This window comes from Tardiphaga sp. 619_E2_N8_4 (assembly GCF_051810905.1).
GTDB classification, from domain to species: Bacteria; Pseudomonadota; Alphaproteobacteria; order Rhizobiales; family Xanthobacteraceae; genus Tardiphaga; species Tardiphaga robiniae.
Genome location: NZ_JBPWQJ010000001.1, coordinates 509,015 through 739,700, shown reverse-complemented (window position 1 = coordinate 739,700; position 230,686 = coordinate 509,015). Strand labels below are relative to the sequence as shown.

202 protein-coding genes, 1 tRNA gene, 1 pseudogene and 1 riboswitch (2 of these 205 cut by a window edge) are annotated in these 230,686 nt (G+C 62.2%); of the genes and pseudogenes, 112 read left to right on the top strand and 92 right to left on the bottom strand.

From position 1 onward, the window contains the following. The 3 genes from AB8A23_RS03480 to AB8A23_RS03470 form a co-directional block, all read left to right on the top strand. Positions 1-1,031, top strand: partial view of an MFS transporter gene (locus AB8A23_RS03480; protein WP_439056875.1) — the 3' portion only. It extends 250 nt beyond the left edge of the window; the window shows 1,031 of its 1,281 coding nt (coding positions 251-1,281); its start codon lies off the left edge, out of view; its stop codon occupies positions 1,029-1,031. A 133-nt stretch (positions 1,032-1,164) separates the two neighbouring features. Then, complete coding sequence (locus AB8A23_RS03475) at positions 1,165-1,374, top strand: hypothetical protein (RefSeq protein WP_068737702.1); 210 nt, start codon at positions 1,165-1,167, stop codon at positions 1,372-1,374. 19 nt (positions 1,375-1,393) lie between these two features. Beyond that, positions 1,394-2,341 (top strand): glutathione S-transferase family protein, encoded by a 948-nt coding sequence (locus tag AB8A23_RS03470; RefSeq protein WP_439056876.1) that lies wholly within the window; start codon positions 1,394-1,396, stop codon positions 2,339-2,341. A 25-nt stretch (positions 2,342-2,366) separates the two neighbouring features. On the opposite strand, the gene AB8A23_RS03465 is transcribed toward AB8A23_RS03470, so the two are convergent. Beyond that, positions 2,367-2,552 (bottom strand): hypothetical protein, encoded by a 186-nt coding sequence (locus AB8A23_RS03465; protein WP_309940879.1) that lies wholly within the window; start codon positions 2,550-2,552, stop codon positions 2,367-2,369. Between AB8A23_RS03465 and AB8A23_RS03460 the strand changes: the two genes are divergently transcribed. From AB8A23_RS03460 to AB8A23_RS03435, 6 genes are all read left to right on the top strand, one after another. Beyond that, positions 2,551-3,795 (top strand): ABC transporter substrate-binding protein, encoded by a 1,245-nt coding sequence (locus tag AB8A23_RS03460; protein WP_439056877.1) that lies wholly within the window; start codon positions 2,551-2,553, stop codon positions 3,793-3,795. The genes AB8A23_RS03465 and AB8A23_RS03460 overlap by 2 nt on opposite strands. A 45-nt stretch (positions 3,796-3,840) precedes the next feature. Then, complete coding sequence (locus tag AB8A23_RS03455; protein WP_089266696.1) at positions 3,841-4,560, top strand: ABC transporter ATP-binding protein; 720 nt, start codon at positions 3,841-3,843, stop codon at positions 4,558-4,560. Beyond that, positions 4,553-5,257, top strand: coding sequence for an ABC transporter ATP-binding protein (locus AB8A23_RS03450; protein WP_093758021.1), 705 nt, complete (start codon positions 4,553-4,555; stop codon positions 5,255-5,257). The genes AB8A23_RS03455 and AB8A23_RS03450 overlap by 8 nt, the downstream gene beginning before the upstream one ends. A 12-nt stretch (positions 5,258-5,269) precedes the next feature. Further along, complete coding sequence (locus AB8A23_RS03445; protein ID WP_068737690.1) at positions 5,270-6,136, top strand: branched-chain amino acid ABC transporter permease; 867 nt, start codon at positions 5,270-5,272, stop codon at positions 6,134-6,136. Next, a complete protein-coding gene (locus tag AB8A23_RS03440) occupies positions 6,133-7,128 on the top strand; it encodes a branched-chain amino acid ABC transporter permease (protein ID WP_175369560.1) in 996 nt (331 codons plus the stop codon). The genes AB8A23_RS03445 and AB8A23_RS03440 overlap by 4 nt, the downstream gene beginning before the upstream one ends. A 114-nt stretch (positions 7,129-7,242) precedes the next feature. Then, positions 7,243-8,607: an FAD-containing oxidoreductase gene (locus AB8A23_RS03435; RefSeq protein WP_439056878.1), complete on the top strand. Its 1,365-nt coding sequence runs from the start codon at positions 7,243-7,245 to the stop codon at positions 8,605-8,607. Positions 8,608-8,614: 7 nt separating this feature from the next. Here AB8A23_RS03435 and AB8A23_RS03430 read toward each other — a convergent pair whose 3' ends face one another. From AB8A23_RS03430 to AB8A23_RS03415, 4 genes are all read right to left on the bottom strand, one after another. Then, the gene (locus tag AB8A23_RS03430; RefSeq protein WP_231078433.1) at positions 8,615-8,794 is read right to left on the bottom strand and encodes a hypothetical protein; all 180 of its coding nucleotides are present in this window, start codon (positions 8,792-8,794) and stop codon (positions 8,615-8,617) included. Positions 8,795-8,967: 173 nt separating this feature from the next. Next, a complete protein-coding gene (locus AB8A23_RS03425; RefSeq protein WP_439056879.1) occupies positions 8,968-9,717 on the bottom strand; it encodes a glucose 1-dehydrogenase in 750 nt (249 codons plus the stop codon). Between the two features lie 113 nt (positions 9,718-9,830). After that, complete coding sequence (locus AB8A23_RS03420; protein WP_231078432.1) at positions 9,831-11,414, bottom strand: Na+/H+ antiporter; 1,584 nt, start codon at positions 11,412-11,414, stop codon at positions 9,831-9,833. 188 nt (positions 11,415-11,602) lie between these two features. Next, entirely contained in the window at positions 11,603-12,667 is a 1,065-nt protein-coding gene (locus AB8A23_RS03415) for a glycosyltransferase family 4 protein (RefSeq protein ID WP_089266708.1), read from the bottom strand. Between the two features lie 303 nt (positions 12,668-12,970). Here AB8A23_RS03415 and AB8A23_RS03410 point away from each other — a divergent pair, with 303 nt between their 5' ends. The 4 genes from AB8A23_RS03410 to AB8A23_RS03395 all read left to right on the top strand — a co-directional run bounded on the left by AB8A23_RS03410 (position 12,971) and on the right by AB8A23_RS03395 (position 19,014). After that, positions 12,971-14,737, top strand: coding sequence for an ABC transporter ATP-binding protein (locus tag AB8A23_RS03410; RefSeq protein ID WP_089266712.1), 1,767 nt, complete (start codon positions 12,971-12,973; stop codon positions 14,735-14,737). Positions 14,738-14,812: 75 nt separating this feature from the next. Next, positions 14,813-17,014 (top strand): amylo-alpha-1,6-glucosidase, encoded by a 2,202-nt coding sequence (locus AB8A23_RS03405; protein ID WP_439056880.1) that lies wholly within the window; start codon positions 14,813-14,815, stop codon positions 17,012-17,014. Between the two features lie 59 nt (positions 17,015-17,073). Further along, the gene (locus tag AB8A23_RS03400) at positions 17,074-17,661 is read left to right on the top strand and encodes a PRC-barrel domain-containing protein (RefSeq protein ID WP_439056881.1); all 588 of its coding nucleotides are present in this window, start codon (positions 17,074-17,076) and stop codon (positions 17,659-17,661) included. An 87-nt stretch (positions 17,662-17,748) separates the two neighbouring features. Further along, positions 17,749-19,014, top strand: coding sequence for an MFS transporter (locus AB8A23_RS03395; protein ID WP_439060415.1), 1,266 nt, complete (start codon positions 17,749-17,751; stop codon positions 19,012-19,014). On the opposite strand, the gene AB8A23_RS03390 is transcribed toward AB8A23_RS03395, so the two are convergent. The 4 genes from AB8A23_RS03390 to AB8A23_RS03375 form a co-directional block, all read right to left on the bottom strand. After that, complete coding sequence (locus AB8A23_RS03390; protein ID WP_439056882.1) at positions 19,011-20,189, bottom strand: pyridoxal-phosphate-dependent aminotransferase family protein; 1,179 nt, start codon at positions 20,187-20,189, stop codon at positions 19,011-19,013. The two genes, AB8A23_RS03395 and AB8A23_RS03390, sit on opposite strands and share 4 nt — an antisense overlap. A gap of 86 nt (positions 20,190-20,275) precedes the next feature. Then, the gene (locus AB8A23_RS03385) at positions 20,276-21,127 is read right to left on the bottom strand and encodes an LssY C-terminal domain-containing protein (RefSeq protein ID WP_439056883.1); all 852 of its coding nucleotides are present in this window, start codon (positions 21,125-21,127) and stop codon (positions 20,276-20,278) included. A 53-nt stretch (positions 21,128-21,180) separates the two neighbouring features. Continuing rightward, the gene (locus AB8A23_RS03380; RefSeq protein ID WP_439060416.1) at positions 21,181-21,906 is read right to left on the bottom strand and encodes a thermonuclease family protein; all 726 of its coding nucleotides are present in this window, start codon (positions 21,904-21,906) and stop codon (positions 21,181-21,183) included. A 114-nt stretch (positions 21,907-22,020) separates the two neighbouring features. After that, positions 22,021-23,757, bottom strand: coding sequence for a hypothetical protein (locus AB8A23_RS03375; protein WP_439056884.1), 1,737 nt, complete (start codon positions 23,755-23,757; stop codon positions 22,021-22,023). A 351-nt stretch (positions 23,758-24,108) separates the two neighbouring features. On the opposite strand from AB8A23_RS03375, the gene AB8A23_RS03370 reads away from it, so the two are divergent. Continuing rightward, positions 24,109-24,975, top strand: a complete 867-nt coding sequence (locus AB8A23_RS03370) for a caspase family protein (protein WP_439056885.1) — start codon at positions 24,109-24,111, stop codon at positions 24,973-24,975. 15 nt (positions 24,976-24,990) lie between these two features. Here AB8A23_RS03370 and AB8A23_RS03365 read toward each other — a convergent pair whose 3' ends face one another. The 5 genes from AB8A23_RS03365 to AB8A23_RS03345 all read right to left on the bottom strand — a co-directional run bounded on the left by AB8A23_RS03365 (position 24,991) and on the right by AB8A23_RS03345 (position 32,480). Then, on the bottom strand, positions 24,991-25,896 hold the full coding sequence (locus AB8A23_RS03365) for an efflux RND transporter periplasmic adaptor subunit (RefSeq protein ID WP_439056886.1): 906 nt from the start codon (positions 25,894-25,896) through the stop codon (positions 24,991-24,993). Between the two features lie 9 nt (positions 25,897-25,905). After that, the gene (locus tag AB8A23_RS03360; protein WP_439056887.1) at positions 25,906-29,016 is read right to left on the bottom strand and encodes an efflux RND transporter permease subunit; all 3,111 of its coding nucleotides are present in this window, start codon (positions 29,014-29,016) and stop codon (positions 25,906-25,908) included. Then, positions 29,016-29,879, bottom strand: coding sequence for an efflux RND transporter periplasmic adaptor subunit (locus tag AB8A23_RS03355; RefSeq protein ID WP_120288117.1), 864 nt, complete (start codon positions 29,877-29,879; stop codon positions 29,016-29,018). Before AB8A23_RS03355 ends, AB8A23_RS03360 begins: the two co-directional genes overlap by 1 nt. Positions 29,880-30,109: 230 nt before the next feature. Then, entirely contained in the window at positions 30,110-30,766 is a 657-nt protein-coding gene (locus AB8A23_RS03350) for an OmpA family protein (protein WP_439056888.1), read from the bottom strand. Positions 30,767-30,983: 217 nt separating this feature from the next. After that, entirely contained in the window at positions 30,984-32,480 is a 1,497-nt protein-coding gene (locus AB8A23_RS03345; RefSeq protein ID WP_439056889.1) for a caspase family protein, read from the bottom strand. Positions 32,481-32,747: 267 nt separating this feature from the next. On the opposite strand from AB8A23_RS03345, the gene AB8A23_RS03340 reads away from it, so the two are divergent. Continuing rightward, the gene (locus AB8A23_RS03340; RefSeq protein WP_439056890.1) at positions 32,748-33,560 is read left to right on the top strand and encodes an N-acyl homoserine lactonase family protein; all 813 of its coding nucleotides are present in this window, start codon (positions 32,748-32,750) and stop codon (positions 33,558-33,560) included. 4 nt (positions 33,561-33,564) lie between these two features. Here the strand turns inward: AB8A23_RS03340 and AB8A23_RS03335 are convergent, their stop codons facing one another. Next, positions 33,565-34,038 carry a MarR family winged helix-turn-helix transcriptional regulator gene (locus AB8A23_RS03335; protein WP_089266730.1) on the bottom strand — a complete coding sequence of 158 codons (474 nt, stop codon included), beginning with the start codon at positions 34,036-34,038 and terminating at the stop codon, positions 33,565-33,567. A gap of 144 nt (positions 34,039-34,182) precedes the next feature. Between AB8A23_RS03335 and AB8A23_RS03330 the strand changes: the two genes are divergently transcribed. The 4 genes from AB8A23_RS03330 to hmgA all read left to right on the top strand — a co-directional run bounded on the left by AB8A23_RS03330 (position 34,183) and on the right by hmgA (position 38,444). Next, complete coding sequence (locus AB8A23_RS03330; protein WP_184512908.1) at positions 34,183-35,796, top strand: FAD-dependent oxidoreductase; 1,614 nt, start codon at positions 34,183-34,185, stop codon at positions 35,794-35,796. Continuing rightward, positions 35,793-36,008, top strand: a complete 216-nt coding sequence (locus AB8A23_RS03325) for a DUF2783 domain-containing protein (RefSeq protein ID WP_439056891.1) — start codon at positions 35,793-35,795, stop codon at positions 36,006-36,008. The genes AB8A23_RS03330 and AB8A23_RS03325 overlap by 4 nt, the downstream gene beginning before the upstream one ends. 24 nt (positions 36,009-36,032) lie before the next feature. Continuing rightward, positions 36,033-36,983, top strand: a complete 951-nt coding sequence (locus AB8A23_RS03320; protein WP_184512912.1) for an MBL fold metallo-hydrolase — start codon at positions 36,033-36,035, stop codon at positions 36,981-36,983. Between the two features lie 114 nt (positions 36,984-37,097). Next, entirely contained in the window at positions 37,098-38,444 is a 1,347-nt protein-coding gene (gene hmgA / locus AB8A23_RS03315) for a homogentisate 1,2-dioxygenase (protein WP_184512914.1), read from the top strand. Between the two features lie 10 nt (positions 38,445-38,454). Here the strand turns inward: hmgA and AB8A23_RS03310 are convergent, their stop codons facing one another. Both AB8A23_RS03310 and AB8A23_RS03305 read right to left on the bottom strand, forming a co-directional pair. Further along, positions 38,455-38,766, bottom strand: coding sequence for a DUF1272 domain-containing protein (locus AB8A23_RS03310; protein WP_439056892.1), 312 nt, complete (start codon positions 38,764-38,766; stop codon positions 38,455-38,457). A 155-nt stretch (positions 38,767-38,921) separates the two neighbouring features. After that, a complete protein-coding gene (locus tag AB8A23_RS03305) occupies positions 38,922-39,398 on the bottom strand; it encodes an Lrp/AsnC family transcriptional regulator (protein WP_439056893.1) in 477 nt (158 codons plus the stop codon). 133 nt (positions 39,399-39,531) lie between these two features. On the opposite strand from AB8A23_RS03305, the gene hppD reads away from it, so the two are divergent. After that, positions 39,532-40,656, top strand: a complete 1,125-nt coding sequence (gene hppD / locus AB8A23_RS03300) for a 4-hydroxyphenylpyruvate dioxygenase (RefSeq protein WP_439056894.1) — start codon at positions 39,532-39,534, stop codon at positions 40,654-40,656. A 157-nt stretch (positions 40,657-40,813) separates the two neighbouring features. Here hppD and AB8A23_RS03295 read toward each other — a convergent pair whose 3' ends face one another. Next, entirely contained in the window at positions 40,814-41,920 is a 1,107-nt protein-coding gene (locus AB8A23_RS03295; protein ID WP_439056895.1) for a CaiB/BaiF CoA transferase family protein, read from the bottom strand. Positions 41,921-41,931: 11 nt separating this feature from the next. On the opposite strand from AB8A23_RS03295, the gene AB8A23_RS03290 reads away from it, so the two are divergent. Further along, positions 41,932-42,201, top strand: coding sequence for a hypothetical protein (locus AB8A23_RS03290; protein WP_120287905.1), 270 nt, complete (start codon positions 41,932-41,934; stop codon positions 42,199-42,201). A gap of 12 nt (positions 42,202-42,213) precedes the next feature. Here AB8A23_RS03290 and AB8A23_RS03285 read toward each other — a convergent pair whose 3' ends face one another. From AB8A23_RS03285 to AB8A23_RS03275, 3 genes are all read right to left on the bottom strand, one after another. Further along, entirely contained in the window at positions 42,214-43,014 is an 801-nt protein-coding gene (locus tag AB8A23_RS03285) for an FAD binding domain-containing protein (RefSeq protein ID WP_439056896.1), read from the bottom strand. Positions 43,015-43,088: 74 nt separating this feature from the next. Continuing rightward, on the bottom strand, positions 43,089-45,443 hold the full coding sequence (locus tag AB8A23_RS03280; RefSeq protein WP_439056897.1) for a xanthine dehydrogenase family protein molybdopterin-binding subunit: 2,355 nt from the start codon (positions 45,441-45,443) through the stop codon (positions 43,089-43,091). 88 nt (positions 45,444-45,531) lie between these two features. Then, positions 45,532-46,017 carry a (2Fe-2S)-binding protein gene (locus tag AB8A23_RS03275; protein WP_068737631.1) on the bottom strand — a complete coding sequence of 162 codons (486 nt, stop codon included), beginning with the start codon at positions 46,015-46,017 and terminating at the stop codon, positions 45,532-45,534. 381 nt (positions 46,018-46,398) lie between these two features. Between AB8A23_RS03275 and AB8A23_RS03270 the strand changes: the two genes are divergently transcribed. The 3 genes from AB8A23_RS03270 to AB8A23_RS03260 all read left to right on the top strand — a co-directional run bounded on the left by AB8A23_RS03270 (position 46,399) and on the right by AB8A23_RS03260 (position 50,100). After that, positions 46,399-47,070 carry a 3-oxoacid CoA-transferase subunit A gene (locus AB8A23_RS03270; RefSeq protein ID WP_093758046.1) on the top strand — a complete coding sequence of 224 codons (672 nt, stop codon included), beginning with the start codon at positions 46,399-46,401 and terminating at the stop codon, positions 47,068-47,070. Next, complete coding sequence (locus AB8A23_RS03265; protein WP_439056898.1) at positions 47,067-47,771, top strand: 3-oxoacid CoA-transferase subunit B; 705 nt, start codon at positions 47,067-47,069, stop codon at positions 47,769-47,771. Before AB8A23_RS03270 ends, AB8A23_RS03265 begins: the two co-directional genes overlap by 4 nt. 283 nt (positions 47,772-48,054) lie before the next feature. Continuing rightward, positions 48,055-50,100 carry a methyl-accepting chemotaxis protein gene (locus AB8A23_RS03260; protein ID WP_439056899.1) on the top strand — a complete coding sequence of 682 codons (2,046 nt, stop codon included), beginning with the start codon at positions 48,055-48,057 and terminating at the stop codon, positions 50,098-50,100. Positions 50,101-50,239: 139 nt separating this feature from the next. Here AB8A23_RS03260 and atzF read toward each other — a convergent pair whose 3' ends face one another. From atzF to AB8A23_RS03240, 4 genes are all read right to left on the bottom strand, one after another. Further along, positions 50,240-52,045: an allophanate hydrolase gene (gene atzF, locus AB8A23_RS03255; protein ID WP_439056900.1), complete on the bottom strand. Its 1,806-nt coding sequence runs from the start codon at positions 52,043-52,045 to the stop codon at positions 50,240-50,242. A 54-nt stretch (positions 52,046-52,099) separates the two neighbouring features. Further along, positions 52,100-53,743: a regulator gene (locus tag AB8A23_RS03250; protein ID WP_439056901.1), complete on the bottom strand. Its 1,644-nt coding sequence runs from the start codon at positions 53,741-53,743 to the stop codon at positions 52,100-52,102. Next, a complete protein-coding gene (locus AB8A23_RS03245; RefSeq protein WP_439056902.1) occupies positions 53,740-54,474 on the bottom strand; it encodes a cysteine hydrolase family protein in 735 nt (244 codons plus the stop codon). Before AB8A23_RS03245 ends, AB8A23_RS03250 begins: the two co-directional genes overlap by 4 nt. A gap of 263 nt (positions 54,475-54,737) precedes the next feature. Beyond that, the gene (locus AB8A23_RS03240) at positions 54,738-55,544 is read right to left on the bottom strand and encodes an SDR family oxidoreductase (RefSeq protein ID WP_439056903.1); all 807 of its coding nucleotides are present in this window, start codon (positions 55,542-55,544) and stop codon (positions 54,738-54,740) included. Positions 55,545-55,739: 195 nt separating this feature from the next. On the opposite strand from AB8A23_RS03240, the gene AB8A23_RS03235 reads away from it, so the two are divergent. Next, positions 55,740-56,465: a CBS domain-containing protein gene (locus AB8A23_RS03235; RefSeq protein ID WP_439056904.1), complete on the top strand. Its 726-nt coding sequence runs from the start codon at positions 55,740-55,742 to the stop codon at positions 56,463-56,465. Between the two features lie 56 nt (positions 56,466-56,521). Here the strand turns inward: AB8A23_RS03235 and AB8A23_RS03230 are convergent, their stop codons facing one another. Beyond that, entirely contained in the window at positions 56,522-57,580 is a 1,059-nt protein-coding gene (locus tag AB8A23_RS03230) for a polysaccharide deacetylase family protein (RefSeq protein ID WP_439056905.1), read from the bottom strand. Positions 57,581-57,742: 162 nt separating this feature from the next. Here AB8A23_RS03230 and AB8A23_RS03225 point away from each other — a divergent pair, with 162 nt between their 5' ends. From AB8A23_RS03225 to phoB, 10 genes are all read left to right on the top strand, one after another. Next, positions 57,743-59,146: an OmpA family protein gene (locus AB8A23_RS03225; protein WP_120287912.1), complete on the top strand. Its 1,404-nt coding sequence runs from the start codon at positions 57,743-57,745 to the stop codon at positions 59,144-59,146. Then, entirely contained in the window at positions 59,143-59,442 is a 300-nt protein-coding gene (locus tag AB8A23_RS03220) for a hypothetical protein (RefSeq protein ID WP_175369588.1), read from the top strand. Before AB8A23_RS03225 ends, AB8A23_RS03220 begins: the two co-directional genes overlap by 4 nt. A 329-nt stretch (positions 59,443-59,771) precedes the next feature. Continuing rightward, positions 59,772-60,818 (top strand): lysylphosphatidylglycerol synthase domain-containing protein, encoded by a 1,047-nt coding sequence (locus tag AB8A23_RS03215; protein ID WP_089266758.1) that lies wholly within the window; start codon positions 59,772-59,774, stop codon positions 60,816-60,818. A gap of 39 nt (positions 60,819-60,857) precedes the next feature. Further along, positions 60,858-62,174 (top strand): ATP-binding protein, encoded by a 1,317-nt coding sequence (locus tag AB8A23_RS03210; protein ID WP_439056906.1) that lies wholly within the window; start codon positions 60,858-60,860, stop codon positions 62,172-62,174. A gap of 439 nt (positions 62,175-62,613) precedes the next feature. Beyond that, positions 62,614-63,624 (top strand): phosphate ABC transporter substrate-binding protein PstS, encoded by a 1,011-nt coding sequence (gene pstS / locus AB8A23_RS03205; protein ID WP_120287914.1) that lies wholly within the window; start codon positions 62,614-62,616, stop codon positions 63,622-63,624. A gap of 153 nt (positions 63,625-63,777) precedes the next feature. Next, entirely contained in the window at positions 63,778-64,767 is a 990-nt protein-coding gene (gene pstC, locus AB8A23_RS03200) for a phosphate ABC transporter permease subunit PstC (protein ID WP_309943818.1), read from the top strand. Position 64,768: 1 nt separating this feature from the next. Beyond that, positions 64,769-65,614: a phosphate ABC transporter permease PstA gene (pstA, locus tag AB8A23_RS03195; RefSeq protein ID WP_120287916.1), complete on the top strand. Its 846-nt coding sequence runs from the start codon at positions 64,769-64,771 to the stop codon at positions 65,612-65,614. Further along, positions 65,611-66,438, top strand: a complete 828-nt coding sequence (pstB, locus tag AB8A23_RS03190) for a phosphate ABC transporter ATP-binding protein PstB (RefSeq protein WP_309940773.1) — start codon at positions 65,611-65,613, stop codon at positions 66,436-66,438. The genes pstA and pstB overlap by 4 nt, the downstream gene beginning before the upstream one ends. Positions 66,439-66,466: 28 nt before the next feature. Next, entirely contained in the window at positions 66,467-67,180 is a 714-nt protein-coding gene (gene phoU / locus AB8A23_RS03185; RefSeq protein ID WP_089266763.1) for a phosphate signaling complex protein PhoU, read from the top strand. Positions 67,181-67,271: 91 nt separating this feature from the next. Continuing rightward, positions 67,272-67,976 carry a phosphate regulon transcriptional regulator PhoB gene (gene phoB, locus AB8A23_RS03180; RefSeq protein ID WP_068737970.1) on the top strand — a complete coding sequence of 235 codons (705 nt, stop codon included), beginning with the start codon at positions 67,272-67,274 and terminating at the stop codon, positions 67,974-67,976. Between the two features lie 242 nt (positions 67,977-68,218). On the opposite strand, the gene AB8A23_RS03175 is transcribed toward phoB, so the two are convergent. Further along, positions 68,219-68,728, bottom strand: coding sequence for a GcrA family cell cycle regulator (locus AB8A23_RS03175; protein WP_068737968.1), 510 nt, complete (start codon positions 68,726-68,728; stop codon positions 68,219-68,221). A 446-nt stretch (positions 68,729-69,174) separates the two neighbouring features. Between AB8A23_RS03175 and AB8A23_RS03170 the strand changes: the two genes are divergently transcribed. Together AB8A23_RS03170 and argF are read left to right on the top strand one after the other, a co-directional pair. Then, positions 69,175-70,401, top strand: coding sequence for an aspartate aminotransferase family protein (locus AB8A23_RS03170; protein WP_093758055.1), 1,227 nt, complete (start codon positions 69,175-69,177; stop codon positions 70,399-70,401). After that, positions 70,401-71,339: an ornithine carbamoyltransferase gene (argF, locus tag AB8A23_RS03165; RefSeq protein WP_439056907.1), complete on the top strand. Its 939-nt coding sequence runs from the start codon at positions 70,401-70,403 to the stop codon at positions 71,337-71,339. Before AB8A23_RS03170 ends, argF begins: the two co-directional genes overlap by 1 nt. A 7-nt stretch (positions 71,340-71,346) precedes the next feature. Here argF and AB8A23_RS03160 read toward each other — a convergent pair whose 3' ends face one another. Further along, positions 71,347-72,156: an aminoglycoside phosphotransferase family protein gene (locus AB8A23_RS03160; RefSeq protein ID WP_439056908.1), complete on the bottom strand. Its 810-nt coding sequence runs from the start codon at positions 72,154-72,156 to the stop codon at positions 71,347-71,349. A gap of 129 nt (positions 72,157-72,285) precedes the next feature. On the opposite strand from AB8A23_RS03160, the gene AB8A23_RS03155 reads away from it, so the two are divergent. Beyond that, positions 72,286-73,284, top strand: a complete 999-nt coding sequence (locus AB8A23_RS03155; RefSeq protein ID WP_439056909.1) for an Hsp33 family molecular chaperone — start codon at positions 72,286-72,288, stop codon at positions 73,282-73,284. A 967-nt stretch (positions 73,285-74,251) separates the two neighbouring features. On the opposite strand, the gene apaG is transcribed toward AB8A23_RS03155, so the two are convergent. After that, positions 74,252-74,644, bottom strand: a complete 393-nt coding sequence (gene apaG, locus AB8A23_RS03150; RefSeq protein ID WP_089266768.1) for a Co2+/Mg2+ efflux protein ApaG — start codon at positions 74,642-74,644, stop codon at positions 74,252-74,254. Between the two features lie 242 nt (positions 74,645-74,886). Between apaG and AB8A23_RS03145 the strand changes: the two genes are divergently transcribed. The 3 genes from AB8A23_RS03145 to AB8A23_RS03135 are packed head-to-tail and all read left to right on the top strand — an operon-like array spanning position 74,887 to position 77,869. Next, on the top strand, positions 74,887-76,143 hold the full coding sequence (locus tag AB8A23_RS03145; RefSeq protein WP_439056910.1) for an OpgC domain-containing protein: 1,257 nt from the start codon (positions 74,887-74,889) through the stop codon (positions 76,141-76,143). Beyond that, complete coding sequence (locus AB8A23_RS03140) at positions 76,140-76,898, top strand: SGNH/GDSL hydrolase family protein (RefSeq protein ID WP_439056911.1); 759 nt, start codon at positions 76,140-76,142, stop codon at positions 76,896-76,898. The genes AB8A23_RS03145 and AB8A23_RS03140 overlap by 4 nt, the downstream gene beginning before the upstream one ends. Then, the gene (locus tag AB8A23_RS03135; protein WP_439056912.1) at positions 76,898-77,869 is read left to right on the top strand and encodes an SGNH/GDSL hydrolase family protein; all 972 of its coding nucleotides are present in this window, start codon (positions 76,898-76,900) and stop codon (positions 77,867-77,869) included. The genes AB8A23_RS03140 and AB8A23_RS03135 overlap by 1 nt, the downstream gene beginning before the upstream one ends. 155 nt (positions 77,870-78,024) lie before the next feature. Here AB8A23_RS03135 and AB8A23_RS03130 read toward each other — a convergent pair whose 3' ends face one another. Beyond that, positions 78,025-79,206 (bottom strand): O-succinylhomoserine sulfhydrylase, encoded by a 1,182-nt coding sequence (locus AB8A23_RS03130; protein WP_089266772.1) that lies wholly within the window; start codon positions 79,204-79,206, stop codon positions 78,025-78,027. Positions 79,207-79,289: 83 nt separating this feature from the next. Beyond that, positions 79,290-79,369, bottom strand: a riboswitch (SAM riboswitch). 107 nt (positions 79,370-79,476) lie between these two features. Here AB8A23_RS03130 and AB8A23_RS03125 point away from each other — a divergent pair. Next, positions 79,477-80,583, top strand: coding sequence for a 2'-deoxycytidine 5'-triphosphate deaminase (locus tag AB8A23_RS03125; RefSeq protein WP_068737579.1), 1,107 nt, complete (start codon positions 79,477-79,479; stop codon positions 80,581-80,583). A 93-nt stretch (positions 80,584-80,676) separates the two neighbouring features. Here the strand turns inward: AB8A23_RS03125 and AB8A23_RS03120 are convergent, their stop codons facing one another. Both AB8A23_RS03120 and AB8A23_RS03115 read right to left on the bottom strand, forming a co-directional pair. Beyond that, positions 80,677-81,339 (bottom strand): outer membrane protein, encoded by a 663-nt coding sequence (locus AB8A23_RS03120; protein ID WP_093758063.1) that lies wholly within the window; start codon positions 81,337-81,339, stop codon positions 80,677-80,679. 229 nt (positions 81,340-81,568) lie between these two features. After that, positions 81,569-82,462: a LysR family transcriptional regulator gene (locus AB8A23_RS03115; protein WP_089266774.1), complete on the bottom strand. Its 894-nt coding sequence runs from the start codon at positions 82,460-82,462 to the stop codon at positions 81,569-81,571. A gap of 139 nt (positions 82,463-82,601) precedes the next feature. On the opposite strand from AB8A23_RS03115, the pseudogene AB8A23_RS03110 reads away from it, so the two are divergent. After that, positions 82,602-83,593, top strand: a pseudogene (locus tag AB8A23_RS03110) (aldo/keto reductase). Between the two features lie 19 nt (positions 83,594-83,612). On the opposite strand, the gene AB8A23_RS03105 reads toward AB8A23_RS03110, so the two are convergent. Next, positions 83,613-84,467 carry an SDR family oxidoreductase gene (locus tag AB8A23_RS03105; protein ID WP_439060417.1) on the bottom strand — a complete coding sequence of 285 codons (855 nt, stop codon included), beginning with the start codon at positions 84,465-84,467 and terminating at the stop codon, positions 83,613-83,615. Between the two features lie 162 nt (positions 84,468-84,629). On the opposite strand from AB8A23_RS03105, the gene garD reads away from it, so the two are divergent. Next, positions 84,630-86,174, top strand: a complete 1,545-nt coding sequence (garD, locus tag AB8A23_RS03100) for a galactarate dehydratase (RefSeq protein ID WP_439056913.1) — start codon at positions 84,630-84,632, stop codon at positions 86,172-86,174. A 168-nt stretch (positions 86,175-86,342) separates the two neighbouring features. On the opposite strand, the gene AB8A23_RS03095 is transcribed toward garD, so the two are convergent. Beyond that, positions 86,343-87,683 carry a PQQ-dependent sugar dehydrogenase gene (locus tag AB8A23_RS03095; RefSeq protein ID WP_439056914.1) on the bottom strand — a complete coding sequence of 447 codons (1,341 nt, stop codon included), beginning with the start codon at positions 87,681-87,683 and terminating at the stop codon, positions 86,343-86,345. Between the two features lie 127 nt (positions 87,684-87,810). Here AB8A23_RS03095 and AB8A23_RS03090 point away from each other — a divergent pair, with 127 nt between their 5' ends. Both AB8A23_RS03090 and AB8A23_RS03085 read left to right on the top strand, forming a co-directional pair. Further along, on the top strand, positions 87,811-88,863 hold the full coding sequence (locus AB8A23_RS03090) for a hypothetical protein (RefSeq protein ID WP_439056915.1): 1,053 nt from the start codon (positions 87,811-87,813) through the stop codon (positions 88,861-88,863). A 129-nt stretch (positions 88,864-88,992) separates the two neighbouring features. Continuing rightward, positions 88,993-90,438, top strand: coding sequence for an MATE family efflux transporter (locus AB8A23_RS03085; RefSeq protein WP_439056916.1), 1,446 nt, complete (start codon positions 88,993-88,995; stop codon positions 90,436-90,438). A gap of 7 nt (positions 90,439-90,445) precedes the next feature. On the opposite strand, the gene AB8A23_RS03080 is transcribed toward AB8A23_RS03085, so the two are convergent. The 4 genes from AB8A23_RS03080 to AB8A23_RS03065 are packed head-to-tail and all read right to left on the bottom strand — an operon-like array spanning position 90,446 to position 92,837. Beyond that, positions 90,446-90,973, bottom strand: a complete 528-nt coding sequence (locus AB8A23_RS03080; protein ID WP_439056917.1) for a hypothetical protein — start codon at positions 90,971-90,973, stop codon at positions 90,446-90,448. Continuing rightward, positions 90,970-91,371, bottom strand: a complete 402-nt coding sequence (locus AB8A23_RS03075; protein ID WP_439056918.1) for an SRPBCC family protein — start codon at positions 91,369-91,371, stop codon at positions 90,970-90,972. Before AB8A23_RS03075 ends, AB8A23_RS03080 begins: the two co-directional genes overlap by 4 nt. A gap of 35 nt (positions 91,372-91,406) precedes the next feature. After that, the gene (locus tag AB8A23_RS03070; protein ID WP_439056919.1) at positions 91,407-92,249 is read right to left on the bottom strand and encodes a helix-turn-helix domain-containing protein; all 843 of its coding nucleotides are present in this window, start codon (positions 92,247-92,249) and stop codon (positions 91,407-91,409) included. A gap of 9 nt (positions 92,250-92,258) precedes the next feature. After that, positions 92,259-92,837: a methylated-DNA--[protein]-cysteine S-methyltransferase gene (locus AB8A23_RS03065; RefSeq protein WP_439056920.1), complete on the bottom strand. Its 579-nt coding sequence runs from the start codon at positions 92,835-92,837 to the stop codon at positions 92,259-92,261. 166 nt (positions 92,838-93,003) lie between these two features. On the opposite strand from AB8A23_RS03065, the gene AB8A23_RS03060 reads away from it, so the two are divergent. Both AB8A23_RS03060 and corA read left to right on the top strand, forming a co-directional pair. Further along, a tRNA-Gly gene (locus AB8A23_RS03060) sits at positions 93,004-93,077 on the top strand. Positions 93,078-93,187: 110 nt separating this feature from the next. Then, positions 93,188-94,195, top strand: coding sequence for a magnesium/cobalt transporter CorA (gene corA, locus AB8A23_RS03055; RefSeq protein WP_089266783.1), 1,008 nt, complete (start codon positions 93,188-93,190; stop codon positions 94,193-94,195). 12 nt (positions 94,196-94,207) lie between these two features. On the opposite strand, the gene AB8A23_RS03050 is transcribed toward corA, so the two are convergent. Beyond that, on the bottom strand, positions 94,208-95,866 hold the full coding sequence (locus AB8A23_RS03050; RefSeq protein ID WP_439056921.1) for an FAD-binding dehydrogenase: 1,659 nt from the start codon (positions 95,864-95,866) through the stop codon (positions 94,208-94,210). Positions 95,867-96,122: 256 nt separating this feature from the next. Between AB8A23_RS03050 and AB8A23_RS03045 the strand changes: the two genes are divergently transcribed. The 3 genes from AB8A23_RS03045 (at position 96,123) to AB8A23_RS03035 (ending at position 97,612) form a co-directional block, all read left to right on the top strand. Next, positions 96,123-96,581 (top strand): hypothetical protein, encoded by a 459-nt coding sequence (locus AB8A23_RS03045; RefSeq protein WP_089266785.1) that lies wholly within the window; start codon positions 96,123-96,125, stop codon positions 96,579-96,581. Positions 96,582-96,823: 242 nt separating this feature from the next. Then, complete coding sequence (locus AB8A23_RS03040; RefSeq protein WP_439056922.1) at positions 96,824-96,985, top strand: hypothetical protein; 162 nt, start codon at positions 96,824-96,826, stop codon at positions 96,983-96,985. Between the two features lie 33 nt (positions 96,986-97,018). Next, entirely contained in the window at positions 97,019-97,612 is a 594-nt protein-coding gene (locus AB8A23_RS03035; protein WP_439056923.1) for an SCO family protein, read from the top strand. Here AB8A23_RS03035 and AB8A23_RS03030 read toward each other — a convergent pair. Next, a complete protein-coding gene (locus tag AB8A23_RS03030; protein WP_439056924.1) occupies positions 97,603-99,474 on the bottom strand; it encodes a glycosyltransferase in 1,872 nt (623 codons plus the stop codon). The genes AB8A23_RS03035 and AB8A23_RS03030 overlap by 10 nt on opposite strands. Before the next feature lie 211 nt (positions 99,475-99,685). On the opposite strand from AB8A23_RS03030, the gene AB8A23_RS03025 reads away from it, so the two are divergent. Both AB8A23_RS03025 and AB8A23_RS03020 read left to right on the top strand, forming a co-directional pair. Further along, positions 99,686-100,567, top strand: a complete 882-nt coding sequence (locus tag AB8A23_RS03025; RefSeq protein ID WP_420878639.1) for a transporter substrate-binding domain-containing protein — start codon at positions 99,686-99,688, stop codon at positions 100,565-100,567. A gap of 72 nt (positions 100,568-100,639) precedes the next feature. Beyond that, positions 100,640-102,283, top strand: a complete 1,644-nt coding sequence (locus AB8A23_RS03020) for a lysine--tRNA ligase (protein WP_439056925.1) — start codon at positions 100,640-100,642, stop codon at positions 102,281-102,283. A gap of 63 nt (positions 102,284-102,346) precedes the next feature. On the opposite strand, the gene AB8A23_RS03015 is transcribed toward AB8A23_RS03020, so the two are convergent. Further along, positions 102,347-102,847, bottom strand: a complete 501-nt coding sequence (locus AB8A23_RS03015) for an SgcJ/EcaC family oxidoreductase (protein WP_089266926.1) — start codon at positions 102,845-102,847, stop codon at positions 102,347-102,349. Positions 102,848-102,930: 83 nt separating this feature from the next. Next, complete coding sequence (locus tag AB8A23_RS03010; RefSeq protein ID WP_089266927.1) at positions 102,931-103,560, bottom strand: S24 family peptidase; 630 nt, start codon at positions 103,558-103,560, stop codon at positions 102,931-102,933. A gap of 237 nt (positions 103,561-103,797) precedes the next feature. Between AB8A23_RS03010 and AB8A23_RS03005 the strand changes: the two genes are divergently transcribed. Both AB8A23_RS03005 and AB8A23_RS03000 read left to right on the top strand, forming a co-directional pair. After that, a complete protein-coding gene (locus AB8A23_RS03005) occupies positions 103,798-104,142 on the top strand; it encodes a DUF952 domain-containing protein (RefSeq protein ID WP_439056926.1) in 345 nt (114 codons plus the stop codon). Then, positions 104,139-105,233, top strand: a complete 1,095-nt coding sequence (locus AB8A23_RS03000; protein WP_092140230.1) for a quinone-dependent dihydroorotate dehydrogenase — start codon at positions 104,139-104,141, stop codon at positions 105,231-105,233. The genes AB8A23_RS03005 and AB8A23_RS03000 overlap by 4 nt, the downstream gene beginning before the upstream one ends. Here AB8A23_RS03000 and AB8A23_RS02995 read toward each other — a convergent pair. The 4 genes from AB8A23_RS02995 to AB8A23_RS02980 form a co-directional block, all read right to left on the bottom strand. Then, positions 105,208-106,557 carry an MATE family efflux transporter gene (locus AB8A23_RS02995; RefSeq protein ID WP_439056927.1) on the bottom strand — a complete coding sequence of 450 codons (1,350 nt, stop codon included), beginning with the start codon at positions 106,555-106,557 and terminating at the stop codon, positions 105,208-105,210. The genes AB8A23_RS03000 and AB8A23_RS02995 overlap by 26 nt on opposite strands. 30 nt (positions 106,558-106,587) lie before the next feature. Further along, on the bottom strand, positions 106,588-106,893 hold the full coding sequence (locus AB8A23_RS02990) for a DUF6460 domain-containing protein (protein WP_068737958.1): 306 nt from the start codon (positions 106,891-106,893) through the stop codon (positions 106,588-106,590). An 86-nt stretch (positions 106,894-106,979) separates the two neighbouring features. Next, complete coding sequence (locus AB8A23_RS02985; protein ID WP_439056928.1) at positions 106,980-108,656, bottom strand: ATP-dependent DNA ligase; 1,677 nt, start codon at positions 108,654-108,656, stop codon at positions 106,980-106,982. Continuing rightward, positions 108,653-109,693: a ligase-associated DNA damage response exonuclease gene (locus tag AB8A23_RS02980; protein WP_439056929.1), complete on the bottom strand. Its 1,041-nt coding sequence runs from the start codon at positions 109,691-109,693 to the stop codon at positions 108,653-108,655. Before AB8A23_RS02980 ends, AB8A23_RS02985 begins: the two co-directional genes overlap by 4 nt. A 74-nt stretch (positions 109,694-109,767) precedes the next feature. Between AB8A23_RS02980 and AB8A23_RS02975 the strand changes: the two genes are divergently transcribed. Beyond that, on the top strand, positions 109,768-110,700 hold the full coding sequence (locus AB8A23_RS02975) for a methyltransferase domain-containing protein (protein ID WP_439056930.1): 933 nt from the start codon (positions 109,768-109,770) through the stop codon (positions 110,698-110,700). A gap of 189 nt (positions 110,701-110,889) precedes the next feature. On the opposite strand, the gene AB8A23_RS02970 is transcribed toward AB8A23_RS02975, so the two are convergent. Both AB8A23_RS02970 and AB8A23_RS02965 read right to left on the bottom strand, forming a co-directional pair. Further along, complete coding sequence (locus AB8A23_RS02970) at positions 110,890-112,260, bottom strand: outer membrane protein (protein ID WP_439056931.1); 1,371 nt, start codon at positions 112,258-112,260, stop codon at positions 110,890-110,892. Between the two features lie 197 nt (positions 112,261-112,457). Beyond that, on the bottom strand, positions 112,458-113,807 hold the full coding sequence (locus AB8A23_RS02965; RefSeq protein ID WP_175365907.1) for an outer membrane protein: 1,350 nt from the start codon (positions 113,805-113,807) through the stop codon (positions 112,458-112,460). 346 nt (positions 113,808-114,153) lie between these two features. Between AB8A23_RS02965 and AB8A23_RS02960 the strand changes: the two genes are divergently transcribed. The 4 genes from AB8A23_RS02960 to pdeM all read left to right on the top strand — a co-directional run bounded on the left by AB8A23_RS02960 (position 114,154) and on the right by pdeM (position 120,372). Further along, complete coding sequence (locus tag AB8A23_RS02960; protein WP_439056932.1) at positions 114,154-115,374, top strand: ABC transporter substrate-binding protein; 1,221 nt, start codon at positions 114,154-114,156, stop codon at positions 115,372-115,374. Between the two features lie 106 nt (positions 115,375-115,480). Further along, positions 115,481-116,698, top strand: coding sequence for an ABC transporter substrate-binding protein (locus AB8A23_RS02955; RefSeq protein WP_231078378.1), 1,218 nt, complete (start codon positions 115,481-115,483; stop codon positions 116,696-116,698). A gap of 186 nt (positions 116,699-116,884) precedes the next feature. After that, positions 116,885-119,599, top strand: coding sequence for a ligase-associated DNA damage response DEXH box helicase (locus AB8A23_RS02950; protein WP_439056933.1), 2,715 nt, complete (start codon positions 116,885-116,887; stop codon positions 119,597-119,599). A 77-nt stretch (positions 119,600-119,676) separates the two neighbouring features. Next, the gene (gene pdeM, locus AB8A23_RS02945; protein ID WP_439056934.1) at positions 119,677-120,372 is read left to right on the top strand and encodes a ligase-associated DNA damage response endonuclease PdeM; all 696 of its coding nucleotides are present in this window, start codon (positions 119,677-119,679) and stop codon (positions 120,370-120,372) included. A 24-nt stretch (positions 120,373-120,396) separates the two neighbouring features. Here pdeM and AB8A23_RS02940 read toward each other — a convergent pair whose 3' ends face one another. Together AB8A23_RS02940 and AB8A23_RS02935 are read right to left on the bottom strand one after the other, a co-directional pair. Then, positions 120,397-120,930, bottom strand: a complete 534-nt coding sequence (locus AB8A23_RS02940) for an ureidoglycolate lyase (protein ID WP_439056935.1) — start codon at positions 120,928-120,930, stop codon at positions 120,397-120,399. 78 nt (positions 120,931-121,008) lie between these two features. Then, the gene (locus AB8A23_RS02935) at positions 121,009-121,872 is read right to left on the bottom strand and encodes a LysR substrate-binding domain-containing protein (protein ID WP_439056936.1); all 864 of its coding nucleotides are present in this window, start codon (positions 121,870-121,872) and stop codon (positions 121,009-121,011) included. A 95-nt stretch (positions 121,873-121,967) separates the two neighbouring features. Here AB8A23_RS02935 and AB8A23_RS02930 point away from each other — a divergent pair, with 95 nt between their 5' ends. The 3 genes from AB8A23_RS02930 to AB8A23_RS02920 all read left to right on the top strand — a co-directional run bounded on the left by AB8A23_RS02930 (position 121,968) and on the right by AB8A23_RS02920 (position 125,040). Then, entirely contained in the window at positions 121,968-122,894 is a 927-nt protein-coding gene (locus tag AB8A23_RS02930) for a DMT family transporter (protein WP_439056937.1), read from the top strand. A 3-nt stretch (positions 122,895-122,897) separates the two neighbouring features. After that, the gene (locus AB8A23_RS02925) at positions 122,898-123,662 is read left to right on the top strand and encodes an MBL fold metallo-hydrolase (protein ID WP_439056938.1); all 765 of its coding nucleotides are present in this window, start codon (positions 122,898-122,900) and stop codon (positions 123,660-123,662) included. Between the two features lie 73 nt (positions 123,663-123,735). After that, a complete protein-coding gene (locus AB8A23_RS02920) occupies positions 123,736-125,040 on the top strand; it encodes an NRAMP family divalent metal transporter (protein ID WP_439056939.1) in 1,305 nt (434 codons plus the stop codon). Here the strand turns inward: AB8A23_RS02920 and AB8A23_RS02915 are convergent. The 5 genes from AB8A23_RS02915 to AB8A23_RS02895 all read right to left on the bottom strand — a co-directional run bounded on the left by AB8A23_RS02915 (position 125,037) and on the right by AB8A23_RS02895 (position 132,104). After that, positions 125,037-125,810 (bottom strand): TIGR02186 family protein, encoded by a 774-nt coding sequence (locus AB8A23_RS02915; RefSeq protein WP_068737508.1) that lies wholly within the window; start codon positions 125,808-125,810, stop codon positions 125,037-125,039. The genes AB8A23_RS02920 and AB8A23_RS02915 overlap by 4 nt on opposite strands. After that, positions 125,807-126,736 carry a sulfite exporter TauE/SafE family protein gene (locus AB8A23_RS02910; protein WP_175365915.1) on the bottom strand — a complete coding sequence of 310 codons (930 nt, stop codon included), beginning with the start codon at positions 126,734-126,736 and terminating at the stop codon, positions 125,807-125,809. The genes AB8A23_RS02915 and AB8A23_RS02910 overlap by 4 nt, the downstream gene beginning before the upstream one ends. 215 nt (positions 126,737-126,951) lie before the next feature. Next, positions 126,952-127,596: a hypothetical protein gene (locus tag AB8A23_RS02905; protein WP_439056940.1), complete on the bottom strand. Its 645-nt coding sequence runs from the start codon at positions 127,594-127,596 to the stop codon at positions 126,952-126,954. Positions 127,597-127,884: 288 nt separating this feature from the next. Further along, on the bottom strand, positions 127,885-131,289 hold the full coding sequence (locus AB8A23_RS02900) for a hypothetical protein (protein ID WP_439056941.1): 3,405 nt from the start codon (positions 131,287-131,289) through the stop codon (positions 127,885-127,887). A 227-nt stretch (positions 131,290-131,516) separates the two neighbouring features. Next, a complete protein-coding gene (locus AB8A23_RS02895; RefSeq protein ID WP_439056942.1) occupies positions 131,517-132,104 on the bottom strand; it encodes a TetR/AcrR family transcriptional regulator in 588 nt (195 codons plus the stop codon). Positions 132,105-132,181: 77 nt separating this feature from the next. Here AB8A23_RS02895 and AB8A23_RS02890 point away from each other — a divergent pair, with 77 nt between their 5' ends. The 4 genes from AB8A23_RS02890 to AB8A23_RS02875 all read left to right on the top strand — a co-directional run bounded on the left by AB8A23_RS02890 (position 132,182) and on the right by AB8A23_RS02875 (position 138,052). Beyond that, complete coding sequence (locus AB8A23_RS02890) at positions 132,182-132,568, top strand: nuclear transport factor 2 family protein (RefSeq protein ID WP_175365917.1); 387 nt, start codon at positions 132,182-132,184, stop codon at positions 132,566-132,568. A gap of 98 nt (positions 132,569-132,666) precedes the next feature. Next, a complete protein-coding gene (locus tag AB8A23_RS02885) occupies positions 132,667-134,457 on the top strand; it encodes an acyl-CoA dehydrogenase C-terminal domain-containing protein (RefSeq protein ID WP_231078368.1) in 1,791 nt (596 codons plus the stop codon). 157 nt (positions 134,458-134,614) lie between these two features. After that, the gene (locus tag AB8A23_RS02880) at positions 134,615-135,823 is read left to right on the top strand and encodes an acetyl-CoA C-acetyltransferase (RefSeq protein ID WP_068732581.1); all 1,209 of its coding nucleotides are present in this window, start codon (positions 134,615-134,617) and stop codon (positions 135,821-135,823) included. A 12-nt stretch (positions 135,824-135,835) separates the two neighbouring features. Then, positions 135,836-138,052: a 3-hydroxyacyl-CoA dehydrogenase NAD-binding domain-containing protein gene (locus tag AB8A23_RS02875; protein ID WP_439056943.1), complete on the top strand. Its 2,217-nt coding sequence runs from the start codon at positions 135,836-135,838 to the stop codon at positions 138,050-138,052. A gap of 238 nt (positions 138,053-138,290) precedes the next feature. Here the strand turns inward: AB8A23_RS02875 and gstA are convergent, their stop codons facing one another. Then, the gene (gene gstA / locus AB8A23_RS02870) at positions 138,291-138,905 is read right to left on the bottom strand and encodes a glutathione transferase GstA (protein ID WP_439056944.1); all 615 of its coding nucleotides are present in this window, start codon (positions 138,903-138,905) and stop codon (positions 138,291-138,293) included. 125 nt (positions 138,906-139,030) lie between these two features. Here gstA and AB8A23_RS02865 point away from each other — a divergent pair, with 125 nt between their 5' ends. The 5 genes from AB8A23_RS02865 (at position 139,031) to AB8A23_RS02845 (ending at position 142,551) form a co-directional block, all read left to right on the top strand. Continuing rightward, the gene (locus AB8A23_RS02865; RefSeq protein WP_439056945.1) at positions 139,031-139,531 is read left to right on the top strand and encodes a MarR family winged helix-turn-helix transcriptional regulator; all 501 of its coding nucleotides are present in this window, start codon (positions 139,031-139,033) and stop codon (positions 139,529-139,531) included. Between the two features lie 96 nt (positions 139,532-139,627). After that, entirely contained in the window at positions 139,628-140,998 is a 1,371-nt protein-coding gene (locus AB8A23_RS02860) for a glutamate--cysteine ligase (protein ID WP_439056946.1), read from the top strand. A 149-nt stretch (positions 140,999-141,147) separates the two neighbouring features. Next, positions 141,148-141,663, top strand: a complete 516-nt coding sequence (locus tag AB8A23_RS02855; protein WP_086937046.1) for a PAN domain-containing protein — start codon at positions 141,148-141,150, stop codon at positions 141,661-141,663. A gap of 27 nt (positions 141,664-141,690) precedes the next feature. Continuing rightward, positions 141,691-142,050, top strand: coding sequence for a DUF6152 family protein (locus AB8A23_RS02850; protein ID WP_439056947.1), 360 nt, complete (start codon positions 141,691-141,693; stop codon positions 142,048-142,050). Between the two features lie 9 nt (positions 142,051-142,059). Then, the gene (locus AB8A23_RS02845) at positions 142,060-142,551 is read left to right on the top strand and encodes a DUF6644 family protein (RefSeq protein WP_439056948.1); all 492 of its coding nucleotides are present in this window, start codon (positions 142,060-142,062) and stop codon (positions 142,549-142,551) included. Positions 142,552-142,567: 16 nt separating this feature from the next. On the opposite strand, the gene lepB is transcribed toward AB8A23_RS02845, so the two are convergent. Next, complete coding sequence (gene lepB / locus AB8A23_RS02840; protein ID WP_089266821.1) at positions 142,568-143,344, bottom strand: signal peptidase I; 777 nt, start codon at positions 143,342-143,344, stop codon at positions 142,568-142,570. Continuing rightward, complete coding sequence (gene tldD, locus AB8A23_RS02835; RefSeq protein WP_089266822.1) at positions 143,341-144,768, bottom strand: metalloprotease TldD; 1,428 nt, start codon at positions 144,766-144,768, stop codon at positions 143,341-143,343. Before tldD ends, lepB begins: the two co-directional genes overlap by 4 nt. A gap of 342 nt (positions 144,769-145,110) precedes the next feature. Between tldD and AB8A23_RS02830 the strand changes: the two genes are divergently transcribed. Then, entirely contained in the window at positions 145,111-146,295 is a 1,185-nt protein-coding gene (locus AB8A23_RS02830; RefSeq protein ID WP_439056949.1) for a PepSY-associated TM helix domain-containing protein, read from the top strand. Between the two features lie 17 nt (positions 146,296-146,312). On the opposite strand, the gene AB8A23_RS02825 is transcribed toward AB8A23_RS02830, so the two are convergent. Then, the gene (locus tag AB8A23_RS02825) at positions 146,313-146,738 is read right to left on the bottom strand and encodes a winged helix-turn-helix transcriptional regulator (protein WP_439056950.1); all 426 of its coding nucleotides are present in this window, start codon (positions 146,736-146,738) and stop codon (positions 146,313-146,315) included. Between the two features lie 140 nt (positions 146,739-146,878). Here AB8A23_RS02825 and AB8A23_RS02820 point away from each other — a divergent pair, with 140 nt between their 5' ends. From AB8A23_RS02820 to AB8A23_RS02810, 3 genes are all read left to right on the top strand, one after another. Next, complete coding sequence (locus AB8A23_RS02820) at positions 146,879-147,262, top strand: DoxX family protein (RefSeq protein WP_439056951.1); 384 nt, start codon at positions 146,879-146,881, stop codon at positions 147,260-147,262. A gap of 90 nt (positions 147,263-147,352) precedes the next feature. Then, positions 147,353-147,865 (top strand): DsrE family protein, encoded by a 513-nt coding sequence (locus AB8A23_RS02815; protein ID WP_089266825.1) that lies wholly within the window; start codon positions 147,353-147,355, stop codon positions 147,863-147,865. 46 nt (positions 147,866-147,911) lie between these two features. Next, positions 147,912-148,544, top strand: a complete 633-nt coding sequence (locus AB8A23_RS02810) for a TlpA family protein disulfide reductase (RefSeq protein ID WP_439056952.1) — start codon at positions 147,912-147,914, stop codon at positions 148,542-148,544. Positions 148,545-148,562: 18 nt separating this feature from the next. Here AB8A23_RS02810 and AB8A23_RS02805 read toward each other — a convergent pair whose 3' ends face one another. Further along, complete coding sequence (locus tag AB8A23_RS02805) at positions 148,563-149,123, bottom strand: invasion associated locus B family protein (RefSeq protein ID WP_231078358.1); 561 nt, start codon at positions 149,121-149,123, stop codon at positions 148,563-148,565. A gap of 483 nt (positions 149,124-149,606) precedes the next feature. Here AB8A23_RS02805 and coxB point away from each other — a divergent pair, with 483 nt between their 5' ends. From coxB to AB8A23_RS02745, 12 genes are all read left to right on the top strand, one after another. Next, complete coding sequence (coxB, locus tag AB8A23_RS02800; RefSeq protein WP_089266828.1) at positions 149,607-150,452, top strand: cytochrome c oxidase subunit II; 846 nt, start codon at positions 149,607-149,609, stop codon at positions 150,450-150,452. A gap of 103 nt (positions 150,453-150,555) precedes the next feature. Beyond that, complete coding sequence (gene ctaD, locus AB8A23_RS02795) at positions 150,556-152,181, top strand: cytochrome c oxidase subunit I (RefSeq protein ID WP_068732612.1); 1,626 nt, start codon at positions 150,556-150,558, stop codon at positions 152,179-152,181. A gap of 101 nt (positions 152,182-152,282) precedes the next feature. Beyond that, positions 152,283-153,224, top strand: coding sequence for a heme o synthase (locus AB8A23_RS02790; RefSeq protein ID WP_309943809.1), 942 nt, complete (start codon positions 152,283-152,285; stop codon positions 153,222-153,224). 16 nt (positions 153,225-153,240) lie between these two features. Further along, positions 153,241-153,414 (top strand): CoxF protein, encoded by a 174-nt coding sequence (locus AB8A23_RS02785; RefSeq protein ID WP_120288167.1) that lies wholly within the window; start codon positions 153,241-153,243, stop codon positions 153,412-153,414. 18 nt (positions 153,415-153,432) lie between these two features. Continuing rightward, positions 153,433-154,083 (top strand): cytochrome c oxidase assembly protein, encoded by a 651-nt coding sequence (locus AB8A23_RS02780; protein ID WP_175365930.1) that lies wholly within the window; start codon positions 153,433-153,435, stop codon positions 154,081-154,083. Positions 154,084-154,179: 96 nt separating this feature from the next. Continuing rightward, positions 154,180-155,037, top strand: coding sequence for a cytochrome c oxidase subunit 3 (locus tag AB8A23_RS02775; protein ID WP_089266832.1), 858 nt, complete (start codon positions 154,180-154,182; stop codon positions 155,035-155,037). 80 nt (positions 155,038-155,117) lie between these two features. Then, positions 155,118-155,513: a DUF983 domain-containing protein gene (locus AB8A23_RS02770; protein ID WP_439056953.1), complete on the top strand. Its 396-nt coding sequence runs from the start codon at positions 155,118-155,120 to the stop codon at positions 155,511-155,513. Further along, the gene (locus tag AB8A23_RS02765) at positions 155,510-156,265 is read left to right on the top strand and encodes an SURF1 family protein (protein ID WP_439056954.1); all 756 of its coding nucleotides are present in this window, start codon (positions 155,510-155,512) and stop codon (positions 156,263-156,265) included. Before AB8A23_RS02770 ends, AB8A23_RS02765 begins: the two co-directional genes overlap by 4 nt. 127 nt (positions 156,266-156,392) lie before the next feature. Next, positions 156,393-157,808 (top strand): threonine synthase, encoded by a 1,416-nt coding sequence (gene thrC, locus AB8A23_RS02760; RefSeq protein WP_439056955.1) that lies wholly within the window; start codon positions 156,393-156,395, stop codon positions 157,806-157,808. After that, positions 157,808-159,097, top strand: a complete 1,290-nt coding sequence (locus tag AB8A23_RS02755; RefSeq protein WP_439056956.1) for a M16 family metallopeptidase — start codon at positions 157,808-157,810, stop codon at positions 159,095-159,097. The genes thrC and AB8A23_RS02755 overlap by 1 nt, the downstream gene beginning before the upstream one ends. 34 nt (positions 159,098-159,131) lie before the next feature. Then, on the top strand, positions 159,132-159,719 hold the full coding sequence (locus AB8A23_RS02750; protein ID WP_175365935.1) for a GNAT family N-acetyltransferase: 588 nt from the start codon (positions 159,132-159,134) through the stop codon (positions 159,717-159,719). A 154-nt stretch (positions 159,720-159,873) separates the two neighbouring features. Further along, the gene (locus AB8A23_RS02745; RefSeq protein WP_439056957.1) at positions 159,874-160,560 is read left to right on the top strand and encodes a hypothetical protein; all 687 of its coding nucleotides are present in this window, start codon (positions 159,874-159,876) and stop codon (positions 160,558-160,560) included. Positions 160,561-160,632: 72 nt separating this feature from the next. Here AB8A23_RS02745 and AB8A23_RS02740 read toward each other — a convergent pair whose 3' ends face one another. From AB8A23_RS02740 to AB8A23_RS02720, 5 genes are all read right to left on the bottom strand, one after another. Further along, positions 160,633-161,121: a F0F1 ATP synthase subunit B family protein gene (locus AB8A23_RS02740; protein WP_068732624.1), complete on the bottom strand. Its 489-nt coding sequence runs from the start codon at positions 161,119-161,121 to the stop codon at positions 160,633-160,635. A 4-nt stretch (positions 161,122-161,125) separates the two neighbouring features. Beyond that, positions 161,126-161,695 carry a F0F1 ATP synthase subunit B family protein gene (locus tag AB8A23_RS02735; RefSeq protein ID WP_120289077.1) on the bottom strand — a complete coding sequence of 190 codons (570 nt, stop codon included), beginning with the start codon at positions 161,693-161,695 and terminating at the stop codon, positions 161,126-161,128. 62 nt (positions 161,696-161,757) lie between these two features. Continuing rightward, positions 161,758-161,985 (bottom strand): F0F1 ATP synthase subunit C, encoded by a 228-nt coding sequence (locus AB8A23_RS02730; protein ID WP_068732626.1) that lies wholly within the window; start codon positions 161,983-161,985, stop codon positions 161,758-161,760. A gap of 73 nt (positions 161,986-162,058) precedes the next feature. Then, positions 162,059-162,808 (bottom strand): F0F1 ATP synthase subunit A, encoded by a 750-nt coding sequence (locus AB8A23_RS02725; protein WP_089266839.1) that lies wholly within the window; start codon positions 162,806-162,808, stop codon positions 162,059-162,061. Between the two features lie 104 nt (positions 162,809-162,912). After that, complete coding sequence (locus AB8A23_RS02720) at positions 162,913-163,290, bottom strand: AtpZ/AtpI family protein (protein WP_089266840.1); 378 nt, start codon at positions 163,288-163,290, stop codon at positions 162,913-162,915. A 275-nt stretch (positions 163,291-163,565) separates the two neighbouring features. Here AB8A23_RS02720 and AB8A23_RS02715 point away from each other — a divergent pair, with 275 nt between their 5' ends. The 3 genes from AB8A23_RS02715 (at position 163,566) to AB8A23_RS02705 (ending at position 165,147) form a co-directional block, all read left to right on the top strand. Next, positions 163,566-164,189, top strand: a complete 624-nt coding sequence (locus AB8A23_RS02715; RefSeq protein ID WP_089266841.1) for a 2-hydroxychromene-2-carboxylate isomerase — start codon at positions 163,566-163,568, stop codon at positions 164,187-164,189. 98 nt (positions 164,190-164,287) lie between these two features. After that, positions 164,288-164,782 carry a hypothetical protein gene (locus AB8A23_RS02710; RefSeq protein WP_175365976.1) on the top strand — a complete coding sequence of 165 codons (495 nt, stop codon included), beginning with the start codon at positions 164,288-164,290 and terminating at the stop codon, positions 164,780-164,782. A 143-nt stretch (positions 164,783-164,925) separates the two neighbouring features. Next, the gene (locus AB8A23_RS02705) at positions 164,926-165,147 is read left to right on the top strand and encodes a DUF6894 family protein (protein WP_089266842.1); all 222 of its coding nucleotides are present in this window, start codon (positions 164,926-164,928) and stop codon (positions 165,145-165,147) included. A gap of 15 nt (positions 165,148-165,162) precedes the next feature. On the opposite strand, the gene AB8A23_RS02700 is transcribed toward AB8A23_RS02705, so the two are convergent. Beyond that, complete coding sequence (locus AB8A23_RS02700) at positions 165,163-165,465, bottom strand: hypothetical protein (protein ID WP_439060587.1); 303 nt, start codon at positions 165,463-165,465, stop codon at positions 165,163-165,165. Here AB8A23_RS02700 and AB8A23_RS02695 point away from each other — a divergent pair. Further along, positions 165,416-165,886: a secondary thiamine-phosphate synthase enzyme YjbQ gene (locus tag AB8A23_RS02695; RefSeq protein ID WP_439056958.1), complete on the top strand. Its 471-nt coding sequence runs from the start codon at positions 165,416-165,418 to the stop codon at positions 165,884-165,886. The two genes, AB8A23_RS02700 and AB8A23_RS02695, sit on opposite strands and share 50 nt — an antisense overlap. Before the next feature lie 101 nt (positions 165,887-165,987). Here the strand turns inward: AB8A23_RS02695 and AB8A23_RS02690 are convergent, their stop codons facing one another. Continuing rightward, entirely contained in the window at positions 165,988-167,640 is a 1,653-nt protein-coding gene (locus tag AB8A23_RS02690; RefSeq protein WP_374725619.1) for an MFS transporter, read from the bottom strand. 411 nt (positions 167,641-168,051) lie between these two features. Between AB8A23_RS02690 and AB8A23_RS02685 the strand changes: the two genes are divergently transcribed. Continuing rightward, on the top strand, positions 168,052-168,729 hold the full coding sequence (locus AB8A23_RS02685) for a response regulator (RefSeq protein WP_068732722.1): 678 nt from the start codon (positions 168,052-168,054) through the stop codon (positions 168,727-168,729). 5 nt (positions 168,730-168,734) lie between these two features. Here AB8A23_RS02685 and AB8A23_RS02680 read toward each other — a convergent pair whose 3' ends face one another. The 7 genes from AB8A23_RS02680 to AB8A23_RS02650 form a co-directional block, all read right to left on the bottom strand. Next, positions 168,735-172,253 (bottom strand): NahK/ErcS family hybrid sensor histidine kinase/response regulator, encoded by a 3,519-nt coding sequence (locus AB8A23_RS02680; RefSeq protein ID WP_439056959.1) that lies wholly within the window; start codon positions 172,251-172,253, stop codon positions 168,735-168,737. Between the two features lie 113 nt (positions 172,254-172,366). Continuing rightward, complete coding sequence (locus tag AB8A23_RS02675; protein WP_068732644.1) at positions 172,367-172,696, bottom strand: GlpM family protein; 330 nt, start codon at positions 172,694-172,696, stop codon at positions 172,367-172,369. A 131-nt stretch (positions 172,697-172,827) separates the two neighbouring features. Beyond that, positions 172,828-174,057 (bottom strand): 5-aminolevulinate synthase, encoded by a 1,230-nt coding sequence (gene hemA, locus AB8A23_RS02670; RefSeq protein ID WP_089266846.1) that lies wholly within the window; start codon positions 174,055-174,057, stop codon positions 172,828-172,830. Positions 174,058-174,219: 162 nt separating this feature from the next. Further along, the gene (locus tag AB8A23_RS02665; protein ID WP_439056960.1) at positions 174,220-175,284 is read right to left on the bottom strand and encodes an MBL fold metallo-hydrolase; all 1,065 of its coding nucleotides are present in this window, start codon (positions 175,282-175,284) and stop codon (positions 174,220-174,222) included. An 87-nt stretch (positions 175,285-175,371) separates the two neighbouring features. Beyond that, positions 175,372-176,424: a biotin synthase BioB gene (gene bioB / locus AB8A23_RS02660; RefSeq protein ID WP_439056961.1), complete on the bottom strand. Its 1,053-nt coding sequence runs from the start codon at positions 176,422-176,424 to the stop codon at positions 175,372-175,374. A 119-nt stretch (positions 176,425-176,543) separates the two neighbouring features. Further along, a complete protein-coding gene (locus AB8A23_RS02655) occupies positions 176,544-178,688 on the bottom strand; it encodes a methyl-accepting chemotaxis protein (RefSeq protein WP_439056962.1) in 2,145 nt (714 codons plus the stop codon). Between the two features lie 190 nt (positions 178,689-178,878). Next, the gene (locus AB8A23_RS02650; RefSeq protein WP_120288178.1) at positions 178,879-179,610 is read right to left on the bottom strand and encodes an outer membrane protein; all 732 of its coding nucleotides are present in this window, start codon (positions 179,608-179,610) and stop codon (positions 178,879-178,881) included. Positions 179,611-180,068: 458 nt separating this feature from the next. Here AB8A23_RS02650 and AB8A23_RS02645 point away from each other — a divergent pair, with 458 nt between their 5' ends. Next, complete coding sequence (locus AB8A23_RS02645; RefSeq protein WP_439056963.1) at positions 180,069-180,425, top strand: hypothetical protein; 357 nt, start codon at positions 180,069-180,071, stop codon at positions 180,423-180,425. Between the two features lie 182 nt (positions 180,426-180,607). Here AB8A23_RS02645 and AB8A23_RS02640 read toward each other — a convergent pair whose 3' ends face one another. Next, positions 180,608-182,476 (bottom strand): dihydroxy-acid dehydratase domain-containing protein, encoded by a 1,869-nt coding sequence (locus tag AB8A23_RS02640; protein ID WP_089266852.1) that lies wholly within the window; start codon positions 182,474-182,476, stop codon positions 180,608-180,610. 340 nt (positions 182,477-182,816) lie between these two features. On the opposite strand from AB8A23_RS02640, the gene greA reads away from it, so the two are divergent. Continuing rightward, entirely contained in the window at positions 182,817-183,299 is a 483-nt protein-coding gene (gene greA, locus AB8A23_RS02635; protein WP_309940500.1) for a transcription elongation factor GreA, read from the top strand. 82 nt (positions 183,300-183,381) lie between these two features. Here the strand turns inward: greA and AB8A23_RS02630 are convergent, their stop codons facing one another. Next, the gene (locus tag AB8A23_RS02630; RefSeq protein WP_439056964.1) at positions 183,382-184,440 is read right to left on the bottom strand and encodes a ketopantoate reductase family protein; all 1,059 of its coding nucleotides are present in this window, start codon (positions 184,438-184,440) and stop codon (positions 183,382-183,384) included. 223 nt (positions 184,441-184,663) lie between these two features. Here AB8A23_RS02630 and AB8A23_RS02625 point away from each other — a divergent pair, with 223 nt between their 5' ends. Continuing rightward, on the top strand, positions 184,664-185,653 hold the full coding sequence (locus AB8A23_RS02625; RefSeq protein WP_120288181.1) for a tripartite tricarboxylate transporter substrate binding protein: 990 nt from the start codon (positions 184,664-184,666) through the stop codon (positions 185,651-185,653). Positions 185,654-185,806: 153 nt separating this feature from the next. Here the strand turns inward: AB8A23_RS02625 and AB8A23_RS02620 are convergent, their stop codons facing one another. Together AB8A23_RS02620 and AB8A23_RS02615 are read right to left on the bottom strand one after the other, a co-directional pair. Beyond that, the gene (locus AB8A23_RS02620) at positions 185,807-186,721 is read right to left on the bottom strand and encodes a 3'-5' exonuclease (protein ID WP_439056965.1); all 915 of its coding nucleotides are present in this window, start codon (positions 186,719-186,721) and stop codon (positions 185,807-185,809) included. Positions 186,722-186,849: 128 nt separating this feature from the next. After that, on the bottom strand, positions 186,850-188,412 hold the full coding sequence (locus tag AB8A23_RS02615; protein ID WP_439056966.1) for an adenylate/guanylate cyclase domain-containing protein: 1,563 nt from the start codon (positions 188,410-188,412) through the stop codon (positions 186,850-186,852). Positions 188,413-188,663: 251 nt separating this feature from the next. Between AB8A23_RS02615 and AB8A23_RS02610 the strand changes: the two genes are divergently transcribed. Then, positions 188,664-189,917, top strand: coding sequence for an acetyl-CoA C-acetyltransferase (locus AB8A23_RS02610; protein WP_439056967.1), 1,254 nt, complete (start codon positions 188,664-188,666; stop codon positions 189,915-189,917). A 60-nt stretch (positions 189,918-189,977) separates the two neighbouring features. On the opposite strand, the gene AB8A23_RS02605 is transcribed toward AB8A23_RS02610, so the two are convergent. Next, complete coding sequence (locus tag AB8A23_RS02605; RefSeq protein WP_439056968.1) at positions 189,978-191,426, bottom strand: amidohydrolase family protein; 1,449 nt, start codon at positions 191,424-191,426, stop codon at positions 189,978-189,980. Between the two features lie 176 nt (positions 191,427-191,602). On the opposite strand from AB8A23_RS02605, the gene AB8A23_RS02600 reads away from it, so the two are divergent. Together AB8A23_RS02600 and AB8A23_RS02595 are read left to right on the top strand one after the other, a co-directional pair. Next, positions 191,603-193,195 carry a gamma-glutamyltransferase family protein gene (locus AB8A23_RS02600; RefSeq protein WP_439056969.1) on the top strand — a complete coding sequence of 531 codons (1,593 nt, stop codon included), beginning with the start codon at positions 191,603-191,605 and terminating at the stop codon, positions 193,193-193,195. A gap of 593 nt (positions 193,196-193,788) precedes the next feature. Further along, positions 193,789-195,795 (top strand): TonB-dependent siderophore receptor, encoded by a 2,007-nt coding sequence (locus AB8A23_RS02595; protein WP_439056970.1) that lies wholly within the window; start codon positions 193,789-193,791, stop codon positions 195,793-195,795. A gap of 62 nt (positions 195,796-195,857) precedes the next feature. Here the strand turns inward: AB8A23_RS02595 and feoB are convergent, their stop codons facing one another. The 3 genes from feoB to AB8A23_RS02580 all read right to left on the bottom strand — a co-directional run bounded on the left by feoB (position 195,858) and on the right by AB8A23_RS02580 (position 199,911). Continuing rightward, a complete protein-coding gene (gene feoB, locus AB8A23_RS02590) occupies positions 195,858-197,744 on the bottom strand; it encodes a ferrous iron transporter B (RefSeq protein WP_439056971.1) in 1,887 nt (628 codons plus the stop codon). Next, positions 197,741-198,028: a FeoA family protein gene (locus AB8A23_RS02585; RefSeq protein WP_175365953.1), complete on the bottom strand. Its 288-nt coding sequence runs from the start codon at positions 198,026-198,028 to the stop codon at positions 197,741-197,743. Before AB8A23_RS02585 ends, feoB begins: the two co-directional genes overlap by 4 nt. A gap of 89 nt (positions 198,029-198,117) precedes the next feature. Further along, positions 198,118-199,911: an ABC transporter ATP-binding protein gene (locus AB8A23_RS02580; protein ID WP_439056972.1), complete on the bottom strand. Its 1,794-nt coding sequence runs from the start codon at positions 199,909-199,911 to the stop codon at positions 198,118-198,120. 190 nt (positions 199,912-200,101) lie between these two features. Between AB8A23_RS02580 and AB8A23_RS02575 the strand changes: the two genes are divergently transcribed. Together AB8A23_RS02575 and AB8A23_RS02570 are read left to right on the top strand one after the other, a co-directional pair. Then, positions 200,102-201,445 carry a TAXI family TRAP transporter solute-binding subunit gene (locus AB8A23_RS02575; protein WP_439056973.1) on the top strand — a complete coding sequence of 448 codons (1,344 nt, stop codon included), beginning with the start codon at positions 200,102-200,104 and terminating at the stop codon, positions 201,443-201,445. A 74-nt stretch (positions 201,446-201,519) separates the two neighbouring features. After that, the gene (locus AB8A23_RS02570; RefSeq protein WP_184513083.1) at positions 201,520-202,479 is read left to right on the top strand and encodes a phospholipase D-like domain-containing protein; all 960 of its coding nucleotides are present in this window, start codon (positions 201,520-201,522) and stop codon (positions 202,477-202,479) included. A gap of 186 nt (positions 202,480-202,665) precedes the next feature. Here the strand turns inward: AB8A23_RS02570 and AB8A23_RS02565 are convergent, their stop codons facing one another. From AB8A23_RS02565 to hutI, 4 genes are all read right to left on the bottom strand, one after another. After that, positions 202,666-203,547 (bottom strand): LysR family transcriptional regulator, encoded by an 882-nt coding sequence (locus tag AB8A23_RS02565; RefSeq protein ID WP_120288191.1) that lies wholly within the window; start codon positions 203,545-203,547, stop codon positions 202,666-202,668. A gap of 152 nt (positions 203,548-203,699) precedes the next feature. Beyond that, positions 203,700-204,269, bottom strand: a complete 570-nt coding sequence (locus AB8A23_RS02560) for a HutD/Ves family protein (protein ID WP_439056974.1) — start codon at positions 204,267-204,269, stop codon at positions 203,700-203,702. 9 nt (positions 204,270-204,278) lie between these two features. Then, positions 204,279-205,952, bottom strand: a complete 1,674-nt coding sequence (gene hutU / locus AB8A23_RS02555) for a urocanate hydratase (RefSeq protein ID WP_439056975.1) — start codon at positions 205,950-205,952, stop codon at positions 204,279-204,281. Positions 205,953-205,962: 10 nt separating this feature from the next. Continuing rightward, positions 205,963-207,189 (bottom strand): imidazolonepropionase, encoded by a 1,227-nt coding sequence (gene hutI / locus AB8A23_RS02550; RefSeq protein WP_184513089.1) that lies wholly within the window; start codon positions 207,187-207,189, stop codon positions 205,963-205,965. Between the two features lie 133 nt (positions 207,190-207,322). On the opposite strand from hutI, the gene AB8A23_RS02545 reads away from it, so the two are divergent. From AB8A23_RS02545 to AB8A23_RS02515, 7 genes are all read left to right on the top strand, one after another. Then, complete coding sequence (locus AB8A23_RS02545; protein ID WP_439056976.1) at positions 207,323-208,702, top strand: formimidoylglutamate deiminase; 1,380 nt, start codon at positions 207,323-207,325, stop codon at positions 208,700-208,702. Further along, positions 208,702-209,463: a histidine utilization repressor gene (gene hutC / locus AB8A23_RS02540; RefSeq protein WP_439056977.1), complete on the top strand. Its 762-nt coding sequence runs from the start codon at positions 208,702-208,704 to the stop codon at positions 209,461-209,463. The genes AB8A23_RS02545 and hutC overlap by 1 nt, the downstream gene beginning before the upstream one ends. Before the next feature lie 108 nt (positions 209,464-209,571). Next, positions 209,572-210,516, top strand: a complete 945-nt coding sequence (locus AB8A23_RS02535) for an ABC transporter substrate-binding protein (protein ID WP_439056978.1) — start codon at positions 209,572-209,574, stop codon at positions 210,514-210,516. Between the two features lie 130 nt (positions 210,517-210,646). Further along, positions 210,647-211,420, top strand: a complete 774-nt coding sequence (locus tag AB8A23_RS02530; RefSeq protein WP_120288198.1) for an ABC transporter permease — start codon at positions 210,647-210,649, stop codon at positions 211,418-211,420. Beyond that, positions 211,417-212,202: an ABC transporter ATP-binding protein gene (locus tag AB8A23_RS02525; protein WP_439056979.1), complete on the top strand. Its 786-nt coding sequence runs from the start codon at positions 211,417-211,419 to the stop codon at positions 212,200-212,202. The genes AB8A23_RS02530 and AB8A23_RS02525 overlap by 4 nt, the downstream gene beginning before the upstream one ends. Before the next feature lie 269 nt (positions 212,203-212,471). Next, entirely contained in the window at positions 212,472-215,105 is a 2,634-nt protein-coding gene (locus AB8A23_RS02520) for an EAL domain-containing protein (RefSeq protein ID WP_439056980.1), read from the top strand. Between the two features lie 190 nt (positions 215,106-215,295). Further along, positions 215,296-217,938 (top strand): EAL domain-containing protein, encoded by a 2,643-nt coding sequence (locus AB8A23_RS02515; RefSeq protein ID WP_439056981.1) that lies wholly within the window; start codon positions 215,296-215,298, stop codon positions 217,936-217,938. 3 nt (positions 217,939-217,941) lie between these two features. Here AB8A23_RS02515 and AB8A23_RS02510 read toward each other — a convergent pair whose 3' ends face one another. The 4 genes from AB8A23_RS02510 to AB8A23_RS02495 form a co-directional block, all read right to left on the bottom strand. Then, a complete protein-coding gene (locus AB8A23_RS02510) occupies positions 217,942-219,519 on the bottom strand; it encodes an ATP-binding protein (RefSeq protein WP_439056982.1) in 1,578 nt (525 codons plus the stop codon). 129 nt (positions 219,520-219,648) lie between these two features. Further along, positions 219,649-220,059 carry a response regulator gene (locus AB8A23_RS02505; protein ID WP_439056983.1) on the bottom strand — a complete coding sequence of 137 codons (411 nt, stop codon included), beginning with the start codon at positions 220,057-220,059 and terminating at the stop codon, positions 219,649-219,651. Between the two features lie 221 nt (positions 220,060-220,280). Then, positions 220,281-220,739 carry a PaaI family thioesterase gene (locus AB8A23_RS02500; RefSeq protein ID WP_439056984.1) on the bottom strand — a complete coding sequence of 153 codons (459 nt, stop codon included), beginning with the start codon at positions 220,737-220,739 and terminating at the stop codon, positions 220,281-220,283. 1,159 nt (positions 220,740-221,898) lie between these two features. Next, complete coding sequence (locus AB8A23_RS02495) at positions 221,899-222,900, bottom strand: NADP-dependent oxidoreductase (protein WP_439056985.1); 1,002 nt, start codon at positions 222,898-222,900, stop codon at positions 221,899-221,901. A 234-nt stretch (positions 222,901-223,134) separates the two neighbouring features. Between AB8A23_RS02495 and AB8A23_RS02490 the strand changes: the two genes are divergently transcribed. After that, the gene (locus AB8A23_RS02490; protein ID WP_089266305.1) at positions 223,135-224,430 is read left to right on the top strand and encodes a dicarboxylate/amino acid:cation symporter; all 1,296 of its coding nucleotides are present in this window, start codon (positions 223,135-223,137) and stop codon (positions 224,428-224,430) included. A gap of 8 nt (positions 224,431-224,438) precedes the next feature. Further along, positions 224,439-225,356, top strand: a complete 918-nt coding sequence (locus tag AB8A23_RS02485; RefSeq protein ID WP_439056986.1) for an amino acid ABC transporter substrate-binding protein — start codon at positions 224,439-224,441, stop codon at positions 225,354-225,356. Positions 225,357-225,534: 178 nt separating this feature from the next. Here the strand turns inward: AB8A23_RS02485 and AB8A23_RS02480 are convergent, their stop codons facing one another. Both AB8A23_RS02480 and AB8A23_RS02475 read right to left on the bottom strand, forming a co-directional pair. Beyond that, positions 225,535-226,854, bottom strand: coding sequence for a bifunctional folylpolyglutamate synthase/dihydrofolate synthase (locus AB8A23_RS02480; protein WP_439056987.1), 1,320 nt, complete (start codon positions 226,852-226,854; stop codon positions 225,535-225,537). Then, positions 226,847-227,854: an ATP-grasp domain-containing protein gene (locus AB8A23_RS02475; protein WP_439056988.1), complete on the bottom strand. Its 1,008-nt coding sequence runs from the start codon at positions 227,852-227,854 to the stop codon at positions 226,847-226,849. Before AB8A23_RS02475 ends, AB8A23_RS02480 begins: the two co-directional genes overlap by 8 nt. Before the next feature lie 374 nt (positions 227,855-228,228). Here AB8A23_RS02475 and AB8A23_RS02470 point away from each other — a divergent pair, with 374 nt between their 5' ends. Continuing rightward, a complete protein-coding gene (locus tag AB8A23_RS02470) occupies positions 228,229-229,002 on the top strand; it encodes a ferredoxin--NADP reductase (RefSeq protein WP_093759912.1) in 774 nt (257 codons plus the stop codon). Between the two features lie 212 nt (positions 229,003-229,214). Next, positions 229,215-230,686: the 5' portion of an FMN-binding glutamate synthase family protein gene (locus AB8A23_RS02465; protein ID WP_439056989.1), read on the top strand. It continues 169 nt past the right edge of the window; the window shows 1,472 of its 1,641 coding nt (coding positions 1-1,472); the start codon lies at positions 229,215-229,217; its stop codon lies off the right edge, out of view.

Sequence of the window (230,686 nt, the reverse complement as noted above, 5' to 3'; positions counted from 1 at the left end):
TGGATCGCTACAGCATCCGCACGGTGTCGCTCGTGCTGTTCGCCGGTACGGTCTGCGGCGCGGCGATTGCGGCGCTGTCGACCGGGCCGCTCTCGTTCTTCGTGTCGCAGGCAACGATAGGCATGGCGACGTCGGGCATGCTGATGTGCCCGATGACGCTCGCGGCCAAGCGGCTGACACCAGCGCAGTTCGGTCTGTGGTCCGGCATCATTCTGTCATTCGGCAATGCGGGGCTGCTTTTGTCGGCCAGTCCGCTTGCTTACGTCGTCGAGCACTGGGGATGGCGCGCCGGATTCTGGATTGCCGCCGCAGCGGCGATTGTCGTGGCGATGCTGATCGCGGTCATGGTGCCGGCATCGCGTCCCGAAGGCCAGCCGCGCGCGCTTCTGGGCGAGATGGTTTCGGTTCTGCAACTCGGTGTATCACGTGCTGTGCGCGGTATCGTGATCCTCGCTTTCGTGTCACTTGCGGTTCAGCTTGTGTTGCGTGGGCTTTGGGCCGGCCCTTGGCTGATGAATATCAAGGGACTGTCGCGGATGGAGGCCGGCAATGTGCTGGCGTTGTTTACGGTGGCGCTGGTGATCGGACCGGCGCTGTCGGGCCTGCTCGATCGCAAGCTGGGTCATCGCCGCATGCTGCTGTTTGCGGTCCATTTGTGCGCCGCCGCGCTGCTGCTCGTGATGGCGCTCGGTGCACCGGGCTATCCGTTAGCCACGCTTTTCGGCCTGCCAGTGATGCCCGTGGCAGTCGATACCGGCCTGCTTGTGGTCATCGGCCTTCTCGTGGCGATGCAGCCGCTCGTCTATGCGATGATCCGCCAGGTCGTTGCTGCCGAGAATATTGGCAAAGCGCTCTCTGCGGCAAACCTGTCGTTCTTCCTCGGCACCGCCGTGATGCAATCGGCTACCAGTCCGATTGCCGCCGCCTGGGGATTGCCCGCAGTTTTAATCTCAATGGCGGTATTCCTGACCGTATGCACCCTCGTCTTCTTCGTGTTGACGCGTCCCGCAGCGCAGCGCGGGGCTGCATAACAGGTCCATGACGATTGCGACGGCAAGTTGCTGGAATTGCCGTGAGTCCTGTGGTCTGATGCGCAGAGTGACGCGATCAAGACGTCGCGCGCGGTCTCGCATTGCGGGGCGCCTCACACAGGGAGGACGTGACTTGCCGTTTTTCGTCAGGGGAACCGATACGTCAGGGACTGTTTCACTCCGCCGCGACAACGCGGCCGGAGCTGTCAAGAAGGCCAGGGAGCTGCTCGATGACGGCAGCTGGGATGTTGAAATCACCGGCCCGGATGGACTTCCGCATCCGATTGCCGAATTCGAGGCGATGTATTCCGCCGGTGCGACGACGGCGGTGCATGCGACATAGCTGACAGGCAAGGGATGCAGTGACGGCGACCGATCTTGTTCTGCATCACTATCCGCGTTCGCCGTTTGCCGAGAAAGTGCGCGTCGCCTTCGGATTGAAGGGCCTGCATTGGCAGTCAGTGATCCAGCCGCGGATCGCGCCGAAGCCACAGCTCGTGGCGCTCACCGGAGGCTATCGCCGCGTTCCGGTGCTGCAGATCGGCGCAGACGTCTATTGCGATACGCGCCGCATTCTCGCGGGGCTTGAGCGGCGTTTTCCCGAGACGACGCTTTATCCGACGGGCACGCGCGGTCAGGCCGATATCATCGCGGCCTGGGCCGATCGCGCGCTCTTTGCCAATGCTCTTGGACTGGTCTTCGGCCTGAACGGCGATCGTTTTCCGCCAGAACTGCATGCCGATCGCGCGAGTTTCATGTCAGGCAAGTTCGATGGTTGGGACAGCGTGAAGATGCGTGAGCAGATTCCTGCGCTCCGCAACCGGTTTCGCATTCATCTAGCCTGGCTCAGCGATTGGCTTGCGCGTGGCGACGCGTTCCTGCTTGGCCAGGCGCCGTCACTTGCCGATCACACCGTCTATCACCCGCTCTGGTACGCGCGCGGCAATCTCGGTGAGAGCGAAGGTCTTGCCGAGCATCCGCGCATTCTCGCGTGGATGGACCGGGTTGCCGCGCTGGGGCACGGAACGGTTGAGGAGCTGTCGCCCGAGCAGGCGCTGGACATAGCGCGGCTCTGTCAGCCTATGGCGACATCTGCTTCTACTCATAACGATATTGCTGATGATCAAGGTCTGCCGTTTAAGGAAGGCATAATGGTATCGGTCATGCCGACCGATTGGGGCTTCGATCCCGTCATCGGTGCGTTTGTTTCTGCGGGTCATGACAGCATCGCTTTGCGGCGTGAGGATCCCGATGTCGGCGCGACGGTTGTACATTTCCCGCGTGCAGGCTTTGCGATTGCTCGCCTGTGAAAGCCCCGTCACGGATGCATGGCCCTCATTCGCGATTTCCATGCGCCGCAATTTGACGCAGCTGCGCAAACGCGGCTAAGTCCGAAAAACGCTGCCCGACTGCGATATGCAGACTCCCAATCTGCAACGCGGTGTTCGACACTTCAGCGCACAGCAACAGAACAAGAAAGCGCACCGCTTCAGCGTCGTTGCGCATCGGAGGATATGACATGACCATGACCCGCCGCACATTTGGACTTGGTGCCTCTGCAGTTCTGGCAGGGCCGATCGCCGCGCCGTTCATTCGTAGCGCAGGCGCCGCCGAGCCGGCGATCCGCATCGGCATGGTCAATTCGATGAGCGGCGGTCTTGCGGCTTACGCGCAGGAAGGCCAGCCGGCTTTCGAATACATCATCAAGAAGATCAATGCCGAAGGCGGCATCAAGAGCAAGGGCGGCGCCAGGATCGAGCTGGTGCTGGCGGACGATACCAGCCAGCCGGCGCGGACCGCTGCCGAAGCGCGGCGCCTGATCACCGAGGAAAAGGTGCAGCTTCTGACCGGCACCATTCTCAGCGCACAGATGCTGGCGCTGACACCGGTGGTCGACGAAGCCAAGATTCCGACGCTGTCGGTCTGGGCCGGTGGGTCGCAGTCGAACTATATGTTTACGCTGGGATACCCGTATGATCGCGGTTATGCGCAGACCATGCATGATTTCGTCATCTCATTGCGCGACGATTTCACGTTTCCGATCAAGACTGCCGTCATGGCCTATTCGAATTACGAGGCCGGCCAGCAGTCCAACAAATTCCTGGTCGAGAAGCTGAAGGCCAGCGGCATCCAGATCATCGGCGAAGCCGCGCTCGATATTCGTGCGCAGGACCAGACGGCGGCGATGGTCCGTATTCGCTCGCTCAAGCCGGACGTCGTTGTCGGTCTCGTGACGCCGCGCGACGGCATCCTGCTGCATCAGGCGCGTTACAATCTGAACTATCACGGCAGCATCTTCTGCGGTGGCACCGGCGGCTATTCGGATCTGTCGCTCTGGAAGGATCTCGGACCCGAGATCGGCAAGGCCGTGCTGACGAAGAACCTGTTCGGTATGACCGGCTTTAGCGCCGGCGCCAAGATCGAGTCGATGCAGAAGATCGTCACGGAATTGCGCGATGTCGCCAAGCTCGAAAAAATCGGCCAGGGCGCAGTGCAATATGCGCAGGCGGCACGCGTGCTGCAACAGGTGCTCGAGAACGCCAAGTCGCTGCAGAGCGATGCACTGCTCGAGGCGCTGAAGAACGTCAATATTCCGGCAGGCGATCCGAACCTCTACATTGCCAAGCCGAAGGGCCTGCAATTCGCGGAAGACCGTCTGCTCAAGGATGGCTCTGCGATGTTCATCCAATGGACTCCCGAGCAGGATCAGCAGGTCGTATTTCCGAAGGAATTCGCCCAGGTGCCGCCGCGGCCGAAGTCCTGATCGGCCCCGCACTGAGGCTCGGCGCAACATAAAGAGTGGACGGCTGTGGCATTTCTGGAAGTCTCCAACATCACCAGGCGGTTTGGCGGGCTGGTCGCGCTCAACGCGGTGAGCTTCGATGTCGAGAAGGGCGAAATTCTTGGCATCATTGGCCCGAACGGTGCCGGCAAGACCACTTTGTTCGGTGTGATCTCCGGCTTCATTCCGCCGAGTGCGGGCGACGTCGTTTATGACGGTGAAAGCATTATCGGGGTGTCGCCGGATCGGCTGGTGCGCCGTGGATTGATGCGCTCGTTCCAGATCGTCCAGTCCTTTGCCGACATGACGGCGCTCGACGTCGTCACGACCGCAGCATTGACGCGCCGGCCGATGCGCGAGGCGATCGACTACGCAGCGCAAGCACTGCTGCGCGTCGGCCTTGGCGGCAAGGAGCACAAGACGCCGGCGACGCTGTCGTTGCAGGACAAGAAGCTGTTGGAGCTGGCGAAGTGCATCGCTACCGATCCGCGCTGCATCCTGCTCGACGAGGTGATGGCCGGCCTGACCATGGCCGAGACCGCCGCGCCGATCGCGATCATCGAGGAGCTCAACAAGCAGGGCGTTACCATCGTGATGGTGGAGCATGTGATGCCCGTCATCATGCGGCTCGCGCAGCGTATGGTGGTGATCAATTTCGGCGAGAAGATCGCGCAGGGCACGCCCGACGAGATCCTTCGGGATCAGCGCGTCGTCGATGCCTATTTCGGAGATCATCTCGATGCTTGAGATCGACAACCTGGTCGCAGGCTATGGCGGTGTGCCGGTGCTGCGCGACATCAACGCCAAGATCGCTGCGGGCGAGATCGTCGGCCTGCTCGGCGCCAACAATGCCGGCAAGACCACGCTGATCAATGCGCTGTCCGGCATGGTCAAGCCGCTCTCCGGGCGCATTCTGTTTCTCGGCGAAGACATTAGCAAATTAACGCCGCAGGCGCGTGTCGAGCTCGGCATCGTGCAGGTGCCGGAAGGCCGTCTGGTGTTTCCGGAAATGAGCATCCGCGAAAATCTTCTGCTTGGCGGCATCAATGCGCATGCGCGCAAGCATCGTCCGCAACAGATGGAAAAAGTCATCGGTTTGTTTCCGCGGCTTGGCGAGCGGCTGACCCAGAGTGCCGGTTCACTATCAGGCGGCGAGCAGCAGATGCTGGCCATCGGTCGCGGGCTGATGGCGGAAGCCAAGCTGCTGATGCTCGATGAGCCCTCGCTCGGTCTGTCGCCGCTATTCGTGCAGTATATTTTCGAGATCATCGACAAGTTGCATGCCGACGGGCTGACCATCCTGCTGGTGGAGCAGAATCTGAATTTGACGTTGCGCCACGCCAAGCGCTGCTACGTGCTGGAGCGCGGGCAGGTGGCGGTCGAGGGTGATGCGGAGACCGTGAAGAACGATCCGCGCACGCGCAGCGCCTATCTTGGTCTGTGATCGGAGAGTGATGTGACCGAACTTTATCAAGCTCTCGCCCAAGGCCTTCTGATCGGCGCCACTTATGGCTTGCTGGCGCTGGGCATGGGGCTCGTCTACGGCGTGTCGGGCGTCGTCAATTTCTCGCATGGCGATTTCATCTCGCTCGGCATGTTCATGTGCCTCGCCCTGTATTCCGCATTCGCCATGGACCCTTATGTGTCCATCATCATCACGGTGCCGCTGATGACCGCGATCGGCGCACTGGTCTACATCTTCCTGATACGGCCAATGGTCGGGCATCAGTTCCTGATGGTGGTGCAGCTTACGCTCGGTCTGAGCCTGGTGCTGCAGAACGGCATCCTGATGGTGTTCGGCGGCGAGCCGGCGCGGACGCCCTCCTTCGTCGAATCCAAGCTGATCATTCTCGGTGACGTGGTGCTGCGAGTGCCGCACATCGTCGCCTTCGTCGTTTCCTTTGCGCTCGCCATCGGCCTCTACATCATGCTGCGCTCGACCGACTTCGGCCGCTCGATCCGCGCGGTGCACCAGAATGCGCATGCCGCCGCGCTGATGGGCATCAATGTCGGCCGCGTCCAGGTGCTGACCTTCGCGCTCGGCATCGGTATTCTCGCGCTGGCCGCCGCGCTGCTGCTGCCGGGCACTCCGATCCAGCCGACCCAGGGCCTGCGCTACACCGTGATCACGCTGCTGGTCGTGGTGCTCGGCGGCATGACCAATTTCGTCGGCATCATGCTCGGCGGCCTGATTATCGGCATCGCCGAAGCCTTCGGCACCATCTATCTCGACGGTCCGATCGGCTTGCTGCTGCCTTATATCATCTTCGTGGCAATCATGCTGTTTCTCCCGAAGGGCCTGACCTGGAGCTCGGCACGATGAGAGACGAATTCTACAAGACGCTCGCATCGCCGATCTGGTGGGGCGCGCTGGTCATCGCCGCCATCATGCCCTTCGTGCTGTCGAGCTATTACGTCCACATCCTCACGCTGGCGCTGGTCTATGTGGCACTGGCTTCGTCGTGGAACATCGTCGGCGGCATGGCCGGGCAGATCTCGCTGGCGCACAGCCTGTTCATCGGCATCGGATCGATGTTTTCGGCCGCGTTGTTGCTCAAGCTCGGCATCAATATGTGGCTGGGTCTCGTGATCTCGGCGGTAATCTCCGGAATTCTGGGCGCCGTCATCGCCTGGATCGACTTCCGCTTTCAGCTCGGCCATCTCTCTTTCGTGCTAATCACGCTGGCTTTCGCCGAAATGGGCAGCATCGTTGTCGAGGGCTGGGACTTCCTCGGCGGTGCATCCGGGCTGCTGCTGCCGAAGGACACGGGTAATTTCCTGGCGTTCCAGTTTGGCGGCGGTCACGGTGCGTTCTGGATGATGCTGGCATTGGCGGCGATCTGCGTGCTGGTCAATGTTGCGATCCTCAATTCGCCGCTTGGCTATTATCTGCGCACCATCCGCGACAATGAGAAGGCGGCGCAGGCGATTGGCGTCAACATCCTGCGCTACAAGATCACCGCCATGGTGATCTCGGCGATGCTCGCCTCCGTCGTCGGTACCGCCTATGTGCGCTATCTCACTTTTGCCGATCCCTATCTGCTGATCTCGCCCGTGATCACCATCGAGATCGTGCTGTTCGCAACCGTCGGTGGTTTGGGTCGTGCCTATGGCCCCGCGCTCGGCGCATTGCTGCTGGTGCCACTTGGTGAAATTCTGCGCGGCAAGCTCGGCAGCACGCTGCCTGGCCTGCACTACTTCATCTACGGGATCGTTGTGATCTCCGTCATTCTGGTCACGCCCCGTGGGCTGTTGCCGCTGTTTGAGCGGCTCTGGGCGCGCTGGCGCGGCCCTGCGGTTGCCGGCAAGCCTTAAGCGGTTCGGGAATTGCCGGCGTTGGAACTTCGGTCATCCGTTGGCTGATGCCGATTCCAACGATAGTCTCTCGCCACGGTGGAGCATCGGCTGTGCCGGTTGGGAGCTGAAATCATGCGCTTCGACGCGATCATCATCGGTGCCGGCCAGGCGGGGCCTTCGCTCGCGGGTCGGCTCACGTCTGCCGGCATGTCTGTGGCGATCGTCGAGCGTCATCTGTTTGGCGGCACCTGCGTCAATACCGGCTGCAAGCCGACCAAGACGCTGGTTGCCAGCGCCTATGCCGCGCATCTTGCACGCCGCGGCGCCGACTATGGTGTCATGATCAACGCGCCCGTGCGGATCGATATGGCTCGCGTGAAGGCGCGGGCGGACAAGGTAATCCATGATTCGCGAAACGGCGTCGAAAGCTGGTTGCGCGGTATGGACAAATGCACGGTCATCAATGGGCACGCGCGCTTCGAATCCGCGGATACGATCCGCGTCGGCGACGAGTTGCTGACGGCGCCAACGATCTTCCTGAATGTTGGTGGGCGGGCTGTCGTGCCGGACATGCCGGGGATCAACGATGTCAATTATCTGACCAATACGGGCATCCTGCAGCTGGATCGCGTGCCGAAACATCTGGTGGTGATCGGTGGCAGCTATATAGGCCTCGAATTTGCGCAGATGTATCGCCGCTTCGGCGCCGAAGTGACGGTGGTCGAGAAGGGCGCGCATCTGGTCTCGCGTGAGGATGTGGAGATTTCAGAGGCGATCCGCGATATCCTGCTCGCCGAAGGCATCCATATCCGAACCAATGCCGAATGCATCACCTTCAAGCCGCATCCGGATGGCGTGGCTGTCGGTGTCGACTGCAGCGAAGGCGCGCCGGAGATCATCGGCAGTGATGTTTTGCTCGCGGTGGGACGCCGTCCGAATACCGACGATCTCGGTCTCGACAAGGCTGGCGTCGCTGTGGATGACCGCGGCTACATCAAGGTCGATGACGGTCTCGCCACCGACGTGCCGGGCATTTTTGCCATGGGCGATTGCAACGGACGCGGCGCCTTCACGCATACGGCTTACAACGACTTCGAGATCATTGCCGCGAACCTGCTCGATGGCGCAAGCCGCCGCGTCAGCGATCGGCTTCCCGGCTATGCGCTGTTCATCGACCCGCCGCTTGGCCGCGTCGGCATGACGCTGACTCAGGCAAAGGCCACAGGAAAGAAATTACTGATCGGCAACCGGCCGATGACCCATGTGGGCCGCGCCGTCGAGAAGGGCGAGACCGCGGGCATGATGCAGGTTGTGGTCGATGCTGAAACGAAGAAGATTTTGGGAGCCGCCATCCTCGGTACCGGAGGCGACGAGGCGATCCATGGCATTCTCGACATCATGAATGCCGGCGCCGATTACACCCAGTTGCAATGGGCGGTGCCGATCCATCCGACGGTGTCGGAACTGATCCCGACGCTGCTCAACGAGATGAAGTGATCGCCGCTCAGGCGGTCTGGAATTTGAGTACGGCCATCAGCGTCAGCAAGGTGGTTGCGCAGGATGCGGACACAATCGCCATATTGATAAGGCTGCGGACTGCAACAGCCGCGACTGCAGAAATCGGATGAACAGCGTCCGATGCACTGGCTTTCTTGCGCGGAGCCGGTTTCTTCTTTTGTGCCATGCCGATCCCCAAAGAGAGGGGTCAGACCGTTGACCGGCCTGACCCTGACGCCTTCCCTGCCGAGGTGTGTCCCTCGATCATGACGCGACCATCGCATGAATGGCCGGTGAACTGCTTAACGCGCGTGGTGAATCGAATCTGACCGGATTCGATGGTTTATGAATTTCCTCGTTCTAGATTGTTCGCCCGCCATCGACCGGCAAGATCACGCCGGTGAGGAACTCGGATTCCTCACCCGCCAGATACACGCAGGCATTGGCGATATCCGAGGGGCGCGACATGCGGCCGAGCGGGATCGTCCCGATGAATTTAGCGCGGTTCTCTGGCGTATCCGGCACGCCCATGAAGGATTCCAGTAGCGCGGTTTCGCCGATCACCGGCGCGATGCAATTGACGCGGATGCCATCGGGCGCCAGTTCCACGGCCATCGATTTCGACATCAGGTTCACCGCGCCTTTGGTGGCATTGTACCAGGTCAGGCCCGGGCGCGGCCGGACGCCGGCTGTCGAGCCGATATTGATGATGCGACCGCTCTTCTGCTTCTTCATCACCGGCACACAGGCATTGGTCATCAGGAAGATCGATTTCACATTGATGTCGAACGCCTTGTCGAATTCTTCTTCGGTCACTTCGAGCAAGGGCTTGTTGCGAAAGGTCCAGCCGGCATTGTTGACGACGACGTCGAGCTTGCCGAATTTTTCGACCGCGAGCTTCACCGAGGCATCAACATCGGCCTTGCTGGTGACGCTGCCGCCAAGGGCGATTGCGCCGTCGCCGATCTCGGCCGCAACCTTTTTCGCGCCATCGGCATTCAGATCGAGGATGACGACCTTGGCGCCTTCGCGCGCGTAAGACCGCGCGATCTCGGCACCGAAACCCGATGCGCCGCCGGTGACGATGGTGGATAGGCCTTGAAGTCGCATGTTGTTTTCTCCCGGATTTTGCGCCTTGACTGGCGCTTGACGATCAAGGTTAGAGCCGATGGTGGCGGCTGTGAAGGCGCCACGGCGAATGGCTGCTAAAGGAAGCGTGGCCTTTACAGAAAACGTCTTGCGTTGACTTCTTCGAGATCTAGCCCTTCCTCGATCGCATGCAGCACACTGTCGTGGATTTCGCCCTCACGGTGCATCTTCAGAAGCTCTGCACGGCCGGCTTCGATGGCGGCCAGCACGGTCGTGTAATGGTCGATGCGGTGCGGCGATAGTGCCTCAGCCTCTTCGGCATAGCGCGCCGCGGCGCCCTTGCGATAGGTATATTGCTCGAACAGGCGCGGATGGCGATGTGTGCCGTCATCATTGCGTGACGCCTTCTCGATGGCAGAAAATTGCGCGGCCGCAACGCGCGCGCGCGCCTGCGCTTCGCTGAGTTTGGAATGATGCGGTGCGCGGACATTGTCGGTTTTGATGAGACGGCGCACGATCGGTGCCAGCGTCGAGCCCTGGACAAGGACGGTTACCAGGATGACTGCGAAGGTGATCGCCAGGATGACGTCGCGGCCCGGAAATTCCTCCGGCAATGATAATGCGGCAGCGAGGCTCACCACGCCGCGCAAACCGGCCCAGCTCATGATGAACGGCACCGTCCATGGCGGAGCGGGGTCGCGGGCGCGGAGCTTCGGCATCAGCATACGTGGCAGATAGGTGCCGGGAAACATCCAGGCGAAGCGCGCGAGGATCACTGCCGCGATGACAGCAGCCGTCACCGGCAACAGCGCCACCACCGCGTCATAGCCGCCGAGGCGATACAGCACACCGCGCAGCGACAGCCCGATCAGGATAAACACCAGAGATTCCAGCACGAATACGACGACGCTCCACGCTGCGGTGGCGCGGGTGCGCGTCGCAGCGCCGAAGAACTCGTGCTGCTTCCATCCGAGGATCATGCCGCATGCGACGGTGGACAGCACGCCGGAGACGTGCAGCTTTTCCGCGGCGATATAGGAGATCCAGGCGACCAGGAAGGTCCATGCAATCGCGAGGTCGATTTCCTTGATGCGCTTGATTACCAGGATAGCGGCGAAGGCGAATGCGATGCCAACAAGCAGGCCGCCGATCGCAACCGAGAAGAAACTCACGGTGGCCGCAGTGGCGCTGAACGAGCCGGTCAGCGCTGCCGCGATGGCGAAGCGCAGCAGCACCAGGCCCGATGCGTCGTTGACGAGGCTCTCGCCCTCCAGCAGCACGATAATGCGCGGCGGGAGCGGCACGCTCTGGAGCACGGCCTTTGCCGCCACCGAATCCGGCGGCGAGACAATGGCGCCGAGCGCAAAACAGGCGGCCCAGGGCAGCGACGGCATCACCAGATGCGCGACTACGCCGACCACGAGGGTGGTGAAGAAGACAGCGCCAACGGCGAGCTGCAATATGATGCGAAGATCGGCGCGGAAATCCCGCCAGGAGGTGAACCAGGCGCTCGACATCAGCAGCGGCGGCAGAAACAAGACGAGCACCAGCTCGGGGTCGATCTCGACATCCGGGGTGCCCGGGATCAGTGCGAAGCCGATGCCGCCGAGGATCAGGGCAGCTGCGCGCGGGAGCTGAAAACGCCGCGCGATCATGTCGAGCAAAACGATGACAGCCATCAGCAGCAGGATAATTTCGAAGCGGGAAACGGCGGTCATGAGGGCCTGTCGAGATGCGAGAAAAACGGTCGGACGTCGATTCGGGCCAATGCCGTGATCTGATGTCTGTCATCTATCTTGCAAATGTCGCACGGGCTGTACAGCGGGCCAGTGATTTTGCAGCAGGCCAGCACGAAAAAGGGCGACCCGACGGGCCGCCCTTCGATGCCTTAATTATGCGCTTCAGACTACTCTGCGCTGCTGACCAGTCGCAGCGACACCCTATGCTCCATCATGCTGCGATAGGTGGCCACATAATCGAGAGCCATGCGCCGGGCGGTGAAGCGGGTTTCGAACTGCTTGCGGATCGCTGTACGGTCCATGCCGGCGAGACGACCCACCGCGGCAACTGCACTGGTCTCGTCCTCGACGATGAAGCCGGTAAGGGCCTCGTCGATGATCTCCGGCACCGAGCCGCGGTTATAGGCAATGACCGGCGTGCCGCAGGCCATGGATTCGATCATCACCAGGCCAAACGGCTCGGGCCAGTCGATCGGCAGCAACAGACCATAGGCGCCGCTGAGGAATTCCGGCTTCTCGCGGTCGCTGATCTCGCCGATATATTCGACCAGCGGATGATCCATCAGTGGGCGAACGACCTGCTCGTAATAGTCCTCATCCGCGCGGTCGATCTTGGCCGCGATTTTCAGCGGGATGCCGGCGCGGATGGCGATCTTGATCGCGCGGTCGACGCCCTTCTCGGGCGCAATACGCCCGAGCACGGCGAGGTAGCTCGGCGTGATCGGTTGCGGCGTCAGCAATTTCTCGGGAAGGCCGTGATAGATCGTGCGCACGAAATTCGCCTGCGGTACCGGGCGCCGCTGCGCGTTCGAAATCGAAACAACGGGAATCTTGGAGAAAGTCGTGAAGGTCGGCTGATGTTCCGGCAGATCCAGACGGCCATGCAGCGTCGTGAGAAATGGTGTGGGTTGGCGGGAGAATAGCGAGAACGGATAGTAATCGAGATGGAAATGCAGAACGTCGAATTCGTCGTCGTCACATTTCTGTCTTACACGCTCGAGCATTTCCATATGGAGGGCGTTGGGATCGCGGACAGAGCCATCGAGCCGCAGCGCCTTCGGCCATCCGGCGTCGAGCTTGCCTGACGTTTGAGAGTCGCCGCTGGCGAACAGCGTAACATCATGCCCCTGCGCCACCAGCTCTTCGGTCAACCAGTGGACGACGCGTTCCGTGCCTCCATAGAGCTTCGGCGGAACGGCTTCTGTCAGCGGAGCAACTTGCGCGATGCGCATTTTACATATCTCCCATGTTGGAAGTGATGAACAACTTCAGCGACGACGTGTCGGTACCGGTATGCCTGAAGCTGGAACGTTCTCGCATCTGCGAGGTTCCTATGTGATCTGCGTAGTTCGTCCACACTGTGGTCTTGCTGATGCCATCACGTTCAACCACGGTTTCCGGAGTGTTAATGCTGCCCGAATGTTGCGCCGAGATGGCGAGAGCGTGGGAAATTCGGGATGGCATCATCTCCATCAGCGGGCGGGGACGCTGTCCGTCGAGATTCTTGTTCTTATTCAACGGGTTTTGACAATCACATGGACAGTCTTTCCGGATATGCGTATCGCCCTTTCGCTTTCGTGATGCGCTACATCAGGATGCGTTCTGCATCGCATCTGATCATCCTGATATCCGTGCTTGCAGCCGTCGCCTGTTCGGTGGGCACGCAGTACGGAATTAAATTTTTAGTCGATGGCCTCTCATCGGGACCTTCGGGAGCCGGTAATACCGTCTGGATCGCATTTGGCGTTCTGATCTCGCTGATCACGGCAGACATGTTCCTGTGGCGCGTGGCCAGCTGGACCGCGAGCTACACATTCGTTGGTGTCACCGGCGATCTCAGGCGCGATATCTTTCGCCATCTGACCGGACACGCACCGAGCTACTTCTCGGATCGGCTGCCCGGCATGCTGACCAGCCGTATCACGGCAACGTCCAACGCGGTCTTCACCGTCGAAAACATGTTTGTCTGGAACGTGTTGCCGCCCTGCGTCGCGACATTCGCGGCGATCCTGCTGATTGGAACCGTCAGCCTGCCGATGGCGGCGGGACTGACAGTGGTGGCGGGCGCGGTGGTCGTGATGATGTTCAAGATGGCCGCGGCCGGCAAGAAACTGCATGACGACTTCGCCAGCAAGGCGGCCGCCGTCGATGGCGAAATGGTCGATGTCATCAACAATATGCCGCTGGTCCGCGCATTCTGCGGATTGAGCTTCGAACATGACCGCTTCGATGAAACGGTCGATCGCGAGCTGAATGCCCGTGGTCGCAGCCTGCGCTACCTTGAGCGTCTGCGCTTGACGCATGCGGCCATCACGGTCGCGCTCACGATCGGGCTACTCGCCTGGGCGATCATGCTGTGGCAACGCGGCGGTGCCAGCACCGGCGACGTCGTTCTGATCTGTACGCTCGGTCTCTCGATTCTGCATGCGACGCGAGATCTTGCGGTGGCGCTCGTGGATGTCACGCAACATGTTGCGCGCTTGTCCGAGGCGCTGTCCACATTGCTGGTGCCGCATGAGCTTAGCGATCATCCCGAGGCCGAGCCGCTGGTGAAGTCGGGCGCAGCGATCGCCTTCAACAATATCTCGTTTCGTTATCCCGGCGGTCTGCAGGTGTTCGACAAGTTCACGTTGCGGCTCAATGCCGGGCAGCGGGTCGGGCTCGTCGGCCAATCCGGCGGCGGCAAGTCGAGCCTGTTCGTGCTGTTGCAGCGCTTCTATGACGTCCAGGATGGCAGCATCACCATCGATGGCCAGGATATTTCACGCGTGACCCAGCACAGCCTGCGTCATGCAATCTCCGTGGTACCGCAGGACATCTCATTGTTCCATCGCTCCATCATGGAGAACATCCGGTATGGACGTCCCGAGGCGACGGATGACGAGGTATTGCGTGCAGCCATTTCGGCGCGTTGCGACTTCGTCGAGACGCTGCCGGAAGGCCTTCACACCATGGTCGGGGACCGCGGCGTCAAACTGTCCGGCGGGCAGCGCCAGCGCATCGCCATTGCACGCGCCTTCCTGAAGGACGCGCCCATTCTGCTGCTGGATGAGGCGACGGCTGCCCTCGACAGTGAATCGGAAGAGGCGATTCGTGAGGCGCTGGCGCGTCTGATGCGTGGTCGCACGGTAATCGCGATCGCGCATCGCCTCGCGACGTTGCGGAATTTCGATCGCGTGGTCATGCTGCAGAGCGGCAAGATCATTGAGGACGGCAAACCTGATCATCTGATGCAGGGCGAGGGGCCGTATCGGGAACTCGTCACACAGGAAATGAGCCGTCTCGCGCAGCACGCAGCCTGACGACTCAGTTATCCTCTCCAGGCGCTGTGTTTATCTTCGTGCCTGTCTTCACCTTACAACCGGCCGAGGTCATCCATGCCCATCGAAGCCGCCGCGACCAAGTTGAACGCTATCGCCGATCAAAAGGCGGTCGAGTCGCCGTTCTACATTCCGATGACGGGCCCTGCTTCGCGCCCACGACGCGCGCTCAAGCACGACGATACGTTTGTGGTGCTCGACAGTCATGGTGACATTGGCGCGTCCGCGGGTGGGCCGGATGGACTGTTCAACGCCGACACGCGTTATCTCGCGCGGCTCGAACTGGCGCTGAACGATGTTCAGCCGCTGTTGCTCGGCTCGAATCTGCGCGATGACAACTCGTCGCTGACCGTCGATCTGACCAATCCGGATATCTATCGCAACGGCCGCCTCGTGCTGCAGAAAGATATGCTGCACATCGTGCGCACCTTCTTCCTGTGGCGCGGTGCGGCTTATCAGCGGATCGGCCTGCAGAATCACGGCGAACACCGCGCCAGTTTCGATCTGACGCTCACATTCGACAATGACTTTGCCGATCTGTTCGAAGTGCGCGGCGAAAAACGCAAGCATCGTGGCATCGCCACGAGCCGCCTGGTCGGGCCCAGTGACGTTGCGCTGGAATATACCGGCCTCGACGGCAAGCCGCTCAGCACGATGGTGCATTTCGATCCGCGCCCGACGCGGCTGGCGGCCAATACCGCGACCTACCACTTCGAGCTGAATCCGCAGCAAACGACGTCACTGTTCGTTGCTGTCAGTTGCAATGCCGAGGTCGGCCACAAGCCTGTACCGTTCTTTCGTGGGCTGCTCGCGCACCGCCGCGAGATGCGCAATTTCAGCAAGGGTGCGGCGACGGTCGAGACCTCGAATGATATTTTCAACGAGGTGCTTTGCCAGGCGATGGCCGATCTCAGTATCCTGATGACGAATACGCCGCAGGGGCGATATCCCTATGCCGGTATTCCCTGGTACTCCACGACATTCGGTCGCGATGGCCTGATCACGGCGCTGCAACTGTTGTGGATCGATCCGCGCGTAGCGCGCGGCGTGCTGAAACGGCTTGCGGCATTTCAGGCGAAGTCGGTCGATCCGCTTGCGGATGCCGAGCCCGGCAAGATCCTGCACGAAATGCGCGGCGGCGAGATGGCTGCCCTGCGTGAGGTGCCGTTCGCGCAATATTACGGCAGCGTCGACTCCACGCCGCTCTTTGTGATGCTCGCAGGAATGTATGTCGAGCGCACCGGCGATGATGAAACCCTGCGCGAGCTGTGGCCGGCCGTTGAGGCGGCCCTCGGATGGATCGATGGTCCGGGCGATCCCGACAGGGATGGCTTTGTCGAATATCAGCGCGCGACCGAACAAGGATTGCAGAACCAGGGTTGGAAAGATTCGTATGACGCCATCTTTCATGCCGATGGAAAGCTCGCTGAGGGCAATATCGCACTGGCGGAGGTGCAAGGCTATGTCTTCGCCGCCAAGCATCTGGCGTCGCGTCTCGCATTGCGCATAGGCCTACCCGACAAGGCCCGGCAGCTCGAGGCCGAAGCGGAGCAACTTGCTGCGCGGTTCGAGGAAGCTTTCTGGTGCGAGGAACTCGGCACCTATGCGCTTGCGCTCGACGGCAAGAAGATGCCTTGCGCGGTTCGCGCCTCCAATGCGGGCCAGTTGCTGTTCACAGGCATCGTCCGTGAAGACCGTGCGCGCATGGTCGCCGCCGACCTGATGCGTCCGCATTTTTTCACCGGCTGGGGCATTCGTACCATTGCGCGCGGCGAGGCGCGCTACAATCCCATGTCCTATCATGACGGCTCGATCTGGCCGCACGACAATGCGCTGATCACACTCGGTCTAGCGCGCTATGGCCTGAAGCATTCGGTCGAGGCTGTATTCAAGGGCCTGTTCGACACCGCGGCCTATATGGACTTGCGACGATTGCCGGAATTGTTCTGCGGCTTCCAGCGCGAAAAACGCCGTGGCCCGACCTTGTATCCGGTGGCTTGCGCGCCGCAGGCCTGGGCCAGCGCAACGCCGTATACCCTGCTCGAGGCAGCGCTAGGAATCGAATTCGATGTCGCGCGCGGGGAAATTCGTTTCCGCGATCCGCGGCTGCCCGCTTTCCTGCAATACGTCATTTTGCGCGATCTTCAGCTCGGCGAATCCAGCGTCGATCTCTGCCTGCGCAAACACGAGAACGATGTGTCGCTGGAAGTGTTGCGAACCCGCGGTCAGATCCAGGTATCGATCGTATTGACGCATTGACGCGTCGCCTGGCGCTGGGGTCGTGCCCATCAGCGAAACGCGTGAGTGAGGGAGTTTCCATGCCTGCAATTCGCATCGTTGCCGGATTGGCTGTAGCGTTGGCGTTGAACGCCGTGGCCGTGTGCCAGGCGGCGGATGCGCCTGTGCCTCCGCCCGCGTCGTCAGAGAAATCCACCCCTGAAGCGCAGCCGTCCGTGCCGCCGCCAGCACCGGATGCGGCTGCGGTGCAGCCGGCAGCGCCACCGGTCGTGTCCACGCCTCCTGCGCCTGTCGCCAAGCCGCCATCGGTTACGGTGATCGACGCTTTCGATGCCAAAGGCATTCTCGGCCGCGACGTGCGCAGTCCCGCAAGCGAGAATATGGGACGTATCGCAGACGTGATCGTCGATCGCGCGGGGCAGGTGCGCGGCGCGGTCATCGACTTCGGCGGATTCCTCGGGGTCGGCTCGCGCAAGATCGTGGTCGATTGGGGTGCGCTGCATTTCTGGAACGTGGCCGACAAGACCGCCAGCATCACGCTCGATCTTACACGCGAGCAGGTGCGTGCTGCGCCGGAATACAAGGACGACCAGCCCATCGTCGTGCTCGGCGCGTCCGGCACACTGACGCCGCTGAGGTTTCCGCCTCTCACCATGCAGGAGCGCTAATTGGCGGTTCACGCGACCACACGTGCAGCCGATCTCTCCCGCCGCGACGATGTCGCCGCGGTGCCCGAGGTCGCCTGTGCGCCGGGGATTGCGCCGGAGTCCGAGCTGGGCCCGCAGGAGCCGCAGCGGAGTCCTGAGCCATCGAAGCAGAGCCTGCGCGGGCTCGACTGGTTCATCTTCTTTCTCGCCGATGTGCAAACCGGATTCGGTCCGTTCGTTGCGGTCTATCTCACCACACAGAAATGGACCCAGGTCGAGATCGGCTTCGTGCTGTCGATCGGGGGCATCGTCGCGCTGCTCGGCCAAATTCCGGGTGGCGCGATAATCGATGCGGCGCGCTCGACGCGGCTGGTCGCCGGCGCCGCGGTCGCAACGATCGGCGGCTGTGCGCTAGCCTATGCAGCGCTGCCGGTGTTTCCCGTCATTGTCGCGGCAGCGACGTTGCATGCGATGGCGAGCTGTGTGCTCGGCCCTGCGATCGCCGCTATCAGCCTCGGGCTGGTCGGGCCGCTGCGGATCGGTGAACGGTTGGGGCGCAATGCGCGCTTCGCCTCGCTCGGCAATGGCGTCGCTGCCGCCGTCATGGGCACTTGCGGCTATCTGCTGTCGAGCCGGTCGGTCTTTATCGTCACCTTCCTGCTGGCGCTGCCGGTGCTCTACGCGCTGTCGCGGATTCGGCCTCAGGAGATCAACTCCGCACAGGCGCATGGCGCCAGCACCAAAGAGGCCGAGAGCAATAAGCCGATCCGCTTCCGCGATCTGGTGCGCCAGAAGCCGCTGTTGATTTTCGCCTGCGCTGTGCTGCTGCTGCAGCTCGCCAATGCCGCGATGCTGCCGTTGATGGCGGGCGTCGTCACGACGCGCTCGGCCGACTGGGCACCGGCGCTGATCGCCTTCTGCATCGTGGTACCGCAGGCCATCGTCGCGGCGACCTCGCCGACGGTGGGCCGAAAGGCGCAGCAATGGGGCCGCCGGCCACTGCTGCTGATCGCCTTCGCCGCGCTCGTGATCCGCGGATTGCTGTTCGCCGTAGTCACCGATCCGTTTGCACTGGTCGCCGTGCAGGTCTTCGACGGCGTCACTGCTGCCGTGTTCAGCGTGATGATCCCGCTGATCGTCGCCGACATCGCCTTTGGCAGCGGTCGCTTCAGTCTCGCGCAAGGCATTGTCGGCACAGCCACCGGCATCGGCGCGTCACTCAGCACGGTCACCGCCGGCTTCGTCGCCGACAAGCTCGGCGCGCCGGTTGCCTTTGTCGGCCTGGCCTGCGTGGCCGGGCTTGGTCTGTTGCTGATCTGGCTGGTGATGCCGGAAACCCGCCGCGACCACGGCGAGGTTGAGAGCGGACCTTAGGGCGCGACGCTCTCGCCGAGGAAGTTGACCGCCGCCGTGACACCGCCCTTGCCGTGCGGAATGCCGAGCGCCTGCAGTCCCATCTCGATCACGCCGAGCGTTCCGAGAATCATGGGCGCGTTGACATGGCCCATATGGGCGATGCGGAATGCTTTTCCGTGCAGGTCGCCGATGCCGACACCGAGAATGACGCCGCATTTGTCGCGGCAGTAATCGAGCAGCGGCGTCGGGTCGTCCATCCGCACCGTCGTGACCGTGTTGCCGCGTTCTTTCGGCTCGATGATATTGAAGCTCAGCACGCCGCCATCGGCCCATACGGCAACGGCACGGCGCACGGCTTCCGCCAGCAATCGATGGCGCTGGAACACGTTGACCAGCGTCTCGTCGAACAGCATGTCAATGGCCTGACGCTGCGCGAACATCAGGTGCACCGGCGCGGTGCCCGAATGTTTCCGGTAGTGCTCGTCGCCGTCGCGCTCGGTCCAATCCCAATAGGGTGTGCGCAGATTGGCAGTTTTGTGCACTTCGCGCGCGCGGTCATTGGCGGCGACATAGCCGAGGCCGGGCGGTGTCATCAGGCCTTTCTGCGAGCCGGACATGGCGACATCGATGCCCCATGCATCCATCTCGAACGGCATGCAGCCGAGCGAAGCCACGGTGTCGACCATGAACAATGCGGGATGACCGGCGGCCTTGATCGCCTTGCCGATGGCTTCAATGTCGTTGAACGCGCCTGACGCCGTGTCGATCTGCACTGCAAGCACAGCCTTGATCTCGTGCCTGGCGTCTTGTCGCAACGTTGCTTCAACCTCGGCAGGACGAATGGCGCGATTCCAGTCGCCCTTCAGGCTCTGCACGTCGACGCCCATGGCGCGCGCAGCATGCCCCCAGCCGACCGCGAAACGCCCGCTTTCCAGCACCAGAATCTTGTCGCCGCGCGACAGCACATTGGTGAGCGTCGCTTCCCAGGCACCATGCCCGTTGGCGATGTACATATAGGTATTGCCTTTAGTGGCGAACAACGTGCCGATATCGCGCAGCAGCCCGAATGTGAGCTGCACCATTTCCTTGGAGTAGATATCCAGCGGCGGACGATGCATCGCCCGCAATACTTCGTCTGGCATCGTGGTGGGGCCGGGGATGGCGAGAAATTCACGACCTGCACGAACGACCATTTTCAATCCTTGTTGGTATTTTCGGCCATGGTGCCATGGCGCAGCGCGAAATCAAAGCGCGTGTGAGGTGGTTTGAATTTGACTGCTTAGTGAGTCAGCGCATCACGCCCGATCACATTCGCGATGGCCTGGAAGATCTGGTCCTTGATCTCGGTCGCCGCCGGGCTCGGGATCGTCTCGGGAGGGCCGTCGTGTTTGGCGCAGGCCACCACCAGCCGCAGGATCCAGACTTCGCCATCGGTGTAGTACAGGTCGCCGCCGCCATTGTGGCCGGCGACGGTTGGCCCGATTCCTGTGACCTGATATTTGGCCTCAACCATGCCGGCCTTTTCGATGTCGCCTGCGAGCACCGCGCGCTCCGCGTCGATATCGGCAGCGATATGATGCGTGATCGCGCCGGTGTATTTGCTGATCCCGACGCTGCGATCGAAAGTCGCGTCGCCGAGCCAGACCGGGCGATCTTCCTGTCCCTTGTCGAGGACCTTCCAGAGCCGGATGTGGTGGCGATGATCAGCGCTGTTGCCGACCGGCTTCTCGAAAGCGAGATCCTCGCGGCGGCCGAGATAAACCAGCGGGCTCACCGGTGCTTCGCGATAGGGTCGGTCGAGCAAGACGCTGCCGACAATCTCGAGGGATGAGCGCAAGGTTACGGGATCCGCGGGATACCAGCCGGCAGCATGCATCGCGCACAGCACGTCCTTCTTGTCGCCGATCAGGCCGACATTGATGGGATCGCCCGGGATGCCCTGCGCGGTCATGGTCGTCATCGGCAGGCCGGCGAGGCTCTTCTGGTGCTCGTAATGGGTCCAGAGTTCCGGGAGCAACAGATAGGCGATGCCGCCATAGATGACCAAAGCGAGCAACGTCAGCCGCGCCGCCCGGAATGTCCGGCTGCGGCGTTGTTTTTGCGCAATGACATCCGTCTGCAGGTCAGCCACGGTTCCGCTCGATCGAATCTGAGCGGGGAACCTGCCACGTCAGCGCCACGATGTCATCGTCGGGTCTCGCGGCAGCCGGCGGCTTCGGCCTCTTCTTTAGAGCAAAACCAGCGTGTTCCCTTGCTGATCCGCATGCTGATCTTGGCATACCAGCGGCTTTCGGGCGTGTGGTAGATGCAGACGCCGGCCCGGTTGACGTTGCCCTTGATCCGGCAAGTTGGAGACGGCGCCACGTGGCCGGATGCCGAGGCCAGCAGGATCGGCAAGGCATCCTCCGGAGGCTTGATCGAGCCGAGAATGGTGGTTTTCTTGTTGCGTACGCGCCAGTCCCAGGGCGCAAAGAACGCGCCCGCCCAAAGTCCCGCCTTGGCGTCACGTGCGGCTTTCTCGTCGGCATCATAGGCATGCGAGAAGCGCACATAGGAGAGCGCCCAGCCGCTCTTCACCATCCATTGGCTGATGTCCTCGCCGTCCACCTCGCATTTGGCGACCGAGCGACCGAACCGATCGGTCCGTAGTACGTGGCAGGTCCAGCTCTTGTCGCCGACATGTTCAACAAGCGCTTCATGCGCTGCGACACCGCAGGTCCAGCGCTCGCCGGCGGCATTCAGGCACAACTGATCGAGGCCGGGCGAGTCCATGCCGGCGAGCCGGATGCGGGTCGCGCCAATGGTCATCTGGTCGCCATCACGAATCTTCGGCACCCCGGTCACGTCGGCGGCCTGTGCCAGTGCGGGAATGCAAAGCATCGCGACAAAAAGAGAGAAGGTGCGGAACATGCGCATCGAACCGTTTGATTGCAAAATCATGACGACAATCCGGAGACAGTGCGGGCATTTCGCCGTGCATGCCAGCGCGGTCGCTCCTTCATACCTTCAACTTCGCGCGATGACCTATGCGGCGTGGCCGTTCATCATTCTCCGCCGCGCCAGTGCGAGACCCATCAGCACGAAGGCTGAGGTTACTTCGGGACCGCCGACGAGAATCCGTGTCGGCGTTTTCATCTTGTTCCATTCATAGGCCTTGAACGGACCCTTGCGGCCGCCTTCGCCTGTTGCCGTGATGATGCAGCGCAGCGCGGGTGCGAAATGCGCGAGCTCGCCGCCGAGATGTCCCAGCGCGATCAGCGCGAGTGCCGCATCGAACGCGTTCATTTCCCGCGCAATCAACTCGCCCTGTACATAAGCGAGCACACGCAGGCGGATGAAGTCGAACGTGCCGTCGGTATCGATGGCCTGTTGTGTCTCGGCCGGCAATTCACGGAAAGCCGCATAGCAGCGGCCGAAATAGGCGCTGTAGAGCTCCGGCAGATAGTAGATGTGCGATTTCGGATCGGCGAACGCGCCGGATGCCACAAGGCGGCGCTGGAAGCCGATGATCCGCTGCATCGTTTCCAGACGTGTCGGTGTTTCCATCACCTTCCAGCGGACGAGATTCCGGAACGAGACTTCGAGCACGTCGAGATTGAGTGTCGGATCGAGATCGTTGCCGTAGGGCCGCTCGCCCGCGAGATTGTCGATCCATGTGACGATGGCGCCGTCATAGTCGATATGGTCGTTGAGCGGCACGGTGACCATCGGTTCGTTGCTGCCGTTGCCGACCTGATAGCCGGCATAGAAGTCGAGCAAAGGCTGATCGAGGATCGGGTCGGTCGAACCGGCCTGCGTGGCGGCAGAGAAGGAGCAGGCGGTGGTGTCGCAGTCCGGTACATAGATGCCGAAACCGAGATCCTGCTTGATCTGCGCGAACAGCCGGCTGAAGCGCGGATGCGGCGGCGGCGCCAGCGCGGTGATCACATTCACGCTCGTCCCGTCATGCGAGCGGACTTCCTCGCGGCTGGTGACCAGGCAGAATTCAACCATCGCATCGATGGCGCGGTGCGAGGATGTCGTCTGGTCCGGCGACGGCAGTCCGGTTTCGCCGAAGCTGAGCAGCGCCTCGGTGAAGAACGCGTCGTAATAGGCAGAGCGATGCCGGATCTGCACCGGCTCCCACATGGGTTCGGCAATTCCGGTCCATGGCGGATTGATGAGTTTTGCCGCCGGCGAGCGAGCGATGAAGATGCGCGCGAGGGTGAACAGCAGCGTCGAATTCTTGTAGCCGCGCGAATTCAGGCCCGTCAGGGCCATCAGGAAATCGCGGCCATGCATGTCGGGATCGCCGATCAGGTTGAATGCCGCGTAAGTAGGAATGAAGCCGTTGCGGTCGAACGAGCGCAGCAGATGCGTGCCGCAGGCCTTGATGACATCGTCGATCTCGCCCAGCGACGGTGCCTGCGCTGATGCCGTCACCGGCTTCGGCTCTGGATGGCTCAATGCGACCGTGTCGAGCAGCTCGGCGATGGGCTGGCCGATGGCTTCCCAATCGGGGCTCGCGTCGTCGCGCGCCGCTCTCAGGGCCTGCTGTATGGCTTTGAACCGGGCGGGGTCACGCAACTCGGGCAGGCCGGCGCGACAGAGCAATGGACGGAGCGCAGGATTGCCGAGCGCAGTTTTGTAGAACTTGACGATATGGGCGTCGCCGCCGGTGTGCTTGTGGAATAGGGGGTCGCAGAGGTCGTAAAGCGACGGGCCGACCTTGCTCGCTGTCAGCGCGCGGTATGCGGCGCCGGCAAAATAAGTCACACCCATGAGGTTTCTTTCAGTGCCGCCCCCTGCGCACGCCTCGAAAACCGCCCGCCGCTGCTGCGGCGCAATCGCCTCCCGACACCTGCAAGCCTTTGAAAAATTGCACGAATCGGTCGAGATTACAATTGCGTGAAGCGCAAGCCCGTTCAAGACCTTAGCCTGGTCAGTCAGTAACCCTGTCTTAAATCCCGGCCTTTACCGGTTGCCCGGGTGGGCTCGACGGGTTAACAACCAGTTTGCTGCGATGCCGCAAATTGAGCGCATTTAATACTCATTGGTTTGGCATCCCTTCAAACCTATTTCGACGTTCGCGCGACCCACGGTTGCGCCTGAACGATGAGCAGGAATGACGTTATGAACGTACGGCAGTTTCGCGTATCCCGTCGCTCGATCACTGTGGCCGCAGCACTTGTCGGCCTGGTGTCGCTGGTGCTTGGCGCCAATGCCGCGCTGAACAAGCGCTCGCTGGAAGCTGCACAGGCCGAGACGGTGACCGGGACGATCAATCCCGTGACGAAGGCGTCGCGCATCGCGCTGGTGATCGGTAACGGTCATTACCCCGACGCCGGCGCGCCGCTGAGCCAGCCGATTAATGATGCACGTGCCATGACGAGCGCACTCCGCCGCGACGGTTTCGACGTCGATGTGGTGGAAGACGCGACCCGCGATGACATGACACGCGCTGTCGAGCGCCTGAAGGCCAAGATCAAGCCTGAAACCGTCGTGATGCTGTATTTCGGTGGCTATGGCGTTCAGGTTGGCCGCCAGAGCTACATGATCCCGGTCGATGCTGCGATCTGGAAAGAGCGTGACATCCGTCGCGATGGCATGAGCGTCGAGTCCGTTCTCGATATCATGAAGGAGCAGGGTGCCCAGGCCAAACTGGTCGTGCTGGATGCGTCCCGCCGCAATCCCTATGAGCGTCGCTTCCGCGGTTACTCCCGTGGTCTCGCGCCGATCGATGTTCCTGAGAATGCGCTGATCCTGACCTCGGCGACGCCGGGCAAGGTTGCCGACGATGTGGATGGTCAGAACAGCCTGCTCGCAACCGAATTGCTGAAGAACATGAAGGCCAAGCCGGCGAGTGCCGAGTCCGTCTTCACCAACACCCGCGTTGCGGTTACCCGCGCGACCGCCGGTGAGCAGGTTCCTGCCGTGTCGTCGTCGCTCGTTGAGGACATCCTGCTCGGCGACAGCGCAACGGCCAAAGCCGGCAGCTAAGCTTTCCCGTTACGATTACTTTGCAGCGTCCGCGTTAGCCATCACCGGACGAACCGGATCGCCCTCGCGCAACAAGGCGCCCGCGCGCGCGACAATCACATCGCCATCGCTCAAACCTTCGCGTACCTCCACGCGTCCGCCTGACATCAGCCCGATCTCGACGCGGCGCGTCTCGATGCGCTGCCGCCGGACCACTTGCACGACGGTCCCGCCGGCACTGTAGAGAACGGCGGTCAATGGCACTGCGACGCCGCAGCTTTCGCCTGTTTTGATGATGGCACGCGCGTAGGAATTGCTCATCAGCCGCCGGGCCGAGGTGATCGAGACCACGACCTGGCCGAGCTGGCTGTTGGGCTCCACGGTGGAGGCGACGCGTTTCACTTTACCGTCCAGCTCTCCAGCGCCGATCACCTTGACCTTGACCGGCTGATCGACTTTCAGCTTCGGCAGGTCGCGCGTCGGTACCTGGCCGATGAATTCGAATTCGCTCCGCGCGATGATGCTGAAAAGAGCCTCGCCCTTGGCCGATGCGAGTGATCCGACAACGGCGGAAGAGGCGCTGACCAATCCTGCGACCGTGGCCTGAACTTGAAGCGATCCGCCTTCCGGTGGCGTCAGGCGTGCGAGGATCTGGCCCGCAGTGACGTTCTCGCCGGCATCGACCATGACCTCTGCGACCTTGAGGCCCGGGCGATCCGGACGGATCGAGACTTCCTCGCGCGGGATCAGGATGCCGGAGACTTCGACCGTTGCTGAGAAGCAGGACTTCGCGGCGGTCAGCACGGTCACTGCTGCACCCTTCGGGGCGTCAGCAGGATCGTCGGCGGCCAGAGCCGGCTGCGTGAACACGCATAGCGACAACGCGACCAGCGATCTGGCCCATGTGGTGGTTCGCTTGGAAGAGGCGACGGACAGGGTCATTGCATTTGCCTATTTGTGCGGGACGGCGGGTGGTTGACCGTTTTGCGGGTCTTCCTCGCCGCTCGACACCAGCAGCTTGCGCCCGAAGCGCCATGCCAATTGTCCGACATCGTCCATCATCATGAACATCGCCGGCACGAACAGCAGCGACAGCGCCGTCGAGAAGATCAGCCCGCCAATGATAGCAAGCGCCATCGGCGAGCGGAACTCGCCCCCGGCGCCGAAGGCCAGTGCGGACGGCATCATGCCAGCGACCATGGCAACGGTGGTCATCACGATCGGTCGCGCGCGCTTCATGCCGGCATCGATGATCGCGACCTCTCGCGGCTTGCCTTCGCGAATGGCTTCCACTGCAAATTCCACCAGCATGATGGCGTTCTTGGTCACGATGCCCATCAGCATCAGGATGCCGATCCAGACAGGCGTCGTCAGTTGCTTGCCCGTCAGGAGCAGCGCCAGGATCGCGCCGCCGATCGAGAGCGGCAGCGAGAACAGGATGGTGATCGGCTGCAGGAACGTGCCGAACAGCAGCACCAGCACCGCATAGACCATCATCAGGCCTGCCGAGATCGCGGTGGCGAAACCATCCGCGAGTTCGTTCAGGCTTTCGGCGTCGCCGGACTGCTTGACGCTGACATTCTTCGGCAGGCTCTTCATGACCGGCAGTTCGTAGATCTTCTTCAGGGCATCGCCGAGTGCGGCGGTGCCGACGAGATCTGCGGCCACGGTGGCCTGCCGTTCCCTGTCGTAGCGGTTGATGCTGGTCGGTCCCTGGTCGAGCTTGATGTCGGCAACGACGGAGAGCGGCACACCGCCGCGGCCGCCGCCAAGCGGTACCCGCAATTGTTCGAGGATCTGGAAGTCTGCGCGTGCCGTGTCTTCGAGCTGCACGCGGATCGGCACCAGGCGATCGCCGGCATCGAATTTCGCCAGAGCCGGGCCGACGTCGCCGATGGTGGCGACGCGGATGGTTTCCGACAGGCTCTCGGTGGAGACGCCGAGCCGTGCCGCGAGATCGGCACGCGGCTGCACCCGCAGCTCAGGACGATCCAGCGAGGTTTCCGAGATCACGTTGGAGATCAGCGGAATGCGCTTCATCTGCGTCGCCAGTTCGCTGGCGACATTGGCGACGATGTTGCTGTCGGTGCCGGTCACCACCAGCGAGATGGCGCGTAGTCCGTTTTCGTCGAGGAACCAGTAGCGAATATCCGGAACGCTTTCGAGTTCCTTGCTGATATCGAGTTCGAGCAGGCGCTGTGTACGTGCGCTGTCGCGTTCGCTCTTTGGGGTGTAGTTGATGATCAGAGCTGCGCGCCGCACTTCATAGGTGCCGGGCGGAACGTGACCGCCATCGACGAACACGCTCTTCACCTCAGGTCGCTTGCGGAGCCGCGCGACGATGTCTTCGGTGACCTTTTCGGTGTAAGCGAGCTGCGATCCCGGTGGCAATTCCATCGCCATGAGCGAACGCGCCGTGTCCTGGGCCGGCAGGAAGCCCTGGGGTAGCAGCTGGATGCTCCAGATCGACAGTGCGAAGACGGCGAGACCGAACAGAACCGTCACGTAGTAGCGCTTCACCGATAGGGTCACGAGCTTGTTGTAGGCTTGCAGCAGGCGTCCCGGCGGTGGATCGTCGTGCTTGTGATCCTTGAGGAAGTAGGCTGCCAGCACAGGCGTGACGAAGCGCGCCGCCAGCAGCGAGAAGAACACCTGCACCGAGACGGTGATGCCGAACTGCTTGAAGAATTGTCCGGCGATGCCCGACATGAAGCTCGCCGGCGCAAAGATCGCGATAATGGTCAGGCTGATGGCGATCACAGCGAGGCCGATTTCGTCGGCCGCTTCCAGCGCGGCGCGATAAGGCGATTTGCCCATGCGCATATGCCGCACGATGTTTTCGATCTCGACAATGGCGTCATCGACGAGAATGCCCGTGGATAGCGTGATGGCGAGGAAGCTCACGAGGTTGAGCGAGAAGCCGAGCAGGTCCATCGCCCAGAAGGCCGGGAAGATCGACAGCGGCAGCGAGATCGCGGCGATGACCGTCGCGCGCAGATCGCGCAGGAAGAAAAACACCACGATGACGGCAAGCGCTGCGCCTTCGAACAGCGTCGAGATTGCAGCTTCGTAATTGCCCTTGGTGAAGTCGACCGACGTATCGATCAGTCTCAGATCGACGTCGGGATAGGACGCCTTCAGCGCATCGATACGTTTCTGCACGGCCGCGGCGACAACCACGTCGCTGGCGCCCTTGGATCGCTTGATGCCCAGCGCCACCACGGGCTCGCCGTTAAAGCGCGCAAAGGTGCGGCGGTCGGCGATGGTGTCGGTGACCGTCCCGAGATCTTCGAGCCGCACTTCGCCGCCAGAGGGCAGGCTGATCATGGTGCCGGCGAGTTCATTCAGCGTCTTCGCGCCCGCCAGCGTCCGGATCGCCTGATCGTTCTTGCCGATTTCGGCGCGGCCGCCCGCGAGGTCCACATTGGTGCCGCGTAGGCGCCTGGAGACATCGACAGCGGTAAGGCCTGCGGCCTGCAAGCGATCGGGATCGAGCGAGACCAGAATCTCACGCTCGACGCCGCCAATGCGCTCGACCTGGGCGACGTTGCGCACGCCCTGCAGCGCGCGCTTGACCACGTCGTCGACGAACCACGACAGTTGTTCCGGCGTCTTGCCCGGCGAGATCGCCGCATAGGTGACGATCGGCAGGCCGATGACGTCGACGCGCTGGATCAGTGGTTCATTGACATTCTGAGGGAGGTTGGCGCGCACGCGCGTTACGGCGTCTTTGACGTCGTTCAGCGCGCGGTCGGTGTTGGTTTCCAGCGCGAATTGCACGGTCGTGACCGACAGGCCGTCAGTGATCGACGACGAGATGTGGCGGACGCCTTCGACGCCGGAGACACCGTCTTCGATGGTCTTGGTGACCTGCGCTTCAAGTTCCGCGGGCGCCGCGCCGAATTGCGAGACAGCGACCGAGATCACCGGAATGTCTGCGCTCGGTAGCCGCGTGATCGCCAGCTTGGTGAAGCTGATCCAGCCGAGTACCAGAAGAATGATCGAGAAGACAATGGACGGAAGCGGATGGCGGATCGACCATGCCGAGATATTCATTGCCATTAACGCACCCGCGATCGATCGAGGTCATCGGCGAACATGGTCTGGACCTTGTCGCCGTCATGGAGTGATGTGCCGGCATCGGCGACGACGATGTCGCCCACCTCGACGCCTTCAAGAATTTCCGTCGACGTATCGGACACCAGCCCGACTTTTACCCGTCGGGTCTCGATGGTGTTGCCCTTCACGAGCTGCACCATGAAGTGTTCGATCGCCGAGCGCGGGATCGCGACGCCGCAGCTGCGCTTGGCGTCGATGCTGGCGCGGGCGAAGACACCGACCTTGAGCGACGGATTGCTGGCCAGCGACAGCCGGACATGGCCGAGCTGTGTCACGCGGTCGATCTGTGGCGACACCAGCCGCACCTTGCCGAAAATATCGGGCTGATCGTCTCGGCTGATCCGCGCCGTGACGCCGGGGTTGAGCTTGAGGATATGAATGCTCGGCACTTCCGCATCGAGCTCGAGTTCGTTGTTGATGGCGATCCTGAACATCGGCCCGGCCTGCGGCGAGGCCGGCGCGCCGACGATGGTGTTCACGGAGGTAATCAGACCTGCCGCGGGGGCGCGCAGCGTCACAGGATTCGGGCGTGCATTGCCTGCTGTCGGCGGCGGTATCAGCCGGGCCAGTTCCTGGTTCTCGGTGACGCTGTCGCCTTCGCGGACCAGCACTTCGGAGACCTTTGAACCTTCGGTCTCGACGCCGACAACGGCCTCGCGGCGCGGAACCACGAATCCAGTGACCCGCACGAGATCGGAGAAGCAGGCATTGGTGGCCTTGGCGACGATCACCATGGCGCCATTCGGCGAGGCGGAGCCGGCAGGTGCGGGTTCAGCGGCGAAGCCGATAGAGGTGGTTGCGACCATGGTGGCCGCCAGCGACAGACATGCGAGAGAGGGGGAGAAGCAGGCAAAAGCCTTCATTGCGAGATCGATCCACTTGGTATTACGGAGCACCAGGGGCATTCGATCGGTGCGGCGGCAGGTCGGGGCAATCTATACAGGATATCCGCGATCACCACAGCAAACAGCGTCCCGCGTGGCGCGGAACGCTGTGGTGCGGCAATCCGCAGCAAGCTCAGAGGTACCACCGAGCTCTATTGGGATGCGGTGGTCTTGTTCGCCATATTCACCACCTGAACGCGGCGGTTCGACGGATCGGTCGGCGCAACGCCGGCCTTCGGCTTGCCCTTGCCATAGCCGACGGTGACGAGGTCGGCGCCGGCGATGCCGTATTTGTCCGTCAGATAGCGCTTGATGGCGTCGGCGCGGCGCTCGGACAGGTCCTGGTTATATTCTTCGCCGCCGACCGCGTCGGTATGGCCGGCGACCACGAAGGTCGCGCCCTTGAGGTCTTCGCTGCTCAGCGCCTTGCCGAGGGCCTGCACCGAGGACAGCGACTTCTTGCTGATATTCGCCGAATTGTAGTCGAAGGTAATTTCCAGATCGATGGCCGGCTTGGTCTGGGCGACGGCGGCGATCTGCTCGCGCTCGCCGATCGACAGCGACCGCGTGCTGCGATTGCGAAGGGAATCGACGAACTTGCCTTCGGCGGCATTGACGGCCGGCTCGGCCGGCGGCGTCATCGACAGACCGCGGGTCAGCGGCTTCTTTGGTGCCAGCGCGCGCAGGATCTGGTCGGAGGTCACTTCCTCAGCCGCTGCGGCGATGCCTGCGGTCAGCGACAGGGCGACGCCGATCATGGCGATCGTGCGAAGTGCCTTGAAGCCAGGGCGTGCGGATGTGTTCGACATGGGTGCATCCTTCATTTCGTCGCGCGAAACGCGCTTGAATCAAATCCAGCAAATTCTGGTGCCGGATCGCTTCAGGATGGCTTCCGGCTTGCCATCAATAGTGTCCGCTCGCGCGCCGCAGGTTCAAACCGGGCTTGCGACTTTCCTACGAAATCCTGGTGACCTCTGGGGATCATCGGCTGGCGTGCTATCGCGCGCTGTCCTATCGAACGCCGTTCTATCGAACGCCGTAGCTGGCAAATTCCTTGACGATGTCCGGGTCCATGGCTTTGGCATTGGTGATGTCGAGATCGCCTTCAGCCGTCTGGCCAAGGCGATGTTTGGCCAGACCGCGGCCATAGAGCGATGAGGTCAGCTGCGGATTGATCTTCAGCGCAGCGTCGAAATCCGCAATGGCGTTCTTGCTCTGGCCGTTCTTGAGGTTCACCAGGCCGCGGCTGTCCAGCGCATCGACAAAATTCGGGCGCAGGCGCAAGGCCTCGTTGCAGTCCTTGAGCGCGGCGGCGAGGTCGCCGGTCACGGTGCGCGCCCAGCAACGATTGTTGTAGGCCTCGACATCCTTGGGATTCAGTTTGATCGTGGCGTCGAAATCCTTGATGGCCGCGGAATAGGCGCCTTTGCTGGCATAGACTTGGCCACGGCGATACAGCGCGCCGGCGTCTTCCGGATTGTCGGTCAGCTTGACATTCAGCGATTTGACGGTCGGATCCTCCGCCAGCGCCAGCAGGATCTTGTTTTCGTCACGTGGGGCTTCGGCGGCGACGGCGGGAGCAGGAGTCGGTGCCGCGGCCGGCGCAGGCGCTGCTGCCGGAGCGGTCGGCGTGGGCGTAACAGGTGCTGGTGCTGCAGGTGCCGCGACGACTTCCGGCTTGGCCACAGCAGAGGGGCGCGGTGTCGCAGCCGGCGCTGGATCGGCCGGTTTGGCTTCCGCGACAGCGGCCGAGGCCGGGCGCGTTCCCGCTATGAAAGAGAAATCCTCCGCCAGCGACGAGGAAATCCACGGCACCTGCTCGCTGCGCGACGCGCGGGTGACGTTGACACGGGTTCGGTTCAGCGTCTGCTCGGCGGTGAGATCGGGAACCCGGATTTCCTTGAGTAGCTCACTGACGAACAACCCGTGATCGCCGCCGCCATCGCTGACCACGGAGCTGAGTGCCGCCGAATACATCACCAGCGTGCCGCTCGGTGCGATCACCGGAGCGAGTCCGGCGGAGAAGCTGCGGAACCGGCGTTCGAACGGATTGCGACGAGATGCGTCCAAAAGCGCGATCTTGACGCCGGCGCCGCGGCCGTTGATCTCGCCCAGCACGGTCTCAAGGCTGAAGCCGTCGCGGCGCACGTCGGGCTCGGTCCAGATCTGGGCATCGACCGGGATCATGTAACTCTGCCGCGCGGACTGGATGCCGAAGCCGCTGAAGAACACCAGGGCGACCGAGCCGGGCTTCACCTTGCCGTAGAATTTGTCGAGCGCCCGGCGCATGCCGTCGCCGCCGAGATTTTCCCCGGTATCGACCTCAAATCCGTCACGCTTCAATTCGGCAGCGACGTCGCGGGCGTCGTTGATAGGCTCCTTGAGCGGAGCTTCGGCGTCCGGATATTTCGCATTGCCGATCACCAGTGCGATCCGGTGGGTCCGATCTTCCGCGGCGGAGGTCTGCCAGATGGGCGTGGCGGCAAACGTCAGGAGAGCGATCAGAGCAATGCGCATTTTCATAATGAAACCGGTCCACACTTGAGGGCGCTGTCCAAGCTGCGGCTTGCGCCGCAAGCGACACTAATCCACGCCATTCGCATTATCAAACCGGCGTGATCGCGGCTGTCAACGTGCTGTGTGGGCGCCAGCTATCGCATCAATTCACCACGCGTCTGGCGTTGTCGTACAGTCCTGGTTCCCGGTCATTCCGGTGGCTGGAACGGTTTGACCTTTCCCGGCAGCAATGGCTTGTTGCGCATAACAACGATCGGGAATGGGACGGGACGAATGAGCGTGACTTACGAAATCTATGCGATCCGCTATGCCACGATGACGCCGCGGACGCCGCAGATGAATTATCTCGCACCCGATCCCCATGAGACCGCAGCGGCCGATCTAGATTATTTCGTCTGGCTGATCCGCGGCGGTGGCCGCGACATTCTTGTCGATACCGGCTTCAACGAAGCCGCCTCGAAGGAGCGCAGCCGCAAGCTCACGATCAATCCCATCGACGCGCTGGCCGATTTCGGCGCTCGCGCGGCGGACATCCGCGACGTCATTGTCACGCATCTGCATTACGATCATGCCGGCAATCTCGATCGCCTCCCCAATGCCAGGTTCCATCTGCAGGACCGCGAGATGAGCTACGCGACGGGCCGCTGCATGTGCAACGGGCTGCTGCGGCATCCGTTCTCGGCGGAAGACGTCACGCGGATGGTGCGACACGTGTTCAATGAGCGCGTCACGTTCCACAATGGCGATGGCGAGGTTGCTCCGGGCGTCACGCTGCACCGCGTTGGTGGCCATTCCGATGGTTTGCAGATCGTGCGCGTGCAGACCGCGCGGGGCCCCGTTGTGCTGGCATCGGATGCCTCGCATTATTACGGCAATATGCAGCGCCGCAGCCCGTTTCCGATTGTCTACAATATCGGTGACATGTGCGACGGCTGGACCACCTGCGAGCGCCTTGCCGGCCACCCCGATCGCATCATTCCCGGCCATGATCCGCTGGTGCGCGAGCTCTATCCGCGCGTCGAGGGCAGCAAGGCCGATGCCTATGCGCTGCACGAGATGCCATCGCGCTCCTTTGTGAAAGACTAATCTCTCAATAGGCGCCGGCCTTTTGCCCATGCCGGGTCTGCACGAGGTCGAGGCTACGCTCGATCTTGCCGAGTGCAGCGGCGAAGTCCTTGCGCTCCTGCGCCGTCAGGCATGACAGGATGTCGCGCTCTTTGCTGAGCAGGCGCGGGATCAGTTCTTCATAGAGCGCTGTGCCTTTCGCGGAGAGACGCAGTTCGAAGGCGCGGCGGTCGTCTTCGTTTTCGACCCGTTCGATGAGTTCGCGGTCCAGCAGGGCCGTCACCGCCCGGCTGATGGTGGATTTGTGGGTGCGTGTGCATTGCGAAATGAACTGCGCGCTGCAGGCATCGTCGCGAAAGCCCAGCGTGGCGATGACGCGCCATTCCGGAATATCGAGCCCATAGCGTACCTGATACTCGTCGGACAGTGCGGCGCTGACCTCCGCGGCCAGCCGGTTGAGCCGGAACGGAACGAACTGAAACAGGTCGAATTTCGCCACGGAGCCACCAATTCTGCTGTTGACGCCGCCACGGGTCCGGCGTTTAGATGGTTGCAAATGAGACTATCTTAGAGGGAGTGCGGTCCGTTGGCCAGACCAGCGTTGATCCAAAAATACATCCGGTTGCAGGGCAGGGGTTGAGTCATGGCGCAGCATGTCCGCCAGTTTGCCTATTGTCGCCATGCCGATCAGGCGCGGTCAGCTGCCGCTGCGGCGCATCATCCCGTGGTGATCGTTGGTGCTGGCCCTGTCGGCCTGTCGCTGGCCATCGATCTGGCGCAGCGCGGACAGCGCGTGGTGCTGCTCGACGACGCCGATCGCATCGGCGACGGCTCGCGCGCCATCTGTTTCTCCAAACGCTCGCTCGAATATTGGGATCGCCTGGGCGTCGCCCATCGCATGATCGAGAAGGGCGTGGTGTGGAAGGTCGGCAAGATCTTTCTCGGACCGGACATGCTTTACCAGTTCGATCTGCTGCCCGAGACCGGCCACAAGATGCCGGCCTTCATCAACCTGCAGCAATATTACGCCGAGTCCTTTCTGGTCGATCGCGTGCATCAATTGCCGGAGATCGATCTGCGCTGGCGCAACAAGGTCATCGCGCTGGCGCAGCACAACGATCACGCCGAACTCACCATCGAGACGCCCGATGGGCCATACACGCTGCGCGCCGACTATGTCGTCGCCTGCGATGGTGCGCGCTCCGGGCTGCGCGGCATGGTTGGCGCGGACTTTTCCGGCGAGGTGTTCGAGGATCAGTTCCTGATCGCCGACGTCAAGATGACCGCGGAATTCCCGACCGAGCGCTGGTTCTGGTTCGATCCGCCGTTCCATTCCGGCCAGTCCGCACTGCTGCATCGCCAGCCCGACGATGTCTGGCGTATCGATCTGCAGCTTGGGCCCGATGCCGACCCTGTCGCGGAGCGGCAGCCGGAGAAGGTGCGTCCGCGCATCGCGCGCATGCTCGGTCACGACGATTTCGATTTCGAGTGGATATCGGTCTACAAATTCCAGTGCCGCCGCATGCAGCGCTTCCTGCATGAGCGCGTGATCTTTGCCGGCGACGCCGCGCATCAGGTGTCGCCCTTCGGCGCGCGGGGCGCCAATTCCGGCCTCGAAGATGCCGAGAATATCGCCTGGAAGCTCGCACTCGTGCTGGCCGGGGATGCGCCGGCGTCGCTGCTGGCGAGCTATGACGCCGAGCGTGGTCCAGCCGCGGACGAGAATATCCGCGCCTCGACCCATGCGACGGATTTCATCGCGCCGCATTCGAAGCAGGAGCAGCGCATGCGGCAGGCCGTGCTGTCGCTCGCCCGGGAGGCCGATTTCGCCAAGCGCATGATCAATGGCGGCCGGTTGTCCGTGCCATCGGTCTATCAGACGCCGCTCTCGACGGCCGATAGCGATGACTGGTCGGTCGGTCTTCAGCCGGGCGCACATATGCCGGACGCGCCGCTCACGACTGATGACGGCGCACATGTGTTTCTCTCGGAATGTTTCGCCGGAGCCGGCCGCGGCTTTACCGTGTTGCAGTCGGATGGTCAGGCGATCGAACTGCCCGAGGGCGTGGCGCGTCTGGTCGTCGGCGATGATGCGTCGCTGCGCGACGAGACCGGACTGTTCAAGGCGCGTTACGGTGCCGATCCCGGAAACGCCTATCTGCTGCGCCCCGATGGCTATGTCGCCGCGCGTTTCCGGCATCCGACGCTGCGGGCGATCAAGGCCGCGGTCGCGCGTGCCAGCGGGAGGCCGTCATGACGGCACTGTCGACGGCGTCCAATTTCGCCAGCCCCGACGACGCCTATCGTGCGATTGTCGAGGCGCATCGCGGGTTGTCTGACGATCAAAGCGCGGCGCTCGATACGGCGCTGGTGCTGATCCTCGCCAATCATATCGGCGATGCCGCTGTGCTCGGTGACGCGATAGCGCTGGCGAAGCGGCGGCTGCCTGTCGCCACACGAACTGACTGACGTAAAGATCAAAGGAATAGATAGATGACCAAGGGTTTCGCATCCACGACCGACATGACCGAGAAGAAGGTCACCTTCTCGGAGATCGGCACCGATCTCTATGCCTTCACGGCCGAGGGCGATCCGAACTCGGCAGTCATTGTCGGAGATGATGGATGCATCGTGTTCGACGCGCAGGCGACGCCGGCGATGGCCAACAAGGTCATCGAACGGGTGCGGACGGTCACCGACAAGCCGATCAAATATGTCGTGCTGTCGCATTATCACGCGGTGCGCGTGCTCGGTGCGTCCGCCTACAAGGCGCAGGGCGTGGTCGCGTCGCAGGAAACCTATCGGCTGGTGGAAGAACGCGGCCAGCAGGACTGGGATTCCGAGTTCGGGCGTTTCCCGCGTCTGTTCCAGGATGCCGAGAGCATTCCTGGCCTGACCTGGCCAACGCTCACTTTCGAGGGCGAGATGTCGATCTTCCTCGGCAAGCGCGAGGTGCGGCTGATGCAACTCGGCGCCGGCCATACGTCCGGCGATATTGTCGCCTGGGTGCCGGATGCCGAGGTGATGTTCTCCGGCGATCTCATCGAATATCACTCGGCCTGCTATTGCGGCGATGCGCTGCTGCGCGAATGGCCATCGACGCTGAACGAGATCCGTGCGTTCAACCCGAAAGCGATTGCGCCCGGCCGCGGCGATGCACTGAAGGGGCTGGAAACGACCCGCGAGGCGATCGCGATGACGCGTGACTTCGTGATGTCGCTCTACGGTGCGGCGGAGCTGTCGGTCGCCAAGGGACGCAGCCTGAAGGAGACCATGGCGTCGACCCGCGAGGTCATGGACAAGAAGTTCTCGAGCTTTGCGATCTACGAACACTGCCTGCCGTTCAACGTGTCGCGTGCCTTCGATGAAGCGTCGGGAATCGACGACCCCGTGATCTGGACCGACAAGCGCGACCGCGAAATGTGGGCCGCGCTCCAAGGGTAACGTAGTAGATTCGTCATTGCGAGCGAAGCGAAGCAATCCAGAAGGTCACAAAGGAAGACTGGATTGCTTCGTCGCAAGCGCTCCTCGCAATGACGGTAGGAAAAGGAGGATGAGATGAACATCACCACCAATCCCGATCTGATCAGCCGTGCGACGTCCAATGTCACGCCGGGCTACATGTCCGGTTTTGGCAATTCATTCGAGACCGAAGCGCTGCCGGGCGCGTTGCCCATCGGCCGCAACTCGCCGCAGCGTGCGGCCTATGGGCTCTATGCCGAACAGCTCTCCGGTTCGCCCTTCACCGCGCCACGCGGCACCAATGAGCGGTCCTGGCTCTATCGCATCCGCCCATCGGTGAAACATTCGGGCCGCTTCGAGAAGGCAGATAGCAAGCTGTGGCGCACCGCGCCGTGCCACGAGAACGATCTGCCGATCGCGCAATTGCGCTGGGATCCGGCGCCGATCCCGAAGGAGGATATGACCTTCCTGCAGGGCGTGCAGACCATGACCACGGCCGGCGACGCCGGCACCCAGGCCGGCATGGCAGCGCATGTCTATCTGATCACCAAATCCATGGTAGATCAGCACTTCTACAATGCCGACGGCGAGATGATGTTCGTGCTGCAGCAGGGTAACTTGTTGTTCGTCACCGAATTCGGCCGCATCGATGCCGAGCCAGGCGAGATCGTGGTGATCCCACGCGGCGTCAAGTTTCGCGTCGAACTCACGGGTGGCGCTGCGCGCGGCTATCTCTGCGAGAATTATGGCGGCGCCTTCACGCTGCCGGAGCGCGGGCCCATCGGCGCCAATTGTCTTGCCAATGCGCGCGACTTCCTCACGCCGGTGGCCGCCTATGAGGACAAGGACACGCCGACCGAACTCTATGTGAAATGGGGCGGCACGCTATTCAAGACGGTGCTGCCGCATTCGCCCATCGATGTCGTCGCCTGGCACGGCAACTACGCGCCGTATAAATACGACTTGCGGACTTTCTCGCCGGTGGGCGCCATCGGCTTCGATCATCCGGATCCGTCGATCTTCACGGTGCTGACCTCGCCATCGGAAACCGCAGGCACCGCGAATATCGACTTCGTGATCTTTCCGGAGCGCTGGGCGGTGGCGGAAAACACGTTCCGGCCGCCGTGGTATCACATGAACATCATGTCGGAATTCATGGGCCTCATTTACGGCGTCTATGACGCCAAGCCGCAGGGCTTCACGCCGGGCGGCATCAGCCTGCACAACATGATGCTGCCGCACGGGCCGGACCGCGAGGCTTTTGATCACGCCAGCAATGGCGAGTTGAAGCCCGTGAAGCTCACCGGCACCATGGCCTTCATGTTCGAGACCCGCTACCCGCAGCGCGTTACGGAACACGCGGCCACGACGGCAACGTTGCAGAGCGACTACGCCGATTGCTGGAAGGGCCTGGAGAAGCGCTTCGATCCGAACAAGCGCTAGGTGCGCGAGGTCATCGCTCCCAGGGCGGGACGTCCTTGATGCGCGCCGAGTGCGCCGCGATGTCCTCGCTACTCTTTGATAGATGCACGCGTTTGTCCGATGGCGGGCGCTTGGCGACCGACAGGCCGGGCCGCCATTCGGTGGCGGGGCGGATCGGTCGCGGCGTAAAACCGCCGCCGCAATTCGGGCAGACATTGGAGAGTTTGCTCTCCACGCAGTCCGCGCAGAACGTGCATTCAAAGGTGCAGATCATGGCATCGCGTGCCGCGGGCGGCAGGTCCTTGTCGCAATATTCGCAGTTCGGCCGCAGCGCCAGTGCCATGAACATCTCCTCCCGATCTCGCCATTTTCACGATCTTGGCAGAACCGCGATGGTTCGTGAACTGTCAGGAGGCCTGACGCCGGAAGGCGGGTGCTACGACGCTGCGTCCGTGCGCGGGATGTTGAGCCGCCGCGCCCAGGCGATACACTTTGCGCTCAGGCGAGGGCTGATTTCAGCGGCAGTTTTGATGTTTCCTTCAACCGATCGAGCACGATCAACGAGCGCACATGCGCCACGCTCTGATGCGGCATCAGTACATTGTTGACGAGGTCGGACAGTCCCTTGAGATCGCGCAGCACGGCCTTGAGCACGTAGTCGGCGTCACCGGTCAGCGAGTAGGCCTCCTGCACCTCGTCGACCCGCTGCACCAGCGTGCGGAACTTCTTGGCATTGTCCGGCGAGTGGGTGGCCAGTTGCACCTGGATGAAGGCGATCACGTTGAAGCCGAGCGCGTCCGATGACAGATCGGCGTGATAGCCGGAGATCACTTTCTCCTCTTCGAGCCGCATCCGCCGCCGTGAGCATTGCGAGGCCGATAGGCCGACGGCATCGGCGAGCTGCTGGTTGGTCAGCCGGCCGTCATCCTGCAAGGCAGCCAGCATCTTGAGATCGAAGGCGTCTACCGGGATCATGCGTCAAAAGCCTCTTTCATGCGTGAATCGTGCATGAATGTCGCATATTCCATCCGAATTTGCATGCACCTTGCGTCGCAAACGACCGACACTCCAGGCAAGCGATAATGCAAATCAGCTTCGGGAGATCACCATGGGTCCGTTTCCGCACGACGCGCCGGCCGCCACCATCTCGGCACATAATCCGATGGGCACCGACGGCTTTGAATTCGTCGAATACGCGCATCCGAGGCCTGAAGAACTCCACGCCCTGTTCAGGCTGATGGGCTATGTGCCGGTCGCGAAGCACAAGACCAGGAAGATCACGGTCTATCGTCAGGGCGACATCAACTATCTCGTCAATGAAGAGCCCGGAACTCACGGCTTCAATTTCGTCGCCGCGCACGGCCCGTGCGCGCCGTCGATGGCGTTCCGCGTCGTCGATGCGCAGGCGGCCTATGACCGCGCGATTTTGCTCGGTGCCGAGCCGGCGGATGCGATCGCAGCGCAGAAGACGCTCGACGTGCCCGCTATAAAGGGCATCGGCGGCAGCCTGCTGTATTTCGTCGATCGCTATGGCGCCAAGGGCTCGGCCTATGACCATGAATTCGAATGGCTGGGCGCGAAGAACCCGCGGCCCGAAGGCGCCGGCCTGTTCTATCTCGATCACCTCACTCACAACGTCCATCGCGGCCGCATGGACGTCTGGACCGGCTTCTACGAGAAGCTGTTTAATTTCCGCCAGATCCGTTTCTTCGACATCGAGGGCCGTGCTTCGGGCCTGTTCTCGCGTGCGCTGACCAGTCCGGATGGCAAGATCCGGATTCCGATCAACGAGGATGCCGGCGATGCCGGCCAGATCGAGGAATATCTTAATACGTATCACGGCGAGGGCATCCAGCACATCGCCTGCGGCGTGACGGATATCTACACGACCATCGAGAAGCTGCGCGCCGATGGCCTGCCCTTCATGCCGGCGCCGCCTGTGACCTATTTCGAGAAGATCGATGCGCGGCTGCCCAAGCATGGCGAGGACGTGCCGCGCCTGCAGAAGAACGGCATCCTGATCGACGGTGAGGGTGTGGTCGAAGGCGGCGAGACCAAGGTGCTGCTGCAGATCTTCTCGGCCAATGCGATCGGACCCATTTTCTTCGAATTCATCCAGCGCAAGGGCGATGACGGATTCGGCGAGGGGAATTTCAAGGCGCTGTTCGAGTCGATCGAAGAAGATCAGATCAGGCGCGGTGTGCTGCACGTCGGCGATAAGACGGCGGCGTAGTGTTTTTGTTCCGACAGCCTCTATAGTTGAACGCCACTCCTTAACCGTCGTGCCCGGCCTTGTGCCGGGCATCCACGTCTTGCGGCAATCGTGGATGGCCGGGACAAGCCCGGCCATGACGTGGAGAGGTCAATGCGAAATCAGGTGCATATGGACCTTACTGCGCCCACTCCTTCACCGCATCACCGAGCTCCACTTTCACCGCCGGCCGTGCTGCCGATGGCGTGCGCGAGAACCGCGGTGCGGGTGCCGGCTGTGTCGCGCCCTCGTGCTGGATGAAGACTTCGCGCGCCACCATATGCGGATGCTTGGTGGCTTCCGACATGGTCAGTACCGGCGCGAAACACACATCGGTGCCTTCCATGATTTTTGACCACTCGTCGCGGCTCTTGGTCTTGAACACCGCGGTGAGCTTGTCCTTCACCGCGGCCCAATTCTTCGAGTCCATGTGATTGTCGTAGCAAGCCTCCGAAAGCCCGGCGAGTTCGCGCAGCTCGGCATAGAATTGCGGCTCGATCGAGCCGATCGAGATGAAGTTGCCGCAGCTGCATTCGTAGACGCCGTAGAAATGCGCGCCGCCGTCCAGCATGTTGCTCTCGCGACTTTCCTTCCAGCGACCGGCCGCGGTCATGTCGAAGAACATGGTGATCAAGGATGCCGCGCCGTCGCACATGGCCGCGTCCACCACCTGGCCCTGGCCGGAGCGGCTGGCTTCCAGCATGGCGGCGAGCATGCCCATGACGAGATACATCGAGCCGCCGCCGAAATCGCCCACCAGATTCAATGGTGGCACGGGCTTGTCGGCGCCGCCGATCGCAGCGAGGGCCCCGGTGATGGAGATGTAATTGATGTCATGGCCGGCGGCCTGCGCCAGCGGGCCGTGCTGGCCCCAACCGGTCATGCGGCCATAGACCAGTCTCTTGTTGCGGCCGAGGACCACATCCGGTCCAAGGCCAAGTCGCTCCATCACGCCGGGCCGATAGCCTTCCACCAGCGCATCGGCGCTATCCAGCAGCGACAGCACTTGTGCGATGGCAGCCTTGTCCTTGAGATCGACCTCGATCACCTTGCGGCCGCGTGATGCAGCGCCTTTCGGCATCTGCTTCGGGCGCACCAGCGTGATCACTTCCGCACCCATATCGGCGAGCAGCATGCAGGCGAAGGGGCCGGGGCCGATGCCGGCAAATTCGACGATGCGTGTGCCTTTGAGCGGGCCGGTGGCTTTGGTCTGTGATCGCGACGACGCGATGGTGGTGTCCTGCACTTGCGTTTCCCATGCTTGATATTGGCCGTCGATGGCGACGGGCCGATTTGCCGGAAACTGTCTATGCTGGAGGTGACAAGGGCAAGAAGCTTTTGGCCGCAATCCTGCATGCGGCCATGCTGCGGCACTGCACAAAAATGCTGAAGCCAAAACTCGATGTCGTCCCCGCGAAGGCGGGGACCCATAACCACCGAGTTCGTGTTTTGCAAAGGCCTCTGCCGCCATTCCGCCACGACGGGATGGAGGCTATGGATCCCCGCCTTCGCGGGGATGACAATTGAGAGGTTCGAGTTTTACCCCGCCGCTTCCACCGCGCGCTGTGCCATCACCTTGATGAGATTGGCGCGATATTCCGCCGAGCCGTGGATGTCACCCATCAACCCATCGGCTGAGATCTTCACGCCATCCAGCGCTCCCGCCGACCAGTTGGCTTTCAGTGCAGCCTCGATCGCCGGCATGCGCATAACGCCGCTCTGCGATGCGCCGGTGGCTGCGACACGGACTTCGCCGGACTTTGTCTGGGCGACGAACACCGCGGTGAGTGCGAAACGCGACGCCGGGTGGCGCATCTTGGCGTAGCCGGCCTTGGCCGGAATGGGAAACGACACGGATGTGATGATCTCGTCCTCTTCCAGCGCGGTCGAGAACAGGCCCTGGAAGAAATCGTCGCCTTTGATCTCGCGCTTGTTGGTCTTGATCGTGGCATTCAGCGCCAGCACGGCCGCCGGATAGTCTGCGGCGGGGTCGTTGTTGGCAATGGAGCCGCCGATGGTGCCGCGATAGCGCACGGCGGGATCGCCGAGCACCGACGTCAGATGCACGATGGCGGGAATTGCCTTCTTGGCCGCGGGGCTCTGCGTGATGTCGTAATAGGTCGTCGCCGCCTTGATGATCAGCGCGTCGGATGTTGCCTCGATGCCGATCAAGTCCTTGATCTTCGCGAGGTCGATGACATCCGAGGGTGCCGCAAGACGCTGCTTCATCACGGGGATCAGTGTGTGGCCACCGGCGAGATATTTCGCCTCGGGATGTTTGGCGAACAGCGCTGCTGCTTCGTCGACGCTGGCGGGGCGGTGATAAGTGGTCTCGTACATCGTATTGCTTCCTTATCTTTTGGTCGTGTTTTCTTGACGCGAACCGGCTTCCACTTCGCTTGAAAACACTCCGCTTATTCCGCTGCCTGCTGCAATTGCAGCGCTTCCCAGACACGGCCGGGCGTCGCCGGCATCTCGATCTTGTTGTGGCCGAGCGCGTCCGTAATGGCGTTGATCACCGCGGGTGACGAACCGATCGCGCCGGCCTCGCCGCAGCCTTTCACGCCAAGCGGATTGCCCGGGCACAGTGTCGTGGTGTGTGAGACCCGGAACGACGGCACGTCGTCGGCGCGCGGCATGGCGTAATCCATGAACGACGCCGTCACCGGCTGGCCGTTGTCGTCATAGATAGCGCTTTCGAGCATCGCCTGCCCGATGCCCTGGGCGAGGCCGCCATGGACCTGTCCCTCGACGATCATCGGATTGATCAGCCGGCCGAAGTCATCCACCGCAACGAAGTCGACGATGTCGGTCTTGCCGGTGCCGGGATCGATCTCGACCTCGCAGATATAGGCGCCGGCGGGGAAGGTGAAGTTGGTGGGATCGTAGAACGCGCCTTCCTTCAGTCCGGGCTCCATGCCATCAGGCAGGTTGTGTGCGGTATAGGCCGCGAGCGCGACCATCGGCAGCGCGATCGCCTTGTCGGTGCCGGCCACCTTGAACTCGCCATTCTCGATGACGATGTCGCCTTCAGAGGCTTCGAGCAGATGCGCGGCGATCTTCTTCGCCTTGGCTTCCACCTTCTCCATCGCCTTGAAGATCGCGGACATGCCGACCGCCGCCGAACGCGAGCCATAGGTGCCCATGCCGAACTGCACTTTATCAGTGTCGCCATGCACGATCTGGACCTGATTGACGGAGATGCCGAGCCTGTCAGCGACCAGCTGCGCGAAGGTCGTCTCGTGACCCTGGCCGTGGCTGTGCGATCCCGTCAGCACCTCGATGGTGCCGACCGGATTGACGCGAACTTCCGCGGATTCCCACAGGCCGACGCCGGCGCCGAGCGAGCCGACTGCCTTGGACGGCGCGATACCGCAGGCCTCGATGTAGCAGGAGAAGCCGAGGCCGCGCAGCTTGCCGGCGGCTTTCGCCTTGGCCTTCCGCGCCGGGAAGCCGGCATAGTCGATGGCCTTCAGCGCCGCGTCGAGCGAGGCGCCGAAGTCGCCGATGTCATAGGCCATGATCACCGGCGTCTGATGCGGGAACTGGGTGACGAAGTTGATGCGGCGCAGTTCGGCGGGATCGACCTTCAGCTGCCGCGCCGATGTCTCCATCAGCCGCTCCACCAGATAGCTCGCTTCCGGGCGTCCGGCGCCGCGATAGGCGTCGACCGGCGTGGTGTTGGTATAGACGCCCATCACCTCGGCATAGATGGTCGGGATATTGTACTGGCCCGACAGCAGTGTCGCATAGAGATAGGTCGGCACCGAGGACGAGAACAGCGACATATAGGCGCCGAAATTGGCGTGGGTCTTCACCCGCAGGCCCAGGATCTTGTTGTTGGCATCGAACGCCATCTCGGCATGTGAGATGTGATCGCGGCCATGGGCATCGGTGAGGAAGGCTTCCGTGCGGTCGCCGGTCCATTTCACCGGGCGACGCACTTTCTTGGAGGCCCACAGCGCGACCATTTCCTCGGGATAGATAAAAATCTTCGACCCGAATCCGCCGCCGACATCGGGAGCGATGACGCGCAGCTTGTGTTCCTGCGCAACATTGTAGAACGCCGACAGGACGAGCCGCGCCACATGCGGATTCTGCGATGTCGTATGGAGCGTGAAGTGCTCTTCGGCGTCGTCATATTCCGCGACGGCTGCGCGCGGCTCCATCGCGTTCGGCACCAGACGATTGTTGGTCAGGTCCAGCGAGACGATATTGGCGGCCTTGCTGAAGGCGTCATTGGTCAGCTTCTCGTCGCCGATCGCCCAGTCATAGACCACATTGCCCGGCGCTTCCGGATGCAGTTGCGGTGCGCCTGAGGCGAGCGCTGCGGTCATGCTGCTGACGGCAGGGAGTTCTTCATAAGTCACGACCACGGCCTCGGCCGCATCCTTCGCCTGGTTCTTGGTCTCGGCGATCACCACGGCGACTGCCTGACCGACGAAGCGCGCGGTGTCCGGCGCCATCGCCGGCCATGCGCCCATTTTCATCGGCGTGCCGTCCTTGGAGGACACCGCCCAGCCGCAGATCAGGTTGCCGATCTTGTCGTCCACCAATTGCTGTGCGGTGAGCACGTCCACCACGCCCGGCATATCCTTGGCGGCGGAAGCGTCGATGCCTTTGACCTTGGCATGGGCATGCGGGCTGCGGATGAAATGCGCGTGGGTGAGGCCGACGATCTTGACGTCGTCGACATAGCGGCCGCGGCCGGTGATGAATCGCTTGTCTTCCTTGCGCGCAACGCGTGCGCCGATGCCTTCAACGCCCATCTCATGGGTCTCCCTGCCGGAGTTTTTGATTGTCCGCGCTTTCCATCGAAAGGCGCGGTTGGCTCAGCTCAGATCAATGCGCCGCGGCTCATTCAGCCGCTTGCGCAACCTTCATGCGTCCGGCGGCGTCGAGCACCGATTTGACGATGTTGTGGTAGCCGGTGCAGCGGCAGATATTGCCTTCGAGCTCGTGGCGCACCGTCTCTTCATCGAGATCGCCCGCGTGGCGATTCACGATGTCGATCGCCGACATGATCATGCCAGGCGTGCAGTAGCCGCATTGCAGGCCGTGATTGTCGCGGAACGCCGCCTGCATCGGATGCAGCTGGTCGCCCTTGGCAATGCCTTCAATGGTGGTGACATTGGCGCCGTCGATCTGACCGACAAGCGTGGTGCAGGATTTCACGGCCTTGCCGTCGATATGAACGATGCAGGCGCCGCACTGGCTGGTATCGCAGCCCACATGGGTCCCGGTCAGGTTGAGATTTTCGCGGAGCAGGTGGACGAGAAGCGTTCTGTCTTCGACCGTGGCAGAGACAGATTTGCCATTGACAGTCAGTTTCACTGTGGACACGCAGACCTCCCGGTATTTTTTAATTATTCCAATTAGAAGCGCGGTCCGGAAAGTTTGCAACTGGGAATTTGGTGGGGTGACTTTCTGCCCTCTCCCCCAGCGCGGCGAAGCCGCGCGCCGCGGGAGAGGGTGGATCGACCGCGCAAACGGTCGAGACGGGAGAGGGGGCCACGAGCACTGTGCGTTGCTGTTACCCCTCTCCCACCTTCGCTTCGCTCAGGCACCCTCTCCCGCAAGGGGAGAGGGGAAGTAAGCAACGCGCGTATCCCTCCTGCAAATTTGTGCCTTCATATCCGCAGGCCGCAATGCTCTAGTCGCGGCGCAATAAATGCCGCAAGCGATTGCGGACAATAACAATTCTGCGACGAGGAGTTTTCGGGAGTGATCGACAAGCGCGTAGCCAGCGCGGCCGAGGCCGTGGCTGGGGTGAAGGACGGGGCAGTCGTCCTGGTGGCCGGGTTCGGTACTGTCGGCATTGCCGATGATCTGCTGGAGGCGCTGCACGAGCAGGGTGCGACCAATCTCACCATCGTCCACAACAATGCCGGCAATGGCGACACTGGTTTGGCCCGGCTGATCAATTCCGGTCGCGTAGCCAAGGTGATCTGCTCCTATCCGCGCTCCGGCGACTACAGCGCCTTCCTGAATGCCTATCGTGCCAAGACGCTGGAACTCGAACTCGTCCCGCAGGGCATCATCAGCGAGCGCATGCATGCCCATGCCGCCGGGCTTGGCGGCTTCTTCTCGCCGGTCACGGCGCATACGAAACTTGCCGAGGGCAAAGAGACCCGCGAGATCGACGGCGTGCTGTATGTGTTCGAGAAGCCGCTGAAGGGCGACATTGCACTGCTGCGCGCCAAGAAGGCGGATCGCTGGGGCAACCTCGTCTATGACCAGTCGGCGCGTAACTTCAATCCGATCATGGCCATGGCTGCCGATCTCAGCGTCGTGCAGGTCAATGAAATGGTTGAACTCGGCAGTCTCGATCCGGAAGCGGTGGTGACGCCGAGCATTTTCATCGATCGTGTGGTGGTAGTGGGAGCAAAGGCATGACGTCGTCTGATAAGACCGCAACATACAAGCCGCTCAATCGCGACCAGATGGCCTGGCGCGCCGCGCAGGACCTGCAGGAAGGTGCCTATGTCAATCTCGGCATCGGCATGCCGACGCGGGCGGCGAGCTACGTGCCCGATGGCCGCGAGGTGATCTTCCACAGCGAGAACGGCATTCTCGGCCTCGGGCCGAAGCCGGAGCCCGGCGCGGAAGACGAGAACCTGATCGATGCCGGCAAGAACTACACGACGCTGATCAAGGGCGGGGTGTTCATGCATCACGCCGACGCGTTCCTGATGATCCGCGGCAAGCATCTCGATGTCAGCCTGCTCGGCGCCTTTGAAGTCTCCGAAGCCGGCGATCTCGCCAACTGGACCACGGAAGATCCGTCTTTTCCGCCCGGTGTCGGCGGCGCGATGGATCTGGCGGTCGGCGCCAAGGAAATCCGCGTGATCATGGATCATACGGACAAGGCCGGTAAGCCGCGTATCCTCAAGAAGTGCCGGCTGCCGCTCACGGCACCGGGCTGCGTCAAGCGCATCTACACCAATCTGGCGGTCATTGACGTCACGGAGCAGGGCCTGTTCGTGCGCGAGATGGTCGAGGGCATGACGCTGGAGCAGTTGCAGGCGCTCACCGAGCCCAAGCTGCAGCTCGCCAACAACTGGCAGTCGCTCACCCCGCCCGCAATGGCGGCGTAGTTGGCTCGTCATTCCGGGACAGGACGGACCGCGTAGCGGGGCCGGCATGGGCCCGGAATCTTGAGCTGCTTTGCACAACATGTCGAGATTCCGGGTTCGGTCCCGCCGCCTACGGCGTCGGCCCGCCCCGGAATGACAGTCCTGTTCGCCTGCCGCGCAACCTCCAGAAGTTCCGGTATCCGTTTACTCGTCCTTAGCCAATGTGCCGTAGGTTTGGGCATCGGCTTTGCGCGCGCTTGCGCGCGATGACCGGGATGTTGGGAGTGATGAACGGGGGCCCCACGTGGCAACGACGACGCTTGTCCGGAAGAAGCCGGCTTCTTTTAAGTTTCCTGCCCTCAGGTTCCGCGCCAAGGTGACGCTGGGCTTTGCGGCCGTGCTCGCCATATCCGCGCTCAGCATGGTGCTCGCTTATGTCGGCTTCGAACGCATCTCGGCCGGCGTGGTGTCGTATCGCACCAGCGTTGCGGAGTCCGGCCTGGCCCGCAATATCGACCGCGAACTGACCTCCTATCAGGCGCTGACGCGCTATTACGTCCTCACCAGCAATGAAGCGGATGCCAAGGCAGCGAAGGCTGCGGAAACCAGTCTGAAGGACGCCATCGACCAGTCGATGAAGGTGACCAAGGACTCCGCGCGGCTCGACAAGATCACCAAACTGTCCCGCGAATTCATTACGTTCACCAAGGTGTTCGCCGACATCCTCACCGTCAAGGGACAGAACGACGCCATCGCCTCGACCCAGTTGTCGCGCACCAGCCTGATGCTGCGCAACAAGATCGATGATCTCGGCGACACCGCGACCATGGCCGGCCTTGCCTCCGTGCAGGATCAGGTCAAGGAAATCACCACCCAGTTCATCACCGCGACCTCGCTCGTGAACACCTATATCGGCAAGGCCGAGGACAAGACCTCGAATGCCGCGACGGCCCGCATCAAGTTCCTGCAGAACTCGTTCGCGACGATCTATGCCAATGACGACAAGATCAACAACAAGGTGAAGGAGATCACCGCGGAGACGAAGCTCTACGCCGATGCTTTCGTCAAGTTCGTCGAGAACACCAAGAAGGTCGACGGTCTCGTTCAGGAAATGTCGGAGACGGCGGGAGCGATCACCAAGCTGTCGACGGCGATGAAGGGGGATCTGCTGTCCGATCAGCAGCGTCTTGAAACCGAATCCGACACCACGATCCACGACACCGAGCGCCAGGTGATGGTGCTGGGCGTTGGCGGCTTCATCGTCGGTGCCATCCTTGCGCTGCTGCTGGGCCGTAGCATTGCCGGTCCGATGATTGCGATGTGCGCAGCGATGCGCAAGCTCGCAGCCGGCGACTTCGAAGTGGTGCTGCCGGGTCTTGGCCGCCGCGACGAACTCGGCGACATGGCGTCCGCCGTGGAAGAGTTCAAGGTACAGGCCATCGCAAAGGCCGAGCGGGATGCCGCGACTCAGGAAGAGCAAAGCCGCGAGGCCGGTGCGGCGCGCCGTGCCGAACTCATCCGCTTTGCTGACGATTTCGAGGCCGCCGTGGGCGCGATCGTCTCGAACGTGTCGGCATCGGCCGGGCAGCTGGAAACCGCAGCGGGCACGCTGACGCGCACCGCCGAGACCACCGAGGGATTGTCGAGCCGCGTCGCCGGCGCATCGGATCAGGCCTCCTCGAACATGCAGTCAGTGGCGACCGCGACCGAGGAGCTCTCGCTGTCGGTCAATGAAATCGGCCGCCAGGTGCAGACCTCCAGCAAGATCGCCGACAGTGCGGTCGTGCAAGCGCAGCAGACCGATGCCCGCATCGGCGAGTTGTCGCGCGCAGCGCAGCGCATCGGCGACGTCGTCGATCTCATCACGGCGATTGCCGAACAGACCAACCTTCTGGCGCTCAATGCGACCATCGAGGCTGCGCGTGCCGGAGATGCCGGCCGCGGCTTCGCGGTTGTGGCGTCCGAAGTGAAGTCGCTGGCCAGCCAGACCGCCAAGGCGACCGAGGAAATCTCGACTCAGATCGCGGGTATGCAGAGTGCGACGCAGGAGTCGGTGTCGGCGATCAAGCAGATCGGCAACACCATAGGCGAGATTTCCGGCATTGCCTCGGAGATCGCCAGCGCCGTCGAGCAACAGGGCGCTGCCACGCGCGAAATCGCGCAGAACGTTCAGCGCGTTGCCCACGGCACCCAGCAGGTCGCCGGCGATATCGTCGATGTGAATCGCGGTGCGACCGAAACCGGCGCTGCATCGGCTCAGGTGCTGAATTCGGCACAGACCCTGTCGAGCGAAAGCGCGCGCCTGCGTGCCGAGCTGGACCGGTTCATGGGGAATATCCGCGCGGCGTAAACGCGATGCCCGCACCTATAACTCCGTCATGCCCGGGCTTGTCCCGGGCATCCACGTCTTTGCGGGGCGTGAGAAGACGTGGATGGCCGGGACAAGCCCGGCCATGACAGCGTTTCAATAGTAGCGATGCTGCGTGCGGCTACTTCTTTTCAGCCATATAAGCCCGCCATCCGCCAAACGACGAGATGTCCCGCGCGCCTTCCGTCGCCTTGGCTTCCACGAGGAAGCCCTTGACGCTCGACCCGTCGGACAATGTCAGCGTGCCGATCGACATCGGCTGCGGAAGCGATGCAACGAACTTGCCGAAGGCTTCTGCCGACAACGCCCAGACTTCGACGGCGATTTCCGCGCCCGAGCCGGCGGCGACGCGCAGGAGGCCGGGCTTCGCCGGCGTCGTGCCGTTGAGCGCATAGAATTTGTAGTCCGGCGCCGTCGTCGTGGCTTTCAGCAGGCGACCGTTCAGCGCCATCAATTCGCCGTTCAGCGCCATGCCGGAGAGATGCGCGCCGACCACCGCGATCGCGATTTCGCCTTCGGCCAGCTCAGTGGACAGTGCCGCCAGCGCCGGCTGCGGCAGGGCCCCGGCGCCAACCGGCAATTTGGTGTCGGCGTGAAACACGCGGCCGATGCTCGCCAGCAAGGCGTCGTCGCCGCCCGGCGCCAGTAGCGTGATGCCGAACGGGATGCCGTCGGCACGCATGGCCGCGGGGATGGCGAGGCCACAGAGGTCGAGCAGGTTGACGAAGTTGGTGTAGGTGCCGAGCCGCGAATTGAGCTCGATGGGGTTGGCGAGCACCTGCGCCGTCGTATAGGCGGTCGGTGCCGTCGGCAGCACCAGCGCGTCGATAGCCGTGAAGGCCTGCTCGGCGACCCGCTTCAGCTCCTGCAACTTGTACAAAGCCGCAAACGTATCCGTCGCGCTCTGCCGTGCACCGGCGATGGTGATCTCGCGCGTCACCGGATGAATTGCATCCGGCGCAGACGCCAGCAGGTCGCGGATCACCAGCAGCCGCTCGGCGACCCACGGGCCGTCGTAAAGCAACCGCGCGGTCTCATAGAAAGGCTCGAGGTCGAACTCGACCAGTGTCGCGCCCAATGACGTCCAGCGCTTCAGCGCGTCCGCATAGGCTTTCTCCGAGGCCTTGTCGCCGAAGAAGATCAACTGACCGTTGCGCGGCACACCAAGCTTCAATCCTTTCGGAAAGTCGGTGAGCGAACCCGGCACCCGCTTGCGCGAATAGGGATCATGGGCGTCATAGCCGCCCATCACGTCGAGCGCGGCAGCAGCATCGTCCACCGTGAGCGTGAAGATCGACACGCAATCCAGCGTCCGGCACGCCGGCACCACGCCGGCGGTCGGGATCAGGCCGAGGCTCGGCTTGAGGCCGACGATATTGTTGAGCATGGCGGGCACGCGGCCGGAGCCGGCTGTGTCGGTGCCGAGTGTCAGCGGCACGAGGCCTGCGGATACCGCAACGGCAGAGCCGGAGCTCGATCCGCCCGGCACGAGATCGTCGCGGATCGCATTCTTGGGAATGCCATAGGGCGAGCGCACGCCGACCAGACCTGTCGCGAACTGGTCGAGATTGGTCTTGCCGATGATGATCGCGCCAGCGGCGCGCAGCCGCGCCACGGCGCTGGCGTCACGCGTTGCGTTATAGGCGAAAGCGGGACAGGCGGCGGTGGTCGGCAAACCGGCGACGTCGATATTGTCCTTCACGCCGACCGGCACGCCGTAGAGCGGCAGCGTTGCAGGATCCTTCGCAGCGAGCGCCTCGGCTTCGGCAATCGCTTCGGCCTCAACGCGGAGTGTGATGAAGATGGCCGTGTCACCGCGGTCGCGGATGCGCTGATAGCTGCGGGCGACTGTCTGTGCGGGCGTCACGGTGCCGGCGCGGTGCGCGGCGACGATGGCGGCGATCGTTTCGGGAACGGACTCACTCACGATGCGAACCTGCTGCGGATGGCACGGGTGTGCCACCCGCAGGTTGAGACGATGTTATTCAGCAGGCACGGCAAGTGGCGGCTCCGATTGCGGGACAGAAGACAGGCTGGTTGCGCCGAACTTGTCCGCGGCAAAGAGCCCGGCTGCAACAAGAGCATAAGCGAGAGCGACGCCGGGCGTCACCCCCAATCCGCCGCCGATCCCGATGGCCTCGCCATGCATGAAGCCGAAATAGGTCAGGACGGCGCCGGCCAGAGCGAAGGCCGAAGCGTTGAGGAATTTGCGTTCGATGACGAACACCGCGATGGCGCCGAGCACCAGGCCGACCAGGATCGAGCCACCGCCCATGACTTCGAGGCCGTGGAACAGCACGCCGTTCTGTCCCATCTTGGCGATGAATTCGGGCGAGTGGATCGCCCCGAAATTCATCCCGGCGGCGCCGAGTGCGCCCGACAGCAGCACCGTAGCCCAGGCCGCAAGATGCGGTGTCAACGCAAGCGCGATGGCCGGCGCGTGTTCGCGTGGCGTGGTCTCGAACGCCTGCGCACAGATCAACATGCCGATATAGAGCAGGATCGGTGAGATCGCGACCACAGGGATAACGGCCAGCATCAGTGAGATGACGCCGAACCAGGAAAGTACGATCACCATCAGGCCGGTCGCTGCCGAGTAGCCGATCCGGCCACCCATCGCTTTCCAGCCGGGATGGCCGATATAGACCGCGTTGATGAAGGGGTTGCCCATCAGGCAGCCGATCAGCGAGACGACGCCGTCGGCGGTCAGCACGCGGGTGGTCGGATATTCGTCGCCGGCAGCTTCCGCGCTTTCGACGTTGTCCATCGCTTCGACCAGATCGTAGATGCCGTAGGGAATGGCGGTGACCAGGATGATGCCGAGGAACTGAAATCCCGAGAACACGTGATCGAAGGCTGGCAGCGGCACCGAGAAACCGAAATTGGTGAAGGCCGCCTTGACGCCGGCAACGCTGACGCCGCCGATTCCGACGCCAAACAGATTGGAGCTCCAAGCGATCACCATGCCGACGCCGATCGCGACGAGGCCAGCCGGAATCCCCTTGGGATATTTATAGCCGCCGAACCAGCTCAGCATGATGATGGCAAAACAGGTGAGGCCGATCACCGGCGTCATGAACATTTCCAGCGCCGGACGCATCGCGATGAAAGCAATGGAGACGCCGGCCAGCGTGCCCAAGAGCGCGGCGCGCGGTGTCACCTTGCGGATCCACGGCGCGATGAAGCCGCCGATCATCAGGATGAAGCTCTGGAAGAACACCCAGACGAGGCCGGCTTCCCAGCCCTTGATGGGATCGCCGGTGGTGATCGAGATCGGCAGCATGATCACGAAGGTGACGATGAACATATGCGGCACGCTGATGCCCGAGGGCAGCGCGCAGACATCGCTGCGGCCGGTCTTCTGCGCCAGTTTGTAGGCGAGCCAGGCGTAGTACATCGTCGACAGGCACATCATCAGGCCCATCGCCGGCAGGATGCGTCCGAACACGATGTTGTCAGGCATTTTCAGGACGAAGCGCAGCAAGCCGGTCAGCACCAGCATGTTGACGAGAATATTGGTGCCGAAGCCGAAAAACGCATTCCAGTCGCCCGGTGTCCATAGAGCGGGCTTGAAGTCGGATTTGCCGGCAGAATCTTTAGAAAACGTCCCCGCGGTCGTGCTCATCGTGATGCTCCTGCTGCAAGTTTGTTGGAAGTCTCCGGTGCATGTTCAGAACGTGTGATGGCGTCGAGAATGGCGGCGGAGTCGGCGACCCAGCCGAAGATGCCGCCCTGGGCCTTGATCATCTTCAGGCCCATCTCGTGGAATTCGGGGAAGTAGGATGCGCAGCCATCCGCGATGACGATGCAGCGATAGCCGCGGTCGTTGGCTTCGCGCACGGTGGTGTTGACGCAGACCTCCGTGGTGACACCGCAGACCAGCAGCGTGTCGATGTCGCGCGCCTTGAGATCGGCGCCGAGCGTCGTGGCGTAGAATGCGCCCTTGCCGGGCTTGTCGATGACGATCTCGCCTTCGACGGGATAGAGTGCGGGAATGATGTCGTGACCGGCCTCGCCGCGAATGAGGATGCGTCCCATCGGACCGGGATCGCCGATCCGCAGTGACGGCGCTCCGCGTTCGATCTTGGCGGGCGGTGCGTCGGAGAGGTCAGGCAGGTGCCCCTCACGGGTGTGCGCCACCATCATTCCGGTTTCGCGCGCGGCTTTCAGGACCGCGGCGATCGGGGCGACGGCGCTGGCGAGTTGCGACACGTCGTTGCCGAGCGTCTCGCCGAAGCCGCCGGGCTCCATGAAATCGCGCTGCATGTCGATGATGACGAGCGCCGTCGTGCCCCAGTCAACCGCGATCGGGCCGGGTTCTGCAAGGACCGTCGTTGTATGCAGTGAGTCCGCCATTGCCGTGTACTCCCCGAGGCATGGATGTCTCAGAGGTTAACAAAGCAAGCAGCGTGCCATTGTGTACAACTGCGACGGTGGAATAGTTTAGGAGATTATATTTATATAAATCATATGGTTATTTCAGAATAGCTTTGCGGCCTAAATGTCGCTCGCAAGCCGGACGCTGGTTAATTGCTTAGTTTGTAGCCGGGGCTGATAGATTGGCAGCGACCGCACGTCATCGCAGCCCGGAGGGCTGCAATGACGCGGCGCGCTTGCCCTCAATCCCAGCCGTCGCCCTTGATGCCTGGATTCGCATAAACGATGCCGCCATCCACCGCGATGGTCGCGCCGACCACATAGTCGCCGGCGCGCGAAGCGAGATAGATCGCGGCGCCCGCCATGTCCTCGTCGGTGCCGATCCGGCCGGCGGGCACGCGGGTTGCCACTTCATCGGCATTGTCGCGTGCAGCCTTGTTCATGTCGGACTGGAACGGGCCCGGCGCGATGGCCGTGACGACGACGTGATCCTGGATCAGTTTGACGGCCATCCGCCGCGTCAGGTGGATCAGGCCGGATTTGCTCGCCGCATAGGAATAGGTCTCCATCGGATTGACGAAGATGCCGTCGATGGAGGCGATATTGATGACCTTGGCGGGCTTGTCCGCGCTGGCTGCTGCACGCAGCGGCCCGGCCAGTGCCTTGGTCAGAAAGAACGGCGTCTTGACGTTCAGCGTCATCACCTTGTCCCAGCCGCTCTCCGGAAAATCATCGAAGTCCGCGCCCCAGGCAGCGCCCGCATTGTTGACGAGAATGTCGAGCTTGGGTTCGCGCTTCTTGATTTCGGCAGCCAGCATCTCGATTCCGGCCATGGTGGAGATGTCGATCGGCAGCGCGATGCATTCGCCGGCATATTGCGCGGAGAGTTCTTTCGCGGTGGCTTCGCACGGGCCGGCCTTGCGCGCGGTGATATAGACCTTCGCCGCGCCCTGGCTGAGAAATCCTGCCGCGATCATCTTGCCGATGCCGCGCGAGCCGCCGGTGACGAGTGCAATGCGGCCATCGAGCGAAAACAGATTGGTGAACATGACGCCTCCCGCTTGTTTTGTCGTTGGACCGATTGTGTGCGGCGGCGGGCAAGGGGAGTCAACAAGGGGAGTCAACAAGGCGAGTCAACAAGCGCTGCTGCAGTTGACCCAGATCAAGGCCGGAACCGGCGGCCGGCGTAGGCTTCTCGCGTTGGTTCGTCCAGCAAACGGACCTCAACCCAACGGGAGAGTGTCATGAGAGCCCATCAAATTATGACCCGCAAGCTCGTCACCGTGTCGCCGGACGCGTCGATTAGCGAAGCTGCGCGGCTGATGATCGATTATCACGTCAGCGGATTGCCTGTGGTGGATGCGGCCGGCAAGCTGGTCGGCATTGTGACCGAGCGGGACTTCCTGCGTCGGCACGAGGTCGGCACGCAGCGCAGGCGTCCGCGCTGGCTCGAATTCGTGCGTGGCCCCAGCCTGCAGGCCATCGATTATGTCCGCGAAGCCGGCCGCAAGGTGCACGAGATCATGACCCGCGAGGTCCGGACGGTGACCGAGGAGACCGGTCTGGCCGATATTGTCGACGTGATGGAGAAGTATCACATCAAGCGCGTGCCGGTGGTGCAGGGCGACAAGCTCGTGGGTATCGTCAGCCGGCAGAATTTCGTCGAAGCCATCGCCGATCTCATGCACGATGTCTCCGATGTCGGGTCGAGTGATGCGTTGATCCGCCGCCGCATCGTCGCTGTGCTCAGGCATAACGAATGGACACCATTCGGCCTCGACGTCCGGGTGAAGGATGGCGTCGTGGACATCGACGGCTTCATCACGGACGAGAATGTCCGTCGGGCGATTGTCGTGGCTGCTGAAAATGTGACTGGCGTAACCCGCGTCAACGAGCATCTGTGCTGGGTCGATCCGATGTCGGGCGTGTATTTTCCGCCGGATGCCGATCTGCCGCAAAAGCCGGTTTGATCCGGCGCGGGGCGCAGGACTCCAGCAAGGCGGCAGTTCGCCTGCAGCGGGCCAGACTATCCGACGCCGCCGCGCTGGAAGCCGTTCCACATTGCAGTGGCCGCGCCGGAGGTCAGCACCGGCAGATAGCGGGTGTCCTGATAGTTGCCGTTCAGCGAGACCCGCGGCAGCGCTGTGAGCTGCGAGAAGTTGTCCGAGGCGATCACGCCGGGGCGCGTCGTCACGGCTGTTTCGAAGCCGGCGCTTTTCGCCAGTGCGAATTCCCGTGAGCCCGCGGCGCAGCGGTCGCCATAGGGATAGGCAAGATGCACGGCCGGGCGCTGCAGAACGTTTTCGATATCGGTGCGGCTGGCTGACAGCTCATGCACGACCATCGCTTCGCTCTGTTTGGCGAGATTGCAGTGGCTGACGGTATGCGCGCCGATTGTCACCAGCGGATCGGCGGCGAAAGGCTTGAGTTCGTCCCACGACATGCACAGCTCACGGCTGACCGCGTCTTCGTCGATGCCATGCGCAGCGCAGAGTGCGCTGACCTCGCGGCGGATATCCGCTTCTTCCGGCAATCCGCGCAGCCAGCCATGCAGGCGGTCGAACGCCATGTCCTTGCCGGCGAGAGTCGATGTGTCCAGGCGCACCATCTGTCCGTCGATCGGGGCCTCGATCGCATCGGCCCTGGCAACGACGCGCTCCAGCGCCACCCACCACAGCCTGCCTGTGCCGGAGGCGAAGTCGCTGGTGACATAGACCGTGAAGGGAGCGTCGAAATCCCGCATCGCGGGCAATGCATGGTCGCGGTTGTCGCGATAGCCGTCGTCGCAGGTGAAACAGGCGAAGCGGCGCGAGAAATCCCGCTCCGTCAACCGCCGCTGCACTTCATCGGGCGTCACGATATCGACGTCGGTTGCGCGCAGATAAGCGAGGGTGGCGCGCAGGAAATCCGGCGTGATCTCGAGGTGACGGTTGGGCTGGAACGGACCGGCATGCGCAGGACGCACATGGTGCAGCATGAAAATGGTGCCCACGCCGCCGAAGATCGGTCGCAACACCCGGTGGGCGCCGCTGAAATACAGCGCGTCCAGGCCGGCACGAATAATCGTGTTGCGAATCTGCTTCATCGTATGACCGAGCAATTGATGCTACCCACGGAAATGATCAGAAACGATTGAACAAAGCGTTATTCGAATACCCGCGGCGACGCCAGAGGTTTGCCTTGATTTCAATTTGACAGTCCCGCAAGGGTTTGTTTTCTCTCTGTTTCCAGACCCGCAGGACGTCGAATGCACGGATTTTACAGGTGGAGTGCCAAATGGTGGCCCGGGCTCATCCCGCTTGCCATCCTTTGGGCGGTTGCTGCCTGGGTTAGCACGATTCCACTTGAAACGGATTTAACGGCGCACAGCACTGCGGCGCTGAAAAACACGATCCTCGACAAGAGCCAGATCACGGTTGCCGGCCGTGACGTATCGTTTTCTGCCGAAGCGTTTTCCGAAGATGGTCGCCGCAGTGCGGTCTCGTCGGTCGAGGCCACGCCGGGCGTTCGCCTGGTCAATGACGAAACCCGTCTCGTCGCCGAGGCCAAGCCGTTCGTCTGGGTCGCGGAGCGCGACAATGTCCGCGTCACGCTGTGGGGCACCGCGCCATTGCCAGCCAGCAAGGCGCGCATTGTGGAAGCGGCCCGGGCCGCACTCAGCGGAACCGAGGTCTCCGACCGCATGGGTCTGAAGCGCGGCGCGCCGCCGCGGTTTGATGCCGCAGCTGTGCTGTTGCTCGATCAGGTCGCCAAGCTGAAGGAAGGCAAGGCGGTGATTTCGGATACCAATGTCAGCCTCTCCGGCATGGCGCGTGATCTCGGCGGCCGCGAAGCCATTGCGGCGGCGCTGAAGAATCTGCCGGAAGGTTTCACGGTCGCGGCCAATGACGTCAAGGCGCCGCCCTATGTGTTCCAGGCCAACAAGGACCCGGTGACGAATACGCTGACGCTGAGTGGCTATGTCCCGGACAACACCATTCACGCCGCGCTGGCGTCGGCTGCCGGACGCAAGTTCGGCAATGAGAAGATCGTCGATAACCTGAAGGCCAGCATCGGCGCGCCCGGTGGTTTTGCCGCCGCGGTGACGACGGCGCTGGGTGCGCTGTCGCGGCTGTCGACGGGGACCCTGGTGGTGTCCGATCGCGAGGTGAAGCTGTCAGGTGACGCACTCTACGAAGTCGCCGCCGACCAGATCCGCGCAAGTCTGGCGCGCGAGCTCCCGCAGGGTTGGCAGGCCAAGGCCGAAGTCTCGGTGAAGCCCGCCGCGGCGCCGGTCGATGCCAGCGTGTGCCAGCAGCTCTTTGCGCAGAACCTGACCAAGGGCCGCATCCGGTTCGAGCCCTCCAGCGCCAGCATCAATGTGGATTCCGCGGGCTTGCTCGATCGCCTCGTGGAAATCGCCATGCGCTGTCCCAATGTCCGGGTCGAGATCGCCGGTCACACTGACGGCGATGGCGACGCGGCGTTCAATCAGTCGCTGTCGGAAAAGCGTGCGCTCGCCGTCGAAGAATATCTCGTGAAGGCCGGCCTGCCGGCGGACCGTTTCTCCACCATCGGCTACGGCAGCACCCAACCCATCGCCACCAACGATACCGACGAAGGCAAGCTGCAGAATCGCCGGATCGAATTCGTCGTGAGGCAAGCGCCATGACCTATCTCGCGATGTTTCACTGGGGCTGGCTGCTCGGGGCGTTCCTGATCGGCTTCTGCATGGGCTGGATCGCCGTGGTCTATCGCGGGCGTTCGGTGTCGCGGGTCTGGATCCAGCGCCTGTCGGTGCTCGCCGCGGTCATCGTCGGCATCGCGATTGCCAAGGTCGTGCCCGGCCGCTTCGGCTACTGGCTCGATCTCGGCCTCGCATTGTTCGGCTTCTATCTCGTCGGCTGCGCCATTGGGTCGTGGCTGCGCGACATCGTGGTGGTCAGGCAGCAGGCCCGCGTGACCTGAGGTCTGCGGCGCATGTTGCTGCCGTCTTTTTTATCAACGTCTCGCCGCCAAATCGGCGGCATGAGGTCACGAAAGCCTCATTGTCACGTGAGACGCGTCACGACGTCGGCATTTTGCCGCAGCGAATGCGCCCGAGAGGCTGGTGGTTTGTTAGGACTGACCTAATATACTGATGTGGCTTGTTTTTATTCACAGTCGGCGAATTCCACTTTGCCGCAAAACGCGCTACGACGGTTGTGCCGGAGACAACTGATGTGGCGGTTCCGCCGAGGCTAGTCTGACTTCCTGGTCCAGATCTCTCTGGTCAGGGGATCGCATTCGAGGTTGAGATGCTGGAAGCAATACGCAGGGCGATCTCGTTTCTGCGCGAGAAGCAAATCCTGCACAAGCTCGGTGTCTTGATCAGCGTCGCGGTGATCGGCATCGCCTGCTACATGCTGTATCACAAGCTGCGCAACATCGACGCTGCTGCCGTTTTCCGGGCGATGACCGAGACCGAGCCGCGGCTGATCATGTTGTCGGCGCTGTCGGTCGCCGCCGGCTATTTCACGCTGACATTCTATGACTGGTTCGCCGTGCGCACGATCGGTCGCCGCGACGTGCCGTACCGGATCAACGCGCTGGCGGCCTTCACCAGCTATTCCATCGGCCACAATGTCGGCGCCAGCGTCTTCACCGGCGGCGCGGTGCGCTATCGCATCTATTCGGCCTGGGACCTCAGCGCGGTCGATGTCGCCAAGATCGTCTTTCTCGCCGGCCTGACCTTCTGGCTCGGCAATCTCGCGGTGCTCGGCATGGGCATCGCCTATCACCCGGAGGCGGCCAGCGCGATCAACCAGGTGCCGCCATGGATGAACCGCATCCTGGCCTATATCATCCTCGCCGGCCTCGTCGGCTATGTGGTCTGGGTCTGGATGAAGCCGCGCAGCGTCGGCCGCGGCCCATGGTCGGTGGTACTGCCGGGTGGCCCGCTCACCTTGCTGCAGATTACCATCGGCATCATCGATCTCGGTTTCTGCGCGCTGGCGATGTACATGCTGGTGCCCGCCGAGCCTGACGTCGGTTTCGTCGTGGTGGCGGTGGTGTTCGTCTCGGCCACCTTGTTGGGTTTCGCCAGCCATTCGCCCGGCGGTCTTGGCGTGTTCGACGCCGCCATGCTGGTTGGCCTCGAAATGATGGATCAGGAAAAGCTGCTGGCTGGCATGCTGCTGTTCAGGGTGCTTTATTACCTCGCGCCGTTCTTTATATCAGTCATGTTACTGACGCTTCGCGAGCTTATTATCGGTTCGCGATCGAAAAAGCTGCAGGCGGTCGCGGCGGACGCCAAGCCCGGCGTCGGCCACCCGCTCAAGGAACATGGTCGCTCCGGCGCCTGATATACGTTCGCATTCGCAGCAGGAAGAGATCCGGTTCAGATGGCCATTGAAGCTTCTCCATCGACCATGTTTTCGCCGTGGCCAGATCGGCTGCGGCATTCCGCGATCATCCTGCTGGCCGCCGGCCTGGCCTTGGCCGCATTGGTGTTTTTCGGCGAGCTGTCACCGCTGCGCGCGGGCATCGTGTTCGTCTGCATCGCCGGCGCGGCGCTGGTGCCGTGGCGGCTGCATGACGTGGTGACGGCGCGCGACGAGGCGCTGGCCGCCAATCCTGTCGAGGCGCCCGCGGTGCGCGCCATCATTGCCGGCATTCCCGATCCCGCCGTGCTGCTCGACCGTGCCGGCCGCGTCATCCATCTCAATGCCGCAGCGGCGCAGCTTGCGCCGGCACTCCGCAAGAACGAACTGGCGCAATTCGCGCTGCGTTCGCCGGAAATCATCACCGCCTTGCGCGAGTCCATCGCCACCACCGAGCCGCGCCGCGCGACCTATCTCGATCATGTCCCGGTCGATCGTTGGATGGAACTGATGATCACGCCGGTGCCGGTTCCGACCGCCTTTGGCGGCACCGACACCTGCATGCTGATGACGTTCCACGACCAGACGCCGCTGCGCCGTGTCGAGGAAATGCGTGCCGACTTCGTCGCCAATGCCAGCCACGAGCTGCGCACGCCGCTGGCGGCGCTGTCCGGCTTCATTGACACGTTGCAGGGACCGGCCAAGGACGACGCCAAGGCGCGCGAGCGCTTTCTCGGCATCATGCACGCGCAGGCGACCCGCATGGCACGGCTGATCGATGATCTGCTGTCGCTGTCGCGCGTCGAACTGTCGGCGCATGTGCGGCCAGATACGCTGGTCGATATTCTCCCCATCATCCGCCAAGTCGGCGACGGGCTGGAGCCGCTGGCCAATGAGCGCAACGTCAGGATCGAAATGGCGCTGCCGGAGACGCCGGTGTCCATCGCTGGCGATCGCGAGGAATTGCTTCGGCTGTTCGAGAACCTGATCGAGAACGCGCTGAAATACGGCGCGTCCGGTGGCAAGGTGGACGTATCGTTGACCACGGAGTCGACTTCGGAGGGTGTGCCGGAAATCCGCGTCGCCGTGCGGGACTATGGCCCGGGCATCGCCCCCGAGCATCTGCCGCGCCTGACTGAGCGTTTCTACCGGGTCGATGTCGGCGACAGCCGCGCACAGGGCGGTACGGGCCTCGGCCTCTCGCTGGTGAAGCACATCCTGAACCGGCATCGCGGCCGGCTGCTGATCGAAAGCGTGCCGAAGAATGGCGCGACTTTTACCGCCGCCTTTCCGCAGGTGAAGACGCCGCCAGCGCCTCCCGTCTCCGCGGCGTCCTGACGCCTTAAACTCCCTTCGTTCTCTTGCGCCCGTCAGGGCCGCCCTCGGGCGGTCCCGCATCGCTGCGCTTCGCTCAGACAGTCAAAAAAGCCCTGGCGGATGGTGCGGCATTGCGTCCGATCACCCTCAATACCGTGCCCGCCGCTGTCATACGCGCGCATGCGCGCGAGGCCGGATTCCGCCTGCTGAAACATATTGTTAACCCCTGTGACGGTCGATTTTGACGGCCTGGCATGTCCCGTATGGCAGGGCATTTTCGATGTCATTTGCACGGTAAAATTATCCGCGGAGGCAGAAAAACAAAGCATTTACAGATGCTTGGTGCCGTCATCCAAGTGTCACGGAACTATCATAAAAGCACAATCGACCACCCCTAAACGGGCGGCGTGAGCACAACTGGCGCATCCGGCGCGGTCGCTCACGAGATTGGAGACATCCCATGAAATTCCTCAAAGCGATCGTCGCTGCCGGCCTTGTTGCCGCCTCGACCTCGGCATTTGCCGCCGACATCACGGGTGCCGGCGCAACCTTCCCGTTCCCGGTCTATTCGAAGTGGGCCGACGCCTACAAGAAAGAGACTGGCAATGGTTTGAACTACCAGTCGATTGGTTCGGGCGCCGGCATCAAGCAGATCCAGGCCAAGACCGTGACCTTCGGCGCCACCGACGCGCCGCTCAAGGCTGAGCAGCTCGAGAAGGACGGCCTGGTTCAGTGGCCGATGGTGATGGGCGCGATCGTTCCCGTCGTGAATCTCGAAGGCATTGCCTCGGGCGAGCTGGTTCTCTCCGGCGAAGTGCTCGGCGACATCTATCTCGGCAAGGTCACCAAGTGGGACGACGCTGCCATCGCCAAGCTGAACCCGAAGCTGAAGCTGCCCTCGGCCGCGATCACCGTCGTTCGCCGTTCGGACGGTTCGGGCACCACCTTCAACTTCACCGACTATCTGTCCAAGGCCTCGGCTGACTGGAAGACCAAGGTCGGCACCGGCACGGCTGTCGAGTGGCCGGTTGGCGTCGGCGCCAAGGGCAATGAAGGCGTTGCCGGCAATGTCGGTCAGACCAAGAACGCCATCGGTTACGTTGAATATGCTTACGCCAAGCAGAACAAGCTGACCTATGCCGGTCTGATCAACAAGGCTGGCAAGACCGTGCAGCCGACCATCGCTGCCTTCCAGGCCGCTGCGTCGAATGCCGATTGGGCCAAGGCTCCCGGCTATTACGTGATCCTCACCGACCAGCCGGGCGACGCGTCCTGGCCGATCACTGCCGCGACCTTCATCCTGATGCACAAGACTCCGGTCGATAAGGCTGCATCGGCTGAAGCCGTGAAGTTCTTCAAGTGGTCGTTCGAAAAGGGCGGCAAGATGGCTGAAGAGCTCGACTACATTCCGATGCCGGAACCCGTCGTCAAGCTGATCGAAAAGACCTGGTCGGCTGACATCAAGAGCTGATCGTGTGTGGGAGCGGAGGAGAGGGGCATCTCTCCTCCGCTTCATTCTCTCAAGTCCGATTTGAGCTCTCTAAAGACATCACGCCCTGATCGACCCGCGCGGGGCGCAGCGTTTCAGGTATAGTAACAATCACAGGGGACTGGCGTGGCAGACATGGCCGTACAGAGCTCATCGATGGAAGCAGCCGGGCCTTATGACCGCGCAAAGGCTTTGAGCGCCTTCAAGTTCGGGGATCAGGCGTTCTACTGGATCACGCGCATTTGCGCGATGTCCGTCCTGCTTATCCTCGGTGGCATCATTCTCTCCCTGATTGCCGGCGCCTGGCCGGCGATGAAGGAATTCGGTTTTGCGTTCCTGTGGACGCAGCGCTGGGCGCCATCCGCTGATCCGCCGGTGCTCGGTGCCGTCGGTCCGATCTATGGCACGCTGATCACCTCGGTGATCGCGATGGCTATCGCCATCCCGGTCGGTCTCGGCATCGCGATCTTCCTCACCGAACTGTGCCCGAACTGGCTACGCCGCCCGATCGGCATGGCGGTTGAGCTTCTCGCTGGTATTCCCTCAATCATCTACGGCATGTGGGGCTTCTTCGTGCTCGGCCCGTTCCTGGCCAATCACGTGCAGCCGTTCATGATCAATGCCTTCGAAGGCGTGCCGGTGCTCGGTACCATCTTCGCCGGCCCGCCGTCCTATCTCTCGCTGTTCAACGCGTCGCTGATCCTCGCCATCATGGTGCTGCCCTTCATTACCTCGATCTCGGTCGACGTGTTCAAGACGGTGCCGCCGGTGCTCAAGGAAGCCGCTTACGGCGTCGGTTGCACCACCTGGGAAGTCGTCCGCAACGTCGTCATCCCCTACACCCGCGTCGGTGTGATCGGCGGCGTCATGCTGGCACTTGGCCGAGCGCTCGGTGAAACGATGGCGGTGACCTTCATCATCGGCAACTCGTTCCGCATCACAGGCTCGATCTTTGGCCCGGGCACAACGATCTCGGCGGCGATCGCCAGCGAGTTCGCGGAGAGTGACGGTCTGCATCAATCGGGCCTGATCCTGCTCGGTCTCCTGCTGTTCGTACTGACATTCTTCGTGCTCTCGGCAGCGCGTTTGATGCTGCTGCGTCTGGAAAAGAAGGCGGGCAACTAACATGAACCCGATTTACGCATCCCGCCGTCGCCACGATACGATCATCCGTCTGCTTTGCGTCGGTGCCGCTCTCTTTGGCGTTACCTGGCTCGCGCTGATCCTGTTCACGCTGTTCTACAACGGTCTCGCGGGCATCAGCCTGCAGATATTCACCCAGAACACGCCGCCGCCCGGCTCCATGGAAGGCGGCCTGCTCAATGCCATCGTCGGTTCGGTCATGATGACCGTCATCGGCGTCGGCATCGGCGCGCCGCTCGGCCTGTTTGCCGGCACCTATCTCGCGGAATACGGCAAGCACGACAAACTCACCTCGGTGATCCGCTTCATCAACGACGTGTTGCTGTCGGCCCCGTCCATCATCATCGGCCTGTTCGTTTATGGCGCGGTGGTGATTCCGATGGGCGGCTTCTCGGCTCTCGCCGGCTCGCTCGCGCTCGCCGTGATCGTGATCCCGGTCGTCGTCCGCACCACCGAGGACATGCTCGGCCTGGTGCCCAATCCGTTGCGTGAAGCGGCCTCGGCGCTCGGCCTGCCGCGTTCCTTGGTCATCAAGCGGATCGCCTATCGTGCAGCCCGTTCCGGTCTCATCACCGGCGTGCTGCTGGCGACCGCACGTGTCGCCGGTGAAACGGCGCCGCTGCTGTTCACCGCGCTGAGTAACCAGTTCTTCAGCCTCGATCTCACCAAGACGATGGCCAACCTGCCGGTGACCATCAACAACTTCGTGCAGAGCCCCTACGAGTACTGGAAGCAGCTCGCCTGGAGCGGTGCCCTGATCATCACCTTGACCGTACTTGCCCTTAACATTGGCGCGCGCATTCTCGGCGCCGAGAGGACAGCAAAATGAGTGAGCTTTCTGTGTCGTCTGGCGTTCCTTCCGTTTCGATGCCGCCGCCGTCGGCCCTGCAGGGCGAGAGCCGGCCCAAGGTCACCGTGCGCGATCTCAACTTCTACTATGGCGAACACCACGCTCTGAAGAAGATCAACCTGACGCTGATGGCGAACCGCGTGACTGCGTTCATCGGCCCGTCGGGCTGCGGCAAGTCCACGCTGCTGCGCATCTTCAACCGCATGTATGACCTGTATCCCGGCCAACGTGCCGAAGGTCAGCTCATGCTCGACAACCAGAACATTCTGGATCCGAAGCTGGATCTCAACCTGCTGCGCGCCCGCGTCGGCATGGTGTTCCAGAAGCCGACCCCGTTCCCGATGACGATCTATGAAAACATCGCCTTCGGTATCCGCCTCTATGAAAAGATCTCCAAGTCGGAGATGGACGTGCGCGTCGAGAAGGCGCTGCGCGGCGGTGCGCTGTGGAACGAAGTCAAGGACAAGCTCAACGCATCGGGCCTCAGCCTGTCGGGCGGTCAGCAGCAGCGCCTGTGCATCGCGCGCACCATCGCGGTGCGGCCAGAAGTGATCCTGTTCGACGAGCCGTGCTCGGCGCTGGATCCGATCTCGACCGCGAAAATCGAGGAGCTGATCGACGAGTTGAAGGATCAGTACACGATCGCGATCGTGACCCATAACATGCAGCAGGCTGCCCGCGTCTCCGACAGCACGGCCTTCATGTATCTCGGCGAGTTGATCGAGTTCGATCAGACCAACAAGATCTTCACGTCGCCGACCGATCGCCGCACCCAGGATTACATCACCGGCCGCTTCGGCTGACGCGACATATTCGCGGGAGGAATTTGAGATGGCTTTTGAACACACCACCAAGGCTTTCGACGACGATCTGCAGGAGCTGACCCGTCTCGTTGCCGAGATGGGTGGCCTCGCGGAACGGCAGATCGTCGAATCCGTCGATGCGCTGATCCGCCGGGACGTCGCGCTCGGTGCGCGCGTCGTCGCCACTGACTCCGAGATCGACCAGTTGCAGCGCACGATCGAAGAGCGCGCCGTGCTGACCATCGCCAAGCGCCAGCCGATGGCTGTCGATCTGCGCGAGATCGTCGGCGCGCTGCGCGTCGCCACCGATCTGGAACGCATCGGCGATCTCTCCAAGAATATCGGTAAGCGCGTCAATGCACTCGACAGCGACTTCCATCCGCTGAAGCTGATCCGCGGCCTCGAGCACATGACCGACCTCGTGACCACCCAGGTCAAGGCTGTGCTCGACGCCTATGCCGCACACGATCTGCCCGCCGCGATGACGGTGTGGAAGGGCGACGAGGAAATCGACGCGATCTGCACCTCGCTGTTCCGCGAACTCCTGACCTATATGATGGAAGACCCGCGTAATATTTCGTTCTGTATCCACCTGATGTTCTGCGCCAAGAATATCGAGCGGATCGGTGACCATGCCACCAATATTGCGGAAACCGTGTTCTACATGATCGAGGGCCAGCAGATCCTCGACAAGCGCCCGAAGGGCGACATGACCACATTCGCGAATACGCCGACGGTCTGAAGCATGATCCGGAAAAGTGGAAGCCAGTCTTCCGCAAGGATCATGATCTAAAGGCTTTTCGGACGTCACTGAGGATATTGACCATATGGCTGTGAATGCACGCATTCTGGTGGTGGAGGACGAGGAAGCCCTCACGACGCTTCTTCGCTACAATCTCGACGCCGAAGGCTATGATGTTGAAACCGTCGCTCGCGGCGACGATGCGGACACCCGCTTGAAGGAGCGGGTGCCGGATCTCGTGGTGCTCGACTGGATGCTGCCGGGCCTGTCCGGCATCGAACTGTGCCGCCGCTTGCGCGCACGGCCTGAAACCAAGGCATTGCCGATCATCATGCTGACGGCGCGTGGCGAAGAGAGCGAGCGCGTCCGCGGTCTCGCCACCGGTGCCGACGACTACATCGTCAAGCCGTTCTCCGTGCCGGAGCTCCTGGCCCGCGTGAAGGGCCTGCTCCGTCGTGCAGCTCCCGAGCGTCTCGCCACTGTCCTGGCGTTTGGCGACATCGAACTCGACCGTGACAAGCGCCGCGTCGTGCGCTCAAGCCGTCCGATCGATCTCGGTCCGACCGAATATCGCCTGCTGGAGTTCTTCCTGGAACATCCGGGCCGCGTGTTCAGCCGCGAGCAGTTGCTCGACAGCGTCTGGGGCCGCGACATCTATATCGACGAGCGCACCGTCGACGTGCATATCGGCCGCCTGCGCAAGCTGCTCAATCCCGCCGGTGAGCCCGATCCGATCCGCACCGTGCGCGGCGCCGGCTACGCGCTGGACGACCGGTTCGACAAGGCGGCGGAGTAGGTATCTTCCTTCTCCCCGCCTGCGGGGAGAAGGTGGCCCGGCATTGCGCAGCGACGCCGGGTCGGATGAGGGGGACTCTCCATCGGCTTCGGAGTCTGTGGAGCGGGGCCCTCACCCGACGCCCTCATGCTTCGCATGCGGACGCCGACATCTCCCCGCAAGCGGGGCGAGGTTAGAAGCCCCAAACAAAAAATGCCCGGCTCATCACCGGGCATTTTCATTTGGTTTAGATATCTTCCAGCTCAGCGCGTCGGCTTCGGCACCGCGCGGCGGCGGTCGCTGGCCGGCTGATAGGCGATGCGCGAGTGATGTGCGCAATAGGGGGCGCCGGCCAGGGCCTTGCCGCCGCAGAAATAGAAGTCCGCGCTCGACGGATCGCCGATCGGCCAATGGCAGGTGGCTTCGTTGAGTTCGACCAGCGACAGGCGCTGGCTGATCGGCACAATGTTGTCATAGGCGATCGGGTCGGGCTCGGCCTCGATCTCGTAGTTATGGGCCAATGCTGTGTTGCCGCGCGCCATCGGGCGGGCGACGCGTACCATCTGCTGCGCCGGGCGCGCCTTGCGCTGCCGCGGAGCTGCCGAGGAGGGGCTCTTGGCACGGCCGGACAGGCCGAGACGGTGCACCTTGCCGATTACGGCGTTGCGGGTCACGTTACCGAGTTCCGCAGCGATCTGGCTCGCGGAAAGGCCGCCTTCCCAGAGTTTCTTCAACTGTTCGACGCGATCGTCGGTCCATGTCATTACCGTCATCGCCGTTTTCCCTTCGTGAGCGCCGGCCTGACCGGGCAGCGCTGCGAGTTGAGACTTCAAAAATCCCTGCGGTCAGAATCCTTTAGCGCTCACCGGGCGCGAATTTCGCGTCCGGCTGTTACGCCGCACTGGATGTGTCAAAAGGATCTACCGCCGCACGAGATGTCGTATCCGACGAGGCAAAAGCTACAATATGCCGTGACTCGCGCGCAAGAGTCGGGCATGCCGCGTCCACATGCTTCTGCAAATAAAGCTGCAAAATCGGCTTTTTCTGCGACTCCGTGTGACTCGAAAGCCGCAGTGCGCGGTTGACAGTCTTCACAGCACACATAGAATAATGCCCACGTGCCGCCCGAGAAGGGCGGCACGTTTCGTTTCTAGGGTCCGTTGTTCGATTTCGCACAGTTGTCATCGACGCGGCCGCAGTCTTTTCGATCGGATCGGTTATGACCAGCAACGCAACGTCTTCGCCCCTCTCTCAGGCTCACTTGCTGCCTGTTTTCGCGCGTGCGGATGTCGCTTTCGAGCGCGGTGAAGGCGCGTGGCTGATTGGAACCGATGGCGAGCGTTATCTCGATTTCACCAGCGGCGTTGCCGTGAACGCGCTGGGCCATGCGCACCCACATATGGTCGCCGCATTGCAGGAGCAGGCCACCAAGCTCTGGCACATGTCGAACCTGTTCAAGAGCCCGGACGGCGAGCGCCTCGCCGCGCGGCTGTGCGAACAGAGCTTTGCCGACTTCGTATTCTTCGCCAATTCGGGTGCGGAAGCGATGGAATGCGCGATCAAGGTGACCCGCCACTATCATTTCTCCAAGGGCCACCCCGAGCGCACGCGCATTATCACCTTTGAAGGCGCATTCCATGGCCGCACCCTCGGCACGCTGGCGGCGACCGGCGCTGCCAAATATCTTGAAGGCTATGGCACGCCGCTCGACGGCTTCGATCAGTTGCCGCTCGGCGATATCGAAGCGGTGAAGAAGGCGATCGGTCCGAACACCGCCGGCATTCTCATCGAGCCGCTGCAGGGTGAGGGTGGCGTGCGTGCACCGAGCAACGCGTTCTTCGGCGCGCTACGCGAACTCTGCGACAAGAACGGCATTCTGCTGATCTTCGACGAAGTGCAGACCGGCATGGGCCGCACCGGCGAGTTGTTCGCCTATCAGCGCATTGGTGTGACGCCTGATGTGATGTCGCTCGCCAAGGCGCTCGGTGGCGGCTTCCCGATCGGCGCATGCCTCGTCACGGCGGAAGCGGCCGAAGGCATGGCGCCCGGCTCGCACGGCTCGACCTTCGGTGGCAATCCGCTGGCGGTCGCTGCCGCGAATTCCGTGCTCGATATCATGCTGAAGCCCGGTTTCTTCGACCATGTGAAGAAGATGTCGCTGCTGCTCAAACAGAAACTCGCGGGCGTGGTCGACGGCCACCCTGATGTGCTCAGCGAAGTGCGCGGCGAAGGTCTGCTGATCGGCCTCAAGGCTGTCGTGCCGGCTGGTGATCTCGTGGCCGCATTGCGTGACGCGAAGCTGCTGACCGTCGGCGCCGGCGATAATGTCGTGCGCTTCCTGCCGCCGCTAATCGTCAGCGAGTCCGAGATCGAGCAGGCCGTGCAGCGGCTGGAACAGGCCTGCGTGGCCCTCGGTTCATCTGCCAAGACGCAGGGAGCCGCGTGATGAGCACGTCACTGCGGCACTTTCTTGATCTCACGGCCGTGCCGGCCAGTGAGTTGCGCAATATCATGAACGCGGCTGCCGCCATGAAGGCGAAGCTGAAGGGGCGGGATGGCACGAATGCCGAGCCCGATCGTCCGCTCAAGAACAAGACGCTGGCGATGATCTTCGAGAAGCCCTCGACGCGCACTCGCGTGTCATTCGAGGTCGGCATGCGCCAGCTCGGCGGCGAAGTCGTGATGCTCACCGGCGCCGAAATGCAGCTCGGTCGCGGCGAGACCATTGCCGACACCGCACGCGTACTGTCGCGCTTCGTCGACATCATCATGATCCGCATCCTCAATCATGACTCGCTGATGGAGCTCGCGGAAAATGCGACCGTGCCAGTCATCAATGGCCTGACGCGCTTCTCGCATCCCTGCCAGGTGATGGCGGATGTGATGACCTATGAGGAACATCGCGGCCCGATCAAGGGCCGCACCGTGGCCTGGACCGGCGACGACAACAATGTGCTGATGTCCTGGGCCCATGCGGCCGAGCGCTTCCAGTTCAAACTCAATATCGCGACGCCGCCGCAGCTGTCGCCGAAGAAGCCGTTCAAGGACTGGGTCAAGGCGGCAAACGCGCCGATCACCTTCAGCGACGATCCCGATGCGATGGTGAAGGGCGTCGATTGCGTTGTCACCGACACCTGGGTGTCGATGGGCGACAAGGACGGCGAGACCCGCCACAACCTGCTCAAGCCCTATCAGGTCAATGCGCGCCTGATGTCACTGGCCAAGCCGGACGCACTCTTCATGCATTGCTTGCCGGCGCATCGCGGCGAGGAAGTCACCGACGAGGTCATCGACGGTCCGCAGTCGGTGGTGTTCGACGAGGCCGAAAACCGTCTGCATGCACAGAAGGGCATTCTGGCCTGGTGCCTCAACGCGGTGGCGTGAGGCGCGATCAGCGATCGAGTTCTGTCGCGGCCAGCTCGGCCACCTGAAAGTCGATGCTCGCCGGATCGTCGTCGCCGAGGAACCATGCGGCCGAGAGGCCGGTCCATGCCAGGACCCATTGCAGTAAGCGATAGCGATCGAGTTTGGCCGCGTCGCTGACGACCTCGACACGCCGCTGGAAACGGCCTGGCAAGGTCGAGACCGGGCGCGTGGGGTCCGAGAGATCCGGGTTGGTGAAAATGTTGGCGAAGTCGAAGCCGCGCTCGCCGATGATGTGCTTCGGATCGATGGCAAGCCAACCACGCTCCCCGAAGTCCAGCACATTGTCATGGTGGAGGTCGCCGTGCAGCACGGTCACCTCGCGCGGGTCGTCCAGCAAAGCGTTGGCCGTTTCGGAACAGCGACGTAACAGGCCGCCATGGGTCGCTGCGGCCGGCGCGAGTTCGCGGAACCAATGCCGCAGCGGTACCAGCGGAGGCGGCGATTTTTGCCTGGGCCGGTGCAACCGCGCCGCCACGGCGCACAGGATGCGCGAGGCTTCGTCGTCCTGTCCACCACGCGCCATGTCGGAGAGCGAGGCCGGGCCTTGCGCGCGTTCCATCAGCAATGCGTCGTCATGGCGGGCCAGAACCCGTGCGGCGCCGTCGCCGTCCCACCATTCCAGTACCGCGCTGCCGGCGCGTTCGTCCTCGCCCTTGGCCAGTTTCAGCATCGCCGGCTGGCCCCGATGCAGGACTGGCAGCAAATATCCAGCGTGGGAGGTAATGGGCGTGCCGTCCGGGACGAGGTGCCATCGCCTAAGGTAGGTTTCAAACATCGTTCGCTTATACTTGGTAGATATTTCATCCGAGCGGGGGCAAATCGTCGCCGGATGCCTTGTATTCGTTCGGACATTTGCCCCTTTGCGGGGTTTCGATTTCAGCTCCTCGCCCTTACATAGAGCGCCATGACCCCATCAAATCCAAATCTCCAGCCCGACGCCCCCATCCGCGCGCCGTCTTCCGTTCCGGTCGATGACGCGGTGCTGCCCTTCGAGGTGGCGCCGCTCGACCTGCGCGGGCGGCTGACGCGGCTTGGTCCGGCACTCGATGAACTGCTCGCCAAGCATGATTATCCCGCGCCGGTGGCCAAGCTGCTCGGCGAGGCCATCGTGCTGACCACACTGCTTGGCTCGTCGCTGAAATTCGACGGCCGCTTCATCCTGCAGACCCAGACCGACGGTCCGGTGTCGCTGATGATCGTCGACTTCCGCGCGCCCGATAAAATGCGCGCCTATGCGCGGTTCGATGCCGAGCGCCTTTTGCCCGGTCTTGGCACCGCGGCGCTGCTCGGCAAGGGCCATCTGGCGATGACCGTTGATCAGGGGGCGGATATGAGCCGCTATCAGGGGCTCGTCGCGTTGAATGGCGGCACGCTGGAAGATGCCGCACATGAATACTTCCTGCGCTCCGAACAGATTCCGACCAAGGTGCGCCTCGCCGTCGGCGAAGAATGGCGCAGCGGCGAGGAAGGCGGCCCGACACATCGCTGGCGCGCCGGTGGCATGCTGCTGCAGTTCCTGCCGAAGGCGCCGGAGCGCGTGCAGCGCGACCTCCATGCCGGCGATGCGCCGGAGGGCGCGAAGGTGGATGCTGTGCCGGAAGATGACGCCTGGGTCGAGGGCCAGTCGCTGATTGGCACCGTCGAGGACGTCGAGCTGATCGATCCGGATCTGTCCGGCGAGCGGCTGCTATATCGCCTGTTTCACGAGCGCGGCGTCCGCGTCTTCGCGTCATCGCCGCTGCGCGCGGAGTGTTCCTGTTCGCGCGATGCCGTGTCCGGCATGCTGAAGAGCTTCGAGCCGCAGGACCGCGCCGATATGGTCAAGGACGACAAGGTCGTCGTGACCTGCGAGTTCTGTTCGTCGGTGTACGAGTTCACACCGCAGGAAGCGGGCGTGGAATAGGCATTCGCCCGCGTCACACCCCGCTGTCATTCCCCGGCACACCAATTGGTGCGGCGAGGAAACTCAATCCACACTCGTCATTCCGGGGCGCGGCCGGCACTTGCCGGACGCGAACCCGGAATCCCAGAGTGTTTTACGCTGTCGGAGACTCCCATGCGGGGATTCCGGGTTCACGTGCGCAAAGATGCGCCCGCGCCCCGGAATGACAGTTTGGGGCCGCAAGACAGCGCCTAAACATTTTTTCCTATCCTCTGTTGACAAGATCCCTGCCTTGATTATATTCCCCTTCGTCCGGCCCCGATGAGAGGGGCGATCGCGATCGTCACGTTCGCGGGGCTGGATGCGGTGGACGCCGGAGATGCGGCGTTACGCGGTTCATGGGGAACGTCTGTCTTCGGGCAGGACGGATCTGCGCCAGCACTGCTACTGGCAAGGAGACGGCCGACCTTGGGATGGGAAGAGCCCTGGACAGTGTGACGGACGACCAAATCGAAACGCGTTCGGCCAAGTGCTTTGCGGCTACCCTGTCCCTCCGCCCTGGGACATTAATTTTGGTGATGGGACCGTTCGCCATGGCAGATGTGCAAGCAACCGAAAAAACACCGCAGGCGGAACGTCGGGCAATCGCTCGGCGCCTCCGAAAGTCCTGATGCACTCCAGATTGCGGAAGACCGCATTCGCATCAGGCCCAAGGGTGCAACGGGCACCCGGCGTTCCGCACGCCCTCTCACAAGGGGGCGGGAATGCAAGAGACGACGGCGCCCCCGCGCCGCAAACAATGGGGGCGATGACGCATGTCTGAAAAGCAGTGGCTGTTTGAAAATTGAATCTGCGATGAGGCCGTAGGATGGGTAGAGCGCAGGCGCATCTTGCGCCGGAGCGAAACCCATCACCAACATCAACATACGGTGGTGATGATGGGTTTCGCGAAGACGCTCTACCCATCCTACATTTCTACGGCGGTCGCCTAATTCAGCACGCGCTTGCCGTCCGGTCCGTCCAGCGAAAACAGCGGCACGTCGATCTCGAACGGCTCGCCGGTATCGGTCACCATCTGATAGGTGCCTTCCATGAAGCCGGACGTCGTCGGCAGCGGCACGCGCGATGTGTATTCGAAGCGTTCGCCGGGCCCGAGTACGGGTTGCTCGCCGACGACGCCTTCGCCGCGCACTTCCTGCATGCGGCCGGATGCATCGGTGATGATCCAGTGCCGGGTCTTCAACTGCACGGTCTCTTTGCCGGCATTGGTGATGACGACCGTATAGGACCAGAAGAACTGTCGCTTCTCCTGCGACGAGCTTTCAGGCATGAAATTCGGTTCGACGGTGACTTCGATCTGTCGTGTTATGGCGCGGTACATGGCGGTGTCATCGTTCAAAATGCGTCGCAAGCATAGCGAAAAACACGTTACCGGCCAAATCCAGGGAAAATCGGCGTGGAGTGCTGCGCGGAACGGCGGCAACCCATCGCGGTTTCAACATAGTTACCCCATAATCGATCCCTGATTTGGCTATGACGTGACGGATCGCCCCATGCAGATGGCCTGCGTGGTGTGGGGCGGTCGATTTTCATCATGCGACGATTTCCGTTGAGCGGTGCTGAATGACCTCTGTTGCCGACCCGATTGCCGGCCTGCCCCACGCAGATGCGTCCTCCCACGTGTCCGCGTCGCGCGCCTCGACGCGTGCCGATGCCGTGTCGTTTCCCGTCGCAGGCACCGAACGCGAATTGCGCCTCGATCTGTTTCGCGGGCTGGCGCTGTGGCTGATCTTCATCGATCACCTGCCGCCGAATATCCTGACCTGGCTGACGATCCGTAATTACGGTTTCAGCGACGCCACCGAGATCTTCATCTTCATCTCCGGCTATACCGCCGCTTTCGTCTATGGCCGCGCGATGCAGGAGCAGGGCACGCTGGTGGCCAGCGCGCGCATCTTCAAGCGCGTCTGGCAGATCTATGTCGCCCACGTCTTCCTGTTCACGATCTTCCTCGCGGAAATCTCCTATGTTGCGACGCGGTTCGAGAACCCGCTTTATTCCGAGGAAATGGGGATTCTCGATTTTCTCAAACAGCCCGACGTGACCATCGTTCAGGCGCTGTTACTGAAATTTCGCCCGGTCAACATGGACGTGTTGCCGCTCTATATCGTCCTCATGCTGTTCCTGCCGCCGATCCTCTGGCTGATGCGGCGCCGCGCCGATCTCACGCTGGCGCTGTCGGTCGGTCTTTATGCGCTGACCTGGGAATTCGACCTGCATCTGACGGCCTACCCGAACGGCGTCTGGGCCTTCAATCCGTTCGCCTGGCAATTGCTGTTCGTGTTCGGTGCCTGGTGCGCGCTGGGCGGCGCCGTCAGGATGTCGCGGATACTGTCATCCAACATCACGCTGTGGCTCTGTGTGGCCTATCTGCTGGCGGCGTTCTGGGTGACGCTGACCTGGTACATTCCGCAGATCCACCATCTGCTGCCGAAGGTCATCGAGCAGTGGATGTATCCCATCAACAAGACCGATCTCGATGTGCTGCGCTTCGCCCACTTCCTGGCGCTGGCGGCGCTGACGGTCCGTTTCCTGCCCAAGGACTGGCCGGGGCTGAAATCGGTCTGGCTGCGGCCAATGGTGCTGTGCGGCCAGCACTCCCTCGAAATCTTCTGTATCGGGGTGTTCCTGGCCTTTGCTGGCCATTTCGTGCTGGCTGAGGTCGCCGGCGGGGCTGGCATGCATGCCCTGATCAGCTTCCTCGGCATAGTTGTTATGTCAACCGCCGCCTGGGTGTTTTCGTGGTACAAGGGCGTCACTGTCAAAGGCGGATCCCGCGCCAAACGATCCGACGCGGATCTCGCAGGAGGGGAAGCATGAAGGCCGTTCTGCGGCTCACGATGCTGGCTGGCCTGCTGGTGGCGGCTCCTGTCCGGGCCGAACCGCCCGCGCATACCTGTGAGGTTCCCGCCTACCTCCTGACCTCCGAAAGCACCCTGCCCAAGGTCGAGGCTGCGGCCAAACCGGGCGGAAAGCTCGATATTCTGGTCATTGGCAGCCGATCCTCGGTGATCGGGGTCTCCGACCATTCCGCGGCCTATCCGAACCGCCTGCAGGCCTATCTGAAGGAGAAGCTGCCGGGCGTCGAGGTGAACGTGGCGCTGGAGCTGCAGGTCAAGAAGACCGCCGAGGAAATGGCCCCGACCCTGGAACAGCTGGTGACGGACAAGAAGCCGAACCTGGTGATCTGGCAGACCGGAACCGTGGATGCCATGAAGCAGGCCGACGCCGACGACTTCCGGAACGCCCTGGATGACGGCGTTGCCGCCATGCAAAAGGCCGGAACTGACGTCATTTTAATGAATCTGCAGTACAGTCCGCGCACGGAGACGATGATTTCCGGCTCCGCCTACCTAGATAATATGCGTGTGGTGGCGCAGCAGCACGACGTCCCGCTGTTCGACCGTTTCGCCATCATGCGGCACTGGAATGAGAGCGGTGATTTTGACCTGTTCAGTGCGTCGCCCGGCATGGAGCTGGCGAAGCGGGTGCATGATTGTCTTGGCCGGGCGCTTTCGACCTTCGTCGTCGATGCGGCCAAGATCAAAGCAGCGGATTTGAGGATTCAGCGTTAATGAGTTTCGTCGGCCATTTGTCTCGTCTTGCTGTCGTCGCTGCCTTTGCCGCTTCCACGACCTTCGCGCTCCCGATCTCATCGTCCGTCGCTCACGCGGAAGCGGCGCAGGCCGCCCCGGCTGACAGCAAGGGCGCCGACCAGGGCGTTGCGGCGAATGACCCCGCGGACGCCGCGAAGAGGGGCGTCGCTGCGAAGGCCATCGACAAGGTCAAGGAAGTCGCAAAGACCGCGACCGATATCTTGAGCCGCGTCCCCTGCCGTACACCGAAAGGCGGCATGAAGGCGATGGGCGCGCTGCCGCATGTGGCCAGCAAGCTCGTGGCCGGCAAGCCTGTGGTCATCGTTGCGTTCGGCTCGTCCTCCACCGAAGGCTACGGTTCGACGGCGCCGGAATTCACCTATCCGAACCGCCTTGCAGCGCAGCTGCATCGTGCTTACCCGTCGGCCAACATCACCGTGCTCAACCGCGGCAAGGGCGGCGAAGATGCGCCGGAAATGATGGCGCGGCTGCAGAGCGAAGTGATCAATTCGAAGCCTGACCTCGTGATCTGGCAGGTCGGCACCAATGCGGTGCTGCGCAATCTCGATCCCGGCGAAACCAGCAAGATGGTGGAAGACGGCGTCGCCCGCATTCAGGCGGCGGGTGCCGATCTGGTGCTGGTCGATCCGCAATATTCGCCGCTGGTGAATACGCGGCCAGAGGGCACCAGCAAGATGGTCTCGCTGCTGCATAAGGTGGCCGAACTGCGCAAGGTCGGCATCTTCCCGCGCTTCGAAGTGATGAAGGAATGGCACGAAGGTCAGCAGATGTCGTTCGACAGCTTCGTCATTGCCGACGGCCTACACATGAATGACTGGGGCTATGCCTGCTTCGCGCAGTTGCTTGGCGACAACATCATCAAGTCGGTCGGCCAGGTGAAGCTCGGCATCAACGAGCCGCAGATGCAGCAGGCGCAGAAGCCGCTGTAAGTTCGAAGAGGGGCGAATGCCTCTCAGCCGTCATTGCGAGCCCGCGAAATTCGCCTTCGGCGATTTTCGCTGAGCGAAGCAATCCAGTCTTGCTTGAAAGAAAGTCTGGATTGCTTCGTCGCAAGTGCTCCTCGCAATGACGATGGAGAGATTGGCTACGCCTTCGCCAGTGCCGCCTGAAGATCTTCGATCAGATCGTCACGATGCTCGAGGCCGGCCGAGAAGCGGATGAAGCCCTCTGTGATCCCGAGTTCGAGCCGCGCTTCCAGCGGCAGGCGCTGATGCGTCGTTGTCGCCGGATGCGTGACCAGGCTCTTGGCGTCGCCGAGATTGTTGGAGATGCGGGCCACTTTCAGCTCGTTGAGGACGCGGAACGCCGCTGCCTTGCCGCCCTTTACCTCGAAGCCGATCAGCGTTGAACCCGCACGCATCTGCTTCTTCACCGTTGCTGCCTGCGGATGATCCTCGCGGCCCGGATAGATCAGCCGCGAGATCTTCGGATGCTGCGCCAGCACGTCTGCGATGGCTGCCGCGGTCTGCGTCTGCCGCTCAACGCGGATCGCCAGCGTCTCCAGTCCCTTCACCAGCGTCCACGCATTGAACGGCGAGATCGAGGGGCCGGTCTGGCGCAGATAGTTGTGAATATGCTCGTCGATGAAGTCCTTCGACGACAGGATGATGCCGCCGAGGCAGCGGCCCTGTCCGTCGATATGCTTGGTCGCCGAATACACGACGACATCTGCACCGAGCGCCAGCGGGCTCTGCCAGAGCGGCGTCGCGAACACGTTGTCGACGATCAGCCGCGCACCGCCGGCATGGGCGATGTCAGCGATGGCTGATATGTCGAGCACGTCGAGCGTCGGATTGGTCGGACTTTCCAGGAACAGCGACTTGGTGTTCGGGCGCATCGCCTTCTGCCACTGGTCGAGGTCGAGTCCATCGACAAGCGTGAATTCGATGCCGTAGCGCGGCAGCAGCTCTTCGATGACGTAGCGACAGGAGCCGAACAGCGCCTTGGCGGCGACGACGTGATCGCCCATGCGCAGCGGCGCGAGAATGGCGGTGGTCACGGCGGCCATGCCGGTGGCCGTCGAGCGTGCAGCCTCCGCACCTTCGAGGTCGATCATGCGGCTCTCGAACATCGACGTATTCGGATTCGAAAAGCGCGAATAGATGAAACCGGGATCTTCGCCCTTGAACCGCGCCTCGCAGGCTTCAGCGGTCTCGTAGATGAAGCCCTGCGTCAGGAAGAGGGCTTCGGACGTCTCGTTGAATTGCGAGCGCAGCGCGCCGGAATGAACGAGCCGGGTTTCGGGGCGATAGGACTTCGTAGACATGTGACCTCCAACGTACCCGCGTAACACGGGCACAAAAAAACCGGCCTGGACGGACGTCCTCAGGCCGGGATCGCATGCTGGAAGGACATGTGTCCCCGGCCTGTTTAGCGACTTATTTTACGTGGCTGCAAGCCGGCCGGCTCAAATCACCACGGGATAACGATGTGCATATTCCCGCTTGCCCTTTTCGTCAAGGCGGGGCTGAGATAACCGGTAAAGTCGCTATTTTTCAGTGTATTCTCGCTGAAGGACGACCGAAGGACGAGACCTGTGCCGTTTACGCTTGCCCCCGATGCCGATGGAATTCTGCCCGACCGCATGATTGCGGCGATGGCCGATGCAGGCCTGATCCTGCCGGAATATCCCTTCGTCGAGAGCCAGATTCAGCCCGCCAGCCTCGATCTGCGGCTCGGCTCCATCGCCTATCGTGTGCGCGCCAGCTTCCTGCCGGGGCCGAATTCGACGGTCGCCGAGCGCATCGACGAGCTGAAGCTGCACGAGATCGATCTGTCCGATGGCGCGGTGCTCGAAACCAACTGCGTCTACATCGTGCCGTTGATCGAGAGCCTGGCGCTGCCGCCGAACATCTTCGCGGCTGCCAATCCGAAGAGCTCCACGGGGCGCCTCGACGTGTTCACGCGGGTGATTGCTGATGGCACCAGACGGTTCGATGTGATCGGTGCGGGCTATCACGGGCCGCTTTATGCCGAGATCAGCCCGAAGACATTCCCGGTATTGCTGCGCGAAGGCTCGCGCCTGTCGCAGGTCCGTTTCCGCGTCGGCGATGCGGTGCTCGACACCGAGGCGCTGGAAGAGCTGCATGCGCAGGAGCCGCTGGTCGACAGCGATACGGCCGATCTCAACAATGGCCTCGCGCTGTCCGTCGATCTCTCCGGCGAAAACGCCTCCGGCTTCGTCGGCTACCGTGCCAAGCGTCATACCGGCGTGGTCGATATCGATCGTCGTGGTGGCTACAGCGTCAATGAATTCTGGGAGCCGATCTCGGCGCGCAAGGACGGCACGCTGATCCTCGATCCCGGCGAGTTCTACATTCTCGCCTCCAAAGAGGCGGTGCAGGTTCCGCCGGACTATGCCGCCGAAATGGTGCCGTTCGATCCGCTGGTCGGCGAATTCCGCGTCCACTATGCCGGCTTCTTCGATCCCGGCTTCGGTCATGACGGCGCCGGCGGCAAGGGCTCGCGCGCCGTGCTGGAAGTGCGCTCGCGCGAAGTTCCGTTCATTCTCGAACACGGCCAGATCGTTGGCCGCCTGGTCTATGAGCGCATGCTGGATCGTCCGGATGCCCTCTACGGCCAGCGCATCGGCTCGAATTATCAGGGCCAGAGCCTGAAGCTGTCGAAGCATTTCAAAGTCTGATCGCTCACCGCTCCGAGCAAGCAAGAAAAAAGGCCCGCATTGCTGCGGGCCTAAGTTTTTTCTGGAGACGAAGTAGACGATAGATCGTCAGGCTTACTGAACGAAGCCTGCGCCGAAGTTGCCCAGATTGAAGCGATAGTTCAGGCCGGCCTTGATGGTGTGCTCGTCGTTCTTGAAACCGCCAACGGCGAGGGTCGGCGTGATGAAGTTGACGTTGCCGAAGTCGTAATACTGGTACTCGACCTTGCCCGACCAGTTCTGGGTGAACAGATATTCGAGACCGCCGCCAACCGTGTAGCCATCGCGGCCGCCGTCGCCGGCAAAGCCGTTGGTGAAGCGCGAGTCAGCCCAGGCGTAACCGCCCTTCACGTAAAGCAGTGCTGGACCCCAAGTGTAACCAACACGACCGGTGACCGAGCCGAGGCCGCGATTGTCGAAGTTGCTGCTGGTGGAGAGGAAGCTGTAATTGGCTTCAAGACCGAACACCCAGTTCGGGGCGAACTGGTAGTCGTAACCACCCTGCACACCGCCCATGAACGTGCCGTCATTGCTGCCGCCGAGCAGGTTGTTGTCGTTGCCCGGGAACGCGCCGCCGATGTGACCGCCGATGTAGAAACCGGTCCAGTTGTAGATCGGAGCAGCCGGAGCATAGGCCGGAGCCTTGGTGTAAGGGCGCGCAGCCAGGTCAGCAGCGGACGCCGGAGCGGCCAAAGCGACGAGGGCCAGAGCAGCGGTAGACAGTAGAAGCTTCTTCATCAGGTGTTCCTTCTCAATCCCGACGGGGGATGACGAAAGGCAACCTAGACTATTGCGCAGTGATTGCTGTCACACGCGTGCAACAGCGCCTCAAACGAAAAAGGCAGCTTTGGCGACCACGTCGCGCTTAGGACACAGCATTGCCCAAATTGATTCAGGAACTTTTCACAATGTGCGATTTCGTTTCAATCACGTTCGGATTGAGGCGCTGGAACACGACAACCGTTGATCAGCCACGGTAACGCAACGCTTCAACCAGCGCCGCGAATGCGGATGTCGGTTGTCGGCGGCTCGGATAATAAAGGTGATAACCCGAGAACGGTTGGCACCAATCGTCCAGCACTTGAACAAGCCGGCCTGAGGCAATGTGATCGCGCACGCGATCCTCCGGCAAATAGGCCAGCCCCAGTCCGTTCAGCACCGCCTTGTGGCGCAGCGACATGTTGTTGAACACGATCTGGCCATCGACGCGCACTTTCAAGGCGCGCCCGCGCTTCTCGAACTCCCACGCATAGAGGCCGCCCATGGTCGGCAGGCGGATATTGATGCAGTCATGCGCGGTAAGGTCTTGCGGTCGTTTCGGCAGCGGTCGTTTGGCGAAATAGGACGGTGCACCGACCACGACCATGCGAAAGTCCGGTCCGATGCGGACGGCAATCATGTCTTTCGCGACCTGTTCTCCCAGGCGAACACCCGCGTCGTAGCGTTCCGCGACGATATCGATGAGGCCGTAATCGACGACGAGTTCGGCCTTGATGTCGGGATAGCGCGGCAGCAGCTTCGCAAGCGCAGGCCAGATGATCGTTTCGGCGGAATGCTCACCTGTTGTGATGCGGATGGTGCCGGCAGGCTTCTCTCGCAGCTCCGTGACGGCCGCGAGTTCGGCGTCGATCTCTTCCAGCTTCGGGCCGATCGTCCGGATCAGGCGTTCGCCAGCTTCGGTCGGCGCGACGCTGCGGGTCGTTCGGGTCAGGAGCCGCAGTCCAAGCCGCTCCTCGAGACCGCGAATGGTGTGGCTGAGCGCGGATTGCGAGACGCCGAGCTTAGCGGCTGCACGCGTGAAGCTCGCCTCCTTCGCGACGGCGAAGAAAGCAAGGAGGTCGTCGATTGTCTGGCGGGCCATTCATGAATCCGGCTGATAAGTGCGTGCAGATTATATCATCTAGTCTCATGGGCGCACGATCTCCAGATGTCGCATGTCGGCGGCAACATCCCACCAGTGCGGGAGCCGCTCATTGGCCGGATGGCACAGGAGATTTGACATGAAGACACGCATACTCGGACGCAATGGACTGGAAGTCTCGGCCATCGGGCTCGGCTGTATGGGGATGAGTTTCGGCTACGGGCCTCCGGCCGACACAACAGAAATGACCGCACTGATCCGCGCGGCGGTCGAACGCGGCGTCACGTTCTTCGACACCGCCGAAGTCTATGGTCCGTTCACCAATGAAGAACTCGTCGGCGCGGCGCTCGCGCCGCTCCGCGATCAGGTCGTCATCGCCACCAAATTCGGCTTCAGGCTCGATCCCGCTACCGGTCAGCAGGTCGGTCTCGACAGCCGCCCCGCACATATTCGTGAGGTCGCCGAAGCATCGCTCACGCGCTTGAAGATCGATGCCATCGATCTGTTCTACCAGCATCGCGTCGATCCCGACGTGCCGATCGAGGATGTTGCCGGCGCGGTGAAGGACCTGATCACTGAGGGCAAGGTCAAGCATTTCGGCCTTTCCGAGCCGGGCGTGACGACAATTCGCCGCGCTCATGCCGTGCAGCCGATTACTGCGATCCAGAGCGAGTATTCGTTATGGACGCGCAGCCCCGAAAAGGAAGTGCTGCCGACGCTCGAAGAACTCGGGATTGGCTTTGTCCCTTACAGCCCGCTCGGCAAGGGCTTCCTCACGGTGCCATGAACGAGAGCACGACGCTCGACAGCGGCGATTTCCGCAACATCCTGCCGCGTTTCACCCCCGAAGCGCGCAAGGCCAACCAGGCGCTGGTCGATCTGCTTGGCGAGATCGCGGCACGGAAGCAGGCGACGCCCGCGCAGATCGCGCTGGCATGGCTGCTGGCCAAGAAGCCGTGGATCGTGCCGATCCCGGGCACCACGAAACTGCATCGGCTTGAGGAAAATCTCGGTGCGGCGGCTATAGAGCTGACATCAGACGATCTGCGGGATATCGAGAGCGCTGCTGCAAAAATCACCGTGCAGGGCAACCGATATCCGGACAGGCTGGAGGCGATGACCGGCCGGTAGTCCGCAGGTCACTCGCTGCTTAGATCTCGCGCCGCTGCCACAGCGCCGTGAGGCCTTCGCGATAGGTCGGAAATGCGAGCGTCACGCCGAGCTCGCGTTTCAGCCGCGCATTCGAGATGCGGTTGTTGCTGGCATAGAAGCTGCGCGCCATCGCGCTCATCTCGGCGGTTGCGAAGTCCTGCTCGGGGGGTGGCGCGATTCCCATCAGTGCTGCGGCATAGGTGACGACGTCCTGCGGCGGCGCCGGCTCGTCGTCGCAGAGATTGAAGATGCCGGTCTGCGCGTGATCGAATGCTGCGGCGACAGATGTTGCGATGTCGTCCACATGGATGCGGTTGAACACTTGGCCCGGCTTGACGATGCGATGGGCCTTGCCGGCTTTGAGATTTTCCAGAGCATTGCGGCCGGGGCCGTAGATGCCGGCGATGCGCAGGATCGTCGTGCGATCACCAACCAGAGCGCGCCAGCCGGCTTCCGCATCGATACGTGCCTTACGCCGACCCTCGCCGTGAACCGGGGCAGTTTCGTCGATCCAGGCGCCCTGATGATCGCCGTAAACCCCGACGCTGGAGAGATAAACGATGCGCCGGATGCCGCTGGCGGCAATCTCGGAGCCAAAAGTCTGCAGCACGGGATCGCCATCCGCGCCGGGCGGGATCGAGACGAGCAGTGCATCGGCATTTGCGAGACGATCGGCGATGCGGGGATCGGCGACGTCCGGGTTGAAGACGAGCGTCTCGATATCGCGGGCTGGCGCCAAGGCCGCCGATTTGCCGGCCGTGCGGACGGTGCCGGCAATCCCGGTGAATTGACCGCCATGCCGGGCGATGAACCGGTTTACGCTGTAGCCGAGCCCGAAGACGAAAAGACGCACGTTCATTCCATTTCTGCATGAATTCGGGCGCGCCGGCCCATTTCAAAGTCATCATTCGGGCTGCAGCGCGTGTCGGTCAAGTGCGCGACACCGTCATCTTTTGTGCTACTGCTCTGCTGCGAGACCGGCGCGAATGCCGGCAGATTTGGGAAGGACAAGGCGATGGCCACCACGCTGGCAGCAGATGCATATGCGCCGCGCTACATCAAACTGAATGTGCGCGACAACGTCGCCATCATCGTCAATGATTTTGGCCTGCCCGCGGGCACCCTGATGACCGGCGGCCTGGAGCTGCGTAACTTCGTGCCGCAGGGCCACAAGGTGGCGCTAGAAGATATCGCCAAGGATGCGCCCATCATCCGCTACGGCGAGATCATCGGCTATGCGCTGGATATGATTTCTGCCGGCGAGTGGGTCGAAGAGGCGCGCATCCATATGCCCGATGCGCCGGATCTCGACAGCCTTGAGATCGCCAACGCAGTTCCGGAGCCACAGCCGCCGCTGAACGATTACACATTCGAAGGGTTTCGCAATCGCGACGGCTCCGTCGGCGTGAAGAATATTCTCGCCATCAGCACGTCGGTGCAATGCGTCGCCGGCACGCTGGAATTCGCGCTGAAGCGGATCAAGGCGGAATTGCTGCCGCGCTATCCGAATGTCGATGACGTCGTCGCTGTCACCCACGGCTATGGCTGTGGTGTCGCGATCAATGCGCCGGATGCCTATATCCCGATCCGCACGCTGCAGAACATCGCGCGCAATCCCAATTTTGGCGGCGAGGTGATGGTGGTCGGCCTCGGCTGCGAGAAGCTCGCACCGGAGCGTTTGCTGCCGAAGGAGGATCCCGGCAGCATGATGCGCCTTCAGGATGAGAGCAATCAGAGCTTTGGCGACATGGTGGATACGATCATCACCATGGCTGAAGCGCGCTTGAAAATTCTGAACCAGCGCAAGCGCGAGACCTGTCCGGCTTCCGACCTCGTGATCGGTCTGCAATGCGGCGGCAGTGACGCGTTTTCCGGTGTGACCGCCAATCCGGCGCTCGGCTTCGCGAGCGATCTGCTGGTGCGCGCCGGCGCAACGGTGATGTTCTCCGAAGTCACCGAGGTGCGTGACGCCATCGAATTGTTGACGCGCCGTGCGGTCAACGAGGATGTCGGCCGCGCGCTGATCCGCGAGATGGATTGGTACGACTCCTATCTGGCGCGGGGTGGCGCCGATCGCAGCGCTAATACGACGCCCGGCAACAAGAAGGGCGGCCTCGCCAATATCGTCGAAAAGTCACTGGGCTCCATCGTCAAGTCCGGCTCGAGCGCGATCAGCGGCGTGATTGGCCCCGGCGAACGCGCCACGACGAAGGGACTGCTGTTTGCAGCAACGCCGGCGAGCGATTTCGTCTGCGGCACGCTGCAACTCGCCGCTGGCATGCAGATGCAGATCTTCACCACGGGACGTGGCACGCCCTATGGGCTGGCGCAGGCGCCGGTCATCAAGGTCTCGACGCGGACTGAACTGGCGAAACGCTGGTCGGACCTCATCGATTTCGACGCCGGCCGCATTGCGTCAGGCGAAATGACCATCGAGGAAGCCGGCTGGGAGCTGTTTCAGCTGATCCTCGACGTCGCCAGCGGCCGCAAGCAGGTTTGGGCGGACAAATGGGGGCTGCACAACGATCTGGTACTGTTCAACCCCGCGCCGGTGACGTGAAGAATTTCAAGTGGGATAGGCGAAGTAATAAAACTCGTCATGCCCGGCCTCGTGCCGGGCATCCACGTCTCGGCCATGAACTCAGGAAGACGTGGATGGCCGGGACATCCAGTGAAGCCCTCGCTTCGCGCTGCCCGGCCATGACGGAGCTTCGTCAGGTCTCTGGTATCACTTCAACGCTGCCGCCTTCGCGCCCGATGGCGTCACGCGCCAGATCGTATTGCCGACATCGTCGGCCACCAGCAATGCGCCCTTGCTGTCGATGCGCACGCCCACCGGGCGTCCCTGCGCTTCACCGCTGTCATTGAGGAAGCCGGTGAGCACGTCCTGCGGCTTGCCCGACGGCTTGCCGTCGGTGAAGGGCACGAAGATCACCTTGTAGCCGCTTTGCGGTCGCCTGTTCCAAGACCCGTGCTGGCCGATGAAAGCGCCGTTCTTCATGTTGGCGGGGAAGAGATCGCCGGTGTTGAAGGTCAGCCCGAGTGATGCGGTATGCGCACCGAGCGCGTAATCCGGCGCGATGGCTTTGGCCACCATGTCAGGGCGCGGCGGCTGCACGCGGACATCGACATGCTGGCCGTAATAGCTGTAGGGCCAGCCATAGAAGCCGCCATCCTTCACCGAGGTCATGTAATCTGGCACGAGGTCGCTGCCGATCTCGTCGCGCTCGTTGACGGTGACCCAGAGCGCGCCGCTTTGCGGCTGCCACGACGGGCCGTTGGGGTTGCGCAGGCCGGATGCGAAGACGCGTGAGGCGCCGGTCGCGCGGTCGATCTCGATCACCGCGGCGCGGTCTTTCTCGGCCTCCATGCCGTTCTCACCGACATTGCTGTTGGAGCCGACGGTTGCATAGAGTTTCGTGCCGTCGGGGCTCGCTGTGAGATCCTTGGTCCAGTGGTGATTGATCGGGCCGCCGGGCAGGTCAGCCACCTTCACGGCTGGCGTCGTGATCCTGGTATCATTGGTCCTGTAGGGAAACTTCACCACAGCATCGGCATTGGCGACAAAGAATTCATCGCCCACCAGCACCATGCCGAAGGGGGAGTTGAGCCCTTCGAGAAACGCTGTCCTGGTTTCGGCGACGCCGTCGCCGTCCGCGTCGCGCAGCAGCGAAATGCGATTTGCCGTCGGCGTGCCCGCGCCAGCGTGGCCCATGACCAGTTTCATGACCCAGCCCTTGATGCCCTTGCCGTCTTCCGGCTTCGGCGGCGCATTGCTTTCTGCCACCAGCACGTCGCCGTTGGGCAACACATAGACCGTACGGGGATGATCGAGGCCCCGCGCAAAAGCGTTGACCGTCATGCCGTCCGCAGCCTTCGGCTTGGCACCCTCTGGCCAGCCGACCGCCTTCGAGACATTGACGGTCGGGATCAGCGACTTGTTGGGCTCGACAAGCTTCGGCGACGGTCCGAAATCCTCGCCGGATGCGATGGTGGATTTCTCGTTGCATCCGGCCAGCGGCAGCGTCAGGGCGACGAGACAGGCGGAAAGCAGGAATTTCTGGCGCATGGAATGTCCTTGTGGCTGACGGAATTCAATGCGCGCGATGCAGGAACGTTCGGCCTCCCTGCATGAATTTCATGTGAAGCTAGAGTGATGCACGGCTATGGTCCTCCCAACAAACAGGGAAGAAACGATGACCGGACCGACAAATACGAGCGACGAAGCCACCTGGACGCGCTGGCGTAGCGTCGCCGATCTTTATCACGCCTATTTCACCGGCCTGATTCTGACCACGGTCACGCGCCGCGGCACGGCAGACGCCGCCGAGTTCATGTTTCGGATCTTCCGCCGGCAGCAGCAGGAGCGCTTTCTGCCGGGACTCGTGAAGCTCGGTCTGTCCGGCCTGCCACCCGCGGTCGCGGCGGCCCAGTATCACTATCTCTCGAACTGGATCGGCGGCGTATCGGTCGAGTACATGTATGAGAGCGACCGCAAGGCCTGGATCCGCTATCCGCCGCCGCGCTGGATCTGGCGCGGCACCGCGATCTGCGGCGTGCCCGGCGAAGTGTCCCGCGCGATGCTGCGCGGCTGGCACGCCAATAACGGCGTGTCGCTCGGCAATCCCCGCATGGGCTTCGTCTGCACCAAGCAAAGCGTCGATGGCCAGGATGGTCTCGAAGGCTATTACTGCGAATACGACCATGATTTGGATATCGATCAGCGTCTGGTGTTCGCGCGTCATCTGGAAGCGCCGCTGTTCGATTCCGCCAAGGCGCCGGCGCTGCCCGTCGATAGCTGGCCGAAAGCCCGGTTGGAAAAGGCCTATCGCAACTACGCCATGGAATATGTACGGACCGCAACTCCGGTGGCGGTTCAACTGTTCGGCCCGGTCGATGCGGGCTATCTGCTGCATCTGACCGGCAAGCTGATCGGCATGCAGTATTTCGACGAGGTCTCCGCAGGCTTCGGCTTGCAGCGCGGCGACGCCAGGGCCTTTGCGGAATTCCTCGGCGTTCTGTTCGCAGCGCAGGACGACGTCGTGGAGATCAGCAAGTCTGAGGGCCAGTTCGAGATCCGGCAGCAGAGCTGGAAACTGATGGATGGCGTCGCCGACAACAATGCCGCCTGCGCGAAGGCCTTGCAGGGGTTGGTCGAGGGCCTCGCCGCCGGATGCGGTCGCAATATACCCATCGCGATGACGCCGGCACGAGGTGGTGCGCTGCCGTTCATCTGGTCGATCGGCTAGCGCCTCGACCCCTTGATACTGCAGTGCAAATCGAGCATCCCCCATGCGTGTGTCGCGCATGGCATTGTCCGTGATCGGTGCTAGGAACGGGGTGTCCGGCAGGCAAGACCGGAAGCTCAGGGAGAATGCATGTCCGACGCTGTCGTCGCCGAACCCCGATTGGTCGATGCCGACAAGCACCCGCTTCCGAGCCTGAAGGCGCCGGCCAAAAACGCCCTGCTGGATCATCCCATTCTGCCGACCATCCTGCGGCTGGCCTGGCCCAATGTCGTTGCGCTGACGGCAGGCGCCGTCGTCGTTATTTTCGAGACCACCTATGTCGGCCGGCTCGGCACCGAAGCCTTGGCGGCGATGGCGCTGGTGTTTCCCTTCGTGATGCTGACCATGACCATGTCCGGCGGCGCCATGGGCGGTGGCGTGTCCTCGGCCATCGCGCGCGCGCTCGGCGCCGGCGACCGCGCGCGCGCCGATACGCTGGCGGGCCATGCGCTGCTGATCGCCATCTGCTTCGGCCTCACCTTCACGGTCGGCATGCTGACCTTCGGCTCCATGCTGCTGCAACTGCTTGGTGGCCGCGGCAATGTGCTGAGCCAGGCGCAGGGCTACATCACCGTCTTCTTCGCTGGTGGCGTGATCCCGTGGCTGCTGAATACCTTCGCGGCGATCCTGCGCGGCACCGGCAACATGAAGATGCCCTCCGCCATGCAGATGGCGGGGGCCGCCTTGCAAGTGGTTCTCGGTGGCGTGCTGGGCCTCGGCTTCGGTCCGATCCCGCAATTCGGCATGCCCGGCGTCGCGGCGGGCACGCTGATTGCATTCACGATCGGCACAGGCGTCATGGGCTGGTATGTCTTTTCCGGTCGTGCGCGAGTCCGGCCTCAGATCAAGGGCTTCCGCATTCAGCGCGGAATGTTCTTCGATATTCTGAAAGTGGGTGCCATCGCCTGTTTCAATCCGCTACAGGGCGTTCTGACTCTCCTGATTTTCACCCATATGCTGGCGCAATACGGCACCGCGGTGCTGGCCGGCTACGGCATCGGTGCGCGGCTCGAATTCATGCTGAGCACGCTGGCTTTCGCGGTGGGTATCGCCTCGGTGCCGATCGTCGGCATGGCAATCGGCGCTGGCCGCATCGCGCGTGCGCGCCGCGTGACCTGGACTGGCAGCGTGATCGCCTTCGGCGTCGTCGGCCTGCTCGGCACGCTGATCGCGATCTTCCCCGATGCCTGGGTCAATATGTTCACCAATGATGCCGGTGTGCGCGCGGCAAGCCGGACCTATCTGGCCACCTGTGCGCCATTGTATGCCTTTCTGGGGCTGTCCACGGTGGCCTATTTTGCCTCGCAGGGCGCCGCCAAGGTACTCGGCCCGGTGCTAGCGCAAACCGCGCGGCTGGTCTTCGTCAGCGTTGGAGGCTGGTGGCTGCTGTCGATCGATGCCTCGGCCACAAGCTTTTTCTGGCTCGCGGCGGCGTCCATGGTGCTGCTCGGCGTGCTGTCGGCGCTCAGCGTACTGCTGACGTCGTGGGGACCGAAGGCTGGCCCCGTGCCCGATATCCGGCCGGAACTCGTCTGAGCAGTTTCTAGCCGACGCGCGTCGCAGTAAATTCCACATCGCGCCGCCACGTCGCGCCGTCGTCATGCGAGGTCTCGCCGCGCCATAGAAACGAGCGCGGCGTAATCTGCGAGAAGCTCCAGCGGATCGGGCGTCCGTCATTGTCGCGGCCGAGCTGGACGATGTCGTTGCCCTGTTTGCGGCCGGTCATGGTGAGAAAATTCTGCATCACCGGATCGGTCCACTGGATCTGCCACGCATCGATGCGCGGATCGTAGATCCGCAGCGTGCTTCCATACGAGTAGGCATTCGCTGCGGCGTCGCCATCGCGCAACTGGCCGCGCGGCGGCACGATCCAGACGTCCTGGATGGCGCGGCCTTCCAACACCCAGCCGAAATGCCATTCGCCCTTGCGCCGGCGCTCTCCGCCGTCCGGCATATACCTGACCACATCGAGATCCCAGGCGCCGACCAGCCAGCCATAGAGATCCATCTGGCCGATGCGATCCGGGGCAGGGCCATCGGCTTTGAGCGCATCGAGGAAAGAGGCTGTCATGCCGCCACTTTCCCGAATTGCTTCTGCATCGCTGCGAGGCCCAGATCCATCTGGCTGCTCATATAGGGCGCGATCTCGTTCGGCAGCACGTCGGCGATCCAGACGAACCGGCAGCGCGCATCGCCATCGGCAAACACCTGCGCTGACGCACTGTGCTGGCTGATCCGTTCGCTGACGATGGCATAGACGAGGCGCCGTCGGTTGTGGTCGCAATCGACCAGTATTTCGCGTGCGACGGACCCATTGGCGAACGTCACGATACGCGCGTCGCCGTCCAGCTTTGTGTCGGTGACGAAGCCCGGCACCAGCCTTGTGTGCAGCGCGCCGAAGTCGGCCAGTGCGGACCAGACGTCGCCGGCCGGTGCGCCGAGGAAAATCTCTTTGTGAATCGATGCCATGCTGTGCCTCCCGGTTGATCAGGACGGCAGGCTACTCAGTGCACGGCCAGCCGTTCTTGGAAAATCTTGCGGTCGCCGCGGGAAGCCTGTCGAAATGCGCGGGGCGAGACGCCGGCAGCGCGATGGAAGCTGCGCACGAAATTCGAGAGATCGCCGAAGCCGACATCGAAGGCGATGTCGGTGATGGCGCGGTCTTTCTCGACCAACAGGTTTGCGGCCCGCCGCAGCCGCGCGCGCACCAGATACTGGTGCGGTGTCACGCCGAGCACATTTCTGAACAGACGCAGGAAATGAAACGGACTCAATCCGGCCTGACGAGCGGCCGCATCGAGATCTATCTCCTCGCTGGCATGGGCGTCGATCCACAGCGCGGCCTCGACCGCGCGCCGGCGATCCCGTGCATTGCCGTTCACACGCCGGCGCGGCTCGCCCGACACGACGTCGACAAAACGCGCGGCAAACGCATAACCGATCTCGTCGAGCCCGAGATCGCTGTGCACCCCTGCGCTGGCCTGCGCGAGCTCGCCCAGCACCATCAATTCGGCGCGTGGCGCGATGGCGCCCTGCTGCCAGATGTCCCTGGCGTCGCCGACGGTGTCGATCAGCTCAGGCGCGAAGGAGAATGAAAGGCACTCGTCGCCAGAGCCATGATGCTCGTGATGGCAGGTATATTCGTCGCCGGGGTGCCCGATCAGCAGCGCGCCGGCGATAAGTTCGTGCGATTGCCCGCGGCAGCGACAGCCGAAACTGCCCTTGCGAACATAGGAGAGCGAATGGCCGGCGTGCTGTTCGGAAAACGGCTCGTCGTCCGGACCCGCCGTACAGCGATAGTCCGTGACGGTGATCGCGTTGCTCTGGAACAGTGTTGTTGCCTGCATAGGCTGAATTTAGCCCTGCGGGCGCGGTGGGGCAACCGACAGCAGGGCATCGAACAGGGTGGTCGTCCGGCCCGCCAGCGCGCCCTCGATCGAGAGCAGTCGCGACTTGGTGATGATGCCGCCATTGCCGGCAAAGCCGCTGGTCTGGCCCGCAACGGCCAGTGCACGGTGGCATGGTACGAGGATCGCAAACGGATTGCGCGCGATGGCCTGGCCGACTGAATAGACCGCGCCGCTGGCGCCGAGCTTGGCCGCGATCTCCGCATGGGTGCGGGTCTCGCCGCGCGGGATCATCCGAATGGCCTCATAGACGCGGCAATTGAACAGCGGCAGGCCATGCATGTCGACGGGGATATCGCCGAGGTCGATGGCTTGGCCGCGCAGCAGCGTAACGATGCCCTCGATGGCGTAGTCGACATCGGCCGGCGGCCGGAATTCGCGCGCATCGGGAAATTGCTGCAGCAGGCGGCGCCGGGTCTCGATCTCGCGCGCTTCCGGCAACTGCACGCCAACAATGCCGGCGTCGCCCCATGCGATACCGCATCGGCCCACCGACGTGTCGAAGGTTGTGTATCCGTGCCCAGCCATCCCGAAGGGATGTTAGCAGGCGAATTGAAGCCGTCATCTGGAATCTTTGGAGCGGTGACCTTTCGAAGGGCGCGGCCGGGTGTGCAGCGCGATGAAACTGTAGCCGGCTGCCATCAATCCGCTTGGCGGATCGGCCGGTCTCGGTTAGATCAGATGGCGCGACGATGCGGGCGTAGTTCAATGGTAGAACGGCAGCTTCCCAAGCTGCATACGAGGGTTCGATTCCCTCCGTCCGCTCCAGCCCCCTCATTCATTCCAGATGATCGGTGCCGAATGGCGATTGAACGGTTTGGCATTCCCGCCGTTCTTCAAAGGCGCCCGTTGCTGTTCGCACAACACAAGGTTCTTGCATGACGTTTCCCCTCTCAGCTGCAACCGCCGGCAATGTGCCCGGTGTTGTCGCCTCCAGCGTCTATGCCAATGGCCGCCGTGTTGCGGATATCCCCGTCGAGGAGGCTGGCGTCTGGGCGCAGAAGCCGGGCCATGTCGTCTGGATCGGGCTGTTTGAACCGTCCCTTGAACTGCTCGAGAAACTGCGCGCGCAATTCGATCTGCATCCGCTCGCCATCGAGGACGCGCTGAAGTCGCATCAGCATCCCAAGGTGGAGCAGTATGGCGAGGCGCTCTTCATCGTCGCGCGTACGGCGCAACTGGTCGATCAGACGGTTGCTTTCGGCGAGACGCATATCTTCTTGGGTAAAGGCTATGTCGTGTCCGTGCGCCATGGCGCCTCGACGTCCTATGCGTCTGTCCGCGAGCGGTGCGAGGCTTGCCCGACCAACCTGACGCACGGCGAAGACTACATCCTCTACGCAATTCTCGATTTCATCGTCGACAATTATCGTCCTGTCATCGAATCCATCTTGTCCGAGATCGACGAGCTCGAGGATGGCGTCCTGCACCGCATGCTGACGCGGGCCGAATTCGAGCGGCTCTACAAGCTGCGCCGCGAGCTGTTGCGCCTTCGTCGCGCGGTCGGACCGCTGGTCGATGTCTGTCACCGCCTCGAACATATCGATATTCTGTTCATTGACGATGACATGAAACCTCTGTTTCGCGATGTGCTGGATCACGTCAAACGCGCCGAAGAAGATATCGACTCGCTGCGCGAAGTGCTGGCCTTTGCCTTTGAAGCCAGCTTGATGTCAGGGCAGTCGCAGCAGACCGAGATTACCCGCCGGCTTGCGGCCTGGGCGGCGATCCTGGCGGTGCCGACGGCGATTGCCGGAATCTACGGCATGAATTTCGAACACATGCCGGAGCTGAAATGGGCTTACGGTTATTACGTGGTGCTGGGCGGCATCGCCGCGATCTGCGGTTACCTGTATACCCGCTTCAAGCGCAACGGATGGCTGTGAGCGGGAGACCGATCACCCCACCGCCTTCGCCGCTGCGCGCCCGGCGGTGCGACCCGTGAACAGACAGCCGCCGAGAAACGTGCCTTCCAGCGAGCGATAGCCGTGCATGCCGCCGCCGCCGAAGCCGGCAGCTTCGCCGACCGCGTAGAGCCCTGGCATGATCTGGCCGTTGCTGCCGAATACGCGCGAGTCCAGATCGGTCTCGAAACCGCCTAGCGTCTTGCGCGTCAGGATGTTCAGCCGCACGGCGATCAGCGGGCCCTGCGCGGCATCGAGAATGCGATGCGGCTTCGCAGTCCGGATCAGGCGGTCGCCGATATATTTGCGCGCATTGTGGATGTTCATCACCTGCGCATCCTTGACGTAGGGATTGGCCATGGTGCGGTCACGCGCCTCGATCTGCGTGCGGATCTCGTCGAGCTTCAGCAGATTGTCGCCGGTCAGCGCATTCATGGCGCTGACGAGGTCGTCGAGATTATCGCGCACGACGAAGTCGATGCCGTGATCCTTGAAGGCTTCGACCGGCGCCGGCGCGCCCTTGTTGGTGGCGCGGCGCGCGGTCATCAGCCAGCTCTTGCCGGTGAGATCGGGATTCTGCTCGGAGCCCGAGAGCGCAAACTCTTTCTTGATGATCGCCTGCGTCAGCACGAACCATGAATAATCATAGCCGGTGGACTGGATATATTGCAGTTGGCCGAGCGTATCGGAGCCCGGAAACAGCGGCGCCGGCAGCCGCTTGCCGGTGGCGTCGAACCACATCGACGAGGGGCCCGGCAGAATGCGGATGCCGTGTTTCGGCCAGATCGGATTCCAGTTCTCGATGCCCTCGACATAGTGCCACATGCGGTCGCGATTGATCAGCCGCGCACCGGCGGCTTCCGTGATGCCCATCATGCGACCGTCGACATGGGCGGGCACACCGGAGATCATGCGCGTCGGCGGTTCGCCGAGGCGCTTCGGCCAGTTTTGCCGCACCAGATCATGATTGCCGCCGATGCCGCCGGAGGCGACGATCACGGCTTGCGCACGCAGCGAGAAGTCGCCGATCACATTGCGCGAACTGCTTTCGCCGCGCTCTGTGTTAGACGGTTCGAGGATTGCGCCGCTCACGCCATCGACAGTTCCGTTGGTGACGCTGAGCGCATCGACGCGATGGCGGAACCTGAAGCTCAGCAGGCCCTTCTTCTGTGCCTCGCGCGCTCGCCGCTCGAACGGCTCGACGATGCCGGGGCCAGTGCCCCAGGTGACATGAAAGCGCGGAACCGAATTGCCGTGGCCCATCGCGTCATAGCCGCCGCGCTCGGCCCAGCCGACCACGGGAAACACGCGGTGGCCCATGGCGCGCAGCCAGTCGCGTTTCTCGCCGGCGGCGAAAGCGACATAGGCTTCGGCCCAGCGCCGTGGCCAGAGGTCCTCATCACGATCGAAACCGGCCGTACCCTGCCAGTCCTGCATCGCCAGGTCATAAGAGTCTTTGATGCCAAGGCGCCGCTGTTCCGGAGAGTCGACGAAGAACAAACCGCCGAACGACCAGAACGCCTGGCCGCCGAGATTCTGCTCGCCTTCCTGATCGACCACGACAACGCGCTTGCCGGCATCGGCAATTTCCGTAGCCGCGACAAGGCCCGCGAGTCCGCCGCCGACGACGATGACATCCGCATCAACGGCCATACTGTTTCCCCCATTTTGTTAATGGAGATTGAAGTCGGCGCGGGAACTTTGGTCAACGGAAATTGCGCGCGAAGGGCGGCGCTGTTTCAGATTGATACCGCGACGGAACGAGGTGCATCCCGCGCGCAACACTCGATTTGAATCGCATTGGAAGCGTCATGCTCGTCTGGACAAAGCCACGATCTGGCAACACGCTGATCATGCCCTGCATCATCAGGGCGCTCAGATTCGGGATCGACAGGTTTTGGGGCTGGACATGAAGTTCGTTACGGGTTTGCTGGCGGCGGTCTTGCTGTTCGCGGGCGTCGGGGCAAGTCACGCGGTGGTTCGCATCGCGGATGATCGTGGCGGACGGATCGGAACCTATGTCGACAGATATCAGGGATTGCGCACTTCCGGCGAAACCGTGATCATCGATGGCCTGTGCGCCTCGGCCTGTACGATCGTGCTCGGCGCGGTTCCGCGTGACCGGATCTGCGTCACCTCCAATGCCAATCTCGGCTTTCATGCGGCCTGGGACATGGGCGCCAATGGTCGCGCGGTGACCAACCCGGAAGCCACCCAGATGTTGTATTCGATGTATCCGACGCAGATCCGGCGCTGGATCTCCAAACGCGGCGGACTGAAGACGCAGATGATCTTCCTGCGCGGCCGCCAGCTGATGGGCATGTACAAGCCCTGTTACATGGATGCCCACGCCTCCAGCGCGCGCTAGAGCGTTTTCGAGCGAAGTGGATGCCGGTTCGCGTCAAGAAAACGCGTCAGAACAAAAAGCTAAAGGCCGATCTGGTTTTTATTCCATCAGCATGACGTGATGCCCTGCGGCGCCGGGAACGCTTGCCCGCGCCGTCATCTCAGCCTATCTGGAACCTGGATGGCAGGCTCCTGAATGATCTCGGGCCTTGGCCGTTCTGAGATCGTCTGATGGTGCAGCCTTTATCGACGCCCGAGAGCACGATGTCCGCGTCCGAGCGGCCGTCACGGCTTGCGTCGGTCATTGTTGCATCGGCCGCGGCATTCGTGGCGCTCCTTGTGGTGGGCGCCATCGGGCTGTGGGCACATTACGGTACTGCCGTATTTTTCGAGATGGTCAAGACTGGCATCGCCGCCTGCATGTGATCGGCTGCCAAAGGGCATTTCAGGGGACATTCCATGACTGATCGAACCACCCGGCCGCTGGTCATTATTGCTGCCTTCGCCGGCAGCCTCGCGGCGGGATTGCTGGTCGTGCTGTGGCTGACGGGCGGTTTCCGCAATGTCGCTGCACCTGCCTCGATTGGCGGTTCGTTCCAGCTCACTGATCAGTCCGGCCAGACCGTCACCGAGCAGAGCCTGAAGGGCAAGCCGACGCTGGTCTTCTTCGGCTTCACCCATTGCCCGGACATCTGCCCGACCTCGCTGTTCGAAATGTCGGAAGTGCTGCGCGCGATGGGCAAGGACGCCGATCGTATCAATACCTATTTCGTCTCGGTCGATCCCGAACGCGATACGGCACCGATCATGAAGGAATATCTGTCGAGCTTCGATCCGCATCTGAAGGGTTTGACCGGTACGCCTGATGCGGTGGCGAAGGTGATTTCCGGCTACCGCGTCTATGCCAAGAAGGTGCCGACCAAGGACGGTGACTATACGATGGATCACACCGCGCTGATCTATCTGATGGACCGCGACGGCAATTTCGTCGCGCCGTTCAACCTCAAGCGCAAGCCGGAAGAAGCGGCCACGGATCTCAAGCGCTATCTCTGAGGTCGCCTGCGGTTCGCTGCCATCGTCCCGGTCCGATGCACGAGACCGTGCTCGGTCTTTTCCCAGTGATGGCGCCGGGTCCAGAATTGCCACAGCGCGCGCCAGGTCGCGATCGAGAGACATCCCCAATAAATCGGCGTCAGGGCCAGGATCCAGCCGTCGCGAAGACGGCCGCGGCGCATCAGGCCGGTGAGGCCCAGGATGCAGGTCGCGATGAAGCCGCAGGCGATGGCCAGCGCGTGCAGTGACGACAGCCGGTCGCCAAGCAGCAGGGTGCTATCGGCAAGCAGCAGGCAGGCGATAAGTTTGATGACCAGCACCGTAAAAGCCAGCGACGTCAGGATATTGCCGCCGAAGACGATGTTGAGTGCGAGGAATCCCCGCGCACCGGCTTCGTTCCACAGTTTTCGGGGATCGCGCATATGCACGGCCCAGGTCTGCATCCAGCCCTTCATCCAGCGTGAGCGTTGGCGCAGCCACGCGCCGAACGCGATCGGTGCTTCCTCAAGCGTGACGGATGGAATGGTCACCGAGCGATAGCCCAGCCGCGCCAGGCGGATCCCGAGGTCGGCATCTTCCGTGACGTTATAGGCGTCCCAGCCGCCGATGCGGCGCAAGGTGTCCGTGCGGAAATGATTGGAGGTGCCGCCAAGCGGCAGTGGCATGCCCAATGCGACCAGCCCGGGCAGGAAAACCGCGAACAGCCCGGCATATTCGACTGCCGCCATGCGCGACAGCAGGCTGTGCGTCAGATTGTCGAAATGCAGCCCGGCCTGAACGCAGGCGACGTCGTCGTTGTGCTGGCGAAACATGCCGAGCGCGGCGCGCAATTGGCCGGGGTCGGGATCGTCTTCGGCATCGAACACGGTCAGAAAGCTGCCGCGCACGAAGGGAAGTGCAACATTCAGCGCCTTCGGCTTGGTTTTCGGACCCGTCGCCTGTGCGATCAGGACTTGAACCTGCGGCCCCGGCCGGGCTCTGGCGACCGCCGCGCGGGTCCGCAGATCGTCGGGCTCAAGCACCAGAATGATGTCGAGTTTCTCGGAGGGATAGTCGAGCCTTTGCAGGGATCGCAGAAGACCCGGAACGGATGCTTCCTCGCGATACAGCGCGACGACCACTGAGTAGATTGGTAGTTGGTCGTCGCGCAAAGGCGGAAACTGTTGCTCCGGCTGCGGCGGAACCAGCACGCAAGTCAGCCTGAGAAGCGAAAAGGCGAGAAACCAGATTGCCGCCAGGCCGCCGATCAGATCCATCGTCAGTGTCGGATGCAGAAGCGCGCATACCAGCAGCAGAAGCGCCGGCTGCAATCCTTTGCGCCAACCGATGGCCGACTTGGCCGACATGGCAGGTTGCATCTGCAGCAGGCCTTCGGCGGCGATATCCGAAAGCGCGTCGCCGGTCTGCTCGGTCAGATATTGATGCAGGTGACGCCGCGTGGTCAGCCGAATGCGCGCGATCAGCGATGGATATGTGGTGGAGAAACGCATCAGCCGCCGTGCCGTAAAGGCGCGCGGCGTGACGATCCAGTTGAGTGTGTCATCCTCCTGGAGGGGCAGGATGCCGAACTCTGCGATCCCCGGAAGATCGGCATCCGCCAGGGGGCAGTGAGCGCGCCCGACTGTCGAGAGATCGTCGAAGTCGATGCTGAGGTGGCGGGCCAGATGCGCGACATACTTTTCCTCGCTGATGACGCCCCATTGGATCAGGACCTGATCGGCGCCCAGATTGAGCTCGCGGCTCCGGCGCTCCGCGGCGTGCAGAAGCGGGACCGGGAGTATGCCGCGCAGGCAGTCGAGCTCGCTGGCTGGTTCCGCGCGCCGGTCCGACCCGTCTCGCTCCGGCATGGGGAAGGAGGTCATCCTGCCGATCGGCAGAGGAGGAGAGCGTAGCGCGGCGGCCGGCTGGCGCGAAACGCGCGGCCGATGACCCCGGGAAGATTGCTGCACCCCCATGCAACGCCCTCACACCACAAACGCTACTCGCGTCTCGCGCCGGATGGTCTATAAGACCGCGATCCGGAAGCACCCTATGCAACCACAGATGGTTAATTCCCGCAACCAAATACCGCTGATGAAGTGTCGCGCAACTGCGCTGACCCTTGGCGCTTTGCTGGCCGCATGGATGTCGCTGTTTTCGGCCGCACCGGCTTTGGCGCAGACGTCGGCTCCGGCTGTGAGCCAGCCCGGTCCGCAGGCCGTGCCGGGCTTCTGGGATCCGCGTCGCCGTCCGGACCGGCCGGACCTGTCGCGCATCACCGTGATCCGGTTCCTGACCGAGACCGACTACCCGCCGTTCAATTTCACCGGCCCCGACGGCAATCCGGCGGGCTTCAACGTCGATCTCGCGCGTCTTCTCTGCGAGGAGATCAAGGTCACCTGCACGGTGCAGATGCGCCGCTTCGAGACGTTGCTCGATGCCATTTCCAGCAACCGGGGCGACGCGATCATCGCTTCCATGGCGGTGACGCCGCAGATTCGCGCCCGCGTCGATTTCACCGATCCCTATTACCGTGCGCCGGCGCGCTTCGTGGCCCGCAAGAATGCGGTGATGCCGGAGATCCGCCCGGAATATCTCGAAGGCAAGAAGGTCGGCGTGATCGCGGGCTCGACCCATGAGGCCTATCTGAAGGCGATGTTCACCGATGCGGTGCTGGTGCCTTTTCCAAGCGACGATGCGCTACGCCAGGCGCTGAAACGCAGCGAGGTCGATTTCATCTTCGGCGATGCGATCTCGTTTGCCTTCTGGATCAACGGCAGCGATTCCGCCGATTGTTGCGCCTTCAGCGGCGGGCCCTTCATCGAAAGCCGCTTTTTCGGTGAGGGCATCGGCATCGCCGTCCGCAAAGGCAACGACACGCTGCGACAGGCGCTGAACTGGGCCCTGTTCCGGGTCTGGGAGAAAGGCCGCTACACCGATTTGTGGCTGCGTTATTTCTCGGTCAGCCCTTTCTGAATTTTCTCATCCCGCGGTTTGGCATTTCGGTGCGGAGCCGCTAGGTTCCGCGGCCCGGAGGCCCAAAATACGATGTCCACGCTAGACCCCACCATGAGCCCGAGCGAGTTGCGCGCGCTCGCCGAGACTTCCAACGCCTGGCCGTTTGAGCAGGCGAAGGCGCTGGTGGCACGTCTGAAGAAAACGCCGAAAGATGAAGTGCTGTTCGAGACCGGCTACGGTCCGTCGGGCCTGCCGCATATCGGCACCTTCGGCGAGGTCGCGCGCACGACCATGGTGCGCCATGCCTTCCGCGTACTCACCGAGGACAAGATCAAGACCCGGCTGATCGCCTTCTCGGACGATATGGACGGTCTGCGCAAGGTGCCGGACAATGTGCCGAACAAGGACATGCTGGCCGCGCATCTCGGCAAGCCGCTGACGCGGGTGCCGGATCCGTTCTCGAACGAATATCCGTCCTTCGGTGCGGCCAACAATGCACGGCTGCGCGTCTTCCTGGATCAGTTCGGCTTCGACTACGAATTCGCTTCGTCGACCGACTACTACACATCCGGCCGGTTCGACGCGACGCTGCAGAAGATGCTCGCGGTCTATGACAAGGTCATGGACATCATTCTGCCGACCCTGGGCCCGGATCGCCGCGCGACCTATTCGCCGTTCCTGCCGATCAGCAAGACAACGGGTGTGGTGCTGCAGGTGCCGATGATCCGGCGCGACGTGGCTGCCGGCACCGTCACCTATGTCGATCCTGACACTAACGAAGAAGTCACGACGCCGGTCACCGGCGGCAATGTGAAGTGCCAGTGGAAGGCCGACTGGGCGATGCGCTGGGCGGCGCTCGGCATCGACTATGAAATGGCCGGCAAGGATCTCATCGATTCCGTAAAGCTGTCGGGGAAGATCTGCGCTGCGCTTGGCGGCACGCCGCCGGAAGGCTTCAACTATGAGCTCTTCCTCGACGACAAGGGCGGCAAGATCTCGAAGTCGAAGGGCAACGGCCTGACCATCGACGAGTGGCTGCGCTACGCGTCGCCGGAGTCATTGTCGCTGTTCATGTATCGCGAACCGAAGGCGGCCAAGCGGCTGTTCTTCGACGTGATTCCGCGCAATGTCGACGAGTACCAGCAGTTCGTCGAAGGCTATGCGAAGCAGGATCCCAAGCAGCGGCTGTCCAATCCGGCCTGGCACATTCACGCTGGCGCCCCGCCGGTGGCGGATATGCCGGTCACGTTCCAACTGCTGCTGACGCTGGTGTCGTCGTCGAATGCCGAGAATGCCGAAACCCTGTGGGGCTTCATCCGGCGTTATCGGCCGGGCGTCTCCGCGGCGACGCATCCGCGGCTCGACGCGATGGTCGGCTATGCCATCAACTACTATCGGGACTTTGTGGCGCCGACCAAGACGTTCCGCGAGCCCACCGATGTCGAGCGCGTGGCGCTGCAGGATCTGCGCGATGCACTGTCGCAACTGCCGGCGGAGGCCACGCCGGAAGACATCCAGAACGCGGTCTATGAGATCGGCCGCCGCGAGCCGTTCCTTGATCACAAGAAGCTCGCCAAGGATGGCCGGCCCGGCGTCTCGCTCGACTGGTTCAACATGCTGTACCAAGTGCTGCTCGGCCAGGAGAAGGGTCCGCGCTTCGGGTCCTTCGTCGCGGTCTATGGCGTGCAGAATGCGATCAATATGATCGACGGCACGCTGGCGCGCTCGGCCTGAGGCTCACGCCCTGCGAAACGTCAAAGGCGCGCTTCCTGACGGAGCGCGCCTTTTTCTTGATGCCTATTTTGGCGCTGCTGCCGGCGTGACAGGCTCCGGCATTGCCGACGAGTGGTGGTGCGCGATCAGCCATTTCTTGTCGCGGTAGACATAGACATAGCTGTAGCGGGCCTTGACGATTTGCGTATCGCTGGGGGACTTGCCGGACAGCGTGAAGGTGTAGGTGCCGACGTCGGATGCCATGTTGCAGCCGATCTTGACGGTCCGCGTGTCGATCTTGCCTTGTGGGTGTTTCTTCAGGAAATCCACGAAGTAGCTCTGGATCGACGCGCTGTCGGTGCGCGGCGTGTTCGACACCGTCGGCAGCAGCACCGCGTCCGAGGCGTAATTGGCGGTGACCTTGGCGGGGTCGAGCGTTGCGAGCGAGGCATTCCAGCGGTCGAATAGCGCTTCGATCTGCTTTGTCGTGACGACCGCGCAGGTCATGGGCTTCGCATGTGCGAGAGAACCTGCGCTAACGAGGGCTAGCGCGATCGCGCCGGCAACGATTGTTCTGGTTTTCATGGCGCCACCGAAGGTTGCGAGTTTCGGATAGGGAACTCGCATAGATCATTCGGTGGCCGGACGCCAGTCCAGAGTGTGTTCGGTTACTGGCTCGCCCAGACGATGCGCGCGATCCAGGCGATGTCGGCGGCCGGAAAGCTGCGGTCTACATGGTTCGGATTGAGCGACTGCAGCTCGATGATCTTCGTGGTTCGGCGCTTCAATTCCTTCGCCATCACCTCGCCGTCCTTTGTCTTGACCACGACGCGGTCGCCCTTGCGGATCTGCGCTTCCGGCGAGACGACGATGATGTCGCCGTCGCGATAAGCGGGCTTCATCGAGTCGCCGGAGATCTTCAGCGCATAAGCGTGCTCGTCATTCACCGACGGCAGGCCCACTTCGTCCCAGCCCTTGCTGCCGGCGGGAAAACCCGCGTCGTCGAAGTAGCCGCCATGGCCGGCCTGTGCGAAGCCGAGCAGCGGCACCGACTGCACGATGCGCTTGGTACCTTCGATCAGCGTGACGAAGCTGTCGATGGTCACGCCGGTTGCGGTCAGCGCCTTCGAGACCGACTCCGTCGACGGCCAGCGTTCGCGGCCGTCGTTGGTGATGCGCTTGGATTTGTTGAAGGTCGTGGCGTCGAGCCCCGCCTTCTTCGCAAGGCCGGAGGGTGACATGCCGTTGCGCTCTGCGAGGCGGTCGAGGGCGTTCCAGATCTGGGCGTGCGAGAGCATCATCGGTTTCGGTCCCTTGGCCCGGATTTCTGCGGGGCGGTGAATCGTGGCGAAATCTAGGAATTATTGCCGTGAATGCACGGATTTCGCAACAGGCATTTGAAAAAAATGTGCAGCCTTGAAGTGGAGGGGGGGCGCCGATACGGTCGACTGTCGGCTCCAGCCATCGAATCCCGCGACTGGGCGTCCACACCACATCGAAAACAGCTGATTCAACCAAATTGGAAGTCTGGGCGGTTGCGCACCATCTATAAAATCTGTCCGGCCTCGAGCTGGCGCGAGGCTGAGCGCCAGGGCACCTATCGCGGCAGCGCCGACGATGCCCGGGACGGCTTCATCCACTTCTCGACCGCGGCACAGCTCCCCGAGACGCTCCGGAAGTATTATTTCGGCCAGACCGGCCTGTTTCTGGTCGCTGTGGACGCAGACGCACTCGGCGATGCCCTGCGCTGGGAGCCATCCCGCGGCGGCGATCTGTTCCCGCATCTCTACGGCGAACTCGATCTCGGCGCCGTCACGGCCGTCATGGATCTGCGTGCGCGCTCCGACGGCAACCACGACATTCCGGAGCTCAAATCGTGATCCGCGCTTTCGATGCCTTTTCCCTGCCGATGCTGCGTATGCTCGACGCCGAAGACGCGCACCGCCTCGCGATCCGCGGGTTGCGCATGCTGCCTTACGCCCGCCCGCGGCCGGACGATCCGAAACTCGCGGTCCGTGCATTCGGTCTGAACTTCCCCAATCCGGTGGGGATCGCCGCCGGCTTCGACAAGAATGCCGAGGTGCCGGACGCGCTGCTCCGTCTCGGCTTCGGTTTTGCCGAGATCGGGTCAGTGACGCCGAAGCCGCAATCCGGCAACCCACGCCCGCGCATCTTTCGGCTGGAGCGTGACGAAGCGGTCATCAACCGGCTTGGCTTCAACAATGACGGTGCGGAGGTCGTGCTGCGTCGGCTGGCTGCACGTGCGCAGAATGGCGGTATCGTCGGCGTCAATGTCGGCGCCAACAAGGATTCGCCCGATCGCACGCAGGATTATGTGCGGCTGATCGAGACCTTTGCGCCGGTGGCGAGCTATTTCACCGTCAACGTGTCATCGCCGAACACGCCGGGCCTGCGCAATCTGCAGCAGGCCGCCGAACTCGACGATCTGCTGGCGCGGGTGATCGATGCGCGTGAGCGCGTTCGCAAGAATGCGGGAGATTCTCCGGTGTTGCTGAAGATCGCGCCCGATCTCAGCCTCGCCGACCTCGACGATGTCGTCCATGTCGCGCGCTCGCGCGGCGTTGATGGCATGATCGTCGCGAACACCACGATCGGCCGTCCCTCGACCTTGCGCGAACAGGTACGCTCGAAAGAGCAGGGCGGATTGTCAGGGCGGCCCTTGTTCAGGCTGTCCACCCGCATGGTGGCGGAGACCTTCGTACGTGTCGAAGGTGCATTTCCGCTGATCGGCGCCGGCGGCATCGACAGCGGCGGTGCGGCGCTCACCAAGATTCGCGCGGGTGCGAGCCTGATCCAGCTCTATTCGGCGCTGGTCTATAAAGGCGTCGGCCTTGTCGACAGCATCAAGGCCGACCTGTCCTCGACGCTGCTGCGCACCGGCCGTGATTCACTGTCGGAAATCGTCGGCGCCGATGCGGCGACGATCACAGCGGAAGACTGGCCGGCGTAAGCCAGGCCTGCTGCGGAAACGACTGTCGCAGCAGGGCTGGATGACGCAGCGCCTGCAACGCGCCGCGCGACAGCATGAACACCAGAAACGCGAGCCATAGTCCGGTATTGCCAAGGCTGGCCAGTGCGAACCATGCGGCGATGTAAATCGCTAACGCCAGCAGCATCAGGTTGCGCATGTCGCGCGCCCACGATGCGCCGATATAGATGCCGTCATAGGCGTAAGCGAGGACGCCACAGGCGGGCGCCAGCGCTGCCAGCAGCATGTAATTCCGCGCAGCGAGCCGAACTTCGGGGCTGGTGGTGATGAAATCGATCAGCGCGCCGCCGAACAGCACGAATAGCAACGTGACAGCGATGCCGAATGCCGTGCTCCAGATCAGGACGAGCTTTACGGCCCGGGAAAACTGCTTGCGGTCGCGAGCGCCGGTGCCCTGACCGCAGAGTTGCTCGGCGGCGGTGGCGATGCCGTCGAGGAAGAACGAGCCGATCATGACGAAGTTGTTGAGTACTGCATTGGCAGCCAGGGTCAGGTCGCCTGCACGGGCGCCCTGCGCCGTGAAGAAGAGAAATGCAGCAATCAGTGCTGCCGTACGGATCATGATGTCGCGATTGACTGCGAACAACCGTAGTAGCCGGATGCGGTCGAACAGGATCGCGCGCGGCACATCGATGCGGCCGCCCAGGATTTTCCACATGGCGATGAGGCCGGCGAGAAAGCCCGCGGTTTCCGCGATCACCGTGGCCAGTGCTGCGCCGCTGACGCCAAAGTCGAATTGCAGGACCAGCAGGGAGGTGAGTGCCATATTGGCGAGATTGATGCCGACCTGCAGTGCCAGAGCGATCCCGGTGCGCGCCTGGCCGACCAGCCAGCCGAGAATGACATAGTTGCCGAGCATCAGCGGCGCGGACCAGAGTCGGATGAAGAAATACTGGCGTGCGGCGGATGTGACGGCGTCGCTGCCGCCCATGATGCGGAACACCAGCGCCGCCAGCGGTGTCCGCAAGATGATCAGCGTCAGCCCGATCGCTGCTCCGAGCATCAACGCGCGCAGCAGGATAGCGCGCACCTCGATCCGGTCACCGGCGCCAAGCGCCTGTGCGGTGAAGGCAACCGTCGCCATGCGCAGAAATCCGAACAGCCAGAAAATGCAGTCGAATGCCACGGAGGCCAAAGCCACACCGCCGAGCAGGTGCGGGTCGCCAAGCCTGCCGATTGCCGCGGTCGAGACGATGCCGATCAGAGGCGTCGTCAGATTGGCCAGCATGGCCGGGCCGGCAATGGCAAAGACGCGCCTGTTGGTGACGGACAATCCCGACGACATCAATGCAACCTGAAGCGGATGATGCGCGTCTCAGCGGCCGCGGGGGGCGCTGAACAGCCGCATGATCAGCCAGATCGGCACGACGATCACGGCGCCGAGCAGGAAGTAGCGCCAGAGGCCATTGATGGCATCGAAGCCGAGGTCATAGACCCACTGGAACAGGCGGCGGATGCTGGTGACAATGTTCCACGGATCGAAGCCGATGGCGGCGAGAACGACGCCGACCAGGATCGACAGCAGGATCAGCCGGCCGAGTACCGCCAGCGGCGAACCGCCGAGGAAGCGCGCCAGGCCGTCATTGTTGGCCGGCAAGTCCCGGGTCTCATTTGGCTGCATCATGGTCTCCTGCGCGCAAATCGCGCGCTGATCATAGGTGGTCCCACGCAAATGGGGAACCCGGCTCGTTCGTCAAGTATGGACCGTCAAGGCGTCGCAGGCTCGGGCGGCGCAATTGTGGTCTCCGCCTTCAGCATGCGCTCCAGCGTCTCCAGCCGGTCGGCCTCACGTGGCGGCTTGTCCCAGCGCAGCCGGCTGATGCGGGGAAACCGCATTGCGACACCCGACTTGTGCCGGGGCGAGCGCGCCAGCCCTTCAAAGGCAACTTCCAGCACCAGCCCCTTGTCAGGTTCGTGGGTGACGTGGCGGACCGGGCCGAACTTTTCGGTGGTGTTGCGGCGAACGAAGCGGTCGATTTGCAGCAGCTCTTCGTCGGTGAAGCCGAAATAGGCTTTGCCGACCGGTACCAGCTGGTCGCCGCTCTCGCCTGCGGTCCAGACGCCGAAGGTGTAATCCGAATAATAGGACGAGCGCTTGCCGTGGCCGCGTTGCGCATACATCAGCACCGCGTCGATGATGTGCGGATCGCGCTTCCATTTCCACCACTGGCCTTTCGGCCGTCCCGGCAGATAGGCGGAATCGCGCCGCTTCAGCATTACGCCTTCGACGGCATCGGCATCTTCGCCGGCTCCGGCACTGACAGGATCGGCACGCGCGGCGGTGAGGGCATCCCATGTTGCGAACGGGATCTGGTTCGACAGATCGATCCTGTCGTCGTCCAGCTCTGTGATGAATCTTTCCAGTTTGGTTCGTCGCTGTTCGAAGGGCAGTTCGCGCAAATCCGTCTCGCCGTCGCTGAGCAGGTCATAGGCGCGCAGATGGATGGGGTATTCCTTCATCAGCTTCGGCGTCACGCTTTTCCGGTTCAGCCGTTGTTGCAGCACATTGAATGACTGTACGCGGCCCTCGCGCAGCACTAGCAACTCGCCATCGATCGCGCCGGGCAAACGCAGCGATGGCGTCAGGTCCGGGAAGCTTCCGGTGATGTCCTCGCCGGTGCGCGAATAGAGCCGCGTGACGATCCTGTCGTCATCGCCTTTGCCGCTGACCGCCTGAATCCGGATGCCGTCCCATTTCCACTCCGCAACAAAATCGGACGCGTCGAGATTGGCGAAGTCGGAATCTTCGATGGCATGTGCCAGCATCACCGGGCGGAACGGCGCCGGATCGCGATTGACCGGCTTCTCCGCGCGACCTTCGAGCCAGGCGAACAATTCGCCATAGGGCGACTCAAGGCCGGGCCAGATCAGCTCGACGTCATGCGGGTCCTTGTCGCCGAGCGCCGCGGCGGCGGTCTTGGCCAGTCGCGCCGAAACGCCGATCCGCATCGCGCCGGTGACGAGCTTCAGCAGAGCCCAGCGCCCGGTCTCATCGAGTTCATCGAGCCAGCGGGTGAGTTGTGCGGGCAATTCGGCCTTGCCGAGCGTGCGGAGTGTGGTGACGACTTCGGTGAGTGTCGGTGGTGGCGGGTTGTTGCGCGCGATGTCCTGGGCCTTCGGCCACATCAGCGCAACCGTCTCCGAGAGATCGCCGACATAGTCATAAGAGAGTTCAAACAACACCGGATCAGTTCGCGATGCGATGAGGTCGCGGATCAATCCAGCTTTCGCATGCTTGAACGACAGCGCACCTGTCAGTGCCGCCAGCGCGTAGCCGCGGTCGGGATCGGACACTTCGCGGAAATAGCCCGTGATCAGCCGTAGCTTGTTGTTGCGGCCGGGTTCGTAGGCCAGGCGATCGAGCAGTTCGGCGAAGCGGTTCATGCCTCGGCGCTTTCGCCGGGCGGAAGTGTCTCTTCCTCCTCCTCGTCGCCATAGCCGATCAGCGCAAGAGGCCGAGCGGTCAGGCCTTTGCTCTGGCACCAATGCACCAGCGCGTCTTCCTGGCCATGAGTCACCCAGATTTCGCCGGCGCCGGTCGCACCGATTGTTGCGATCAAGCCGTCCCAATCGGCGTGGTCCGAAATCACCAGCGGCAGTTCGACGCCGCGTTGCCGCGCACGGGCGCGCACGCGCATCCAGCCGGACGCAAAGGCGGTGACTGGATCGGGAAAGCGCCGCGTCCACACATCCGATGTGGCCGACGGCGGCGCCAGCGTGATGGTGCCGGCGAGATCGGCTTTCCTGACGCCTTTCACCGGGCGTAATTCGCCGAGATCGATGCCGCGGCTCTGATAGTAGTGCGTGATCTTCTCCATCGCGCCGTGCAGATAGATCGGCGCATCATAACCGGCCTGACGGATCAGCTTGATGACCCGCTGTGCCTTTCCCAGCGAATAGGCGCCGACCAGATGCGCGCGCTCCGGAAACAGCGCGACCGAGGCCAGCAGTTTCTTCACTTCGTCGGCGGCATTGCCATGACGAAACACCGGAAGCCCGAACGTCGCTTCGGTGATGAACACATCGCAGGGCACCACCTCGAACGGTGTGCAGGTCGGGTCATGGGCGTCCTTGTAGTCGCCGGAGGCGACGATGCAGATATCCTTGCAGGTCACCGCCATCTGCGCGGAGCCGAGGACATGCCCGGCGGGGTGGCAGGACACCGTGACATCGCCGAGCCTGACCGTCTCGTCATAGGCAATAGCCTGCGTGCTGCCGGCGAAATTGTCGCCATAGCGTAGCCGCATCATGTCGAGCGTTTCCTGCGTCGCCAGCACATGGCCGTGACCCGGTCGCGCGTGATCCGAATGGCCGTGGGTGATCACGGCGCGCTCGACCGGTCTGACGGGGTCGATATGGAAGCCGCCCGGTTTGCAGCAAAGGCCGGCGGGAACCGGGATAAGGATGTCTTGCGGACGCATCTCGGTTATATAGGTCCGCCTTGGGTTGGTTCGAGTCATCCTGCGAACGCCCCGCCCTCCGATCGGTTCCCACCATGCCTGCGCGCTTGTTCATGTCATCCGGCGATATGAACGCCGACCGGCGTTTCGACTATGCGCGCGACCTGCAGGTACAGGGCGATCTGGTGGCGGCGGCCGATCTGTTCGAGCAGGCCACTGATTTGGCGCCGGGCTTTGCCACCGCATGGTTCGTGCTCGGGGAGGTCCGGGAGCAGCTGGGTGACACCGCCGGCGCCATCGCCGCGTTTCGCCGCGCGCAGGCCAGCGATCCCGGTGATCGCAACGGTGCTGGTCTGCGGTTGATGCGGCTCGGCGCTGACGATCTCTCGGCCATGCCGGCGACCTATGTGACGGCGCTGTTCGATCAATACGCGCCCAAGTTCGACGCCGCGCTGGTCGATACGCTCGGTTATCGCGGACCAGCGGTCCTGTTGGGCGCCGTGCGTGCCGCATGCGCTGCGACGGATAGGGTGATGCTCTTCCCCCGCGCCATCGATCTCGGTTGCGGCACCGGGCTGGCGGCCGGCGCTTTTGCCGCCTGCACCGGAGCCATCATTGGCATCGACCTGTCGCCGCGCATGATCGAGCGCGCTCATGCCACCGGGCTTTACGCCGAGCTTGAAGTGGCCGAGATCGTCGAGGGTTTGTGCCGCCGGTCAGATAGCAGTGTCGAGCTGGTCATCGCAGCCGACGTGTTGATCTATCTGCACGACCTTGCGCCGGTTTTGCGAGAAGCTACGCGCGTGCTGGTCCCAGACGGGTTGCTCGCCTTCACGGCTGAGACCCATGACGGCGACGGTGTCGCTCTCGGCGCGGGCTTGCGTTATGCGCAGAGCGAAGATCATCTGCGTGGCCTGATCGCAGCTGCCGGCCTGGCGCTCATTCATCTTGAACACGTTTCGTCTCGCACGGAACGCGGCCTTGCCGCGCCAGGACTGGTGGCCGTCGCGATCAAGCGTCGGCTTTAACGCCGTCGGGGTCAGCCAGGGCAAGTTTGCTGGCGCAATCCCGAATCGAAGCGAAAAGACGGTCGCTTCGTTGCAAGGGCTCCTTGCACAATGACGGCCGGGCAATACGTCTGTGAGCGCCAAGCGTCCTACCAAATAAAAACCCCGGCCGCGAGGCCGAGGTTTTGCCTATCGGAGATGTCGCTGTGATCAGTACTTCGCAACAACCGGGCTGTTGAAGTGATAGTTCAGGCCGGTGCGGAAGATGTGCTCGGTGACGTTGGTCGTGACGGTCGTGGTGTTGACGGTGTTCGAGGCCGTGCCGAGATCGACATAAAGATATTCGGTCTTGGAGGTCCAGTTCGGTCCGAACAGGCCGAGCAGCCGGAACGGGGTTTCGATACCCGCGCCTGCGGTCCAGCCGCTCTTGGTGGTCGAAACATTGAACACCTGGATGCCGTCTTCGCTGATCTTGGTCTTTACGCCGCCGTAAGCGTAACCGCCGGTGGCATAGAACAGGGTCGATCCCACGGAGTAGCCGAGGCGGCCGCGAACGGTGCCGAACCAGGGCAGCTTGGCGTCATAGGCGAGGCTGCCGAAGTCGATCACGGTCTTGTTGTCGCGCTGGCTGGAGGCCTGGATGTCGGCTTCCAGACCGTAGACCCAGTTCGCGGCTTGCCAGTTATAACCAAGCTGCAAGCCGCCGTTGATGCCGTCGGGAGCGAGGTTGAAGATCAGGCTCGTGGCCGGGTCGCCAGGCAGATCACCTGGTTTGGAGATGCTGCTGCGATCGCGGCCGGTGCCGGAACCGACGTTGCCGCCGAGATACCAGCCGGTCCAGTCCGCTGCGACGACCGGCGTGTAAACGGCGCCGCCGACGCGGTAGTTCAGCCCGACGCGAAAGATGTTCTCGCGAACTTCGGTGTTGAGCGTCTGGGGGCCGAACGCGTAGCTGTTGTTCCCCATGTTCAGGTAGAGATACTCGATCTTGCCGGTCCAGTTGCCGCCGAGGGCCGCTTCAACGCCGCTGCCGACGACCCAACCGTTCTGTATCCTGTTGGTAGAGAAGACCGTCCCGGAGTTATCGAAGGTGATGCTGGTCTTTACGTTGCCGTAAGCGTAACCGCCGGTCACGTAGCCAAGCACGGGACCGGTGGCCAGACCGATGCGGCCGCGAACGGTGCCGAACCAGTCGACCTTCTGATTGTAGGTGGTCGACAGGAACGGGCTTCCCAGATTGGTGCGGTCATCGCTCAGGCCTGCGCCCTGAATGTCGGCTTCGAGGCCGTAGACAACCGGGCCGAGCATGGAGCCCGTCTGCCAGTTGTAGCCGACCTGACCGCCGCCGAGAGCGCCTTGCGGCGACAAGTAAAGCGATTCGGTCCCGAAAGATGCGTTGTTATGGATGGCACGATCCCGGCCGAGCCCGATGCCGGCGTTGACGCCCAGATAGAAGCCGGTCCAGTCATAAACGGCGACTACCGGCGCTTTGTAGTACGGCGCCTTCGCGGCCATGTCGGCGGCTTGTGCACCGGCGGTCAGGGACAACAGCGCGGCGGTCGTGAGGCAGAGGCTTTTCATGAAGGGATCCAGTTCAGATTTCTGGTCGAATTATGAAGCGGTAACTAGATGCTGTCTGTAGCCGCGCGACCAGAAATTGCGGTATTTGGATATTGGGTTCCTTGTGGTTAATTTTCTCGGAACAGCGTTGTTCAGGGCGCAAACAAAAACCCCGGCCGCGAGGCCGGGGTTTTCGATTTTAGCGAATGTCGCTGAGATCAGTACTTCGCAACAACCGGGCTGTTGAAGTGATAGTTCAGACCGGTGCGGAAGATGTGCTCGGTAACCTTGCTCTCGCTGACGACGCCGGGAAGGATCGTGGTCGAAGCTGAGCCGAGGTCGACATAGAGATATTCGGTCTTCGAGGTCCAGTTCGGTCCGAACAGGCCGAGCAGCTTGAAGGGGGTCTCGATGCCGGCGCCGGCGGTCCAGCCACTCTTGGTGGTCGAAGCGTTGGCAACTTCCACGCCCAGTGCGTTGATCTTGGTCTTCACGCCGCCGTAGGCGTAACCGCCGGTGGCGTAGAACAGGGTCGAACCGACCGAGTAGCCGAGGCGGCCACGAACCGTGCCGAACCAGGGCAGCTTCTGATCGTAGCTGACGAGGCCGAGAGCAACGGCAGTTTTGTTGTCGCGCTGGCTGGAAGCCTGGATGTCGGCTTCAAGACCGTAAACCCAGTTCGATGCCTGCCAATTGTAACCGATCTGGGCACCGCCGTTGATGCCGTCCGGAGAAAGGTTGAACTGCTCGGGAACCGGGGTGACGCCGGTAAGCGTGGTGCGATCACGACCGGTGCCGGAACCGATGTTGCCGCCGAGGTACCAGCCGGTCCAGTTCGCCGCAGCGACCGGGGTGTAAACGCTGTTGCCGCCGATGCGGTAGTTCAGACCGACGCGGAACAGGTTTTCACGCAGTTCGGTGTTGGTGAGCTGGGTGGGGGTGGCGAACGCATCAGAGCGGTTGCCGAGGTTCAGGTAGAGATATTCGATCTTGCCGGTCCAGTTGCCGCCGAGCGCTGCTTCCACGCCGCTGCCGATGGTCCAGCCGGTCGCCATGCGGCTGTCCGAGAACGCCGTCACGCCGCCTTCGGTGATCGTGGTCTTGACGTTGCCGTAGGCGAAACCGCCGGTGAAGTAGCTCAGGACCGGACCGGTTGCGAGACCGACGCGGCCACGAACGGTGCCGAACCAATCCGACTTCTGACCGTAGACGGTCTGCAGCGGGCCAACCACATTGGCGCCACCGCCGGTGAGGCCCGAACCCTGGATGTCGGCTTCGAGGCCGTAAACGATCGGGCCGAGCAGCGAGTCGCCCTGCCAGTTATAGCCGATCTGGCCGCCGCCGAAGCCGCCCTGCGGCGTGAGATACAGCGAGTCGCCGGTGTAGCTGTGGGTGACGCGGTCGCGGCCGATGCCGACGCCGGCGTTCACACCGATGTAGAAGCCGGTCCAGTTATAGACCGAGACGAGGGGCGCCTTGTAATAAGGGGCCTTGACGGCCAGATCGGCAGCCTGCGCGCTCACAGCGGTTCCGAGCAGCGCGGCGCTCGCAAGAAGAATACGTTTCATGGTCGACCCCAATTCAGATTTGAACCGTTAGAATAGGGGAGTCGGGCCATATTGGCTGTATCCGGACGGCCACACTGTCCGACATTGCAACCGCAGGGGCGCCGGCCAAAAAAAGCCGGTTAAATAAGCGTTTAGACGTCCGTGGCGCGATGCGTATTTCGTCACGTTTGGGTGCGCAGAGACCCTGTCGATAGCCAACCCACGGAAAACATGAGGCAACCTATGAGGGATTGCCAAGCCTGTCGCGCCCGCAGAGGATAAGGGCAAGCTCGTACAGCCGCGATCAACGCCGCGACGGGTCACAAAAACACACCCGCACAAGCGGGTCTCAGGGAGAAAACACCAGATGCCTTCGCGCCACAGGTCCGTCTTCAGGACCGCAACACTCGCTGCAGTTGTCTCCGTACTGGCCCATTTGGCCTTCGCAGCAGACAAGAAATACGATCCGGGTGCCAGCGATACCGAGATCAAGCTCGGCCAGACCATCCCCTATAGCGGCGCCGGTTCCCTGTACGGCGTGATCGGTCGGACACAGGCCGCCTATTTCCAGATGCTGAACGAAAAGGGCGGCATCAACGGGCGCAAGATCAATTTCATGTCGCTGGACGATGCCTACAGCGCGCCGAAGGCCGTCGAGGCCACTCGCCGGCTCGCCGAGCAGGACGAGGTGCTGGCGCTGTTCGGCTCGCTGGGCACTGCGCCGCAGTCGGCGGTGCAGAAGTTTCTCAATAGCAAGAAGATCCCGCAGCTCCTGCTGAACACCGGCGCGTCGCGCTGGAACAACCCGAAAGAGTTCAAATGGACTACGCCGGGCCTGCCGATCTATTCGACCGAGGGCCGGATCATCGCGCGCTACCTGATGCAGGCCAAGCCGAATGCCAAGGTCGCGATCCTTTACCAGAACGACGAGTTCGGAAAGGACTTCATGAATTCGTTCAAGGAGATTCTGGCCGAAGCGGGCGGCTCCGCGAAGGTGATCGCCGAGGCGTCTTATGACCTCACCGATCCGACCATCGATTCCCAGCTGATCAATCTGGCGAAATCGGGCGCCGACACCTTCTTCAACATCTCCACCGGCAAGGCGACGTCGCAGTCGATCCGCAAGGTCGCGGAGCTCGGCTGGAAGCCGCTGCATCTCCTGGTGTCGACATCAAGCGGCCGCTCGATCATCAACGCCGCCGGCGCCGAGAATGCCAAGGGCATCGTGGCGATGACCTACACCAAGGAAGTCGGCAGCGAGAAGTGGAAGGACGATCCGGACGTGATCGCCTTCCAGGAGCTGCGCAAGAAGTATCTGCCGAATGTCGATCCCGACAACACCATCGCATTCCAGGGCTATTCGCAGGGCGTGACCATGGCGGAGATCCTGCGCCGCTGCGGCGACGATCTCACCCGCGAGAACGTGCTCAAGCACGCCACCAATCTGGAAGGCTACCGCGCACCGGTGTTCCTGCCGGGTATCACCTATGGCTTCACGCCGACCGACTACACCACCATCAAGGCGCTCTATGTGGGCACATTCAACGGCACCGACTGGGATCTGTCGGACAAGCCGGTGAGCCAGTAAGCGCGTATCTTAAAATAACGACCATCCCCGGCGGATAGGCCGGGGATGGAGACGACCAATCGGACTCGCAAAGAGCCGTATCAAAAATCATCAGGGAGAAAACGCCATGAACAAGGGACTGTTTGCGTCTGCGGCGCGGGTCGCCGTCGTCGTGTTGCCACTGACTGTGACGGCCGCTATCGCCGCCGACAAGAAATACGATCCAGGCGCCAGCGACACTGAAATCAAGATCGGACAAACCATTCCGCATAGCGGACCCGGTTCGCTCTATGGCGTGCTGGGCCGTGTCGGTGAAGCCTATTTTCAGAGCTTGAACGAGAAAGGCGGCATCAACGGCCGCAAGATCAAGTTTCTGACGATGGACGATTCCTACAGCGCGCCGAAGGCGGTCGAGGCCACCCGCCGTCTCGTTGAGCAGGAAGAAGTCCTGGCTCTGTACGGCTCGCTCGGCACAGCGCCGCAGACGGCCGTGCACAAATATCTCAATTCCAAGGGCGTACCGCAGCTGCTGCTCAACACCGGCGCATCCAAGTGGAACGATCCGAAGAACAACAAATGGACCATGGCCGGCCTGCCACTCTATCCGACCGAGGCGCGTATTCTCGCCAAATATGCCGTCAGCGTGAATCCGAATGCGAAAGTCGGCATCCTCTATCAGAACGATGATTTCGGCCGGGATTTCCTGGGGCCGTTCAAGGATGAACTCGCGAAAGCCGGCGGCACCGCGAAGGTGATCGCCGAGGTGACCTACGATCTCACTGATCCCACGATCGACTCGCAGCTGATCAATCTCGCCAAATCCGGCGCCGATGTCTTCTATAACATCACCACCGGCAAGGCGACGTCGCAATCGATTCGCAAGGTGGTCGAGCTCGGCTGGAAGCCGCTGCAGTTGTTGTCCGCGGGCTCCACCGGCCGATCGATCCTGGAGGCGGCAGGGTTGGAGAATGCCAAGGGCATCGTCTCGATTGCCTATGGCAAGGATATTGGTTCGCCGCTCTATGCCAAGGATCCCGACATCGTGGCGTTCGAAGCTTTGCGCGCGAAATATCTGCCCACGGTCTCTGCCGATAATTCGATCGCCTTCTTCGGCTATGGTCAGGCCGTGTCCATGGCAGAGATTTTGCGCCGCTGCGGCGACGAGCTCACCCACGAGAACGTGCTGAAACAGGCTATCGGCCTAAACGGCTTCCGCGCTCCGCAAATGTTGCCGGGGGTGAGCTACAGCTATACCAATGACGCCTATGTTCCGATGGCGACGCTGTACACCCAGCGGTTCGACGGCAAGGACTGGATCATCTCCGACAAGTCGGTGACGCAATAAGACCACAGGTCTCTCCATGTCATTGCGAGCCCCGGCGAAAATTGCGCAGCCAATTTCGTTTGGGCGGAGCAATCCAGTCCTCTCTTGCTGTTTTCTGGATTGCTTCGTCGCAAGGGCTTAGGGGAAAGTTGCACGGCAACTTTCCTTGACCTCGCAATGACGGCTGAGAGTGCCTAGTTCTAACGCGTGCCGCCCCGTAAATCCGTCGCCAAACCCGACCTGTTGCCCGATCACTTCCTGCGCTGGTTCGCCATGCGCGGCTGGTCGCCGCGCGAACATCAATTGGCGCTGCTGCAGAAGGCGCGCGACGATCGCTCGGCGCTGCTGATCGCGCCGACCGGCGCAGGCAAGACGCTGGCCGGCTTCCTGCCGACGCTGGTGGAACTGTCTAACCTCTCCCCGCTTGCGGGGAGAGGTCGGCTTGAGAGCGCAGCGAACAAGTCGGGTGAGGGGGAGCGCATAATTGAAACTCCCGAGGTCGCCGAAGCTCCCCCTCACCCGTCGCGGACTGCGTCCGCGCCACCCTCTCCCCGCAAGCGGGGCGAGGGGAAAAACGCCCTTGTCTCCACCGGCCGCGGCGTTCAGCGCACCGGTGGCCTGCACACGCTCTACATTTCCCCGCTCAAAGCTCTCGCCGTCGACATCGCGCGCAACCTGGAAACACCGATCGCGGAGATGATGCTGCCGATCAAGGTCGAGACCCGCACCGGCGACACGCCGGTGTCGCGCCGCGCGCGGCAGCGGCGTTATCCGCCGGACATCCTGCTGACCACGCCGGAACAGCTGGCCTTGCTGTTGTCGTCCGACGACGCGCCGTTTCTGTTCTCGTCACTCAAGCGCGTCGTGCTCGACGAGTTGCATGCGCTGGTGACGTCGAAGCGCGGGGATCTACTGTCGCTCGGCCTTGCGCGCCTCTGGAAGCTCGCGCCCGACATGCGCGCCATCGGCTTGTCGGCAACGGTTGCCGAGCCTGAATCACTGGCACGCTTTCTGGTGCCGCAGCCTGTTGGTGAAAGCGTCTCGGCCGATATCGTCGTCGCCGGCGGCGCGGCCGAGCCGGTGGTCGAGATGCTCGACACCAGGGAACGTCTGCCCTGGGCCGGCCACTCCGCGCGCCATGCGCTTGGCGAAATCTACGATCTCATCAAGGCCAACAAGACGACGCTGGTCTTCGTCAACACCCGTAGTCAGGCCGAGATGCTGTTCCAGGATCTCTGGCGCATGAATGACGACGGTCTCGCCATCGCGCTCCATCATGGCTCTCTTGACGTCGCGCAGCGCCGCAAGGTCGAGGACGCGATGTCGGCCGGGAAACTACGCGGTGTGGTCTGTACCTCGTCGCTCGATCTCGGCGTCGACTGGGGCGATGTCGATCTCGTCATCAATGTCGGCGCCCCCAAGGGGGCATCGCGGCTGATGCAGCGCATTGGCCGCGCCAATCACCGCATCGACGAAGCTTCGCGCGCCGTGTTGGTTCCGGCCAATCGTTTTGAGGTGCTGGAATGTCGCGTCGCCATCGATGCCGTTGCCGAAAATGCACAGGATACTCCGCCGTTGCGGACTGGCTCGCTCGACGTGCTGGCGCAGCACGTGCTCGGCTGCGCCTGCGGCGCACCGTTTCGCGCGGACGATCTCTATGACGAAGTGCGCTCGGCGGCGCCCTATGCCGAACTGTCGCGTGTCGACTTCGACGATACCGTGGAGTTCGTGGCGTCCGGCGGCTATGCGCTGAAAATCTATGAGCGTTTCGCCCGTATCAAGCAGGACGCCTCGGGCAAATGGCGCGTCACCAATCCCAAGGTGCGCCAGATGTATCGCATGAATGTCGGCACCATCGTCGAGGACACGATGCTGAAGGTGCGGCTGGTGCGCGGAGGCAGCGGAAAAGCCAAAAAGGGTGTCACTGGTGCGCTGGCGCGCGGGGGACGCATGCTCGGTCAGATCGAGGAATATTTCATCGAAGGCCTCGTGGTCGGCGACACCTTCGTCTTCGGCGGAGAAGTCGTCCGCTATGAATCCCTGGTCGAGGATCAGGTCGATGTCTCGCGCGCCCATGACAAGGACGCGAAAGTGCCGTCCTATATGGGCGGCAAGTTTCCGCTCTCGACCTACCTCGCGGAACGCGTGCGCAAACTGCTGGACGATGAGCGCGCCTGGAAAGGCCTGCCCGACCAGGTGCGCGAATGGTTGTTGCTGCAGGCCCATGTCTCGCATGTGCCTGGTACGCGCGAACTGATGGTTGAGACCTTTCCGCGCGCCGACAAGCATTATCTCGTCTGCTATCCGTTCGAAGGCCGCCTCGCGCATCAAACATTGGGCATGCTGTTGACGCGCCGTCTTGAACGCGCCCGCGCGCGGCCGCTGGGTTTTGTCGCCAACGAATATGCGCTGGCCATATGGGGCCTCGGCGACACGTCGCACATGATCAGGCAGGACAGGCTTGATCTCGCCGCTTTGTTCGATCCCGACATGCTCGGCGACGATCTCGAAGCCTGGCTCGCGGAATCGGCGCTGATGAAGCGGACGTTCCGCACCTGCGCGGTGATCTCGGGGCTGATCCATACGCGTTTCACCGGCGAGGAGAAATCGCGCCGTCAGGTGCTGTTCTCCACCGACCTGATCTACGACGTTTTGCGCAAGCATCAACCCGATCACGTGCTGTTGCGCGCCGCGCGGGCCGATGCTGCGACGGGATTGCTGGACATTCGGCGATTGAGCGACATGCTGACGCGCATCCAGGGCCGTATCATTCACCGGGAACTCGATCGCGTGTCGCCGCTGGCGGTGCCGGTGATGCTGGAAATCGGCCGTGAAGCGGTATACGGCGAAGCGTCGGACGAGCTCCTGGCGGAAGCCGCCGAGGAACTCGTGAAAGAGGCCTCTGGACAGTCGGATGGGTAGAGCGAAGCGAAACCCATGCTGCAGTTCCGCGCTATTGATGGGTTTCGCAACTGCTCTACCCATCCTACAAAAGAACCATGCACGCCGATTCGATCATCACCGCCGATATGAGCACCGTCAGCATCGCCGGCGTCACGTTGGCTGCGGACCTGTCGGGCGCCTTGTATTGGGAAGAGCAGAAACTTCTCGTGGTGTCCGACCTGCATCTCGAAAAGGGCTCGAGCTATGCCAATCGCGGGGTGCTGCTGCCGCCCTACGATACGATCGCAACACTCGGTCGCCTCGGTGCGGTGATCGCGCGTCACGATCCGCGCATTGTGATTGCGCTCGGCGACAGTTTCCACGACCGTGACGCCCATGAGCGGTTGTCCCCGGCCAATCGCGAGGTGCTGTCCGCATTGCAGATGCGCCGTGACTGGATCTGGATATCAGGCAATCACGATCCCGCATTGCCGCCGGATCTCGGCGGCACCGTCGCGGAAGAAGTCGCCATCGGCCCGATCACCTTTCGTCATGAGCCGACCGGTGCTGCAGGCGAGATTGCCGGTCATTTGCATCCGAAGGCGCGCGTCAGCACGCGCGGTCGCGCGGTCGAACGGCGTTGCTTTGCGAGCGACGGCGCCCGCGCGGTGATGCCGGCCTTCGGCGCCTATGCCGGCGGGCTCAACATCCGCGATGCGGCATTCGCGCGGATCTTCCAGACCCTTGGCTTTGTTGCCCATGTGCTCGGCGACCGGCGTATGCACGCCATTGCTGCCTCGCGCTGCTGCTAGAGCAACATTTCATACATCGTCGTTCTACCCGTCCAGGAGAAGGCGAACCTGCGGGATTTCCAGGATGGCAGTCTCCTTTGCGGGCTGGCTGTTGACGAGATGGTCGATAAGATCCTCAGTCGTCGAGCTTCGGGTCAGCATCAGGCAGGTCGCATTGTCGGCGCGCGTTGCGTGCCAAACGCCGGCGCGCATGCAGATTCCGACGCCGGGAGACAAACGATAAGCTCGGAGGGTCGACAGGTCCGGCGTCTGGTTTGCGTCACTCAAGCAAAGGATTTGAACGATCTCTTTCGTGAGAGGCACGACCGCCTGCTGGGTCATGTGATGGACTTCGAGCTTTGAGACAAGCGGATTGTTGTCACGATACTCGACCCACAAGACCTCGGTGTTGCCTCCCGTGCCGGGATCAAAGAAGTGTTCGTGCCAGAAATCGCTCGCCGGGCTTCGAAGACCGACCGCGTCTTTTTTGAGTGGATCGGTTTTGCCGAGCACCCACCCGAAGGGCTCGAACGATGTGGGACTCAGAGCCTCGACAGTAACAGCGTTGGATGTCGGCATGGAGGGCTCCTGAGGCTCCCGTCCGAAGCATGGCTTCATGGCCCTGCAAACCGACGAGTATTAAAAGAAAGAGCGGCCTTACGCCGCCTTCGCCTGCACGCTATCGCAGAACGCGGCGAGGTGGTCGGCAAGCCGCAGCGTTGCCGGGCTCGCGTCGGGCGCGGCCATCAGCGTCACTTCAGTCTGGTCGATCGGCGCGAAGCCTTCCTTCGCTGTCAGAATGCGATGATCGGCCTGGATAGCCATGTCGGACAGGATGCTGAGGCCAAGTCCGGCGGCGACCGCGGCCTGGATGCCGGCGAGGCCGGAGCTCGTATAGGCCATATGCCAGCTGCGGCCTGCCGCCTCGATGGCATGGATCGCGCGGGTCCGGTAAAGGCAGCCGGCGGGAAAGCCGATCAACGGGACCGACCGGATGGCGGGGTCGATCGGATGCGCCTTGCTCGTGACCCAATGGATCCGCTCGGGCCACACCGCAATGCCACCTTTCTCACCGGCGGCGCGCTTGAACAGTGCCAGGTCGAGTTCGCCGCGTTCGAGATCGCGGCGCAAATACGTGCTTTGGTCGGCGCGCACGTCGAGCCGCAAGCCGGGCCGCGACCGCGAAAAATTCGCCAGCAATTCGGTCAGGCGATAGGCCGCGAAATCCTCGGGGATGCCGAGCCTGACAGCGCCTTCATTGGTCGGGCGCGCCAGTACGTCGCGAGCTTCCTCCGCCAGCGCCAGCAGTCGTCGCGCATAGGACAGCAGCCGCTCGCCGGCTTCGGTCGGGGTCACGTCCTTGCCGGCGCGGTTCAGCAGCGGCTGGCCGATATCCTCTTCCAGTCGCTTGATTTGCTGGCTGACGGTGGATTGGGTGCGGTGAACGCGCTCGCCGGCGCGGGTAAAGCCGCGGGCATCGACCACCGAGACGAAGCTGCGCAGGAGTTCGAGATCCAGCATCGGCTGTCCATTCGTTTTTCAACTGACAACAAGTATATCATTTAATTTCCAAATGGGAAGGCGGGCGCATAGACCGGTGGCAAAGGAGATTTCCGATGTCCCTCGCGCCGTCAGTCGCGGTTCCTCGTGCCGCCTTCAATCCGCTGCCGATCTATATCGGCATCTTCTGTCTGCTTTGGAGTTTCTCCTTCGTCGCAGGGAAGATCGCCGTCACCGATTGCCCGCCGCTCATTTTGCTCGCCGCGCGGTTCTCGCTCGCTGGTGTTCTGATCCTTGGCATTTCCGCCCTGCGCCGCGGTGCCTGGTCGCTGTCCTGGCGCGATGTTGCGGCTTACGCCGTCATCGGTCTGGCCAATAACGCGCTGTATCTCGGCCTCGGCTATACCGGCCTGCAAACCATCTCCGCCGGTCTCGGTGGCCTGGTCGTCAGCGCAAACCCGGTGTTTACGGCTGTGTTCGCAGCACTGTTGCTGAAGGAGCCGCTCACCGGACGCAAGGTCGCCGGGCTCTTGCTCGGCATCGCCGGCGTCGCCTCGATCGTCTGGCACCGCATATCGGTGGGCACCGACAGCGCGCAGGGCATCGTATTCACGCTGGCGTCGCTCGCGTCCATCGTGACCGGGACGATCCTGTTCAAGCTGCTGGCTCCGAAGGGCAGCCTGTGGCTCGGCAACGGCGTGCAGAATCTTGTGGCCGGCGTGGTGCTGATCCCGGTGGCGCTCACGTTTTCCGATATTGGCGCGATCGTGCCGAGTGCGCGATTGATCGCTTCGTTTGCATTCCTGACATTGGGCGGTTCTATCCTCGGTTATCTACTGTGGTTTCATCTCCTGAAGACCTGCGGCGCCACTGCTGCCAGCGCCTATCACTTCCTGATGCCGCCCCTCGGCATGCTGTTCGCCTGGATGGTGCTCGGCGAGCATGTCGAAAGTCGTGATCTCCTGGGGATCGTCCCGGTCGCCCTCGGTATCTATCTCGTCACCAGACCGGCCGCTTTACCAGTACCCTTGCGACAGGAGTAATTCATGTCCCTCACTATCACCCTGATCGGCGGCCCCACCGCGCTGATCGAAATCGACGGCTTCCGGTTGCTCACCGATCCGACCTTCGATCATCCGGGCGCCTACAAGCTGCCGCATGTCACGCTGGAGAAACTCGTCGGCCCCGCGATCTCCGCTGCGCAAGTCGGCGCGGTTGATGCGGTGTTGCTCAGTCACGATCAGCACTCCGACAATCTTGATAATTCCGGGCGCGATTTCCTGCGCCACGCGCCGCGCGTGCTGACAACCATTGCGGGCGCCAGGCGCCTCGGTGGGGATGTTGAAGGTCTCGCGCCATGGGACAGCACTGAGCTTACAGGCAAGGATGGTCAGTCGCTGACGATCACCGCGACCCCGGCGCGTCATGGCCCGGCCGGCATCGAGCCGCTGTCGGGCGATGTCATCGGATTCGTGCTGAGCTCGAACGCGCCAGGGAGCAGGCCGATCTACATTACAGGCGACACGGTCTGGTTCGATGGTGTCGCCGAGGTCGCGCGGCGTTTTCCGGCCGGCGTAGTGCTGCCCTTCGCCGGCGCGGCGCAAACCCGCGGGCCATTCCACCTCACCATGGACACCAACGACACGATCGAGACGGCGCGCGCATTTCCCGATGCGACGATTGTGCCGGTGCACACCGACGGATGGGCGCATTTCAAACAGAGCGCCGGCGATCTGCGCGCATCCTTCGATACGCTCGGCTTCGGTGCCCGTCTGCGTATCCTCGAACCGGGTGTGCGGACCTTGATCTAGCCCATTGCCAGTCCCTGCTTCGGAACGTTAGCTGCGACGGCACGTTGCCGAGCGGTGAGATGGCAGAGATCAGATGTCGGACCAGTCCAGCGAGAAGCCTGATGATCAGAAGGAAGAAGCTACTGGTCCGAAAGGCTTTCTGAAACGGCTTGGTCCTGGTCTGATCACCGGCGCTTCCGACGACGATCCTTCCGGCATCGGCACCTATAGCCAGGCCGGGGCGCAGCTCGGCTACGGCATCGGCTGGACCATGCTGCTGACCTTTCCGCTGATGGTCGCAATCCAGGAAATTTCCGGACGCGTCGGCAGCGTGACCGGTCGTGGCATTTCCGGAAATGTCTGCCGGCACTATCCGGCATCGCTGCTGCATCTCATCGTGTCGCTGCTGTTCATCGCCAACACGATCAACATCGCGGCCGATCTCGGCGCCATGGCCGATGCCACCAAGCTGCTCGTTGGCGGTCACGGCATCATTTATGTCGTTCTGTTCGGCGCGCTCTCGGTGGGCGCGCAGATTTTCTTCGACTACAAGCGCTACGTCTCGGTGCTGAAGTGGCTGACGCTCTGCCTATTCTCCTATGTCGCCGCGCTTGCGGTCGTGAAGGTCGACTGGAGCGCGGCTCTCACAGGCATCCTGCTGCCGCAAATCACCTGGAGCGGCTCGTATCTCACCACCATAGTCGCCATTCTCGGGACGACGATTTCGCCATATCTGTTCTTCTGGCAGGCCTCGCAGGAGGCGGAGGACGAACGTATCGATCCCGCCAAAGCTCCGTTGATCGAGAGGCCGATTGGTGCCGCGATGGAGTTTTCGCGCATTCGGGCCGACACGATCGTCGGCATGGCATTTTCGAACCTGATCGCGCTGTCGATCATCATCACGGCTGCGGCCACGCTCAATGCCTCCGGCAAGACGGATATCGAGACCTCGGCGCAGGCGGCTGAAGCCTTGCGTCCGATCGCCGGAGTATTCGCAGAGTGGATATTTGCGCTGGGCATCGTCGGCACGGGTCTGCTGGCGATCCCGGTGCTCGCAGGCTCAACTGCTTATGCTGTCGGCGAAGGTCAGCGCTGGCTGGTCGGCCTTGATCGCAAGCCGCGCGAGGCCGTGGCGTTCTACGCGGTTCTGGCACTGTCCGCGGTGATCGGGATCGCGCTGAATTTCACCTCGATCAACCCGATCTCGGCGCTGTACTGGAGCGCCGTCATTAACGGCGTTCTGGCAGTGCCGGTGATGGTGCTGCTGATGGTGATGTCGCGCCGCAAGGATGTAATGGGCGATTTTGTGATCAAGGGGCCGTTGCACTGGCTCGGTTGGCTGTCGACTGCAGCAATGGCCATCAGCGTGGTGGCGATGGTCGTGGGGATTTTTCTTTAATCCCGCCGAAACACGATCGACGCGGCCCACCCGGACATCAGCGCCATCGCGGCGGTGAGCAGTCCGTAGATGAAACCGTGATTGCGCGCGGCATTGGCGACGAACTGCTCGAAGCCGACCTTGACGATATCGAACGCTGTCTCCGCTTTCGAGATCAGCGCACCGTCGGCGAACAGTTTGATCTCGACATCGTAGGTTCCGATGGGCACTTCGGCGGGTAGCGGAATGCTGGTTCGGAACAGCGTCGGTGTCAGGAATGTCACCGCTGAGGTCTCCTCGCGATACAGTCCGTGTTCCTTGCGCAGTCGCACAAAGGCGCTGCGGAACGGGTCTGTGGCCACGACGTCCGCATAGTCGGTGCCGACGCGCTGGGTCAGCAGGACGTTATTGATTCCGAGCTGCTGGCGGCGCTGTACGTCGGCAGGCGCGATGGCGTCCATAGGACGGTTGGAAAACACGGCGAGATAGGACGGCACCTGCAGGAATTGGCGCGAATCCGTGTTGATCCAGATGCCGAAGCGGCGCTCCTTGCGCCGGGTCATGAGGTCGGTGCGCGGTCCGTTGACGGTGACGACGAGATTGTAGTTGTTGCGGCCGGGCGGTGTCTTGTCGTCTTTCTCGACAGCGCCGAACAGCACCAGTTCCTCGCCGGCATAATTCGGCGTCACGGTCACGCGATGGTTCGATACCGAAACGATCAGTTGTTCGGCGCGGGCCGGAGCGAGCATTCCGATGCCGAGTGCGGCGATGATCGGGAGCGCGCGTATCATGGAGCGACGCCTCCGGTATCGCGGATCGTGAACAGATCCGTGGGGCGAACGACCAGTTCCACCGCGAAGCGGACGCCGACCGCCAGGATCAGCAGGCCCAGCAGCAGGCGCAAATGCTCGCCGCGAATCTTCTGCCCGGCGCGGGCGCCGAATTGTGCGCCGGTGACGCCGCCGACCATCAGGATGAGGGCCAGCACCGCATCGACCAGATGATTGGTGACGGCGTGCAGCAATGTCGCGATCACCATGGTGACCAGCGTCAGCACCATAGATGTGCCGATGACCGTCGAAGTCGGAATGCGCAGCCAGTAGATCAGGATCGGGATCAGGATAAAGCTGCCGCCGATGCCCATCACGGCGCCGATGAAGCCGATCAGGAGACCGACGGCGATCACCGGGATCACCGAGAGATAGATCTTGGAGCGCTTGAACCGCATCTTGAGCGGCAGGCCGTGAACCCAGCTATGGCTGCCGGACCGGCGCAAGTTCACGGGATCACCGCGCCGTATGCGCAGCAGCGCGCGCAGGCCCTCCCAGAACATCAAGCTGCCGACGGCGGTGAGCAGGATCACATAGGACAGCGAGATGGTGAGGTCGAGCTGGCCGAGATTGCGCAGCTGCGTGAAGGCCCACACGCCGAGCGCCGTGCCGACCACGCCGCCGGTCAGAAGCACACTCGCAAGCGCGGGATCGATGGCGCGGCGTCGCCAGTAGGACAGCGCGCCGGAGAAAGACGAGGCTGCAATGTGGCTTGCCACTGACGCGACCGACACCGCGGGGGCGATGCCGACGAAAATCAGTAGCGGTGTCATCAGGAAGCCGCCGCCGATCCCGAACATGCCGGAGACGAAGCCGACTGCAGCGCCCATCGCCAGGATGAGCAACACATTGATCGGAATGTCGGCGATCGGGAGATACAGTTGCACGCGCGTTCGCTTCGGAATTCTGGCCCTGAGTTGGGCCGAAACCGCTCATGGCGTGGTTCTGGAGGCGGCGCGGATTGCGAGCCGCGTCCCCGTCTTAGACGATATCGTCCGTTGATGGGATTAAAGAATCCGGTAAAGGCGCGGTTTTCCGCCTCTGCCGATGATGCACCTTTCAAGGTGGTAAATTTTGTTGGGCCAGGCGCAGGCCGGCGGCGTCACGACTTCCTGGCCGGATCGGTGACGAGGTTCATGGCGGCAGCCTCGCTGGTGCCGAGCCAGCGGATTTTCTCGGTGGCTGACATCGCCTCGACGACCGACGAGGCGACGCCCATCTTGGTCATGTAGCTCAGCACATAGCCCATGGTGCGCTGCGCGGACGCAACAGGATCCGCCCCCGGCTTGGGCGAGACGAAGCGGTGAACGCCCAGCTTTGAGCCCTCGACACCTATGCGGGCCTTGCCGCCCGCATAGGTCATCACGCAGGCGCTGGCGCAGTAGGACGGTTTGATGCGGCCCGCCGAATCCACCGTGCCCACCGCCGTAGTCAGCCCGCGCGCACGGATGATCTCGCCCATGATGATGGCCTGGCCGACATTTCCGCCCGGAGACGACAGCAATACGGTATCGCCGGGCGCGAGTTTGGCTTCATCGAGCTTTTCGCGAAACCAGCTCGCAGTGGCCGGGCCGATCTCGCCGGTGATCGCCAACGCTGAACGGCCGCGGCCCGAATTGTCCGGATCGAGACTTCCGACCTCCGAAGACGCCATGCTCGGCGAGACATAGAGGTCTTTCCAATAGGCCCAGGCCTCCGGTTTGGAGAGCTCCTGATAAGCCTGCGCGCCGATACCGCCGAATATCACGACCGCGAATGCGACCGAAGGCCAGTTGAACCATTTGCTGCGCGGTGCCTCGGGTGGTGGAGGCTGCGATGGAGCGGGCGGCTCGGCGGGACATGCGGCCCAGGGGTTGACCGTAGGGATCCCTGACGGGCGTTCCGCGTCCCCCGATGCGTCGTCATTTCGAAAAGACAAACCAGTTTTCCTCGTCGTTCAGTCCGGCCCGGCGCGCACTTCACCGTGCCGAGTCTGCTGAAGGTTTGTTGAGGAAATAAGACCGCCGGTTCGATCCGGCGGCCAGAAAAATCTGTCTTAGCGCGCAGCTCGCTTGCCCATCGATGCTTTCGCCCCGACCTGTGCCGGCGCGGCATCCCAACCGCCCGCGGGAGTGGCCACGTTAATGGCGTCATCGGGTTGGCCTTCCGGCGCGAAAGTCTGGACCGCCAGCCTGGCCGCGGCCAGCGACTGCGGATCGAGGCGCTTGGCGATGTCGTCGCGCTTGCGGCCGGCATCGACGTCGCCTTGGGCTCCGGCGAGGCTGAACCACTTGAAGCTCTCGGCGAGGTTCTGTTCGACGCCGATGCCGCGAGCATAGAGGATGCCGAGATTGAACTGGCTGTCGGCGACGCCGCGATCGGCGGCCTTGCGGAACCAGTACGACGCGCTCTTGTAGTTGGCGCCCTTGGTGCCGCCATCGGCATCGAGCACGGCGAGATTGTGCATCGCCTTGGCGTTACCACGGTCGGCGGCGAGCACGTAATAGCGGCGGGCGACGTCGAGATCCTTCTTCGCGCCGAGGCCCTTCTCGAACAGCGCGCCCAGGCGGAACATGGCCGGCACGACATTGGCCTGCGCCGCGCGGTCATACCACTTGGCGGCTTCGTCGTAGTTCTGCGCTACGCCCTTGCCCTCGGCATAACGGACGCCGATTTCGAACGCGGCAGAGGCGTCGCCCTTGAGCGCCGCGTTGCGCAGCGCGGTGCTGCCGATGGTCTCGGGCAGGCGCTCGCCGGCAGGGATCGAGGCTGTGGTGATCTTCTGGCCACTCGACGGAAGCACCGGCCCGGCGGCACTGGCTTGCGGCGCGGCAATGCTGCCGGTGACGTCGGGCGACACATATGGCACGGGCGCAGCCTGCGGCACCGGCTGCGGCGCAGGCTCGACGGCGGCGGGCGGTGGTGCGATCAGCGACTGCTTGCCGATCGGGGTGGGCGATGTCATCGACGGCGTGGCAGGCGCCGGAGCGGCGGGCTTGGTCAGGGTTTCAGCCGGCTCGGGCGCGTTCAGCTGCAGCGGCGGTGCCGAGTGAATATTCTCGGCCACCGGCGCTGGCGAGCCGCTGTCCAGCAGCGTCATCGCCATCTTGAACGAGCCGAGCACGATCACGACCACGCTGGCGCCGACCAGCAGCGAGCGGATCTTCGAGCCGATCGTGGAGGATGACTTTTCGCTATCCGCGAGCTGCGGTCCGGATCTGGTGGCCTTCGATTTGTCGGTCCTGGATTTGTCAGACCTCGATTTGTCGTTGCCGGTTGCGGCTGCAGCCTGTGCGGCGCGGCGCGCGGCAGCAATGAAACTCGATGCGGTGGCCTGTTCGGGGGCATCGACGGCGATTTCGCTGATCGCGTCTTCCGACGCGGCGATGCGTTCGGATGGCGATGCGCCGCGGCCCTGCGGACGCGTGCCGGGTTCGAGCGGATGATCCGGCGGCAGGGCCGGGTCAACCATCGGGCGCGGCGACGGACGCTCAGCAGCGGATGCAGACTGCGCGACTGGCTTTGGCGCGGGCGGTGGATCGAGAATGTCGCTGATCGCCTTCGGCATCGGGAAGGCCGATGCCGGTTCGTGCGAGATCGCAGTTGCCGCGAAGTCGCGCGGCGCGGCATCGAAGTGAACCTGCGGCGGACGCACCTCGACCTGCGACGGCGCAGCCTGTGGCTTCACCGGATTGGGCATCTGCGGGCGCGTCGGAGCCGGCACCGAAACATCTGGTGCAGTCGCGGGGCGCGAGGTCGGAGCGGGTGTTGCAACGGGCGCGGATTGCTTGGCCGGCGCGGCGCTGACCGCGCGCAGATCGCCCTCGATCCTTGCGAGGCGATCGACCACATGGCCGAGCGTCGAGTGAACGACTTCCAGCGAATCCTGCGTATGGCGATCGGTTTCCGACTGGCTGAAGCGCATGTCGGACAGTTCGCGCTTGATCGTGTCGACCAGGCCGGGATCGACCGATGGCGCCTTGCTGCGGGGATTGTCCAGCGCGGCGAACATCGACTGCTGGCGTTCGAGATGGCGCAGGATGTCCTGCAGCCCGTCCTCGACGCGGCCGAGATTGTTGCCGCGCGTATCGGTGATGCTCTCCATCCGCTCGAGCAGATAGGAGACGCGCTGTTCGAGATGCGCGAAGGCCGACGACGAGTCATTGCCCACCGGCATATGGTCGAGACGCTCGGACAGCGTCCGCAATGCGGTTTCCAGATGATCCGAGCTGGCCATGACAGCCGGGCGCTCGCGATTTTCCAGCGCTGCCGTCAACGTCATGATGCGCGCCTCGAGCGCGGCAAATGAATCGCTGTTGTCGGCGCGTGCGAGCTGATCGACCTTCGACGACAGCGTCTGCAGGTCGTCGCTGAGACGGCCGAGTGCTTCGTTGGAGGCGACGTTGGACACGATGGCGCGCAGCGCCGTGATCGCGCCTTGCAGCTGTTCCATGGTGCCGGGATCGTTGCTCGAGCGCACGATCAAGTCGATCTTGCCGCCGAGATTGCGGATCGCCTCGTCGAAGCCGGCGAGCTGTTCGGCCGGGGTCAGCGTGGTCAGCGTCTTGTGGATGTCGGCCAGTGCGCGTTCGAGATTGGCCAGTACGTCGCCGTCGATGCCGCTATGGCGGTTGTCGTCGATGCGGCGGCCGAGTTCACGGATCTCGTTCTCGATTGATTCAATCGCGCGACGCGGCATCGCTTCGGTGATGACGTTGCGGATCTCGGCGAGTTCGCCGCGGAAGGCCGCGATCGACTGCTCGATATTATTGTCCGGGCGCTGCAGCGCATCGATCTTTGTGGTGATCTGGAACAGCTGCCGCTCCAGGCCGGACATATCCGGCATGAAGCTCTGCGGTGGCATGGCGGGCTGCGCATAAGGAGGCTGCGCGAAGGACGGTGCAATGGGCGGCGTATTGCGCGGGGCCATGCGCGGCGTGCCGTCGAGTTCGCCCTGGCGGGCCGCGATCTCGGCGATGGCGAAGTCCAGCGAAAACGGATCGATCGGCGGTGAGGCGCTATAGACCTGATTGGCGGCGCGCTCGACCATATCGATGCGCGGCTGTTGCGGCGGCGCGGGGCGATATGCGGGCTCGCTGATCTGCGACAAACGCGCATCAAGCCGCGAAATCGCATCATTGAGCTGGCGCGCGACGCCAGGCTCGCTGCTGCGCTGTGCAGGCTTCGAGAACAGTTCGATCTGCCGGGCAATGGCATCGAGCCGCTCGTGGATTTCGACGACATCGGCAGCGTCGCGCTGCGGCAGCGCTGCACGCGGGGTGAGGGGGCGTTCCGGGTCGCGTGGGCGTGCGTTGGGCGAGTTGAAACGCGCGGGTGCTTCGCCGATGGTCGAGTTCAGCCAGTCGCCGAGCGACATGCCGGCACGGCGCGCCGCGGCTTCGGCCCGCTCGCGGACCGATGGCTCAATCCCGTCAACACTCCACGATACGCGCGAATTCATGCTTTGGTCCGGTTCCGAGCTTGACGCCCACCAGCGCCTGCAGCCTCCCCCGCGCGTCCCATTGTGAAGACAATCGTAACGTGCGCGGGTCGTCTGCCTCTGATCCGGACTTTTCAGGGTTAGGGTAAATAACGGGTTAAGGATCGGGCTCGGCCAGCCTTAAAAGTTAACTCGCTGATACACTTGCGCCGATTTGCAGGTAGGATCGGATGTCTCTGGCTTTGGCGTCAGCGCGTAAACAGCGCACTCAAATCGTCGACATCCAGTTCGGTGATGGCGCTGTGGCGCGGATCCATCACCGCGGACTGGCCGATATAGGCCCAATAGAGAAACTCGGCGCGGGGCAGTGCCCGCTGGCTTTCCACCCCGGCCTCAATCAACCATTTCGCCATATAGCCGACCCGCCTCGCATCCACCGAGGCGACCATTTTGGCGACGTCTGTGTCGGTCGAGGCCATGGCGCGGATGGCACGGTCCAGGCTGCGATCTTCGTTGAAAGCGAGCTTCATCAGATGGGTCAGACGTGCGGCCCCCACGATCGACGTGTCGATCCCCTCGATCACCTGATCGGTCGTCCGCTCCTGCCAGCGCTGCAGAAGCTGTAGTCGAAATTCAGATATGTCTTTGAAATGCCAATAGAAACTTCCGCGTGACACGTTTAGGCCGGTGGCCAGTGCGCCGACCTTCAGCGCGTCGGCGCCTTGCCGCGCGAGGATCCTCAGCCCGTGGTCGAGCCAGGCCGAGCGCGTCAGGCGGTCTTTGGTCAGTTGGTCATCCATTCCCCAACCATACACATGTGTATTGACGAAATCCACGCTCTGGCGTTAACGTCCATGCAGAAGTGTATGGAGCGGCACTGGCCGAACAGTGCCCGATGCGGGAGGGAGAGCCGATGAGCGTGAGCGGCCTCGATAGATGGTACAGTTTCATGCGGTCTCATGATCGGGCGATGCTGTGGGACCTGCTGCATCCGGACGCCGTGTTCGAAAGCCCGGTCGTGCATGCGCCGCAGCGGGGCCGTGAGATCGTGTTCAAGTATCTGACGACTGCAGAGAAAGTGCTGGGTGGCCCCGGCTTCGCCTACAAAGGCGAATGGCGCAGCGACAACGGTGCGGTGCTCGAATTCGAGAACGAGATCGAGGGCATCAAAATCAATGGCGTCGACATGATCTCCTTCGCCGATGATGGCCGCATTACCCACTTCAAGGTGATGGTCAGGCCGCTCAAGGCCATCAACCTGTTGCACAGGCTGATGGGCGAGGAATTGGCGCGGCAATGAGCCGCCAGCTGCTTGCTTCATCTCCGATAGCAATTGCGTAAATCTGACACGGCGGCGCCGTATCATCCGATCAATTGAATTCAAACCGAGAGAATTCCATGCCCAGCTACAAAGCCCCGCTCGAAGACGTCGGCTTCCTGCTCAACGACGTGTTTCAGTTCGATCGCTACAACAATCTGCCCGGCTTTGCTGACGCGTCAGCCGATGTACGCGAAGCGATTCTGGGCGAAGCCGCCAAGCTCAGCGAAGAAGTGCTGCAGCCGCTGAATCGCGTCGGCGATCTCGAAGGCTGCAAGCGCAACGATGATGGCAGCGTGACGACGCCGAAAGGCTTCAAGGAAGCCTATAAGCAGGTCGCCGAGGGCGGCTGGCTTGGCCTCTCGGCTCCCGCTGAATTCGGCGGTCAGGGTCTGCCGGTGACGCTGTCGCAGACCGTCGCCGAATTCCAGATCTCCGCCAATATGGCGTTCTCGATGTATGGCGGCCTCACCATGGGTGCGACCGCAGCACTCATCGTGCACGGCAAGCCCGAGCAGAAGTCGATGTTCCTGCCGAAGATGGTCGCCGGCGAATGGACCGGCACCATGAACCTCACCGAGCCGCATTGCGGCACGGATCTGGGTCTGCTGCGCACCAAGGCCGCGCCGCAGGCGGACGGCAGCTACAAGATTTCCGGCACCAAGATCTTCATCTCGGCCGGCGAGCACGACCTTGCCGACAATATCATCCATCTGGTGCTGGCCCGCATCGAGGGCGCACCAGCCGGCATCAAGGGCGTGTCGCTGTTCGTCGTGCCGAAGTTCCTGGTCAATGCCGATGGATCGATCGGCGCACGCAATGGCGTGATGTGCGGCTCGATCGAGCACAAGATGGGCATCCACGGCAATTCCACCTGCGTGATGAATTACGACGGCGCCACCGGCTGGCTGATCGGTGAAGAGAACAAGGGCATGCAGGGCATGTTCGTGATGATGAACGAAGCCCGCCTCGGCGTCGCCGTGCAGGGTCTCGCGCAGTCCGAAGTTGCCTATCAGAACGCGGTCGCCTATGCGAAGGACCGCCTGCAGGGCCGCTCGCTGACCGGGCCGAAGTCGCCGGACAAGCCGGCCGATTCGATCATGGTTCATCCGGACGTGCGCCGCACGCTACTCACCATCCGCGCCTTCAATGAAGCCGCCCGCGCGATGGTGGTGTGGACCGCGCTGAAGAGCGACGTCGCGCATCGCTCCGACGATCCGAAGGAGCGTCAGGCCGCCGACGATCACATGGGCCTGATGACACCGGTGCTGAAGGGTGTTTTGACTGACGGCGGTTTTGCCAACGCGGTCTCCGCGCAGCAGATGTTCGGTGGCCACGGCTATATCGCCGAATGGGGCATGGAGCAGTTCGTGCGCGACGCGCGTATTGCCATGATCTATGAAGGCGCCAACGGCATCCAGGCACTCGATCTGGTCGGCCGCAAGCTGCCGCGCGATGGCGGCCGTGCCGCGATGGCGTTCTTCGGCGAGGTCGGCGCATTTGCGAAGGAGCATGGCGCTGACGAAGCCATGAAGCCTTACATCGATCCGCTCTCGAATGCGCTCGGTCATCTGCAGCAGGCGACCATGTGGCTGATGAACAACGCCATGATGAAGCCCGACAACGCCGGTGCCGGCGCCACCGATTACATGCAGCTGTTCGGCCTCACCGCCTTCGCTTATATGTGGGCGAAGATGGCCAAGGTCGCGCAGGACAAGATTGCCGCCGATGGCGCGACACCTTATCTGACGACCAAGCTGGTCACCGGCCGCTTCTTCATGGAGCGGATGTTGCCCGAAACCGCACTCCATCTCGCCCGCATCCAGACCGGCAGCGCGACGACGATGGAGCTTCCTGCGGAAGCGTTCTGAGACTAATAAGTACTCCGTCATCACCAATACACGCCGTCATTGCGAGCGCAGCGAAGCAATCCAGAAAGCCACAAGCGAAGACTGGATTGTTTCGTCGCAAGTGCTCCTCGCAATGACGAGCCGATAGATCAACTATCCGACAACCGGGAGAGAATGAATGCCCGAGGCATATATCTACGATCACGTTCGCACGCCGCGCGGCCGCGGCAAGGCTGATGGCTCGCTGCATGAGGTGACTGCACTGGCGCTCGCCACTGCACCGCTGAAGGCGCTCAAGGAGCGCAACAACCTGCAGCCGGGCACCATCGATGACGTCATCCTCGGCGTGGTCGACCCGGTCGGCGAAGCCGGTGGCGACATCGCACGCATGGCTGCGCTGTCGGCCGGCTACGGCAATGACGTGCCGGGCATCCAGATCAACCGCTTCTGCGCCTCAGGCCTCGACGCCGTGAACTTCGCCGCGGCGCAGATCATGTCGGGCCAGCACGACATGACCATTGGCGGCGGTGCCGAGAGCATGAGCCGCGTCGGCATTGGTGCCGCCGGTGGCGCGTGGCCCGTCGATCCGTCGATCGCCGTGCCTGCTTATTTCATGCCCCAGGGCGTCTCGGCCGATCTGATCGCAACTAAATACGGTTTCTCCCGCGACGACGTCGATGCCTATTCGGTGCAGAGTCAGCAGCGCGCTGCCAAGGCCTGGGATGAAGGCCGCTTCAAGAACTCGGTCATTCCGGTGAAGGACATCAACGGCCTCACCATTCTGGCCAAGGACGAGCATATGCGTCCGTCCACGACGATGCAGTCACTGGCCGCGCTGCAGCCGTCCTTCGTGACGATGGCGCAGATGGGCGGCTTCGATGCCGTGGCGATCCAGTCGCATCCGGAAATCGAAGGCGTCAACTATGTCCATCACGCCGGCAACTCGTCGGGTATCGTCGATGGCGCTGGCGCCGTGCTCCTCGGCAGCGAGGCGGCCGGCAAGAAGGCGGGCTTGAAGCCGCGCGCGAAGATTCGCGCCTTCGCTAATATCGGCTCCGAGCCGGCGATGATGCTCACCGGTCCGGTGGACGTCACCAAGAAGGTGCTGGAGCGTTCCGGCATGAAGCTGTCGGACATCGATCTGTTCGAGCTCAACGAAGCCTTCGCCTCGGTGGTGCTGCGCTTTATCCAGGCCTTCGATATCGACAATGAGAAAATCAATGTCTGTGGCGGCGCCATCGCCATGGGCCATCCGCTCGGCGCCACCGGCGCGATGATCCTCGGCACTGTGCTGGACGAACTCGAGCGCACCAACAAATCGACGGCCCTCGTCACCCTCTGCATCGGCGGCGGCATGGGCACCGCCACCATCATCGAACGCGTGTAAGGAGCGGCCAACATGACCTTCAAAAATTTCAAGGTTGAGACCGACGCCGACGGCATCGCGCTCGTTACCTGGGACATCTCCGGCCGTTCGATGAACGTGCTCGACGTCGCGACCATCGAGGAACTCGGCGCCATCGTCGATCAGACCACTGCGGATGCCACCGTGAAGGGCGTCGTCATCACCTCCGGCAAGGAAGCTTTCTCGGCCGGTGCCGATCTGTCGATGCTGGAAGGCATGGGCAAGGTGTTTGCCGAGACCAGGGCAGCCAAGGGTGAGGAAGCCGCGCAGCAGATGCTGTTCGACGAGAGCCGCAAGCTGTCGCTGACCCTGCGCAAGATCGAAACATCGGGCAAGCCATGGGTCGCGGCCATCAACGGCCTCGCACTCGGCGGCGCGTTCGAGCTGACGCTGGCCTGTCACTATCGCGTCGCGGCTGAAAATCCGAAGACGCGTCTGGGCCTGCCCGAAATCAAGGTCGGCCTGTTCCCCGGCGGCGGCGGCACCCAGCGCCTCGCGCGCATGCTGCAGCCGCAAGACACCATGCAGATGCTGCTGAAGGGCGAAGCGATCAATCTCGTCAAGGCGAAGGCGATGGGCATCGTCGGCGCGGTGGTGCCATCAGCCGATCTCATCTCGGCCGCGAAGGAGTGGATCAAGGCTGGCGGCAAACCCGTGGCGCCCTGGGACGAGAAGGGTTTCAAGCTGCCCGGCGGCCCCGTCTATTCCAAGCAGGGCATGATGATGTTCCCCGCTGGCAACGCCATCTATCGCCGCGAGACCTTCGACAATTATCCGGCGGCCCGCGCCATCATGCAGTGCGTCTATGAAGGCCTGCAGCTGCCGATGGATGCGGCGCTGCGTGTCGAGTCACGCCAGTTCGCGCATATCCTGCAGACCAAGGAAGCGGCGGCGATGATCCGCAGCCTGTTCCTGTCGATGCAGGAGCTCAACAAGGGTGCGCGTCGTCCGCAGAACGTGCCGCCGACCAAGGTCAAGAAGCTCGCCGTCATCGGCGCCGGCTTCATGGGCGCGTCAGTCGGCTTCGTCTCCGCGCGCGGTGGCATGGACGTGGTGCTGATCGACCGTGACCAGGCGAGTGCCGACAAGGGCCTCGGTCATTGCATCGCGGCCATCGATGGCTTGATCGCCAAGGGCCGCGCCAAGGAGGCCGACAAGACCGCTTTGATGGCGAAGATCACTGCAACCGCTGACTTCGACGTCATCAAGGACTGCGATCTCGTCATCGAGGCCGTGTTTGAGGATCGCGCCGTGAAGGCCGAGATCTACAAGAAGGTGCAGCCGTTGCTGAAGGAAGGCGCGATCATCGCGTCCAACACCTCGACGCTGCCGATCAACTCGCTCGCCGAAGAGTTCACGGACCAGTCAAAGTTCATCGGCATCCACTTCTTCTCGCCGGTCGAGAAGATGATGCTGGTGGAGATCATTGTCGGCAAGAACACCGGCGATGTCGCGCTGGCCACTGCGCTCGACTATGTCCGCGTCATCGGCAAGACGCCCATTGTCGTCAATGACTCCCGCGGCTTCTTCGCCAATCGCTGCGTGCTGCGTTTTACGGCCGAGGGCCTGGAAATGCTGCTCGAAGGCGTGCCGCCGGCGATGATCGAGAACACTGCCAAGATGGCCGGCATGCCGGTCGGGCCGCTGTCGCTGTCGGACGAGATCGCGCTCGACCTCGTGCTGAAGATCATGAAGGCCACCGAAGCCGATCTGGGTTCGCAGGCCGTCGATCAGGCGCAGAAGAAGCTGATCGTCGAGATGGTGGAGAAGCAGGAGCGCTTCGGTCGCAAGAACGGCAAGGGCTTCTACGAGTATCCGCCGAAGGGCAAGGGCTCGAAAGCGCTCTGGAAGGGCATCGCGCCGCTGCTGCCGAAACCGGTCGATCCCGATACGCTCGATGTGGAGGAGCTGAAACAGCGCTTCCTGGTGGTGCAGGCGGTGGAAGCCGCGCGCACCGTCGAGGATCACGTGATCGTCGATCCGCGCGAAGCCGATGTCGGCTCGATCCTCGGCTTCGGCTTCGCGCCGTTCACCGGCGGTACGCTGAGCTATATCGACTTCATGGGCACGAAGAAGTTCGTCGAGCTCTGCCACAAGCTTGAAGCTAAATACGGCTCCCGCTTCACCCCGCCGAAGCTGCTCGAAGAGATGGCCGCCAAGGGCGAGACCTTCTACGGCCGCTTCCCGCCGAAGAAGCTCGCGGCGGCGTAGTCGATAGCACGGACCGTAATGCTCCCTCCCCCCTTGCGGGGGAGGGCCGGGGAGAGGGGTGCCCAGAACTCGGGCGTCGCGATTTGCGGCCACCCCTCTCCCTAACCCTCTCCCGCAAGGGGAGAGGGGACGACAGCGCCAAGTCTATCATGTGGCGATCAACGCGGCATCTAACACAAACAAAAAAGGGCCGGATCATTGATCCGGCCCTTTCGTATTTCAGCGCGATGCCAGCAGCTTACGCCGCCTTCATCAGGCCTTCCTTCTCCAGCGCGGCCTGCACTTGCGGGCGGGCAGCGACGCGGTCCTTGTAGGTCATCAGGTTCTTGAATTCGGAGAGATCGATGCTCATCCGGTCGGCCCATTTCAGCATGACGAACAGATAGCCGTCAGCGACGCTGAAATCCTTGCCCAGCAGGTAGTCCTTACCTGCGAGCTGGCCATCGAGATATTTGAACTTGCCCATCAGGCGGGTCTTGAAGAAGCCCTTCACTTCGTCATCGAACACCGGCTGGAACAACGGGCTGAAGTTCTTGTGCAGCTCGCCGTTGATGAAGCCAAGATACTCCTGCAGCTGACGGCGCTCATCGCTGCCATGGGTCGGCGCCAGATTTTTGGCAGCAGCCTGGTCGGCGATGTACTGCACGATAACCGGACCTTCGGTCACGAGCGCACCGCTGTCGAGGCCGAGGGCTGGCACCTGGCCCTTGGGGTTGATGGAGAGATAGTCGTCGCCATTTTCCAGCTTCTTGGCTTTGAGGTCGACCTTCACGAGATCGTAAGGCAGGCCGGCTTCGAGAAGTGCGATATGAGGCGAGAGCGAACAGGCGCCTGGCGAATAATACAGCTTCATCGAAAATTCCTCCCTGAGGACATTGGTTTAACCACGCGGGTGACTAAATGCATATGCATGAAAGAGTCAAGATTGATGCAGCTGCATCAAGTGGGCTAGGGTGCCGCCACCATTTGGACTGAGCCATGAAACGTAAACCTTCCACCGAGGCGACAGCCGCCTGGATCCGCCTGATGCGCATCCAGAGCCGGGTGCTGGACGGCGTCGAGCAGGACCTTAAGCGCGCCGGTTTTCCGCCGCTCGCATGGTACGACGCGTTGGCCGAGTTGTCGCGCTCGCCGACCGGCGAGATGCGCCCGGTCGAGCTCGAAAAGCAGATGCTGATACCGCAATATTCGACATCGCGGCTGATCGATCGTCTGGTCGACGAAGGCCTGGCTGCACGCCGCGAATGCAAGATGGACAAGCGCGGCCTGTTCGTCGAGATCACGGCTGCCGGGCGCGAGTTGCACAAGAAGATGGGCTGCGCCTATTCAACGGCGATCGAGAAACATGTCGGCTCGAAACTGACCGACGCAGATGCAGCAAAACTGTGCGGCCTGCTCGACCGGCTCGGCTGCGCGTGCCAAGAAGCGGCATCGACAGTGACATCGCTGGCCGCCAGAGACGCCGCGCCAGCGCGATGAACCTTAAATTTTTGCCTGCGTTCGCGACCCGCACGGGCCGCGGGCGTTCCCGACACCGCGCGCAACAGATTGCAGCGCCTTTCATTCGGAATTTCCATGGCGCGTGACCAAATCGATATGACGCCGCTGCAATCGCGCGACGAACTCGTGGCGTGGCTGGCGGCGGGCGTGAAGCCGCCATCGGAATTCCGCATCGGCACCGAACACGAGAAGACGCCGTTCACGCTCGCCGGTCACAATCCCGTGCCTTACGAAGGCCCGCGCGGCATCGGCGCGGTGCTCGACGGCATGAAGCATCTGCTCGGCTGGGAGCCGATCATGGAAGCCGGCAATATCATCGGCCTCTATGACGTCACCGGCGGCGGCGCAATCTCGCTCGAGCCCGGCGGCCAGTTTGAATTGTCGGGCGCGCCGGTGGAGACAGTCCATCAAACGCAATCCGAACTGATGGCGCATCTTGCGCAGGTGCGTGAAGTGGCGACGCCGCTCGGCATCGGCTTTCTGGGCCTCGGTCTCACGCCATCCTGGTCGCGCGCGCAGATTCCGGTGATGCCCAAGGGGCGCTACAAGATCATGACCAACTACATGCCCAAAGTTGGCCAGTACGGTCTGGACATGATGTACCGGACCTGCACGGTGCAGACCAATCTCGACTTCTCCTCGGAAGCGGACATGGTCAAGAAGCTGCGCGTCTCCGTTGCGCTGCAGCCGATCGCGACCGCCTTGTTCGCCAATTCGCCGTTCACTGAGGGCAAGCCGAACGGCTTCCTGTCGTTCCGGTCCGAAGTCTGGCGCGACACCGATAACGCGCGCTCGGGCATGATCCCGTGGGCGTTCGAAGACGGCATGGGTTTCGAGCGCTGGGTCGATTACGCGCTGGATGTTCCCATGTATTTCGTCAAGCGCGGCGACACTTACATCGATGTGTCGGGCTCATCGTTCCGCGATTTCTTCGCGGGTAAGAACGAAAAGATACCCGGCGAGCGTCCCACTCTCTCGGATTGGGCCAATCATCTTTCGACGATTTTCCCGGAAGTGCGCCTGAAGCGTTATCTCGAAATGCGCGGCGCCGATGGCGTGCCGTCGGATCGTTTGCCGGCGCTGTCGGCGTTCTGGGTCGGATTGCTTTATGACGACAGCGCCCTCAATGCGGCCTGGGATATCGTCAAGAACTGGACCGCGGCGGAGCGACAGGCGCTGCGCGACGACGTGCCGAAGTTGGGCTTCAAGGCGAAGATCAAGGATCGGTATCTGTTCGAAATCGCCAAGGAGTGTCTGCAGTTGGCCCATGGTGGCCTGCGCCGGCGCGGCAAGCTCGACGCGCGCGGCCGCGATGAGTCCCACCATCTGGAGGCACTCGACCGGATCCTGGATTCCGGCAAGACTCCGGCCGAGCAGATGCTCGACAGGTTCCATGGCGCCTGGGGTGGCTCGGTGGCGCCCGCCTATAAGGAATACTGCTTCTAGATCAGCGGCTTGGCGAAGCTGAAAATCCGTTCATCGGCGGTACAGGTGACCGGCGTTCCAATGGCGTCCTTCTTACGCCGTTTGCAAACCGCTGAAAGTCATCCTGCATGCCGAGGAACCTGTTCAGAGCGTGTCTGACAGCCCTCGCCATGCTGTTGGTCGCAGCCGTTGCACCTGCTCAGGCGCAAACCAATTTCGATCGTCCCGGCGGTGACTATTCGCGCTCGGTCTCGCTGTCCGGCGATCCCGCGGAATGCGCGCTGATCTGCGAGCGCGACAAGAAGTGCCGCGCCTGGAGCTTCAACTATCCGAGCGACAATTCCGAAAACGCGGTGTGCTGGCTGAAAGACAAGGTGCCGCCGCGGGTCGAGAGCTATTGCTGCGTCTCCGGCGTGCGCGGCGCCGGCGTCATCGAGCCGCGCACGGGTCCGGTGGAAACCTCGACAGATCGTTTTGGCGGTGACTATCGTTCGTTCGAGATCAAGAACGACGACAAGGCCGAACACGGCGATGCCTGCCGCGATGCCTGCCAGGGCGACAATAAATGCCGCGCCTGGACCTTTGCGCGGCCCGGTTATGCCGGCAAGAATGCGCGCTGCTTCCTGAAGAACGACATCAAGCCGCCGCGGCGAAAACCGGGTTTCATCTCGGGCGTTGTGAGGTAGCATTCCAGCAATAAAGGGAGTTGAGCCATGACGCGTCTCCTGCACGCACTGACATGCGCTGGATTACTGATTGCTGTTACGACGGTCGCCGCCGTCGCCCATCACGGTTGGGGCAGCTACGACGCTGCCAATCCGGTCACCGTGAACGGTCCTGTCGAAAACCGCAAATTCGAGAACCCGCACGCGACGATCGTGATCAAGGGGTCCGACAAGGCCTGGACCGTCACTCTTGCGCCGACCTCCCGCATGACGGCGCGCGGGGCGTCTGCCGATATCGTGGCTGTCGGCAAGACCGTCTCGGCCTTCGGCTATCCATCCACCGTCGACAAGGACGAGATGCGCGCCGAACGCATCACCGTGGACGGCAAGACCTACGAATTGCGATAGCGCCGGCTCATGACTGAGGGCGCACCCGCGATCTTCATGGCGATGGAAGCGTCCGCAATTGGCGCTGCGATCCGGCAATCGCGCTGGCTCTATATGTCCGCCAATATCGGTCACATCGTCGCGCTGATGTTCTTCGCCGGTGCCATTGCGGTGATGGATGTCCGGCTCGCGGGCGGGTTAGCTGCAACGGCGCCTGGTCCGCTGCTGCGCAGGGCGCGCCGTTTTGCCATTGCCGGATTTCTCGGCCTCGTGCTCACCGGCGGCATTCTGTTTACCGCCGAAGCGAGTCATGTCGTGCTGAACCGCGTGTTTCAGATCAAGGCGGCTCTGATCGCGCTGGGCTTGCTCAATGTCGTCTGGGTTGAGGCGATCATCATGCCCAGGATCGCAGCGTTGCCGCCGCTGTCACCGATGCCTGCGGGTGCGCGGCAAGGCGCTCTGGCATCAATGGCCATCTGGTTCACGGTTGCCATATGCGGCCGTGCGATTGCTTACTTCTGAGCTGCTGTCGCGGCGCTCAATGCACCCCGGTAAAGAACCGCGCCATGCGGAAGCCCGATAGCCAGTTGGTGACCGGCTGGCTGCGCATGCCGAGATCCCATGAGCCGACAATGGCATCGACGCGGCCGACGAGGTTATCCATCGGCAGCAGGCCGACACCACCTTGCGACACCGGTACGCGGCTGTCGGCGGAGTTGTCGCGGTTGTCGCCCATCACGAACAGGTGGTCAGGGGGAATGACGACTTCCGGCGTGTTGTCGAGGCGGCCGTTGTCACGCAGCTTGAAGATCGGATGCGACACGCCGCCGGGCAGGGTTTCGACATAACGATGCGCTGGTTCGGAGCCGCCGCTATCGTCTTCCGCGGCACCGATGCCGTCGGCCTTCACCGACGTCGCGACGCCATTGAGCCAGACCTGACCGCCGCGCAGTTCGACGCGGTCGCCGGGCAGGCCGATCACACGCTTGACCCAGACCTGGGAGCGATCGCCGGGCCAGCGAAACACCACGACATCGCCGCGCTTCGGCGTGGTCGCGAAGACGCGGCCGGTCTCGGGAAGGGAGACATGGATCGGCAGCGAAGCTGTTGAGTAGCCGTAGGGAAACTTTGTCGCCAGCAATGCATCGCCGATCAGCAGCGTCGGCTCCATGGAGGCCGACGGCACATAGAACGGCTCGGCGAGCGCCCCCTTTGCCACGAAGACGATGCCGACGATCGCGACGATCTGTGCCAGCTGGCCGGACCAGCGCTTTGCAGTCGATGCGACGGTTGTGGTTTCCGTATCCGTGGTCACTGGCCCGTTCCTCCGATGGTCACCTTGTCCATGCGCAAAGTCGGCTGGCCGACGCCGACCGGCACGCCCTGGCCGTGCTTGCCGCAGGTCCCGATGCCGTCATCGAGTGCGAGATCGTTACCGATCATGCTGATGCGGTGCAGGTCGGTCGGACCGTTGCCGATCATCATCGCGCCCTTCAGCGGCGCGCCAATCTTGCCGTTCTCGATCTTGTAGGCCTCGGTGCACTGAAACACGTATTTGCCGGAAGTTATGTCGACCTGGCCACCGCCGAAGTTCACCGCATAGATGCCGTTCTTCACCGAAGCCAGAATCTCCGCGGGATCGCGCTGGCCGGCCAGCATGTAGGTGTTGGTCATGCGCGGCATCGGCACATGGGCATAGCCTTGGCGACGGCCGTTGCCGGTCGGCTTCATGCCCATCAGGCGCGCGTTCTGGCGGTCCTGCATGTAACCGACCAGGATGCCGTCCTCGATCAGTGTGGTGCGATTGGTCGGTGTGCCTTCGTCGTCGATCGACAGCGAGCCGCGGCGCGACGAGATCGTGCCGTCATCGACGACAGTCACGCCTTTGGCGGCAACCTGCTGACCCATCAGACCGGCGAAAGCCGAGGTCTGCTTGCGGTTGAAATCGCCTTCGAGTCCGTGGCCGACGGCTTCATGCAGCATCACGCCGGGCCAGCCGGGTCCGAGCACCACATCCATTTCGCCGGCAGGGGCCGGGATCGATTCCAGGTTCACCAGCGCCTCGCGCAGCGCGCCGTCGGCTGCCGTGCGCCACGAACCGCTCTCGATGAAGCGCGCATAGCCCTCGCGGCCGCCATAGCCCTTCGAGCCGCTTTCCTGCCGATCACCCTGACCGGCGACGACGGAGATATTCACGCGGACCAGCGGACGGATGTCGCGATAGCTCTCGCCGTCCGGACGCAGGATCTCGACCACCTGCCAGGTGGCGCCGAGGGAGACCGAGACCTGGCGGACGCGCGGGTCCTTGTCGCGGACATAGGCGTCGATCTCGGCCAGCAGCTTGACCTTGGCCTCGAAGCCCGGCGCATCCAGCGGATTGTCGTCACTGTAGAGCCGCACATTGGTGTGCGAAGGCGCTGCGGCAAAGGTGCCCGCATAGCCGCCACGGACCGCATTGACCGCATCGGCCGCACGAATCAGCGCCGGGATCGAGACATCGGAAGAATGCGCATAACCGACGGCATCGTCCTTGACGGCGCGGAGGCCAAATCCCTGCGCGGTGTCATAGGTCGCCTGCTTCAGCCGGCCGTTGTCGAAACCGAGCGCCTCGGACTGGCTGTATTCGAGAAACAGCTCGCCATCGTCAGCTCCCTGTAGCCCCCGCATCAGCTCGCGGCGAACCTCGTCGCGGTCCAGATTGGCGCGGTCGATCAGGGAGGTGGTGGCTGGGCTGGTCATGCAGGCTCCAATGTCAGCGGCGCGGCCCGGGCGCCAGGCGCGGGGCCACGATTTCAATTTGTAGCGACAACCCGGGGATGGGTCGCCTTACAATGGCGTAACCTGCGGCGAAACAGGCGATTCAAACCAAGATAGGTGCTGTTTTGACAAAAAGGGAGGCCTGCACATCGCCGGGGCGAGATCCTCTGGGGGCAACCGTGCCAGCCATGATGGGCTACCTTGGAGCTATTACAAACTGCGCTCCGATGCGCCTCAGGCTGCGGTGCGGTAGACCTCCGAGCATCATCCTGTGTGAACGGTATTCCTTGCAGGACTAATCTCTTCTGGCAATTATCGCTTTTCATGGCCTCACGAACCAAATCCGCATTCCTGCAAGTCCATTCCATCATCGGCCTGGCGATCTCGCTGATCCTCGGCCTGATCGGTCTGACTGGCGCCATGCTGAGCTTCGAGGACGAAATCGTCGCTGCGCTGAATCGCGATGTGACGAAGGTGGATCCGCGCCCCGCACCTGTGCTCGGACCTGATGAGCTGGTGGCGCGGGTTCAGGCGGTGCCAGGAGCGGGCAAGGTTGGTCTCATTGTCTTTTCGAGCGAGCCCGGCACGGCGGTGCGGATGCGCTTTGCCCGCAGCGAGACTGGGGAACGCTCGTCGGTCTATGTCGATCCCTATGACGGCCGCGTCGTCTCGGCGATGCAGGGGGAGGGCTTCTTCGCGACGCTGCGCAACCTGCATCGCTTTCTGCTGTTGCCGGGCAACGGCAATGGCTATGGCCGTCTGATCACCGGCGTCGCCGTGCTCGGCCTGTTCGTATTGCTGATCTCCGGGATGGTGCTGCGCTGGCCGCGCCGTGTCCGCAGCATCAAGGCTTGGCTGAGGCCGAATCTGGCGATGCCCGGCCGTCCGTTTCACAGGTCGCTGCACAGCGTCGTCGGCACCTGGTTGCTGCCGGTCTATCTGGTGACCATTCTCACCGGCCTCTGGTGGTCGTTCGACTGGTACAAGGCTAGCGCCACCTGGCTTCTGTCGAGCAAGCCTGCTGCGACCGCGCCGGCCATGCGCGGAGCAAAGGGGGGCGCCAAAGCACCTGCCGCTGATGCGCCTGCGACTCCGTCACTCGATAAGGTCTGGTCGACGTTTCTGGCTGATCAGGGCAGCCGCTATGCGATGGCGATCATGCAGCTGCCGAACGGACCGGGCAGTGTCGTGCGTATCCGCTCGGTGGCAAAGGGTGCGTCATTCGATGAAGCGCGCGACGATTTCCGCATCGATGGCGTGACCGGCCGCATGGTGTCGGCAGAGCTCTACAACGACAAGACATTCGGTGAGCGCATTCTGGCTGCGGTGCTGCACATCCACACCGGTGCGTTCCTGGGACTGCCCGGTCGCATCGTGTTCTTGCTGGCCGCGGCCCTGATGCCGCTGTTCACCGTGACCGGCTTCATCCTGTATTTCTCGCGCCGCCGCCTGCGTGCGGCATCGAAGCCTGGGCGCCGTCATGCGGTCGGGCTGGTGCCCGGCGAGTAAGTCGCTCCATTTCTGGATTAAGGATGAGTCAGGGGCGTTGCGCTCTCGTCGGAGCCGGATGAGGTCGTGGATCGGGCCTGCATCGCAGAGAAATGCGCCTGCGACCATCGGAACAGTTCCTCGAAGACCGGCCTGAGCGCTCTCGCCGATTCCGTGATTTCATATTCCACCCTCGGAGGTATCTCGGCGAAGACCGTGCGCTTGACGAGTCCGTTGGACTCGAGATCGCGTAGTTGTGTCGTCAGCATGTGTTGCGTCACATTCGGGATCGCTCGCTGCAGTTCTCCGAACCGGTGTTTGTTCTGGACCAGTTGCCAGAGGATTTCACATTTCCATTTGCCGGTAATCATCCCCAGCGCCCGATGAAAATCTTCTACTTCCCGGCCCTGCTGACATTCGGGGAGCGCGATATCGTCTGTTTTTCCATTAGTCATGTTTTTCATACTATCTCAGAAAAAGCATTCTACTTGTCTTTTTCATCTTACTGCCGAAATTTGTGCTTCGAAAGCGCGCCGTGGATCTGAAGCAGACTTTGCCGTCAGCCGCGCCGCCGAAACCGTTTTGACCATCTTCGGAGCTGCCCATGTCATCGTCTTCCGTCACCTCGTCAGCGCCGCGGCGCTGGAACTCCATCAGTCTCTGGGCCGTCAGGGGCTTGCTCGCTCTTGCGTTCGCCGCTGCGGGGACTGCCAAGCTTTACGGCGTGCCGATGCTCGTCGAGGAGTTCGAACATATCGGTCTTGGGCAATGGTTCCGCTATCTGACCGGCACGCTCGAAATCCTCGGAGCGGTCCTGATCATCATTCCGTCAACGGTCGCGTTTGGCGCGATCCTCCTCTGCTGCATCATGATCGGTGCGATTTTTACGCATGTGTTTGTCATTGGCGGTTCGCCGATTCCAGCGATCGTGCTGCTCGCATTGAGCGGTATCGTGGCTTATGCCAAGCGCAGCATGATCCTCAGGTAGCGAGCGCTCACGCTCTCATCCGGCCATCCACGGATTGCCGTTGAAAAAAGCCGAACCTTTCAGTGTGTTCGAGTGCAAGCGATGATTTCAATGCGGAGTTATAGCGGCAAGGCTTTGGCCACGGTGGCGTTCGGTCTGGCGTTTGCGGCACCGTTATTCGTCACTCTGGCTTTGACGGACGCAGGGTCCGCCATTTCAAAGCCGTGGGCGCCGGAGACGAAGCCTGCGGCGGCCAAGGCACATCGTCTCGTGCTGCAGATCAACACTGACGACCCGACCGTCATGAGAGCGCTGATTTCGACGTCGCTGAACCTGCCGAAATACTACCGGGAGACGAAGCAGGACTTCTCGATCGAAATCGTCGCTTACAACGCCGGCATTCATATGTTTCGAGTGGACACGTCGCCGGTCAAGGAACTGCTGAAGGTCGTCCAGGCTCTCACCCCTGACATTCGCTTCGTGGTTTGCGAAGCGACCAAGCTCGGTATGGAGCGCAGCGAGGGCCATCCGATTTCGTTTATCGACAATGTCCAGATGGTTCCGAGCGGGCCTGGGCGGATCATCGAGCTACAGGAAGCGGGTTGGTCCTATATCCGATCCTGAGCGGCACCCTTCGCTACCCTATTTGATGCCCATCGGAGGCTGGATCGTGACAACACCGCACCGCGGACGGGCTATTGCTCGCTCGCCAATCTCGCGACGCACGCTGCTCAAAGGGGCACTGGCCACGACAGTCGCATTGGCGGCGGGGGGCGCTGCCGCGGATGCGCGGCCTGATGGGCCGCCGCCCTTTGGCACCACCCGGCATCAGTTCACCGTCATCCGGGGAGCGCGGCCGATCCCGTCCGTTGCGGTGCCTCGCCTAGTTGGCAAGCCGGTTGATCTGACCGCGTTTCCAGGAAAGGTCGTTCTGGTCAATTTCTGGGCGACATGGTGCCCGGCCTGCAAGACCGAGTTGCCGATCCTTGATCGGCTTCAGGACATCGAGACACGCGCAAATCTGCAGGTTATGGCGATCGCCACCGATCGCGCAGACGTTGCTTCGTTCGTGCGCAACCTGAAGCTGAGACATCTCGATGTCGGTATAGACCCTGGTGGACTGGTCGCGCGTGCCGGCGAGGTTGCTGCTCCGGATACTCCGTTCAGCCTCTACGCGATGCCTATCTCATACCTGATCGGGACGACGGGGCAGGTCGAGGGATATCTTGCTGGAGAGGCCGACTGGACATCTGAAGATGCCCGGCGATTGCTGGACTATTACAGAGGGCGCGGTTCCGGCTGATGCTGCCGGGTTCAAAGCCTATGGCAACTTGTCGTAACCCTCGCCGATGCCGTTGAGGCTGAGCGGGAAGCCGATGCCTTCTTCGGGCGTTTCGAAGATGATGAAGGTGGCAGTCTTGGCGGTGCGGAGCTGGGCGAGCAGCTTGTCGTCCATCACGACTTCGGCAACGCAGCCATTGGGCAGGCAGCGCACGAAGCCGGCGCGGCCGACGTCCTGATTGTCAAGCTTGAGGCCGAGGCCGGACGGCAGCAGCACTCCGAGCGGCGCCACCACGCGCATCAGCTTGCTCTTCTGGTCGGCGGTCTTCAGCACGATCACCGTCAGGCCGGCATTGGAGCGGTCTTCCGCCACCACGCTCTGGATCAGGGCACATTGTTCGGCCTGGGCACCGGGCGGGGTGTCGCAGCGGATCTGCCAGTCGCCATGAACCGAGCGCACCGCACCCTGGGCGCTGGCGGTAGTCGGGACGGCGGCGATCGCCGCCAGGGCGAGACAACCGAGCGCCAGCCGGCGCCAGCCTGCGATCCCATGGGCCGGGCGGTTCAGGGTCGGTTTATGCTGCAACTTCGAGTGCCCCATCCGGGTCGATTCCTTAGGCGGTGACGTGGTGGTCGTAGTCCAGGGCAGCACGCTTGACGCTGTCTGTCCGGAGGATTTTTCCAGACCACGGAATGATACGGCAATGACGGCGCCTTGAAGGCATCCACGGAGCCACGAAAGCGCTCGCAGGCGCGAATCAGCATCCTGCCGATCGCCTGATCTGTGCCTACATCGGACAATTCCGCTGTCAAGCGCCGTTCGGCTGCCGCATGCCTGTTTATGCCTGATTTCATGCAGCAATTGCGACCTTCGTTCAATACCGCCGAATGCATTACGGGATGCGCCACTCCTGCATTGCGACAGACCGCGAATTATGGTTTGAGAGGCTAGATTTCGACGCATTCTAACAACTGCCTCCAAGCCAATCACTTGGGCGTTTTGGCAAATTGGCAGGGTGCGGATCGGGCGGCATAATTCGGCGACAGGCCGAAATGCGACAGTAAATATGGGAGCGCGAGCGGCATGAGGATGTCGAGGGGCCAGATTGGCCGCCGGTTGCTGGGGTTAGCAGTTGTTGGGGCCGGGCTTGCTTTTGGCGGTGCTGCATTCGCAGAGGTGATGGGCCAGCCCGCGCCGTGGGAATTCAAGCTGCAGGAAGCCGCCACGCCGGTGATGGAGAACATCACCTGGTTTCATAATTTCCTGCTCTGGCTGATCACCGCCATCACACTGTTCGTGCTTGTACTTCTCGTCATCGTGGTGATGAAGTTCAACTCCAAGGCCAATCCGGTCGCATCCAAGACCACGCACAACACGCTGATCGAAGTGGCGTGGACCATCATCCCGGTTCTGATCCTGGTCGCAGTGGCAGTGCCGTCGTTCCGTCTGCTGTTCCTGGAACTCGATATTCCGAAAGCCGACCTGACCATCAAGGCAACCGGCAAGCAGTGGTTCTGGACCTACAGCTATCCCGACAACGGCCCGTTCGAATTCGACTCGCTGATGGCCACCGACAAGCAGCCGCGCCTGCTCGCCGTCGATAACGAAGTCGTCGTTCCCGTGAACAAGGTCGTGCGTGTGCAGACGACCGCCGCAGACGTCATCCATTCCTTCGCGATCCCGTCCTTCGGCATCAAGATCGACGCCGTTCCGGGTCGTCTGAACGAGACTTGGTTCAAGGCCACCAAGACCGGCATGTTCTATGGCCAGTGCTCGGAACTGTGCGGCAAGGATCACGCGTTCATGCCGATCGCGATCCGCGTCGTCAGCGATCAGGAATTCACGGCATGGGTCGAGACCGCGAAGAAGAAGTTCGCGTCCAATCCGGCGAATTCCTACGCTTCGGCCGGAACTGCTGTGGCGCAGTAAGCGGTTGGCGGAGCCGCGAGGCTCCGCACGCACTGTAAGAAATTAGGGCGAGGGGACCGCAAGGTCCAAAGACTGCCAGAAGAAGACAAAGCAGGATTTGAAAATGGCAACGACCGCGGCAACACCGGCTCACGACGATCACGCCCACGACGATCATGCGCATGCGCATCCGACGGGGTGGCGGCGCTACGTCTATTCGACGAACCATAAGGACATCGGCACGATGTACCTTATCTTCGCGATCGTGGCGGGCGTCATCGGCGGCATCATGTCGATCCTGATCCGCATCGAGTTGATGTATCCGGGCGTCCAGATTTTCCACGAAAGCCACACCTACAACGTCTTCGTCACCTCGCACGGTCTGATCATGATCTTCTTCATGGTGATGCCCGCGATGATCGGCGGTTTCGGCAACTGGATGGTGCCGCTGATGATCGGCGCACCGGACATGGCGTTCCCGCGTATGAACAACGTATCGTTCTGGCTGTTGCCAGCCGCCTTCGCGCTGCTCATCATCTCGACCTTCGTGGAGGGCGAGCCCGGCGCCAACGGCGTCGGTGCCGGCTGGACCATGTATGCGCCGCTCTCGACATCGGGCCATCCGGGTCCCGCTGTCGACTTCGCGATTCTGGCGCTGCATCTCGCCGGTGCGTCGTCGATCCTCGGTGCCATCAACTTCATCACCACCATCTTCAACATGCGCGCGCCGGGCATGACCCTGCACAAGATGCCGCTGTTCGTGTGGTCGATCCTGGTGACCGTGTTCCTGCTGCTGCTGTCGCTGCCGGTTCTGGCGGGCGCCATCACCATGCTGCTGACGGACCGTAACTTCGGCACCACCTTCTTCGCCGCAGACGGCGGCGGTGATCCGATCCTGTTCCAGCATCTGTTCTGGTTCTTCGGTCACCCCGAAGTGTACATCCTGATTCTGCCTGGCTTCGGCATGATCTCGCAGATCATCTCGACCTTCTCGAAGAAGCCGGTGTTCGGCTATCTCGGCATGGCCTATGCGATGGTCGCCATCGGCGGCATCGGCTTCGTCGTCTGGGCGCACCACATGTACACCGTCGGCATGTCGTCGGCGACGCAGGCCTACTTCGTTGCCGCCACCATGGTCATCGCGGTACCAACCGGCGTGAAGATCTTCTCCTGGATCGCCACGATGTGGGGCGGTTCCATCGAGTTCAAGGCGCCGATGTTGTGGGCCGTGGGCTTCATCTTCCTGTTCACCCTCGGCGGCGTCACCGGCGTCGTGCTGGCCAATGCCGGCGTCGATCGCGTGCTGCAGGACACCTACTATGTGGTCGCGCACTTCCACTACGTGCTGTCGCTGGGCGCTGTGTTCGCCATCTTCGCCGGCTGGTATTACTGGTTCCCGAAGATGTTCGGCTACATGTATTCGGAAACCATCGCCAAGGCGCATTTCTGGGTCACCTTCATTGGCGTGAATCTGGTGTTCTTCCCGCAGCACTTCCTGGGTCTGTCGGGCATGCCGCGCCGCTATGTCGACTATCCGGATGCCTTCGCCGGCTGGAACCTGGTGTCGTCGATCGGCTCCTACATCTCCGGCTTTGCCGTGCTGATCTTCATCTACGGCGTGATCGAAGCCTTCGTCCGCAAGGAACAGGCTGCGAACAATCCGTGGGGTTCGGGTGCGACCACGCTGGAATGGACCCTGAGCTCGCCGCCGCCGTTCCATCAGTTCGAAGTGCTGCCGCGCGTTCAGTAAGTGGTTTTCGTGCGGCGCTCTTGGGTGCCGCACCGAGTTAATGCCTCCGCCGAACTCGCAAGGGTTTCGGCGGAGTGCTCGTAACAAAAGTGAGAATGATCTTGTCCGTCCTCGACCACCATACCATCGACCTGTCTGCCCCTCGCATCTCCGAAGCGGGTGTTGCCGACTACATCGCGCTGCTCAAGCCGCGGGTGATGTCGCTGGTCGTGTTCACGGCGATGGTCGGTTATTTCCTGGCGCCGGGCGATCATCACCCGGTGCTGGCGATCACCTCGATCCTCTGTATCGCTGTCGGCGGCGGCGCCTCCGGCGCGCTGAACATGTGGTACGAGGCCGATATCGACGCGCTGATGTCGCGCACCGCCAACCGCCCGATCCCGCGCGGTCGCATCACCCGGCCGGAAGCACTGACCTTCGGTCTGGTGCTGGCCTTCTTCTCGGTGATGACGCTCGGCATCCTCGTCAACTGGCTCGCCGGCGCGCTGCTCGCTTTCACCATCTTCTTCTATGTCGTGATCTACACCATCGCTCTGAAGCGCTGGACCGCGCAGAACATCGTCATCGGCGGTGCCGCCGGCGCGCTGCCGCCGGTCGTCGCTTGGGCTGCGGCGTCAGGAACGCTCTCGATGGAGCCGGTCCTGCTGTTTCTGATCATCTTCTTCTGGACCCCGCCGCATTTCTGGGCGCTGGCCCTGTTCCGCAACGACGATTACACCCGCGCCGGCGTGCCGATGCTGCCGGTGGTCGCCGGTCCCGATGCGACCCGGCTGCAGATTCTGCTCTACACTGTCGTGCTGGTTGCGACCGCCGTGGCCCCGTGGCCGCTCGGCTATTTCTCTGCCATCTACGGCACGGCTTCGCTGATCCTCGGCGCCGGCATGATGTATCTCGCCGTCGAGGTCTATCGTCTGCGCGAAGGCACGCCTGCCAATCGCGCGACTCGCAAGCTGTTTGCTTTCTCGATCGTCTATCTGTTCGCGCTTTTTGCCATTCTGTTGCTCGAGGTGGTCGTGAAGGCCATCCTCCCGATGGTCTGGTAGAGGGGCGCATGATCCGATGGACAATGAGCGCAAGCCTACCGAGCCAGAGGGCATCGTCCTCACCGAGGCGCAGAAGAAGAGCCGGCGCGAACGCTCGCTGGCCATCGCCTGGGCGCTCGGCATTCTCGTCGTACTGTTCTTTGCCGTCACCATGGTCAAAGGGCCGGCCGTTCTCATCCGGCCCATGTAATGGCAAAAGCTGAGTGACATGACCGATCAGCCGCAGATCCAGCCAGTCGAAGTGAGCAGCCCGCGCAGCGATAAGAATGCGCGCCGCGGTCTGGGCCGCGACGCGACTGTGGCTGCGGCGTGCGGTCTGCTGGTCGCCTTCATGGTCGGCGCGTCCTACGCTGCCGTGCCGCTGTATAACTGGTTCTGCCGCGCCACCGGCTTCAACGGCACCACGATGGTGGCGAGTTCGGCACCCGCGACGGGCCCGATCGCACGCAAGATCGCGGTGCGCTTCGACGCCAACGTATCCGGCGGCCTGCCATGGAAGTTCGTCCCGGAGCAGAGCGAGATCGAGGTCAAGATCGGCGAGGTTGTGACCGTGTTCTACACCGTGACCAACCAGTCCGCCCGCACCACCTCTGCACAGGCTGCCTATAATGTGGCGCCGCTGACGGTGGGTGCGTATTTCCAGAAGATCAATTGCTTCTGCTTCACCGACCAGACACTGGCGCCCGGTGAGAAGCGCGAAATGCCCGTCGTATTCTATGTCGATCCTGCGCTGGCCGCGGATAGCGAGAATGACGGACTGAAGTCGATCACACTGTCCTACACGTTCTACCCCCTGCGCGATCCGGCGCCGAAGCCGCTGGCGGCGACGGAGACTGACAAGCGCAAGGGTAACCTCTAAGAGAAAGCTCTGAGAGAAATCCCGGAGCGTTCCGCGCTATAAAATTGAGAGAACTCGCACCGGCTTCAACCGGCGCAGCTGACGGAGAGAACCGCAATGGCTACGGCGCAAGCAAAGCACCACGACTATCACCTCGTCGATCCCTCGCCGTGGCCGGCGGTAGGCTCGCTGTTCGCCTTCATCATGGCGGTCGGCGCGGTCAGTTGGATGCATCACATGTATGCCGCGGCGCCCATCGTGTTTGGCGTCGGTACCATCGGCGTGCTCTACGTGTTCGCAAGCTGGTGGACCGACGTGGTCCGCGAAGCACAGTATAAGGGCGACCACACCCGCGTGGTGCAGATCAGCCACCGTTACGGCATGATCCTGTTCATCGCTTCGGAAGTGATGTTCTTCGTCGCCTGGTTCTGGGCCTACTTTAATTCGTCGCTGTTCCCCGGCGATCCCGTCCATGCCACCCGCGAAGCACTGTTCGGTGGCGTCTGGCCGCCGAAGGGCATTCAGACTTTCGATCCCTGGCACCTGCCGCTGCTCAACACGCTGATCCTGCTGACCTCGGGCACCACGGTGACCTGGGCACATCACGCCCTGCTGGAAGGCGACCGCAAGGCCGTCAAGTATGCGCTGATCCTCACCGTGCTGCTCGGCGCAGCCTTCTCCTGCGTGCAAGCGTTCGAATACGCCCACGCCGCTTTCGGCTTCAAGGGCAACATCTACGGCGCGACCTTCTTCATGGCGACCGGCTTCCATGGTTTCCACGTGCTGGTCGGCACCATCTTCCTCTTGGTCTGTCTGTTCCGCGTCTATGCCGGTCACTTCACGCCGAAGCAGCACCTCGGCTTCGAATTCGCCGCCTGGTACTGGCACTTCGTGGACGTGGTCTGGCTGTTCCTGTTCGTCACGATCTATGTCTGGGGCTATGGCGGCCCTATCGTCGGCGCAGCCGCGCACTGATCGCATTCGGGTGCTACAAGAGGGCGGCCGCAGGGCCGCCCTTTTTCGTTGGCCTCTGCGGCGTGAAAGAATTCGACTCGATGCCCGATCAACTCGCTGCCCCCGTCACGCTCGGCCAGACCGTCATTCGCGGCCTGACCTGCAAATGCCCGCGTTGCGGCGCGGGCAAGCTCTATGCGGGCTTCATCAATCTGGCGCCGCGCTGTGAGCGTTGCGAACTGGACTATGCTTTCATCGACACCGGTGATGGCCCGGCGATCTTCATCATCATGCTCGCCGGTGCCATCGTGGTCGGCTCTGCGCTGGTGGTGGAGGTCAAGTATCAGCCGCCATTCTGGCTGCATGCCGCATTGTGGCTGCCGCTGATTCTCGCAACCACGCTGCTGCCATTGCGCTCAATGAAGTCGCTGCTGATCGCCCTGCAATTCCACCACAAGGCCTCCGAAGGCCAACTCATCGATCGCACGCCGAAATGAACGCAATTGCAGCGCGCCGGCGCAGTATCACCGGTCTCGGCATCGTCACGCTCATCATCGTCGGTGTGCTCCTCAGCCTCGGCTTCTGGCAGTTGCAGCGCCGTACCGAGAAACACGCGTTGATCGCCGCACTCACGGAGCGCCTTGCAGGTGCGCCCGGCACATTGCCCGCGCCGGCCACATGGAGGGCGCTGACCCCGGCGAAGGACGAATTCCGCCGCGTCAGCTTCTCGGCCACCTACAAACCCGTGCCGGACGGCATGGTTTACAGCTCCGGCTCCGGCGTGCGGCCCGATGTGCCCGGCCCGGTGACCTGGGCTTTCCTGCCGGCGCAGCTGGCATCCGGCGAGACTGTCGTGATCAATGCGGGCTTCGTGCAGAACACGATGCAGGATCGCGCCCAGCAGGACCGCGCCGTGCAGAAGCTCATCACCGGAGCGCCGGTGACCATGACCGGCTATCTGCGTTTTCCCGAAACAGCGGGTACGCTGACGCCCCATGACGACGTCAACAAGCGTCTGTGGTTCAACCGCGACCAGCGTGCCATGGCGCAGGCGCTCAGCTGGGGCCCTGTCGCGCCGTTCTATGTCGATCTGGAAAGTCCCGTGCCGGCCAACGCCATTCCGAAGCCCGGTCCGCTCGAAATCCATCTCAAGGATGACCACATGCAATATGCCATCACATGGTTTGGCCTCGCGGCCGCCGTGGTGATTGCTTTCGGGGTCTGGATCAGGGGCCAGCGACGGGCCTGAACCCTGGCCAAAGTCGGTTTCCTCGCCCGGCGAAACCCATTATGGTGCCCTTCGATTTCACGCGGCGTGAAGTTTTAACCCCATTATTATCAAAGGCTTGGCGGTTTCCGCGCCTTTGGAGGACGCCTTGACGACCTATATCTCGACGCGGGGAGAGGCCCCGAAACTCGGTTTTTGCGATGTCATGCTGACCGGGCTTGCCCGCGACGGCGGCCTCTACATTCCCGAGGTCTGGCCCCAGTTGTCAGCCGAGACCATCGCGTCGCTGTTCGGCCGGCCCTATTGGGAAGTCGCCGTCGAGGTGCTCCGGCCATTCGTGGCCGGCGAGATTTCCGACGAGGATCTCGGGCGCATGGCCAATGAGGCCTATGCCACCTTCCGCCATCCGGCCGTGGTGCCGCTCGACCAGACCGCGCCGAACCAGTTCGTGCTCGAGCTGTTTCACGGCCCGACGCTGGCGTTCAAGGACGTCGCCATGCAGCTCATCGCGCGGTTGATGGATCATGTTCTCGCCAAGCGCAATCAGCGCACCACCATCGTGGTCGCGACCTCGGGCGATACTGGTGGTGCCGCCGTCGATGCCTTCGCCGGCCGCGACAATGTCGATCTCGTCGTACTGTTTCCGAACGGCCGTATTTCCGACGTGCAGCGTCGCATGATGACCACGACCGGCGCGTCGAACGTCCATGCGCTCGCCGTCGAGGGCCATTTCGACGATTGCCAGGCGATCGTGAAGGGTCTGTTCAATCATCACAAGTTTCGTGACGCCGTGTCGCTGTCGGGTGTGAACTCGATCAACTGGGCGCGTATCGTTGCGCAGGTTGTTTACTACTTCACCTCGGCCGTCGCGGTCGGTGCGCCTGCACGCAGCGTTGATTTCACGGTACCTACCGGCAATTTCGGTGACATCTTTGCCGGCTATGTGGCCAAGCGCATGGGTCTGCCGGTGCGCAAGCTGCGCGTCGCCGCCAACGTCAACGACATCCTCGATCGCACGCTCAAGACCGGCATCTACGAGGTGCGCGAGGTTCATGCCTCGTCGTCGCCGTCGATGGACATTCAGGTGTCATCGAATTTCGAGCGCCTGCTGTTCGAAGCCTCCGGCCGCGATGCCACGCTGGTGCGCGGCTTGATGGATTCGCTCAAGCAGTCCGGCCGTTTCGTGCTGCCCGAGAAAGTGCTGACCGCGATCCGTGCCGATTTCGAATCCGGCCGCGCCGATGAGGATGAGACATCGGCTGCCATTCGCGCGGCGTGGCGCGAAACCGGCGACCTGATCGATCCGCATACCGCCGTGGCATTGGCCGTCGCCGATCGCGACACCACCGAGATGCATGTGCCCAATGTCGTGCTGTCGACGGCGCATGCGGCGAAATTCCCCGATGCGGTGGAGGCGGCGTGCGGCGTGCGGCCGGCATTGCCCGTCTATCTGGAAGGGCTGATGACGAAGCCCGAGCATATTAAGGTCATGAAGAATGACCAAAGCGATATTGAGCAGTTCGTGCTGTCGGTCAGCCGCGCTGCGAAGCAAGGAGTGTCCTGATGACTGTCGAAGTTACCAAACTGCCTTCGGGCCTGACGGTCATCACCGATACCATGCCGCATCTGGAAACCGCCGCCTTGGGCGTCTGGATCGGCGTTGGTGGCCGCGATGAGAAGCCCAACGAGCACGGCATCTCGCATCTGCTCGAACACATGGCGTTCAAGGGCACCAAGAAGCGTTCGTCGCGCGAGATCGTCGAGGAGATCGAGGCGGTCGGCGGCGATCTCAATGCCGCGACCTCGACCGAAACCACGGCCTATTACGCCCGCGTGATGAAGGCCGATGTGCCGCTGGCGCTCGATGTGCTCTCGGACATTCTCGCCAATCCGACGTTCGTGCCGGACGAGCTGGAGCGCGAGAAGAGCGTGATCGTGCAGGAGATCGGCGCGGCGCAAGATACGCCCGATGACGTCGTGTTCGAACATCTCAACGAGCTCTGCTATCCCGACCAGCCGATGGGCCGTTCGCTTCTGGGCACCGCCAAGACGCTGAAAGGTTTCGACCGCGACATGCTGCAGAGCTACCTGTCCACGCATTATCGCGGGCCGGACATGGTGGTGGCTGCGGCCGGTGCCGTGAATCATCGTCAGGTCGTGCATGAAGCCGCCGATCGCTTTTCCAGCTTCGAAGGCACGGCTGCGCCGAAGCCGCAGCCGGCGATGTTCGGCAAGGGCGGTTCGCGCGTGGTCAATCGCGATCTCGAACAGGCACATCTGACGCTGGCGCTGGAAGGCCTGCCGCAATCGGACCTGTCGCTGTTCAGTCTGCAGGTCTTCACGAACATTCTCGGCGGCGGCATGTCCTCGCGGCTGTTTCAGGAAGTGCGCGAAAAGCGCGGTCTCTGCTATTCGATCTACACCTTCCACGCGCCCTATACCGACACCGGCTTCTTCGGTCTCTATACCGGCACCGATCCGACCGATGCACCGGAGATGATGGAAGTCATCGTCGACGTCATCAACGAGTCGGTCGAGACATTGACCGAAGCCGAAATCGCGCGCGCCAAGGCGCAGATGAAGGCCGGCCTGCTGATGGCGCTGGAGAGCTGCAGCTCGCGTGCCGAACAGCTGGCGCGGCACATGCTGGCCTATGGCCGTCCGCTCACCGTGGAAGAGCTCGTCCAGCGCATCGATGATGTCAGCGTGGAATCGACCCGCAACGTCGCCCGTGGCCTGCTGACGCGCAGCCGCCCGGCTGTGGCGGCACTCGGCAGCGGCCGGGGGCTGGACACGGCAGTGGCTTTTGCGGAAGGATTGACCCGCGCTAAGGACAAGAGCCTGCTTCACTAGGCAGGTGAGGTCCGAGGCATCAGGGAGCGAGCCTATGGCCCTGTTTCGTTTGCCATCGAGCATGCCGGCGGCGCTGGCGCCGCGCGGCTACGGCGTTGCATTGCGCGCGCCCGTGATGAGCGATTTTCCGCAATGGGCCGATCTGCGTGAGCTGAGCCGGGGTTATCTCACGCCGTGGGAGCCGATCTGGCCGTCAGACGACCTGACGCGCTCCGGCTTTCGCCGCCGGCTGCGCCGCTATGCCGACGATGCGTCTGCCGATCGCGCCTATCCGTTTCTGGTGTTTCGCGAGTCCGATGGCACGCTGCTGGGCGGCGTGACGCTCGCCAATGTGCGCCGGGGCATCGTCCAGGCCGGCACCATCGGCTACTGGGTCGGCCAGCCCTATACCGGGCAGGGCGTCATGACCGCGGCGCTGCGGGTGCTATTGCCGACCTTGTTTGGCGAGTTGAACCTGCACCGCATCGAGGCGGCCTGCATTCCCAGCAACCTGCCGTCGGTGCGGGTGCTGGAGAAGTGTGGCTTCTCACGCGAGGGACTGGCGCGGCGTTATCTCTGCATCAATGGCATCTGGCAGGATCACCTGCTTTACGGCATGCTGCATGAGGACTTCCGCGGGTAGTTCTGCTGCAGCGCGATGTCCGGATGTGGCGCAATGGCGCGCATCTGTCCTCTCTCAAGCGCCTTGGGTTCGCCGCCATTGCGCTGTTATAAGGCCCTGCGCACGCCTTGGGCGGGGCTGCGCAAACGACTGAATTTCCGGGGATATCTTCACAATGCGAAACATTCGTTCGATGCCGATCAGCGGCCGCACCGGCGCGCTCCGTGGCCTGCTGGTGATCACTGCAGCAAGCCTGACGCTGGCCGGTTGCGGCGGCGGCGGCATGTTCGGCGGCGGTTCGCCGAGCAGCAGCAGTGGCGGCAGTCCGTCGATGACCGATCGCTTCACCCAGTTGTTCTCGGGCAAGTCCACCGAGGTCGGCGCACCGCAATCGCCGCAGACCGATGAGAACGATCTGACCTGCCCGAGCGTCAGCATCCGGCCGGGCGCCTCGACCTATGCGGTCGGCGCTGCGGGCAAGCCTGCGGTCGGCAACGATCTGGCTTTCCAGGCCACCATCACCCGGACAGCGCGCTCCTGCGATCTCAATGGCGGTCAGATCTCGGTCAAGATCGGCATCCAGGGCCGCGTCATCGTCGGGCCGGCCGGCGCGCCAGCAGTGGTCGATGTGCCGCTGCGTGTCGCCGTGGTGCAGGAAGGTGTGACGCCGAAGACCATCGCCACCAAGGTGTTTCAGACCAATGTGCAGATCGGCAGCGAGACCAGCGTGCCGTTCAGCCTGGTCGGCGAGGATCTCGTCTATCCCGTGCCCACAGGTACCGCAGGCGATTCCTACATCTTCTATATCGGCTTCGATCCGCAGGCCCTGAAATCGCAGGCACCCGCACGCAAGCGGCGCTAAGGGGTAATCCGAGCCAACAAAAAAGCCGGCGCGATCATCTCGCGCCGGCTTTTTTAGTTTGAAGTCTTTCGCTTAGTTCAGCTTGGAGCGAACTTCGCCGATGCCCTTGGCGATCAGGTCGTCGGCCACCGAGCCCTTTACGGACTGCGACAGTACCGAGGCTGCGGCATTCACTGCGGCTTCGGCTGCGGCTGCGCGAACGTCTGCGATAGCCTGGGCTTCCGCCATTGCGATCTTGCCTTCGGCGCTCTTGGTGCGGCGAGCGACAAAATCTTCCATCTTGGTCTTGGCTTCGGCGGCAATGCGCTCGGCCTCTTCCTTGGCGGAAGTGATGATGTCCTGCGCTTCGCGCTCGGCCGCTGCATGACGCTTCTTGTAGTCTGCGAGCAGCGCGGCGGCTTCATCACGCAGGCGACGGGCGTCGTCGAGTTCCTGCTTGATACGGACGCTGCGGTGGTCGAGCGCCGTCAGGATGGTGCGGTGAATACCGAACCAGCCGAACACCGCCATCAGAAGGACAAAAGCGACGGCGACCCAGAATTCAGCTTGAAGTCCGAACATCCGTTTATCCTTTCAGCGACGCGTCGAGCGCGGCGTTGACGGCGCCTGCATCCGGGCTGATGCCCGTCAGGCGTTCGACGATCGCCGAGGCTGTGTCCGCAGCAATGCTGCGCACATTGCCCATCGCCGTTGCGCGGGTGGTGGCGATGGTCTGCTCCGCTGCAGCAAGCTTGCTGGCAAGGCTCTCTTCGAGCTTCGCCTTGGCCTGCTCCTGTTCCGCATTGAGCTTCTCACGAACTTCGGTCGCCATCGCCTGCGCCTTGGCGCGGGCATTGGCGAGTTCGGTTTCGTAAGCCTTCAATGCAGCGTCGGAATCGCCCTTGAGCTTGGCGGCTTCGTTCAGGTCCGTATCGAGAACCTGCTGACGGGCCGCAAGCACGCCGCCGACGCGGGGCAGCGCCAGACGCGACACGATCAGATAGAGCAAGCCGAACGCGATCGCGAACGACACCAGCTGTGAAGCGAAGGTGTTGCTCTCGAACGGCGGAAACGACGCCTTGTGACCACCGTCTGCCGCAGTGTGCGCGGCAGTCCCGTGATCGGCGCCCTTGGATTTGCCCTGACCTTCAGCCACAGCAGTCTCCTTATCGATCGGAAGCGCTCCAGGACGGAGCGGCAACCGGATCCGTTTTCAGCTTAGACGGCGAACAGCAGCAGCAGCGCGATCAGCAGCGAGAAGATGCCGAGCGCTTCGGTCACGGCGAAGCCGAAGATCAGGTTAGCGAACTGGCCCTGGGAAGCCGACGGGTTGCGGAGCGCACCGTTGAGGAACTGGCTGAAGATCATGCCGACGCCGATGCCAGCGCCACCCATGCCGAGACAAGCAATGCCGGCGCCGATGTACTTCGCTGCGATGGGATCCATAGTAAAACTCCTTCTTGGGATAGGGGATTAAGACAGTTGAGGGGTGGAATTCCGCCAGAACACTAAAACGCGGTTAGTGGCCCGGATGAAGTGCGTCGTTGAGATAGATGCAGGTCAGGATCGTGAACACATAGGCCTGCAGGAAGGCGACCAGCAGCTCCAGCGCGGTCAGCGCCGTGGTCATGGCCAGCGGCAGCACCGAACCGAAAATGCCGAGTGCGCCGAGTGCGCTGAGCGAGGTCACGAAGCCGGCAAAAACCTTCAGTGTGATGTGGCCGGCCAGCATGTTGGCGAACAGACGGACCGAATGCGACACCGGGCGGGACAGGAACGAGATCACCTCGATCACCGTAACCAGCGGCAGGATGTAAATCGGAATACCGTGCGGCACGAACAGCTTGAAGAAGCCGAGACCGTTTTTGTAGAGGCCGTAGAGCAGCACGGTCAGGAACACCATCAATGCCAGCGCGACGGCGACGATCAGATGGCTGGTGACGGTGAAGGTATAGGGGATGATGCCGATCAGATTCGCCGTCAGGATGAACATGAACAGCGAGAACACGAACGGGAAGAACTTCATCCCTTCTTCGCCGATGCTACTGCGCACCGTATTCGACACGAATTCGAAGGACAGTTCGGCGACCGACTGGAAGCGGCTCGGGATCAGCGCACGTCCGGCGCTGCCGCCGATCATCAGCAGCGACACGACGGCGACGGCGCCGAACATATAGGCCGATGAGTTGGTGAAGGCGATTTCCTGATTGCCGATATGGCCCAGGGTGAAGATCTTGTGGATCTCAAATTGATGGATCGGATCGGCCATCCACGTCGGTCTTTCAATTCGGCCGGAACGTCCGGCGTTTCCTTGCCGGACAGCCGGCACTCAAATGCTGCGCCAACGACGCAGAGGTCTTGGGCGCGAATTTCTTATTCCGCTTTTTTCCCGACACCAGCCGAGCGCATCACGTTCATCACGCCGGCGACGAAACCGAGCAGCATGAGAACGATCAGGCCCCACGGCGATGTCGACAGCAAACGATCGAAGCCCCAGCCCAGAATCGTTCCGACGACGACGCCCGCGACCAGTTCCGAAGAAAGACGGAGACCCACCGCCATGGCCGATGCCCTGGACTGCGCGTTTCCGCTTCCAGTTTCGGATTGGTCAGTCTGAAGTTTGCGCTCATCCTGAAGTTTGGACAGACGCTGATTCAGACTTCCGAGCCTTGCGGAAAGCGCAGCCTCATCGGGAGACGATTTGCCATCGTTTCTGCGTTCACTGTCATCGTCCCGTGTGCCGTTCGTCATGCTTGCGACACTCGAAATAACGCTGCAAATGCTGGAAATAACGCCCCATCACCCTTCAAAGCCGGGCGGACCATACTTAGCGCATCTTGCCAAGTCAAGATTCGCTGATCGCTTGTTAGCGCCTTGATTCACTTGATTTTATTGGCAAAATTCGAATCCCGCTGCGCGGGATCGCCGCAGTGCAAGAGTGACTTTCGAGGTGATCTATCTTGCACGGCGCAGGGCGCTCTGTTGGAGTACCGCAGAGTTTGAAAACGCCCCTGCCGGAGCCCGGAATGTCTCAAGAGATCGACTACTATTTTTCGCTGCCATCGCCCTGGGCCTATATCGGCCACACGCTGTTTCGCGATCTCGTAAGTACTTATGATCTCAAGGTGAATCATAAGCCGGTATTTCTCGGCGATCTGTTTTCGGAAACCGGCGGCCTTCCGCTGGGCAAGCGTCATCCGGTGCGGCAGCGCTACCGGATGCTTGAATTGCAGCGCTGGCGCGACAAGCGCGGTCTCGATTTCCATCTGCAGCCAAAGAACTGGCCATTCGATGGCCGACTCGCCGATGGTCTGGTGATCGCGGCGCTTGAGGCTGGACACGATCCGGACCCGTTCCTGCGCCGCGCATTTCCTGCGGTCTGGGAAGGTCAGCTCAATCTCGGCGACGCGGCCGTGCTGACCAGGCTGGCGGATGATTCGGGGCTGCCGGGCGCGAAACTGCTAGAGCGCGCGGCGTCCAGCGAGATCGCCGAGAAATATGAGCAGAACCGTCAGGAGGCGATTGCGGCCGACGTGTTCGGCTCGCCCGCCTATGTGCTCAACGGTGAAGTATTTTGGGGCCAGGACCGGCTCGAATTGCTGGCAGATGCGTTGAAGGCGAAGCGAGCGCCTTTCAAATCTCAAATCTGAGCACATCTGAGAGTAAAGGTGGCTATCGCCCCGAACTCGCAACGCGGAGCATCTCCATGAAGAATGCTGTGGTGCGTTTTGCCTCCCCCGGACAGCCCATGCGGTACGCTGCGCGGGTTGGCGCGGTTCTGATGGCCGGGATCGTCAGTGCGTCTGCGCAGGCCCTCCCGGACATCGAGAATGGCCGTTATTCGCTGTCGCCGATCGCTGAAGGCGTCATCCGCCTGGATACCCGCACCGGCACGGTTTCGACATGCACGGATAAGGGATCCGGCTGGGCCTGCTATGTCTTGCCGGATGAACGTGCCGCGCTCGATACCGAGATCGGGCGGTTGCAGAGGGACAACGACAAGCTGAAGGCGGAGCTTGCCCAGCGCGGTCCAGCCGTCGCCGGCAAGACCGATGAAGCGCTCCCGAAGCAGGATTCGCTGAAGCCCGGAAAACCAGGGAGTGCGGATGGCGAGAGGAAGATCGAGATTCCGCTGCCGAGCGAACGCGACGTCGATCGGGTGATGGCCTTTGTCGAAAACGCGTGGCGTCGCCTTGTCGACATGGCCAGCCGCATCCAGCGCGATTCCAGCGGGAAGATCTGAGCGCTGCGAGTTTAGCGCCGGATGGCAGCGCTCACATAGCTGACTGGTATTATCGCAGCGCCTTTTGCCGCGATATCGAGAATAATTCGGTACTAGCAGAGAGGAGCCAAATCGTACGTTTTTCGACTTAAGGGAGCACTTTGATGCCGAGATTTTATTTTGATCTCGTCGATGGGACGACCGTGCCCGACGCTTCCGGGCAGATTTTGCGCAATGAATTGCTGGCCGCTGAGGTCGCCGACAAGCTCGCAGGCGATATTTACAAGATCAGGCCCGAGCTCCGCGGCAAGCACTTCGCCATTTCCGTCCGCAACGAAGAGGGCGAGGAAATTCACCGCGCAGATGTGGTTAGCTCTGACGATTAACGCAGTGCGCAGCTCTTATTTGCGGTCGAGCCCGATATCGTCGCCATCGCCATGGATGGCGTCGCGGTCGGCTTGATCGGTCTTGTCTGCGTCCTTAATCACCGCTTTCTCCTGCGCGCGCTGTTCGTCCTTGCGTGGCCCCGGCCCCGGAATGTCCCTTGATGTTTTAGGCTTCATGGCGTTTTCCCTTGTCCATCCTGATTGAAGTGGGAACGCCATCTCGGCGTTTTGGTTCATCAGAAGATCCACCAGTCGAAAGGTTCGCGTCGTGACATCAGCCAGATCCATCACGCACAGCGCGCTGTCTGCAGTTCGCATCGAAACCGTCGTGTCGTCGCTACTGACGGTGCAGACATCCGGTGCGGGTTTCGTCGATCTGACCCGCGAGGTCGGCAAATTCCTGAGCGAGATCGAGGCCCGTGAAGGTGCGTTGACGCTGTTCGTCCGCCATACCTCAGCGTCGCTCACCATCCAGGAAAACGCCGATCCTTCCGTGCTGGTCGATCTCATGACAACGCTCGATCGTCTTGCGCCTCAGGATTTTAACTGGACGCACGATACGGAGGGTCCCGACGATATGCCGGCGCATGTTCGTACCATGCTGACCGCAACCTCGCTGCACATCCCGGTTCTGTCAGGCAAGCTCGCGCTTGGAACCTGGCAGGGGATCTATCTGATCGAACACCGCGCCCGCCCGCATCGCCGCGAGGTGGTGCTGCAGTTCGTCGGCGCGACCTGACGCTCGCAGATCTGCCGAAACAAAAAAAAGGCCGCGGATTGCTCCGCGGCCGGTTTGTCGTCGTCGTGTCTGCCGGCAGCCAGGCTGCCGGCTGGGCGAGATTAGTTCGCGCTGATATCGACGTCCTTGGTCTCCGGCAGGAAGAAGAAGCCGACGACCACGGTGATTGCCGCGAAGATGATCGGGTACCACAAGCCGGCATAGATATCGCCGGTCGAGGCCACGATGGCGAAGGCGGTCGCCGGGAGAAGTCCGCCGAACCAGCCGTTGCCGATGTGGTAGGGCAGCGACATCGAGGTGTAGCGGATCTTGGTCGGGAACAGTTCGACCAGCATTGCCGCGATCGGCCCGTAGACCATGGTCACGAACAGCACCAGGACGAACAGCAGTCCGATCACCGCCGCGACCTGCGGACGGAAGATATCGAACGGATGCGCCATCTTCACGATCTGCGCGTCGCCCGCCTTGGGATAGCCCGCTGCCTGAACCGCTGCGAGAACCTGCGGGTTCGACGCTGCAGCCGCGGTGTAGGGCACGTCCTTGCCGTTGACGACGACCTTCACGCCCGAGCCCGCTGCACCGTAGGCGGTCGAGTACTTGACCGACGACTGGGCCAGATAGGCGCGGGCCGTATCGCAAGGCGTGGAGAACACGCGGGTGCCGACCGGGTTGAACAGATCGCCGCACAGCGCGGGATCTGAAACGACTTCCACCTTCACGGTCTCGATCGCCTTTTCCAGAGTCGGGTTGGCGTTGGTGGTGATCATCCGAAAGATCGGGAAGAAGGTCAGCGCTGCGATCAGGCAGCCTGCCAGAATGATCGGCTTGCGGCCGATCTTGTCGGACAGGGCACCCCAGAACACGAAGAAGCCGGTGCCGAGCAGCAGCGACCACGCGATCAGGAGATTCGCGGTGTAACCGTCGACCTTGAGGATCGATTGCATGAAGAACAGCGCGTAGAACTGGCCGGTGTACCAGACCACGCCCTGGCCCATCACGCCGCCGAACAGTGCGATCAGCACGATCTTGGCGTTGCTCCAGTTGCCGAAGGCTTCGGTGAGCGGAGCCTTGGAGCCCTTGCCCTCGTCCTTCATCTTCTGGAACACGGGCGATTCATTCAGGCGCAGACGGATCCAGACCGAGATGCCGAGCAGAACCACCGAGACCAGGAACGGAATTCTCCAGCCCCAGGCGGCGAATTCAGGCTCACCCAGCGCCGACCGCGTGAACAGGATCACGAGCAGCGACAGGAACAGGCCGAGCGTGGCCGTAGTCTGAATGAACGACGTGTAGTAGCCGCGCTTGCCGGCCGGCGAGTGCTCCGCCACATAAGTTGCCGCGCCGCCATATTCGCCGCCGAGCGCAAGGCCCTGCAGCAGACGCAGGCCGATCAGGATGATCGGAGCCGCGATGCCGATGGTCGCTGCGTTAGGCAGGATGCCGACGATGAAGGTCGACAGGCCCATGATGAGGATGGTGACGAGGAACGTATACTTGCGGCCGACGATGTCGCCGACGCGTCCGAACACGATGGCGCCAAACGGACGAACGATAAAGCCCGCGGCGAAGGCCAGCAGCGCGAAGATGTCGCGCGTGGCCTGATTGAACATCGGCAGCTTGGTGGCGGGATCGATCACGCCGAAGAACTGCGCGCCGATGATGCCGGCAAGCGAGCCGAACAGGTAGAAGTCATACCATTCGAAAACAGTGCCGAGCGATGACGCGAAGATGACGAAGCGTTCGTCCTTCGTCATCCCTTGGGCTTTCGCCGATGTTGCTGCGATGGTGGACATGTTTGAATCGCTCCCCAAATCCGTTGCAAAATTTATTGTGGCTTCTCGCTCGCTGCGCCGAACTTCTGTCGGCTCATTGCAGAGAACTTCGATGCAAAAGGTAGCATTGCGGGGAAATGCGACCCAATACGACTTTAGGCCGTGCGCAAGGGGCTGCGCGCAGACGTCGCAGTGGCGAAAACGTCCTTCCGCCCGTGCGCGTGCATATGAAATATTGCGCCGCACAATCGCCCGCGTTCACCAATTTACCGCGTGGCAGCATTGGACGCTTGCAAGACGTTGTCGCGCGGGGGACACTTGTGGCGAAATGCGCTTTTGCGCGTCGTCTCAACGCGGTCGCTGGTTCGCCGCAAGATTTTTGCATGGATTTTGATGACCGTTATCGCTCCCTCGCGCCTCATTATTGCCGACGATCATCCGTTGTTCCGCGGTGCATTGCGGCAGGCGGTCAGCAGTGTGCTGCCGACGACCACGGTCGATGAAGCTGGTACATTCGAGGATCTGACCAAACTGCTGGAACAGGATTCCGACGTCGATCTGATCCTGCTCGATCTGTCGATGCCGGGGATATCAGGTTTCTCGGGACTGATTTACCTCCGGGCACAGTATCCCGCGATTCCGGTGGTTATCGTCTCCGCCAGCGATGACGTCGGTACGATCCGCCAATCGCTGGACTTTGGCGCGTCAGGCTTCATTCCAAAGCGCTTCGGGGTCGATACGCTGCGCGACGCCATCGTGCGCGTGATGGATGGCGACGTCTGGGTTCCACCGGACGTCGACATGTCCGCAGCGGCCGATCCGGAAATGAGCAAACTGCGCGATCGGTTGGTGACGCTGACGCCGCAGCAGGTCCGCGTGCTGATGATGCTGTCGCAGGGTCTGCTCAACAAGCAGATCGCCTATGAGCTTGGCGTGTCAGAAGCGACCATCAAGGCGCATGTCTCGGCGATTCTGCAGAAGCTCGGTGTCGAGAGCCGCACGCAGGCTGTCATCGCCGCGGCGAAGATCGCCGGCGGCCAGTGGCGCCAGGGCGAGCAGACGCCGCAATAATCGGACTATTCCGCCGCGATCATCTGCTGCGTGCGCCATTGCCCGAGCAGAGCGCGCAGCGACGCCGGTTTGACCGGTTTGTTCAACACCGCGATCTTGTCCTGGCGCGCGGCGGACTGCACATGCGGGCTGCGGTCGGCGGTGATCAGGATGGCCGGGATCTCCTTGCCGAAACGGTTGCGGATTTCCCGGATCGCGGCGACGCCGTTGCCGCGGTCGAGATGGTAATCGACCAGCAGGCCGGTGAGGCGGCGGCCCGAGCCCTGGATTTCGGCAATCGCATTCATCGCGGCTTCCGGATCCGCGACTGCGACGACCTCGGCTCCCCAGGCCTGCAGCAGCGTCTTCATGCCATCGAGAATCGCCATGTCGTTCTCGATACAGACAACGAGCGTGCCCGACATCGGTGACTTCGACAGCGGCGTCGCGCTGGTGACCGCGGTGGTGTGATTGATCGCCTTGGCCACCGGCACCGTCACCGAGAAGAACGAGCCGCCGCTGCGATTGGAGTCCAGCGCGATGCCGTGATTGAGCACATGCGCGAGGCGCTTGACGATCGACAGGCCCAGCCCGAGGCCACGCGCGATCCGCGCACCCTGTTCGAGCCGGTGAAATTCCTTGAAAATCTCGCCGCGCTTGAGGATCGGAATGCCGACGCCGGTATCGTAGATGCCAATCTGCAAGGCCTTGCCGCGGCGCCGGCAGCCGACCAGCACGCTGCCATGCGGCGTGTATTTGATCGCGTTCGAGATCAGGTTCTGCAGAAGACGGCGCAGCATCAGGCGATCGGATTCGACGGGCAGTGAGCACGGCACGAATGTGAGCTTGACGCCGCGGGCGTGCGCGATCGGCGCATATTCGATCTCGAGCGAGCGCATCAGGTCGCCGATGCGGAAACTCGAAATCGCAGGGCTCATGGCGCCGGCATCGAGGCGCGAGATGTCGAGCAGCGCGCCGAGGATTTCCTCGATGGCCTCCAGCGAGTCGTCGATATTCTCGACCAGCCGGGCATCCTCGCCGCCGCTCTTTCGTTCGACCAGGCTGGTGACATAGAGCCGTGCGGCGTTGAGCGGCTGCAGAATGTCGTGGCTGGCGGCGGCCAGAAAGCGAGTCTTTGAGATGTTGGCGTCTTCCGCAGTGCTCTTGGCGAGCGCCAGTTCAGAATTCAGTCGCGTCAGTTCCTCGGTGCGGTCGCGGACGCGTTTTTCCAGCGTGGCATTGGCGCGCTCCAGCGCTTCTGCTGCCTCGAAGCTGGGCGTGACGTCGGAGAAGGTGAGCACGAGCCCGCCATCGGGCATCTTGTTGGTACGTACTTCGATGACGATCTGGCGGTCCTGAAGACGTTCAAGATAGGGCTCGCCCTCGGTGGTGTAGGCAGCCAGCCGCGCCTGCGTCAGCGTTTCGTTGTCGCCGTAAGGCGATGCGCTCTGGATGCCGATGAATTCCAGAATCTCCCGCAGCGGAATGCCGATCTGCACGATCTGCGGCGGGAGGCCGAGCAGTTCGCCGAACTGCCGGTTGGAGACGATCAGCTGCAGATCGGGGTTGAAGACGGCGATGCCCTGGCGGACGTGATTGAGCGCAGTCTGCAGGATCTCGCGATTGAAATGCAGCGCCGCATGCGAATCGTCGAGCAGCTTCAGCGCCGCCTTGGCCGACACCGTGCGCTTGCGCAGCAGCAGCGACATCACCACCCGGGACGAGGCTGCGCCGATCGATGACGCGATCAGATATTCTGCATGCTGCAGCAGTTCGAAATCCGCAGGTGCGGCCGGATCGAGATCGACACGGCGACGCGTGGCGAAAGCATCGAAGGATTCGCGCGCGCGGTCCGGGCCGAGATATTGGGTCACGGTGCTGAGGATATCCTGCACCGTGACTGTGGTCCGCCAGCGCCGGAATGCCGGTGTGATCGGCGCCAGCGTATTCGGCACGAAGACATCGGCCTGCAGCCGTTCGATCGACGACGGCGCCCGCATCAGCGACAGCACGATATAGGTCAGGATATTGAGCGACAGGCTCCAGAGTGTGCCGTGCAGCAGCGGCGGCAATTCAGTGCCGAGCAGATCCTGCGGCCGCAACGCCTCGATGCCGAACGGGCCGTGCTGCAGGAACAGGACGCCTGCGGTGCTGCCTTCAAGGAAGCTCGGGATGAACAGCGTATAGGCCCACACGAAGAAGCCGACCACCATGCCGCCCATGGCGCCGCGGGCGGTCGCGCGCCGCCAGATCAGCCCGCCAAAGAAAGCTGGAGCTAGTTGCGCAATGGCGGCAAATGACAGCAGGCCGATGGCGGCCAGTTGCGTATTGCCGAGTGCGCGGAAATAAAAATAGGCCATCACCATGATGGCGAAGATCGAAAACCGTCTTGCCTTGAGCAGGAAGTTGCCGAAGTCGGTCTGCTCATTCTGAGTCTGTGGCCCGCGCCGCAAGACCAGTGGCAACACGATATCGTTGGACACCATAATGGCCAGCGCAACGCATTCGACGATCACCATCGCGGTGGCAGCCGACAAGCCGCCGATGAACACAGCCATGCTGAGCGCGCTGGAGCCGGCCTCGATCGGCAGCGCCAGTACATACATGTCGCTGTCGACGGCGCCGAACGGAAAGGTCACGAGGCCCGCCAGGGCGATCGGAATGACGAACAGGTTGATGGCGATTAGATAGGTGGGAAACAGCCAGCGCGCGCGGCTCACTTCGGAGTCGCTGGAATTCTCGACGACGCTGACGTGGAACTGCCGGGGCAGCAACATGATGGCGCAGAACGACAGCAGCACCATCGTGAGGAAATTGCCGAACGACGGCACATAGTTGATGGCGCGCATCGCCTCCGGTGTCTTCATCGCGCGCTCGACCAGCTCGGAGGGGCCGAACATCCAGAATGTCACGAAGGCGCCGGCGATGATGAACACCACCAGCTTGACGATGGATTCGGTAGCCACGGCGAGCATCAGGCCGTGCTGATGCTCGGTCGCGTTGGTCTGCCTTGTGCCGAACAGGACAGCGAACATCGCCATGGCAAGAGTCACGACCAGCGCCATATCGCCGACGATGGGAACGCCGGCAATGGCCTTGTCCTCGCCGAGGATCGTTTCCAGCGACGATGCGACGGCTTTCAGCTGCAGCGCAATGTACGGAACCGAGCCGATGATGGCGATCACGGCGACGGTGGCGGCGACGGCCTGGCTCTTGCCGTAACGTGCGGCGATAAAGTCGGCGATCGAGGTGATGTTCTGGGTCTTGGCGAGATGGATTACACGCCGCAGCACGGGCGAGAAGAAGGCAAAGAACAGGATCGGGCCGACATAGATCGCGAGGAAATCCACGCTGGTCCGGCTGGCCACGCCGACCGAGCCGAAGAACGTCCATGACGTGCAATAGATCGCCAGCGACAGCGGATAGATGACGGCCTTGGCGCGGCCGCTCTGGAACAGCGCGATCCGGTCGCCATAGCTGGCGACGCAAAACAGAAATCCGATGTAGCAGAGGGCGGCAACAATCACGCCCCAGTCGTGCAGCATCGTGCGTGCTCCCTTTGGCGGGCGCAAGCCCGTCCGTCAGGCGAAAATCTAGCCGGTTGCGCCGGTGCAGGCGACAGGGATTTGGCCGGACGCCGGGGAATGCCGGATTGTCGTTAAATCCAGCGCGGGCCGAAAAAGGCGATCAGGATAATGAACAGCCACGCGGTCACGCCGGCCAGCAGAGCGAGGCGGTAATCGAACGTGCCGACCGTGAGATAGCAGATGCCGAGAAAAGCGAGATAGGCCGGAATGGTCTTCGCGCCGGCCATGCAGGCTTCCCGGAAGCCTGCGCTGTCGCCTTTTGCGCCGACGATGAGGAGCGCAATGATCGCAAAGGTCGGAAACAACGGCAGAATGCCGGGCAGCGTGTTGCCCCGTTTGGACAACCAGGCAATCAGGGCGGTGAGCAGTCCGCCGAGAATACCTTTCCAGATGATGTCCATAATGGTGACTCGTTTGAGGCGGGCGCCGTTCTCTCCGCGTCATTGCGAGGAGCATAGCGACGAAGCAATCCAGTCTTCGCTTCGGGCCTCTGGATTGCTTCGCTGCGCTCGCAATGACGGCCGTGAGAGGATTACTCCGCTGCCAGCGCCTTGGTGCGCAGTGGCAGGCCGAGTTCATCCCACACCTGCAGCAGCGATTCCGCGAGGTGATCGATCAGCACGTCGTCGTGATAGGGCGACGGCGTGATGCGGAGGCGCTCGGCGCCCTTGGCGACGGTCGGGTAGTTGATAGGCTGGATGTAGATGCCGTGATCTTCGAGCAGCAGATCGCAGGCCTTCTTGCAAAGTTCGGCATCGCCGACGAACACCGGCACGATATGGGTGTCGGTGGACATCACCGGAATGCCGGCCGCGGTGAGGATCGCCTTGACCCGCGCGGCGCGGTCCTGATGACGCTCACGCTCCCAGCTTGAGCTCTTCAGGTGTTTGATCGCTGCGGTCGCGGCCGAGCAGATCGCCGGCGGGAGCGCGGTGGTGAAGATAAAGCCCGGCGCATAGGAGCGCACGGCATCCACAATGTCCTTGTTTGCTGCGATATAGCCGCCGAGGCAGCCATAGGCCTTGGCCAGCGTGCCTTCCAGTACGTCGATGCGGTGCATCACGCCGTCGCGCTCGGCGATGCCGCCGCCGCGTGGGCCATACATGCCGACCGCATGGACTTCATCGACATAGGTCATCGCGCCGTAACGTTCGGCGAGATCGCAGATCGCAGCCAGCGGCGCGACGTCGCCATCCATCGAATACAGACTCTCGCAGGCGATCAGCTTCGGACGCGCGGGATCTGCAGCCTTTAGCAGTTCCTCGAGATGCGCGACGTCGTTGTGACGGAACACGACGCGGTCGCAGCCGGCCTGCCGGATGCCTTCGATCATCGAGTTATGATTCAGTGCGTCGGACAGGATCAGGCAATTCGGCATCAGCTTGGCGAGCGTGGAAATGCCGGTCTGGTTCGAGACATAGCCAGAGGTGAACAGCAGTGCGGCCTGCTTGCCGTGGAGGTCCGCGAGTTCTTCCTCGAGCTGCACCAGCGGATGATGGGTGCCTGCGATATTGCGGGTCCCGCCGGCACCGGTGCCGACGCGGGTCGCGGTCTCGACCATGGCGCCAACCACTTTGGGGTGCTGGCCCATGCCGAGATAATCGTTGGAGCACCAGATCACGACATTCCGCGGACCTTGCGGCGTGTGCCAGACCGCATGCGGGAACCGACCGGCAATGCGCTCGAGGTCGGCGAAGACACGATAGCGGCGCTCGTCATGCAAACGATTGAGCGCGTCACTGAAGAACTTGCTGTAATCCATCGCAAAAGACCCAAAAACGAAACCCGAACCCAGCGTCAGGTGCGTTTTAGAGCTTTTCCAGCTTGGCTGTCGAGGCGCAATTGGTCAATTTGACCAAGCGCCGCAGCTTTTGATGTGCATCAAGAGCCTGAGGTCGTTCACGAATTTTTGCTGCGCTGCAGGTTACGCCGATTTGAACCGCAGCATGCCATCGGCGCCCATTGTCGAGGTCAGCCGCTTCTGCGCCAGCATGTGATTGACGTGGGCGATCAATTCGCCGGCGGCAAATCCGGTCTGGTGGGCATCCAGCTTGTGCTTGTGAAACACCACCGGCACCAGTTCGGCCGAGGTCTTGCCGGTATCCTTGCATGCGGCGGCGATCATCTGGCAGCGCTCTTCGTGATGGTCTGCGAGCTGCTCGATGCGAATCTTGAGGCCATGAAACGGCACGCCGTGACCCGGGAGCACGAGCACGTCATCGGGCAGCGTATCGGCGAGGCGCTTCAGCGAATGCAGATAGGAGCCGAGCGAATTCTCGTCGGGCTCATGCGCCCAGACGCTGACATTGGGCGAGATCTTGCTGAGCACCTGATCAGCCGACAGGAACAGTTTGTCGGCCTCGCAATACAGCATCACCTGATCCGGCGAATGGCCGGCGCCGGTGAGCACGCGGAAGGTGCGCGTGCCGATCACGAGATCGTCGCCATCGGACAGCCGGCGATAGGCCGCCGGCAGCGGCACCGTCTTCTTCAGATACTCCTGGCCGCGGCCGAGCAATTGCTCGGTGATATCTGCATCCATGCCGTGGCGATGGAAGAACTGCCGCATATTGACGATGCGCTCTTCGGTGCGGCGGTGCTGGTGATAGACGCCCTGCAGATATTCGACTTGCGACATATAGAACGGGCAGTTGAACCGCTGCACCATCCAGCCGGCCTGGCCGACATGATCGGGATGCGCGTGGGTGACAATCACCTTGCTGATCGGCTTGCCCTTCAGCGGACCTTCGAACAGTTTCGTCCATGCAGCGATGGTGGCGTCATTGCCGATGCCGGTATCCACCATGGCCCAGCCGTCGCCGTCGGCGAGCAGATAGATGTTCACATGGTTGAGGCGAAACGGCAGGTCGAGCCGCATCCAGAGAACGCCCGGAGCAATTTCGACCACCTGATCGGTCCCGGGATGGTTCTCCCAGGGATAGCGGAGGTCATCGGCTGGCTTTGTGCTGGCGTCTGTTTTCGAATGCATCGGTTCTGTCACAATGTCCTTTTCATCCGGCTTAGCGGGCCAAGGACCCCTGCGCCAGCACAAATTCGGCTGGCGCAGGGCATGGGTTTATGCGCTGGCGCGCATATCGGCCTGTGCTGAAGCGGTAACCGGCGGAGTCGGCGTGCTCTTTCCGCTCACGTCGTCGAGCCGCGAGGTCATGCCCAGCCGGTCCAGCAGGTTGGCGTCGCGGTCGGTCTGGGGGTTCTTCGTGGTCAGCAGCACGTCGCCGATGAAGATGGAATTGGCGCCGGCGACGAAGCACAGTGCCTGCAATTCATCGGTCATATATTGCCGTCCGGCGGAAAGCCGCACCACGCTCTTCGGCATCATGATACGCGCCACGGCAATCATGCGGACCAGCGCGATCGGATCCGGGCGTTCGGCAGTGTCGTTGACCGGCACACCCTTCACCTCGTTCCACATATTGATCGGCACGCTGTCCGGATGATGCGGCAGGTTCGCCAGCAGCATCAGCATGCCCAGACGATCCTCGACCTGCTCGCCCATGCCGATGATACCGCCGCAGCAGACCTTGAGGCCCGCATGGCGCGCCCGCGCCAATGTCTCGATGCGATCTTCCATCGTGCGCGTGGTGATGATCTTGCCGTAGAATTCTGGCGAGGTATCGACATTGTGATTGTAGAAGTCGAGCCCGGCGTCCTGCAGGCGCTTGGCCTGATCTTCCGTGAGCATGCCCAGCGTCGCGCAGGTCTCGAGGCCGAGATCCTTCACCGCACTGACCATGTCGCAGACGCGGTCGAGATCCTTGTCCTTGGGATTGCGCCAGGCTGCGGCCATGCAGAAGCGGCTCGCACCGGCATCCTTTGCGCGCTGCGCCGTGGCAACCACGGCGTCGCGGTCCATTAGCTTGGTCGCCTTGACGTCAGTGTTGTAGTGCGCGCTTTGCGAGCAATAACCGCAATCTTCCGCGCAGCCGCCGGTCTTGATGCTGAGCAGGCTCGCGGTCTCGACGTGATTCGGATCGAAATTGCTGCGGTGGGTGCTCTGCGCCTGAAAAATCAGGTCTGCAAACGGCAAATCATAGAGTGCCTGGGCTTCATGGCGTTGCCAGTCGTGGCGCAGTTCGGTCGATGTCCATGCAGAGGGAGTTGGGGGCATTCACGCAATCCTTACATTCTGCGCAACCACCGATCATGGGCTGCTGTGAAAGCAGTCCATGATTTTGAGGGTTGGAGCAATGACGCTGGCCGGGTGCAGCCATGCGCTGGATTGTCGCCTTAGGCCGCGCGGATACTCGACAGGAATTCGTCGATTTCACCACGAAGAACGTCGGCCTCGCGGCGCAGTTCACCCGAGGCGCCGAGCACGTCGTTGGCAGCCGTGCCGGCCTGCGTCGATGCATCGCTGACACCGACGATGTTGCTCGACACTTCGCTGGTGCCGCCCGCGGCATGCTGGATGTTGCGCGCGATCTCGCGTGTTGCCGCACCTTGCTGTTCGACGGCGGTGGCGATGGCGGCACTCACATGATTGATCTCGGCGATGGTCTGCCCGATGTTGCGGATCGCTCCGACGGCGGTGGACGTGACCTGCTGCATCGAGACGATCTGCGTGCGAATCTCGTCGGTGGCCTTTGCGGTCTGATCGGCAAGGCTCTTCACTTCCGAAGCCACCACGGCGAAGCCCCGGCCTGCGTCGCCCGCGCGTGCCGCCTCGATGGTCGCGTTGAGCGCCAGGAGGTTGGTCTGCGACGCGATGGTCTGGATCAGATCGATCACCACACTGATGCGATTGGCGTTGTCGGCCAAGCCCTGCATCGTTACATCGGTTTCGCCGGCCTCGTTGACGGCCTTTGCGGCGATTTCGGTTGACGTGACGACCTGTCGGCTGATCTCGTTGATCGATGACGACAGTTGCTCGGTCCCGGCCGACACCGTCTGGACGTTCACCGAGGTTTCCTCTGCGGCCGACGCGACGGCGCTGACCAGCGCGCTGGAACGATCGGCCGTAGCCGTCATGCTCTGTGCGGTCGATTGCATGGAATCGGCCGAGCTCTGCAGCTTCTCCAAAGCGGTGCGCACCTTGCTCTCGAAGTCGACGATGCGGGCTTCGATGCGCGACGTGCGTTCGCCCTTGGCGATGCGGTCCCGATCCTGCTCCGCGCTGAGCGTGCGGGCGTTGATCATGCTGTCGCGGAACACTTCGAGCGTGCCTGCCATCGCCGCGATTTCGTCCTGCTGGCGGCTGCGGGCGATCTCGGTGTCGAGATCTCCGCTGGACAGCCGCTGCATCGCGCGCTGCAATTGCGCGAGCCGGCGCAGGATGCTGCGGCCGACATAGAGCCAGACGAACAATGCCGATCCGATCAGCGTCAGCGCGCCGAGGCCGAGCATCACCTGCGTCGCCAGCGTGATTGTCGTCTGTGCCTGTGTCGTGGCGGCATCGGTTTCGCTGCGTACCTTGTCGACCAGTTGCTTGACGCTCATGCCGAGGCCGACATTGAGCTTGCGCGTCTCGTCGAGAATGAGTTCGCCATATTCGACGGTGTCCATCTCTTTCTGGCGCACCTTGAAGACGCTGTTTTTGCCGTCGCCGATCGCCAGCAGCTGCAGGGCGGCTTCCTTGAGTTCTTTGGTCCCTTTGATGCCGACGAGGGCATCGAGATTCGATTTGACGCGAGCTTGTGCGGCCTTGAAGTTGTCTTCGATCGGAGAGAGCGCTTCGGACGAGCCGGCCGACAGTGCGGCCATCAGATCGGACGAGATCAGGTTGGTGCTGGCGACGACTTCGCCGACCTGCACGATGACTCGCGCGGCTTCGCCCGAATCTTCGGCCGAGAAAACTGTTGCCCGCAGCGTGTCGTTCATCACGTTCTGGGCGTCGGTGGCAGCTGGCTCCGACATCTTGACGAAGTTTGCCGCAGCGGCGCGCAGGGAGTCGTATTGCTTCTGATGCTGGGCGACGGCGTCGAGACGTTCCTGGGTGGCAGCGCCAAGGCTGCGAATCGTGTCTTCGATGTTCTTGACGGTATCGGCCAGGGCGGCGACCACGGCCTTGTCGGCGCCGAGCTTGGCGATGGTGTCGAGCTTCTCGACTGCAATCTTGTGCGTATCCCGCATGCGCTGCGAGCGTTCCTTCAGAACGTCGGGGCTGCTCGATGCCAGCAGCATCGGGCCCTGGCTGGCAAGGCTCTCGCTGGCGGTGGCCAGTTGAAGGCTGGCGGTCAGTTTCGGAATGTCCCGGCCGTTCAGGTCTGTCATCATGCCGCCGAGCTGACCGAGAATCATGCCGGCACCGGCACTGATCAGGATCGCCATGCCCGCGATAACAGCAAAGGCGGCGAACAGGCTGCCGCGGATGCCCCAACGGGGCCGCGAGAAACGAAACCGTCCGAATTTTCCGATGAACGACGTCAGTGCCATTGATTCCCCCCGCGTCCACCGTCCTGGTGGCGGATCGCGTAGAGAGTATGTAGGTACCGGGTTAATATTCGGGTAAATCGGCAACCTTTGGCTGTCGCGGGGCTTGCGAGGTTACCAAAGGGTAAAACGAAAAAGGCCGGCGTTTCCGCCGGCCTTTCCGTAGTTAAGAGCCTGAAATCAGGCGCGAAGCTCAGTACTTCGCAACAACCGGGCCACCCCAGTTGAAGCGGTAGTTCAGGCCAGCCTTGACGGTGTGCTCGTCGTTCTTGGACGACAGGCCGACGATGCCAGCAGGCGACGGAGCGGCGAAAGTGGTCTTGCCGAAGTCGTAGTACTGGTACTCAACCTTGCCCGACCAGTTCTGGGTGAACAGGTATTCGAGGCCGGCGCCGACGGTGTAACCGTCATGCTTGGTGCCGCCAGCGAAGGCAACCGGAACGCCACCAGCGGTGGTGACCAGCGATTCGCTGTAGTCGGAGTAAGCGTAGCCGCCCTTCACGTAGAGCAGTGCCGGACCCCAAGTGTAACCGATACGACCGGTAACCGAGCCGAGGCCCTTCTGGTTCAGGTTGTAGGTGACGCCAGCCGGAACGAAAGCGACGTTGGTGTTGTTCGAACCAACCCAGCTGTACTGACCTTCGATACCAACGACCCAGTTCGGAGCGAACTGGTAGTCAGCGCCGATCTGCAGACCGCCGAGGAAACGGCCGTCCGAATTGTCGGAGGTGCCGCCGAAGCCGTTCGAACCGTTGAACGCGCCGCCGACGTGACCGCCGATGTAGAAACCGGTCCAGTTGTAGATCGGAGCGGCAACGTAAGCCGGAGCCTTGGTGTAGGGACGAGCAGCCAGGTCAGCGGCCATTGCCGGAACCGAGGCGCCCAGGGCGATCAGGGCAACGGTGCCCATCAGGAAGTTCTTCATTTTCTTCTTCTCCAGAAAACCATTTTAGAGCGAGAGCGCGTTCGCTCCGTCTATGGCGTGGACTTAGACAGCTTTTGCGTAAAATGCTGTCACCCATTCGCCACAGCAATCGACAACCCGACACGATCTGGATTGGCGCAACGGCATGCTTATCGACGCCTTAATAAAAGCTGAAAGATGCCTTAATTTACAGAGGTTTGGCGGACCAGCGTACCTGTTCGCGCTAACCCGCAGCAGTTTGGTTTTGCTCTAGATCGATTTATTGTGATCGGCAAAACCGCAGCGCTTTATCTGCATCGGCTGCAACCCCCGCATCACGTTTGGAACGTCTCAAACCGCTGTGCGAATGCCGGCTGCGTGATGACGCCGACCGGTCTGTCATGGGAAACAAAAAACGCGCGACCCGTTAGATGTTTGCGTGGTGCCGGTCGGCGCCTCCGTGAATGGAATCGCGTTGCATGCAGGTTGAGCGGATTTTACGTGAATACGGCCACTTCCTTCGGCCGATGAGTGAGGCGCCACGCGACGGTCAGCGAATCCTTGGCCACTCTGCCCAGGGTGGTGCCCAAGGCGGCCACCTCATTTCCTGCTACTGGGAACTGCACCCTCAAGGTTTGATCGGGCCGAACTGGGTGGAGGAGCGCGATAGCCCCATCGGTTATATCGACCGCTATTTCGATGGCTGGATCAGGCCCCGCGAATTCAGGCTGCTTGATTCGGTCGCCATCAACCGGTTGCTCGTCGCTTACATCGACGATGCCCGCGCCGCAGATAACCGCGAGGCGCTCAAAATGCTTGAAGCAGGAGACGGTTAGAGCATGACCCCGAAAAGTGGATGCCGGTTTTCGCCGACAAACGAGTTCGTTTGTCGAGAGATCATGCTTCCAATCAAGAAAAATGCTTCGGCCGCTTTGGGAAGAGTCGATGGAAGATGACGGGAAATGGCTCAGGCCGGAAGCTTTACAGCAAACCCGGCCCTGACTGCCCGTCCGCAGGTCTAGAACGCCTTGTTGGCTTCCGGACGATGCGTATTTTTCGGCACGAAACCCGAGCGCGTGGCTTCGCGCTGGTTGCGCACCCAAACCTCGCGGTTCGGATGCAGGCCGGCGCCGCGGGTGGCGGGCACGGCGCTGGTGCGGGCGCGATGCAGCAGGCGCGTATCGGCCTCGCCGCAGCTCGGATGGATGCCGCCATTGTCCGCGACCACCTTCTCCCATGCCGCCTTGCGCTTGGCATAGATGGCGGGGTCCTGCAGCTGCGTGCAGTTGAGTTCGTTGAGATTGAGATCGGCGATGATCTCGTCGCCGTCCTCGATCAACCCGATGGCACCACCGAGTGCGGCTTCCGGGCCGACATGGCCGATGACCAGGCCCACCGAGCCGCCGGAGAAGCGCGCATCGGTCATGAGACCAACCACGATATTGCGCTCGCGGCACAGCGTGGTGATACGCGAGGTCGGGTCGAGCATTTCCGGCATGCCGGGCGCGCCGACCGGGCCGTCGTAGCGCACGATCACCATGTCGTGGTTCTGGAATTTTTCCGGATGCTGGTCGAGCGCCTGCAGCAGGCCGCGCTCGCCTTCGAACACGCGCGCGGTGCCGCGGAACCGATTGTCCTCGAGTCCGCCTTCGACGCCGGCGAGCTTGAGAATGGCGGAGAATTCCGGCGACAGGTTGCCGCCGAGCACGCGCAACCCGCCGGTCGGCTTGTAGGGCTTCGCGACAGTATAGACGACACGGCCGTCGGCCGGCTTGGTCTCGAGGCGTTTGATCTGCTCGGCCAGCGTTTCGCCGGTGCAGGTCAGCACGTCGCCATTGATCAGGCCGGCATCCATCAGCTCGCGCACGATCACCTGCACGCCGCCGACCGCATCGATATCGACCATCGAATATTTGCCATAGGGCCGGGCGTCGGTGAGGACCGGCACGATATATTGCGAAAGGTAGTTGAACTCCGCCGGCGTCATGACTTCCTTCCAGAAGTCGGCGAAGCCCGCGGCGCGCGCGATTTCCGGCGCATGCAGCGTCACATTGGTCGAGCCACCGATCGCCAGCGACACGATCATCGCGTTGCGGATCGAGTCGCGGCTGACGATGTCGCGCGGCTTGATGCCCTTGGCGATCATGTTGGCGAGATAGCTGACCAGCTGCTCCGGGAATTCCTTGACGCGACGCGGATCGTCCGATGGTGGCGCCACCATGTGCAGCGGCTGCATGCCGACCACGCCGATGAAAGTCTGCATGGTGTTGTAGGTGAAGATGCCGCCGCAAGAGCCATAGCCCGGGCAGGCATGGCAGGCGATGCGGTGGCGATATTCGGCGTCGGGATTGCCGGCGACCTGATAGGCGCTGACGATGTCGAGCTTCTCGCCCGTCTCCGGATCGGTGCCGGGATGGATCGCGCCGTCCGACATGATGATCGACGGCTCGTTATGTTCGAGCAGCGCGGCCAGCGCGCCGACCGGCGGCTTGTCGCAGGCGACCACGGCGATGGTGCCGAGCAGGCCGGTGGCACTCAGATGCTCCGACAGCGCGTCGTTGGTCACTTCGCGGCCGATCAGCGAATAGCGCATTTCGCGCGTGCCGTTGCGGATGCCGTCCGAAGTGGCGATGGTGTATTCCGGCTGCACCAGGCGATAGGGCAACTGGCCTTCGCCGCGACCGATGCGCTTCTTCAGGCTCTCATGGATCGCGTCCACCTTGGACATCACGCCCATGTAGCACTGGCTGTCGCCCTTGGTGCCCACCACGCCCACCGACGGCTCATGAATGAGCGTCTCGTCCGTGCCGAGTATGCGCGCAATGCCGATGGTCTGCGCGGAGCGGCCGGGATGGTTGTCGATGGTGACGACGGGCGACTTGGACACGACGAATTCCTTCCTGACGGCGTTCTTGATCTGCGAGGCTTGAATGCACCGCCGCCGGCGCTCGGCATTGGCGCATGTCAGACCCTGCGGTCAGGGCAGGGTCCGTCCACGATCCAATTTAGGATCGGTCTAGCCAGTGCATAACCCCCGAAGATCGCAAACACAATCGGATTGCCCCTCCGCTGGAACAGGGCTGCCTTGTCGCCGTCCGGTGCCGCAAAGCAGCAAAATTCCGGGTGCCATTTACGCGATCAGGCTATTTCTGCATGGTTTTGACAAACCAATGGGATAATCGCTTCCTGCGCCGTCACCGCGGATCGCGTCGATACGGAGTTCGAGATTGAGCGTTGCCTTCACCAAGGAAGAAAGTGCCGAAACGGCTGCGGAAACCCAGCTGCCCGATCGCCCGATCTCGCCTCATCCGAACCTCGTGACCGAAGCCGGTTTGCAGGCGCTGGAGACGCAGCTCCAGCAGGCGCGCGAGGCCCATGACGCGGCGAGCGCGATCGACGACGTGAACGAGCGACGGCGTCAGGCTGCGATCCCGCTGCGGGACATGCGCTATTTCGCGGCCCGTGTCCGCACGGCCCAGCTCGTTCCAGCCCCGACATCGACCGACACCGTTGCCTTTGGCAGCACGGTGACCTTCTCCCGCAACGACGGGCGTGTGCAGACCTATCGGATCGTGGGCGAGGACGAAGCGGATCCCAAAGCCGGTTCGATTTCCTTCGTGTCCCCGGTGGCGAAATCGCTGATGGGCAAGGCCGTCGGTGACATCGTCGGCGCGGGCGCCCAGGAGCTCGAGATCATATCAATCAAATAGAGGACGCCGTCGCGGCGGTGGCTTCGCGTCTGACGTCAGTCGCGAAGCCGGTATTCAATCGCAGCGCCGTCACGCCAGCGCGTCAGATTCCCGCGCTGGACTCCAGCCGCTCGTTGAGCTTCTGATCGACGACTTCGACCGTGCGGTCGATATTTGCATTGGTCATGCCGAGCTGATGCGAGATCAACTTCACCAGAAGATCGACCCGCTCGATAAACGGCGCGCCAGCAGCAACTGCGCGCGCCGCCGATGACGGCTTGAGCAGGCTCTCCGCTGCCTTGGCATATTTGGCGAACGGGACCTGATCCTCGGGATCAGCGCCGAGACGCCGTGCGACGGCATCGACATGCTCGTAGATCGACTGCGACACTTTCAGGTCGCCGTGAACGGCCTCGCGGATCGACTGCGGCTCTTCGGGCGTGATGCAGCGATAGTTGCCGGTCAGGAGCATCGACCATTTCGCCAGCGGCACGAACAGCGAGTCGAATACTTTCAGCTTCACCGGCACGTCCTGGCCGTCGAGCTTCACGGCGTCGATGTCGGCTTCGAGTTCGCGCAGCAGCTTGTTGTGAGTCGAATCGGCAAAGGCCGATGCCTTGAAATTCGTTGGCAGGCCGACGTGAAGCACATTCGCCGCTTCTTCCGGCGGCCGGAAGGCCTGCGGATCGGGCGAGCACAGCGTCACCAGTCCCGGGTCGAAGCGTTCCCACACCTGGGCATTGGTATAGGCCTCTTCGAGTTTCATGTCGGCCAGCCCCGGAATGCGCTTGAGATAGGGCAGCGGCGGCATGTTCATGATCGACAGGCAAGGCAGCTTCGCCGCGGCGATCTTGATCATCAGAACGCGAATCGTGTGGTTGGTGTATTGCGGCTCCTGCATCGCAAGACCGACCAGATCGTAGCGCGACAGGTCGACCTGATCCGGCGAGGTCGCATCCAGTTTGCCTGGCAGGTCGCGTGAGAAGATGGCGCGGTGGGTCGGTTCGTCGCGCAGTTTGATGCGCACTTCAGTACCATCGCGATTGATGAGTTCGGCGGTCTTCTTCCGGCACACGAGGGTCACGTTATGACCTGCCATCAAGAGCTTCGTCGCCAGCAACGAGCCGTAGGAAGCTCCGAGAATCAGAATATTCCGCGCCATGGTGTTTCGTCCCTCACGTGATGTGTGCGCCAGATCCGAACGGTCCGGCATTTTTAGTTTGCGCGGACACTACTGCACTGCCGCGCTGCGATCCAGATGGCTTGAGCCGATACGTGCAGAGCTGGAAGCGATTTGCTTTTCCAATGCGCCAATCTGTCCCGCCTATCGTCGTGGCGAATGAGGGAGCGATCGGCTACCGTCATAAAAAACAACGGAGGGAAACATGTCTGCGATCATCAATCGTCGTCACTTCATTGCTGCCGGGTCGGCAGCTGCCGCCATGCCGTTCGTCGCGCGCGATGTTTCGGCGCAAGCCGCCTGGCCATCGCGGCAGATCCGCATGATTTGTAGCTATCCAGCCGGCGGGCAGACCGATCTGCTCGCTCGCGCCTTCGGTGAATATATATCCAAACAGGTCGGACAGACTGTCGTCATCGAAAACAAGGCCGGCGCATCCGGCGCCATTGGCACAGCGGAAGTCGCGCGCGCCGAGCCAGACGGTCACACGATTCTCTGCTCCATCTCGACCACCTATGTAATGAACCGGGTGATGCTCAAGACGCCCGGCTACGACATGGACAAGGACCTGACGCTGGTCAGCGTCATTCCCGGCGCCGGATTGCCGTTGGTCGCCAGTCCAAAATCCGGCGTCAAGACGCTGGAGGACTTCGTCGCCTTCGCGCGCAAGAACGACAAGGTGAACTTCGGCACCTATAGCGTCGGCTCGGCGCCGCATATGACGATCAACGAACTCAACAAGCAGTATGGCCTCAAGATCGAGCCGATCCATTATCGCGGCGAAGCGCCGATGTGGACGGGACTGGCCGAAGGCTCGATCGATTTCGCGATGGGCAGCTACACTGCGTCACAAAGTGTGCTGCAGAGCGACCGCGGCGTGCCATTCGCCGTGCATTCGAAGAAAGTCGACGCCATCCCGAATGTGAAAACGCTGCCCGAGCAGGGCGCGACGTCGAAGTTCTTCACGGTGAGCGGCTTCACGGGCTGGGCCGTGCCCAAGGCAACGCCGCAGCCGATCGTCGATCGGTTGTCGCAGCTTTGCGTCGCCGCCAACAGCGATCCGAAAGTGAAGGAAGTGCTGAAGACCTTCGTGCTCGAACCGGCGCTCGGCTTCAAGGAGACCAATGCGCTGTATCAGAAGGAGCTGCCGGTCTGGATCGAGGCGGCGCAGGCGCTCGGTCTGCAGCCGGTCTGACCGCCGGCTGGATTGAATTAACGTTCGTCATTGCGAGGAGCGAAGCGACGCGGCAATCCAGTTCTTGTCTTCAAGAAGAAAAAGACTGGATTGCTTCGTCGCAAGGGCTCCTCGCAATGACGGCGCTAATATCTGGCCTTTTCTTTAGATGTTCTACGCTCGTACCGAAAACCGGCTCATCGCGCTGAGCGCCTGCACGCGCGGCTCGACGTCGCGCATGTAGATCGTCTTGCGCAGGAATTCGATTTCGTTCGCTTCTTTGCTTTCTTCGACATCGATGTACCAGGACTTCGGCCGGCCGTCGGAGCCGTCGCTCCAGCGATAGCCGCGTCGCTTCAGCTCGTCCTTGAGATCGAAAGGTGACTGCTCTGCCCAGACCCGCATGGTTTTCTTGCGGGCGCGTTCCAGAAGAACCGCCAGTGCCGGCGCACCGAGATCGGGCAATTCGAACGCGAGAATCTCCAGCAGCGCGTGACAATCGTCGATCGCCCGGTGGGCCTGGTGAAAGAAGCCTGCGCCGGCGAGCAGATAGCCGAGGCGCGATCCATCGAAGCCGTGTTTGCGCCAGTCGACTTCGGTGGCCGAACAGCCCCAGGCCTTGTGCTGGAACACCGGCCAATAGCGCTCGGAAAACTTGCGGTCGAAGCCCGCATTGTGCGCGATGACGATGACGGCGTCGTCGGCGAAAGCGGCGACGGCATCGGGATCGATGCGATGTCCCGCGACGATCTCGTCCGTAATGCCCGTCAGCTCGGTGATCTCCGGCGGGATCGGCCGCGACGGCTCGTTGAATGCGGTGAAAATGTCAGCGACGCGCGTAATGCTGCCGTCCGGCAGATAGTCGAACTTGATCATGGCAAGTTCGATGACTTCGTCGCGCACCTGATCGAGACCCGTGGTCTCGACGTCGAGGAGGATTCCGGATCGGGTCGGCTGGCCATTGGCCGGCGCGAATTCGGTGCGCGGGATCAGCCGGCGGAGGACGCGGTAATCGGTCGATCTGGCGAGCGTGTCCGCCATGGCGGCAAGGCCGGGATCGTCCTGCAGGCTAAGATCGTCTTGGAGCATCTGATTCCGGGCAGTTCTTCAAGCGCAGCGTGATTCAGCCATGACTATGTGCTTCGCTGAATCGGAGCAACCTGCTTGCCGGCGATAGACACAGCTGTGTGGCGCTCAGGCTCCAGCTTTGCGGCCGATTATACCTTGCGATCCAGCGAGGCCAGCGCCTCGTTCAGCACGGAACGCAGGCGTTCGGTGTCGTCGGGCCGCACGGCGGAGGGGTCCAGATAGAAATCGAGGCCGGGCATGCGTTCAACGACGATATCGGTTTGCACCGGCCTGTCGTCGATGATGCTGTCCACCGCATAGGGCACGACCTCGCGGCTGATGCCCTTCATGGTGATCGGCGGCAGCGGATGCGAGGTGATGATGTCGCTCACCAGCGCGAAGGTTTCATAGCTGATGGCGATGCCGCCAGGTTCTGCGATCGACTGCAGGCGTGCCGCGAGATTGGCCTCCGCACCGATGATCGTATAGTCCATGCGATCGGCGCTGCCGAAATTGCCGACATTGCAATAGCCGGAGTTGATGCCGATGCGGGCCTTGAACGGCTCCTCGATGCCTTCGGTGCGCCACTTCGCATTCAACTCGATCAGCCTGCGCTGCATCCGCCACGCCATGCGCAGGCAGTCCTGCGCATCCTGGCGGTCGCCCTTGGTCTCGGGGTCGCCGAAGAAGATCAGCATCGCGTCGCCGATGAATTTGTCGATGGTGCCGCCGTGCTCGTGTGCGATCGCCGACATCTCGGTGAAATACTCGTTGAGCAGATGCGTGATCAGCTCCGGCTGCAGCCGCTCAGTCGTGGCCGTGAAATTCTGGATGTCGGAGAAGAAGATCGTCAGCTTCTTGCGCTCGGTATGGATGGTGACGTCCTTCTGGCCGCTGAAGATGCTCTTGTAGACCTGTGGTGAGATATAGCGTGAGATCTTCATGGAGAGCGCGGCGAGGAAATCGTTGTTGGCTTCCAGCTCATGGTTCATGCCGGCAATACGCTGCGATTGGCGACGCTGCAAAGCGAGGAACGAGACGCCGCTGACGGCGGCCAGCGCAAAATAGGCCAGCAGAAACTTGAACGAGAAGAGATTGGCCGCGATCGGTTGCGTGATGATGACTTCCTGGATGCCGCGGACGTCGCCGACCTTCCAGTCCTTCTTTGGGCTTTCCGGGTGGCTGTTGTGGCAGCTGACACAGGCCGGGCCCATCAGCACCGGCGCGACGATGCGGACCGTGTCGCTGAACAGTGACGCCTTGGTGTCGATGATCTTTTGTTCGGAATTGTCGCGCAGGCTGCGCAGCGACGTCTTTTCGAAATCGTCGAGCTGGTGCGGCGCGCGGTTCTGGAACGGATAATCCGACACGAAGCGGTAGTTGATGTTCTCCTGCTGCGCGCCGATCACCCGGCCGAGTTCGAGGGAAAGCGTCGCCGGGATGGGGATCGCGCCGGGCACGCTTTCATAATTGTGCACCACCTGCGTGGTGCCCTGATAGGCCAGTACGCGCCCGACCACATTGGTTGCGTAATAACCGCGCACGCTGGTGATCACGGAGTTCAGGTCGTTGGCCTGCCTGCGCAGCGCGGCGTCAACCAGATTGGTCAGATCGAGCCACACGGCTACAGGCAGCAGAAGCAAAAGCGCGGCAACGGCGAGGCCGGGCGCAAATACGCGCGAGCGTCGGCGGGTCACATCAGGCTGATCCATGAAGATAGGTTCCTGGATTTCTGGCTGTTAATTGCAATGAGCGTGCGGCGGCGCGGCTGCCTCCGTCTCATAGCGCCGGTATGGTTATAATATCGTGCCTGGGTTGTGCCAATTTTCCGGGAGTGGACGAAATTGCGCCGGATGCCCGCCAATTTTGGCAGACGTGCATGCCGCCTGCGCACCTTGACTTCACGGGTCGCTTGGCCAATCTCGCGGTCAGAAAAACACTTCAAAATTCTTGGGAGACGATCATGGCCGACGCCTATATTATCGACGCAGTCCGCACGCCCCGTGGCATCGGCAAAGTGGGCAAGGGCAAGCTCGCCGAACAGCATCCGCAGCATCTGGCAGCGACCGTGCTCAAGGCGATCGCCGAGCGCAACAAACTCAACACCGCAGACGTCGACGACGTGATCTGGTCGACCTCGACCCAGCGCGGCAAGCAGGGCGGCGATCTCGGCCGAATGGCCGCGCTCGATGCCGGCTATGACATCAAGGCCTCCGGCACCACGCTGGATCGCTTCTGCGGCGGCGGCATCACCGCGGTGAACTTCGCCGCGGCCCAGATCATGTCGGGCATGGAAGACGTCGTCATCGCCGGCGGCACCGAGATGATGTCGCTGACCGGTGCGATGGCCGCCGAGGACATGGCGGCCGGCAAGCCGCCGCTCGGCATGGGCTCGGGCAACAAGCGGCTCGCCAAGGTGCATCCGCAGTCGCATCAGGGCATCTGCGGCGACGCGATTGCCTCGATGGAGGGCATCAGCCGCGAGGCGCTCGATGCGCTCGGGCTGGAAAGCCAGCGCCGCGCAGCCGTCGCCATCAAGGAAGGCCGTTTCGACAAGAGCATTGTCCCGGTCAAGGATGACGAGGGCAATATCGTGCTCGCCAAGGACGAATATCCCCGTCCGGAAACCACTGCCGAAGGTCTCGCCGGTCTGAAGCCGGCTTTCGCTGCGATGGCCGATCACCCGCTGGATGAAAGCGGCATGACCTTCCGCAAGCAGATCAACCAGAAATATCCGGACCTCAAGATCGAGCATTTCCACCACGCCGGCAATTCATCGGGTGTGGTCGATGGTGCCGCAGCCTTGCTGCTGACCTCAAAGTCCTATGCCGACAAGCATGGCCTGAAGCCACGCGCACGCATCGTGGCCATGGCCAATATCGGCGACGATCCGACCCTGATGCTGAATGCGCCGGTGCCGGCTGCGAAGAAGGTGCTGGCAAAGGCCGGTCTCAAGAAGGAAGACATCGATCTGTGGGAGATCAATGAAGCCTTCGCCGTGGTCGCTGAGAAGTTCATCCGCGATCTCGACCTCGACCGCAGCAAGGTCAACGTCAATGGCGGCTCGATCGCGCTGGGTCATCCGATCGGCGCCACCGGCGCGATCCTGATCGGCACGGTTCTCGACGAACTCGAACGCCGCAACCTAAAGCGCGGTCTGGTCACCATGTGCGCCGCCGGCGGCATGGCACCGGCGATCATCATCGAGCGCGTGTAAACGCTTCCCCCTAACCCGCCACGCGAAGCGTTGCGGGTTAGGGGCTCACTCCGTCTCGCGCTATTCGTTCGACGGCCACGCCAGCGGGAACGACAGCGGCGAGATTTCCGTCAGCTTGCGGCCCGCCCAGTCGAGACCGGGCGTGCGCTCCTCGGCGCGTATCTGCGCCTCATGCACACGCAGCGCCGCGGCTGGATAATCGAACGTCTGCACCACGCCGTCCTTCACCACCTGCCGGCCATCGACATAGACGTGACGCACCGCGCGTTCCGCCGCCGCATAGATCATGCTGCGGATCGGATCGCGATGCGGCTGCATCATCGGATGGGTGACGTCGACCATCACGAAATCGGCCTTGCAGCCAGCCTCGAGCCTACCGATGTCGTTGCGGCCGAGCGCCTTGGCGCCGACGGTGGTGGCCGCCTCGAACAGCATGGTCGAGTTCAGGCCGCGCGGATGCCCGGCCATCAGCCGCGAGGTCATCGTCACGTTGCGCATCTCCTCGATCATGTTGTGCGGATAGGTGTCGGTGCCGATCGCCACCGAAATGCCGGCCGCGCGATAGCGGCCGACATCGCGTAGCGCGATGCCGCGGCGCATGAACACGGTGGGACAATGCGCCACCGTCGTTCCGGTTTCGGCGAGCAGCGCAAGATCGCGCTTGGTGTGCCACGGCGTCAGCGGATGGTCGTCGACGAAGATGGAGTGACCGACCAGCGAGGTCGGGCCGAGCACGCCGAGTTCGCCGAGCCACTGGATCGGCGTCACGCCATGGCGGCGGACGATCTCGTGGAATTCCGACACCGACTGCGCCGCATGGGTCTGCCACGGAATGTTGCGGCGCTTCGCTTCAGCGTAGCTGTCTTTCATCAGTTGTGGCGTACACGTGTCGATCTGCGCTGGATACATCATGCCGGAGAGACGGCCGGACGGATGGCTCTCGGCGGCATCGATGAGCGCGAAGGCCTGCAGCATGCCGTCTTCGCCGGCCTTCTCGTTCCATTCGTAATCGACCAGCGTGCCGTTCGGCGTGAACCAGCGCGCTGAGCGGAACCCCGGAGCGATATAGACGCGCAGGCCGCTTTGTCCGGCGAGATCGAGCCATTGCGGATGCGGCATAGAAAGATCAACCACCGTGGTGACGCCGGACAGCAGCAGTTCGGAATACGCAACGCGCACGCAGTCCGGCACGCCTTCCGGATCGGACCGCAGGATCGGCATGTATTCGTAAAGCGACGAATTATACAGGCCGGGCGAGCCGATCTCGTCGAGAAAGCCCTTGTTGAGTGGTTCGCTGGACGGATGCGAGTGGATATCGACGAGACCCGGCATCACCATGAACCCGCGTCCGTCGATGGTCGTGACCGCTTCGCCCTGATAGTCGCGGCCGGCAAACACGATCTGGCCGCCGTCGAAAGCGACGTCGCCGCCGGTGACATAGGTGTGGCTGTTCTTTGCGGCGTCCCAGGCGACGACATAGTCCGCGTTGCGGATAACGGTGATGGCCATACTGATCCTCTTGATGGAAGGCGAGGAACCGTAAGCGCAAGCGACTAGCCGGTGCAAGATCGAGAGGTGAGCAGACCCGCCTGTCTATTTGGCAGGTGCAACCCGTCTGTTCGGCTCGTGCAAATGACGATAAGAAGACGCGTTGATCTGCAAAGTCCTGAAGAGAGCCTGAACTGATGCAATACAGACATGATGGCCTTTACGCTTCCCGCCGTTCGCCGGTCATGGCGCGCAATGTGGTGGCGGCGTCGCAGCCGCTGGCAACGCAAGCCGGGTTGCGCATGCTGGAGCGCGGCGGCAATGCGCTGGATGCGGCGCTCGCGGCAGCGATCACGCTGACCGTGGTCGAGCCGACCGGCAACGGCATCGGATCGGACGCCTATTGCATCCTCTGGGATGGCAAGGAGCTGCACGGCCTCAACGCCTCGGGCCGGTCGCCGGCGGGATGGACGCCGGAGCGATTTGCAAATCACAAGACATTCCCGCATCGCGGGTGGGAGAGCGTCACCGTGCCCGGCGCCGTCTCGGCCTGGGTCGACCTGTCCGAACGCTTCGGCAAGCTGCCCTTCGCTGACTTGTTCGAGCCTGCGATCTCCTATGCGGAGAATGGCTTCCACGTCTCGCCCGTGATCGCCGAACTCTGGCGCCGCGGTGCGGAGGAGTTGAAGAACCAGCCGGGCTTTGCCGAGGCCTTTATGCCGAACGGTCGTGCGCCTGCGGCGGGTGAACTCTTCAAGGCACCGGGCCATGCCTATTCACTCAAGCTGATCGCCGAGACCAAGGGCGAAGCCTTCTATCGCGGCGAACTCGCCCAGCGCATCGCTGCCTTTGCGCGCGAACATGGCGCTGTGCTCGACGAGGCCGATATGGCCGCGCATCGCAATGACTGGTGCGGCACCATCCATCAGGATTTCGGCGACGCATCGCTGCACGAAATCCCGCCGAACGGGCAGGGCATCGCGGCGCTGATGGCGCTGGGAATCATGCGGGCCTACGGCACCGACGGTCTTGTGCTCGACAGCGGCGACGCGTTCCACCTGCAGATTGAAGCCACCAAGCTGGCATTCGCCGATGTCTACGCCTACGCCGCCGATCTCGATTACATGCGCGACGTCACTGTCGCGCATCTCCTCAATCCCACCTATCTTGCCTCGCGCGCCAAGCTGATCGATCGCAGCCGTGCGCAGGATTTTGGCGCGGGTGCGCCGAAGACCGGCGGCACGGTGTGTCTGTCCACCGGCGACGCTGGTGGCATGATGGTGTCCTATATCCAGTCGAATTATTCCGGCTTCGGCTCCGGCGTGGTCGTGCCCGGCACCGGCATCAGCCTGCAGAATCGCGGTTTCGGTTTCGTCCTGACCGATGGTCATCCCAATCAGGTCGGCCCGCGCAAGCGGCCGTTCCAGACCATCATTCCCGGCTTCGTCATGCAAGGCAAAGCGCCGTTGATGGCCTTCGGCCTGATGGGCGGCCCGATGCAGGCGCAGGGCCATCTGCAGATCATGCTGCGCATGCAGCTCTGGGGGCAGGATCCGCAGACGGCGGCGGATGCGCCGCGCTGGCGCTATGTCGCTGGGTTGAAAGTGGCGATCGAAACCGCGGTGCCGGACAATGTCGCGGCAGACCTCGCCAGCCGCGGCCACGTCATCGAGCGCGAACCGCCGGACTCCGCCTTCGGCTTCGGCGGTGCGCAGCTCGTGCGTAAAATCGATGGCGGCTATGTCGCCGGCTCCGACCCGCGCAAGGATGGGCTCGCGGCGGGATTTTGAGTCGATCTCGCAGCCCGGATGAGCGAAGCGACATCCGGGGCCGGCGTTTCAACAGGCGTGACACTCCCGGATATCGCTGCGCTCATCCGGGCTACAGATCTTTACCCCAGCCCGACCGCCTTCGCGATGGTGTAGGTGATCAGGCTCGCCACATAGGAACGACAGTGCGGTGGCCAGGCTCCATTTGCCAACGCCAGGCCGATCGCATCCGGCGCCGACTTTGACCTATTCTAGCAGTTGACCTGTTGCCATTCTCTCTTTGGATCACGAAGAAGCTGTAAAGCGGGCTGCTTAGGCTTGCTGAATAGCTGGGGCAATTCGTGATCATAAAATCAAAGAACTGGAAGCGTGCCGCATGGCTCGGTGCGGCGAGTGCGCTTGTCATGTCGCTCGATTCTACGACTGTTGTTCGTGCGCAGTCGACACTTCCCGCAGTGACGGTCGACGCGCCACAACAGCAAGCGACACGCCGCTCTCAAGTCAAACGCAGCACATCAGGCGCGCGAGGCGGCCGTCGCGTTGCAGCCCGCCGATCGCAGCAAGCCGTTGCGCCAGGTCCGGTCAATCCGAGGCCCGAAACCGCTTGGGGGCACGTGGACGGCTACGTCGCGACCCGTAGCGGGACGGGTACAAAAACCGACACGCCATTGATCGAAACGCCGCAGGCAATTTCCGTCGTCACGCAGGATCAGATTCAGGCACAGGCCGCACAGAGCGTGTCGCAGGCCACGCGCTATACATCCGGGGTGGTCGGCGAGCGGAACGGTGCGGACGGCCGCTTCGATCAGGTTTATGTCAGGGGCTTTCTCGCCGATCAGTATCTGGACTCGTTGCGGGTGGCGTCGGGCACCTTCGCCTATACGCTGGTCGATCCTTTCAATCTTGAGCGGTTGGAGGTGCTGCACGGGCCTGCGTCGGTGCTCTACGGTCAGGCTTCGCCGGGCGGTGTGGTCAATATGGTCAGCAAGCGGCCGACCACAGAGCCGTATCAGGAGATGTTCCTTTCGACCGGTAGTTACGGTCGCGTCCAGAGTGGCATCGATGTCAGCGGGCCGCTCGACAAGAACAAGGAATTTCTTTATCGCCTCACCGCTTCCGGCTACGACGTCGGCAGCCAGGTCGACCACGGCGACTATCAGCGCGTCTCGATTGCGCCGTCGCTGACGTGGCGGCCGACAAACGATACCACGATCACCTTCCAGGGGACCTATCAAAGGGATCCGAAAGCGGGCTTCTACAATCAGCTACTGCCGAATGGCGTGGGAACGCTGTTCTCGACTGTCAATGGCCGGATTCCAACCAGCTTCTACCTGGGCGACCCGAACTATAATATATTCAAGCGCGAATATGGTTCGATTGGCTATCTGTTCGAACATCGCTTCGATAACGTTTGGACGGTGCGGCAAAATCTCCGCTATACCGACAACAGCACCTATACACAGGCGGTCTATCCCCAGTCCAACCAGACGAACATTACCAGCATAGGCCGCGATGCGTTTTCTGCGGCGGAAACACTGCGTACCTTTGCGATCGACAATCAGGCCGAGGCAAAGTTCGCGACCGGGCCGTTCCAGCACATGACGTTGTTCGGGGTGGACTACCAGACCGGCACCGATCGGGCCTCCAACGGCTATCTCGCCGGTGTTGGAGCGATCAACGCGCTGAATCCTGTCTATGGCATAACTGTTCCAACGCTGGATTTCGATGGCGCCAGCAGGCAGACCTTCGATCAGGTCGGCGTTTATCTGCAGGATCAGATCAAGTTCGACCGCTGGGTTGCGCTATTGGGGGTCCGGCATGATCGGGCCGAGTCGCGTACGGTCTCGACCTTCGACGGCACGACCTTCGGCACCACCGCGACATCGGATGAAGCGACCACCAAGCGCGGCGCCTTGCTGTACAAGTTCGACAACGGCGTGGCACCATACATTCAATATACGGAGTCGTTCCAGCCGATCGTTGGGGCGTCGAACAGGACCCTGAATCCGTTCAAGCCGACGACCGGTCAGCAGAAGGAGTTCGGCGTTAAGTATCAACCAGACGAAAAGATGCTCCTGACTTTCGCAGCTTTCGACCTGAAGCAGCAGAACGTGGTGATGCAGGATCCGAACGATATCAGAAACCGGGTCCAGGCCGGTGAGATCCGGTCGCGCGGGATCGAGATCGAAGGCAAGGTAAAGGTCGATCGCAGCCTGACATTGCTCGGCGCCTACACTTATCTCGATCTGGTCAATACGAATTCGGAGCCTGATACGCTCGGTAAACGGCCAATCGGTGTCCCGCGCAATGCGGCATCGCTATGGGCCGATTACACCTTCCGCAGCGGCGTCCTCGATGGTTTCGGTCTGGCGGCCGGCGTCCGCTATTTCGGGGAAACAGCGGGCGACAGCATGAACACCTATAACGTTCCGGGCGTCACGCTGTTCGATGCGGCGCTTCACTATGACCTTGCCGGACTTGGACCGCAGTTCAAGGGCTTCAAGTTCCAGCTCAATGCCAGCAACCTGTTCGACAAGACCTATGTGCGGCTGTGTCAGGATTCCGGCTGCTATTACGGCATGCGGCGCGATGTGATCGCGACGCTGCGTTACCGATGGTGATGCAGCGGCACAGGATGAACTTCAAATCACGGGTCGGTGCGAAGGATGCCACGCTGGCCGGGCTACCCCAGCCCGGCCGCTTTCGCGACGGTGTAGGTGATCAGGCTCGCCACATAGGCCAGCGCGAACATGTAGAGGAACGTCACCACCATCCACTTGGTGCTGCCGGTCTCACGGCGGATCACGGCCAGCGTCGAGGCGCATTGCGGGGCGAAGATGAACCAGGCCAGGAACGACAGTGCGGTGGCAAGGCTCCATTTGCTGGCCAGCGCCTGGCCGATCGCATCCGCCGCTTCCTTGCCGCCTTCGATCGCATAGACGGTGCCGAGCGCGCCGACCGCGACTTCGCGCGCCGCCATGCCGGGGATCAGCGCTACGGCGATCTGCCAGTTGAAGCCGAGCGGTGCGAAGAACGGCTCCAGGAATTTTCCGATCATCGCGGCGAGGCTGTAATTGATCGCCGGCCCTTCGGCGCCGGCCGGTGCCTGCGGGAACGAAGCGAGGAACCAGATCAGGATCATCATCGACAGGATCGTGGTGCCGGCGCGCTGCAGGAACATCTTGGCGCGGGTATAGACGCCGATGGCGATGCTCTTGAGGCGCGGCAGCTTGTAGTCCGGCAATTCCAGCATGAATGGCGCCGGCTGGTAGTCGCGCCACATGAAGAACTTGATCACGAAGGATGCGGCGAGTGCGCTGCCGATGCCTGCAACATAGAGCCCGAACATCACCAGACCCTGCAGATTGACCCAGCCCCAGACATTTTCCGCTGGGATGAAGGCCGAGATGATCAGCGTATAGACCGGGATACGCGCCGAACAGGTCATCAGCGGCGCGATCAGGATGGTGGTAAGGCGGTCGCGGCGGTTGTCGATGACGCGCGTCGCCATGATGCCGGGGATCGCACAGGCGAAGCTCGACAGCAGCGGGATGAAGGCGCGGCCATGCAGGCCGGCGCCGCCCATGATGCGGTCCATCAGGAACGCGGCGCGTGCCATGTAGCCGAAATCTTCCAGCAGCAGGATGAACAGGAAGATGATGATGATCTGCGGCAGGAACACGAGCACGCTGCCGACGCCGGCGATCAACCCGTTCTGCAGGAAGCTCTGCAAGATTCCTTCAGGCAGCACCTGTGCCACCAGCGTGCCCAGCGCGCCGAACGAATCCGACAGCAGCTCCATCAGCGGCTGCGCCCAGGAGAACACCGCCTGGAACATCACGAACAGAATGAGCGCGAGAATCGCGAGACCGGCGACCGGATGCAGCACCACGGCATCGACGCGCGTCGTCAGCGTATCCGGCTTGCTCGGCATCGTCACGGTGTCGCGGATGATGCGGTCAGCCTCGCGCTGCAGCGCCTTCATCTCGGACAGGCCGAGCGGCTTCCAGCCATCGCCTGTGGTAACTGCCGGCATGTTGGCGGCGAATTCGTCGGTGCGCTGACGCAGTTGCTCGACGCCGGCCTTCTTCACCGCGATGGAAGTGATCACAGGCACGCCGAGTGCCGCTGACATCGCGTCGACATCGATGCTGACGCCGCGGCGCTGCGCGATGTCGAACATGTTGAGCACCACCAGCAGCGGGCGACCGGTGCGCTTGAGTTCCAGGATCAGCCGCAGCGTGAGGCGCAGATTGGTGGCATCGGCGATGCACAGGACCAGATCGGGCGCAGCTTCGCCGGGGCGCTTGCCGAGCACGACGTCGCGGGTGATCTCTTCGTCCGGGCTGCGGCCGCGCAGCGAATAGGTGCCGGGCAGGTCGAGCAGCGTGACCTGACGGCCGGCCGGTGTCACAAAGGCGCCTGCCTTGCGCTCGACGGTGACGCCCGCATAGTTGGCCACCTTCTGGCGGCTGCCGGTGAGTGCGTTGAAGAGCGATGTCTTGCCGCTATTGGGGGCCCCCACCAGCGCGAGATGAAAGCGCTCGGTGGTCACATCTGTATGGGTCATTTCACAACAACTGCCATGGCTTCGCGCCGGCGAACGGCGATCGTAATATTGTCGACGCGCACCGCGATCGGATCGCGCTGGATGGCACCCTGATGCAGGATCTCGACGCGCGCGCCTTCGGTGAAGCCCATTTCCAGCAGATGCCGTTCGAGCTCGTGGCCGCTCTCGGCAGCGCCTGCAATATCGGGCTGCAACGCCACGATGGTTCCGATGAACCCGCGCGGCGCATTGCCGAGGCGCAATTCGTGTATGGATGTTTCGGATGCAGTCTGGTGGACGGTCATGCCGGACCTTGTCGAGCAGCGTCCTGACAAGGTCAAGACAAACGCACGTATGTTATTAGAATGATTATAAAGAGGCGCTCCGGCACCGCTTAGGATGTGCCCACGGACTGCTCGTTCACCACCCGCTGCTGAATCTTCACCAGTTCTGCATAGATGCCGCCTTGCGCGATCAATTCGTCATTGGAGCCCTGCTCGGCCACAACGCCGTCCTTCAGCACGATGATCTTGTCGGCGTCGCGAATGGTCGAGAGCCGATGCGCGATCATGATGACGGTGCGGCCCTGCATCAGCCGGCGCAGCGCCTCGATCACCAGCGCTTCGGATTCCGGATCGAGCGCTGCTGTCGGCTCGTCGAGGATCATGATCGGGCTGTTGCGCACCACCGCACGCGCGATGCCGATGCGCTGGCGCTGGCCGCCCGACAGTGTGTCGCCGCGCTCGCCCACCATGGAGTCGTAACCATGCGGCATGCGCGTGATGAACTCGTCGGCATTGGCGATCTTGGCGGCGGCGACGATCTCGTCATCGGTAGCGCCGGGCCGGCCATAAGCGATGTTCTCGCGGATCGTGCCGCGGAACAGCACGGTCTCCTGCAGCACGAAGCCGACCTGGGCGCGCAGGGCGGACAGTTTGTAATCGGTGACGTCGACGCCATCGATCAGCACGCGGCCCGATGTCGCGTCGTAGAAGCGCGGGATCAGGCTCAGCACCGTGGATTTGCCGGACCCCGTCGGGCCGACAACGCCGACGATCTGGCCGGGTTCGATATGCAGCGAGACGTCGCGGAGCACGCTGGCCTCCTCGCTATAGGCGAAGGCGACGTTCTCGAAGGTGATGGCGCCTTTGGCACGGCCGGGATCGACGGCACCCGGCTTTTCCACGATCACGTCATCGGCCGCGAGAATATTCTGGATCCGCTCCAGCGCCACGGTGGTCTGCGCGATCGCGCTGGTCATGCTGGCGAGGTCCTTCACCGGTTTGAAGAACTGCGCGAGATAAGCGAGGTACACGGTGAGCGCGCCAGCCGTCATGGTGCCAGCGACAATCAGCGAGGTCCCCTTCCACAGCACGATGGCGGTGCAGAACGCCACCACGATGCTGACCACAGGCGAGAGCAACGACTTCACCTGACGCGCCTTCATGGCCGCCTCGACCGTTGCATGGCTGGCGGCCTCCAGCCGCGCCAGTTCGAGATCCTGCCTGCCGAAGGCCGTGACTGCGCGGACCTGGCCGAGGCCCTGCTGGACCACGGCGACGATCTCGCTCTGCCGTTGCCGCACCGTGCGCGTCACCTCCTTCACGGCGCGCTTGAAATGGAACACGAAGACGATCAGGAACGGCGTGATGCCCAGCGCGATCACCGTAAAATCCCAGTCGAGCCAGAACATCAACCCGATCATGAAGACGATGGTGATGAGATCGAGCAGGATATCCAGCGTCGACGATGAAGCGAAGTTCTGCAGCGTGGTGACGTCTGTGGTGATCGTGGACATCAGTGCGCCGGTCTTGGCCTTGTCGTAGTAGCGCAGCGACAGCCGGTGCAGATGCGCATAGATGCGGATGCGCAGGTCGTTGGCCACCCACTGGCCGACCGATGTCGAATAGTAGTTGTCGATGTAGGTGGCGATCGCGCCGATCACGGCGATGACCAGCGTGGCGATGCCGGCGAACAATGCGACGCCGAGTGTATGGCGGCCGATGCCGTAGTCATGGGCCCAGTCCAGCCAGGCGGGCAGGTGATGGCTGCCCAGCGCGTCGTCGAGCACCAGTTTCAGCGGCCAGGGCGCGGCTAGGCTCATGGCGATCTCGACCAGCATGGCGAGGAAGACGATGATCAGCCAGCCGCGATAGGGCCGGAGCATCTCGAGTACCAGACGAGTCATCGAACATTGTCTCCAGCAATACGGCCAGACCGGGAATCATGAGCAGTCTGGGCGGCCGCAGTATATAGCCGCCGTCGGTTAGCGGGTCTTAACTGTAGTCGGGTACAGATGGATTTTTGCTGACAGCCCGCGCATTGTGGCATGCGGGCAGGAGCGTCAGTTAATTTGGCAGGGCTGCGCAGGACCGAACATGAACGTGCGATCCGTTGCTTTCCCGTTCTGGGGCAGGGTGCTTCTGCTGGCCGGCATCCTCGGTCTGGTGGTGGGCGGCGGCCTTCTGACCTGGCGCTACATCGAGCGTCCGACCGTGCTCAAGCTGGCGGTCGGGTCGATCGATGGCGAAGCCGGCAAGACGGCATCGATCATCGCCAGCCATTTCGCCACCAGGAAGTCGCCGATCCGGTTGGATTTCGAGACCTTCGGCAACGCCGTCGATGCGGGTAAGGCATTCTCCTCCGGCAAGGTCGATCTCGCTGTCGTCCGGGCCGATGTCGGCGATCTCTCCGAGGCGCGCGCCGTTGCCGTCATGGCCAAGGCGGTCGTTATGCTGATCGCGCCTCCCGGCTCGAAAATCACCAGTGTCGAAGGCTTGCGCGGCCGCACCGTCGGTGTGGTGGGCGGCGAGGTCAATCGCAGGCTGGTCGATGCGCTCACCAAGCAATACGACCTGACGAGCGCGAGGGTCACATTCAAGAATCTTGAGGTCAGCGATACCCGACGCGCGGTGGAAGCCAAGGAAGTCGGCGCCCTGCTGGTGGTGATCCCGCTGACTGAGAAGTATTTGTCCCTGGTGCGCGGTCTGTTCAAAACCGGCGCCCCCGTGCTGATCCCGATCGATGCCGCCGGCGCCATTGCCGATGCCAATGGCGCCTATGAAAGCTTCGACATTCCGAAAGGGTCGCTCCGCGGTGCGCCGCCCGTCCCGGATGATGACGTGACAACGCTTCGGGTCAGTTACTATCTGGTCGCGAACAAGAAGCTCCATTCCAGCCTGATCGCGCGTCTGACCGAAATGGTGATCGCGGCGCGCCGCGATCTGATCGCCGGGCAACCGCAACTGGCCGGTATCGCCGCTGCCGACACCGATCCCGATGCCTTTATCCCCATTCATCCGGGTGCTGCTGCCTACTACAACGGTACCGAGCAGAGCTTCATGGACAAATACGGCGACGACATCTATCTCGCCCCCATGATCCTTGGCGCCCTTGCCTCTGTGCTGGCTGCCGCCTGGAAATTCCTCGGCATCCGCCCGCCCGACCACCGTGAGGCGACGCTCAATGCACTGTATGCATTGCCGCGCCGGATCCGGGCGGCGGCGGACGATGCGGAACTGTGCACGATCGAGCAGGAGGTCGACGATCTTCTCAGCGCGCAATTGGCGAAGACCATGCGCAATGATGACGATGCACTTGAAATGGCGACGCTGGTCTCTTCGGCACAGCGCCTCGATAACCTCATTCATCACCGCCGTTCGGCGCTGGCGCGGGCCCCATTTTCTGCCGCGCCGCATTCAAGTATAGAGTCGGAGACGTAGTTCCAGGCCATGACGCTGTTTTGCAGAACCACCAGCCGTTTGCGGGCACCTTTATTTCTCGCGAGAGGTCAATCATGACGCATAACCTGCTCGTGTTTCCGGATGACACCGCGCAGTGCATCATCGATCCGATCAGGGCCGCAAAGCGCAGCCTGAACATCCGGATGTTCCTGTTCACCGATCCGACGCTGCTGCATGAGGTGATCGCGGCGAAGCGGCGCGGCGTCAACGTGCGCGTCATGCTCAATCCGGCCCGGCGCAACGGCGAGAGCGAGAATAACGAAACCGCCGCGGCACTGGCTGCGGCCGGAGTCGAGGTCCGTGACAGCAATCCGGCCTTCGCGCTGACCCATCAGAAATCGATGGTGATCGATCATGAGTGGGGCTTTGTCGAGTCGCTGAACTGGGAGACCCGCGATCTCACCGAGACGCGCGACTACGCGGTGACCACGACCAAGAAGCTCGAAATTTCCGAGATGGTGGATTGCTTCGAGGCCGACTGGGCGAAGCAGGATTTCGTGCCGAACCCGGACTCGCAACTGATCTGGTGCCCGAACAACGGCCGCGAGCGGATCGGTGCTTTCATCGATTCCGCGCGGGACACGCTCTGGATCCAGAACGAGCGTTATCAGGACACGGACATCATCGAGCGGCTGGTTCGCGCGGTGCTGCGCGGCGTTCAGGTCCACATCATGGCGCGGCAGCCGCACAAGCTGAAGAAGAACAAGCTGATCGAGGGGATCGGCGGCCTGCGCATCATGCATGACGTCGGCGCCAAGGTGCACCGGCTCAATGACATGAAGCTGCACGGCAAGATGCTGTTGGCCGACGAGGAACGCGCTATCGTCGGTTCGATTAATCTCACGCCGGGCAGTTTCGACGATCGCCGCGAGCTGGCCATTGAGACCGATGCGCATCATGTTGTGAAGCGGCTCGTCGAGACCTCACATCACGACTGGAAACATTCGCGCAAGCTCGACCTCTCCGACGAGGCGGTTCAGGCGGATCTGGAAAAACACGGCATCCGGCAGTAGCGCGTTGTCGCTCAGCGCCGATCCGGCCGCGGCGATTGCCGGGCTCGGGGCTGCACAGGTTTCCTTTCCGCGCGGCGAGCATATTCCGTGGCCAGGTTCAGCAGTCGTTCGCGAACCACGGGGTCATCAATCTCCCGCGCCAGCTTTTCGCAGCGCTCGGCCTGCTCTCTGAAATATGCGGCTTCGCTAGGCAACTTTGTCGTTTTCCATGGGCAGTGCGGGGCGCAGGAACATCGCCGAGAGCTGATCCTTGATTTCCAGGACACGCGGCGATGTCATACCCGGGCGAATGCAGAGCAGCGCTTTGATGGTCGGAAGCTCCGGCAAGTAATAGTCCCTGGCCCAGACCAGTCCCGGCGGAATGATCCGGCTGGGAACAGCCGTTAGTCCGATGCCGGCTTCGACGGCAGCTTTCTTCGCGCTGTAGTCCTGACTGCTGAAGGCAATCCGATAGGAAAGGCCATGCCGTGTGAGCGTATGAATCATCCAGTCGTCATTGGTCCAGGTGACGATTGGGATCGGTGCGCCGGGGCTGAGCACGAATGATTTCGAGCGAACCCATGCCAGCCGATCCTCGGCTTCATCGACAATGAGCGGAGCCAGATCGGCACTGATTTCTCCCCGCTGGAAAAAACACCCGACGTCGATATGGCCGTCGATCAACGCTGTCGCAATCTCGGTGGACATTCCGGCATGGATATGGATGTCATTGAGGTTGCTCAAGCTCTGCTCGGCGACGAAGCGCTGCGCGAGGACAACGCTCAGGCCCAAACGAAGCCGGTCGACATGATTATCGGCTCCGCCGAGCGCAAGCACCTGATCGTTGGCCTCGATGATCTTGCGCGCCTGCGCAAGCACCAGTTTGCCGAGATCGGTCGGACAACTTCCGTTTGGCGTCTTGCTGAACAGCGAACCGCCAACAAGTTGTTCGAGGCGCTTGATCTGCGAACTCACCGCGGGCTGACTCAACCCCAATTGCTCCGCAGCCTTGGTCAAGCTACCCGTTTCTGAAATGGCAACGACGGTACGAACAATTTCAATCGGAATATTGAGATGCCGCTTGTGCATTTGAATATCCAGCCTCGCAATTGCGCCATGAGTCGGACCAAGTGGTGTCGCGATTCTCTACCAATCATATAGGCGTAATCACTCTTGGTTATATATTTGATTTGGATGGCATTTCCGGAATTTATGGCGTCATCAAAATCAGTGTGTGGCGGCTATCTACCGAATTCGATGATGACTACACGCGCCGTCGCATCGGACTCAATCGCGACAGGTGCTGATCCTTGTTCCACAAGCAGCCCATCATGCGCCGACAGGCTGTCGACGGTCGATGCCGATCGTACGGTGGCAGTGCCATGCTCAACGAACAGAAACGCTTGTGCAGAAACTATAAAATCCTGACGTTTCATGACGTTGATGCGTCTCACATGCTGTGAGACGATCCCGCGCCTGCTCATCACATTCAAATCTGTAATGGGGCCGTCGATCAGTAACGCTGACGTTTGCTGATCGCCCGGGAAGGAATGGATCGCGCTGCGATCAATGCGCACAGATGCGCGGCCGTGGACATTGAGGTCGATGCCGGCGCCATCGATGACCAGAAGTGTACGATCAATCCCGGGAAATGACGAGAACGGTCCGTCGCTCGTCACCTGCGCCATACTGACGCGCCAGTCGAAATCGTCCAGCTTTGCATTCGCCGGGAAGATCGCGATCTCCGTGGTCGATCCAAGCCCGTTCTTCCAGGGCATCACCTTGTAGTTCGCGGCGCGCAGGATCTGCATGCGCCGCACTCAGCCCTTGGTGTGCAGCGATGGCAGATTGAGGTGATGTTCCTCTGCGCAGTCGATGGCTTCCTCATAGCCCGCATCGGCGTGGCGCATCACGCCGGTGGCCGGATCGTTCCACAACACGCGTTCGAGGCGCTTTGCTGCTTCCGGCGTGCCGTCGGCGACGATGACCATGCCGGAATGCTGCGAGAAGCCCATGCCGACGCCGCCGCCGTGATGTAGCGACACCCAGGTTGCGCCAGATGCGCAGTTGAGCAGCGCATTGAGCAGCGGCCAGTCGGAGACGGCATCAGAGCCGTCCTTCATCGCTTCGGTCTCGCGGTTCGGGCTTGCCACTGAACCCGAGTCGAGATGATCCCTGCCGATCACGATCGGCGCCTTCAATTCTCCGGAGGCCACCATCTCGTTGAAGGCGAGGCCGAGGCGATGGCGATCGCCGAGGCCGACCCAGCAGATGCGCGCCGGCAGGCCCTGAAACTGGATGCGCTCGCGCGCCATGTCGAGCCAGTTCACCAGCGCCTTGTTGTGTCCGAGGATCTCCTTCACCTTGGCGTCGGTCTTGTAGATATCCTCGGGATCGCCGGAGAGTGCGGCCCAACGGAACGGGCCGATGCCCCGGCAGAACAGCGGACGGATGTAAGCGGGGACGAAGCCGGGGAAGTCGAACGCGTTGTCGACGCCTTCTTCTTTCGCCATCTGGCGGATGTTGTTGCCGTAGTCGACGGTGGGCACGCCCATCTTGTGGAAGTCCAGCATGGCACGGACGTGCTCGCTCATCGATTTGCGCGAGGCCTTCTCAACGGATTGCGGATCGGTGGCACGCTTGGCTTCCCACTCGGAGAGCGTCCAGCCCTTCGGCAGATAGCCATTGACCGGATCATGCGCCGAGGTCTGGTCGGTGACGATGTCCGGCCTGACGCCACGGCGAACCAGTTCAGGGAAGATGTCGGCCGCATTGCCGAGCACGCCAACGGAAATTGGCTTCTTCTCCTTGTTGGCCTTCTCGATGATCGCCAGGGCGTCGTCGAGGTCCTTCGCCTGTACGTCGAGGTAACGGCTCTTCAAGCGCATCTCGATGCGGCTCGGCTGGCACTCGACGGCGAGGCACGACGCGCCGGCCATGGTCGCCGCCAGCGTCTGCGCGCCGCCCATGCCGCCGAGGCCGGCGGTGAGGATCCAGCGTCCAGAGAGGTCGCCGTTATAGTGCTGACGTCCGGCCTCGACGAAGGTCTCGTAGGTGCCCTGCACGATGCCCTGCGAGCCGATATAGATCCAGGAGCCGGCCGTCATCTGGCCATACATCATCAGCCCCCGGCGATCGAGCTCGTTGAAGTGCTCCCAGGTGGCCCAGCGCGGCACGAGATTGGAATTGGCGATCAGCACGCGCGGCGCATCCGCATGCGTCTTGAACACGCCGACCGGCTTGCCGGATTGCACCAGCAGCGTCTCATCAGTATTGAGCTCGCGCAGCGACTTGGCGATCTGGTCGAACGCCTCCCAATTGCGCGCGGCGCGGCCGATGCCGCCATAGACCACCAGTTCGTTCGGGTTCTCGGCCACTTCCGGATCGAGATTGTTCATCAGCATGCGCAGCGGCGCTTCGGTGAGCCAGTCCTTGGCGGAGAGTTCAGTGCCGCGCGGGCTGCGGACGATGCGGCTGTTCTTGCTGCGATCCATGATGGTGTCCTTAGTTGGATGTCGCGGAGGTCCGGCCGTGCCAGACGCGGGCGTGAAGCGGATTGAAGCCGACCCGGTAGACCAGTTCGGCAGGGGTCTCGATGTCCCAGATCGCAAGGTCGCAGGCCTTGCCGGCTTCCAGCGTGCCGACCTGATTGAGCTTGCCGAGTGCCCGCGCGCCTTCGCGCGTCACCCCGAGTAGGCATTCATCGACCGTCATACGAAACAGCGTCGCGCCCATATTCATAACGAGCAGCAGAGAGGTCAGCGGCGAAGTGCCGGGATTGCTGTCGGTGGCCAGCGCCAGATGGGTGCCGTGCTTGCGGAACAGCGCGATCGGCGGCGCCTGGGTTTCGCGCAGGGTGTAGTAAGCACCCGGCAATACCACGGCTACGGTGCCGGCTTTGGTCAATGCGACGACGCCGTCTTCGTCCGTATGTTCGAGATGATCCGCAGACAGCGCGCCGTGATCGGCTGCGAGCTTTGCACCATGCAGGTTGGAGAGCTGGTCCGCATGCAGCTTGACGGGCAGGCCGAGTTTCTTGGCGGCGTCGAACACCCGCGCTGTCTGCTCCGGTGAAAACGCGATGCCTTCGCAGAACGCATCGACCGCATCGGCCAGCTTTAGTTCGGCAATCGCCGGCAGCATCTCGGCGATGACCGTGTCGATATAGGCGTCCTTGTCGCCATTGGCTTCCGGCGGCATCGCATGTGCGCCAAGAAACGATGTCAGGACGGAGACGTCGCGCTCGCGGCCGAGCTGACGTGCCGCTGTGAGGCAGCGGATCTCGGTCTCCTTGTCGAGGCCATAGCCGGACTTGATCTCGATGGTGGTGACACCTTCGGCGAACAGGTGATCGAGCCGCTTCAATCCGCTGGCGACGAGCTGCGCTTCACTGGCCGCACGCGTCGCCTTCATGCTCGAAGCGATGCCGCCGCCGGCGCGTGAAATGTCCTCATAGCTGGCGCCTTCGAGCCGCATCGCGAATTCACTGGCGCGGTTACCGCCATAGATCAGATGGGTGTGGCAATCGACGAGGCCAGGCGTGATCCAGCGGCCCTCGCAATTGATCCGTGTCGTGGCGTCGGCATCCGGCGGCAGGTCTGACGCAGGACCAGCGTAAGCAATCCGGCCATCCTTTGTTGCGATGCAGCCATTCTCCACGATGCCGAGACCGGACTTGCCGGGCGCCATGGTGGCAAGGCGTGCATTGGTCCAGATGGTGTCGAAGGTCATGGTGCGAATCTCATGGTGAAAGTCACTTCCAGGAACTCGGCGCACTGCCGCAAATTCGGGACGTCGTATGTCTATACATAATCAGCGGCCTCGCTTATTGTCGAGCGTCTTTTGAATGCAACAGGCAATCGCTATGGGCACGCAACGTGCTGCAAAAAGGCTGTTCTTCGCGCACGCGCTGTTGCCGTCAGGCTGGGCGCGCGACGTCGTTGTCGCAATCGAGAATGGCACCATCACGGCCGTTGCCGCGAATTCGAGCAGCGCTGACGCTGAAATCATCAGCGGCGTGGCGCTGCCCGGATTGCCCAATCTGCACAGCCATGCGTTCCAGCGCGGCATGGCCGGCCTCACCGAAATCCGCGGCGCCACGCAGGACAGTTTTTGGACCTGGCGACAGTTGATGTATCGCTTCATCGATACGCTGACGCCTGACGACGTCGAAGCCATCGCGGCTTTCGCCTATGCCGAGATGCTGGAAGCCGGTTTTACCTCAGTCGCGGAATTTCACTATCTGCATCACGACGAGACCGGCGCGCCCTATGCGAATCTCGCGGAGATGGGTACGCGCATCGCGGCGGCATCCAGCGAGACCGGCATCGGCCTGACGCTGCTGCCGTCCTTCTACAATTTCAGCGGCTTCGGCGGCACCGCGTCGATCCACGGCCAGCGCCGTTTCGTCAATGATCCCGCGCGCTTTTTGACGCTGCTGGAGAAGTCGCGTGAAGCGATCAAGTCGGTCGATGACGCCGCCATCGGCATCGCGCCGCATTCTCTGCGCGCGATCACGCCGGAGACGTTGAATGACGTCCTCAAGGCGGTGCCCGATGGTCCGATCCATATCCACGTGGCCGAGCAGACCAAAGAGGTCGAGGACTGTATCGCCTGGTCAGGCAAGCGGCCGGTGGCATGGCTGCTGGATCACATGCCCGTCGACAGGCGCTGGGCGCTGATCCACGCGACCCATATGACCGATGAAGAAGCCGCCGGTGTCGCGAAAGCAGGTGCCGTCGTCGGCCTGTGCCCGCTCACCGAAGCCAGCCTCGGCGACGGCATTTTTGAAGGTCCGCGCTTCATCGATGCCGGCGGCGTGTTCGGCGTCGGCTCCGATTCCAATATCGAGATCACGGCGCCCGGCGAACTCAAGCAGCTCGAATACAGCCAGCGTCTCGCCTATCGCGTCCGCAATGCCGTGGCGCGCCATGAAGGTGAATCCACCGGCCGTGCGCTCTATGAACATGCGCTGGTCGGCGGTGCGCAGGCGTCAGGCCGCAATATCGGTGCACTTGCGGCTGGCAAGCGTGCGGATATTGTCGTGCTGGACACCGCGCATCCCGATCTCTGTGCCGTCACCGGCGACCGCTGGCTCGATACCATGACCTTTGTCGCCGGCAAGTCGGCGATCTCCGACGTCTTCGTCGGCGGCAAGCAGGTCGTCAACAGCGGACGCCACATCAAACGCGCATCCATCACCGAGCGCTATCGGCGCGTCGTGCAGCGGCTGGCAAAACTCTGATGGCGACAGCGCGCGTGTCAAAGTCGGCAAATGGAAAAGCGCAGGCTGCGCCGCAGGCGCTGTATCAGCGCATCCGCGCCGATCTCGAAGAGAAGATCCTCTCCGGCCGCTGGCCGCCCGGCTATCGCATTCCGTTCGAGCATGAACTGGTCGAGAGCTATAACTGTTCGCGGATGACCGTGAACAAGGTGCTGTCAGGTCTCGCAGCCGCTGGTGTTATCGAGCGTAAGCGCCGCGTCGGCAGTTTTGTCGCCAAGCCGCTGGTGCAGTCCGCGGTACTGCATATTCCCGATATCCAGGCCGAAATCGCCAAGCGCGGCGAGGCCTATGCCTATGAGTTGCTCACGCGCAAACGGCGGAAGGCGACCAAGGACGATCTCGAACGTCTCGGCATCGACAAGAGCTGCGACGTGCTGGTGCTGAGCTGCCGACACATCGCCAAGGGCAGGCCGTTCGCGCTGGAAGAGCGCCTGATCAATCTCGACGTGGTGCCGCCCGCGTCTGAAATCGATTTCACGCGCGTGCCGCCCGGTACCTGGCTGCTTGGTCACGTGCCGTGGAATGAGGCTGAACACCGGATTACGGCAAGTCTCGCCGACGATGTCGCCTTGAAGGCATTGACGCTGAAGAAGCCGGCCGCCTGTCTCGTGGTCGAGCGCCGCACCTGGCGCAAGAACAAGATCATCACATCGGTACGCGTCACCTATCCGAACGATCTGTATCAGCTCACCGCGCGCTTCACGCCGACGGGGCTGCGATGATGAGGACGATATGAATCATCTGCCGCGGCATAGCCGCGCAAATTGACTCTGGCAATCCGCCATGTTGCCATGCAGTATCATTCTAAATCTGGCTGAGGAGAGTGCGTTATGAAGTTGATTGGAGTTTCCGTCGCCGCCATGCTCGCGGCTCTCGTTGCGACCCCGGCTGCGGCACAGACCAAGGTGACCATCGCCATTTCCGGCTGGACGGGTTTTGCGCCGCTGACGCTGGCGAAGGAAGCCGGCATCTTCGCGAAGAACGGACTCGACGTCACCATCAAGAAGGTGCCGCAAGCCAGCCGCCATCTCGCCATCGCCTCGGGCGACGTGCAATGCGCCGCCACCACGGTCGAGACCTGGGTGGTGTGGAATGCCAATGGCGTCGCCACCACGCAGCTGTTCCAGCTCGATAAGTCCTATGGCGCTGACGGCATGGCCGTGCGCGCCGGCACCGCATCGATCAAGGACCTGAAGGGCAAGACCGTCGCCGCATCGGCCCCGGGCACTGCGCCCTATTTCACGCTCGCCTGGTTCCTGAAGAAGAACGGCCTCAGCGTGAAGGACGTCTCCGTCGTCAATATGGAGCCGGGTCCGGCAGCGCAGGCCTTCATCGCCGGCCAGAACGATGCGGCCATGACCTATGAGCCATATCTCTCGGCCGTGCGCGAGAAGCCGGAAGCCGGCAAGATCATCGCCACCACGCTCGACTATCCGATGATCATGGACACCTTCGGCTGCACGCCGAAATTCATCGCCGATAACGAAGGTGCCGTGAAGGCGCTGGCCAAGAGCTATTTCGAGGCCGTCGCGATGATCAAGGCCGACCAGGCCAAGTCCTATGAGATCATGGGCGCTGACGTGAAGCAGACCGGCGAGAAGTTCGGCGCCTCCGCGCAGTATCTGCGCTGGCAGGATCAGGAGGCGAACAAGAAGTTCTTCGCCGGCGAGCATCAGGCGTTCTCGAAGGAAGCGGCCGAGCTGCTGCTCGAGATCGGCGTGATCAAGGAAATCCCGGATCTGTCGAAGCTCGCCGATCCGCGCTTCATTCAGTAAATCTCCGCCGTCGCTTCCGTCATTGCGAGGAGCGAAGCGACGCGGCAATCCAGCTCTTACTTAAGGAAGACTGGATTGCTTCGTCGCAAGAGCTCCTCGCAATGACGATCATGAGCATTGAATACGCAGCATGAAGCCACTCGCCCCCATTTCATCCACCGCGCGCGTCGTGCTCGGCATATCGTTCTTCGTTCTGTTCGTTGCCGCGTGGTCCTATGCGACCTTTGGCGGCTTCGTCTCCAAGACCTTCCTCGCCAATCCATGGACCATGCTGCAGGATGGCTGGCTGCTGCTGACCAAGCACGGCTTCCTGCATGATATCGGCATGACCATCTGGCGCGTGATCGGCGGCTTCGTGCTGGCCGCATTGTTCGCGGTGCCCATCGGCATCCTGATGGGCGCCTACAAGCCGGTTGAAGCCTTTCTCGAACCCTTCGTCTCCTTCGCGCGCTATCTGCCGGCCTCGGCCTTCATCCCTTTGCTGATCCTGTGGGCTGGCATCGGCGAATTGCAGAAGCTCCTGGTGATTTTCATCGGCTCGGTGTTCCAGCTCATTTTGATGGTCGCTGTTAGTGTCGGCAGCGTGCGCCGGGATCTCGTCGAGGCATCGCTCACGCTCGGCGCGCGCGACGCCGGCGTGCTGAAACGCGTGTTGATTCCATCCGCCGCGCCGGAGATTGCGGAAATTCTTCGTCTCGTGCTCGGCTGGGCCTGGACCTATGTCATCGTCGCCGAACTGATCGGCTCGTCCTCGGGCATCGGCCACATGATCATCGACAGCCAGGCGCTGCTGGCCACCGGCCAGATCATCTTCGGCATCATCGTCATCGGCATCATCGGTTTGATTTCGGACTACGCGTTCAAGGCTGCGAACCGGCGCTTGTTTCCGTGGAGCATCATTTGAGCAAGCTCGTCATCGACAACGTCTCGCGGGTTTTTCCTGCCGTGCGCGGCGGCGCGCCGACGCGTGCGCTGGAGCCGACCAATCTTTCGGTCGCGGACAACGACTTCGTCACCATCCTAGGCCCATCCGGCTGCGGCAAGTCCACGCTGCTGCGCATGGTCGCTGGGCTGGACACACCGACCACGGGCCGCATCCTGCTCGACGGCAAGGCGATCACCGGTCCCGGCGCCGATCGTGGCATGGTGTTCCAGTCCTACACGCTGTTTCCTTGGCTCACGGTGTCGGAGAATATTTCCTTCGGCCTGCGCGAGCGCGGCGTCTCGACCCGCGAGCGCAACGACATCGCCAAACAGTGGCTGGAGAAGGTGGGCCTCACCAGCTTCGCCAATCATTTTCCGAAGCAGCTCTCCGGCGGCATGCAGCAGCGCACCGCGATTGCGCGTGCGCTCGCCAACGATCCGAAGATCCTGCTGCTCGACGAGCCGTTTGGCGCGCTCGACAACCAGACCCGCGCCTTGATGCAGGAATTGCTGCTCGGTATCTGGGAGCGCGAGCGCAAGACGGTGATCTTCGTCACCCACGATATCGAGGAAGCGGTGTTCCTCGCGTCGCGCACCGTGGTGATGTCGGCGCGTCCCGGTCGCATCAAGGCCGATATCGCGGTCGATCTACCGCATCCGCGGCACTACACCATCAAGACCAGCCCGGCTTTTTCCGATCTCAAAGCGCGGCTCACGGAAGAAATCCGTGTCGAGGCCGTGCTCGCGGCTGAGGCCCACTAGGATTCGCCGGTCGCTTCAGCGGCGTCAGGATACCGCTTGAGCGACGCGCCAACTATCGAAGGTTGCGTCGTTGCTTGCGTGTCCTGCTCCGGCTGCGTGATTTTATCCGGACCTTAAGTACGTTCGCGGCCGTCGGAAACTCCGGCGCCGCGCAAAACAATTTGGCGACGTCTCGCACATACGATTGCACCACCTCGGCTGAAAGCCGGTGATCGGGTCATTTCAAAGACGGTCCGATGGTTTGAGCAAAGTAATTGCGAGTTGCGTTTATGACGTTGGTGCATGTCGACCAGAGTGATGCTGCCAGGACGCTCCTCGCCGGGCTGGAGCAGGCCATCGATGCTGTCGTGATGATCGACAGCACGAATAGCGTGACCCATTTCAACGCCGCCGCTGAACGGTTGTGGGGCTATGAGCGCGACGAAGTGCTCGGGCGAAATATCAGCTTTCTGGTGCCGATGGCCATCAGGTCGCAGCATGACGGATACATCGCCGCGAACCGCGCGACCGGCGTCAATCGCATTGTCGGTCACAGCCGCGAGGTGAAAATCGAACGCAAGGACGGCAGCGAGATCTGGGGATCGCTGTCGATGTCGCGGGTCGAGGTGAATGGCGAGATCACTTATATGGGCTTCGTCCGCGATGTGACGGAAGAAGTGAAGCGCAGGGAAGAAATTATCCCGCTGGCTCTCGTGGTCGACAAGACGAAACGCGCTATCTACATCGCGGGTCGCGATGCACGGATTTGCTATGTCAACGGCGCCTTCACTGGCATGTTCGGCTACGCGCTGGATGAGGCGACGGGACTCATCCCGGAGGAATTCCTCGTCGGCGCATATACCAGCCAGGCGACGCTCGCATATCTGGACCAGCAGATCAGAACGGAAGGTTCTGCTGAAGACGAAATTCTCCTTTACGACAAAGCCGGCAACGAGGTCTGGGTCTCGGTTGCCTTGAATGCGATTCATGGCGCGGATGGAAAAATCCAGCACCTTGTCGCATTGATGACCGATATCACCGAGAGCAAGCAGCTTCAGTCGCTGCAGCATCACATTCTCGAAGCGCTGGCCGATGAGCAGCCGCTGCGGGGTGTGATGGACAATCTGTGTCGGAAGGTGGAGCAGATCGCGCCCGATGTCGTCTGTTCGGTGCTACATGTCGATTCCGCGGGATTGCTGCATCCTTTGGGAGGGCCAAGCCTCCCGGTAGGTTATGCGCAGGCGCTGGACGGCATTGCCATCGGACCGGATGTCGGGTCTTGCGGGACCGCGGCCTTTCGCGGCGAGCCTGTTCTGGTCACCGATATCGAAAACGATCCTCTCTGGCTGCCATACAACAGCGCGCCGCTGGCTTCCGGTCTGAAGGCCTGTTGGTCGATGCCGATCAAGACCAGGGATGGGCGCGTCATCGGCACGTTCGCATTCTATTTCAGGGAATGTCGCAGACCCAGCCGCTTGCATCACGGTATCGTCGATGCCTGTGTTCATCTCGCCGCGGTCGCCATCGAGCGTGAGGAAGCGCGCAACGAAATCTCGCGGCTTGCCTATTTCGATGCGCTCACCGGTCTGCCGAACCGGACCCATATGCGCCAGTTGATGGAGCGTGCCGTCGCGGAATGCCCCGCAGATGCGCAGATGGCGCTGATATTTCTCGACCTGGATCACTTCAAGGACGTCAACGATACGCTGGGGCATGCTGTCGGCGATGACTTGCTGGTCGCCGTCACGCAGCGGCTTCATCAGCACATCCGACCGGGCGATATCCTCAGTCGTCAGGGCGGCGATGAATTCATCATCCTGATGCCGAACTGTATCGCGGCAGACGCCTCCCGCATCGCGGGCCGTCTCACCGAGGCACTGTCGGTTCCGCTGCAGCTCGGCGGCAATCAGGTGCCGATTTCTGCCAGCGCCGGCATCAGCATGTTTCCGGACAATGCCCGCGATCTCGATAGTCTGCTGAAATATGCCGATGCGGCAATGTACAAGGCCAAGCAGGCCGGCCGCTCCACGCATCGATTTTTCAGCAACGACATGGACCGCGTGAATGAGGAGCGCCTTCGTCTGAGCGCCGCTTTGCGCCACGCGCTTGCACAAGGCGGCCTGCGGTTGCACTACCAGCCGCAGATTCGCGCAGGCAGCGGGGATCTGTACGGTGTCGAGGCATTGGCGCGCTGGCATGATCCCGTATTGGGCGATGTGTCACCGGCGAAGTTTATTCCGCTCGCGGAGGAATGCGGCCTCATCGAGCAGATCGGTGTCTGGTCGCTGCGCGAGGCGTGCAGGCAGATTGCGGCGTGGCAAAAGGCAGGGCTCGATGTGCCTTGCGTCTCGGTCAACCTGTCGCCGATCAATTTTCTGAATCCGGGATTGCCAGCGTTGATTTCCGACATCATCGCGGAAAACGGGCTGGCGCCGAACAGGCTGATGCTCGAAGTCACCGAGGGCGCGGTGATGAGCGAACACACGACCGCGATCGAGATTATGATGCAGATCCGCGCGGCCGGCATCGGATTGTCGATGGATGATTTCGGCACCGGTTATTCGAGCTTGAGTCGCCTAGCGCATTTGCCGGTGCGCGAGCTGAAGATCGATCGCAGCTTCATGCGCGGTATCGAGACCGAGGTCTGTGCTCTGGCGATCGCCACCGCCATCGTGTGCGTCGGACAGAGCCTCAACATGACGGTCGTGGCCGAAGGCGTCGAGACCGAAGAGCAGCGCAGGATTCTGGCCGGGCTGGGCTGTGACGTCATTCAGGGGTTCCTGTATTCGCCTGCACTGTCCGCATTCGATCTCGAAGCCTGGCTGGTGGCCCGCCATGCCGAACGCTGGGCGGCGCTGGTCGACGAGCGCCGGGCCGAAGCTTCGGAAGAGGACATACGGCCGGATGCGCTTGCAGTCATGTAATCTCGAGAAGTTGACGACCGTCGTTAACGCGATGTTAACGACATCCGGTATTCCGGCCCCTCGAGATGAGATCGAACGAACTTCTTAGCTACTGGAGTTCGAATACACTCGTACCAGCGAATGACATTGCCGCTGTAACGAAGACAGTTGTCGTCGTGCTCACGCGGCTCCTGTGATCGAAGGTCGTTTCATGTCTGCAAGTCCTGTCGGCCAGCCCAGCGAAGAGGCGATGGCGCTGTTCTCCGCGTTCGAGCGGGCGGTCGATGCTGTCGTGATCACCGGGATCGACAACCAGATCCGACACTTCAATGCCGCGGCCGAGCGGATGTGGGGATATCACCGCGACGAAGTTGTCGGCCGGCAGGCCAGCTTCCTTGTGCCGCTCGACGTGCGCGAACATCTCGATGGAGTGATTGCGGCAAAATCTGCCATGGATCCGCAAGTAGCGGTCAAGGGCCGCCGCGAGTTCAGGATCAGCCGCAAGGACGGGAGCGAGGCCTGGGGCGCGTTCTCGATCTCACGCGTCGATTACGCCGGCAAGACGCTCTACATCAACTTCATCCGCGACGTGACGGACGATGTCCGTGACCGCGAGCAAAATGCGCTGATGGCACTGGTTGCCGAAAAGACCGATCGTGTCGTGATGGTCTCCAAACGCGACATGACCATCGTCTATGTCAACGACGCTTTTACGGAACTGTTCGGATACACGCTCGCGGAAGCGATGGGCAAACACCCCCGGGATTTGCTGACCGGAGAGTATACCGACAACGAAACGCTGGAGCGATTTCACGCGCAGATCGATGCCGAAGGACACGGGCAAGAGGATATCCTTGTCTATGACAAGGACGGTCACGAGATCTGGATCTCAAGCACGGTCAACGCAGGCCGCAATAAAGCCGGTGAGGTCGAGCATCTCGTCGCGGTGCTCGACGACATCACCGAGAGCAAGCAGATCCATTCGCTGCAGCATCATGTGCTGGAAAATCTGGCCAACGACATGCCGGTCGTGGATGTGATCGGTGATCTCTGCCACCGCGTCGAAGCCATCGCGCCCGATATCGTCTCGTCGGTGCTGCATGTGGACGCGGACGGTCGGCTCCATCCGCTCGGTGGTCCCAGCCTCCCGGCCGCCTTCGCACCTATTGTTGACGGTATTGCCACTGGTCCCGATGTCGGGTCCTGCGGCGCGGCGGCCTTTCTCGGCCACGCGGTGCTGGCCACCGATATCGCTACCGATCCGCGGTGGCAGCTCTATAGCAGCCTGCCGCTGGAAGCCGGCCTGCGCGCTTGCTGGTCGACGCCGATCAAGGCGCGGGATGGTCGCGTCATCGGCGCTTTTGCTTTCTATTTCCGTGAAGTGCGCGGCCCGACGCGCTGGCACCAGACCATCGTCGATGCCTGTGTGCATCTGTGCGCACTGGCGATTGAACGGCACGAGGCCCGCAGCGAAATCGCGCGTCTGGCCTATTTCGATGCACTGACCGGCCTGCCGAACCGCGCGCAACTGCGCCAGATCCTGACGGGGCTGATCGACAAGAGCAAACCGCGGGACCGCATTGCCGTGATGTTCCTCGATATCGATCACTTCAAGGACGTCAACGACACGCTCGGTCATTCCATTGGCGACGAGTTGCTGGTCAAGGTCACGCAACGACTGTGCAGGCAGATTCGGCCGGCCGACACGCTGAGTCGCCAGGGCGGCGACGAATTCGTTATTGTGCTGCCGAATTGCGATGTTGAAGGCGCCGCCTTGATCGCCAGCCGCTTGCTTGAGACACTGCTGCCGCCCATGCAGCTTGGCGCCAAGCTGGTGCCGGTATCGGCCAGCATCGGCGTCAGCATCTATCCCGACAATGCCGCTGACATCGACGGTCTGCTCAAACATGCCGATGCGGCGATGTATCAGGCCAAGCAGGCCGGCCGCTCGACCTATCGTTTCTTCAGTGCAGAGATGAACCGCGTCAGCGAGGAGCGGCTCGCCTTCAGCACGGCGCTGCGCAATGCCATCGTGCAGGATGCGCTGCGGCTTCACTATCAGCCGCAGGTGCGCGCTGACGGTCGCCTTTACGGTGTCGAGGCGCTGGCCCGCTGGTCCGATCCGGTGCTCGGCGAAGTGCCGCCTTCGAAATTCATCCCGCTCGCGGAAGAATACGGGCTGATCGAGCTGATAGGCACATGGTCGCTGCGCGAAGCATGCCGGCAGGTCGCGGCCTGGCGCAAAAATGGCGTCGACGTGCCCAGCGTCTCGGTCAATCTGTCGCCGATCAATTTCCAGAATGGCGATCTCGCCACGCTGGTCGGCGAGGTGATCGCCGAAAACGGCCTGTCGCCGGACATGCTGATGCTGGAGGTCACCGAAGGCGTGGTGATGAGCGAGCATTCGACCGCCGTCGAGACCATGGAGAAAATTCGCAAATCCGGCGTGCAGCTGTCGATGGATGATTTCGGCACCGGCTATTCCAGCCTCAGCCGTCTCGCGCATCTGCCGATCCGTGAGTTGAAGATCGATCGCAGCTTCATGCGTGGCCTTGAAAGCGAGGCGAGTGCGCTGGCGATTACGCGCGCCATCATCCGCGTCGGCCAGAGTCTCGACATGATCGTGGTCGCCGAGGGCGTCGAGACCGACGGGCAGCGCCGGATTCTCATCGAACTCGGCTGCGATGTCATTCAGGGCTTCGTCTATTCGCCTGCGCTGCCGGTGCCGGATTTCGAACTCTGGTTCGCGAATCACGAAACGTCGCGTGCCGCCATTGCCCTGAGCGAGGTGCGGCGTCAGGCGCATCCGGAGCGGACGCTGGGCGTCGTCCCGTCCGTCAGACGGATCCCGTAGTCGCTATCTCTTGTCGAGCATCTCGCGCACCTTGTTGCCGAGGGCTGCTTGTGTAACGGGCTTCTGCAGCAAGGAGACGCCGGGGTCGAGCCGGCCCTGATGCACGATGGCGTTGCGCGAATAGCCGGTCATGAACAGCACTTTCAGCTTCGGCTGCCGCTTCTGCATCTCGTCGGCCAGCAGTCGCCCGTTCATGCCGGGCATCACGATATCGGTCAGCAGCAGGTCGAATGGTTCGGGATCGTCGGTGAAGTCGGCCAGCGCTGCGTCGGCATTGCCGGCTTCGCGGACCTGATAGTTGAGACCTTCCAGCGTCTCGACCAGGTAGGACCGCACATCCGGATCGTCCTCCACGATCATCACAGTCTCGTTGCCCTTGCTGCCGACAATGCGCCTCTCGATCTCGCTTGCCTGCTCCGTATGCTGCCTGCTGCGCGGCAGATAGACCTTGATGGTCGTGCCTTCGCCGACCTCGCTATAGATCTTCACATGGCCGCCGGATTGCTTGACGAAGCCGTAGACCTGGCTCAGGCCGAGGCCGGTGCCCTGTCCGGGCTCCTTGGTGGTGAAGAACGGGTCGAACGCGCGCTCCTGCACGTCCTTGGGCATGCCCGGTCCGGTGTCCGTCACCGAGATCAGGACATACTGCCCGATGACCACATCGGAATGCTGCAGGGCGTAGATCTCGTCGATGAAAGCGTTGCTGGTTTCGATCGTCAGTTTGCCGATCTTCAGATGGTCTTGGCCGGCCATGGCGTCGCGGGCATTGACCACGAGATTGAGGATGGCGGCTTCCATCTGGCTCGGATCGACCTCGACCTGCCACAGCCCGGCGCCGCCGACGATTTCGAGATCGATATTCTCGCTCAACGTGCGCTGGAAGAAGTCCGACATGCCGTGGAGCAATCCGTTGACATTGATGGTCTTCGGGTCGAGCGGCTGCTTGCGTGCGAAGGCAAGCAGGCGCTGGGTCAGCACCACGGCGCGTTGCGCGCCGCCGGCCGCGCTGGCAATGACGCGCTTGAGGCGATCACGTGACGATTCCGTCCAGGTCGAGATGCTGTGCTCGGCGATTTCGAGATTGCCGATGATGATGGTCAGCAGATTGTTGAAGTCATGGGCAACACCGCCGGTGAGATGGCCGATCGCTTCCATCTTCTGCGTATGGCGCAGCATGTCCTCGGCCTCGCGCCGGTGCCGGCCTTCCTCGATCAGCGCCAGTTCGGTTTCGCGCAACTGTGCGGGCGAGGGGATCGCCAGTAGCCGCGGCAGCAGCGGCCAGAGAATCGCAGCGGTGACGACCGAGGCGATGGCGGTGATCGCCTTGAGGATTCCTTCGGCGCCATAGGCCGGAACCCACAGCGTGTAGATCGACATCACATGGGTCAGGCCGCAGGCCATGATGAAGAGCGCGAAGGCCCAGAAGATCCAGCCGAACTCCACATCGCGGCGCTTCCAGACGAAGATCGTGAGGACGACGGGAATCGAGAAATAGGCCGCGGCGATCAGTGCATCCGAGGCGACGTGAAGCCAGATCAGGCCGGGATCCCACAGCAGACAAATGCCGTGCGGGGCAAACATGGAACTATCGAGAAAGTTCTTGAGTGATGCCCACATCGCCTGCCCCCGCCGATAGCTGGTATCTAGCAACCGAGGGTGACCGGGCGGTGTGGAGGCGTCAAGCGTGAGCGCAATTGCGAACGGGGCTTATCAGACGCCGAATGCGCTGCGGGGATTGGCGAATTCGGTGAGGGCGCCGATGATCTGGTGCTGTCGATAGGGTTTGGCAATGAAGCGACCGCCATCCGGCAGGTCGCGTTCGCCTATCCTGAAGTGGCCTGACGTCGCGATGATGCGAATGGGCGGCCAGCGATTGGCGACCGCATGGGCGAGCTTGAGCCCGTTCATCGAGCCGGGCATGTCGATATCGGTAAAGATGATGCGGATATCGTTGCGTGCTTCGAGCACGCGGATCGCAGCGTCAGCATCCTGGGCCTCGATCACCCGGAAACCGGCTTCCTCGATCATCTCGACCGCAAACATGCGCAGCAGTACATCGTCCTCGACGACCAGGACGGTGGTGGGGAGGGCGGCGTCGTTTACGGCAGCGTCTTGGGCCATGGGATTTGAACCTTGATCGCCGGTTCCATGGGCCACAGGGCCGGGATGGTTCGGGTCGAAAGCATCGGTCAGTCTAAACGTGATCAATCGAATACGAATATAGGTCGCGTAAAAACTGTTTTGGTTCGCATGTCTTTGCTAAGCGAGCTGATCGCGCTTTCGTTCCGCCGCGTGCGAAAAAAAATCCGTGAAGATGACGAAAAATCCGCGGCGCCGTCAGGTCAGTCGTTCTTGCGCCCGGCATCGGTGCGGTCGCGGACCGTCTTGAACACACCATGTGCCGTGGCGACCACGTGATCGTTCACACTGACCTCGGTGCTCATGAAGATCAGGCTCTTGGTGGCACGCACGACCTTCGGTCGGGAGATCATCAGGTCGCCGATCCGCGCGGCATCGACGAAATAAGTATCCATCTGGACCGTGGCGAGCGCCTCGACCCCCGCTGCCTCGCGCGCCGCCATGCCGCAGCTCCGGTCGGCCAGCGTCATCACCGCGCCGCCCTGAACCACGCCGCGGCGGTTGCGGTGCTTGTCCTGGCCGAGAATGGCGAATTCATTGATGCCATCGACGATCCGGTGCCACATCGGGCCGACGAAATGGATGAACCCGTCATCGTCCATGATGCTCCAGCCGGCGGCTTCGAGTTCAGCATAGGCCGCGTCAGTCGCCGCATCAGTCATGGATTTTCCTTCTTGCGAGATATCGATGGGCTGGAGGGAGTGAGGGCTAGGTCATACAAAAGCGGGGGGCGGGTGGATAGGACGTCGCGGCGTGGGGGCGCGTCGCAATCTGCATGGCTCGTCGCTCGTTGTTCCGGGGCGCTGTCCTCCCCATTGTCATTCGGGGCGCGGCCGGCACTTGCCGGACGCGAACCCGGAATCCCAGAGTGTTTTACACCGTCTGGAGATTCCCATGCTGGGATTCCGGGTTCGGTCCCGTCGCCTCCGACGTCGGTCCCGCCCTCAGGCAAACCAATTGGTTTGCCTGGGAATGACGAGCTTGGGGCGGCAAGACAGCCCTAAACATATTTTCCTATCCGCCGTTGACAATATTTTTGTCAGGTTTATATTCCCCTTCGTCCTGCCCCACCGAGAGGGGCGATCGCGATCGTCACGTTCGCGGGGTGGGATGCGGTGGACGCCGGAGATGCGGCGTCACGCGGTTCATGGGGGAACGTCTGTCTTCGGGCAGGACGGATCTGCGCCAGCACTGCCACTGGCAAGGACACGGCCGACCTTCGGATGGACAACCCCCTGGACAGCGCGACGGACGACCAACTCGAAACGCGTTCGGCCTAGTCGCTTGAGGCTCCCTTCCCATCGCCTTGGGACTTTAATTCGCGATCGGAGCGTTCGTTGAGGCAAAGTGCAAGCAACCGAAAAAACACCGCAGGCGGAACGTCGGGCACTGGCTCGGCGCCTCCGAAAGTCCTGATGCACTCTAGATTGCGGAAGACCGCATCGCATCAGGCCCAAGGGTGCAACGGGCACCCGGCGTTCCGCACGCCCTCTCAACAGAGGGCGGGAATGCAAGACACGACGGCGCCCCCGCGCCGCAAATAATGGGGGTGATAACGCATGTCTGAAGATCAGTGGCTGTTTGACATTCACATCAGCAACGACGCACAGGCGCCAGAGGCATCCCTCCCTCTAGCATTGCGCAGCAATGCGCAGTGGGGAGGGTCGGCCGATAGGCCGGGGTGGGGCCTCTCCCCTATGCGAGGACAGCATTCGTGGCACCACCCCACCCGTCTCGACCGCTCCGCGGTCGATCCAACCTCCCCACGGCGCGGCTTCGCCGCTTGGGGGAGGGACAAGAAAGCGCCGCTACGCTATCTCCCTACACCTTCACCATCCGCTTGCCCCGGTTCTCACCGGCCAGCAAACCGATCAGCGCCTGCGGCGTGTTCTCCAGCCCGTCGATAACGTCTTCCTGGACCTTGAGCTTGCCCGCGGCGACCCAGGACTGCAGATCGGTCAAAGCCTTTTCGCGCTGGTTCATATAGTCCATCACGATGAAGCCCTGCATGATCAGGCGTTTCACCACGATCAGACCGGGCACGCCGCGCGGGCCGGTCGCCGAGGGCGCGCCGTCATATTGCGAGATGGCGCCGCAGCAGGCGATGCGGCCGTTGAGATTCATTTGTGCGAGACAAGCCTCGAGAATGTCACCGCCGACATTGTCGAAGTAGACGTCGATGCCACCCGGCGCAGCCGCCTTCAGCGCCTTGAACACCGCGCCGTCCTTGTAGTCCACCGCGGCATCGAAGCCGAGTTCTTTGGTCAGCCAGTCGCATTTGTCCTTGCCGCCGGCGATGCCGATCACCCGGCAGCCCTTGATCTTGGCAATCTGGCCGACGATGGAGCCGACCGAACCGGCCGCCGCCGAGACGACGACGGTCTCGCCCGCCTTGGGCTTGCCGACGTCCAGCAGGCCGAAATAGGCTGTAAGTCCGGCGATGCCATAGACGCTGAGCAGATGCGTCATCGGCTCCATTGATGGCATCTTGTTGAGATGCTTGGCCGGCACCGCTGCGTAATTCTGCCAGCCGGTGTCGCCGAACACGATGTCACCCGGCTTCAGCGCAGGCGACTTCGACGACACGACTTCGGCGATGCCGCCGCCCGCCATCACCGTATTGGCCTCGACGGCAGCGCGATAGGTCGCGCCGTGCATCCACGCGCGATTGGCCGCATCGAGCGAGATGTATCGCACGCGCAGCAGCGCCTCGCCGTCCTTCGGCTCGGGAATCGGACCCTTTGATAGTTTGAAATGTTCTAGCCCCAATTTTCCTGTGGGCTTTTCGATGAGCAGCACCTGATGATTCACGGTGTCGGTCATGGCCGTTGTCTCCCTGTTTCTTCCTGTGTCGAAACTTGTTGCAGTCGCCGCGTACAAAACAATCAGACTGCACAGTTTTTGTAGTTGGCGATGACGCTATGCGGCAGCGCGGCATTCCACAACGGCTATTTGCCGCCTGATGATACCGAAACGGTACGCGGCTGACGAAGCTTGTTGCGCGCTCTGATCAATATGACAGACTGTCGCAGTTGGGAATGTGTAACGGGGGTCGGTATGTCGAACAGGTTTACGCAATACATTCTGATCGCGATGGCGCTGGGCATCGTGATGGGCTCGCTGGTTTTCAACTATTTGCCCGATAGTCGCGGCGAGATCGCGGCCGACGTCAATCTGATCGCCATGTTGTTTTTGCGCCTGATCAAGATGATCATCGCGCCCCTGGTCTTTGCCACGCTGGTCGGCGGCATCGCCCATATGGGCTCGGGCTCCAAGCTCGGCCGCATCTTCGCCAAGACCATGGGCTGGTTCGTCAGCGCCTCCTTCATCTCGCTGTTGCTCGGCCTCGTGATGGTCAACCTGTTGCAGCCCGGCGCGAATTTCCCGGGAACGCTGCCGGCTGCGGGGCAATCGACGGGCCTGCCGGTGTCGGCTTTCTCCATTGAAAAATTCCTGACCCATCTGATCCCGACCTCTATCGCGGACGCCATGGCGCAGAACGAGATCCTGCAGATCGTCATCTTTGCCGTGTTCTTCGCAGTTGCGATGGGCGCCATGCCGGAACGCTCCAAGCCGATGCTGCAACTGATCGATGACCTCGGTCACATCATGCTGAAGGTCACCGGCTATGTGATGCTGTTCGCACCGCTGGCGGTGTGGGCGGCGATCATGGCGACCGTGTCCAAGAATGGCCTCGGTGTGTTGTGGAAGCTGATCGTCTTCATGGGCGGCTTCTATCTGTCGCTGGCGATCCTGTGGGGCATTCTCGTGGTGGTGGGCTTCATCGTCATCGGGCCGCGCTACAGCCATCTGCTGCGGCTGATCCGCGAACCCTTGATGATTGCGTTTTCCACGGCAAGTTCGGAAGCTGCCTATCCGAAGACGCTGGAAGGTCTTAACCGCTTCGGCGCCTCGTCGCGCATCTCCAGTTTCGTGCTGCCGCTGGGCTATTCGTTTAATCTCGACGGCACGATGATGTACTGCACCTTCGCCAGCATCTTCATCGCGCAGACCTATCACATCGAGATGTCGCTCGGCACGCAGCTCGCGATGCTGGCAACGCTGATGATCACCTCGAAGGGCGTGGCCGGCGTGCCACGTGCCTCGCTGGTGGTGATCGCGTCCACGCTCAGCCAGTTCAATATTCCCGAAGCCGGGTTGTTGATGATCATGGGTATCGATACGTTCCTCGATATGGGTCGCAGCGCCACCAACGTGATCGGCAACTCGCTGGCCACAGCGGTGGTCGCAAAATGGGAAGGCGAACTCGCGCCCGAGCATGAGCTGGGTCCCGACGATGTGGTGCCTGGCGACATGATTCCCGGAGAAATTCCCGCCCTCGGACATGGTTGAGGTGCGTGATGCGCTACTATCTGACCGGTTCGATCACCGGGCTTCTGGCAGCTTTGCTGCTGGCGACGACTGCGCAGGCGCAAGCGCCTGCGGAAGGGCTTAGCCCGACGCTGGCAGCGATCAAGAAGGCGCATGTGGTCAAACTCGGCTACCGCGAGAGCTCGCCGCCATTCTCGTTCCTCGATCAGGCGGGCCGGCCGATCGGCTACAGTCTCGAACTCTGCGAGGCTATCGTCGAGGATATCGGCATCGAGGTCGACGATCCCCAGCTCAAGATCGAATATGTAAAAGTAACGTCGGACGATCGCATTCCCGCCGTGGTCAACGGCAAGATCGACCTCGAATGCGGCTCGACCACGGCCAATGCCGAACGGCGCAAGCAGGTTGCGTTCTCGCCGCTCATGTTCGTCGCCGGCACCAAGCTGATGGTGCCGAAAACCACCACGGGTACCGCGCCGACCGACTTCAAGGGCAAGACCATCGTCGTTACCAAAGGCACCACCAACGAACAGGCGATGCATGCGGTCGACAAGAAGTTCAATCTCGGCCTCAACATCGTGGTTTCGCCCGATCACGAGCAGAGCTATCAGATGCTGGTCGACGGCAAGGCCGATGCCTTTGCAACGGACGATATCCTGCTGTCGGGTCTGATCGCGCGGCACAAGTCGCAGGACAAATTCCGCGTGGTCGGCGATTACCTGTCCTATGATCCCTACGGCATCATGTTCCGCAAGAGTGAGCCGCAGCTTGCGGCTGTCGTCGAGCGTGCGTTTCGACGGCTCGGCTCGAATCGCGATCTGATCCCGCTCTATAACAAATGGTTCGTCGCCCGCCTGCCGACCGGCGAGCGCATGGGCGTTTCGATTTCGCCGCAGCTGGAAGAGAGTTTTAAAGTGCTGGACGATTCAGCGGGCGGGACGAATTGAGGCTTAGCGTTCTTCATTAGGTCGATGGTACTATCAAATGTCGTCCCCGCGAAGGCGGGGACCCATACACGCCGATTTAAAGATTTGGCACTGTGGCTACGGCAGTTTCTAACCTCAGGCTCGGAGGTTATGGGTCCCCGCCTTCGCGGGGACGACAGCTGAGAGGCCGCTCAATCTCTCAAAAAAACACCAGATCCTGCGCCTTGCCGCCGCGCAGCACCGTGGCATATTCGATCGCCGCGAACAGTCCACCCGCCACATAGATCTTGCGCGGCACGGCGCGAGCCAGTTGCTGGCTGAGGCGCACCGCGTCTTCCATGGCATTGGCCACATGAATGCGCGCGGCTGGATGGGCCTTGCGCGCTGCAGCGCCGACCACGCGCGCGTCTGCGCCCTTGTGATAGGCGCGGGTGCACACGATCGTATCGAAGACGGGCGCGAGATGCTTGGCGATATCATCGACGTTCTTGTCGCCGGAGACGCCGAGCACCAGCAACCAGTTGTCATCGCCATGGATGGCGCGAAGGCTCTTCAGAGCCTGTGCCACGCCATCAGGCGTATGGCCGACATCGATGACGGTCAGGGGATCGCGCTGAACGATCTCGAGCCGTCCTGGCCATCTGGTATCGCGCAGCCCGGTCCGGACCGCGAGATCGATGGCGCTGGTGGTCGCATCCGGATGCATGCGCTGCATCCAGAGAATGAACAGCGCAGCTGCAATGGCAGCATTGTTGAGCTGGAACTCGCCGGCCAGCATGAGTTCGAGCGCGCGCAGATCGAATGCGCCCAGCCGGCAGTTGAAAGCCTGGGCCTTGGATGATGCAAAGACGTTGCTGATCGTGATCTCGCCGCCGATATGCAGGCCGGTGACGTTGCGGTTGCGATTGTACTCGGCGAGATTGCCGCGCATGGGCAGGCAGTTCTCACCATAGACGACGGTGCCGCCCGAGATACATGCATCGCTCTTGTCGCAGGCGATCAGCTCCAGCGAGTTGCCGAGCAGGTTGACGTGTTCGAGATCGACCGAGGTGACGCAGGTGATGTCGGCGCCGACCAGCCGAACCGGATCGTAACGTCCGCCGATGCCCGCTTCGAACACGGCGAATTCGCATTCGGTCTCCTGGAAATACAGACAGGCCAGCGCGAATTGCGCCTCGAAGGCGCCGAAGGTCTCATGCAGCGTGTGCTGCTTGAGATCTGCGATGGCCGTGGCCACGCGCAGGACGAGGGCTTCGAGCAACTCGTCATCGACGGGCACGCCGTCGACCTGGAAGCGCTCGTTGAAGCGATAGAGATGTGGTGACGTGAACAAGCCCGTCCGCAGGCCGAAAGCGCGTCCGATGCTGGCGCAGAACGCCGCGGTCGAGCCCTTGCCGTTGGAGCCGGTAACGACGACGGAATGTTTGCGCAGCCTGACACGGTCGATCGACAGCGCGTCGAGCAGCATCGCCAGCCGGGCGAGGCATAGGCCGTCGCCATATTTGGGCAGGTTAAACATCGAGCAGGCCAATCGCCGTAAATGTATGCCGCCAGATGCGCAGGATCAGATCCTCGCGGCCGCTGTCTTCAAGAAAGCGGATCGACGGATTGGCATTGACCTCGATTACGCGCAAGGCCGCAGCATCGCCGTCGATATCCGTAAACAGGTCGACCGCGCCAGCGCGCAGGCCCAGCGCCTTGGCGGCCTGTAGCGCCATCGCAAAGGCAACAGTTTCGTTGCTCGGCGCCGCAAAGCTCATGCTGCCGCCTGCGCTGCGATTCATCCGGCCGGAAATCGCGCGCCGCTCGCCGTATGGCAGCACGCGATCGAGGGAGGTGTCGTCGGGACCCGTGGCGGCCGAGGAAATCCCGTGGCGGTCCAGCGCGGACGTCTCCGCGGCGATCAATTGCCTGAGCGTCGCTTTGCCGTCGCCCGTCACAAAGGGCGCCGTCTTCTGCGCGCAATACACGACCTCGTCGTCGAGGATGAACACGCGATATTCCTGGCCGGTATAGATGCGCTGCATCAGGATCGCGTCATAATACTGCGCGACCTGCTTGAGATAGGCCATGAGCGCGTCGCCGCCCACGACAATCTCCGCAAAGTCGCCGCGCGATCCCATGAGCGGCTTGATGAAGGCCCGGTCGCCGAGTTCGGCGAAATGCCAGACGGCGTCGGCATGTTCGTGACCGGGCGGGCGATGGGCGCGATAACGCTCATGCAGGAAGAAGTATTTCCCGCCCAAAGTCGGGACGCCGGCGCGCTCCATCAGCACATTGGCGAAATACTTGTCGTTGGCCAGCGTCGCAGCCGTGGCGTTGTTCTGCGGAAAGAACGAGCCGCGTCCGGCGCCGAAGGATGCGCTCCTGCCATTGCGGCCGACGGTGAAGATCAGGCCCGTTCCGCCATCGACGTCGGCGAAATCCAGCCCGAACTGGCGGCAAGCGTATTCGGCATAGATCGACTGGTCGGGATAGGATGGGGGCTTTCCGCCCCGGATGTCGCGAAGGGATGTCATCAAGGACCAGGCCGACGATTGAACGAAAAGCCGCCTGCGACGACTTTAACGAGGTGGCCGGAAACTACCGGATCGGGATCGGGTGATCCAGCCGGATACCATTAACGGTGTCCGGCAAGAAACTGAACGAAACCTCCCATATCGGGTAATTTAATGTCGTGGCCAGATGGGCTGCTGCTGCATGGGTAACCTGCTTTGGAAATTAATCGACCGCCTCCCTCAGTCCGCAATTGCACTTCATGGCTTCTTTGACTAATTGTCATTCGCAGCTGCGAGAACCAAAATTAGCCAATAGCCGCAATGGTTTCTCGGCATCGTGACGCGGCAAACAATGGACTTGTTCTAAAAAAGCCCGCACTGGAAAATCAGATCTCATGAGCGCCTTTCACAGAGAGAAAGTTCTTTCCGTCCAGCATTGGACCGATACACTTTTCAGCTTCAAAGCCACCCGCGACACCTCGTTCCGCTTCCAGAACGGCCAGTTCGCCATGATCGGCCTGGAAATCGATGGCAAGCCGCTGCTGCGCGCCTATTCGATGGCCAGCGCGAACCACGAGGAAGAGCTGGAATTCTTCAGCATCAAGGTGCCGGACGGTCCGCTGACCTCGCGCCTGCAGAAGATCAAGGAAGGCGACACCATCCTGGTCGGTCGCAAGGCAGTCGGCACGCTGATCACCGACAATCTTTTGCCCGGCAAGCGCCTGCTGATGCTCTCCACCGGCACCGGCCTCGCGCCGTTCGCCAGCCTGATCAAGGACCCGGACGTCTATGAGCGCTACGAGCATGTGGTGCTCGTGCATGGCTGCCGTCAGGTTTCCGAACTCGCTTACGGCGAGCGCCTGGTCGCCAAGCTGGCCGAGGACGAGCTGTTCGGCGAGCTGATGAAGGACAAGTTCACCTATTACCCGACGGTCACTCGCGAGCCGTTCCGCAACCGCGGCCGGATCACGGACCTGATCGCGTCGTCGCAGCTGTTCAATGACATCGGCCAGGGCCCGCTTTCGATCGAGACCGACCGCATCATGCTGTGCGGCAGCCCGAGCATGCTCGAAGATCTCAAGATCATGTTCGAAGAGCGCGATTTCATCGAAGGCAGCGGCTCGAAGCCGGGCCACTTCGTGATCGAGAAGGCGTTCGTCGAGCGCTAAGGCAGCCCGACACCATCAAAATTCACTGCACTGCAAAACCCGCGCTTCGGCGCGGGTTTTGTCGTTTGGGGCCCTCGCTTTTTGCAACGATTCATTGAGCGTGGCGCGATAGATTGGGCACTCTGGGGCGATGCTCTGCGGCAACGCGCTTGTGATGTTTGCGTCATCGGGTCTGTGTAACGCTAGCGCCATTCATGTCAGGCAGGATTTTTATGGAAACGTTGATGCTTCCTCTCTCGCCGCGCTTCATCGTTTTGACGATCTGCGGTGTCGCCACCTTGCTGCTGGTCGGCATTGGCATTCACGACCCGAAAGTCATCCCTCTCGTTGTCATCCCGGTCATCGTCTTCGGCGGCCTGACCATGCTCGGCATTCACGACGTGCTGCAGAAGGACCATGCGGTTCTGCGCAACTATCCGATCTCGGCGCATATCCGCTTCCTGCTCGAAGAAATCCGTCCGGAGATGCGGCAGTATTTCTTCGAGAGCGAAAAGGATGGCATGCCGTTCAGCCGCGACACGCGCGCGGTGGTCTATCAGCGCGCCAAGATGGTGCTCGACAAACGTCCCTTCGGCACCCAGAAGAACGTTTACGAAGAGGGCTATGAGTGGATGCACCATTCGGTCGCGCCGCGGCCGCAAGCGACTGAGCAGTTCCGCATCACCATCGGCGGCCCGGATTGCCTCAAGCCCTATTCGGCCTCGGTACTGAACATCTCGGCTATGAGCTTTGGTGCACTCAGCCCCAATGCGATCCGCGCGCTGAATGCTGGCGCCAAGCGTGGTGAATTCGCGCATGACACTGGAGAAGGCGGCGTCAGTCCGTATCATCAGGAGAACGGCGGCGACCTGATCTGGGAAGTCGGCTCCGGCTATTTTGGTTGCCGCACGCGTGATGGCAACTTCGATCCCGACGCCTTCGCGAAGCTTGCCGTCAACGATCAGATCAAGATGGTCGAGCTCAAGATCAGCCAGGGCGCAAAGCCGGGCCACGGCGGCGTGTTGCCAGCGGCAAAAGTGTCGGAAGAGATCTCGCGCATCCGCGGCGTCGCCATGGGTGAGGACTGTATCTCGCCGGCCTATCATAAGGCGTTTTCAACACCGATCGAGATGATGGAGTTCATCGACAAGATGCGCCGTCTATCCGGCGGTAAGCCCGCCGGCTTCAAGCTGTGCATCGGTCATCCCTGGGAATTCCTCGCGATCTGCAAGGCGATGCTGCAGACCGGCATCTATCCGGATTTCATCGTGATCGATGGCAATGAAGGCGGCACGGGCGCGGCGCCGCTGGAGTTCATGGATCATCTGGGCATGCCGATGCGCGAGGGCGTCAACTTCGTGCACAATGCGCTGATCGGCATCGGCGCGCGTGACCGCATCAAGATTGGCGCCTCCGGCAAGATCGCGACGGCCTTCGATATCGCCCGCGCGATGGCGCTCGGCGCGGACTGGTGCAATTCGGCGCGCGGCTTCATGTTCGCACTGGGCTGCATCCAGTCACTGAGCTGCCACACCGATCGTTGCCCAACCGGCGTCACGACGCAGGACCCCACGCGCAACCGCGCGCTGGCCGTGCCACAGAAGACCGATCGCGTTTACAACTATCACGAGGCGACGTTGCATGCGCTGGCTGAGCTGATCGCGGCAGCCGGGCTCGCTCATCCGCAGGATATTCGCCCGATCCA

Excerpts from the sequence above, each read along its gene's own strand:
- AB8A23_RS03460 (WP_439056877.1), top strand. The coding sequence starts at position 2,551 with ATGACCATGACCCGCCGCACATTTGGACTTGGTGCCTCTGCAGTTCTG.
- AB8A23_RS03465 (WP_309940879.1), bottom strand. The coding sequence starts at position 2,552 with ATGTCATATCCTCCGATGCGCAACGACGCTGAAGCGGTGCGCTTTCTT.
- AB8A23_RS03450 (WP_093758021.1), top strand. The coding sequence starts at position 4,553 with ATGCTTGAGATCGACAACCTGGTCGCAGGCTATGGCGGTGTGCCGGTG.
- AB8A23_RS03440 (WP_175369560.1), top strand. The coding sequence starts at position 6,133 with ATGAGAGACGAATTCTACAAGACGCTCGCATCGCCGATCTGGTGGGGC.
- AB8A23_RS03435 (WP_439056878.1), top strand. The coding sequence starts at position 7,243 with ATGCGCTTCGACGCGATCATCATCGGTGCCGGCCAGGCGGGGCCTTCG.
- AB8A23_RS03430 (WP_231078433.1), bottom strand. The coding sequence starts at position 8,794 with ATGGCACAAAAGAAGAAACCGGCTCCGCGCAAGAAAGCCAGTGCATCG.
- AB8A23_RS03425 (WP_439056879.1), bottom strand. The coding sequence starts at position 9,717 with ATGCGACTTCAAGGCCTATCCACCATCGTCACCGGCGGCGCATCGGGT.
- AB8A23_RS03420 (WP_231078432.1), bottom strand. The coding sequence starts at position 11,414 with ATGACCGCCGTTTCCCGCTTCGAAATTATCCTGCTGCTGATGGCTGTC.
- AB8A23_RS03415 (WP_089266708.1), bottom strand. The coding sequence starts at position 12,667 with ATGCGCATCGCGCAAGTTGCTCCGCTGACAGAAGCCGTTCCGCCGAAG.
- AB8A23_RS03410 (WP_089266712.1), top strand. The coding sequence starts at position 12,971 with ATGGACAGTCTTTCCGGATATGCGTATCGCCCTTTCGCTTTCGTGATG.
- AB8A23_RS03405 (WP_439056880.1), top strand. The coding sequence starts at position 14,813 with ATGCCCATCGAAGCCGCCGCGACCAAGTTGAACGCTATCGCCGATCAA.
- AB8A23_RS03400 (WP_439056881.1), top strand. The coding sequence starts at position 17,074 with ATGCCTGCAATTCGCATCGTTGCCGGATTGGCTGTAGCGTTGGCGTTG.
- AB8A23_RS03390 (WP_439056882.1), bottom strand. The coding sequence starts at position 20,189 with ATGGTCGTTCGTGCAGGTCGTGAATTTCTCGCCATCCCCGGCCCCACC.
- AB8A23_RS03380 (WP_439060416.1), bottom strand. The coding sequence starts at position 21,906 with ATGTTCCGCACCTTCTCTCTTTTTGTCGCGATGCTTTGCATTCCCGCA.
- AB8A23_RS03375 (WP_439056884.1), bottom strand. The coding sequence starts at position 23,757 with ATGGGTGTGACTTATTTTGCCGGCGCCGCATACCGCGCGCTGACAGCG.
- AB8A23_RS03370 (WP_439056885.1), top strand. The coding sequence starts at position 24,109 with ATGAACGTACGGCAGTTTCGCGTATCCCGTCGCTCGATCACTGTGGCC.
- AB8A23_RS03365 (WP_439056886.1), bottom strand. The coding sequence starts at position 25,896 with ATGACCCTGTCCGTCGCCTCTTCCAAGCGAACCACCACATGGGCCAGA.
- AB8A23_RS03360 (WP_439056887.1), bottom strand. The coding sequence starts at position 29,016 with ATGGCAATGAATATCTCGGCATGGTCGATCCGCCATCCGCTTCCGTCC.
- AB8A23_RS03355 (WP_120288117.1), bottom strand. The coding sequence starts at position 29,879 with ATGGTCGCAACCACCTCTATCGGCTTCGCCGCTGAACCCGCACCTGCC.
- AB8A23_RS03350 (WP_439056888.1), bottom strand. The coding sequence starts at position 30,766 with ATGTCGAACACATCCGCACGCCCTGGCTTCAAGGCACTTCGCACGATC.
- AB8A23_RS03345 (WP_439056889.1), bottom strand. The coding sequence starts at position 32,480 with ATGAAAATGCGCATTGCTCTGATCGCTCTCCTGACGTTTGCCGCCACG.
- AB8A23_RS03340 (WP_439056890.1), top strand. The coding sequence starts at position 32,748 with ATGAGCGTGACTTACGAAATCTATGCGATCCGCTATGCCACGATGACG.
- AB8A23_RS03330 (WP_184512908.1), top strand. The coding sequence starts at position 34,183 with ATGGCGCAGCATGTCCGCCAGTTTGCCTATTGTCGCCATGCCGATCAG.
- AB8A23_RS03325 (WP_439056891.1), top strand. The coding sequence starts at position 35,793 with ATGACGGCACTGTCGACGGCGTCCAATTTCGCCAGCCCCGACGACGCC.
- AB8A23_RS03320 (WP_184512912.1), top strand. The coding sequence starts at position 36,033 with ATGACCAAGGGTTTCGCATCCACGACCGACATGACCGAGAAGAAGGTC.
- hmgA (WP_184512914.1), top strand. The coding sequence starts at position 37,098 with ATGAACATCACCACCAATCCCGATCTGATCAGCCGTGCGACGTCCAAT.
- AB8A23_RS03310 (WP_439056892.1), bottom strand. The coding sequence starts at position 38,766 with ATGGCACTGGCGCTGCGGCCGAACTGCGAATATTGCGACAAGGACCTG.
- AB8A23_RS03305 (WP_439056893.1), bottom strand. The coding sequence starts at position 39,398 with ATGATCCCGGTAGACGCCTTCGATCTCAAGATGCTGGCTGCCTTGCAG.
- hppD (WP_439056894.1), top strand. The coding sequence starts at position 39,532 with ATGGGTCCGTTTCCGCACGACGCGCCGGCCGCCACCATCTCGGCACAT.
- AB8A23_RS03290 (WP_120287905.1), top strand. The coding sequence starts at position 41,932 with ATGCTTGATATTGGCCGTCGATGGCGACGGGCCGATTTGCCGGAAACT.
- AB8A23_RS03285 (WP_439056896.1), bottom strand. The coding sequence starts at position 43,014 with ATGTACGAGACCACTTATCACCGCCCCGCCAGCGTCGACGAAGCAGCA.
- AB8A23_RS03280 (WP_439056897.1), bottom strand. The coding sequence starts at position 45,443 with ATGGGCGTTGAAGGCATCGGCGCACGCGTTGCGCGCAAGGAAGACAAG.
- AB8A23_RS03265 (WP_439056898.1), top strand. The coding sequence starts at position 47,067 with ATGACGTCGTCTGATAAGACCGCAACATACAAGCCGCTCAATCGCGAC.
- AB8A23_RS03250 (WP_439056901.1), bottom strand. The coding sequence starts at position 53,743 with ATGAGCACGACCGCGGGGACGTTTTCTAAAGATTCTGCCGGCAAATCC.
- AB8A23_RS03245 (WP_439056902.1), bottom strand. The coding sequence starts at position 54,474 with ATGGCGGACTCACTGCATACAACGACGGTCCTTGCAGAACCCGGCCCG.
- AB8A23_RS03240 (WP_439056903.1), bottom strand. The coding sequence starts at position 55,544 with ATGTTCACCAATCTGTTTTCGCTCGATGGCCGCATTGCACTCGTCACC.
- AB8A23_RS03235 (WP_439056904.1), top strand. The coding sequence starts at position 55,740 with ATGAGAGCCCATCAAATTATGACCCGCAAGCTCGTCACCGTGTCGCCG.
- AB8A23_RS03230 (WP_439056905.1), bottom strand. The coding sequence starts at position 57,580 with ATGAAGCAGATTCGCAACACGATTATTCGTGCCGGCCTGGACGCGCTG.
- AB8A23_RS03225 (WP_120287912.1), top strand. The coding sequence starts at position 57,743 with ATGCACGGATTTTACAGGTGGAGTGCCAAATGGTGGCCCGGGCTCATC.
- AB8A23_RS03220 (WP_175369588.1), top strand. The coding sequence starts at position 59,143 with ATGACCTATCTCGCGATGTTTCACTGGGGCTGGCTGCTCGGGGCGTTC.
- AB8A23_RS03215 (WP_089266758.1), top strand. The coding sequence starts at position 59,772 with ATGCTGGAAGCAATACGCAGGGCGATCTCGTTTCTGCGCGAGAAGCAA.
- AB8A23_RS03210 (WP_439056906.1), top strand. The coding sequence starts at position 60,858 with ATGGCCATTGAAGCTTCTCCATCGACCATGTTTTCGCCGTGGCCAGAT.
- pstS (WP_120287914.1), top strand. The coding sequence starts at position 62,614 with ATGAAATTCCTCAAAGCGATCGTCGCTGCCGGCCTTGTTGCCGCCTCG.
- pstC (WP_309943818.1), top strand. The coding sequence starts at position 63,778 with ATGGCCGTACAGAGCTCATCGATGGAAGCAGCCGGGCCTTATGACCGC.
- pstA (WP_120287916.1), top strand. The coding sequence starts at position 64,769 with ATGAACCCGATTTACGCATCCCGCCGTCGCCACGATACGATCATCCGT.
- pstB (WP_309940773.1), top strand. The coding sequence starts at position 65,611 with ATGAGTGAGCTTTCTGTGTCGTCTGGCGTTCCTTCCGTTTCGATGCCG.
- phoU (WP_089266763.1), top strand. The coding sequence starts at position 66,467 with ATGGCTTTTGAACACACCACCAAGGCTTTCGACGACGATCTGCAGGAG.
- AB8A23_RS03175 (WP_068737968.1), bottom strand. The coding sequence starts at position 68,728 with ATGACGGTAATGACATGGACCGACGATCGCGTCGAACAGTTGAAGAAA.
- AB8A23_RS03170 (WP_093758055.1), top strand. The coding sequence starts at position 69,175 with ATGACCAGCAACGCAACGTCTTCGCCCCTCTCTCAGGCTCACTTGCTG.
- argF (WP_439056907.1), top strand. The coding sequence starts at position 70,401 with ATGAGCACGTCACTGCGGCACTTTCTTGATCTCACGGCCGTGCCGGCC.
- AB8A23_RS03160 (WP_439056908.1), bottom strand. The coding sequence starts at position 72,156 with ATGTTTGAAACCTACCTTAGGCGATGGCACCTCGTCCCGGACGGCACG.
- AB8A23_RS03155 (WP_439056909.1), top strand. The coding sequence starts at position 72,286 with ATGACCCCATCAAATCCAAATCTCCAGCCCGACGCCCCCATCCGCGCG.
- apaG (WP_089266768.1), bottom strand. The coding sequence starts at position 74,644 with ATGTACCGCGCCATAACACGACAGATCGAAGTCACCGTCGAACCGAAT.
- AB8A23_RS03145 (WP_439056910.1), top strand. The coding sequence starts at position 74,887 with ATGACCTCTGTTGCCGACCCGATTGCCGGCCTGCCCCACGCAGATGCG.
- AB8A23_RS03140 (WP_439056911.1), top strand. The coding sequence starts at position 76,140 with ATGAAGGCCGTTCTGCGGCTCACGATGCTGGCTGGCCTGCTGGTGGCG.
- AB8A23_RS03135 (WP_439056912.1), top strand. The coding sequence starts at position 76,898 with ATGAGTTTCGTCGGCCATTTGTCTCGTCTTGCTGTCGTCGCTGCCTTT.
- AB8A23_RS03130 (WP_089266772.1), bottom strand. The coding sequence starts at position 79,206 with ATGTCTACGAAGTCCTATCGCCCCGAAACCCGGCTCGTTCATTCCGGC.
- AB8A23_RS03120 (WP_093758063.1), bottom strand. The coding sequence starts at position 81,339 with ATGAAGAAGCTTCTACTGTCTACCGCTGCTCTGGCCCTCGTCGCTTTG.
- AB8A23_RS03115 (WP_089266774.1), bottom strand. The coding sequence starts at position 82,462 with ATGGCCCGCCAGACAATCGACGACCTCCTTGCTTTCTTCGCCGTCGCG.
- garD (WP_439056913.1), top strand. The coding sequence starts at position 84,630 with ATGGCCACCACGCTGGCAGCAGATGCATATGCGCCGCGCTACATCAAA.
- AB8A23_RS03095 (WP_439056914.1), bottom strand. The coding sequence starts at position 87,683 with ATGCGCCAGAAATTCCTGCTTTCCGCCTGTCTCGTCGCCCTGACGCTG.
- AB8A23_RS03090 (WP_439056915.1), top strand. The coding sequence starts at position 87,811 with ATGACCGGACCGACAAATACGAGCGACGAAGCCACCTGGACGCGCTGG.
- AB8A23_RS03085 (WP_439056916.1), top strand. The coding sequence starts at position 88,993 with ATGTCCGACGCTGTCGTCGCCGAACCCCGATTGGTCGATGCCGACAAG.
- AB8A23_RS03080 (WP_439056917.1), bottom strand. The coding sequence starts at position 90,973 with ATGACAGCCTCTTTCCTCGATGCGCTCAAAGCCGATGGCCCTGCCCCG.
- AB8A23_RS03075 (WP_439056918.1), bottom strand. The coding sequence starts at position 91,371 with ATGGCATCGATTCACAAAGAGATTTTCCTCGGCGCACCGGCCGGCGAC.
- AB8A23_RS03070 (WP_439056919.1), bottom strand. The coding sequence starts at position 92,249 with ATGCAGGCAACAACACTGTTCCAGAGCAACGCGATCACCGTCACGGAC.
- AB8A23_RS03065 (WP_439056920.1), bottom strand. The coding sequence starts at position 92,837 with ATGGCTGGGCACGGATACACAACCTTCGACACGTCGGTGGGCCGATGC.
- corA (WP_089266783.1), top strand. The coding sequence starts at position 93,188 with ATGACGTTTCCCCTCTCAGCTGCAACCGCCGGCAATGTGCCCGGTGTT.
- AB8A23_RS03050 (WP_439056921.1), bottom strand. The coding sequence starts at position 95,866 with ATGGCCGTTGATGCGGATGTCATCGTCGTCGGCGGCGGACTCGCGGGC.
- AB8A23_RS03045 (WP_089266785.1), top strand. The coding sequence starts at position 96,123 with ATGAAGTTCGTTACGGGTTTGCTGGCGGCGGTCTTGCTGTTCGCGGGC.
- AB8A23_RS03040 (WP_439056922.1), top strand. The coding sequence starts at position 96,824 with ATGTCCGCGTCCGAGCGGCCGTCACGGCTTGCGTCGGTCATTGTTGCA.
- AB8A23_RS03035 (WP_439056923.1), top strand. The coding sequence starts at position 97,019 with ATGACTGATCGAACCACCCGGCCGCTGGTCATTATTGCTGCCTTCGCC.
- AB8A23_RS03030 (WP_439056924.1), bottom strand. The coding sequence starts at position 99,474 with ATGACCTCCTTCCCCATGCCGGAGCGAGACGGGTCGGACCGGCGCGCG.
- AB8A23_RS03025 (WP_420878639.1), top strand. The coding sequence starts at position 99,686 with ATGAAGTGTCGCGCAACTGCGCTGACCCTTGGCGCTTTGCTGGCCGCA.
- AB8A23_RS03020 (WP_439056925.1), top strand. The coding sequence starts at position 100,640 with ATGTCCACGCTAGACCCCACCATGAGCCCGAGCGAGTTGCGCGCGCTC.
- AB8A23_RS03015 (WP_089266926.1), bottom strand. The coding sequence starts at position 102,847 with ATGAAAACCAGAACAATCGTTGCCGGCGCGATCGCGCTAGCCCTCGTT.
- AB8A23_RS03010 (WP_089266927.1), bottom strand. The coding sequence starts at position 103,560 with ATGCTCTCGCACGCCCAGATCTGGAACGCCCTCGACCGCCTCGCAGAG.
- AB8A23_RS02995 (WP_439056927.1), bottom strand. The coding sequence starts at position 106,557 with ATGTCGTCGGGATTGTCCGTCACCAACAGGCGCGTCTTTGCCATTGCC.
- AB8A23_RS02990 (WP_068737958.1), bottom strand. The coding sequence starts at position 106,893 with ATGCAGCCAAATGAGACCCGGGACTTGCCGGCCAACAATGACGGCCTG.
- AB8A23_RS02985 (WP_439056928.1), bottom strand. The coding sequence starts at position 108,656 with ATGAACCGCTTCGCCGAACTGCTCGATCGCCTGGCCTACGAACCCGGC.
- AB8A23_RS02980 (WP_439056929.1), bottom strand. The coding sequence starts at position 109,693 with ATGCGTCCGCAAGACATCCTTATCCCGGTTCCCGCCGGCCTTTGCTGC.
- AB8A23_RS02975 (WP_439056930.1), top strand. The coding sequence starts at position 109,768 with ATGCCTGCGCGCTTGTTCATGTCATCCGGCGATATGAACGCCGACCGG.
- AB8A23_RS02970 (WP_439056931.1), bottom strand. The coding sequence starts at position 112,260 with ATGAAAAGCCTCTGCCTCACGACCGCCGCGCTGTTGTCCCTGACCGCC.
- AB8A23_RS02965 (WP_175365907.1), bottom strand. The coding sequence starts at position 113,807 with ATGAAACGTATTCTTCTTGCGAGCGCCGCGCTGCTCGGAACCGCTGTG.
- AB8A23_RS02960 (WP_439056932.1), top strand. The coding sequence starts at position 114,154 with ATGCCTTCGCGCCACAGGTCCGTCTTCAGGACCGCAACACTCGCTGCA.
- AB8A23_RS02955 (WP_231078378.1), top strand. The coding sequence starts at position 115,481 with ATGAACAAGGGACTGTTTGCGTCTGCGGCGCGGGTCGCCGTCGTCGTG.
- pdeM (WP_439056934.1), top strand. The coding sequence starts at position 119,677 with ATGCACGCCGATTCGATCATCACCGCCGATATGAGCACCGTCAGCATC.
- AB8A23_RS02940 (WP_439056935.1), bottom strand. The coding sequence starts at position 120,930 with ATGCCGACATCCAACGCTGTTACTGTCGAGGCTCTGAGTCCCACATCG.
- AB8A23_RS02935 (WP_439056936.1), bottom strand. The coding sequence starts at position 121,872 with ATGCTGGATCTCGAACTCCTGCGCAGCTTCGTCTCGGTGGTCGATGCC.
- AB8A23_RS02930 (WP_439056937.1), top strand. The coding sequence starts at position 121,968 with ATGTCCCTCGCGCCGTCAGTCGCGGTTCCTCGTGCCGCCTTCAATCCG.
- AB8A23_RS02925 (WP_439056938.1), top strand. The coding sequence starts at position 122,898 with ATGTCCCTCACTATCACCCTGATCGGCGGCCCCACCGCGCTGATCGAA.
- AB8A23_RS02920 (WP_439056939.1), top strand. The coding sequence starts at position 123,736 with ATGTCGGACCAGTCCAGCGAGAAGCCTGATGATCAGAAGGAAGAAGCT.
- AB8A23_RS02915 (WP_068737508.1), bottom strand. The coding sequence starts at position 125,810 with ATGATACGCGCGCTCCCGATCATCGCCGCACTCGGCATCGGAATGCTC.
- AB8A23_RS02900 (WP_439056941.1), bottom strand. The coding sequence starts at position 131,289 with ATGAATTCGCGCGTATCGTGGAGTGTTGACGGGATTGAGCCATCGGTC.
- AB8A23_RS02890 (WP_175365917.1), top strand. The coding sequence starts at position 132,182 with ATGAGCGTGAGCGGCCTCGATAGATGGTACAGTTTCATGCGGTCTCAT.
- AB8A23_RS02885 (WP_231078368.1), top strand. The coding sequence starts at position 132,667 with ATGCCCAGCTACAAAGCCCCGCTCGAAGACGTCGGCTTCCTGCTCAAC.
- AB8A23_RS02880 (WP_068732581.1), top strand. The coding sequence starts at position 134,615 with ATGCCCGAGGCATATATCTACGATCACGTTCGCACGCCGCGCGGCCGC.
- AB8A23_RS02875 (WP_439056943.1), top strand. The coding sequence starts at position 135,836 with ATGACCTTCAAAAATTTCAAGGTTGAGACCGACGCCGACGGCATCGCG.
- gstA (WP_439056944.1), bottom strand. The coding sequence starts at position 138,905 with ATGAAGCTGTATTATTCGCCAGGCGCCTGTTCGCTCTCGCCTCATATC.
- AB8A23_RS02865 (WP_439056945.1), top strand. The coding sequence starts at position 139,031 with ATGAAACGTAAACCTTCCACCGAGGCGACAGCCGCCTGGATCCGCCTG.
- AB8A23_RS02860 (WP_439056946.1), top strand. The coding sequence starts at position 139,628 with ATGGCGCGTGACCAAATCGATATGACGCCGCTGCAATCGCGCGACGAA.
- AB8A23_RS02855 (WP_086937046.1), top strand. The coding sequence starts at position 141,148 with ATGCTGTTGGTCGCAGCCGTTGCACCTGCTCAGGCGCAAACCAATTTC.
- AB8A23_RS02850 (WP_439056947.1), top strand. The coding sequence starts at position 141,691 with ATGACGCGTCTCCTGCACGCACTGACATGCGCTGGATTACTGATTGCT.
- AB8A23_RS02845 (WP_439056948.1), top strand. The coding sequence starts at position 142,060 with ATGACTGAGGGCGCACCCGCGATCTTCATGGCGATGGAAGCGTCCGCA.
- tldD (WP_089266822.1), bottom strand. The coding sequence starts at position 144,768 with ATGACCAGCCCAGCCACCACCTCCCTGATCGACCGCGCCAATCTGGAC.
- AB8A23_RS02830 (WP_439056949.1), top strand. The coding sequence starts at position 145,111 with ATGGCCTCACGAACCAAATCCGCATTCCTGCAAGTCCATTCCATCATC.
- AB8A23_RS02825 (WP_439056950.1), bottom strand. The coding sequence starts at position 146,738 with ATGAAAAACATGACTAATGGAAAAACAGACGATATCGCGCTCCCCGAA.
- AB8A23_RS02820 (WP_439056951.1), top strand. The coding sequence starts at position 146,879 with ATGTCATCGTCTTCCGTCACCTCGTCAGCGCCGCGGCGCTGGAACTCC.
- AB8A23_RS02815 (WP_089266825.1), top strand. The coding sequence starts at position 147,353 with ATGCGGAGTTATAGCGGCAAGGCTTTGGCCACGGTGGCGTTCGGTCTG.
- AB8A23_RS02805 (WP_231078358.1), bottom strand. The coding sequence starts at position 149,123 with ATGGGGCACTCGAAGTTGCAGCATAAACCGACCCTGAACCGCCCGGCC.
- coxB (WP_089266828.1), top strand. The coding sequence starts at position 149,607 with ATGAGGATGTCGAGGGGCCAGATTGGCCGCCGGTTGCTGGGGTTAGCA.
- ctaD (WP_068732612.1), top strand. The coding sequence starts at position 150,556 with ATGGCAACGACCGCGGCAACACCGGCTCACGACGATCACGCCCACGAC.
- AB8A23_RS02785 (WP_120288167.1), top strand. The coding sequence starts at position 153,241 with ATGGACAATGAGCGCAAGCCTACCGAGCCAGAGGGCATCGTCCTCACC.
- AB8A23_RS02780 (WP_175365930.1), top strand. The coding sequence starts at position 153,433 with ATGACCGATCAGCCGCAGATCCAGCCAGTCGAAGTGAGCAGCCCGCGC.
- AB8A23_RS02775 (WP_089266832.1), top strand. The coding sequence starts at position 154,180 with ATGGCTACGGCGCAAGCAAAGCACCACGACTATCACCTCGTCGATCCC.
- AB8A23_RS02770 (WP_439056953.1), top strand. The coding sequence starts at position 155,118 with ATGCCCGATCAACTCGCTGCCCCCGTCACGCTCGGCCAGACCGTCATT.
- AB8A23_RS02765 (WP_439056954.1), top strand. The coding sequence starts at position 155,510 with ATGAACGCAATTGCAGCGCGCCGGCGCAGTATCACCGGTCTCGGCATC.
- AB8A23_RS02755 (WP_439056956.1), top strand. The coding sequence starts at position 157,808 with ATGACTGTCGAAGTTACCAAACTGCCTTCGGGCCTGACGGTCATCACC.
- AB8A23_RS02750 (WP_175365935.1), top strand. The coding sequence starts at position 159,132 with ATGGCCCTGTTTCGTTTGCCATCGAGCATGCCGGCGGCGCTGGCGCCG.
- AB8A23_RS02745 (WP_439056957.1), top strand. The coding sequence starts at position 159,874 with ATGCGAAACATTCGTTCGATGCCGATCAGCGGCCGCACCGGCGCGCTC.
- AB8A23_RS02740 (WP_068732624.1), bottom strand. The coding sequence starts at position 161,121 with ATGTTCGGACTTCAAGCTGAATTCTGGGTCGCCGTCGCTTTTGTCCTT.
- AB8A23_RS02730 (WP_068732626.1), bottom strand. The coding sequence starts at position 161,985 with ATGGATCCCATCGCAGCGAAGTACATCGGCGCCGGCATTGCTTGTCTC.
- AB8A23_RS02725 (WP_089266839.1), bottom strand. The coding sequence starts at position 162,808 with ATGGCCGATCCGATCCATCAATTTGAGATCCACAAGATCTTCACCCTG.
- AB8A23_RS02720 (WP_089266840.1), bottom strand. The coding sequence starts at position 163,290 with ATGACGAACGGCACACGGGACGATGACAGTGAACGCAGAAACGATGGC.
- AB8A23_RS02715 (WP_089266841.1), top strand. The coding sequence starts at position 163,566 with ATGTCTCAAGAGATCGACTACTATTTTTCGCTGCCATCGCCCTGGGCC.
- AB8A23_RS02710 (WP_175365976.1), top strand. The coding sequence starts at position 164,288 with ATGCGGTACGCTGCGCGGGTTGGCGCGGTTCTGATGGCCGGGATCGTC.
- AB8A23_RS02705 (WP_089266842.1), top strand. The coding sequence starts at position 164,926 with ATGCCGAGATTTTATTTTGATCTCGTCGATGGGACGACCGTGCCCGAC.
- AB8A23_RS02700 (WP_439060587.1), bottom strand. The coding sequence starts at position 165,465 with ATGCGAACTGCAGACAGCGCGCTGTGCGTGATGGATCTGGCTGATGTC.
- AB8A23_RS02690 (WP_374725619.1), bottom strand. The coding sequence starts at position 167,640 with ATGACGAAGGACGAACGCTTCGTCATCTTCGCGTCATCGCTCGGCACT.
- AB8A23_RS02685 (WP_068732722.1), top strand. The coding sequence starts at position 168,052 with ATGACCGTTATCGCTCCCTCGCGCCTCATTATTGCCGACGATCATCCG.
- AB8A23_RS02680 (WP_439056959.1), bottom strand. The coding sequence starts at position 172,253 with ATGCTGCACGACTGGGGCGTGATTGTTGCCGCCCTCTGCTACATCGGA.
- AB8A23_RS02675 (WP_068732644.1), bottom strand. The coding sequence starts at position 172,696 with ATGGACATCATCTGGAAAGGTATTCTCGGCGGACTGCTCACCGCCCTG.
- hemA (WP_089266846.1), bottom strand. The coding sequence starts at position 174,057 with ATGGATTACAGCAAGTTCTTCAGTGACGCGCTCAATCGTTTGCATGAC.
- AB8A23_RS02665 (WP_439056960.1), bottom strand. The coding sequence starts at position 175,284 with ATGCATTCGAAAACAGACGCCAGCACAAAGCCAGCCGATGACCTCCGC.
- bioB (WP_439056961.1), bottom strand. The coding sequence starts at position 176,424 with ATGCCCCCAACTCCCTCTGCATGGACATCGACCGAACTGCGCCACGAC.
- AB8A23_RS02655 (WP_439056962.1), bottom strand. The coding sequence starts at position 178,688 with ATGGCACTGACGTCGTTCATCGGAAAATTCGGACGGTTTCGTTTCTCG.
- AB8A23_RS02650 (WP_120288178.1), bottom strand. The coding sequence starts at position 179,610 with ATGAAGAACTTCCTGATGGGCACCGTTGCCCTGATCGCCCTGGGCGCC.
- AB8A23_RS02645 (WP_439056963.1), top strand. The coding sequence starts at position 180,069 with ATGCAGGTTGAGCGGATTTTACGTGAATACGGCCACTTCCTTCGGCCG.
- AB8A23_RS02630 (WP_439056964.1), bottom strand. The coding sequence starts at position 184,440 with ATGGCGCGGAATATTCTGATTCTCGGAGCTTCCTACGGCTCGTTGCTG.
- AB8A23_RS02625 (WP_120288181.1), top strand. The coding sequence starts at position 184,664 with ATGTCTGCGATCATCAATCGTCGTCACTTCATTGCTGCCGGGTCGGCA.
- AB8A23_RS02620 (WP_439056965.1), bottom strand. The coding sequence starts at position 186,721 with ATGCTCCAAGACGATCTTAGCCTGCAGGACGATCCCGGCCTTGCCGCC.
- AB8A23_RS02615 (WP_439056966.1), bottom strand. The coding sequence starts at position 188,412 with ATGGATCAGCCTGATGTGACCCGCCGACGCTCGCGCGTATTTGCGCCC.
- AB8A23_RS02610 (WP_439056967.1), top strand. The coding sequence starts at position 188,664 with ATGGCCGACGCCTATATTATCGACGCAGTCCGCACGCCCCGTGGCATC.
- AB8A23_RS02605 (WP_439056968.1), bottom strand. The coding sequence starts at position 191,426 with ATGGCCATCACCGTTATCCGCAACGCGGACTATGTCGTCGCCTGGGAC.
- AB8A23_RS02600 (WP_439056969.1), top strand. The coding sequence starts at position 191,603 with ATGCAATACAGACATGATGGCCTTTACGCTTCCCGCCGTTCGCCGGTC.
- feoB (WP_439056971.1), bottom strand. The coding sequence starts at position 197,744 with ATGACCCATACAGATGTGACCACCGAGCGCTTTCATCTCGCGCTGGTG.
- AB8A23_RS02585 (WP_175365953.1), bottom strand. The coding sequence starts at position 198,028 with ATGACCGTCCACCAGACTGCATCCGAAACATCCATACACGAATTGCGC.
- AB8A23_RS02580 (WP_439056972.1), bottom strand. The coding sequence starts at position 199,911 with ATGACTCGTCTGGTACTCGAGATGCTCCGGCCCTATCGCGGCTGGCTG.
- AB8A23_RS02575 (WP_439056973.1), top strand. The coding sequence starts at position 200,102 with ATGAACGTGCGATCCGTTGCTTTCCCGTTCTGGGGCAGGGTGCTTCTG.
- AB8A23_RS02570 (WP_184513083.1), top strand. The coding sequence starts at position 201,520 with ATGACGCATAACCTGCTCGTGTTTCCGGATGACACCGCGCAGTGCATC.
- AB8A23_RS02565 (WP_120288191.1), bottom strand. The coding sequence starts at position 203,547 with ATGCACAAGCGGCATCTCAATATTCCGATTGAAATTGTTCGTACCGTC.
- AB8A23_RS02560 (WP_439056974.1), bottom strand. The coding sequence starts at position 204,269 with ATGCAGATCCTGCGCGCCGCGAACTACAAGGTGATGCCCTGGAAGAAC.
- hutU (WP_439056975.1), bottom strand. The coding sequence starts at position 205,952 with ATGGATCGCAGCAAGAACAGCCGCATCGTCCGCAGCCCGCGCGGCACT.
- hutI (WP_184513089.1), bottom strand. The coding sequence starts at position 207,189 with ATGACCTTCGACACCATCTGGACCAATGCACGCCTTGCCACCATGGCG.
- AB8A23_RS02545 (WP_439056976.1), top strand. The coding sequence starts at position 207,323 with ATGGGCACGCAACGTGCTGCAAAAAGGCTGTTCTTCGCGCACGCGCTG.
- hutC (WP_439056977.1), top strand. The coding sequence starts at position 208,702 with ATGGCGACAGCGCGCGTGTCAAAGTCGGCAAATGGAAAAGCGCAGGCT.
- AB8A23_RS02535 (WP_439056978.1), top strand. The coding sequence starts at position 209,572 with ATGAAGTTGATTGGAGTTTCCGTCGCCGCCATGCTCGCGGCTCTCGTT.
- AB8A23_RS02530 (WP_120288198.1), top strand. The coding sequence starts at position 210,647 with ATGAAGCCACTCGCCCCCATTTCATCCACCGCGCGCGTCGTGCTCGGC.
- AB8A23_RS02520 (WP_439056980.1), top strand. The coding sequence starts at position 212,472 with ATGACGTTGGTGCATGTCGACCAGAGTGATGCTGCCAGGACGCTCCTC.
- AB8A23_RS02515 (WP_439056981.1), top strand. The coding sequence starts at position 215,296 with ATGTCTGCAAGTCCTGTCGGCCAGCCCAGCGAAGAGGCGATGGCGCTG.
- AB8A23_RS02510 (WP_439056982.1), bottom strand. The coding sequence starts at position 219,519 with ATGTTTGCCCCGCACGGCATTTGTCTGCTGTGGGATCCCGGCCTGATC.
- AB8A23_RS02505 (WP_439056983.1), bottom strand. The coding sequence starts at position 220,059 with ATGGCCCAAGACGCTGCCGTAAACGACGCCGCCCTCCCCACCACCGTC.
- AB8A23_RS02500 (WP_439056984.1), bottom strand. The coding sequence starts at position 220,739 with ATGACTGATGCGGCGACTGACGCGGCCTATGCTGAACTCGAAGCCGCC.
- AB8A23_RS02495 (WP_439056985.1), bottom strand. The coding sequence starts at position 222,900 with ATGACCGACACCGTGAATCATCAGGTGCTGCTCATCGAAAAGCCCACA.
- AB8A23_RS02490 (WP_089266305.1), top strand. The coding sequence starts at position 223,135 with ATGTCGAACAGGTTTACGCAATACATTCTGATCGCGATGGCGCTGGGC.
- AB8A23_RS02485 (WP_439056986.1), top strand. The coding sequence starts at position 224,439 with ATGCGCTACTATCTGACCGGTTCGATCACCGGGCTTCTGGCAGCTTTG.
- AB8A23_RS02480 (WP_439056987.1), bottom strand. The coding sequence starts at position 226,854 with ATGTTTAACCTGCCCAAATATGGCGACGGCCTATGCCTCGCCCGGCTG.
- AB8A23_RS02475 (WP_439056988.1), bottom strand. The coding sequence starts at position 227,854 with ATGACATCCCTTCGCGACATCCGGGGCGGAAAGCCCCCATCCTATCCC.
- AB8A23_RS02470 (WP_093759912.1), top strand. The coding sequence starts at position 228,229 with ATGAGCGCCTTTCACAGAGAGAAAGTTCTTTCCGTCCAGCATTGGACC.